We start from the raw sequence: 228,113 nt of genomic DNA on the forward strand, positions 1-228,113 counted from the left end.
CGGGAGCGGTACGGGAAAGTGGTGGACGTGCTGACCGAACTAGCCAAGGCGCCCAAGGGAACGAAGAAACGGTTCTGCGCCCGGGAAGCCATATACCGGATTCAGACCGGCGTCACCCAAGACACCGGCACTCTTTGGGAAAACGTCGATCACATCCGCACACTGACGGGAAATATCCCGCCGAACATGTAGCCGGATTAACGACCCCCCGCTTATGCGGGGGGTCACCTGCTCCCTGTAGATAGGATTCACCATGGACCAGCCGCTATTCAGCGAATGGGAATGCAGCCAGATTACCGGGCAAACCGATATCTGGGACGCCATAGAAACGACCGAGGAAGAGAAAATCGTTCCACCGGAACTCCCCAACGATGGGAGTCTGTTCGGGCTGCGAGTTACCAGCCACCCTCAGGGCGGCGCACTGTTTGGTGTGGAGGTTGACGGATGACCGCGACAATAGAGGGCATGGCCACTGCTGACGTATACCCCACCGCTGTCCGGTACCTCGGTGCCACTCAGGTGGCTGCCGAGATCGGCGTGTCCCGCACCGCTGTCACACAAGCGTTGCGCCGCAACCCCCCAGACAGCGCATCCCCATTCCCGGAACCGGACGCGTTCGTCGGGGACACGCCAGGTTGGGCGCCCGACCGCCTTGGCGAGATCCGGGCGTGGTACGCCACTCCGCGCCAAGGGCGCCGTCAATCCGAGTAGTCGATCGGGCTCGGTATGACCTCCGCGTACCCCCGCATCCAGAACCGGAATAGGTTTCGGGTGCGGGGATCGTTTGCGTTCGGATCATGCGGGCACGTGGAGCGGCGTCGCCCTTCCTGGGCGGCCTGCTTTCCGTCCTGGTAGGCGCGCACGATGTCTACTGCGACCGACACGCATCCTCCCTACCTGTTGAAGTCGCGGCCCACTTCACCGGTCGGCTGACCAGCTTCGATCTCGGCGATGAAGTCTTCAAAGGTCTGGCGTCCGCTGGCGTCGAAGAACCTCTTAAGTTCTTCGCTAGCATATTTCTCTACTCGGCTCCGAGGGCCAGAGAACAATGACATCGGATCGATGCCTGCCGCTTCGCCTTGTTGGTTGAGCATGAACCCGTTCGTCTGCTCTTCCGCTTGCACATAAATCCGTTCGATCATGAGCTTGTACTGCTCACGGGCGATTTCGCGGAAGGGGCGGCGATCCTGCGACGACCGGTGTTCAGCTACGTACTGCTCTCGGCGGATCGACTCGATACTACGTCCCAACACTTCAGCGGCGGCTTCCTCACGCTCCATGCCCTCGTCTTCAACGAGGCGTTCTATCTCCGCGTGCTGGGCGTCCTCCTTCGCCTCGCGCTCGCGGCGGCGCTGTTCTGCCTGCTCCTCTCGACGCCGCTCGGCTTCCTCGCGGCGGTCCATCTCGGCGATAACCGCTTGGACTTGGGGGGAGTCCATGTCCACGCCCGCACCCAGTAGCTCGGACATCCGCGTATCGAGGTCGTCTGCGGAGAGTTGCGTAAGGTCTTCGGTCGGCTCTGGTTCCTTCAGCTCGGGTTGATCGGGGGTGCGATCCTCGGCCGGCTCGGGCTCCTCCTGGCGGCGCGTATCGGGCCGGACCTGTTCGGTTCCCCCATCCAAGGTGGGTTGGGTGTCTGGCCCGATTCCGGTCGCCGCGTCATCGCGTCCGGCCGGTGGTGTGGATCCGGCTCCGGCCTGCTCGCGGTACCGCAGACGTTTCAGCTCGGGGTTGTCTGCCAGGTGCTCGCGTAGCTGTTTCTGCTTACGCCGCACTTTCGCGTTCGCGGCACGTTTGGCGTCCTCGGTGAACGCGGCGGCACGCTCTTCCTTGGCCTTGCGGATGTCGCGCTCAATCGAGCGCTGTTTCATCCGTGCCCGGTAGGCGTCGGGATCCTGCCCGCGCGGCTCGGGAATCTGGGTGACGCCGGGCAGGTAGGCGCTGACCGAGTGACGACAGTTCGGGTGGAACAATCCGGCCGCGCGCGCTTCGGCGAGCGTCCCGGCCACGGTGACGGCTACCGGTTCCTCAGTGAGGGTGTGGGCAATGTCGATTTCCCCGGTCGGACCATCATCGGCTCGTCGAAGTACAGCACCCTCCCACGGGCGGCATAAGGGGCACTCTTGCCCGTGGTCTGACACGTACACGAAGCCGATACCGATGCTGGCGAGCCGGTCAGTTTGCCCTTCGACCGCAGCACGGGCGCTAGCCGTGCGGGTCGCCATTTCCACGTAGGAATGCAGTCGCCATGTCCGGCCGCTCTTGGCCGTAAATCCCGTAATGCCGCGCTTCACGAGCGCTGACCACGCGGCTTGTGTGGCCTCCCGGCGCGACTGTCCCCCGGCGAGCATCCGCGCGGACGCGCCCGCGACCACCTCCCGGTAGGCGTCCAGCGCGTCCCGGAGAACGTTCTTCACCTTGTCGCCGATGTCCTTAATGAGCCGCTCCGCCAGAGCTTCAATCGCGCCGGTCTGTGGCACCTGTTCGCGGGCTTCCTCGGCTGCCTCCCCGATACCGGATCCGGGAAGTAGCCCATCGGGGATGTCGGACAGGGCGGACCGGTTGCCGAGTCTCCACGATCGGGCAATCGAGTCGCGAAGCTGCTGGGATCCGTCGGCTTCAAGCGAGGCTTGGATGGACTCGACCGACTTCCGAAGCTTGCCGATTGCCTCCATCCGCTGGTCTCCTAGCTCAGCGGTCGGCGCTCCGGGGTATTCCTCCAGGTGCCGGGTTATGCGCCGCGTGACGGCGAGTTCGGCTTCTCGGTAGATCCTGCTGACTTGTTGAACTATCGCTTCGATGTTGTCGGGATCGACCGCCACGGGTCACCCCCCGTCGGCGTTCTCCGCGAGACCAGTGGAAGCGAGTTCGGACGCCTCGGCGAACGGATCCGCTTCGCTGGTTTGCTCGGCACGGATCCGCTCGACCTCCTCGGACACTGCGGCTTCGTCCCAGTCCGGATGGAGCATGGCAACCTTCGTGCGCACGCTCGCTGCCTCAGCGTTGGCGATGCCGGTCAAGGTCCGCGAGAGCGCCTCAGGGTCGGGCGTCACCGCGTCCGGCCACTCGATAGCGGGCCGCTCGGGCGTCACACCGGATTCAAACACCTCACGGTCTACGGCAAGCAGCGCTTCCACGAGTTGGGCGAGCGCGGACTTCCAGTAGCCGATTTTGCGTGCCCTGGTCTGGTAGGTCCGCCGTTCGCGAGCATGGACCTCGGTAGCGGTGACCGCCTGTCCGTCGCCCTGTTCGCCGAACGTGGAGGCGGAATAACCGGCGCCTCGGATGATCTGGGTCGCTAGCTCTGTGACCGTCCGGGCGTGCTGTTCAACCCGAATCTCGGGCTGAACGAGCTGAACCATGCTGCTGGGGCTCGTGTCGGTTCCGGGCAGCATCTCCAGACCGGTGAATAGCTCTTGCTCAGCGTCGAACCACGCGCCCTTGCCCGCGCCCTGGTCCTGTAGCAGAGCGTTGGGAACGACCGCGCGGGCCTTGGCCAACCGGTGCTCGCGCGCCCAGCTCGACCAAATTTCATCGAGCTGGTCCATAAGCTGCTCTACGCCCGCGTAGTCGCTTCGTCCCAGCGGCGACCCGCGTAGCAACCGGTTCGGCCTGACGTTGGGAACGTACACGGCAGCCAGCCCCGGGGCGCCGGTCGGGATCGCTCCGTCAGCGTCCACCTGGTCGGCGAGCATCTCGGTCTCGGGTCGGTCGTCCAGCGGCACCGGACGTCCGAGCTTGTCTCGGGTGCCCTGGTAGAGGCCGTGATAGACGGTTCCCGGCTCGTGGCGTTCGAGGTGTCGCCAGACCTGTCCGTGATCGTCGGTGAGCACTCGCCAGAACGTGACCGCGCTCAACCTGCCATGCGTCCACTCGGGAGCGGCACAGTCCGGCGTGATCGCGTCCACGAGCGGAACACCGGCCACGCTGGTATCCCACGACACGCGTAGGTACACGCCCCCGTAGGCCGCGCACACCTCGGCTGCTTCCAAGAGTGTGGCGTGTAGGTCGGCTTCCTCAGTGATCTCGTCGAGCCGTTCTTGGGAACCGACGGTGATCGCGGGAAGCTCTTCAAACAGCAGTTGCGCTGAGGCTTCGGCAATGTCTGAGGCGAGCGGCACGTGTAGCCGCGAAGGCGCTTGCCCCGGTGTGGGCTGTCCCCAGAACCAGCGGACCACAGCCGACCACGCCCGTCCGAGAACGCCCGTGCGACCGTGGTCGCGGTAGAAGTCGTGCCCGCCGACAGCACCCCCGTATACCCGAGACAGTTCCTCGGGATCTCCCGAGTACCAAGCGGACCAGGCGTCGTACAGCTCGCGCGGACGCTGGGTGTCGTGCGGGGGCCACGGCTGGTCTTGTGTGGGAAGCACCGGGTCACCTCCTCACGGTGTGGGCGGCTACAGCCTCACGTGTCCAGTGCGGCCCTCACGGCCGCGTCCTTGGACTCCAACAGCTTGCGCAGCGCCGTGGAGGTCTCCGGCCCGGCGGGCAGGGTGTCGGCGAGGTGGCGGGCAAGCTCGGCGAAAGGCCGGCTGACTTCCTGGAGGTGCTCGGGAAGATGTTCATAGGCGAAGTAGCGCAGGATCGGAGTCATGGGGTGCTCCTAGGTGGTGACGGTCATGGTTGGTCAGGTGGGCTCGCCACAGCGCTTCGGTGGTGGCAAGGGCGTAGCGGGCAGCGTCTAGCGAGTGGTCCGCTATCTTGAGCGGTTTGTCTTCGCCCTTCTCGGTGGCCTCGTCGTCCCAGCTGTAACCGGGAGCTTCGTTGATGAACCCGGTGCACCGGTCGGACACGAGGAGTCGCTGTTCGGCGAGCAGCGTCGCCGTGAGACTGATCCCACGTAGGACGTCGTTGTCCGCGCTCGCGGACGTGAGCCCGTCGCGGTGGAGCTGAAGCCGCATGCTCGCGGCTGACGGATCGACAACAACCCATTCGGGCCGCATGTCGGGCTGTTCGGGTAGGTGGGGTTGGTCGAGCCAGTCCCGCAACCGCGCGGAGAGCTGCCCGTCCGTGAGCCGCGATGCGCCCGCCCGGGGGTCGTGCCGCCATTCGTCCACGAGGTACAACCGGCCATCCTCTCCGAGAGCGAGCAGCAGGGCGGCGGTGGCGTTCGTGGTGCCATAGTCGAGTCCGAGGGTGAGCACGCGCCGCATGCGAGGAAGCGAGGCCCATGGGATGACATGGGTTGCCGGGTCCCACATGTCATAGACCGCGCCCTCAGCCGCAACCCACTCGCCAGCGATGAACCGCCGATGCCATAGCCCGGTGAACTCTGCGCGTTTCTGCTGGACATACTCGCCAGACAGGGCGGGATTGTCGTCCATGGTGAAGTGCCAGTACCGCCAGTGCGGCAACTCCGCGCGCTTGTCGAGAAACTTCGTCTTCAACCAGTGGGCGGGCGAGTCGGGGTTGGTGGTGCCGAACAACTTCGCGCCGTCCACACTCATGCGCCCGAGCAGCTGCGTGAAGAACTCTTCCGGTAGGACCGTGACCTCGTCGCAGTAGGCGCCCGCGACGGTCATTCCCCGCAAGGTCTTCTCAGCCTTGCTGTCGGACGCGCCGATCACGTGGATCCGACGCCCGAGAATGGCCGCCGTAGGCGCTCCGGAGGTGTAGGACACGTGATCGGTGATGCTGCCGAACAGTGCGGGATCCTGTAGTGGCCCCATGATGTTGCGGCTGATCGTCTCCCGAGTCCTGCCGGTGATGAGCAGTTCTCCACCGCGCGGGGCGTCGGCGACGAACATCAACCAGGCGAGTAGGGACGCGATAGTTTTCCCGGAGCGGATCGCGCCGTCCCAGACGTTGACCGCTGCGGTTGATTCCGCGATGGAGCCGAGCTGTTTCCGGCTTAGGGGCAGCGTGTTGAGCACGATCACCCCTCAAAGACCGTGCCCGAAATGACCGTTTCTGGCTTCTGATAAGCAAAAGTTACCGGAAGTCAGAAAGCGCTAGTCCGACGGTTCATTCTGAGAGTCGGCACCGTTCTGCCACGTCTGGCGAATGCCCTCCGCGAGACGCGACAGCATCGAAGCCGCATCGTCGGAACCGGTCGAAGCGTCCACGCTTTCCAGCTTGACCGCGTGCTGTGTGGCGTGCCCGGCCGCTTGGATCAGAGCGCGCACGTCCTGGGGCGGTAGATCATCAGCGGTCCACTGCACGAGCTTCCCGGCCGACACCTCGGACCGCTCGTGCTCGGTCCGGTCGAGCCGGTCGAGCTGATGGGATGCGTGTTCGTAGAGCCGGGAGACGATCTCCGCGCGGCGCGCGGCGTTGTCGGCCACACGCGCGCGCGTCGCGTGGGCGGTCTGCGTCCGGTCGAACGCGTCTTCGTTGCCGTTCTCTTGAGCGACCTTCGCAACGGTACTAGGGGACACCCCATGCTCGCGGGAAATGGCGTTGCGGCTCTTGGTTCCGCTGTCGATGTCCGCCAGGATCGCGGCGCGCTTATCGTCATTGATGGGCGGGGGCATGTCACCCCCTGGTTGCGGCGACGAGAACGGTCCCGCGCGTGCGGGGCCACCGGTTCGGATCGATGAATCCTCGTTCCCGAGCGGTTGATACTGGCATTTCCCGTACAACGTCGGGGGAACGTCCGAGCGCGAATGTGAGCCGGTCGAGAATGTTGGTGCGGTCGCCGGTGTCGCCGCGCGGGATGATTGCGGCGGCGGTGCGGTAATCGGGGGGCATTTCACCCCCCCGGTCCCTACTGAGACGAGATTATGGAAATAATAATGAACGGCCCGAGTACGGCGAAGAATCCGTTCAGCACGGTTCCGGTCACAGCCATGCCGCGCCCGGAGCGGGTGCCGCTTGCCCCGGTGTGGCGTATGCCGACGATTCCGAGGATGAGTCCCACCAGGCAGGGGATGTAGAGCATAAACAGGCAGACCAAGTTCCCGAGCCCCAATATGAGGGATGCGATGGCGGGTCCGCTCGTCTGCCGTGGCGCAGCGTGCGGAGGGACCGGGGGGTGAGCATGGGTCATGCGAACTCCTATTGGTGGGAGAGTCCCAGGATAGAAGAAACGTATCCCCCGACAGTCCCGGATGCGTTCCGTTGGCCACTTTCGGCCATCATGTAAACCATGCCCACGGTTACGCGTCGTGTGCCGGTCGGACATGAAAATGCCCGACCGGTGGCCGGGCATTCGTGTGTTGATGCTTCCTAGTGTGACATTCTCGTCAGTGGAACGCAAGGAAAGGCGAGTTTTTCTAGATCTTTCCAGGAAACGTCATGTTCTACCTCTTGTAGTAGAGGTACACTCCGATATCGAATGCCACACCGATCAGTATCACGATTGCTCCTACGACCGAGTACCACACGGGGAAAGCGTCGAACACTACTCCTCGGATCGTGGTGATGATGGCCACAGGAAGACTGATGTTGAGCACGACCAGGGCGACGCGCAGTAGGAGCGGCATGGTTCCTCCTTGTGAGGTTGGGTGTTGGTGCGTAAAGTAGGAGGTCGGGACCGGGGTAGTTTGGTTACCCCGGTCCCTTGGTTACTTCTTACGATGGCGGCCTATCGCATGCTTTCCCTTCGGCTTCTTCACCTGCGCCCGGAGAGTAAGGACTCCCGTGAGGGTTGAGATGAGAATGAGGAAGAGCGAAGCGATGCTGATGAGGAATTCCACCATATCGAGAAGATCACCTCCTCTCTATTTTGTTGTACTTCCATTGTAGCGGGTACCCGCTACATGTAAAGGGTGTCAGCTACACTTTTTCTATGAGTTTTTCCGACGATCAGATACAGCAGGTCACAGCCGCGCTATCCGCCATCACGGACCCCACGGAGCGCGCGCAGGCCGTGGGAGACATGCTCTCGGCAATACCGGCCCTTCAGCGCGCACTGCGAGAGGAACGACGTGCTGCCGTACTGGACCTGCGCGAAGCCGGATACAGCCACGCGCAGGTAGCGGCTGAACTTGGGATCAGTCGTGGAAGGGCGCAACAGATCGCCGAGGGCCGCACGTCCTAACGGGAGTGCGGTTCGGTCATGAGGTCTCCAATAGATTGCGAACGTCGGAGAGATAGTACGAACGGGCACCATCGGCAGGAGTGAGCTTGCCCCGGCGTGCCCACTGCCGGATGCGCTCCGGTGTGACGGTGTGTCCCAGAGCGGTCAGGGCGCGTGCCGCGTCGGCAGCGGGCAGCGCGGCGGCGTTGAGCCGGTGGAGCGCCTCTGTGCGCCATTCGTGGACGTCTACCTCACCGTCGCACGCGTCATCATGGCACCGCGCGGTGCGAACGCCTTCACGGGCGTACACGGGCCGGCCGCACTCGGGACAGGTTCCCGCGAGCATACTCGCGCCCGGGAGATCCACCGCGCGTTCGGCTTCCTGAACTGCTGCGGTGATCTCATCGAGCGCTTCGGCAGCCGCTGGGTGATGCCGGATGACCTCCACCCGTCCCCGTAGCCATGCGGCCATGGCGGGAAGCGTGTCGTCCGGACACCCTCGTTCGTCGGCGATCATGCGCACCCACCCCACCACGGCGGACCGCAGAACCCAGCGGGCTTCCGACGCCCGCCCAGAGTAGGGAAGTGGGATTTCAGCCGGACGCCCGCCGCCGCTCGGACGTGCCGTCCGGTCCTGTCGGGTGAGCGTCGTCTCCAGCTCGTCAGCGAGCCACTCTTCAACTTTCCGGAGTGCGGCGGTCAGCATTCCCGCGCACGTGGCGCACACGGTGGCATCGGCGACCGGCTGCCCACACGTACACACCATTACGGCTCCCTCGTGGCGAGAACGGCAACAGTGCCGCTCTCGGTGGACTCGATATCCAGCTCAGGAAGCGGCATCATCGCGGCCTCGTATCCCACCTCGCGGAGCAGTACGGGCGCATCTCCACACTCGGAGAGATAGCCACCAAGAAACTCGTGTAGCTCTCGTACAGTCATTCTTCTTTCCTGTTTCTATTCTTAGGAAGACAGGGTGGACTCTCAAGGGTCCACCCTGTTCGAATGTCAGAACGGGGGTTCAGAATCCCGCTGCTCCCACGGGTCGCTTTGAGGTTGTCCGGTGCCGGTGTTGTTCCCGTACCCGTTTCCGCTGTCGCGCCGAGGCATCCGCACTGGGCGAGAAACTTCCTCCACTATAACTTCCTCTGCGCTTTTTTTCTGACCGGATTCCTTGTCCTCCCACTGGGTGGTCTTAATCCGGCCGTGGAGCGTAACTTCTGTTCCCTTGTCAATTTCCGCTTCCGCTATGGCTTCAGCAGTCCGGCCGAAGGCGGTCGCCCGGCCATACCACACGTCGGCGTCTTCCCATTGCTCTGTCTGTTTGTTGTAGCGGCGGGAGTTCGCGGCGATTCTGATCTTTGCCACTGCGGTTCCGTTCTGCGTCCAGCGCATGTCCGGGTCGGCCACGAGCCGACCGGTGACGGAGATCGTGGGTAGTGCCATCGAAGAAGCCCTTCCGTTGCGGCGTTCAGTTGGGTTGTGCGGAGTTTGAAGAGTCGGAGCTGTAGCCTTCCTCGGACACGCGGGTATTTCTGCTTCCGCGTGGATTCTGTGGCTGTGTGAGACCAAGCGCAGAGCGCGCTTGCCGGTACGACTCGGTAGGGGGAGTGGGTTCGCCCCGGTCGGAGCGGATCGCGCGTTGGTCGGCGACAGCGGACAAGTGCTCGTGAAGTTGTTGGCGGTAGTCCCGGGCGTCCGGGTCCGGCCTGGCGATAGGAGCGCGCTGAATCCGGTCGGCGCGGATGGCACGGACCTTGGCGCAGATATCGGCCGGAGAACAGAACCGTTGCTCGCGGGCGATCTGGTCGATAGCTTCCCGGGCATCAGCCGCCACGAGATGGTGCAACGCGGCATGCCACGCGTCCGGCGTGTATTCGTCGACGTGCTGATGAGGGAACGCCGCTTTCACGTACCGAACGAGGGCAGTGGTTTCGGTCCGGTCCATTCTTGCTCCTCTTGATCCTTAGCTCGGGCGCGCTCCATGGCGCGGGTAAACATGTCGTCCGTTTGCTGCTGACGGTTTCCGGGCGAGATTTGCGGCGGCGGTGACGGCGGGTCGGGCTCATCGAGCCACCCTTCGCGGTTGAGCCACGTTGCGGGATACGGGGTGTACTTCGGATCCGCGCCGGTGCGCTGTTGAGCGAGGGTTGCTGCTGCGGAAATGATCGTGTCCGGATCTACTTTCGCCGTTGCCGCCCTGAAAGCTTTTCGGGCCTGCCCCTTACCGACACGTCGGGGATAGGCGCTCCAAAACTCGGAGAACCGGGGAGGGTCCTTATCTTTCTCGCGAGCGGAGCGAGCGGACTCGCTCGTGTTGCTACGGCCGCTGGGCTCGGGGGGAGACGAGAGAGGGGGGTGTTCCGAAGGAACACCATTGGGGTTGGGGTTGGGGGCACCCGTTACGGTGCCGTTACTCTCCCCGTTAGTAACGCCGTTACGGTCCGCGTTACGGTTTTCGGCCTTACGACGCTCCCTCCAAGCCTTCTGACGTGCGGCAGCGTCCTTGCGCCCTGCCTCGACTTGCTCCCGTGAGGCTTGGTAATCGAGGTAATCGTGGACCTGATAACCCCCGTCGATCTCTTCCCAAAGCCCTGCCTCAACTAGCTTCCGAACGGCAGTACGTGCCATAGCGAGGGCTAGGGCATCGTTATCCTCTCCGTTACTAACGCTGTTAGTAACGCCGTTACGGTCCGCGTTACGCATCGCGTCTACAACGTCTTCGAAATCCAGCAACCGAAGCGCTGTCTTCTTAGGGATAAATCCATCCGTGAGGTTACGGTTGCACCACGCGAGTCCGGCTGAAAACAGAGCGATTCCCAGCGCTCCCGCTTGGTCAAATTTTGGATGATCGTAAAAATCATCACTCAGACGAACCCACGCCACTATTCCCCCTTCCCAGAAAGTCATTCATCTTCGGTGGACTCAATGAGTTCGGCGACTTCCATCATCAAATGGGTTGCGTCATTTCCGCGCGCGTGGTCGGAGCGGCGGGGGCACCGTTTCCCCGGGCGGCAGAACGCGTCATGCACCGCAGTTCGTAGCTCCTGACCGACTCCCCATGCGGCGCACGTGTCCACGATCCGCCGGGCGTGAGTAGCGGTGACAGTGCCCCGCGCGTGGTCGTTGTCGCCGTGGCAGTACGGCCCGGACTGGCACAGCCAGTCATGCAGCCACGCCCGCACGGCGGACACCGGATCGCGCGGAGACTCGTCGTGCCCCTCGGACCGGAGAAGGCTCAGGCGAGCTGTAGCGGCGGACTCATTCCTCGGTGACGGCGGCGGAACCGGCCGCGCGCGCTCAGCTTCCAGCCGTTCGGCTAGTTTCTTGGTCTCACGCATCGCTTCCCCTGTAAGAAGAGAAGACAGGGGGCGGCCGCATCCGCCGCCCCCTGGAATGGGTTACTCGGCGGCGTCCAAGCGCTGTTCAAGGGCGGCGATCCGGTCGGACAGTTCAGCCAGGTCCGGAACTTCGTCCCCGGGCTCGGGACTCAGCGTTGCGTAGTCCTGCCTGTCGGCGAGACGCTCATAGTGGCGATCGCACTCGGGACAGGTCGAGGGCCACGGCACGGTAGTGACTTCCTCACCGGACAGTCCGCATACCGTGCGTCCGTCCACCCGCCACGTGTGCGTGTAGCCGTCGTCCTCGTCGGTCTCGTCCTCGTCGGGCTCAGCTTCGGCGGCAAGCTGGTCGCGCTGGTCCCGGAGTTGATCGCGCTCGGCGCGGGCGGCGGCGAGCTCGCGGCGAAGCTCCAGTACATCGCCAGAGAATTCGTAGGCGAACCAGCGCGACATCTCCGCGGACTCGCGGGTGTCGGCAGCGCGCACCCGGGCCGACTGCCATGCGGTGTGGAACCGGTCGCGGTCGGTTCGGACCTGCTCCAGCTCACTGGATAGCCGCTCAAGATGCCGAAGTGTTCGGCGGACGGCACTCCGAGTTTCTCCCGTAAGGGAGCCGATCAGGTCGTACAGGTCGCTGCGCACCCGTCGGGTGTCATCGCGCGTATCCAAGCTGACGGGTACCACCTGGGCGGGGTGGTGCCCGAGGATCGCCAGCGCCATGGTGATCCGCTCGGCGGTACTGCTGGGCAAGTAGACGGACGTCTTCTCACCGTCCGTGCCGCAGGACGTGATAGTGGTGCTGTCGACGATGTGAACGATGTCGCCGTCGTTATCGGTGTGCTTGTAATTTCCGTCGTTCACTGGGACTCCTAGGAAAGAGGGGATCCGTATCCGGCGTGCCGAAGAAGTGTCACTGCCGCAGAAAGGTGCATTCGCACGGGAGCGGTGTACACCTCAAACGGAACTGGTTTCCATACGTCCATAAGGCGTCCGGCTGTCGCGATTTCCATATGTGCCCACCAGGACGCAACCCGCGCGGTTCCATAACCGGGTCGCTTTGTCACGAGAACTCCGATTTCGGCAGTGGCGTTAATCCGCTCTGTGTCGGTTTCGTTCAGCCAATCTGATATGAGCTGGTCACCGGCGTTCTCCGCCTTGTTCCCGCCCTTGATTTCCCAGCAGATTCCGGGACATCCGGTGATGTCCCCTTGGTCCCGGTGGCCGTGTTGTGTCCGCGTATCCGCGTAAGGCCAACCATGATCCTGGAGAAAGCGGGCAACACCGGTTGCGGCACGTGTTCCGATATCACGTGGCTTGTTCATCGTCGTTCTCTTCGACAATCTCAGCGTGTACAACGTCGGAATCAGGGGATGCGGGGATTTCTGTATCCTCGGAGCGCGCCCGTGCCCGTTCTTGCTCGTGGCGATATTCGGCGCTTGTGGGAACCCATTTCGCGAGTCGATGCGCGGCCGTCTTCAGCCACATGGACTCCGGCCATTTCTGCCAAGGGGAATAACTTGAGTCCGCTCCGTCTGACATGGCACGCGCCTTCTCAATATCGTGCTGATTGAGAATGACCACTTTGGAGGTTGATCCACTGTTCATGACCGCGTAGGCGTAGGCACCGACCATGGTTCCCCGGTTCCCGAACCAGTCGGCCTCGTGGATCGGCCTCTCGTGTTTTCCGGGAATCCATTCAAACGTGTCATGCTCGTGCACGATCTCCGCGACGACCGAGGCCACCGCGCCCGCGCGGTAGATTAGCTCGATCTCACCTTGGTAGCCGGTGATGCCCTGGACTTCGAGGGATCCCTTGCGCTTCCTCGGGACTAGGTAGAATTCGGTTGTTCCGGGAGTAAGCCCCTGTTGTGCTGCGTCCATGAGCGCCGACATGAGCGACTGCGGAGCGTTCCGGGCTGCCTCCGCTAGTTTCGCGTCTCGGCGAAGAATGCCCTGAGCGATCCGCACCCAGCCAGCGCCATTGACATGGCTCGGCATCACCTGGGCGAAATCGTCTCTGTACTTGCCCACCATTCCGGACGGGCTCGTGTCCCGCTGGGCAACCGCGTTTGTCACCGACTGGCCCATTACTCGCTCCCCACATAACGCGCGTACACCCGGTATTCGCCATTCACGGTTCGAGCAATGGCTTCAAAATCCCCGATAGGTGCGTAGGCGCTCAGATACGCACGACGAATTTGGTTCGCCGTGACCGACGCGAGTTGCGCGGTCCTCTTGACGTCGATGCGTGCCCATTCGCCTGGACGCTTTCTCAGTGCCTGAGCGATGGTTTGATGCTTCGACCGCTTCGGCGTTGCTGGCGTGGACTTGGACGGTGGAATTTCGAATTTGAGTCGCATATGAATCTTCTAGGAACGTGCGGGAGAGAGGGACTTTGTTTCTCCCGTAGATTTGTCGATCGTGCGCGTAGCTACTCGTCGCCCGTCCGGACGTGCAGCGCGCGTGGCGTTCCCGATCGCATCGAGAATTCGCGCCTTGGTCTCGTTCACGTGCGACTTCGCACGCGACTCCGCATCCCGCGCGGACACGTATTCATCCGCGAGTTCGTCCGTGATGGTTACGGTTACGTCGTCTACACCATCCGGAAGTCGGCGGACCGTGCGGACAGTGGAATCGGCACCGTCAATCGACGGGCGTTCACCGGATTCGATCGAGTAGAGGAAAGATTCAGCCGCTTTACGCATGAGCTGGGTTTCCTCGTGTTGAACCGGGTCGTCCCGATCAAGGGCGATGGTGTATTCCCGGTAGTCGGAACCGCCGATGAGAACGGCCACATGCGCTTGCGAGAGCCCGAGCGCGTCCAGGTACCACAGCACCTGGGCGCGGTAGTGAACCGGTATCTCGTCGGATCCCGACGTGCCCCACTCGTCACCGGATCGGCTCGTCTTGATCTCCAGAACCTCAACCGTGCCGTCCGGAGTCAGGACGAGCCGATCCGGCGTGGCCAACTGCCAGTCCCGCTCTGCGTGAACGTAGGCCCCGGCCCACTGGACGTCACACTCGGGATGTTCGGCTGCCCACTTCTGAGCGACCGGTTCTTCAAGGCGACGACCCCACTCCATGGAAGGGGTATCGGCAGGGCCACCTTCGAGCCCCGCCTTCTGATGCCACAACGAGAATGCCGACAGGTAGGGCGATAGCCCCATGACCGGAGCGATGTCCGAACCGCCGATACGGCCGCGCCGCTGTTCGTGCCACTCGGCGGACCCCGGGGAGTGGTCTGGCAAACGGTGCGCGTCCAGCATCAGGCGTCACCGCCCTCGGGTGCGCACCACACGCGGACCGGCATTCCGTTCACATCGGCGAACGCTTCGAACTTTTCGGGATCGGGATGGCGAACCGGGATCGTCCCGAGCGCGTCAGCCCACGCAGCAACCGTCTCTTCCGACGCCGGGTGAACATGGCCGTCCAGGTGCCGGCCGGTCTCGGGTATGTACCACCACACAGGTGGCAGTTCCCGCGTCAGCAGGGCCGCGAGTTGGATCGCTGCCCGGTGCTGAGACATACGGGTATCCTGCAATTGGACTCCTTACCGGGTAGTTCACTCGCTGCCGCGTAGTTGGGGCTACGCGGCAGCACCTTGCTGACGGGCTTCGTCGCGCTGTTGCCGGATCAGCGTGATCCGCTGTTCGAGCGGCATCCCGCCGGGACGGTGCGCTTCACGCGCAGCGTCTTCCGGACTGAGCGCGTCCCGACGCGCCCGCATCTCCGCGAGCATCCGCGCGGCTACCGTGGTGGCCTCGTCGCGCGTCATTAGTCGTCTACCTCTGCCGACAGGCGTGTCGGAGTGGTACCGATGACGCGTGCGAGATGGCACAGCAGCTCCCGGGAGGGATGCCGCTCCCCGCGCTCTATGCGAGCGAGATGATTCTCGGTGCAGTGTCCTCCGCGTAGGTCGATAGCGTGCACCACGTCTGCCCTGCTCATCTGTTCGAACTCTCGTGCACGCCGGATCAGCGTGCCGCTTGCTTTCAACGCCATGGACACCACGCTAGAGCAGGAACCACAGGTTTCACGCGGTTTTGTACATGCAGAACGGGGTATAAGTCGCTTTAACCTGCGAAAACGAGTAAAAATTTTTACCAGGATCCTGCTATAAGGTAGGCCAAAATTAAGGTAAACCTGTGTTACCTGTGGCATCATGAAGTCATGACAGCACCCCATGACGCACTAGCCGACGCACTAGACGCGCGGCTAGACCACCTAGGGCTGACCCTGAACCAACTATGCGACCGCGCGGGGATCCGCTACGAGACCCTGCGCGCGATCCGTAAGGGCGAGAGCCGCCCGCAGCGGCGGACCGTCCGCAAGCTTGACCGGGCGCTCGGCTGGGATCCGGGACAGACTGAGCGCATACTCAACGGGTCGCCGCCGCCGGACGAGAGTCCCGAGGTGCGTTACGTGGACAGCACCGAGATGGAGATCCTTCGAGCGAACCTCCCAGAGGAGAGACGCGAAGCGCTGTTGCGCTGGCGGCGCGAAGAGCGTTCTCGGTTCCTCGAACGGATCGAGCTAGAAGAGCAGCTGTACCAACAGAAAAAAGACAAAGAGGAGTAGGACGCAGTACCTCCCCTATAGGTTGTCATTTTCAACCAAAATATTCGTACTGGCGTTCGAACGGACGAATCACTAGGATGCCCCAAGCATCGAATGTCAGGGGGATCGCATGCTCAACCAGAAACGTGTAGTAGCGCTTGCGGCGTTGTGTTGGGGAAGCGCTGTTACTGCCGGAGTGTCCGGCGTCGGTACGCATCTAGCCGGGCCGTTGGCTACAGCAGGACTCACGGTAATGGTTGTCTATATAGTCCGGTCGGAACGCAAACGCGATGAAACATACTACCGTCTCGGCTACCGAGACGGATTGGACGATGCGCTGAAACAGGTTTCATGGCAAGAAAAAACAGAAGTTCCGAAACAGCGGGGCCAATCCTAGCAATAGGATATATACGGGTTTCCATGGCGAGAGAAGAAATGATCTCGCCAGAGATCCAAAAAAACGCCATCATGCGATGGGCGAAGGAAAATAATCGTCGCATCGATGATGGCGATTGGATTATTGACCTCGACAAGAGTGGACGGAATTTCAAGCGAAAAATCCAGAAAGCCATTGGCCGGGTTGAGTCTGGTGACAGGAAAGAAATAATAGCCTACCGGTATGATCGGTGGGGCCGGAATGCTGTAGAGTCTCTCGCTAATGTCGGGCGTCTTGAGCAGGCGGGCGGACGCCTGGTCTCTGTTACAGAACCACTAGACGCCGAAAGCGCGATTGGGAAATACAACCGCACCAATGCTTTCGCGCTGGCTGAAATGCAGTCAGATATCATCTCGGAGAACTGGCAGAGAGTAGGCGATTCCCGCCGGGCGCGAGGACTTCCGCATACTGGCATGCAGGTGTACGGATATGTCAGACGCGGACGCATACCAGCGCCGCAAGGAGCAAGTCGAGCGTACATGACGGACGTTTCCAGTCCGGAGGAACGATACGAGGTTATCCGAGAGCAGGAACCATACGTGCGGGAAATGTATCGCATGTACATATTCGGTTCCGGATTTACAAAAATCGCACAAACACTAAATGAAGCTGGGCAGAAAACAGTACTTGGATACCAATGGAGTGCATTCCGTGTTGCGGCATATCTAGACAGCGGGTTTGCGGCCGGTAAGATACGGAGCCATGCGAAAGAATGTACGTGTACACATCCGTCAACTTGCCCCAGCTCGGAATACATTGATGGTGCGCACGAACCAATAATAGAACCATGGGAATGGGAAAAATATAAAAAAGCCCGTGAAGATCGGCGTCGTAGGCCACCTCGTGCAGCCAATGCGCGAAATCCGCTCATTGGGTGTGCTCGATGCGGGGATTGTGGGGGTGCCCTGGTGTATACCCTCACATCATCGAAAAGAAATGTTCCTCAGTATTCTGTGATGCGCTGCTCATGGAAATACCAGCATGGCCGGTCCGAGTGTGTGGGAGGTACGGGCAGGGCATCAGAAATAGAAAAAGAGGTTATTGAAAGCCTGGCGTCGGAACTTCCGCACCTGGAGAGCGAAGCTTCTAAGATCAAAACGGAATCCGGGGAATTGGCTTCACGGGATTCCAATGTTAAAGACGATTTGAAAGCAGAGATATCCCGGCTCACGCAAGCCCTCAAGAAAGCGGCCAAGGACCGGGCTATGAACGATGTGCCCGACGACGTGTACCGCGAGACCATCGCTGACCTCACGGCAGCCCGCGACGCCAAACAGCACGAGCTTGACGCCCTCGAAGCAAGCGCATCAAGCGAGGAAGAAACCTCTGAACGCGTGCAGGTAGCGAGGAGCCTGGTCGAGGAGTGGGAGACGTTACCCGCTGAGGGGATAAATACCCTGCTTCGGGAACTGGGGTGCCACATCACCATGCGCCGGGAGTACCCGCGCGGGCCACTGGACGTGCGCGTCTCGTGGTCATGGAGCGACCACGACGTGTGGGAGAGACCAGCCAGCTGACTGGCATGAGTTGTGTTTTGGATGATTCGACAACCGTCATGATGCTGCCCATCGGGATGGCCGTGGTCAGCATGGTCACCCACCTGCGGGACGGCCGCACCGACACGAACTTCGCGACCGCCCTGATGCTGGGCATCGCCTACGCGTCCTCCATCGGGTCGGTGTCCACCATCATCGGCACACCCCCGAACGCCTTCATGGTGGGCTACCTCGCCGACAACCACGACATAGCGATCGGTTTCGGCCAGTGGATGCTCGTCGGTGTCCCGCTGGCGGTGGTGTTCCTGGTGCTGGCGTGGTTCGTGCTGACCCGGCTCGTGTACCCGCCCGCCATCTCCCGGATTCCCGGCGGCCGGGACCTCGTCCGCCGGGAGCTGCGGGACATGGGGCCGGTGTCGCGCGGTGAGTGGACCGTGCTGGCGGTGTTCGTCGGCGCCGCGTTCTGCTGGATCGTCGTCCCCCTGCTCGCCGACACCGCCACCGTCGGTGAGGCGCTGCCGTGGCTGGGCCGGGTCTCCGACGCCGGGATCGCGATGCTCGCCGCCGTCCTGCTGTTCGTCATCCCGGTGGACGGACGCCGCGGGACCGCCGCCCTGGACTGGGACACCGCCGTACAACTGCCGTGGGGGATCCTGCTGCTGTTCGGCGGCGGGCTCAGCCTCTCCAGCCAGTTCGAGGCGACCGGCCTGAGCGAGTGGATCGGTGAACGCGTCGGCCTGCTCAGCGCCGTTCCGGGATGGGTGCTGATCCTGACCGTGGCCCTCCTGGTGCTGCTGCTGACCGAGCTCACCAGCAACACGGCCACCGCCACGATCTTCGTGCCGATCCTCGCCGGAGTGGCGCTGGGTATGGGGCTGGACGTGCTGACGCTGGTGGTGCCCGCCGCGTTGGCGGCGTCGCTGGCGTTCATGCTGCCGGTGGCGACCCCGCCCAACGCGATCGCGTTCGGTTCCGGGTACCTGCGCATCGGCCAGATGGTCCGAGCGGGGCTGTGGCTGAACATCATCGCGGTGGTGCTGACCATGGCGGTGATGTACACCGTCGCCGCGTGGGTGTTCTCCCTCTCGCTCTGACACGTGCGGGCGTCAGTCCCCGGCCGGCCGCTCGCGCGTAGGATCGGGACCGGAGATGAGAACGATCAACCGCGGCGGCGAGTACGAGTTCGAGCTCAAGAAGTCCCGCTTCCTGTGCGCCCTCGCGCGGGTGGCCAGCGAGGACGAGGCGCGGACCTTCATCGCCGAACGCCGCAAGACGCACTGGAACGCCGCCCACAACTGCACCGCCTACGTGGTGGGTGACGACGGCGGGGTGCAGCGTTCCAGCGACGACGGCGAACCCTCGGGAACCGCCGGAGTCCCGATGCTGGAGGTGCTGCGGCACCGCGGCATCACCGACACGGCCGCCGTGGTGACCCGCTACTTCGGCGGGGTGAAACTGGGGGCCGGAGGGCTGATCCGCGCCTACGGCAACGCCGTATCCGCCGCGCTCGACCACGTGGGTGTGGTGGAGCGGCGCACCCTCCTGGTGGTGCAGGTGGCGGTCGACTACCAGCGGGCCGGCCGGGTGGAGAGCGGGCTGCGCGAGTCCGGGTACGAGGTGCGCGACGTTCGTTACGGCGGCGACGCCCGGTTCGAGCTCGCGCTCGCCGAGGCCGACCTGGCGGCGCTTCGGGCGTGGCTGGCCGAGGTGACCTCCGGGTGGGCCGAGTGCGAGGTGCTGGGCACCACCACCGTCGAGACCTGAGGCGGGGAGCCTCCGCGCGGGGAGGCCGCACCGGTCGGCTACGTTCGGCGGGGCGCGGCGTTCTAGGATGTCCGCACGTCTACGCCTGTGAGGGAGTGAGCGGTCATGCGTACCTGGCGGGTCGCGCTGGCCACCACGGCGGTGGGGCTGCTGTCCGCAACCGCCTGTACCGGTGGGCAGTCCGGCCAGTCCGGGGACTCGCCCGACCCGCTCCCCACCACCTACAGCGGCGATCCCCCTCCCGGATCCGCGGGCTCCCCGTCGCGTTTCCTGCACGGGCGCGGGGCGGACGGGCCGGACATACTGGATGACGCCGGCGGGGTGCGTATCACCTCGCTCGGCAACGCGTTCCTGATCAGCTCGAACAGCGGCGAACAGCACCTGCTGCAGCGCCCCGAGGGCGGCGAGGTGCTGTGGGAGGGCGACCAGCGGATCGAGCGGATCGGTTCGGACCGCGACGGTTCCGAGGTGCTGGTGCTGCGTTCCGGAAGCGGGGACTCCGCCACGACCACGGTGGTGGACGACACGGGGGAGACCGTGTGGCGCGGTTCCGGGCCGCGCGAACGCTACCTGGACGGGGTGGTGGTGCGCTATCCGCCGGAGTGGAGTCCCGACGGCCCCTACGGTGAGTTCACCGTGCTGGACACCGGCGGGAACGAGCTGTGGGACTTCACGTTCGAGGAGCCGCCGGACAGCGCCGACTCCGGCGACGATGACGAGGACGGCACCTCCGAGGACGGGCAGGAGGGGAAGGACGAGCAGGACGGGCAGGACGAGGACGACGGCACCAACCGGGCGGGCGTTCCCGTGGGCGCGCGTCAGGACACGCTGCTGCTGGACGACGGATCCGGTGGGCTCCAGGCGCGCCAACTGCCCCGGGACGGGGAGGAGGCCGGCGGGACGCTGTGGAGTGTCAGCGGGAACGCTTCCGAGATCGCCGGGAACGTCGCGTCCCCCACACCGACCCCTCACCTTGTGGACTTCTACGAGCTTCCGGCCCAGAGCGGGGAACCGGCCTCCGGAGAGGGGGGAACCGCGACGGACACCGCCGCGCTGTTCCGGTGGGGGTTCTCCCAGGAACCGTCCGTGCTGACGATGCACGACCTGCGCAGCGGCGAACTGCTGTGGCGTCTCACCGAGCCGGGCGTCAACCCCGCCGGGAGGGAGTTCGACCCGGACCCCGTTTCCGGCAGCGTGTACGACTCCACCACCCGGACCCTGCTGCTGCCGCAGGGCAGCGGCCAGGCGCCGGTGGCGGCGGTGGATCTGGTCACCGGCGCGATCCGCTGGGAGTTCGACGACGCGGACGAACGTGCCATCTCGCCCGCGTTCGCGTGGAACGGCCGGATCTTCGGGGACACCCGGGGTGCCGGTTCCGACAGTTCCTCCCAGGTGGTGCTGGAGGCCCGTACCAAGGAGACGGAGACGGGCGCGCTGGACGCCTACGTCGAGACCGCCACCGAGGACGGCCACATCCTGGCGGTCCAGAACCGGCAACGTTTCGTTTTCGCCCCGGAGGAGGGCGCCGGGCGGGAATCCCCGGGCTCGCGGGAATGACCCCACCCACCGGGACGGTGGGACCGTCCTGCCGCGCGGCCCGTTTCCCCGCCCGGTAGGGCGACGGGACACGCGGGGCGATGGAAGGTGGTCGGATTGGCCACAATCGGCCACAACTCCGGTTTGTCGCACTTTTCGCATTGCAGTTCTGATTGAATTGCACGAGTGTGCGCGCCCCGCGGGGCGCGTCGTTCCTCACCCCCGTTGTTACTGTCCGTAACAGGCGTGGGTGGTTTACGTGTCCTCTACCCCCCATTCCTTACATGCCCGAACACGTGCCTCCGCCCCGCCGCCGTTCCCGCAGCGACACGCCGCACCTCAGCCGTTACGAACACGACCTGTGGTGGTTCCGGGACCTGCGGGACACCCACTGCCGCCCGTTACTCGCTTTCATCCAGCGCATCTCGGACACTGACCCCCACAAGGCCGAGGACGTCGTCCAGGAGGTACTGGCCCGCGCCTGGTGCCGCCGCCACGAACTCACCGGCGGCATATCCGGTGCGCGCCCCTGGCTGTACACCGTCGCCCGGCACTACGTCATCGACGCCGAACGCGCCCGGCGCGCCCGTCCGCCGGAGGTCAGCGGACCGCACGAGGACGTGCGCACCGTCCCCGACCCCACCTCGGCCGTACTCGACCGGCTGACAGTGCAGCAGGCACTGGCGACCCTCCCGCCGGCCCAGCGCCAGACACTGGACTACGTCTACCTGCGTGACTACACAGTGGCGGAGGCGGCCCAACGGCTCGGGGTCCCGGTCGGCACGGTGAAGTCCCGCTGCCACAACGCCTTCCGGCGCCTGCGCGAGACCTACGGCGCCTCCGCCTGAGAGCGGGGCTGTCCCCCACCGGCCGGAAAGGCCGGGAGCGAACCTCCGGTCACGGCCGTTCGGTGGGAAGGGGAACCACAACCGAGGCGCCCAGCGCTCCGGTATCCACCCACCCGCTCTCGTGGGCGCGCCACTGCCAGTGGGCGTGCGGCGACTCCCCGGCCGCGATGACGACCACCCCTTCGGGAAGCTCCGCCAGTACCTCCCGTTCGCTGGCCGTGAGCACCCGCGGTACCGCGACGAACCGCCGCTTCCCGGGTGGGGCGCCTGGCCCCGTGATCGGTCCTGAGCTCTCCGCCGGGGCGGGCGGCGGCGCGTTCTGCTGGATCCGCGCGATCCCCTGCGAGCCGGAAAGGGTCGTGACCTTCGCCCCGCGCCCGGCGAGCCCCTCGGCGAGTACCCGCACGGTGTCGCCCGCCGTGGAACGGTGTCCCGCGACCAGCAGTACGCTGTCCAACCGGGAGAGGTCCACGAACAACCGCCAGTCGCCGTCCGCTCCCACACTGGTCAGCAGCTCGGTGCGGGGACGGACCGCCGACTGCGAGGTCGTGGTGGTGAACGGGACCGCGGAGGTCGCGGAACGCCCCGCCACCTGCTGCCACGTGGTCGTGTCGACACTGCGCCACGAGGAGGCGGGCAGCGTCGCGTCTGCGGGAACCACGACCAGCAGCTCCTCCGGCGCCGTCCACACCGCGACCGGACGCGCCGCCACAGTGGCTGGGGCGGCCTGCAGTTCCAGCACCGCGACACCGGCGCGCCGCTGCTCCCCCGTACCGTCGGCGATCCGCTCCGCGGCGCGTTTCCGTCGTCGGCGGGCCTGCAACAGCCGCACCGGCAACGGCCAGCGGGGTTTGCGCCATCCGAGACGGGCGACGGCGACGAACGGCCACGCTACGGCGCGGAACACGGGTTGCCACCACAGCGCCAAGCCGGTCAGCAGCAACAGTCCCGCCGCAGCCCCGCCCAGCAGTTTCGGGTCCACCGGCGGTTCGTCACTGTCGTCCTCGGAGGCCGCCTCTGAGGGAGAGGCGGCCGGGCTCTCCTCCGGCGTCGCTTCGGGGGACGGGGACGGGATGGGCTCGCCCGCCTCGGCCGCATCCTCGGCCTCCGCGACGCACAACGGGTCGTTCCCCGAGGAGACACCGTCACCGGAGGCGTCGGAGGGCAGCACGAGCTTCCATCCCGGCTCCAGGTCGCGCTCGCTGCCGAGCTCGCCGCCCTCGGGCTGGGTCCGCCCCTCGTTGAGCTGATAGATGTCCGAAGCGCGCAACTTGTCGCCGAGCGTGCGCTCGGCGACGGCGAACAGGCCGTCGGACGAGTCCTCCACGGTGTAGTAGTTCACCTCGGGGCAGAGTTCGCGCGCCTCCTCTAGTGACAACGCGTCCCCCGAGGGCTCCGGCGTCGTCTCGGCGTGCGCGGCACCCCCCGCGGCGCCGCACCAGACACTCGCCGCCAGTGCCGCGCCGACCCCTAGCGTTCGCGTCCGCATCGCCGCCTTCCGTTCGTTGCGTCTCCCGCGACCCGTCGGGGCCGCCGCGGAAGTGGCCGTAGCCCCTCCCCACGGCAGTACGCGTGGCACCGCGAAGCGGTTCACTCCCGATTCGGCCGGCGTCGCGGTGAACTCCACGGCGCCCGCGTCCGTACGCCCGGGTGCGGCCGGGACTGTTCCACCGGCCCGCCCCGGCCGGCCCGCCCGGCGGCCGGGAACACCACGACCACCCGACCGTGGAGGACACATGGCCCAGTACAAGGTCGACTCCGACCAGACCGAGGAGACCTCCAGCTCGCTCAAGGCCGACTTCGAGGAGTTCGAGGAGCGGTTGGAGAACATCAAGTCCAAGGTCGACGGCCTGCTGGAGGACGGTTACGCCACGCCCAAGGCCGAGGAGAAGTTCTCCCCGTTCTTCAAGCAGTTCCAGGACGGTTTCAAGGACGTGAACGAGGGGCTCAAGGGCATCAGCGAGTACCTCGACGCCGTCGGCAAGAAGTTCCAGGAAACCGACGACGAGCTGGGCAAACAGCTCGGCTAGGTCCTGTTGGGCGGACGCTGTCCGTGACGCGGCGCTGGTGCGTCGCGGTGGGACAGGCGTCCGTCAGACAGGACCCGATCGCGGTCCCGGCCCGGGCAGGCCCTGCACGGCACCCCGGGCCGCCTCCTTCCGTGCCGCCACCACCCCGTTGGGAAGCATCCGGAAACCGTGCGCATCATCCTCACCGCAGCCGGGCCAGCGCCCGCCGGCCGGAACTCCGCCGCCCCGCTGGGAGCCGACATCCTGGTGGAGGTCGACCCCGGAGCGGCCGTGTCCCGGCTCGCCGCGGCCCTCGACCCGTTGATCCGAACCTCCCTGCCGGAGGCCGGGGTCGGCCCACGCCTCTTCCTGGGAGACCGAGAACTGAAGTCGGACAAGTCCATCTCGGAGGCCGGCCTGTTCGACGGCGCGGTGGTCAGTGTGGGCAAACCCGCCCCCGCGGTTTCCGCCGAACCTCCCGCCGTGCTGGAGATCCGGGTGGTGTCCGGCCCGGAGGCCGGAATGGTGCACCGCCTCGACCCGGGGGACTACACCATCGGCGACACCGCCGGTGCGCGCGTCCCGGTCGTGGAGTGCGGCACCACCCTGGTGGTGCGGGTCGCCATGGACGCCACGGTGACCATCGTCGACCTCGTCCCCGGTTCCGGAGCCCCACCCGCCACCATCGAGGGGGAGACCGCCACCGCCCGGTCCCCGTGGCGCCCGGGGGAGCAGCTCGCCCTCGGCGACACCCTGCTGGAAGCCCACCCCACCCGCTACCCGGACGCCGCCGTCGTCACCTCCGAGGACGGCACCGGCCTGGACTACAACCGCCCGCCCCGGCTGCACCCGGCCCCGATGCGCAGCACGTTCCGGCTGCCGCAACCCCCCGAACCGCCGGACAAACCCATCGTGCAGCTCCTGGTGATGATCACGCTCCCGCTGATCATGGCGCTCGGCAGCGCGATGGTGCTGGGGCGCGCCCGCTACCTGCTGCTGGGCCTGCTGTCCCCGGTTTCCGTCCTGGTCACCCAGGCGATGCAGCGGCGTACGGGAAAACAGCGGTACCAGCGCCAACTCCGGGAGTACGAACAGACGGTGGAACGCGTCTCCGCCGACGCCCGCGAGGCCCTGTACGCCCACCAGCGCTCTCTGCGGGACGCCTGCCCCGACCCCGCCACGGCACTGCTGCTGGCCACCGGACCGCGCGCCCGCCTGTGGGAGCGCCGCCGCAGCGACGAGGACTTCACCCTGCTGCGGGTGGGAACCGGACGCATCCCCTCCCCGGTCGTACTCACCGACCCCACCGAGGACGAACACCGCAAGGACGTCACCTGGGACTTCCGCGACGTCCCCATCACCGTGTCCCTGCGGGACAACGGCGTCGTCGGTATCGCCGGCTCCGGCGACCTCACCGACCGGCTCGACCGCTGGCTCGTCGGCCAGCTCGCCCTGCTGCACAGTCCGGCGGAGCTGGAACTGTACCTGCTGAGCATGAACCGCGGGCAGGAGGAGCAGTGGGCGTGGACCCGCTGGCTTCCCCACCTGCGTAGCACCACCCCCGAGGTGTCCCTCGGCCGGCTGGGTCTGGACGCCGACACCTGCGCCCGCCGCGTCGCCGAACTGCTCGCCCTCCTCGATGCCCGCAGCGGTGGGAAGTCCGTCGCGGCCCGTCCGGAGACCGAGACGGACATCGTGGTGGTACTGGACGGCGCCCGGCAGCTGCGCGCGCTGCCCGGCGTGATCCAGCTGCTGCGTGAGGGGCCCGCCGTCGGCATCCACGTGCTGTGTTTCGACGCCGAGGAGCGGCTACTGCCCGAGGAGTGCCAGGCGGTCGTCACTATCTCCGGTGGCGAGATGCGGTTCGCCCGCACCAAGAACGACAGTGTCGACGAGATCCGCATCGACGCCCCGCCGAGAGACTGGGCGGATCGGGCCGGCCGGGCGCTCGCGCCGATCCGTGACACCAGCACCGGCGACGAGGGCGGCGCGGTGCCGCGCAGCGCCCGCCTACTGGACGTGCTGGGTCTGGAACCCCCGGACGGTGACCTGATCGCCGCCCACTGGGCCGCCAACGGCCGCAGCACCATCGCCGCCATCGGGGCGGGGATCGACGGAGCGTTCTCCGTGGACATCCGCAAGGACGGGCCGCACGCGCTGATCGCCGGCACCACCGGTTCCGGAAAGTCGGAACTGTTGCAGACCCTGGTGGCCAGCCTCGCCGCGGTGAACCGCCCCGAGGCCATGTCGTTCGTGCTTGTGGACTACAAGGGCGGAAGCGCGTTCAAGGACTGCGTGTCCCTGCCGCACACCGTCGGCATGGTCACCGACCTGGACGCCCACCTCGTCACCCGGGCCCTCACCTCGCTGGGGGCGGAGCTGCACCGCCGGGAACACATGCTCGCCGCCGCCGGAGCCAAGGACATCGAGGACTACACCGCGATGTTCGACCGCGGAGACCATCTCGCCCCCATGCCCCGGCTGCTGCTGGTCATCGACGAGTTCGCCTCGCTGGCGCGCGAACTCCCGGAGTTCGTCAACGGGCTGGTGAACATCGCCCAACGCGGCCGGTCGCTGGGTATCCACCTGGTACTGGCCACCCAGCGCCCCGCCGGGGTCATCACCAACGACATCCGCGCCAACACCAACCTGCGCATCGCCCTGCGGATGACCGACCCGGGAGAGAGCCGTGACGTCATCGACTCCCAGGAGGCGGCACAGATCTCACTGGACACCCCGGGCCGCGGCTACGCCCGGTTGGGGCACGCCTCGCTGCTGCCGTTCCAGTCCGGCCGGGTCGGCGGGCAGCGCGTCACCGCCACGACCGACGCGCAGGACCCCGCCCCCCATATCCTGCGCTGGGAGGACTTCGCCCGTCCCGCGCCGGCCGACGACAGCGGCGATGACGACAGCGGCGACGTGGACGTCACCGACCTGACCGTGCTGGTGTCGGCCATCCAGGAGGCGACCAGCCGCGTGGGGGCACACCTACAGCCCAGCCCGTGGCTGGAGGCGCTACCGGAACGGGTCACCCTCGTCCACGTGAACCAGCAGGCCCCGATGCGCCGCCCCGAACCCGGGACACTGCAGCCCGTGCCCGTGGGGCTCATGGACCTGCCGGAGCAGCAGGCGCAACGCCAGTTCACCCTGGACCTGGGCACGGTCGGCAACCTGCACATCGTCGGTTCCGGACGCAGCGGACGCTCCGAGGCGCTGCGCACCGTCGCCGGGGCGCTCGCGGTCGGTCACCAGGTGTGCGACCTGCACATGTACGCGATCGACTGCGGCAACGGCACCCTCCTGCCGATGTCCGAACTCCCGCACTGCGGCGCGGTCGCCACCCGAACCCAGGAGGACCGTGTGGTGCGGCTGGTGGGCCTCCTCACCGAGGAGCTGGACCGGCGACAGCGCCTGCTCGCCGGCCAGGGGTGCGCCGACATCGCCGAACTTCGGGAACACACCCCGCCCGGCGACAGGCCCGCCCACATCGTCGTGTTCCTGGACCGGTGGGACGTGCTCGACCAGACCTTCGGAGACTACAACCACGGCGCCCTGATCGAGGACCTCGTCACGCTGCAACGCGACGGTGCCGGGGTCGGGATGCACGTCATCGCCACCGGCGACAAGACCCTCACCCGCAGCAAGGTCGCCCAGACCACGGAGCACCGGCTCGCGCTGCGGTTCAACGACCGCAACGACTACTCGCCCGCTGGACTGCGCGGCCGCGACCTTCCCGACGAGATTCCCAACGGGCGCGCGTTCCGTACCGGGGACGCCGCCGAGATCCAACTGGCGCTGCTCGCCGACGACCCCTCCGGCGCGGCCCAAGCAGCCGAACTCAGCCGCATCGGCGGATTCACAACGACCGAGTTCGCCGACACTCCCGGTCCGCGGCCGATGCGGGTGGACGTGCTGCCGGACCGGCTCGGCTACCCCGACGCCGACAGCTACCGCGCGCCCGATACCCGCCGCCCCCTGTGGGCCATGGTGGGAGTCGGCGGCAACCAGCTCACCGCCTACGGCGCCGACCTGGCCGACACCCCCACGTTCCTCGTCGGCGGTCCGCCGCGCTCGGGCCGCTCCAGCCTCCTGCGGACCATGAGCCAGTCGCTGCTCGATGCCGGCACGGAACTCATGCTGATCACGCCCCGCACCTCCGCCCTGGCCGACCTGCGCGACCATCCCGGGGTGCGGGTGGTGCTGGACGACGCCGACCCGTCCCTGCGGGACTTCATCTCCGGGGTGCAGCAGCTGGAAGGGGAGACCAGCGCGATCGTGGTGGACGACGCCGAACTCCTCCTCAGCAGTGACCTCGGGAAAGAGTTCACCCGCATCGCCCGCGGCATGGTCGGGGAGGGTTTCGCGATCATCGCCGCCGGCAACACCGAGGCGCTGCAGGGCGGGTTCAACTCCTGGCACGTCCAGTTGAAACGCAACCGCGTCGGCGCGCTGCTGTCCCCGCAGACCTCCAGCGACGGCGAGATCCTCGGGCTGCGCCTGCCCAAGGGGGTGCCCGCGAAACGCGTCGTCCTCGGTACGGCCTACCTGCACCTCGGCGACGGCCAGGTGACGCAGGTCCGTGTCCCCATGCCCTGACGGGTACCGCGGGATGGCCCGCAGTACCTCCCTCCGGCACGTTCCGCCCGACGAGAGAAGGAAACCCGACCCGTGCGAAACGCGCGAACCGTGACATCGACAGCCGCGGCGTCCCTGTGTGCCTGTATGGCCGGGGCGCTGCTGGCCACACAGCCCGCCCACGCCGATTCCACCACCGGCGGCGCGTCTCCCACCGGCGCCCACACCGAGGAGGAGCTGGACGAGATAGCGCTGGCACTGCGCGAGGACCCGCTGTACGTCGCTCCTGAGCAGGAGGACCAGTTCCCTCGGCAGCAGCGGGAGAACGCGCGGGACGCGCTCGAGGGCACCGACACGCCGGTCTACGTGGTGGTGGCGCCGCTGCGGGACACGAACGAGGAGGAGGACGGGAACGAGGAGCTGCTCACCGTCGCCGGGAAGGTCGGGGACGAGAAGGGCCAGTTCTTCCTCGTCGACGACGAGGGGGCGATGGACGGCGCCCCCACGGAGGCGTTCCAGGCCGCCCAGGTGGTGGAGTGGGAGAACGACTGGGACAGCGCCGCACCGTTGGACGAACGCGCCAGCAGGGGCGCCGAACTGGTCGACACGGGCGAGTGGGAGAGCCGGTTCTCCGACCTGCGGGAAGCGGAACGCGAAGCCGCCGAGGCAGCCGCGGCCGACTCCCAGAATCCGCGCCAGCTCCGTTCCGAGGGGCTCGCCGAACTGTCCGTCTGGGTGCTGTGGCTCACCCCGCCCGCGGTGCTGCTGGTGTTCGGCATCATCTTCCTGACCAGGCGGCTGGGGAAGAGCACCACGGCGTGACACCCGAACCGGCCGGTGGTGGGCGGCCGGGTCACCCGGAACCGGCCGCTCCCTCCTCGCACACCCCGTCCCGGTCGCACTCCAGAACCAGCAGCGGTTCGTACTCCGCGGTGGCGACCAGGAGGTGGTACGTCGCGTACGCGTCCCCGCCCGGGCGTGCGATCTCCACCGGCCCGAAATCCAGAGGTGATCCGGATCCGGCCGCACCGATCGCGATCTGCCCCGCGTCGGTGACGTTCCCGCCGCTGTCGCGGACCTGTTGCAGGACGTCCAGATAGGCGGCCCGGTCCGCGGCTTCCAGCGTCCCGCTCAATGCCATCGTCGCCTCACCGCTCTCCCACTCTCCGGACAGGGAGACGCCGCCGTTCCCCTCGGCGGAGAACGAACCAGGGTCGGGAGTGGTCGGAGAGGCGGAGGGAGATCTCGAACCGTCGGACGGGGACGGGTCCGCCACCGCTGTCGTCTCGGGCGTCAGTGCCAGCGCGGCCGCGCAGACGACAGCGGAGACCACCGGACGCGCGCCCCGGGCGGCGCCTCTGGTACGAGCACGCATCGTTCTCCTCCATGGTCCGGCTCTCGGTGTTCCGACGCCGCGCACCGGTGCCCGCTGCCGCGCTACCGAGGCTCTACCGGGCGGCGGTCGCGGGAGCGTCCTGCTGCCAGAAGCGGACGGTCTGGGTGATCGCGTCGAACAGGTCCAACAACTCGTCGGGATGGTCGGTGTTGGGGCTGGAGCAACTCACCAGGAGCTGCCGGTCGCGGCGCGGGACCTTGATCACGGTGTGCATGACGATCGACCGGACACGATTCTCCTCATCCACGCGGTGTTCCGCCAACCCGAAGACCCGCGCCGCGGTCCCGGTCTCGGGAAGGTCCACCGGGACGGTCTGCAACCACGTCTCGCCGGGGGTCTGGTCCCGCTTGGGGTGGATGCTCTCGGCGATGCTGAACAGGTCCGCGCTCTGACCCGGTGAGGTTGTCAGCGAGAACACGCACACGTTGGCCATGAACAGCCCGTCGTCGTAGTTCTCCAGGGTGCCGGCGGCGGCGATGAGCCCGAGGTCGGTGGCGCGTTTCAGCTCCCGCGTGACACCGTCCAGCATCGCGTTGGCGGCCTCCTGGCGCTGCGGGTCGTCGGCGTAGGCGGACAGCAGTTCCGCGCGCCGGTCGGCCAGTGTGGCTCCGGACAGGTCGAACTCGGACCACCCGTCGGGTACGCGGAAGTCGAACCCCACCTCCCGCGGGGTTTCGGTCGTGTCGTCGAGGATGTACATGCGCCTGCTTCCGGGGGAGAGGTGCGGAGGGTCTGGTGCCGTGCGCGGTTGAACGCGTGGTGTCGCCTGCTCGTCCGCTACTCGGCCTCCATGCCCTTGTGCAGTTCCTTGTCGGTTTCCGCGAACGAGTCCAGGATGGTTGTCGTCGCGTCCTTCACCTTCGTGACACTTTCCTTGGCGCGTTCGTACTGGTCCGCGCTGTCCTGGCAGAACAAGCGGGAAGCGGAATTCAGGCTCGCGGGGCCGATGTCGCTCGCTGTTCCCTCGATGTCCTCGTTCTCGGCTCCGGAGAGCTTGTCCTCGACCTCCTGCAGACTGTCCCGCAGTGACGTTAGCGTCTTCTTCTCGACCTCGATCGTCATCGTTTCCCCCTGCGTGTCCGGGGCTTCGGGTTCCTGCCGACGATAGTAGGACGGCGACAGCAACCGCACGGCGAGACCCTTAACTCCCCAAGAAAACAAGGTTACTCGGACTCGGCCGGCTGGATTCCCTCTTTCTGTAGAAGGGTATGAACTTTCTTGTTGAGGTTGCGCGCCTTTCGGCGCCTGTCGAGGAAGGGGTATCTTCTTATCCGAAATTTTGTCGGTCCGCGCGACCTGGGAAGTTTTTCAAGCTGTTTCATTGTTTCAGTAAGCCCCTCTTGCAATTTGTTGTTTTTTTTGTGAAGATTATTTATATCTTCTTTGTTTAAATTGGTGGTTTTTTGTTGCAGGCGGGTGATTTGGGTTTGGTTGTCGGTATAGTATTGTTTTATGTCGTTGGCTGCACCTCGGGTTGCGCGTACTATTTCCCTGGGTTTTCCGAGGGTGTAGAACTCTGGGTCGTTTAAGGACCACCCTATTGCTATAGCTATAAATAATACTCCTATAAATATGCCAGCTTCTGCTCCCTCCAATGCCTTGTCGGGTCCTTTCATTTGAGCGAACCACGCCGAAGCGCCAAGGAAGGGAGATATAAGCACTGCAAATGCTGCTATATTGGATATTATTGTTCGTTCGGCTAGCCAGTCAACCGTTTGTTCCGCTTTATTTTTATTTTTGTTCATCTTCGCTTTGCTCTTCTTCGTAAACGTCTCCGAGGTCTTCGGTAAGTGCTTCTGACCTGTCTTGTTGGGAAAGCTTCGCGATGTCTGCGGAGAATCGCCATGGGAGCTCTCCTATGCCTTGTTCGGGCATTCCGGGCTGTCCGCCTAGTTGCTGTTCCGTGAGCCCTTTTTGGGGGGCGCCACGCAGATTGTATGCAGCTTCTTCCAAGTCCTCTTCTTTGATCTCGCCCTCTTCTAGTCCGGTTTGGATCAATCCTCCCATTCGATTCATGGTTTCTAGGAGTGTTTCTTTCAAAGCCGCATTTACTCTTTCGTTCATGCTTATATCCGGCTGTGGCCCGAACTGCTGAAGGCGGTTCGCTGCTTGGTAGTTTTCCGTGGCGTCGACGTTGTGCATGGATCCGTCGGGGCGCAGTCGGGTGGGGCCGTCGGTCCAGGTGTTGTTGTTGACCGTGGTGGCCTGGCCGTTCTCGTCGACTCCCATGCCCCATTTCTCGGTGGCTGCGCCGTTCTCATCCGTGGTGCGCATGCGCGCTTCGGTCTCGCCTTGTTCTCCGATCCGGGCGTAGCTGCTCTGTTCGCCGCTTTCCGAGGTGCGGTGGTGGGTGACATCCATCTCCCCGTTGGGAAACTGGCGTATCGAGGTGCTTTCCGACCCGTTCTCGCGGTGGGTGGTGGCGGTCCCGTTCCGGTCGATGTCCACCCGGTCGCGGGACCCGCTGGTGTGGCTCACGTTCCCGTCGCGGTCGATCGTGGTGGTGCTGCCACCGTCGGGACCGTCCTGGACGACACGGAGCTGTCCCGTGTGCGGGTCGGGGCCGGACACGTGGTACCTGCTCTCGGACGACTGGGGTTGGGACAGGCGTGGCTCTTGGCCGCGCTGCCACTCCACGCTCAGGCTCTCCCGGCCGTCGGAGATCGTGAGGTTGTTCGATCGGCCGGAGTTGTCCGTGCTCCACGTGACGTCCGGCCGGTCCGGGGTGGGAGAGGAGGGGCCGTTCGGGTCCTCCGAACCGGAGATGTGTACGGTGTCCGCCTCCTCGTCCCGAGTGACGGTGATTCCGTCGCCGTCGACCCGGGTGCCGGTGACGCCGTCACTGGTGGCTGAGGGGCTGTCCGCAGAAGGGCGCACCGTAGTGTGGTGGGTTGCGGTGGGATCGAACCCATCCTGCGGAGAAGGACCGACATTTCCATCCTCCCCGGCGGGCGTCCGGGACATGTGGAAGCCCTGATGGTCGACGCTGGTCGTGTCGTTGTCCGGGTTCCGCTGCATGCGGGGACCGTCGATGGGTTCCTCACCCTTGGCGGGGGTGTAGGTGTTCTCCACGGTCGTAGTGCCCTCCGCGTCGGTGGTGCGGCTTGACTGGGTCGGCCGGTCCGCGCGGGTACTTTCCGCGGGATCGTTTTGCTGCGTCTCGGAACCGGACTCCTGGGTGGGCTCGGAGGACTGCTGCGGCTGAGCGCCGGTGTCGGTACCGGCGTCGTCACTCTCTTGTCGGTTCTGGGGCGTGGCGACCTGCTCCTCGAGTGCATCCTCCCTGGTGGTGTTGTCGTCGGCCGCGTTCTCCCGGCCGGTGGACGTGTCGCGCTCCGTCTGGCCACCGTCGCTGTCCTGGGAGTCGCTGCCCCGGGAGGTTCCGCCGTCCTGGGAGGTGTTGTCCGGTTCGGGCGTGACGCGGCTGCCGTTCTGGTCGGCGACGGCCGTGGTGGTGTCGTCCATCGGTGCGCTCCCGGTGTTCCCGTCGTGTTGGGCGAGGGGTTCGCCGGGGCTGTCGGTGGGTTCGGTTCGCACCGGGGAGTCGCCCGACTGGTAGGTGGTGAGCTCTCCGTCGGAGACCGCCACCCGTTGGGGTGTGCTGGTGGCGTGCGTCCCGTCCGGGGTGGTGGCACTCGCCTCCCTCCCGGGAGTGCCCGACACGTGGTGGCCGCCGCTGGAGGCGCTCACCTCCCCGTCGGGATGGTGGGTGACGGACAGTCGCCCCTGCCCCTGCTGTGCGGGGCTGTCCACCCGCACCGACCCGTCCGGGGCGCTGCTCATGTTCCACCCGTCCGGGGAGGTCACACTGCCGTCCGGACCGACGCCGAGTGTGGTCCCGTCCGAGGCGGTGAACGCCGTGGAACCGTCCTCACCCTGGTGGACGGGCGGGGCAGCGTCGGTAGTGGAGGATGCCAGTCGGCCCTCGGAGTCGAACGTCCAACTCTGCCCGTCCCGGTGAACGGTGGTGGTCCCGTCGCTGTCCCGATCGAACTCGGGGTGGTTGGCGGAACCGTCCGGTCGGAGGGTCGTGTCCCCGGAACGTACGGTCCCGTCCGGGGTGCGCTGCGGCGGGTTGGCAGCGGCTGTGCTCTGGTCGCTCTGGTAGGTGGCCGCTCCCTTCGCGGTCCAGGTGGCCGCCGCACCGGCGGCGCTGGCGGCCCCTCCGCCGTCGAGGTGCTGGCTGAGGCGGGTGTCCCCGTTGGTGCTCTGTGTGCTCACCGTCGTGTCGTGCACCGCCGCTGCCGTTTCCTGGCTGCGGGACTCCAGAGTGCCGGTGGCGGCATCCACGGTGTGGGTCCGGTCGCCGGAGACCGTGTACCCGTCCTGGTGGACCGTTGTCGTGCGGTCGCCGTCGCGGACTGTGGCGGACCCGTCGGGATGGGCCTCGGCGTTGGGGGAGCTGTCCGGGTCGCCGACTGGCGAGGGTTCCCCCTCCGAGTCGGTGCTGGGGGCATCCCCCGCCGAGTCCTGGCTGGTTGTTTCCTCCTCCCCGGCCGGGGAGGACGTGTCCGCCTCCGCGGAATCGGCCTCGGAGCGGGACGGGGCATCCGCGTGCTCCCGCTGTTGGGGGGTGTTGTCCGGGGTGGTGGGGGAGTGGTGGTCGGTGTCGGATTGGTTGTGCGTCTCACCGTCGCGGCCCCGGTCGGCCTCCGTGTTGGACGATTCGGGGGCGGGGGCCGAGGATCCGGGTTTCCCACCGGGAGTTCTGACGTCCGGCATGGGCGCGGCGCCGCCCCGGCCGGCCCCTGCCCCCGCGGCGTCCTCCCCGGTGCCGTCCGGGGACTCGGGTGGGGCCTCCCACCTCTCCTGCTGGGCGGGGTCGGTGTCGGTGCCGTCGGAACCGTGTTCGTCGGTGGTGTTGTTGCCCTCCGTATCGTTGTCCTGCGGGGTCTGGGAGTCCGCAGAGTCCGCGGGAGTGTCCTCCGTACCCCGCTCGGAGGTTTCCGCGGGGGAGGCGTCCTGTGTGTCGGCCGAGTGGCCCTCCTCGCCCGAGCCGGTGGTGCCCGTGTCGTCGGGCGCTCCGTCGTCCCGGACGGGCTGGGTCTCGGTCGTGTCCGTGTCGGGATGTGCCGTGTCCGGATTGCCGTCGTTCGTGGCGCTGCCCGCCGGGGGGCTCTCCGGTTCGGGTATGCCGGATGGCGCGTCGGGGCTTTCCGAGGGTGCGGAGGAGCCGTCGCCGCTGCTGGTGCTGTCGGCGGGTGCGGCGGACTGCTCCGGCTGGTTTCCGGACGCGCCGCCCCCGTCCGGGCTGGAGGACGCCAGGTCGATGTCCGGGAAGTCCGACCCAGCCGGTGTGGGGGTGGCGTCGTTCCCGGATGCGGGCGCGCCGGTGTCCGCGCTCTGTCCGGTGGAGGCCGTCTCGGTGGTGCCGCCTCCGTCGCCCGAGCCCCCGCCGGGAGAGGTGACGTCCGGAGACGTGTCGTTGACTCCCAGGTTCTGGGTTTCCTGCGTTCCGACCAGACTGTGGTTACTGTTCGACCACGGCATGTCGGACCAGACCGACTTGTGGGCGTCGTGGTCGGCCGCGGTGCCCGCCATCGACCCGGGGGCGCTGGTGGCCGCCGCCGACAGCAGGTTGTCCGACCAGCTGTTGCCGTGGTCGCCCGCCCAGTCCAGTGCCGTGTTGGCGGCGAACCCGCTGGCGGTGTCCCGGGTGAGGTTGAGGGCCGTGTCCGCGGCGAGGCTCGCTCCGGGGGAGCCGGCGAACGTCCCGCTGCGGATCGCGGAGTGGGTGGTGCTGACCGAACCGAGAGTGCGGCTGATCGCCATCCCGGCCTGGCTGTTGCGCAGACTGTTCGCGGCGCTGCTCGTCGCGTCGGCGATCCTGCCGGACCGGGGGAGGGCGCTGGAGGCCACCGACGAGGTGAGGCCGGTCAACCCCCGCGCGCCCCGCAGCAGACTCCCGCCGGGCAGGCAGCCGAGAACACCCAGCCCCACTGTCAGTCCGGTCTCGGCGTTCCAGCCGAGCCGCCCCTGCTGGGCGAGCTGTGTCAGGTCGACCGCCATCATGACCAGGCCGGACCCGACGATGGCGATGAGCGCGGCCCACCCCGCGCCCGGGATGAACGCGAGGGCGACCCCGGCGGCGATGGTGACGACCGCGTACACCAGTGGGTTGTCGCTGAGCCACTCCACCAGGTCGTTCCAGGCGTCGCTCAGCAGCTCCCCGAGATGGCGGGACGCCTCCCGCAGCTCGTCGGTGGCGTCGTTCGCAGCGCCGTCCAGATCCATCAGGGCTTTGTTGACCTCGCCCTGATGCTCGACGAGCTTGTCCTCGGTGTCGTCGGTGTCCTCGTCGTCGCCGGCCTGGTCCAGCGTGTCCTGGCAATCCTGGGCGGCTTTTGCAGCGATGGCTGTTTCGTCCCGCGCTGTCTGCAACGCCGACCTGTAGTTCCGGTAGGCGCTGGTGGCCTTGTCGAACACGTCCCGGAGGTCCTCCAGAACCTCCGGAAGGTCCTCGGTGAGGTTCTCCAGCGCGTCGATCGCCTTGCCTTCGCCCAGGCTGCCGCTGTTCAACTCCTCGGCGTTGTTGCAAGCCTCCCGCACCTCGTCGCGGAGCGCCTCGTAGTGGTCGGCGAGCGTGTCCACATCTTCCGGAGCCCACGGCACGGGGTCGCTGGGCTGGCCAACGACACTCCAGTTCAGCGAACCGCGGTCGATGTCCACACTGTTACCGCTTGGTGGAGCTGGGGGCATGACGGACTCCTCGACAACGACGGAACTACGTGACCGAGTACGGGAACGGCGCGACCGCGGTTCACCACAGGCAGGGATGAACCGCTCCGGAACGCGGCACGTACAACCGGGCGGGACGCGTCCGCGCCGATGCGCGCGGCCGCGACAGTGCCGCGAACCGGTGAAGCGAAGGACCATGCAACAGAACCCTCCGGCCCAGCAGCCGCAACAGTCCGCCCCCGACCAGCAGCGCGCCCCGCTCCGGGAGGACGTCGCCCGGGCGGCACGTGAGAACCAGCTCGGCGACCCCGTCCAGGTGCACGTCAAGGACTACACCAACCCCTATGTCGGCGGGTTCTTCGTGCTGGCCGCCTGGGCGCTGCTCCTCGCCGTCGAGGGCCTCATCCAGCTCGCGGGGGAGAGCCTCAGCCCGGGCCGGTGGGCGGTGGTGCTGCCCATATTCGCGTTCTGCTTCTGGATGCTGGCCCTGTACCTCCGCCGCAAGGGGCTCTACGTATTCAACGGTGGTTTCATCCTGCGCAAGGGAAACAACCTGCGGATCGTGCCGTGGTCGGACATCGCCGCGCTCACCGACAGGTACGCCAACAACGGCGAGCACATCCAGCTCGTGCGTACCAGCGGGGAGAAGATCCAGCTCAACGGGATGTACACCCCGGGGTCCGCGCAGTTCTTCCCGCTGCTGCGCAAACTGGCCGCCGAGAACGGGTGGCCGAAGAAACCGCAGAAGCAGTGACCACCCGCCCTGTCTTCCGCCCGTACCCGAGAACCGACAACGAAGGTGACCACACCATGACCGCGACATCCCCCAGACTCGCCCTCGCCGCGGTGCCGCTCGCCCTGCTGGCGCTGTCCGCCTGCGGCAGTTCGGAAGCCGAACCGCCGCCGGAGTACGAGCCCGCCGAGGAGGCCGAGACCGACGGCGACGGGTTCCGGGTCGACGACGTTCCGGAGTCCGACGGGCTGGACGTGTCCGACGACGAGGTGCCGGAACGGGCCGGTTCGGAAAGCCCGGTGCGTGAGCAGATCGAGTGGCAGATCCGCGACCAGACCGCGAGCGTCACCGAGGACTACTACGCCGACATGCATGCCTCCTGCCCCAGCATCGACGGGGACGAGGAGGAACCGGTGGAGTGCCTCGCCGGGTACAAGGGCGTGGAGATCACCTGGACGGTGGACGTCAGCGACGGCGGCGACATGGGCGACGCCTCGGTGGTCAACGTCGAGCCCGAACCGGACGGGTGGCCCCTGTCCCGCGACCGCACCGAACAGCAGGTGCGGTTCCTGTCCAAGGCCGAGGCCGTGAAGTGCGACATGGACCACGCGGAGAAGGTGCAGCTGGACACGGACACCGACATCACCTGCAAGGCCAAGGAGGACGACGGGGTGAGTGACTGGGAGATCGGCGTGGGAGCCGCCGGCAGTGTCGACGCGGAGCGGGTCGGCAGCGTGCTGGACTAGGACCCGTTCGGTGGACGCTGTCCGCGACGAGCGCCGCGAGCAGGACGGGCGTACACTGAACGGAGTCCGGCGCCCCGGGGCCCGGAACAGTGAGACACGTCTCCTCTTCCCGGGCCCCGCTGGCCCCAGGACCGAACACGATTCTCTACGATCCTGGGTATGAACACTCCGGAAAACGACGCCGGACACGCCCTGGGGGCCGGCTTCCCGCGCGTGACGCGGGAGCAGTGGCGGGCGGTTGTGGCGGAGGTGCTGGGCAAGAGCGGCAGGGAGGTGGATCCCGACGATCCGCGCCCCGAGGACGCCCTCGCCCGCACCACCTACGACGGGATCACTGTCAGCCCGCTGTACGACAGTGACGACGACATCGACTCCGGCTTCCCCGGGGCAGCGCCGTTCACCCGGGGAACGGGTCCCCGCCGGGCGGGCGACGGCGGGTGGGAGATCCGCCAGCGGACCGACGAACCCGACCCCGCCGCGGCCCGCCGGGCGATCCGCGCGGACCTGGACAACGGGGCGGCGGCGGTGTGGCTCGCCGCGGGCGGAACCGCCCTCCCGCCGGAGGCCATCGGCGAGGCACTGGCCGGGACCGACCCGGTGGCGACGCCGGTGGTCCTGGACCCCGGCCCGGCCTACCCCGAGGCCGCGCGCGCCCTGCTCGCCGCCCACGACAACCAGGGCGCGGACCGCGCCCTGGTCCCCGGACACCTCGGGATCGACCCGATCACCGTCACCGCCCGCACCGGCGCCCCGGCCAAGGTCGCCGACGCGGCGCGGCTGGCCGCCGAGTACGCGGACCAGTACCCCCGCCTGGGCCTGGTCATCGTGGACGCCACCCCCTACCACGACGCGGGCGGGTCGCACGCCCAGGAACTGGGTGCCTCGATGGCGGCCGGTGTGGCCTACCTGCGTGCCCTCACCGAGGCCGGGATGGGGCTGGCCGAGGCGGCGCGGCGGTTGGAGTTCCGCTACGCCGCCGACGCCGACCAGTTCTCCACCATCGCCAAGCTGCGCGCCGCGCGTTCCATGTGGAACCGGGTCACCGAGGCGTGCGGGCTGGAAGCCGCGCACCGCGGCATGCGCCAGCACGCGGTCACCTCGGCGGCGATGCTGACCCGCCGCGACCCGCACGTGAACATCCTGCGTGGCACCCTGGCCTGCGTCGGCGCCGGCCTCGGCGGAGCCGACGCGGTGACGGTGCGCCCCTTCGACACCGCGCTGGGCCTGCCGGACGGTTCCGCCCGCCGTATCGCCCGCAACACCCAGAACCTGCTGGTTCAGGAGTCCGAACTCGCCCGGGTCGCCGATCCGGCGGGCGGGTCGTTCTACGTGGAACGGCTGACCGCCGACCTGCACACCGCGGGGTGGGCGTTCTTCCAGGAGCTGGAGGCCGCGGGCGGCATGATGGAGGCTCTCACCTCCGGCCTGCTCGCCGAACGCGTGGACGAGGTGTGGCAGCGGCGCCGCGCCAACCTGGCGCACCGCGCCGACCCGGTCACCGGCGTGAGCGAGTTCCCCGCCCTGGACGAGCCGGAGTTCGAGCGCCGCCCCCGCCCGAGCGGGGACGTGCCGCCCGAGCGGAGCGCGGCCCTGCCGCGGCGCCGCTACGCCCAGGAGTTCGAGGAACTGCGGGACCGGGCGGACGCCCACCTCGCCGACACGGGCAGCCGCCCGCGCGTTTTCCTGGCCACCCTGGGGCCGGTCGCCGCGCACACGCCGCGCGCCACGTTCACCGCGAACCTGCTGCGCGCCGGCGGGATCGAACCGGTCGGGGGCGACACCACCGAGGGAGCCCAACAGGCCGCCGCCGCGTTCGCCGACAGCGGCGCCGACGTGGCGTGCCTGTGCTCCAGCGACCGGGTGTACGCGGAGCGGGCCGCCGACGCGGTGGCGGCACTGCGCGAGGCGGGCGCGCGGCGCGTGCTGCTGGCGGGCGCGCCCGAACACAACGAAGCGAGCGGCGCGGACACGTTCCTGTTCGCCGGCTGCGACGCGATTAGCCTGTTGACAGAGCTACACGACACGCTGGGAGTGGCGCCTTGATCCCGGACTTCAGCCGCATCGGTCCCGGTACGACCGCGTGCGAGGACACCACAACCGCCCGTGAGACGTGGGAGCGGGAACTGCGGCGGCACACCGGTGCCGGTGCGGGGGACGCGACCCGGGACACGCCCGAGGGGATCGGGGTGAAACCGCTGTACACCCCCGAGGACAGCCGCGGGCTGGACTTCGTGGACACCTACCCCGGCTTCCCGCCGTACGTGCGCGGCCCCTACGCCACGATGTACGTGAACCAGCCGTGGACGGTCCGCCAGTACGCCGGGTTCTCCACCGCCCAGGAGTCCAACGCGTTCTACCGGCGCAACCTGGCGGCCGGGCAGAAGGGGCTGTCGGTGGCGTTCGACCTGGCCACCCACCGCGGTTACGACTCCGACCACCCGCGCGTGTCCGGGGACGTGGGCATGGCCGGGGTGGCGATCGACTCCATCCTCGACATGCGGGAGCTGTTCGACGGCATCCCGCTGGACCGGATGACGGTGTCCATGACGATGAACGGCGCGGTGTTGCCGGTCATGGCGCTGTACATCGTGGCCGCCGAGGAGCAGGGTGTGGCGCCGGAGCAGCTCGCCGGAACCATCCAGAACGACATCCTCAAAGAGTTCATGGTCCGCAACACCTACATCTACCCGCCCGGGCCCTCCATGCGGATCATCTCGGACATCTTCGCCTACACCGCCCAGCGGATGCCGCGGTTCAACTCCATCTCCATCTCCGGCTACCACATGCAGGAGGCCGGAGCCACGGCCGACCTGGAGCTGGCCTACACCCTGGCCGACGGGGTGGAGTACATCCGCACCGGACGCGGCGCCGGCCTGGACGTGGACGCGTTCGCGCCCCGGCTGTCGTTCTTCTGGGCCATCGGCATGGACTTCTTCATGGAGGTGGCGAAGCTGCGCGCGGCCCGGCTGCTGTGGGCCGAGCTGGTCGGCGGTTTCGAACCCGCCAACCCCAAGTCGCTGTCGCTGCGCACCCACTCGCAGACGTCGGGGTGGTCGCTGACCGCCCACGACGTGTACAACAACGTGGTCCGCACCTGCGTGGAGGCGATGGCCGCCACCCAGGGGCACACCCAGTCCCTGCACACCAACGCCCTGGACGAGGCGCTCGCCCTGCCGACCGACTCCTCCGCGCGCATCGCCCGCAACACCCAGCTGCTACTGCAGCAGGAGTCCGGAACCAGCCAGGTGGTGGACCCGTGGGGCGGGAGCCACTACGTCGAGCGCCTCACCCACGACCTGGCGCAGCGCGCCCGCGCCCACATCGACGAGGTGGAGCAGGCGGGCGGCATGGCGGAGGCGATCAGCGCGGGGCTGCCCAAGATGCGTATCGAGGAGGCCGCCGCGCGCACCCAGGCCCGGATCGACGCCGGACGCCAGCCCGTCATCGGGGTGAACAAGTACCGCCCGGACGAGCACGACGACGTCGAGGTGCGCAAGGTGGACAACAGCCGGGTGCGCGCCGAGCAGTTGGAGAAGCTGCGCCGCCTGCGCGCGGAACGCGACGACACCGCCACCCGGCAGGCGCTGGACCGGCTCACGGCGGTGGCGGCGGGTGAACCCGGCGGCGCCACCCTGGAGAACAACCTGTTGGCGGCCGCGGTGGACGCGGCCCGCGCGAAGGCCACGGTGGGGGAGATCTCGCAGGCGATGGAGAAGGTGTTCGGCCGGCACTCCGGCCAGGTCCACACGGTGCACGGGGTGTACCGGGAGGAGGCCGCGGGTTCCGGCGGCGACGGGGACGGCAGCGCGGACGGGAGCATGCGCGCGGTGACCGAACGGGTGGAGCGCTTCGAGGAACGCGAGGGGCGCCGCCCCCGCATCCTGGTGGCCAAGATCGGCCAGGACGGGCACGACCGCGGCCAGAAGGTCATCGCCACCGCGTTCGCCGACCTCGGTTTCGACGTGGACATCGGCCCGCTGTTCCAGACCCCCGCCGAGGTGGCGGCCCAGGCAGCCGAGTCCGACGTGCACATCGTGGGTGTGTCGTCGCAGGCCGCCGGGCACCTGTCCCTGGTTCCCGCGCTGCGGGAGGAACTGGCCGGGCTCGACCGGGAGGACATCATGATCGTGGTGGGCGGTGTCATCCCGCCGTCGGACTTCGACGAGCTGTACGCCGCGGGAGCCACGGAGATATTCCCGCCCGGCACGGTCATCGCGGAGGCCGCCGCCGGGTTGCTGGACCGGCTGGACGCGGACTCCGGGCGCGCCTGATGCCGGCGGGGATCGACGTCGACGCCTACGCTGACCGGATACTGGACGGCCACCGTCCCACCCTGGCCCGGGCGATCACCCTGGTGGAGTCCCGCCGCCCGGAGCACGCCGAGCAGGCGCAGCGCCTGCTGATGCGCCTGCTTCCGCACAGCGGCGGTGCGCACCGGGTCGGTATCAGCGGGGTTCCGGGTGTGGGGAAGTCCACGTTCATCGACGCCCTGGGCAGCCGCCTGACCGGCCGGGGCCAGCGGGTGGCGGTGCTGGCCGTGGACCCCTCGTCCAGCCGCAGCGGTGGCAGCATCCTGGGGGACAAGACGCGCATGGCCAGTCTGGCGGGAGACCCGGACGCGTTCGTGCGCCCGTCCCCCACGGCGGGCACGCTCGGGGGTGTGGCCCGCGCGACCCGGGAGACCATGGTGCTGATGGAGGCGGCCGGGTTCGACACCGTGCTGGTGGAGACCGTCGGGGTGGGCCAGTCCGAGACGGCCGTGGCCAACATGGTGGACTGCTTCTGCTTCCTCACCCTGGCCCGTACCGGCGACCAGCTGCAGGGCATCAAGAAGGGGGTGCTGGAGCTGGCCGACGTGGTGGCGGTGAACAAGGCCGACGGTCCGCACGGGCAGGAGGCGCGGGCGGCGGCGCGCCAACTGTCCCGGGCGTTGGAGCTGTTGCAGCCGCCGCACCCCTCGTGGCAGCCGCCGGTGCTGACCTGCAGCGGCCTGACCGGTGACGGGCTGGAGGACGTGTGGAACGCGGTGACCGAGCACCGCCGTGTCCTCAGTGACGCGGGGGAGTTCGTCAACCGCCGCGCCCGGCAGCGCGTCGACTGGATGTGGGAACAGCTGCAGGCGCGGCTGATGGACCGGTTGACGCGGCACGCGCGGGTGCGTGACCTGCTGCCGCGGTTGGAGGCCGAGCTTCGCTCGGGGGAGGTGACGGCTACGCTTGCCGCGGAACGGGCACTGGACGCGTTCGTCACTGACCCGGGGGACTCGGACGGCGAACCTACTGGGGAGTAGCGCAATATGGCGTGAGGTTGGTCACGCTTTGCCTCTGTCTGATATGACCTATATGGGAGAAAATATCTTCCGCGATGGCATTCCCGTCGGCCGGATAGCCTAATACCGTGTGTGGCCAGAGACTTACGGAAGCCCAGCGGGAGCCGTGCCTGTCGACTCTCCGGGCACCCTGTTCGCCAGGCCAGGCGTGCTGGGGCCGGGGTCGCGGGCATAGCCGACGGCCTCCGCCATGCCGTTCCGTACGGTTGAACACTTAAGGGGACCCCGCACCGTGTGGGGCTGGGAGGAGTGAACGTGCACAGGCTTGGGCTGAGCACCCGGGTCGAGAACCACAGCGTGATCGTCAAGGTCGAAGGCGACCTCGACATCGCCACTGCGGGCGACCTCCACGAACATGTCCTGTCCGATGTCGACACGCACGGCCCGTGGATGATCCTCGACCTTTCGGAGCTGGACTTCATGGACTCCAGCGGGCTGAACGTCATCATCAACGCCTACCGGGCCGTCACGGAGCGGGGCGGAAGCCTCGCGCTCGCGGCTCCCAACGAACGGGTCACCAAGGTCGTACGCCTGGTCGGACTCCACCGCCAGGTTCCGGTACACAACACCGTCTCCGCCGCGGTCAACGCGATGGAGGCCCTGGAGGCCAAGCAGCAGGCCGGTTAGTTCCGTCGGCGGCGCCACCCGTCGCCAACGCTCCCCTCAGCGCTGGACACCACCACCCTCGAAGCCCGCAGCGCGGGCGCCGCCCCGGAGCCCGGCCCGTCGGACCCCGTCGGTCAGTGAAGGACCGGTTGCCGAGGTGCGCTCCCGCCGGCAGGCCGCCCCGCGGGGCACCGTGCCGGTCGCCGGGCCACGCCCCGGTCGCGGCCCGGCGACGGGGTCAGCACCACAGGCGGCGCATCGTCCCGTGGTTCTCCGCGGGACCGACAGTGATCTCGGCGATGCTGGGGTCGCCCCGGTCCGTCTCCGCGGCGACCCGGACGAGCCGGGTCTGTCCGCCGGGAACCCCGGCCGTGTCGCCTCCCGTGCACTCCCAGGTCTCGATGATGCGCCGTACCCGGTACATCTGGCCTCGCCAGGTGAACAGGGCCGGATGCCCGCTGGTGGTTTTCCGGACGTCGATCGGTTCGTTGTAGAGGCTCACGCGGTCAGGGTATCGAACACACGTTCGAGTTCCCAGTAGGTGCGCCACACGTCCGGAGTCCGATTGCGCCCCACTTTACGGCGGCGCGGGCCCGTGGCGCGCAGATTGCCACATCCGTCACACGCGCGGCGTCCCGACCGCCCCCCCGGGCGTGTCGCGTCCCTCCGGACGCCGCCACTGCCCGGCACCGACCGGCCGGTACGCCTATCCTGGGGGTCGGCGTCACAGAAAGCGGGATGGGCAGCATGACGGAAGCAAGCGGGAATCAGGAGGCCGCGCCCCGGGTGAGCACGGCTCCGGTGCCGGAACGGCTGCTGTCGGTCGCATCCCGGCTGTTCGCCGAGCGCGGCTTCGAACGGGTCTCGGTGCAGGAGCTGGTGGACACCGCCGGGGTCACCAAGGGTGCGATGTACCACTACTACTCCTCCAAGGAGGACCTGCTCTTCGCGGTGTACCAGCGCGTGCTGGCCATGCAGACGCGTCGGCTGAACGAGTACGCGAACGCCTCCGGCCCGGTCGAGGAGCGGCTGCACGCCGCCGCCGCGGACGTCGTCCACACCACGGTGCGCAACCTGGACGACACCGTCATCTTCTTCCGCTCGCTGCACATGCTCTCGCCCGACCGGCAGAACGCGGTCCGCAAGGAGCGCCGCGCCTACCACGAGCGCTTCCGCGAGATGGTCCTCGAGGGCCAACGCACGGGTGTCTTCCGCACCGACGTCCCGGCCGAGCTCGCCGTCACCCAGTACTTCGGCGCCGTGCACCACCTCGGCATGTGGTACAACCCGGAGGGTCAGCTGAGCGGCGCCGACGTCGGCGCGTACTTCGCCGACCTGTTCCTGGCGGGCCTGCGCCCGTAAACCGCCGCGGGCGGTTCGCGCACCGGAACGCCCGGCCTGGGCGTGGGAAGGCCGGACCCACCGTGCCGCGCCGCCATCGACCTTCTGGGCTCCGGGGACCTACGTTCCCAGGCGCCGGAGCTCGTTGGCGAGGTCGTCCAGGAACGCGTCCACGTGGGTGGGGTCGTACCCCGGTCGCGCCCGTGTGGTGGAGAACCGGGCCCGGTCGACGTCGGCGGACGTGAGGGTGGCCTTGTGCGGGGCGCCGCTCAGCAGGGCCTCCAGCGTTCCCTCCGCGCGGCGTAGGAACGCGTCCACCTCCTGCTCCTCGTAGCCGGTGGTGGCCCGGGTCGCGGGAAACGCCATATCCCGGATGCCCGAGGGGGTGATTCCGGCGGGTGGGCCTGGTGGCGGACCGGCAGAGGCGGGAGGAGCGGGCGGCCGGACTCCCGGTGGCGCTGGTGGGGCCGGTGGACCCGGTGGTCCCGGTGGGCCGTGCTGCGGCTGGTAGTGGGGAGGAGCCGCGGGGCCGGGGGGTCCACCAGCACCGGGCGGGCCCGCCTGCGGCGGTCCGGTGTCGGCGCTCAGACCGAGCGCGCGCAACTCGGCCGCGAGGAGGTCGAGGAAGGCGTCCACCTCGTCCTCGTCGTAACCGGGTCCCAACCGTGTGGTGCGGAACCGGGACGCCTCCACCTCCTCGGCGGTGACGAACCGTTCGGTCCGGGGGCCGCCGTGCAGCGCCGCCAGGGTGGCTTCCACCTGGTCGAGCAGCGCGTCGACGTCCTCCTCCTTGTACCCAGGACGCAGGCGCACCGTGTGGAATTGCTTGTTGCGGATGTCAGCCGGTTTCAGGGCCATACCACTATTGTGCAGACGGGCGGTTCCGACGCGGCCCCGCACCTCCGTCCCGGGTCCCGCGCCCCGGTGTGCCGGGAGGCGTGTTCCGGTCCGGACCCGGCGGGCCGCGCGGTCAGTGGAGCAGGTCGGGCCGGTAGTGCCGGAGGTGGGCGAGCAGGGGGTTGGACCGGTCGGCGCGGCCGGCGGCAGTGAACGAGACAGTGACCAGTTCCTGGCCCGTGTCGGGGTTACGCGGCTGCCTGGCGCGCTCCCCGCGCAGGTGGGAGGGGGCGCTGCCGGGGAACCAGCGCTCTCCCCAGCCGATGAGGACCTGGGAGCGGACTTTCAGGCTCGTGGCCTTCCCCAGGGCCACCGCCGTGTCCACCGACACGTCCCTCATGGTGGAGTACATGCGGGAGCGCCTGTCCACAACGGGGCCGACCCGGACGACGTCGGCCCACCTCAGCCGAGTTCACGTACCCGGCGCGGTCGCGCAGTTCCGCCCCGGTGGGGGAGGCCACGACAGTGGTTCCGGTGAACATCCGGCGCGTCCTGCGGACCAGTACGGCCAGGACCGCCGCGGCAACGGCCAGGCTGAACAGGAGCCCCAGCGCGAAGGCGCTTCCGAGGTCCGGGGTGAGCGCTGAGAAAACCGGCGTGCTGAAGAGCAGAACGACCAGGACGCACCCGGCGAGGCCGGGCAGCCAGGGGAGCAGCTGGCGCGCGTGGTCGCGGAACCCCGCCCCGGGCGACATCGGCGTGGCCGACGGGTGCTCGGGAGGGGGCCACTCGTGCCCGCCCTGGTGGTGGGGCGCCTGACTGCGGTGGTGCTGGTAGTGGTGGGGAGAACGATTCATGGCAGCAGGATAGGGAACCTCCGGCGGCCGCCGTTCCCCGGTGCCACGGCCGACCGGTGCCTGGGGGAACGGGAGTCAGTCCCGTCGCGCGTAGTGGGCGAGCCCGGAGGCCAGCGCGGCGCCGGCCCGCTCGCGCCACTGGCTGTCGGTGATCTTCTCCGCGTCGTCCGGATCGCGCATGTTGCCCACCTCGAGGAACACCTTGGGAACCGTGGACAGGTTGAGCCCGCCCAGGTCGGTGCGTTCGTCGATGCCCTCCTCCCCGATGTAGTCGGCGTAGGGCTGGTCCGCCTCCTCGCGGAAGGTGGTGCGGACGTCCTCGGCGAGCTGGCGGGACGGGCCGATGATGTCGGCGTTGGTGGAGTACCCGTCGATCTCGCCCGGGGTGATGACGTGGAACCCGCTTCCTCCGGAGGCCCCGTCGGCGTGGATGGAGACGGCGGCGTCGGCGTCCGCGTCGTTGCCGATCTCGGCGCGCTCGTTGACGCACGGGCCGACCCCGTCGTTGTCCTCACGGGTGAGGACGACCTCGGCCCCGTCGGACTCCAGCTCGTCGCGGACCACACGTGCCAGGTCCCAGGTGAACTCGTGCTCGTGGTACCCGTCCGCGGTCTCGGCGCCGACCGTGTCGCAGGACTTCTCCCCAGGGCCGGAGGGCACCTGCTCGGCGATCTCCTCGGCCGCGTCAGCGTTCCCGCCGTTGTGCCCGGGGTCGACGACGATCGTGGTTCCGGACAGTGGCCCCTGCTCCGTGGGCGGGGCGGTGCTGTTCCCGTCGCCGCTGTCGGGGCTCTCCCGGGAGTCGGTGGTGGGTGGTTCGGGACTGGAACCGTCGTCTCCGGCGACGGCGGAGCACCCCGTGAGGGCGAGGAGCACCGCCCCGGTGAGGAGAACGGGGGGAGCGAACCGGCGGGTCGGAGTGTGGGTGTGACGCATGTGTGCTCTCGGGGAGGGGACGTGAGGGTGGGAAAGGGGGGTGGGGAACACAACCTAACGGTTCCGCGGGAACATTTCGCGGGTATAACGCGTCATATCTTGAGATCTGTTGTCCCGTTGTCCCGATGGGAACGAACCCCCGCGAGGTGAGAACGATGCGCAAGTCCAACCGTGCCGCGGCCGGTGCGGCGGCGTGGCAGGCCGCCAGCGAGAGCGTGCGTCCCGGTAAGCCCTCCCTGCGGGAACGCGCCGGCGCCCTGCCGCGGATGCTCGGCGCGCGGCTGCGCGGCCGCTACACCGAGGTCCCCGCCTCCCGGCTGTTGCTGTTCGCCGTGGCCGTGCTCTACATCGTCTCTCCCATCGACCTGGTCCCCGAGATCTTCATCCCCGTGCTCGGGCTGGCCGACGACGTCGGGGTCGCCGTCTGGCTCACCAGGAGCGTGCTGACCGAGACCGAGCGGTACCTGACGTGGGAGCGGCACGGTCCCTACGTCCAGGGCCATGTCGTGGACTGACCCGCTGGACCGTCGTTCTCCCCTGGCCACGGGAACAGGTCCCCGTTGGCCGGGGGGTGGTCGCGCGCTGTCCGTCCCACACGCGTATGGTTTCTAGTTGCAAATAGTTCGCAACTAGTGGGACAGGCATGACGAAGCATCGACTCCTGATCGCGGCCGGCGCGTCCGTGGGGCTGCTCGCCACAGGATGCACGGCGGGTTCCGGCGGGGGCGACGACGGCGACACCCTGACCTACGCGCTGGGAGACGAACCCGAACAGCTGAACCCGGCGCTGGTCAGCGAGCATCTCGACCCGGTGACGGAGATGGTGTTCACCGGCCTCACCGCGCACGACGCCGACAACGAGGTCATCCCCGCCCTCGCCGAGGAGTGGGAGATCAGTGACGACGAGACGCACTACACCTTCACCCTGCGCGACGACGTGACCTGGCACGACGGGGAGCCGTTCACCGCCGCCGACGTCGTCTTCACCGTCGAGGGCATCCGGGACGGGGACCTCTCCACGAGCAACAAGTTCGCCAACGTCACCGACGTGGCCGCGACGGACGAGCACACCGTGGAACTGGAGCTCTCCGAGCCCACCCCGGCGCTGCTGGACAGCCTGTCCAACGGCATGCTCCCGGAACACGTCCTCGCCGGCAGCGGTGTCGACGCCCCCGACTTCGGCGCGAACCCGGTCGGTACCGGCCCGTTCGAGCTGGAGACCTGGAAGCACGGGGAGTACGCCGAACTCTCCGCGAACGAGGACTTCTACGGCGGTTCGCCCGGCCTGGACGGCATCACCGTCTCCTACGTCCCCGACGCGGCCACCCGCCTCATCCAGGTGGAGAACGGCGACGTGGACGCCGCGTCGCTGGCCCCGGAACAGGCCGACGAGTTCGAGGAGGGCGACGGTCTCCGCGCCGAGGTGTTCCCCACCGCCGACTACCGGGGCGTGATGTTCAACATGGACGGCGACCGGTTCGCCGACCCCGCGCCCCGGAAGGCGATGAACTACGCGGTGGACCGCGAGGCGATCGTGGACAGCGTGCTGCACGGGTACGGGTCCCCGGCGTCCGGGCCGCTGGACCGCAGCCGGTTCCACACCGACGCCGCCGACTACGGGTTCGACCCCGACCGGGTGGCGGAGATCATGACCGACGCGGGCTACGAACGCAACGAGGACGGCATCTGGGCCAAGGACGGCGAGCCCGTCGCGTTCGACCTCACCACGTTCGCCGAGGACGACCTGCGGGCCGCCATGGTCGAGGTGCTGGCGACCCAGTTCACCGAGCAGGGCTTCGACGTGACGGCCGACCCCCAGCCCCGCGACGCCGTGGACTGGGACAACTTCGACGCGTTCCTCATCGGGTGGGGAACCCCCTACGACCCGGACGGTTCCCTCTACGGCCCGTTCCACTCCTCCGAGGCACTGGACGAGGGCGGCTCCAACTACGGCAGCTACGCCGACGACGCCGTGGACGAGGCCCTGGAGCAGGGGCGCAGCACCAACGACCCCGACACCCGCGCCGACGCCTACGCCGACTTCCAGGAAGCGCTCGCGGACAACCCGCCCTACGTCTTCGTGTCCTACCTGGAGGCCGTCAACGTCGTCCCCGACGACCTGGGCGGAATCGAGGAGCGCACCCTGGCGCACCACGGCTACGGGTTCTTCTACAACGCCCAGGACTGGTCCTACGGTTCCGCCTGACCCGCCGGGAAACCCACCGGTGTGAAAGGAGAGCGCCATCCTGGCCTACACCGTCCGGCGCGCGGGGGCGGCCCTCGCCCTCGCCGCCGGGCTGTCCGTGTTCTGCTTCCTGCTGCTGGACCTCGCTCCCGGTGACCCCGCCCGGGCCGTGTTGGAGGCCCGGGCGGGCGGGCGCCCGGTCGGCACCGACGCCATCGCGGCACAGCGGGAGGCGATGGGGCTGACCGACCCGCTGTGGCAGCGCTACCTGGACTGGCTCGGCGGGCTGCTGCGCGGAAACCTCGGCGTGTCCTACATGAACGGGCGGCCCGTGGCGGACGAGATCACCGACACGCTGCCGTGGACACTGCTGCTCACCGCGGTGGCGATGCTGCTGAGCTTCACCGGCGCGGTCGCCGTGGGCCTGGCGGCGGGGCTGGCCCGCAGCGCCGCCCTGCGCCGCACCGTCGACACGGCGATGTTCGTGCTGGGCGGGGTCCCCGGTTTCGTGAGCGCGCTGCTCATCCTGTTCGTGTTCTCGGTGACGCTGGGGTGGTTCCCCTCGGGAGGGGTGGGCAGGCCCGGCGCGGAGGTGACCCCGGCGGCCGTGGCGTCCTCGGTGGTGCTGCCCGCCACGGCGCTGGCGTTCGGCCACCACTTCGGGGTGTACGTGCGGCTCGTGCAGACGGGGGTGGCCCGGGTGCGCGGCGCCGAGCACGTCACCAGCGCCCACGCGCGGGGAGTGGGGGCGTGGACCGTGCGCACGAGGCACATCCTCCGCCCGGGCCTCGTGCCGTTCGCGGCCCGGTTCGGGGTCGGCGCCGCCCAACTCCTCGCCGGCGCCTACACGGTCGAGCTCATCTTCGCGTGGCCGGGCATGGGGCGGCTGGCACTGGACGCGGCCCGGAGCCAGGACTACCCGGTGCTCCTCGCCGTGGTGCTGCTCACCGGCCTCATCGTGATCGCCGCCAACCTCTTGGGGGAGATAGCGACCGCCCGCCTGGACCCCCGCATCCGGCTGGTTTCGCAGAGTTAGCGAACAGCGTGCCGGACGGGGACCGGCACTGTGTGCGGCCCTCCCGGCGGTCCGGTTCCGGACCGCCGGAAACGGGAAGCGTAAAGTATGTAATTGCGAACTTTTTGCGAGAGAGCGTTGGAGGGAACGCGTGGCAACCGCCGGCCCGCGAAGGGCAGCCGGCCCATGAGCGGCACCACCGCCGACGCCGGCACCACGTCAGCCGTCCTCCGGCCGGGCCCCGGCCGGAGGGCCGCCGCGCCCGCGGGAGCCCGCCGCGCCGCGCTGTGGAGCGCGGCCGGGGTACTCGCCCTTCTGGGGACAGCGGCGGTGTTCGCGCCGTGGCTGGCCGGGACCGGTCCGGTCGCCACCGACACCACCGCCACCTCGCTCCCGCCCGGTTCGTCCGGGCACCCGTTGGGCACCGACCCGCTCGGCCGGGACCTGTACTCCCGCATGCTGTACGGGGCGCGGTACTCGCTGCTGGTCGGGCTGCTGTCCGGGGCGGCCACCGTCGCCGCGGGGACCGTGCTGGGCGCCCTGGCCGCGGTCGGACCGCGGTGGTTCGACGCGCTGGTCTCCCGTCTGGCGGACGCGCTGCTGGCACTGCCGATGATCCTGGTGGCGTTCGCGTTCGCCGCGGTCGCCGGTGCGTCGGTGACCACCGTGGTGCTGGCGATCGCCGCCACCGCCTGGATGCCGGTGGCGCTCGTCGCCCGGGCCGAGGTCCGTTCGCTGCGGGAGCGGGAGTTCGTCCGCGCCGCCCACTCGCTGGGACTCTCCCGGACACGGGTGTTCGCGCGCCACCTCGTGCCCAACGCCCTCCCTCCCATCGCTGCCATAGCGGCGTTCGAGGTGGGCCACGCCATCCTCACCGAGTCGACCCTGAGCTTCCTGGGGGTGGGCATCCCCCCGAACACACCGAGCTGGGGGAACCTGCTGACGGAGGCGCGTTCCCACCTGCTCACCGGACAGTGGTACACCGTGGCGTTCCCCGCCGCGGCGATCGTGGTCACGATCATCGCGGTGAACGTGCTCGCCACGAACCTGGACCAGCGCGCCTTCGCCGAAGGGGGAACGTGGTGACATCACCAGCCGGTCGCACACCGGTGCTGACCGTGTCGGGACTGGACGTCCGCATCGCCGCCCAACCGGTGGTCTCCGGGGTGGACCTCGAGCTCGCCCCCGGTTCGGTCACGGCACTGGTGGGCCGCAGCGGAAGCGGGAAGAGCCTCACCGCGCGGGCGTTGGCGGGCCTGCTTCCCGCAGGGGCGGCGGCGAGCGGCAGCGCCCGGCTCGCCGGCGACCCGCCGGTGGAACTGCTGGGCCTGCCGGAGCGCCGGATGCGCCGGCTGCGCGGGTCCGCACTCGGCTACGTGTTCCAGGAGTCCCGCGCGAGCCTGAACCCGACCGTGCCGGTCGGACGCCACCTGCGCGAGACGGTGCGGGCGCACGGCGTACCGCGCCGGAACAGGCGGAGCACGGTGCTGGAGGCGCTGCGCCGGGCGGGGCTCGACGAGCCGGAACGGATCTGCGGCGCCTACCCCTTCGAACTGTCCGGGGGCCAGGTGCAGCGTGCCGCCCTCGCCCTGGGGTGGGTGCTCGGCCCGCGGCTGCTGGTCGCCGACGAGGTCACCTCCGCGCTGGACCCGGTGACCCAGGCGGGGGTGCTGGACGTCCTGCGCGCCGACGCCCTCGCCGCGGGGCGGGCGGTACTGCTCATCACGCACGACCTCGCCGTCGCGTACCGCTGGGCGGACCGGGTGGCGGTGCTCGCCGAACCGGGCGGACAGCCGGGAGCGCGGCGGATCGTGGAGAGCGGCCCCGCCGCTCGGCTGTTGCGTGCGCCGGCCGACCCGTTCACCGCGGAGCTGGTACGGGCGAGCGGGCTCGCGCCGGCGGCCGGGGCGGTGCCCGCCGCCGCGCGTGCCCGGCGGGGTGGCGACCCGCGCGGGGCCGGAACGCGGCCGTTGGCGGGGGAGCGCGGATGAGCGCGGTACTCGCGTGCCGGGACGTGACCCGGGTGCTCGGCCGCCGGCGGCGGAGAGTGACCGCGTTGCAGGGGGTGAACCTGGACGTCGCCCCCGGGGAGTCGGTGGCCGTACTGGGGCTGAGCGGGTCCGGGAAGTCGACGCTCGTGGGGGTGCTGGCCGCGCTGGACCGTCCCCAGCGGGGAGAGGTCCGGGTGGACGGGACGGACGTGTGGTCGCTCTCGGAGCGTGGCCGCCGCGGCGTCCGGCGGCGCGTCGGCTGGGTGCCGCAGGACGCGCTGGGCTCGTTCGACCCGCGCTACACGGTGCGTGAGGTGGTGGCCGAGGGACTGCTCGCGCGGCGTTCCGCGGCCGGGGGGCCGGACGCGGACGAGCTGTGCGCGCGCGTCGGCCTCGCCGACGGCTTCGCGGAGCGGATGCCGGCCTCCCTCTCCGGCGGCGAGCGGCAACGGGTGGCTGTCGCCCGGGCACTGGCCACCGATCCGGAGGTGCTGCTCGCGGACGAACCCACGAGCGGGCTGGACGTGCTGGCTCAGGAACACGTGCTCGAGACGCTCACCCGGACCGGTCAGCACCGTTCGCTCGTGCTGGTGACGCACGACCCGCGCGTGGCCCGCAGGGTCGCGGACCGGGTGGTGGTCCTGGAGGGGGGTCGGCTGGTCGCGGACGTCGCCGCGTCCGAACTGCTCTCCAGTGGCCTCGCCGCCGTGGAGCGGTTGGTGGCGGCCATGCCGCTGGAGCGCGACCTCTGATCCGGTTTCCGGTGCTGGGCGGGACGCTGGGTCAGCGCCCCGCCCAACCAGCGGGAGAGCGACTCCCCCGCGGCATCCCCCCGGAGCCGGCACGATCCGGGGAGTTCACTCCGTACGTTGACTGGGAATGCCAGTCAACAGCGCGCGGACTTCGGTCTCGCGGTAACGGCGGTGCCCGCCCAAGGTCCGAATCGAGGTGAGTTTTCCTGCCTTTGCCCAGCGTGTGACGGTCTTGGGGTCCACGCGGAACATGGTGGCAACCTCGGCGGGGGTCAGCAGGGGCTCCGCCTCGGGCGTGCGAGTTGACATGTGTACGGCCTCTCCTCCTGGATCTGTGCGCCGATCCTGCGCCTTATCCTGGCACTTGGCCCGGATGTCCAATATTGCCCTCTAGGTCTATATTGGCATCACCCGAGGTGATAGCGCGACCACTTAACGCAACTTTGTCGGGTGGGAGGCCGCAAAGTCGCCCATGTGGTGCATCACGCTGAGTGATTCTAGCGATACGTTTAGTGGCTTGTGGCGTATTCGGTCAAAACTTCGCTCTCCGGCCCCGTTTTTCTTGATCCGACGGACCGGAAAGAGTGACCGATCCGGTCCGAAACGGGGATCGCGGTTCCGGATTGGCGCAACCGCCCTGCGGAGCGGTTGGTAGCTCCGTCCTCCCTCGTCGGCCGCTCTCCTGCGTATTCCGCCTCAGCGGCGCACGGCTGCCGGTGTAGTGGGTCCACTACGTATTCGGTGCACTACATCCTATAGCTGGGTGTGTGATCTGTTATGCCCATTTTCGGCGAAAATGACGCCAACTGTGAAGATCATATGGACATATCCGTCACGACGATGGGGGCGCGCCCCCGCGAACCCGGTCCTGTCGGGGCATCCCGCGCGGTCAGTTGGCGCGCTCGAGTTCCTGGACCGCCTTCCACCGCTGGGTCACCCGCCGGTACATGGCCATGGTCAGCTCGTCCTGGCCGGTCTCCAACCCGGTGATAGCGGCGTCCACCTCGGCCACCGACTCGTCGTCCCGCAGCTGTTCGTCGTCCAGCAGGTGCACCAACCCGCCGTAGTCGAGCTCGAGCAGCGCCTCCGGGTGGGCGATCCCGTTCAGCCAGTCCTCCAGCTGTTCCACGGAACGCAGCGGGGTGCTGTCCCCCAGGCTCTCGCCCAGCACGTGGATGGCGCGCTCCAACCGGCTCATGGCCGAGGAGAGCTCGGTTACGTAGAGCAGTGTCCGTGCCGGCGCTGACTCGTAGACACCGCCGTTGACCTCGGCCCCGCCGGTGGGCCGTTGCCCGTAGCCGCCGGCGTCGCCGCGCGGCAGCGCCTGGTCCTGTTCCGTCCCCAGCACCAGGCACCGTTCCTTGGAGTCGAACGGGACGAACCACGGCAGCGGCACCGTCCATGTGCTCGTGAGGATCTGGGTGCGCAGCGGCCTGCCGCGTTCCCGCCACCGCTGGAACGCCGACTCGGCCGCCTCGGTCTCCGCCTCGGGAATGAACATCGGGCACAGTTGCGTCGGCGTCTCCGAACGGAACTCGCGCAACCCCAGCCACGAGCGCAGCCGGGTCTGCCACGGGCAGATGTAGAGCTCGTCGCCCGCCCGCCGCACGTAGGCGTTCCTGCTCTCGTACCGGGGAGCGGGAATGGGCGGGGTGGCCACGAGCCGCCGCAGGCTTTCCCGGTGTTCGGCCGCTACCGCGTTTACACGTCGCGGACGGTCGGGAGAATCCGCGTAAGCGCGCCAGTACGCCTGGTCCTCGCTTGAGAACGCAGTTATCGGGTGGTAAACGCGGAGGTAGGCGGTGTAGGGAAGCACGATCGCATCGTGGCATATATCGTGGCCCGTGGCACTGCGAGCCGGAAAGGCGCGTCGGTGGCGGCGCGGGCTGGTTCCCGGCCCGTCCGGGAATCCGGTGCGCGTCCAGGGGCCTGCCGGATCCCGTCAGCGCCTCCGAACCGGGGGCAGCCCCGACGGGTGCTCGGGAGTCGGCGGGAGTCCCGTACCGGCGTGACCGGGGCTCGCCTGTGGCCCGTGCAGTGGTCCCCGGAGAAGATGGCGAACGTATACGTGCAATCACCAGGCTGACGCGGTATACCCATGTCACGGTTCCCGTGGCATGCCGCACGGGTCGATCGGCGTGGGTGGCGTAGGCAGGTTGCTTCCAAACCGGGTACGGTTGTACCCGTACGTACGCTGACGCCTGTCGTCAGTGCGGTGACGGCCGTCAGCCCGCAAGTGCGGTTTTGCTAGTGATCTGGGGTCAGAGAACCCAATCGTTGAGGGGGTCGAGCCAATGGGGCGCGGCCGAGCCAAGGCCAAGCAGCAGAAGGTCGCCCGGCGGTTGAAGTACAGCGCAGCCGGCCACACCGACCTTGATCGGCTGCGGTCGGAGCTGGGTGTCGCTGAGAAAGACGGTTCGTCGTCGGCGGATCCGTACGCGCCGGCGGAAGACGTCTATGCGGACCCTTACGACGAACTGATCGACCGTTATGCGGATTTCGCGGATGTGCCCCCGCGCGGTGAGAACACGACGACGGAAACGGTGGAGGAGTCCGACGCGTCGGATGGTTCGCGCTGAACCGTCGCTGTGGATCGCCTGTGGGGCGTGAATGCCGCATAACCGGATATAGCAGACAGACATAGCCGACTCGATCCGCTGAGGTGGCTCGGGTCGGCTTGTCTCTGTACGGGGGCGCCGTACACCCCCGCGGCCGGGGGCGGACTCAGGCATGTGTTCCCTCCAACCGGACCTCCCCGGCACCGGAGGCGACCGAGCCGGCCAGCCACGCCGGCACCCCCCGTTCGTTCAGCGTCCGCACAGCGCGGTCGGCGTCGTGCGCGGCGACCAGCGCGACCATGCCGACGCCCATGTTGAACGTGGCCTCCATGTCCTCTGGCGAGATCCCGCCGCGCTGGGCGAGGAACGAGAAGACCGGGCCGGGTGTCCACGTGCCGCGGTCCAACCGCGCGTGGAGGTCCTCCGGGAGGCAGCGGGCGAGGTTGGAGGCCAGTCCTCCTCCCGTCACGTGCGAGAACGCGTGCACCTCGACCTCGTCGACCAGTGCCAGGCAGTCGGGAGCGTAGATCCGCGTGGGGGTGAGCATGGCCTCACCCACCGGACCTCCCAGCTCGGGCGCGTACGTGTCGAGGTCCATTCCGAGGTCGTCCAGGATTCGCCGGACCAGCGAGTACCCGTTCGAGTGCGGGCCGGAGGAGGACATCGCGATGACGGCGTCCCCCGCCCGGACACGGTGCGGTCCGAGTACCCGGTCCCGGTCCACGATGCCGGTTCCCGCCGCCGACAGGTCGTACTCCTCGGGTTCCATGGCGCCGGGGTGTTCGGCCGTCTCCCCGCCCAGGAGGGCGCACCCCGCCTGCCGGCACCCCTCGGCGATCCCGCTGACGATCTCGGCGACGCGTTCGGGAACCACCGACCCGCAGGCGATGTAGTCCGTCAGGAACAGGGGCTCGGCACCGCTGACCACGAGGTCGTCGACCACCATCCCCACCAGGTCGATGCCGACGGTGTCGTGCCTGCCCATCGCCTGGGCCAGTAGCACCTTGGTGCCGACCCCGTCGGTGGAGGTGGCCAGGACCGGCGTGCGGTAGCGGCTGAGGTCGGGCTGGAACAGGCCGGCGAAGCCGCTGGGGTCGGACACCTGCTCCGGTCGCCGGGTGCGCGCCACGTGCTGCTTCATCAGGTCGACCGCGCGCTCGCCCGCCGCGACATCGACCCCGGCGGCCGCGTAGGCCGACGGGCTGTTCTCCTGGGAACCTTCTGCCACGCGAAACCTTTCCGATGCTTGGCTGGTGCTGCCGCGGCCGCGGCAGTCGACACGGGACGGGTGCGCCGCGGCGGCGCGGGGGAGCGCTACTGGTGGGCTCCGGAGGCCAGTGAGTCCTTCTCCGGCCCGCCACAGGACTTCTCCAGCAGGTACTTGTCCTGCAGGGTGGGGTCGACGTCGATCGGGTACTCACCGTCGAAACAGGCGCGGCAGAGCTGGTTCTTCGGTACCTGCGTGGCGGCGACGAGCTCGTCCAGCGCGATGAACGCCAACGAGTCGGCGCCGATCGAGTCGCGGATCTCCGGCACGGACAGGTTGCCCGCCAGCAGCTCGGACTTGGTGGCGAAGTCCACGCCGTAGTAGCACGGCCACATGATGGGCGGACTGGAGATACGGACGTGAACCTCGGCCGCCCCGGCCTCGCGCAGCATGGTGACCAGGGAGCGTTGCGTGTTGCCGCGCACGATGGAGTCGTCCACGACGATCAGCCGCTTGCCCGCGATGACGTCGCGCAGCGGGTTGAGCTTGAGCCGGATGCCGAGCTGGCGCAGTGACTGGCTGGGTTCGATGAACGTGCGGCCCACGTAGGAGTTCTTCACCAGCCCCTGGGCGAACGGGACCCCGCTGCCCTCGGCGTAGCCCACGGCGGCGGGTGTTCCCGACTCGGGGACGGGGATCACCAGGTCCGCGTCGACAGGGTGCTCCCGGGCGAGCCGTTTCCCCACCTCGACCCGGGCGGAGTTGACGTTGCGTCCGGCGATGGTGGTGTCGGGGCGGGCGAGGTAGACGTACTCGAACAGGCACCCCTTGGGTTCGGCCGGCGCGAAGCGGCGCGAACGCACCCCCCGGTCGTCCACGGTCACCAGCTCGCCGGGCTCGATCTCGCGCACCGGCGCCGCGCCGACGATGTCCAGCGCGGCCGTCTCACTGGCGGCCACCCAGCCGCCGCTCTCCAGCTGGCCCAGGACGAAGGGGCGTACCCCCTGCGGGTCGCGCGCGGCGTAGAGGGTGTTCTCGTCCATGAACACCAGGCAGAACGCGCCGCGTACGTGCGGCAGCAGCGCCATCGCCGCGTCCTCGGTGCTGGCTTCGGGACTGTTGGCGAGCAGCCCGGTGAGGATCTCCGTGTCGGTGGTCGCGTCGCGCTGGCCGGCCGGCAGCATCGCCGCCAGCTCCGCGGTGTTGATGAGGTTGCCGTTGTGGCCCAGGGCGAGGCCGCCGCCGCGCGCGGTGTGGAACGTCGGCTGTGCGTTCTCCCACACGGACGATCCGGTGGTGGAGTAGCGGCAGTGGCCGATCGCCACATGGCCGTGCAGCGACTCCAGGGTCGCCTCGTCGAAGACCTGGGAGACCAGTCCCATGTCCTTGTAGACGACGCTGCGTTCCCCGTCGCTCAGGGCCATGCCCGCGGACTCCTGGCCGCGGTGCTGCAACGCGTACAGTCCGAAGTAGGTGAGCTTGCTGACTTCTTCGCCGGGAGCCCACACGCCGAACACGCCGCAGGCGTCCTGCGGACCGCGGTCGGTCGGGGCGGTGCCGGTGCTGGGTCGGCCGTCGGATTGCGCCACGTCTCCCAGCGTAGTGGCTGCCTGCCGGGAAAACACCAGGCGGGTTACCGGGACGGCCACAACGGGAGCCACGGGGCCAGGTCCGCGCGGTTTCCGCTGGCCTCCACACTCCCCTCGGCGCGGGCCTGCTCCCAGGAGAGGCGGCCCGTGGCGAGACGGACCCAGGTGAGAGGGTCGGTCTGCACCGTGTTGGGCGGAGTGCCGCGCGTGTGGTGCGGCCCCGCGATGACCTGGACCGCGCTGAACGGCGGCACGCGCACCTCCACGCTGCGCCCCGGAGCGCGCTGGGCGAGCTCCGCCAGGCTGGAGCGCACGACAGCGCGCAGCGCCTCCCGCACGGGCTGCTGCCCGGCCTCGTGGGCGCGTACGACCGCCGAGGCGCACGCCGACAACGCCGCGGAGGGGTCGTTCCCGGTCTCCGCGGAGTGCGGCTGTTCCGCGGCGCTGTCCTCGCCCAACGCCGCGAGCTGGGACCGCAGCGCCGACAGCAGCGCCGCGTGGTGTCGCTGTGTTGCGGAGGACCTGGCGGGCATGGTCCCGAGGGTAACTCCTGTTCGGCGGGCCCCGCCGCCGCGGGGTTATGCCGATGGGGCCGTCGAAGACAGTTGCCCTGGGCGGCCTACCCGTGGAAACTGGCTTCGGACGGATTTATCCGATCCGATCGGTGAACGCCGGATGTCGGGCGTGTGGAGGAGGAGATGGGTGGCTGCCCAGCAGGGGTGTCCGTGCGCATGGAGCGGGCGGACGGGCCGCCCGTACACGCCCGGTGGCGGGGCGCGTCGGTTCCTACGAGCGGTGCGCTGCCCAGCGACGGTTAGGATGAACACGGCACCATGCCGGGTTTCGGTTACTGGTGCGCTGAAAACCGGATTATGAGGGAAATGTTCCCGGAAACGCCGCAACAGGCTCGGGCGGGCACTGTGGTGTCCGCCGCTACCCGTGCCCGAGGAGTGGTACGGCCGGACAAGCACCGCACTCCGGGAGATAGATGTGCGCTTGCGCCTGACTCCGCGTGATGACAGCTACTACGAGATGTTCGCCGACTCGGCGAACAATCTGGTCATCGGGGCGCGTCTGCTGGTCGAGCTGATCAGCGACGGTGCCGACCGTGACGCCATCACGGAGAAGATGCGTGCCTGCGAGCACGCGGGAGACGACAGGACACACGCGATCATGCGAAGACTCAACGAGAGCTTCGCCACACCGTTCGATCGGGAGGACATATACCGGCTGGCTTCCTGCCTGGACGACGTCATGGACTGCATGGAAGCCGCCGTGGATCTGATCGGCCTGTACGGACTGGACCGGCTACCCAAGGGGATCATCGACCAGGTCGAGGTGCTGGAGCGCTCCGCGGAGCTGACAGCAGAGGCCATGCCGCGGTTGCGCTCGATGAAGGGCCTCACGCGGTACTGGATCGAGATCAACCAGCTGGAGAACCAGGCCGACCAGATCTACCGGCGGCTGTTGGCCCGGTTGTTCAGCGGTGAGTACGACGCCCTCACCGTGCTCAAGCTCAAGGACGTCATCGAGGAGCTGGAGACGGCGGCCGACGCGTTCGAGCACGTGGCGAACACGGTGGAGAGCATCGCCGTCAAGGTGTCCTGAGGCCGTCTCTCGCTCGTGACGCCGGTGGGACGGGACGGTGCGCGCCTTCCGCCGTGAGAAGCCACCATGGGAGGCGGAACGTACTAGGGTCCGTTTGGTGGAGAGAGGGGAAGCGAGTGGCTGAGCAGTACCGGATCAACGTTCCCGGGGACGCGCTGCGGGAGATCGTCGGCAACATCGACTGGCTGACGAACCAGGCTCCGGAGGAGCAGGAGGAGATCTCCCGTCTGGTGGTGGTCATCGAGGCCTTCGGGTTGAAGGGCCAGCTCCTCCCGCTCTCCCTCAAACAGGCGCAGCTCCTCGCCGCTCCCGGTCTGTGGGGCATCCGCCGCCACGACTACGAGAACTACATGGCCCAGTTCAAGTCGCTTCTCATCGACCACGGGCGGGTCGACCTCGGCGTGTGACCCCGGCCGGAGGCGGTGGCGTCCCCGGCCCCGTGCCACGCTCCGGTCTCCTGGCGTTCGGTACGCACTGTGGAGCCAGTGCCAGGCTCAGCCGCCGAGCCTGGCACTGGCTCCACAGCCGTTGCGGCGGGACCTAGCCCACGCGGGGAACACGGGTCACCGTGTTGGTGCCGTCCCCGTTCCCGTAGTCCGAGCCGTCGGTGTAGATCCGCACCCGGTCGCACCGGAAGTCGGCGGTGGTCGGCGTGTTCTCCCGCAGCACACGCGCGGTGACGTCGGGGTTCTCGGCTTCCACGGTCTCGCTCGCCTCCCGGGCGTCGGCGCCGAGCAGCTCGGGCCACTCCTGTTTGCCGTCGCACTGGGAGCTCTGGTGCCGGGGCATGGTGAGGTGGTCGCCCGCCACGGCGGCGCTGGCGGCCGGTGCGCCCGCGGCGAGCGTGGCGGCGGTGGTCAGCAGGAAAACGGCAGCGGTGGTGCGGCCCATACGGAAACGCCTTTCCTCCACGACAGTGAACACCGTGAATGTATCACTCTGTGCTCATGTAATGTCACGGAAAATGACTATCCGAGGGATGGGCGCCCACACCCGGTAGCGGTACCGGAGGGGACCGGCGGGCCGGCTACCGGAGGCGGAGGCGGGGGCGGCGCACCGCCGGCTTACCCGAACCGGCCGGTGATGTAGTTCTCGGTCTCCTTCGACTCCGGTTTCGTGAAGATCTTGTTGGTGTCGTCCATCTCGATGAGCCTGCCCGGCTCACCGGTCCCGGCGAGGTTGAAGAACGCCGTCCGGTCGCTCACCCGTGCCGCCTGCTGCATGTTGTGCGTGACGATCACGATGGTGTAGTTCTCCTTGAGCTTGGAGATCAGGTCCTCGATCGCCAGCGTGGAGATCGGGTCGAGTGCCGAGCACGGCTCGTCCATGAGCAGCACCTCGGGTTCGACCGCGGTGGCGCGGGCGATGCACAGGCGCTGCTGCTGTCCGCCGGAGAGGCTGGCGCCCGGTTTGCCCAACCGGTCCCTGACCTCCTCCCACAGGTTCGCGTCCCGCAGTGAACGCTCGACGATCTCGTCGGCCTTCTCCTTGCCGAGCCGCTTGTTGTTGAGCTTCGCCCCGGCGATGACGTTGTCGTAGATGGACATCGTGGGGAACGGGTTGGCGCGCTGGAACACCATGCCGATCTCGCGGCGTACCGCCACCGGGTCGACGTCGGGGCCGTAGATGTCGACGTCGTCCAACATCACCTTGCCATCGACGCGGGCGTTGGGCGCCACCTCGTGCATCCGGTTCAGGGTGCGCAGGAACGTCGATTTGCCGCACCCGGAGGATCCGATGAACGCGGTCACGGACCGCGGCTCGATCGTCATCGAAACGTCCTCCACGGCCAGGAAGTCGCCGTAGTAGACGTGCAGTCCGGAGACGTCAATTCGTTTGGCCACGGGAGTAGTTCCTCCGGTTCTCACAAGTGGGTCTGGATCTCGTTGTCAGGAGGCGCTCAACGCCGGGTCTTCGGCGCGAAGAACCGGGACACCATCCGCGCGAGGAAGAACAGCAGCATCACGATGAGGATCAACGTCAGCGCGGCGGCCCAGGCGCGGTCGTAGTCCTGTTCGCCGCCCAGGCGGACCTGGGAGTAGATGAACACCGGAAGGCTCATCATCTGGCCGTCGAAAAGGTTCCAACTGATCTTGGAGGCCGCCATGCCCGCGGTGAGCATGAGCGGGGCCGTCTCTCCGATAACGCGTGCCAGAGCGAGCATGATTCCCGTCGTGATGCCGGCCACCGCGTTGGGCAGCACCACCTTGACCACGGTGAGCCATTTCGGCACCCCCAGGGCGTAGGAGGCCTCACGCAGCTCGTCGGGGACCAGCCGCAGCATCTCCTCGCTGGAGCGCACCACCACGGGGATCATCAGCACCGACAGCGCCACGGCGCCGGCGGCGCCGTTCGTCTCTCCGGGGCCGAACAGCATCATCCACAGCGCGACGACGAACAGGCCGGCGACGATCGAGGGGATACCGACCATGACGTCGACGAAGAAGGTGATGGCCTGTTTCAGTCTCCCGCGCCCGTACTCCACGAGGTAGATCGCGGTCATCAGCCCGATCGGGACCGAGATGAGCGTCGCGAAACCGGTGATCATCACGGTCCCGACGATCGCGTGGTAGACCCCGCCGGCTTCCATGCTGGGCAGCACCCCGTTCATGGAAACGGTCAGGAAGTAACCGTCGAACCGTGCCATCCCGTTGACCACCACGGTCCACAGCAGCGACACCAGCGGCACCATGGCCACGATGAAGCAGCAGTAGACGACGCCCGTCACGAGGCGGTCCTTGGCGCGCCGGGAGTTCTCCATGATCCCGGAGGCGACGCCGATGGCCGTCAGGTAGAGCGCGGCGGTGAGCAGCCCGAACGTCACGACATGGAACACGTCCAGGGCGAACAGCCCGCCGCCGACGACAGCGGCCGTCACCGCCAGCAGGACGGGCTCGGTGTAGCGCGGGAGCGAACCGGTCCGCAGCGCGGACGTGTGGGAGGAAGGACCCTCGCCCGCGGCGCCGGTGGAAGCTGGTTGCGTCGTGGTAGTCATCTTAGGAGAACTCCTTGCGCCGCGCGACGACGAACCGCGCACCCATGTTGACGATCAGGGTGATCGCGAAGAGCACCAGGCCGGCGGCGATCAGCGCGGACACGCCGTAGCCGGTGGCCTCCGGGTACTGCAGCGCGATGTGGGCCGCGATGGTCTGGTTCCCGCTCTGGAGCAGGTTGGGGGAGATGACCAGGGAGGGCGAGAGGATCATCGCCACCGCCATGGTCTCGCCGAGGGCGCGCCCCAGTCCGAGCATGGCGCCGCCGATGACCCCGGGGCGGCCGAAGGGCAGGACGGCGGTGCGGATCATCTCCCACCGGGTCGCTCCCAGCGCCAGCGCGGCCTCCCGGTGCGGTTGCGGCACCTGGTAGAAGACGTCGCGGGACATGGCGGTGATGATCGGCAGGATCATGACCGCGAGCACGATGCCCGCGCTCAGGATCGTCCGGCCCGTGGTGGAGACCGGACCCGCGAACAGCGGTATCCACCCCAGGTAGCGTTCCAGCGTCTCGTAGAACGGGGCGAGCTGGACGACGAGGAACCCGATTCCCCACAGCCCGTAGACGACGCTGGGGATCGCGGCCAGCAGGTCGACGACGTAGCCCAGGACCGCCGCGATGCGCCGCGGCGCGTAGTAGACGATGAACAGTGCGATCCCGATGGCGACGGGGGTCGCGAGCAGCAGGGCGAGCCCGGCGGCGAGCACCGTGCCGAAGACCAGCGCGGCGACACCGAACGCCGGGTCCTCACGGGTGCTCGCGTCCCACTTCTCGGTGGTGAAGAAGTTCGCCGTGTTGGCCTGCAGCGAATCTGTCGACTGGATGACGAGGAAGAGGGCGACCCCCGCGAGGATCGCGAGGATCAACACGCCCGAGCCGCGTGCGGCGTTGGCGAAGAAGACGTCGCCGAGGCGGCGGGCGCGTTTGCCCTGTGGCGCTGGAGGCGCCGGTGACGAGTCCGTGGTGGTCATTGATGACTCCGGTGCGGATGGGCCGGATATTCACCCGTGGGCGAGTATTTTCGGTCCATGCCTGACGTGCGATGACAAGGCCTGTTACATTCTGACGCCTGTCCGGGGGCGGTGCGACCATGACGGGCGGGCCGCGCCGCCGGGACCGGACATGCCGAAAGGTGGGACCCGCCCCTGCGGGCGTGTGTCCCACCGGAGAGTGGAGGATGGGTCGTCGTAATCAGGCGCCGGCCGAGATCGAGTCGATGGTGTTCTGCAGGGACTCACGGGTGTCCTCGGTGATCGGCGCGGAGCCGGCTTCCTCGGCGACGGCCTGCTGGCCGTCCTCGCTGACCACGTAGTTCAGGAAGCTCTTCACCAGGTCCGCCGTGTTCTGGTCCTCGTACTCCATGCAGGCGACGTGGTAGCTGACCAGGACGATCGGGTACACGCTGGAGTCACTGCCGGTGTAGTTGAGGTCGATCGCGTGGTCGTTCTCGGTGTTCTCCTCGCGGGGGGAGGAGGCGTCCACGATGGCGGCCGCGGCCTCGGGGGAGTACTCCACGAAGTCGTCGCCGACGCCCACGTTGACCGTGCCGAGGTCCTCGGTGACGTGCGAGGCGTCCACGTAGCCGATCGTTCCGTTGCCGCCCTCGATGGCGGAGACGACACCGGAGGATCCCTGCCCCGCCTCGGCCGGCTCGATCGGCCAGTTGCCGCTCACGTCGTGCGGCCAGGAGTCGCCCGCCGCCTCGGAGAGGTAGGAGACGAAGTTCTCCGTGGTGCCGGACTCGTCCGAGCGGTTCACCGGGATGATCTTCTCGCTGGGAAGGTCGGTGTCGGGGTTCGCCTCCGCGATGCTCTCATCGTCCCACTGGGTGATCTTCTGGTTGAAGATGCCTCCGATGACCTCGGGAGGGAGGTTCAGCGAGTCCACCCCGTCCAGGTTGAACGTGACCGCGATGGGGCTGATGTAGGCCGGGAGGTTGATCGCCTCGGAGCCGCTGCACCGTTCGGTCGCCTGTTCGGTCTCCTCGGAGTCCAGCGCCGCGTCGGACCCGGCGAAGGAGACGGCGCCGTCGATGAACTGGGACCGGCCGGCACCCGAGCCCACCGAGTCGTAGTTCACCGTCGCCCCCTCGCAGGCCCCCTCGTAGGCGGCCTTCCAGGTTTTCATGGCGTTTTCCTGCGAGCTGGCCCCGGCTCCGGAGAGTGTTCCGCCGCCATCGACGCACTCGACGTCACCGGCCGCCGCGGCCTCGCTGTTCTCCGGGTCGACGGCCTGGTCGCTTCCGCAGGCCGAGAGCGCGAGGGTGCCAGCGACGGCGATCCCCGCGAACTGGCCGTACTTGAAGAGCTTCACAGCTCCGTTGTCCTTCCTGTGGACTTCGTCACCTTTGGGCGAGTCCAGTCGAGCACCTCGCCAAATGTGAAGGTACGGAGCGGAAGTGACCAGCTCTCCCAAGAACAGTGAACATGGAGTGAACGGCGAGGCTAGATCGCTGGAAGGACTGGAGTAGCGCCTGTGTATCGCGGGTGAATCGCGCCACATGACCGCATCCGCACGCCGCTGACCTGCTGTTTCTCCGGAATGTGGCAGTTCGGGTGCCTATGGCGCTGTGCCGCGGGCCGGGGCCGTACGGCGGGCCGGGGAAGCGGCACCGGGGGCCGCCCTCAGCGGACGGCGTACATCACGTCCGCGTCCCACACCGTGAAACCGAGCGACTCGTACAGTCCCACCGCCGGCCGGTTCTCCTCCTCCACGTACAGCAGCACCCACGGCAGCCCGCGGTCCCGCAGGTGGCGCAGCCCCGTCAGGAGCAGGGCCCTGCCCAATCCCGTGCCCTGCCACTCGGGAGCCACCCCGATGGCGTACACCTCGCCCACGGTCTCCCCGTCGGTCAGCCCGGCCCCGTCCGGGTGCAGCTTGGTCCAGTGGAAACCGGCGAAGCGGCCGTCGGTGTCCTCGGCGACGAAGAACCCCGCGGCGTCGAACGCGGGCTCGGCCTCCCGCTCCCGGACGTCCTGCAGGGTGAGCCGCCCCTGCTCGGGGTGGTCCGCGAACGCGGCGGAGTTGACCCGCAACCACTCCTCCTCGTCCGCGCCCACGGTGAACGGACGGACGGTCAACCGCGCTCCGGCCCCGGACAGCACCGGTTCGGCCAGCTCCGGAGCGGCCTGCCGGGAGTCCCCCCGCAGCGGCATCCGCATCTTGAGCAGCCCGCGCACCTGCTGCATGCCACTCGACCGGGCCAGCGCCGCGGCGCCGTCGAGCCTCCCGTGCGCCCACACCCGCGCACCCTCGGGCGGGGCGTCCGCGGAGAGGGAGCGCAGCAGCGTGGCTCCGTGACCGCGGCGCCGCTGGTCCGGCGCCACCACGAGCTCGCCGGAGTCGGGCGAGCCGGGGACGCGTTCGGCGAACGCCACCCCAAGCAGCGTGGACCTCGTGGCGTCCTCGTAGAGCAGATGGAACCGGGAGGTGTCGGGCTGCGGGTGCCGCACCCGCAGCAGGGTCTGCTCCGACAGCGGAGCGACCCCGTCGTGCCGCTGCGCGGAGGAGGCCAGCTCGGAGACCGCCCCGGCCTCCTCCTCGTTCAGTTCCGTGGTGATGTGGACGTAGCTCATGCACCAGAGCCTAGTCGCGGGTGTTCCGCTGCGCGGCGTCCAGTGCCGCGCCGGACGAACAGCCTCCGTCGGACGGCACCCGGCCGGGGCCCTCCGGCCGGGTGGCGACGGGGAGGGGACGGCAGCGGTCATGTCGCCCGCACGTCGACCTTGCGGCCGTCGGGGCCGCGTCCGGACGTGCCGCACCCGCTCACGCGAGCGGGTGCGCGGGTCGCGACGAGCGGCCTCCGCCCAGCACCCAGCACCCTGGGTCCGCCGCGGCGCTGAACGTCAGTTCCTGCGGCGGCGTCCCTGGTAGCTGGCGATACCCGTGCGTACCCGGCGCGCGGGTGCCATCGGCGCCGACAGCAGCACGAGCAGCAGCATGAAGAGCAGCAGCACGGCGGGAGTGGCCGCGGAGGTGGCGAGACTGTCGTTCTCGGCGGCCACCGTGGTGTTGCCCTCGTCCGTCTCCGCGCCGCCGTCGCCGTTCTCGCCGGGATCCACGGTGGGTAGTTCCGCCAGGTCCTCGGGCGGGGCCGAGTCGAGGGAGGGAAGGTCGGCGTCGCCGGTCGGCAGCGACGGCCCGTCGTCGGAGAACGGCTGGTCCGGCAGGGAGAAGTCGGGGGTTGTTCCCCGCTCGGGGGAGGGGCCGGAGGGGCGCTGGCCGTCGGGGCTCTCGTCTCCCTCCTCGGAGCTGTCGGGGGTGTGGTCGCCGCCGGAGCCGGAACCCTGTCCGTCCGTCTCTCCGGAGTCCCCCGCGTCCCCGTCCTCGTCGCCGGTGCCGCCGGTCTCGTCGGTGGCGCCGGTCTCGGTTCCCTGGCCCGGGTCGCCGGAGTCCTCGCTGCCCTCGGACCCGTCCCCGGACTCCTCGTCGGAACTGTCCGTGTCCTCGCCGGAGTCCGAGCCGTCCTCCTCGGATCCGTTGTCGTCGGGGTTCCCGGTGTCCTCTCCGGAGTCGCCCCCGGAACCGTCGGAGTCGTCCCCGGAGTCGTCCGAGCCGCCGTCGGAGCCCTCGCCGGAGTCCTCGCTGTCCTCGGACCCGTCCCCGGAGCCCTCGTCCGAGTCCTCGTTGGAACCGTCGCCGGACCCGTCGTCGCTGTCCTCGGACCCGTCGGAGTCCGAGTCGTCCTCCTCGGATCCGTTGTCGTCGGGGGCCTCGGTCTCCTCACCGGAGCCGTCCTCCCCGGAACCGGCCGGGACGGCGACGGTCGCCGGATAGGAGGTGACCTGCTCCCGGTCGGCGTCGCTGACGTCGGAACACGCGGTGCCCTCGGGTACGTCGGGGGCGTAGGTGACGGTGGCGGTGACCGTCGCGTCCTCCTGCGGGGTCCCCGTCACCACCGTCGACGCCGGTGCGGTCGCGGAGTCGAACGGTTGGGCGGAGAACCCGCCACTGGCGCTGATCCCGTAAAGGCACGTCGTGTCCGGAAGTCCGGAGACACGTGCCGTCATCGTGGCGGTCTCACCCGCGGCGACGGAGGAGATCGCCGGGGACAGGACGACCGCGGGTGGGGACGCGGCAACGGAGGGTGCCAGAGCGACCAGGGTCGATCCGATGAACAGGGAGCCGATCGGTACGGCTGCCATTCTCCGCAGGGTCGCTCGGGAAAGCTTCGGGTCCGTGCTGGACATGGGGGCTGGCCTCCTCGCGTCGCCGCTCACGCTGCTGCTGGGCGCGACCGGTGCGGCCCGTGACCGTCGGGGAGCGGTGGGCCGCACCACCGGTGTCCCAGCATCCTAGGAGGTTCCTGGAACGAGGACGAGCCCCTAACGCCGGCGATTTCCGTTTTAGCAGGAAAAAGCCTGGTCTCAGCTTCCGAGGATGCCGCTTTCCAACGGGTCTGGAATGTCCGGGGACGTCCCGGGCGTGGTCTCCTCCTCGTACTGCTGTGACTCCAGTGTCGGAGGTTTCGTCTCGGTGTCGGGGGTGAACCGGTAACCGACGTTGCGCACCGTTCCGATGAGGGACTCGTGCTCCGCGCCGAGCTTCGCCCGGAGCCGGCGCACGTGCACGTCCACCGTCCGTGTCCCCCCGAAGTAGTCGTACCCCCACACTTCCTGGAGCAGCTGGACCCGGGTGAAGACCCGGCCGGGGTGCTGCGCGAGGAACTTCAGCAGTTCGAACTCCTTGAACGTCAGGTCCAGGATCCGGCTGCGGAGCCGCGCTATGTAGGTGGCCTCGTCGATGACCAGGTCGCCCCGGCGGATCTCGTCCGGATCGTCGGCCCTGGCGCCGTTCTGGCCCACCGACAGTCGCAACCGCGCCTCGACCTCCGCGGGTCCGGCGGAGGTGAGCAGGAAGTCGTCCAGGTGCCAGTCGGTGTTGAGGGCGGCGATCCCGCCCTCGGTGAAGATGCCGACGAGCGGACAGTCCAGACCCGTGGTGCTCAGCAGCCGGCACAGGTCGCGGGTGGGCGCCAGCTCGCCGCGCGCGTCGACGAGGACGGCGTCGGTCGGTTTCTGGGTGGGCTCGCCGCCCGAGGCGAGCAGGCTTCCGGCCTCCGCAGGCGCCACGTGCACGGTGTGCAGGAGCAGACCGAGGGCGGGTAGAACGTGGTCCGACGGTTCGTTGGAATTCGTCAGTAGCAGCAGATGACTCATGCGTCTCTTCCCGTCATCCCATCCCGCTGGAAGGGTGATCCACGACGCCGCAGGCGCCATTGCCCCCGGTGAGGATTGTTCGAGTAGATTCGCCTCCGAGATATGCAAGGATAGCTGACCGATGATACGGGCGACCATTCGGTACTGGGCCGCGGCGAAGGAAGCCGCCGGAACGGCGGAGGAACCCTGCACCGGACCGACCCTGGCCGACGCGCTGGCGCGGGTGCGCGCCACCCACGCGGACAACGACCGGTTGCTGCGCGTGCTGGACCGCTCCTCGTTCATCGTGGACGAGGAGCCGGTGGGAACGCGGCCCCACGACGGAGTGGAGCTCGCCCAGGGAAGCGTCGTCGAGGTGCTGCCGCCGTTCGCCGGCGGATGAGCGCGGCCCCTCCCGGTTCGGTTGCGCTGCGAGGAAGGAAGGAACAGCCCATGGGCGTTGCGAACACGGGGAAAGGGCGGGCCAAGACCCGGATCACCATGCTCGGTAAGCCGGACTGCCACCTGTGCGAGGAGGCGCTGGCGACGATCGAACGGGTGGCGGACGAGCTCGGCGTGGGCTACGAAGTGCGCGATCTCACGCTCGCCTCCGAGGAGGACCAGGAGGACTACTGGGACAAGATCCCGGTGACGTTCGTGGACGGGCAGCCGCACGACTTCTGGCGGGTGAGCGAGGACCGCCTGCGCGCGGCACTGGCATCGTGACCGGCCCCACATCCCGGGCGTGTCCGGTGGAAGCAGCGGAGCGCACCTACTTTGTGCGTACTTTCACAAGGGCGTAATCTGTGGCCACAATCCATTCCGGCCGGGGGCTTGACAGATGGGGCGCGCGCTCCTGACGGAGTTCGACGCCGTTTCGGCGCTGGGCCTGTTCGACGGGCGGCCGTCCGCCGCGGGCGGCGCGGCCGGTGCCGCGTTGGCACGGCGGAGGACGGAGGCAGAACGATCCTGTCGAACACCGGGAGCGCCGCGGACGCGGTGTCGGGACCTCGCGCGGGAGAACAGGAGTCCACCGAACAGGGTCCGGGCCCTGCCCTCCGGCCCGACCGAGATCGTCGTAACGACTGCCGCTCAGGAGCGCACGCGTGACCCCCTCGACACCGCATCCCCGGGACAGGGGAATACCCGAGGCGACCGTCGCCCGGCTCCCGGTCTACCTGCGCTCTCTGCAGAGCCTGCACGAGCGCGGAACACCGACGGTCTCCTCCGACGCGCTCGCCGCGTCCACGGGCGTGAACCCGGCGAAACTGCGCAAGGACCTCTCCTACCTGGGCTCCTACGGGACACGCGGGGTCGGCTACGACGTCGAGTACCTCATCTACCAGGTCTCGCGTGAGCTTGGACTCACCCAGGGTTGGTCGGTGGCCATCGTGGGAATCGGAAACCTCGGCCGTGCGCTGGCCAACTACGGTGGGTTCGGTACCCGGGGATTCCGTATCGCCGCCCTGCTGGACGCGGACACCTCCGTGGTGGGGGACAGGGTCGCCGGTATCAGCGTCGGGCATATCGACACGTTGGAGGACGTTGTTGCGGCCGAGAGGATATCGATCGGGGTGGTGGCCACCCCCGCGTCGACAGCGCAGAGCGTGTGTGACCGGTTCGTCGAGAGCGGTGTCACCAGTGTGCTGAACTTCGCCCCGGTCGTGCTCAACGTGCCCACGGGCGTCGAAGTGCGTAAGGTCGATTTGTCCATCGAGCTGCAGATCCTGGCCTTCCACGAGCAGCGGAAGGCCGACGGCCATCTCAGCCCGGGATGGATCGAGCCCCAGGACGACACGTCATGACCGTCAAACCGGACCCGCCCGCGCGTGGCTCACCACGTGTGCGACGGTCAAGAGAACGGAGTGCCGTGGAAGTATCCGCATTGGAGTGCAGATGAGTGTCCTCGCCGTGGGGCTGAGCCACCGTAGCTCGCCCGTGGCGTTACTGGAGCGTGTCGCTCTGGACGACGAGACCCGCCGTAAGGCCATGTCGGAGATGTCCAACGCGGCGACGGTGAACGAAGTGATGATGGTCTCGACGTGCAACCGCACGGAGATCCACGCGGACGTGGCCAGGTTCCACCCAGGCGTGACCACCGTCACGGAGCTGCTCTCCCAGTACAGCGGGGTGCCGCTGGACGAGCTGTCCCCGCACCTCTACGTGCACTACGAGGAACGCGCAGTCCAGCACCTGTTCTCCGTGGCCTGCGGCCTCGACTCGATGGTGGTCGGCGAGGGGCAGATCCTGGGCCAGGTACGCGACGCCATCAAGGACGCCCAGGAAGCGGGCACCATCGGCCGCGCGCTGAACGACCTCGGCCAGCGGGCACTGCGCGTCGGTAAACGCGCCCACACCGAGACCCACCTGGACCACGCCGGCGCCGACATGGTCAACCTGGGCCTGACCGTGGCGCTGCGGCACCTGCGCCCCGAGGCCGGCGGTGCCGCGGCGGCGGGCGCCCTACCGGAAACCGAGGCGGGCGGCTGCCCCGCCGGCGGCGCGGAGGAGGTCGCCGCCGCCGTGCCGCAGCCGCAGCCGCTCACCGGACTGCGGGTGCTGGTGCTCGGCGCCGGCTCGATGAGCGCGCTGGCCGCCAACACGGTCGCCCGGCAGGGCGCGAGCGCCGTCACGGTCGCGAACCGCACCCACGACCGGGCCGTGCGCCTGGCGGAGTGCCTCACCGAGGCCTACGAGCCGATGAGCAGCCACGCCGTCCCGTTCGACGAGGCCTCCGGCGTCCTGTCCGAGGTGGACCTGGTGGTGTCCTGCACCGGCGCCCAGGAACTGGTGCTGTCCGGCGCGGAGGTCTCCGAGGCCCTCACCGGACGTGCGGACTCCCACCCGCTCGTGTTCCTCGATCTCGCGCTCCCGCGCGACGTCGACGCGGGGGTCCGCGACCTGCCCGGTGTCCGCCTGGTCGACATCGAGAACCTGCGGCAGGCCGCCGACGCGGGGGCCGACGACACCTCCGGACGCGCGGGCGCGCTCTCCGTCGTCCGCGAGATCGTCGACGAGGAGGTCTCCGAGTACCAGACCGTGCGTCGCGCCGACCTGGTCGCGCCCACCGTCGTCGCGCTGCGCACGAAGGCCAAGACCGTCCTGGACGCCGAACTGGAACGGCTCGACGGGCGCCTGCCGGACCTCGACGAGAAGACCCGCGGCGAGGTCACCAACGCGATGCGGCGCGTCGTCGACAAGCTGCTGCACCACCCCACGGTGCGGGTGAAGGAGTTGGCGGCCGGTCCGGACGGGGACTCCTACGAGGCCGCGCTGCGGGAGCTGTTCGCCCTCGACCCCGCCGCACCGGACGCGGTGAGCCGGGCGGAGTCCACACACCCCGCGAATGGGGAGGGAAACCCGTGACACCCGCCCCGGCCCGGCTCGGCACCCGCCGCAGCACCATGGCCACCTCGCAGTCGCGCATCGTCGCCGACGCCCTCACCGAGGCCTCCGGAACCCCCGTGGAGCTGGTGGAGATCACCAGCTCCGGGGACACCACGAACGCGAACCTCACCCAGCTGGGTGGCACCGGCGTGTTCGTGAACGCCCTGCGGGACGAGATCGTGGCGGGCAACGTCGACTTCGCGGTGCACTCCCTCAAGGACCTGCCGACCGCGTTCCCCGAGGGCCTGACCCTGGCCGCCATCACCCGCCGCGACGACCCCCGCGACGCGCTGTGCGCCCGTGACGGCCTCTCGTTCGACGAGCTGCCCTCCGGGGCGGTGATCGGAACCGGCTCGCCGCGCAGGTCCGCCCAGCTCGCCGCGCTGCGCGGTGACCTCACCTTCGTCCCGATCCGCGGAAACGCGGAGACGCGGCTGGGCAAGGTCTCCTCGGGGGAAGTCGACGCCGTCGTCCTGGCCTACGCCGGACTCACCCGGGTGGGGCGCACCGACAGCGTCACCGACGTGTTCGGTCCGGACCGCATGCTGCCCGCCCCGGGGCAGGGGGCGCTGGCCGTGGAGTGCACCACCGGCCGCGCCGCCGACGACCTGGGCTATCTCGCGGCGGTCGACCACGGTCCCACCCGGGCCGCGGTGACGGCCGAACGCACCATCCTGGCCGAGCTGGAGGCCGGCTGCGCTGCGCCCGTGGGCGCCTACGCCGAGGTGGGCGACGACTGGCTGCGGCTGAGTGCCGTCGTCGTCGCCACCGACGGCAGCCAGGCGATACGGCGCGAACGCACCACCGCGTTGCGGCCGGACGCGGAAGCGGCCGGTACCGGAGCTGACCTCGGACGGGAGCTGGCCGGCGAGATGATCGGTGAGGGCGCGGACCGTATCGTGGCCGACGCCGCGTCGGGCTGAGACAGCGAGCGCCACCCGCCCCGATCCTGGTCGGGCAGGCGCCGGAAGCGGAGAATTGAGGAGCCAGCACACAGTGAATCCGCACAGTGACAACCAGGAGGAGCGGCCCGAGACCCCGGCCGCGCCCTCGGTGGGCCAGGTCTTCCTCGTGGGGGCCGGACCGGGCGGCGCGGAGATGCTGACGTTGCGGGGCGTCACCGTCCTCGCCAAGGCCGACGTGGTCTGCATGGTCCAGGAGCCGAGCCCGGAACTGGCGAAACACCGCGAGGCGCTGCTCACCCACTGTCCGGCCGACGTCACCGTGGTGCACCCGGACGAGTGCGAGGACGTGGACGCCTTCACCGTGTCCCGCGCGAAGGAGGGCGACAACGTCGTGCGGCTGTACAGCGGTGACCCGCTGTTCGGCTGCGGCGGCGGGCGGCTCGCCGCGGCGTGCCAGCGCGCCGGCGTCGGGTTCGAGGTGGTGCCCGGCCTGTCCGCCGCGACGTCCGTGCCCACCTTCGCGGGTGTCCCGCTGATGCCGGACGGTGTCAGTGAGCTGCGCGTCGTCAACGCCAACGACCCCGACCTGGACTGGGAGCGGATCGCCCACGGCAACGCCTCCCTGGTGGTGATGTTCCCCGACGCGCGGTGGGGCGAGAACACCGCCGGCGCGGCGCCGAGCTTCGACAAGGTGTGCAAGGCGCTCGTGTCGGGAGGCCGGGAGGCCACCACCCCGGTCGCGGTGACCCGCATGGGCGGTACGACGGAGCAGAGCACCGTCGTCTCCACGCTCTCCCGGCTCACCACGGACCTCAAGTCCGCCGACGCCAAGGGGTACCACGTCACCTCCCCGGCCACCCTCATCGTCGGTGAGGGGGTGAACCAGCAGCGGGAGCTGTCCTGGTTCGAGACGCGCCCCCTGTTCGGCTGGCGCGTCCTGGTGCCGCGCACCAAGGAACAGGCGGCGAGCCTGTCCGAGCAGTTGCGCAGTTACGGCTCCGTGCCGGAGGAGGTTCCCACGATCTCGGTGGAACCGCCCCGCACGCCGCAGCAGATCGAGCGGGCCGTCCGCGGCCTGGTCACCGGCCGGTACCAGTGGGTCGCGTTCACGTCGGTCAACGCGGTGAAGGCGATCCGGGAGCGGTGCGAGGACTACGGGCTGGACGCCCGCGCGTTCGCCGGCGTCAAGGTGGCGACGGTCGGCGAGCAGACCGCCGCCGCGCTGCGGGAGTTCGGCATCCAGCCGGACCTGACGCCGCCGGAGAACCAGCAGTCCAGTTCGGGGCTGGTGGACGTGTGGCCGCCCTACGACGCCGAGCTCGACCCGATCGAGCGGGTGCTGCTGCCGCGGGCCGACATCGCCACCGAGACCCTGGCGGCGGGAGTGGGCGACCTCGGCTGGGAGGTCGACGACGTCACCGCCTACCGCACGGTGCGTGCCGCGCCGCCGCCGGCCGCCACACGCGAGGCGATCAAGGGCGGCGGGTTCGACGCCGTGCTGTTCACCTCCTCCTCCACGGTGCGCAACCTGGTCGGCATCGCGGGCAAACCGCACAACACCACCGTTATCGCCGTTATCGGGGAGAAGACCGCCCAAACCGCCGAGGAGTTCGGGCTGCGTGTCGACGTCGTCGCGCCGAAACCGTCCGTTTCCGCACTGGCGGAGGCCCTTTCCGAGTACGGTGCCAACCAGCGCGCCGAAGCCATCGCGGCGGGCAAGCCCGTGCTGAAACCCAGCCAGAAACGCCGCGGCCGGCGGCGCAAGAGTATGTGACCCCGCCTTGCACGGGTGAGCCCCACCAGTACCGACCACTCCAGTGAGAGGAAGAGCCCCCGGATGAGCGCCCGCTACCCGGCAGCCCGCCCCCGCAGGCTCCGCCGCACCCCCGCGCTGCGGCGCCTGGTCGCCGAGACGCGGCCGCGGCCCGAGGAACTGATCCTGCCGATGTTCGTCAAGGAGGGCATCGACGAGCCGCAACCGGTGGAGTCCATGCCGGGCGTCGTCCAGCACACCCGCGACAGCCTGCGCGCGGCGGCGCTGGACGCGGTGGAGGCCGGCGTGGGCGGGCTGATGCTCTTCGGTATCCCGGCGCACAAGGACGAGCGGGGGTCGGCCGCGGACGACCCGGGCGGCGTGGTCCAGCAGGCCCTGCGCGACCTCTCCGCGGAGCTCGGTGACGACGACACCGTGCTGATGGCCGACCTCTGCCTGGACGAGTACACCTCGCACGGACACTGCGGCCTGCTCACGCTCTCGGGCGACGTGGACAACGACGCGACCCTGGAGCGGTACGCGGACATCGCCGTGGCGCAGGCCGACGCCGGCGTCCAGGTCGTCGCGCCGAGCGGGATGATGGACGGCCAGGTCGGCGCGATCCGCGCGGCGCTGGACCACGCGGGCTACACCGACGTGGCGATCCTGGCCTACGCCGCCAAGTACGCGTCCGCGTTCTACGGACCGTTCCGGGAGGCGGCGGAGGGCGCCCCGCAGTTCGGGGACCGCAGCGGGTACCAGCAGGACCCGGCCAACGCCACCGAGGCGCTGCGCGAAGCCGAGCTCGACATCGGGGAGGGCGCCGACATGGTGATGGTGAAACCGGGGCTGGCCTACCTGGACATCATCGCGAGGATCGCCGACACGGCCACCGTCCCGGTCTCCGCCTACCAGGTCAGCGGGGAGTACGCCATGGTGGAGGCCGCCGCGCGCCAGGGCTGGGTCGACCGGGAGCGCGCCGTGCTGGAGAGCCTGGTCAGCTACCGGAGGGCAGGCGCCCGCCAGATCCTCACCTACTGGGCCGCCGAAGCCGCCAGGCTGTTGCGGTAACCGGGAGAACCCGCTCCCGGTCGGCCGCGGGCCCCGGCCGGGAGGAGACCGGCACCGGCCCGCGGACGCGACCGGAGAAGGGGGCAGCCATGGCCAGCGTCGTACCCCGACGCAAGCGCCGGCAGGCGGTGAACAGCAGGCTGGGTGCGGCACTCGGGTACGCGGCGTTGGGGTGGCCGGTGTGCCGCGGCGCCCAACCCGCGGCCAAGGGCCGGTCGTGCGCCTGCGACCGGATCGGTTGTCCCGACCCCGCGGCGCACCCGATGTCGGCGGCGTGGCGTATGGAGGCCAACACCGCGCCGGAGACCCTGAACCGGTGGTGGACGGCCACCCCGGAAGCGAACGTGATCCTGCCGACCGGCAGGGTGTTCGACGTTCTCGACGTCCCCGCGAGGACCGGCGCGGACGCGCTCGCCCGCATGGACTCGAACGGTGTGGTTCCGGGGCCGGTGGCGCGCATGGAGGGACGCCGCTACCTGTTCTTCGTCGCGACGCGCTCCCCCACCGACGAGGACGAGTGGTGGTCCTGCCACCTCGACTGCTTCCCGGAGACCGTCCGGGAGACCCCCGGGCTGCGGTGGCACTGCCGGGACAGCTATGTGCTCGCGCCCCCGTCCCGGCTGCCGAGCGGCGACCACGCCTCCTGGATCCGCCCGCCGGGCGACGGCGCGGCCCCGGTGGCGCTGCCCGACCCCATCACCGTGCTGGACGTCCTCACCGACGTCATGGGCTAGACAGCGCTGGGTGGCTTCTGCGCTGCCGGTGGATCAGCCGTGATCAGTGCACGGACAGCACAGTGTGCGTTCGAGCGGTCGTCCTCGGCACCAATGTCATCTCGGAGGTCTTCCGCCGGCAGCCTGGTGTCCGGGTCCCCGAGTGGTTGGAATCGCTCACCGGCGAGGTCGCCATCACCACGGTCACCCTCGCCGAGCTTCCGGCCGGGGTGCGGCGTCTCATGCGCCAGCCGGAACACCAGGGACTTCTCCAGTGCCGGCATCGAGCTGATCGACCCCTGGGCCGCCTGGCGGTCGGATCCCGCGCAAGAGACGCGGCAGAACCCGGGACGGGGACCGGGTCTACCGATGGCCAGGAGAGCGCTGTCCTTGGTCCCGCCCCGTGATCCGGGAGCGGCCCGGAAACCAGGTCTGTCACAGCGTTGGATACCTGGCGTGTCCGGATCGGCTGTCCGCCCGGCTACTATGCAGGTGCGCTCGTCGGCGATAGGAGTGCCGCGGGTGATGCCGGCGCAGTCACCGCCGCCGATGTCCATCGCGGTCTGACCGCGTCTGCTCGCTGTGCGAAGGGATGCGACGTTCCAGCCCACGGCCAGTACACCTACCTCACCCGGCCGCCGTGGCGAGGAAGGCGTCCCGGGCGTGGCTGGTGGTGTGCTGGGGCCAGAGCGCGTACAGCGGCACGAAACGGGGCGGCTGGAGGTCGAGGACCCGGACCCGCCCCCCGGCCGCGGGTCCGGGAGCTGTGGTGACGAATGCGGCGCAGTCGGTGCCGAGGACGGCGTTGACCGGCGGGGTGCCCTGGATGGGGGTGCGGCGGACGTGGGGCTCGAACCCGGCCTGACGGCAGTGGTCGACGAGTAGGTCGGTGTAGCCGGACCTGCCCGGGTGGCCCCAGACCATGATGGGCTCCTCCGCCAGTTCGGCCAGCTGGACCGTGTCACGCCCGGCGAGGCGGTGGTCCGCGGCCACGGCCACGTGCAGGCGGTGGTGGGTCAGGACGTTGCGGACGAGGCCGTGCGCGCCGGTCATGGCGCGGCACAGGCCGATGTCCAGCTCCCCGTCGACGAGCTGCTGGGTGAGCTCGTGCGGGTAGCGCTGGTTGACCTCGGGGGAGAGCTCGGGGCGGGCGGCGTGGGCCCGGCTCAGCAGGGCGGCGACCTCCTCGCCGGTGACGGCCGGGGTGTGGCCGATACGCAGGGTCTCCGCCTCCCCGCGGCCGATCCTGCGGACGCGCTGTACCGCGGAGCGGGCGACCCCGTGCAGCACGCGCGCGTCCTCGACCAGCGCGTTGCCGGCGTCCAGCACCGTGACCGTGTTGCCGCCGCGGTCGAGCAGGTCGACGCCGACCTCGCGTTCCAGGGCGCGGATCGAGGTGGACAGCGCCTGCTGGGACAGGTGCAGGCGGGCGGCCGCTCGGGTGAAGCTGCCCTCCTCGGCGACCGCGACGAGGTGTTCCAGTTTGTGCAGGTCCAGGCTCACGGCACGTCCTGTTCGTGGTGCGCTGGTCGGTGGTCGCCCGGGGCGAGCCTGGCCGGGGCCGGGCGCTTCCCGGGAGGCGCGTGCGGTGCGGACGGCAGCCCCCGCGTGCCGCCCGCACCGTCCTGCCTTCCCTCAGCGGGTGGTGTAGCCACCGTTGGGGAACATCGTCTGCCCGGTGAACCACCACCCGTCGGTGGCCAGGAACTCGATGATCGGGGCGATGTCCTCGATCCGGGTGAGCTGGTTTCCCATGGCCTGGGATTTGTGGAACTCCACCCGCTCGGGCGTCTCCTGCGGGTAGAAGAACGGGGTGTCCATCGGGCCGGGCGCCACGGTGTTGACCGAGATGCCGCGGTCGGCGAACTCCTTGGCCGCCGCGCGGGTGAAGTGCTCCAACGGGGCCTTGCCCCCCGCGTAGGTGGAGTAGCCGTCGGTGAACGCGGCCAGCAGCGAGGTTCCCAGGCTGATGATCTTCCCGTTGTCGTTGAGCCGCCGTCCGGCCTCCTGGATGAAGAAGTACGCCGCCTTGGCGTTGACGCCGAACATGCGGTCGTACTCTTCCTCGGTGGTCTCCAGGATCGGCTTGCGCAGCACCATCCCGGTCGTGTTCACCGCGATGTCCGCGCCGCCGAACGTGTCCACCGCGGTGTCGAACAGCCGCCGCACGTCGGCCACCCGGGTCAGGTCGCCCTGCACCGCCACCGCGCGCGACCCGGCCTCCTGCACCGCCTTGACGGTCTTGTCCGCGTCGTCGGCCGAGGAGTCGCTGTGGTAGTGCACCACGACCTTCGCCCCGTCGTTGGCGAAGGTCGTGGCCAACAGCGCGCCCAGGTTCTTCGCGCCCCCGCCGAGCACCACGACCTTGTCCTGCAGCTTGCCAGCCATGCCGGCCCCCTCTTCTGTCACTCCGGTGCTGGTCAGTGGCCTTCGTGTGGCCACGGCACCGACGCTAGAGGCCCGGTGTGGTCGGGGGGAAACACGAATGTCGCGTGCTCCCACAAGCACGGCCGATACCCCCAGGGCACCGGTGGGACGGGTTCGCCGGGGGCAGCGGAATCGCTCGTCCGCGCGGCGGTGACGCGGGAGCCGTCAGCGGGCCGGCTGCCGGAACGCGGCCCCGGGGCGGTCGGTCACCCCTCCAGGGGAAGCTCCGTGGCGCTGACGACGATGCCGTCCTCGTCGCTGTACAGCCAGGAGCCGGGGGTGAAGACGGTGTTGCCGAAGGTGACGGGGACGTCCTGGGCGCCCGCCCCGGCCTTGGCGGACTTGCGGGGGTTCGACCCCAGCGCCTTGATCCCCAGGTCGATGCCGGCGAGCGTGGCGACGTCCCGGACGGCCCCGTGGATGACCACCCCGGCCCAGTCGTTCCCGGCCGCGGCCTCGGCGATCAGGTCCCCCATCAGGGCGCTGCGCAGCGAACCCGCGCCGTCGATCACCAGGACCCGGCCCTGCCCGGGCTGGTGCAGCAGCTCCTTCACCAGGCCGTTGTCCTCGTGGCACCGGACCGTGGCGACCGGTCCGTGGAAGGTGGTCCGCGCCCCGAACTGCCGGAACTGGGTCGCGCAGCTGGCGATCGCGTCCCCGTGCGCGTCGATCAGGTCCGCGGTGGCGACGTTGGTGGTCATGGCACTCCTCACGGTTGGCAACGGTGGCCCCAAGTTACTGGCCGGTCCGGTGGCGCGCGCGTCGGGGCGCCGTGGCGCGGGGGACGTCCATTCCACTTCCGCGTCCGTGGAAGGTGTCGCCAGGGCGATTTCATCCTCTGAGTTGGCTGTCGTATCTGCTGGTCATGCGATCCCAGGGGGATCGAGCGAGCGAGTGAAGCAGTCGTTGGGGTTCCCCCAACGCCGGGTAGTTAGGGGTTGCCGGAAAATAACTTGGCCATTTGGCTTCGTCCGTTAGTCGGTGTTGGCCGCGTGGTTGGTGATGTCGGCTGGGGCTCTCAGGCGGGTGTCGGTGGGGTGGGGGATGTGTTCGATGGCGTCCAGCAGTGGGCGGGTTCGGCGGATGATGCGGTGTGTGGGGGCACCCTGTCCGGAAAATAGGGGGCCCACAGCCCTCACATGTGCTGGGTAGTGCTTCACGGCCTGGTCAGGCTCGCCGGTCTGGCACAGGATGGTGCCCTCATCGCCGGGCTGCTTGCCGGGCTTTCTCTCCGAACGGGTGCGCAACGAGCGCGGGGTGGGCTCGGCCGGACCATCACTGGAGGGCGGCTTGGACGAGGTAGTGGAGTCCAGACTCAGCCACTGCTTCAACTCGGCGTTCTCCCGCTTGAGCTGCGTATTCTCGGCCTCCAGCTTCTCCGCGCGCGCGAGTAGCTGCTCAAGCGACGCGTCAGAAGAAGGGGAAGGCATGGCTCGATCATGCCGTTGACCGCTGTTGCGCAGGCGCTTTTTTTCGACATCAGCGACGACCTGCCCGTTATGTCTGAATTCCAGAAATAGCGTGAATAGCTACGTTTTTCCTGGATTCAGCTATCAGTGCAGGTGATGGGAGGTTGTGTTTCTTTCGCTATGATTGTTACCGTTTTCAGTAATTGTTTAATAACCAGCAATGCGAGGGGTTGTCGGGCTGAGAATATTTCGAATATAAGGTTTTTATGTTTTGAATAAATTCCTTTTCTTTGGTCGTGCTTTTGATAAATTACCTATTTACCTATTAAGGATTGTACATGAAGTCCTTTGTGAGACGAGCTACCGCAATAACCGGTATTGTTGTCGGGCTGTCATTCGGGAGCGCCGGTGCTGTCGTGGCCGCCACCGACCATGTCGGTGGCGGGGTATGGTCACACGGTTTTTCCGATGGTGACGTCTACTCGTCATATTACCACAATTCTGTCTGTCATGGGTCCACTGCTGTGGGAACTTACACGGACCGTGATGAGGCCAGTGCTGGGTACACATCATATGCCAGTGCCCCTGAAGCCTGGGCGAACAACCAGACTTACTGGAATAAAACCTGCTGATTCGAGGAGAATAGGTAGACTCGGTTAGACGGTTTCCCTAACTCGCTTTCTGGCAGCATGTGTTGTGGCCGGAACGTCCAGTATTGCTGCTACGGATTATGTCAATGGTAGTGAATGGAATCATGGAATATATGGGTCACGTATTCGATTCCGGTTTAATTGGACTACTGCCATGCGGTCGACTGTCACGGTTTCACCGCTGTGGGAACGACTGCCGTACGAGGTAAGACGGGGCTGGGAATTGGTTCGAGGTAGCTACGGTCTGCGTCGTGGGAAATAACCAGAGTTACTGGCGCAACACCTGTTGATCTTTTTCTATTCAGCGGGCTCGTCGACAGATTATCGTTGGCGAGCCTCCTATTCGTCTCCCAGGACCCTTTGGTGCCGAACCGCATTCTCATATTGGCCTACACGGCCTGTATCGCCTTCGCAACGCTCATCGCCTTCATGCTCGCGGCTACCGCTGAGCAGACCATGTATGTTCTCGAGGACTCGGAACTGGTGTGGATCACGCAAGACGAGGGGGGCCACGACAACGATGAGGTTGCGCGTAGCGTGCAGCAGGTTGCCGACGAGTACGATGCTGCGATTGGCTACACCATTCTGGACACCCACGAGCCATCCTCGCGGGCCCACATGTACCTTGCGGTCTCGGACTCCGACTCCCGGTACGCCAACTGGCTGGAGGAGGGTTATCCGTCCTTCAGCCGGAGCTTCAACGTGGAAACCCACCCCATCGGTGATTTTGGAGAGGTGGGACCCAAAGGCCACTATCTCGTGTTCGGTCCGCCGGAGGCCGAGTCGGCTCTGCGGGAAGCGTTAGCCGAACAGGGGCTACACGAGGCATCGGGAACACAGGTCACCCAGCTGCGGCACTTCTTCGCTGACGGGCGCCTGTTCAACCTCGTGGCCGTGGCGCTACTCACCAGTGCGGTCGCTGTCGGTGCAGGGGTCCTGTTAGCTTCGCGTGGCTACGCGGTCATGCGCCTGCAAGGCCACCCCTATGCGGAAATCTTGCGTCGTGACTTGGCCGGCGTTACCCGGATGTATGCCCTGGCCCTGCCGGTAGCGGCCGTCGCCGTTCTGGCCTTCCTCGGTCTGTACAACGGGTGGAGTCAGATCGGTTTCTACCTGACCTTGGTAGGGACGTTCCTGGGGATCCTCGCGATCCCGTGCCTGCTGGTGCACGCCGGCATGCTCGGCTTGGTCCACACTACAGCTATCCTTCCCGCGCTCAAGGGTCGCCTTCCTGTACGTAGCGCTACCGTGTCGATCTATCTGGTGCGGGTGCCGGTGTTGGTGCTGACCTTGGTGATCGCCACCGGTGTGGTCACCGCTGCCCAGAATGCGCGTGAACAGGCCGCTGGTCTGGAGATCTACGAGCAGTATGGGGACACCTCCCGTCCTGCCCTGAGCGCCAACTACGGTTGGTCGGACGCCGATGCGGTCGACCAGGAGCTGGGGCCGTGGCTGCGAAAGGTCGACAACGACGGAGACATGGTTCTAGTCATCGACGTCCCTCCGTTCGAACTGCTGTCCGCAAACCCTTCCAATGAGCGTGCACCCGGTCCGGACGCCCCGATTCTGGTCGTCAACGACACCTACCTAGACGAGCAGGAAGTGGTCTCCCCATCGGGGGAGCGCTACGGCGCTGGCGAAGATATCCGGGTCATCGTCCCGGAGTCGGCCTCGGCCCACAGCGACGAACTTGTTCAGGGCTTCACGGACAACTGGCTTGGCGTGAACGGCGAATCCGACCGCGAATTTGACGTGAACGTCCTGCCATCCGCTAATGACCAGACACTGTTCACCTACGGTTCGGGCGGCCACAACGGGCCGAGATCCCTGCCGCTCATGCGCGACCCGGTGATTATCGCCCTGCCCAACGGCGATGTGCTTTCCGACTCCGCCTACGTCAGTCACATGAGTAGCCGGGCGACCGTTTTTCCCACACCAGGGGTGGTCGAGGAGTTCCGTGCCGAGAATCCGAAAGTCTCCCGCTACATTTCCATAGTCGAGACGCTGACTACCAGCGCACTGAAGGAGCACGCCAACACGTTAGTCACCCTGCGGACCGAGTCATTCAATCTTGTGGGTGCTGGGGCCGTGCTTGTGCTGACCGCTGTGGCCGCGTGCATCATCCACGTGCGCACCCGGGCCCAGGCCATCTTCGCCCGCCACATCAGTGGATGGGGTTTTCTGTCCACACACCGCAGACTACTGACGATCGAGGTGGCTATCGCGGTGGCCTTCACCGGCTGGGCTACCTGGGACGCCCTCAACGCTCTGGCGGCCGCGAACGACCCGACGGCTCCGACGCCACCCAAGGCGATGAACGTCAGCGGCGCCGAACCGTTCTACGCCGGAGGGATAGCTCTGGTATCACTGCTCATCACTATCGGCGCACTCGTCCTGTTCCATCGTCGTATTGTCCGCGAAGGCGCTTCCCAGGTTTAAGGAGCCCACCCGTGATCCGTACTGCCCAACTGACCAAGTCCTTCGGTGAGCGCACCCTGTGGCAGGGCGTCGACTTGACGCTTCCCTCCGGGCGGATGCTCGCCCTGGTAGGTCCCTCGGGGTCGGGCAAGACCACTCTGCTCAACTGCCTCGGGCTGTTGGAGAAGCCGAGCAGTGGTGACATCCTGCACGGTGAGAAGAGTCTGACCCACCTGGGCGCAGGGGGACGGCGCCGCTTCCGTAAGGCCCACCTGGGGTACCTGTTCCAGAACTACGCCCTGATGGAGAACGCCACGGTCAGACAGAACCTGGATTTGGCTAGGCGCGACCGCGAGCGCCAAGCCCACGCCTTGGAACGGGTAGGTCTGGCCGGGCGCGGGGGCGAGAAAGTGCATCGCATGTCCGGTGGTGAGCAGCAGCGCATCGCGCTGGCCCGTCTTATGGTCAAGCAGCCCTCCCTGGTTCTGGCCGATGAGCCGACCGGGGCGCTGGATGAGGGCAACGGGCGTATGGTCATCGACACACTGCGCCAGATGGCGCACGAGGGGTGCACGGTGGTGGTCGCTACGCACAAGGAAGACGTGCGTGACGGCTGTGACGACGCGTTCGACGTGCACACCCAGTGCCTCTCTGTAGCAGTGTAAGGCGGCCACGCCTACTTGGTCCCAGACGGGACTGTGTGGATCCCGCCTCCGTCACCTTGGCCGTGGCGGGCACCACCCTCCGGAGTCCACATCGCGAGGATCCCGCTTACCGGACAGCCGGGCCACCCGGGTGACAGGGAAGTGGTGGTCGGGACACGCGTTGCCGGTGTGCTGCGCGCGAGTGACACACTGGGAGTGTGGGTACACATCAGACTTCCGTTGAGCTGTTCGACCGAGCCGGTTCCGTCATCCCGGGCGGGGTGAACTCCGCCGTACGCGCCTTCGGCGCGGTGGGCGGGACCCCGCCGTTCATCCGTTCGGCGCAGGGCCCCTACCTGACCGACGCCGACGGCAACACCTACGTCGACCTGGTCTGCTCCTGGGGACCGATGCTGCTGGGCCACGCCCACCCCGCGGTCACCGAGGCGCTGCACGCGGCCGTGTCGGGCGGTACCTCCTACGGCGCCCCCACCGAGGGTGAGGTGGAGCTCGCCGAGGAGATGACCGCGCGCACCCCCGCGGAGAAGGTGCGGCTGGTCAGCTCCGGCACCGAGGCCACCATGTCGGCCATCCGGGTCGCGCGCGCCGCCACCGGCCGCACCAAGGTCATCAAGTTCGCCGGCAACTACCACGGCCACGTGGACGGGCTGCTGGCCTCCGCCGGCTCCGGGGTGGCGACGTTCGGCCTCCCGGACTCGCCCGGCGTTCCCGCGGGTACGGCGGCGGACACGATCGTGCTGCCCTACAACGACATCGGGGCGGTCCAGCGCGCGTTCGCCGAGCACGGCGACGACATCGCCTGCGTGATCGCCGAGGCGTGTCCCGCGAACATGGGCGTCGTCCCGCCGCGGGACGGTTTCAACGCCCGCCTGAAGGAGACCGCGCACGCCAACGGGGCGCTCCTCGTGCTGGACGAGGTCCTGACCGGCTTCCGGGTCAGCGCGGGCGGTTGGTACGGCCTGGAGGGCCTCGCCCCCGACCTGGTGACGTTCGGCAAGGTCATGGGCGGCGGGCTGCCCTCCGCCGCGTTCGGCGGGCGTGCCGACCTCATGGACCTCGTGTCGCCGGCCGGCCCCGTCTACCACGGGGGGACCCTGTCCGGGAACCCGCTGGCGACCGCCGCCGGACTGGCGACCCTGCGCAACGCCACCCCCGAGGTCTACGCGCACATCGACCGGGTCGCCGAGCAGGTGGCGGACGCCGCGGAGCAGGAGCTGAGCGCCGCCGGTGTGCCGCACCGCGTGCAGCGCGGCGGGAACCTGTTCACGGTGTTCTTCACCGACGCCGACGTCGCCGACTTCGACGATGCCCGCGCGCAGGACACCAAGCGTTACGCCGCGTTCTTCCACGCGCTGCTGGAACAGGGTGTGTACCCGCCGGCGGCGGCGTTCGAGGCGTGGTTCTTCTCCGCGGCCCACGACGACGCCGCGGTCGACCGGGTCGTCTCGGCCCTGCCGAAGGCGGCCCGGGCCGCGGCCGAAGCCGGCGAGTAGGGCCGGGTCGCCGGACGCTGGCCGCCACGAGCGCCGCGCACCGCCCCGGCCCGACCCCGGGGCGGGCGGCGCCGGCGGCGTGGCGGTGACACTCCACACACGCGATGGGAAGGGGGCGGCTCGCCCGTTATGACCACGACCACTGTCGTCCATCTCCTCCGGCACGGTGAGGTGGACAACCCCGCCGGCGTGCTGTACGGGCGGCTGCCCGACTTCCACCTGAGCAAGCGCGGCACGCGCATGGCCGAGCTGGCCGCGTCGTGGTTCGACGGCCGGGACATCGCCGCCGTGTACTCCTCACCGCTGGAACGCGCCCAGGAGACCGCCGAGGCGCTGACCGGGAGGTTCGGGATGCAGGCGCGGACGGACGAACGCCTGCTCGAGGCGGCCAACTCCTTTCAGGGAAGAAACGTCAGCGCGCGAGCGTTCACCCAACCGCGGACCTGGGCCAAGCTGTACAACCCGTTCCGGCCCTCGTGGGGCGAGCCCTACACGGACATCGTCGCCCGCATGACCGGGGCGATCACCGAGGCCCGGCAGCAGGCGCGGGGGAGGGAAGCCGTGTGCGTCAGCCACCAGCTGCCGATCTGGGTGGTGCGCCGCGCGGCGGAGAACAAGCGGCTGTGGCACCACCGCCGCCAGTGCAACCTCGCCAGCGTGACCTCGCTGCGGTTCGAGGGGGACGCTGTGGTCAGCGTGAGCTACAGCGAACCCGCCGCCGAGCTCTACGGCTCCGGTTCGGCCGTCGCGGGGGCGTGAACACGCGCCGGGCCGCGGTCGGTGCGGCACCCGTGCGCCGGGGGTAACCTGGCCGGCGGGTGGCGCCCGTCACGACGGCGGGCGACCGGTCCGCTTCTGGCGCGTCCCCCGCGCCGCGTACCAGCATCCGCGAGAGGTGGTCCCGTGGGAGCCACGGTAGAGATGCGCCGTGTGCGCATGGCGAAGAAGAGACACCGCAGACTCGTGGCGAGGACACGCACGCAGCTTCGCGACACCGGCTGACCCCGCCGGTCCGACCGCGAGTTGCGAACGTGCGTGTCCCCCGTCAACGAAACGAGGCGTGTCCCCATGGGCAGTGTTCTTATCGTCACCGGCGTCTCCCAGTACCTGGGGGCGCGGGCCGCCGCCGAGCTCCAGGCCGAACCGGGCGTCAGCCGGGTGATCGGTGTGGACTGGGAACGACCCGAGCACTCGCTCGGCGGTGCCGGCTTCGCCTTCGCCGAGCTGCACGGCGACAGTGTGGGACGGCTGATCCGCGACTCCGGCGCGGACACGGTCGTCCACCTGGGGCTGGCCGCCCCGGACGCCCCGACCGGCACGGCCGGGGCGTCGGACAGCGCCACCGGCACGATGCAGGTGCTCGCCGCCTGCCAGAGCTCCGAGAGCGTGCGCCGGCTGGTGGTTGGATCCGACGCCACCGCCGCTGACGGTCCGCACCCGCGGGACCCGGAGGGAACGGCGGCCGCGGGGGAGCGGCCGTACTCCGCGGGCGCGGACGGCGCGGCCGGGGTGGAGCGCTACACGCGGGGGCTGACCCGCCGCCGCCCGGACATCTCGGTGGCCGTGCTGCGGTTCGCCAACGTCGTCGGCCCGTCGGTGGAGTCACCGCTGCGGCACTACCTCGACCGCAGGATCGTCCCGACCGTGCGGGACTTCGACCCCTACATGCGGTTCATCCACGAGGACGACGGGGTGGAGGCCGTGCGCAGGACGGCGCTCGGCGACCGCGCCGGTGTGTTCGACATCGCCGCGGCCGGGGCGATGTCCCTGTCCCAGTGCCTGCGCAGGGCGGGGCGTTCCGGCGTCGCCGTTCCCGAGCGGGGGTTGCGCGTGTTGGGCGGGCTGTCGCGGCGGGCGAGGGCCGCGTACTCGCCGGAGCGTCTCCGCTCACTGTGCTGCGAGCACACCGTGGACGCCACCAAGGCGGAGCGGGCCCTGGGGTGGACGCCCACCTACACCTCCCAGGAGGCCTTCGACGCGTTCCTCGCCCAACGCGGCGCCTCCGGGGCGCTGCCCGTGCCCGCACCGGGGGCGGCCGGGGTCGCGTGGAGCCCGGCCGGCGGGAACTGAGTCACATGCCGGCGGGCGGGCGCCCGTTCGCGTCGGAGCCGCCGGCGCGGTTCCGCAGCGCTCCCACCGCCAGGGCGCCGGCGAGCGCGCCCGCGGCGGGGATCGCCGCCCGTAGTTTCCCGCGGTGCGCGCGGAACTCGTGGACGGGCCAGCCGCGCGCCCGGGCGTGGGAGCGCAGTTCCTCGTCCGGGTTGACGGCGTGGGGGAAGCCCACCTGGTTCAGCATCGGAAGGTCGTGCGCCGAGTCGCTGTAGGCCGCGCAGGTGCGCAGGTCGAGCCCTTCGTGTGCTGCCAGTGCCCGCACCCGCCGCGCTTTGACGGGACCGTGCAGCAGGTCGTCGGCGAGCCGCCCGGTGTAGACCCCGTCGACGGTCTCGGCGACGGTCCCCAGCGCTCCGGTGAATCCCAGACGCCGCGCGACGGTGGTCGCGAACTCCACGGGCGCGGCCGTCACGAGCCAGACGCGCTGTCCCGCCGCGAGGTGGCCGTGCGCCAGCCGAAGCGCCCCCTCCCAGATGCGGTCGGAGACCGTCTCGTCGTAGATCTCCTCGCACAGGGCGGTGAACTCGCGCGTGTCGTGCCCGGAGAGGAAGGCGAGGAGGGTGTCGCGGGCCGCGTGCAGGTGGCGGAGCCGTTCCCTGCCGCTGATCCGGAACATCGCCTGGCCGAGGGCGCACCGGAGCATGTCGCCCCTGCCGAACAGGTCGCGGTTGGCCAGCCCGCGCGCGAAGTAGTAGAGCGAGGCGCCCCGTACCATGGTGTTGTCCATGTCGAAGAAGGCCGCGCTGCGTTCCGCGGCCGGGGCGCGGCCGGCGGCTGGCCGCTCGGGGGTACTGCCGGTCGAATACGTTCGGTTACTCCCTGCGTGACGGGTGCGGGCCGTCGGCGCCCGGTCGCCGCGGTTCCGACGGCGCGGTGGGTACCGGCCATGTTCTCCGGGAACCGCCCTTTCCGCCCGACGAACACGGCCGTGATCCATGTGAGCTAGCTCACATGTGTGTGGGGCGCTCTCCCGCCAACGCTGCGAGTCCGGGGGAGGTCAGCGCGCCCGTCCCGGTGCCCTGTTCCTGTTCGGTCCTGGCAGTGCAGCATCATTGTCGGGATGGGCGAGGTAGTACTGGCATTCGTGTGCGCGCTGGTGGGGTGGAGCGCTACAGCTGCGCTGGTTGCACGCTGTTACCAGAGCCCGTGCGTGCACATGGTCGTGTGGACGGTGTCGGCGGCGAGTGCCGCCCTGGCCCTGAGCGTCGCCTTCTTCGGCGTGATGTTGGACTTCTCGCCGTTGACCTTCCGCGTCTTCCAGATCGGGGTGGGTCTACTGGGGCCGCTGATGCTGGGGTGGGGAGCCGTCGAGTACGCTCTCGCCTCCCCGCGGATCCGGTTCGGCACCCGACTGGTCGTGACGACGCTGACGGTGGTTCCGCTGGTGATCCTGGCCACCGACCGGTTGCGGGGCCAGTACGGTGACAGCTACCCGGCGATGTCACAGCACTACGACCTCATCCCGGCCACCGCGCTCGGCCTGGTGCACACCTTCGTGGTGGCGGCGTTCCTGGGGTGCGGCGCCACCGTGGCGCTGCGGGCGCGGGAGCGGCCGAGGTTCGCCCGCCACCAGGGAACGGTGCTGGGGCTTGCGGGAACGGCGGCGGTCGTGGAGGTCCTGGTCAGCCGGGTCCAGCTTGGGATCCTTGACCAGCTGCTGCTGCTGGCCGCCGCGGCGTGCCTGTGGACGGCCGTGACGCTGGCGCTGAGACCGCCCCGGGAACGACGGACCCGCCGGCGGGGCGGCCGGCGCGCGCCGGCCGACGACGCCGAGACGGCCGGTGGCGACCCGGACGAGACCGCCGAAGCCTACGACGAGCAGGAGGGCGCCGTGTGGGGTAAACGCCGCAGGAGAAGCGCCGAGGAGGACCGCGAACCGCAGGAGGACCACGACGGGCCTCCGCCTCCCGCCGGCGGGAACGCGCGGATGCGCGGGATCATCACGATCTACACGCTCGCCGAGGGCCGCGGCGACACGTTCGACGACTACGCCGACGAGCTCGTCGAGGAGGTCGCCCGGCGGGAGGCGGACACATTGCTGTTCACCTGCCACACCGTGGGAAACGCGCCCTCGCAGCGCATCACCTACGCCATCTACCGGGACGAGCTGGCGGTGGAGGAGCACGAGCAGCAGCCGCACGTCGTGGAGTTCGCCCGCCAGACCTCGGGGTGTGTCGTGGCCACGAACGTGATCGAACTATCCTTGGCCGGCGGTTCGGCCACCGAGAACCTGCCCGGGCTCCTCATGCCCCGCTGAGTGGTGGCTCGCGTCTCCGGCGCCCTCGAGAGCCGAGGTGACCGTCACACGGTGGTTATCCGCGTGGTGGTCGTCGTAGAGTACGCTGCTTTCGGGTTCCCGAGCTTGGTCGGTCCGCTGTGCCGCCTCGGGCCGGAGAACCAGTCCTGGCGGTCGTCGCAACTTAACGGGAGCGTGCTGGAAACCCGATGCGTAAGTTCCTCGTCCTCCTGGTCTTCGTACTGATCGTTGTCGTGGTCGCGGACCGTGCGCTGCACTACGCCGCGCAGAACGAGATCGCCAAACGCGTCAGTCAGCAGTACGAGATGTCCACCGAACCCGAGGTCACGATCGCGGGTATCCCGTTCCTGACCCAGGCCGTCGGTGGGGAGTACTCCGAGATCAACATCGTGACCGGGGCGCTCACCGTCGAGCAGGTGCAGATGGAGCGGGTGGACATCACCGCCAACGACGTGGAGGCCCCGCTGGGGACCCTGATGAGCGAACCGGAGGCGGTCGCCGGCACCGCCGAGGCGACGGCCCTGCTGCCCTACAGTGAGGTGCAGAAGCGGTTGCCGGAGGGCATCGTCATCGAGAACGAGGACGGGCAGCCCCGGATCAGCGGGGACCTCGCGGTGTCCGGCTACAGCATCCCGGTCTCGGCCGACCTCGAGATCTCCGTCGAGGAGGACACGCTGCGCGTCACCCCCTCGGACGTCGAGGTGGGCGAGGCGCCGATCGACATCGGCTCCAGCGCCGAGGAGCGGCTGTCCGCCGCGCTCCCGGTCCCGCCGCTTCCGTTCGGCCTCACGGTCACCGGGATCGACACCCGGCCCAACGGGGTCGAGGTGGAGGCCGAGGGCTCGGACGTCCAGCTCGTCGGTGGCGACCGGCGACAGTAGCCGCCCCGCGCCCCACGTCCTACGGTGGACGTGCGCGTACCCCGATCCGAGCGCGAAGGACGATGACGGACATGGCGGACACGACGGTTCTGACATCGACGGATATCGGAGCCGACCTCGGGGAACGGGCCACTCTGGTGCAGTTCTCCTCGGCCTTCTGCCAACCCTGCCGTGCCACCCGCCGGATACTGGCCGAGGTCGGTGCCATGGTCGAGGGGGTCGCCCACGTCGAGGTCGACGCGGAGTCCCACCTGGGGCTGATGCGCAAGCTCGACATCCGACGCACCCCCACGGTGCTGGTGCTGGACGCCGGCGGCGGTGTGGCGCGCCGCGCGAGCGGCCAACCCCGCAAGGCCGACGTCATCGCGGCACTGGGGGAAGCGATCCCGGTGTGAGACGGCCCACCCGTGACATCCGGGCCGCCACGTCGTACTATCGGGAACGTGATTTCCGCGACAGAGGTACTTCTGACGAAGCGACGGGCAGTGGATTTCTGCCGCGTCGCCACCGCCCTCTGTCTCGCTGCCCGCTAGAGCGGAATGCCGCGGCGCCCCAGCGCGCCCGCACCCGGTAACCGGACGCATTCCCTACGCCGCTGTCCGAACCCGCTCGCGCAGCTTGGAAACCCGCCATGCAGCTCGCCCAACGGGTGCGGCACCCCGCTGCCCGTCCAGCACTGGCGGACCGCCCCGGTTCCACAGCCAGCGTCCAGCGCTGCCGTCGTGACGGGCGCGAGCGGTCCCGCGATCGCCGAACCGCCGTTCCGCGGCCCTCCGGCCCCCGGCCGGGAACGGGCCCGCACCGCTGACATGCAACGAATCGAGGAGGTTCTGTATGAGCCGCTCTGACGCCCTCGTGGACGCCGACTGGGTCGAGGCCCACCTCAACGACGACAACGTCGTTCTCGTGGAGGTGGACGAGGACACCACGGCCTACGACAAGGGGCACATCCCCGGCGCCGTCAAGATCGACTGGAAGGAGGACCTGCAGGACCCGGTCCGCCGTGACTTCATCGACAAGACCGGCTTCGAGAGGCTGCTGTCGCAGCGCGGCATCTCCAACGACGACACCGTGGTCCTGTACGGCGGCAACAACAACTGGTTCGCCGCCTACGCCTACTGGTACTTCAAGCTGTACGGCCACCAGGACGTCAAACTGCTCGACGGCGGCCGCAAGAAGTGGGAACTGGACTCCCGGACGCTGACCGAGGAGGTGCCCGAGCGCCCCGCGACCGACTACACCGCCCAGGAGCAGGACACCTCCATCCGCGCGTTCCGCGACGAGGTGGTCGACGCGATCGGGACGAAGGACCTGGTGGACGTGCGCTCTCCCGACGAGTTCGTCGGCAAGCTCCTCGCTCCGGCCCACCTGCCCCAGGAGACCTCGCAGCGCCCCGGGCACATCCCCACGGCGCGCAACATCCCCTGGGCCAAGACGGCCAACGAGGACGGGACGTTCAAGTCCAACGAGGAGCTGCGCAAGCTCTACAGCGAAGCCGGCGTTGACCTGGACAACAAGGACATCATCGCCTACTGCCGGATCGGCGAGCGCTCCTCGCACACCTGGTTCGCCCTGCACGAGCTGCTCGGGCTGGACAACGTGAAGAACTACGACGGTTCCTGGACCGAGTACGGCTCGCTCGTCGGCGTGCCGGTCGAGGTAGGGGAGGCCAAGTGAGCGACAACGGATGCGGCGCCCCCACCGGCGGGGTTGCCCTCGCTGACGCGGACGCGGGCGAGCAGGCGGTGATCCAGGGCGTCGTGCGGCGCGACGGTGCGCCCCTCAGCGGGGCCTACGCGCGGCTGCTGAACGCCTCCGGCGACTTCGTGGGCGAGGTCGCCACCGGTGAGGAGGGCACCTTCCGGTTCTTCGCCGCGGACGGGGAGTGGACGGTGCGCGTCCTCGCCTCCCGCGGGTTCTCCGCCGAGTACCAGGTCACGGCCGAGGTCGGCAAGGTCGTCGACCTCCAGGTGGAGGCCTGAGGGCGCTTCTCTCTCCTGTTTTCCTGCTCGGTCCCGCAGGGGTGGCACCGCCCCCTGCGGGACCGTTCTTCGTTCCGGGGGCTTGGGACCCGTTCGGCGGACGGGCGCGGAGCGACACGCCGGAGTCCGACAGCGGACCCGCCCTGCGCCCGTCCGGGCGGCTCACCCGCGGCCGCACGGCGGTTTCCGCGGCCGTGTGCCCGGGGGCCGCTCCCGTTCCCCGGAACCCACCGACGCGGATCGGCGCGCGGACTTCTCCCCAAAGCGGGAATGATGTGTCCGGACAGGGGGTGGCGGGCCATAGGCTTGATTGGGTACCGCCTACTCCCGAAGGCCGTGCGTACCTCTCTTCCGCAGCGATGTGAGTTTGGAACAATGAGCGAACTTCCCCTGCGTGCCCAGTTGGCGTCGGTACTGGGCAAGAGCGCGGCGACCCTCTCCCGGGCCACTGGACGCGGTGACGGTTCCGTCATCGGCGGGCGGGTCGCGTTGAAGGTCGAACCGGGGCTGCTCGCCAAACTGGCCCGCGGCCGCCAACTGACCCTGGTGAGCGCGACCAACGGCAAGACCACGACAACGCGGCTGATCGTGTCCGCGTTGCGGGAGCTCGGCGAGATCGCGACCAACGACCAGGGCGCGAACATGCCGACCGGGCACATCACAGCCCTCGGCAACAGCCCCAACGCCCGATACGGTGTGCTTGAGGTCGACGAGAAGTACCTGCCGCAGATCCTGCGGACGATCACCCCGGCCGTGGTGGTGCTGATGAATCTCAGCCGGGACCAGATGGACCGCGCCTCCGAGATCAACCTGATGGCCAAGAAGTGGCGCGACGCCTTGGGCAAGAGCGAGGCGCACGTCGTCGCCAACGCGGATGACCCGCTCGTCGCGTGGGCCGGGCTGGGCGCCCGGCACACCACCTGGGTCGCCGCCGGGCAGCGCTGGAAGGAGGACTCCTGGTGCTGCCCCGAGTGCGGCGGCCACCTCAAACGCGAGCCCGACCCGCACTGGGAGTGCCCCGAGTGCGGCATGCGCCGCCCGGACGCGACCTGGACGGTGGACGACGAGAACGACGTCGTCGTCCCGCCCAACGGGCAGCGCATGCCGATGCAGCTGAACCTGCCGGGTGACGCCAACCGGTCGAACGCCGCCGTCGCCATGGCCGCGGCCGCCGCCTACGGCATCCACCCCAAGCAGTCCCTGCCGCGGTTGCGCGAGATCCACTCGGTGGCGGGCCGCTACACCTCGGTCTTCACCCGCGGTGTGGAGGTGCGGCTGCTGCTGGCGAAGAACCCGGCGGGGTGGCTGGAGTCGTTCTCGATCCTGGGGCCGCCCGACGTTCCGGTGGTGCTGTCGGTCAACGCCCAGGTGCCCGACGGCAAGGACACCTCCTGGCTGTGGGACGTGGACTACACGGTCCTGCGGGACCGGACGGTGTACGTCATGGGGGAGCGCCGCACCGACCTGGCGCTGCGGCTGGAGACCGACGGGGTCCCGTTCACGGTCGCCGACAGCATCGACGGCGTCATAGACGAGCTCGCGGCCCACCGGCCCGACCTCAGCAAGATCGACGTTATCGCCAACTACACGGCCTTCCAGCAGATCCGCGCGTCGTACGGCCGTGTGCAGTAGGAGGGGGAGCCCGTGAGCGACACCAGCAGCACCCTACGCATCGTCTGGATCTATCCCGACCTGCTCAGCACCTACGGCGACCAGGGCAACGCCCTGATCCTGAACCGCCGCGCCCAGCTGCGCGGCATCCCGACCGAGGTCGTGTACGTGTACTCCAGCGACCCCGTGCCGGCGGAGGGCGACATCTACCTGCTGGGCGGGGGTGAGGACCGTCCGCAGATCCTCGCCGCCGACCGGCTGCGGTCCGACGGCGGGCTGAAGCGCGCCGTCGAGAACGGCGCGTCGGTGTTCGCGGTGTGCGCCGGGTACCAGATCATCGGGGAGAGCTACGGCGACGATGACGACAACCCGCTTCCGGGGGTGGGCATCCTCGACATCCACAGCGGCCGCGGGGAGAGCCGCGCCGTGGGTGAGATCGTGGCCCAGCTCGACCCCACGCTCGGCGGGGGGCGCATCACCGGCTTCGAGAACCACCAGGGCCGGTCGAGGCTCGGTTCGGACGCCGCGCCGCTGTCCTACACCTCGGTGGGTATCGGCAACGACGGGCAGACGGAGGGCGCCTACCAGGGGAAGGTCGTCGGGACCTACCTCCACGGCCCCGCCCTGCCGCGCAACCCGGAGCTCGCCGACCTCGTGCTGCGTTGGCGCGTGGGAACCCTCGAACCGCTGGCGCCGTCCTGGGGCGAGAAGCTCCACGAGGAGCGGCTGACGGCGGCGGTGTGAGCCGTTTCCTCCGCCGGGAGCACGCCACGGGAGCAGGGCCGTGGCGTGTTCCCGGGAGCGGGGAGTGTGTAGTCCGCCGGCACCGCGCCGCGGGGGTCAGAGGAACGCGCCGTAGGCGGTCAGGGCCATGGCCACCATCACGCAGGCCAGGGTCCCGCCGAGGAACACGCGCTGCCACAGCAGGTCGCTGCGCGTGATCTCCGCCTCGGAACGGGTGGACAGCACGTACGGCGCCCCCTCGGGGCGGGACATGAGCAGTCCGGAACCGTTGCGCTGCACCGCGCCGAGGGCGAATATCCGCTCCTGGGGGCGGATGATCCACTCCCGGTAGGTGTAGCCGATGGTGCTCCCGTCCCGGGCGACGGACACCGCCATGTCCTTGGCGGCGGTGGCCAGCTGGGACATGGCGCTGTCGGACGTGTTCCTACTGCGGGGGCCGGTGCCGCGCTCGAACCGGTCGAGGCTCTTCACCGGGGCGTCCACCCACGCGCCGTCGGGGGCGAACATGAGCCGTCCGGTGCTGTCGGCGAGCTGGAACGCCTCGGGGGACTCGTTCTTCGCGATCGTCTCGCGGCGGCGGACGGTACGGGAACCGTTCCGCTGGTTGTTCTCCCGCTTGCGGTAGTGCCGGATCACCTCGGTGCGGTGCCAGACGCACGGGGTGCTGGAGAAGGGGGCGCTCAGCGTGCCGTCCGGCGCGGGTTCGGCCGTTCCGGAGAGCTCCCCGGTGACGGCGCCCCGCTGCGCGGTGGCGTCCGCGAACTGCGCGCAGGTGAGGGTGGGGGTGTCCAGGAGGGCGACGCGTCGGCTCCGGTGCTGCCAGCCGAACCAGGCCAGGACACCTGCCAGGACCACGAGGGCCAACGCGAACAGGAACGGGTTCTCGGCCAGGAAGTCCATCGCTTTCCCCAACGGCTCGGATCGTGCGGCTGCGAGGTGGCACGGCCCTGAGAGCCGCGACCACCCTTCTCCGATGCGTCCGAACGCCGCAGGGTTGCATCCCGGATGCGCTTGTTATTGAATTTTGCCCGGATTGTCTGGATGTGCGGGAGGGGGCCGGAAGAAGCCGGAACCTGCCGAGGCGCGGGACGCTCACGGCACTATCCCCGGCACAGCCGGCACTGTGGCTGTCCAGCTTCACACCGGCTGGTGGCTTGCCTGCGGGCGGTAATGCTTCGGGTGTACGCGGGGACTGGGGCTGGCACGACGGCCCCTCCAGCAGACGCGACCCGCTCCGGGACGGTCACGGTTCGCTCGTCGACCGCTGCTCAGCCTTCGGCTGACACGATTCGGCGTGGTCGGGGGCGGGGAGCGTTGAACGGTCGGGCACGGCCCGGTCAACGAGCCAGACCGTCAGCGCGGCGCCGCCGAAGCAGGCACCGGCAACCGAAGCGGCCGCCCACCCCATGCTGCCGTAGAGGCTCGACGCGGTGACGGCGCCCAGGGCTGAGCCCAGGGAGTAGCAGATCATGTAGGCACCGATGATCCGGCTGCTCGCGTCCGGGTCCCGGGCGACGATGAGGTTCTGGTTGGTGACGTGCACAGCCTGGACGGCGAAGTCGAGCAGCACCGCGCCGAGAACCACGAGCCACAACGACCATGCGGCCTGTCCGATGAACCACCACGAGACGATCAGCACGATCAGCGACACCACCGTGACCACGCCCGCAAGCCCACGGTCGGCCCACCGGCCGGCCCGTGTCGCACCGAGGGTCCCGGCCAGGCCGGCGAACCCGAACAGGCCGATCTGGGCCGGGGAAAGGTGCCAGGGGGCGCCACTCAGGGGCAGGGCCAGTCCGCTCCAGAGCACACCGAAGGAGGCGAACAGGAAGAACGTGATGAGTGCTCGGGTCCGGAACACCCGATCGGTGGCCCCGAGGATGAGGATCGAGGCGACCGCGGCTCCGTACGACCGGGGTGCCTGGCTCGGCCGGTCGTCGGGCAGCGCCGCCCGGACCAGGACGGCCATGGTTACGGCCATGGCGGCCGCGGCCGCGTAGACGGCGCGCCACCCGGCGGCATCGGCGATGAGCCCGGCGACGGTGCGGGCCAGGATGATCCCGACCACCACTCCGGAGGTGACGGTCCCGATGTTCCGGCCGCGCTGCTCGGGAGGGGACGTCGCCGCGGTGTAGGCGACCGCGGTCTGGACGACCACCGAGAAGAGGCCGGCGATGGCCACTCCGGCGTAGAGGACCGCCGCGGTCGTCGAGACCGCCGCCGCCGTGGTGCCCACCGCGATCAGCAGCAGATGCGCCGGGATGAGCGTCCGCCGGTTCAGCCAGTCTCCCAGGGGGACGAGCGCGGCCAGGCCGATGAGGTAGCCCGCTTGTCCGAGGGCCACCACCCAGCCCACCCGTCCGGTTGGGATCGACAGGTCGCTCCCCATGCGCTCAAGCAGGGGTTGGGCGTAGTAGACGTTCGCCACCGACACCCCGCACAGCACGGCCAGTAGCAGCAGGCGTGGCCGGGTGAGGCGCATGGCGGGCGGCGTGGCGGCCGAGGGCGGCATCCGCGCTCCAATCGGTATTATTATGAAACCAATTGGAAGGTAGTCACAAAGGTAGTAATATGCAACCAATTCGTCCGGGGGTTCGCCATGACCACGCCGCCCGCCGGGTCAGGACACCGAGCCGCGCCGTCCGGCGGATGGTCCGACCCTCCCTGCCCCGTCGCGCGCACCGTGGACCTCGTCGGCGACAGGTGGATCCTGCTGATCCTCCGCGATGCCTTCGACGGGAGCCGGTCCTTCACCGACTTCCAGCGCAACCTCGGTGTCGCCAAGAACATCCTGATCGACCGGCTCCGCCGGCTCGTCGAGCACGGCGTCCTTCGCCGACAGACCGCTGCGTCGGGGAGACGCCAGGAGTACGTCCTCACCGACTCCGGTGAGGAGCTCTTCACCGTGATGGTGGCCCTGCGCCAGTGGGGCGAGGCGCACGCCTTCGACACGGGGGAGTCTCATTCCGTGCTGGTCGACGACGACACCGGCGCACGGGTTCCGACGCTGCGCGTGGAGCGTTCGGACGGCGCCGTTCTCACCGGCGGGAACACCCATGTCGAGAAGCTCGGCTGACGACCGGCCGCTCTCCGAAGGAGCGTGCAGGCGGTGTCATCCCCTGAGGGCGGCTCCGGGCGCCGGTGCCATCGGCGACTTTGGCGAAGGCCGTCCTCGGCGGGGGATGCTCGGGTGTTATCCCTTCAGAGGTGATGAGTGGACACGATCGCTTGGCCGCCGGGGTGCTCACCCCTGGGTTGCGATCCCTCCAGGGGTGATGAGTGGACCCGAGGGTAAAGTCGCAGGTAACGCCGCAGTTCTGTGCGGCTCTGCGGCCCGGTTTTGCAGCGACCCAGAAGTAATGCAGCGTCGCAGGTCACAGCGATACGGCACCCCCGGCCATGTGGTTTCTCCCCGGAATCCTTCCGAGAAGGATAATCCACCAAACTCCGGACGCGTGGAAGGGACTATGCCGGTTCTCTCGTGGTTACGGGCCTTTTGTGTGCAAAGGTCATGCTGACGAGCCCGGGCCACGGGCCGCTGCGGCCTCCGGTTGAGGGTTTCCGACGCGTGTAAGCGGAGGATTCGCCGCAGAGTCTCCACAGGAACTTTAAAGCTACGGTTCAGACATGGCGCAGAGCACGTACACCGTGTCCGGAGACTTCGACCTGACAATGGACGAGCTGCGCGTCGTGACGCGCTACGTGGTCCGGCACGCGGAGGACGTCCTGCCGGTCTTCGAACAGGCTGTTCCCGATGATCCGCGTCCCCGTGCTGCGATCGACGCGGCCTGGGCGTTTGTCAACGGTGTCAACAGGACGAAGTCGCAGCGCGTCACTTCCCTCGACGCTCATCGAGCCGCTCGGGCCGCCCCTTCCGAAACCGCGCGACTGGCCGCGCGGTCCGCGGGTGACGCCGCGTCGGCCGCGTACCTGCACCCCATCGCCCAGGCCCGCCAGGTCGGCCACATCCTGCGAGCCCCCGCAAGCGCTGCGCACGTCGGGGAGATGGAGGCGGGCAATGACCCCGCGATCGGGGATGCCCTGCTGGAACGGTCGCGGCAGCGTGCGACGCCGGTACTCATCGACGTGCTCCGCCGCTACCCGCCCCCGGCAAGCGGCAGCAATCGTGTCGCCCGGTTGATGAGCACGCTGGACCATCGCCTGCGTCAGACGGCTGACCACTCGCCAGGACACACCGCAGAGGGGCGTGCCGATGCGCACGGAAGGGAGTGCGATTCATGATCCTCCCGAAGGAACGGGACCCTCGTTTCGTGACGATCCGCCGCGGAGGCACTCTCACCGACGCGGATCACCGCCTCCTCGCTCTATGGGCCGCCACGTGTGCGGAGCACGTCCTCGGCCTCTTCGAGTCGGCCCGGCCTGAAGACCCGCGGCCGCGCCAGGCGATCGAGCACGCCCGGTCGTGGGTTCGCGGCGATGTCAGGATGATGCAGGCTCGCGCGGCGGGCGGCCACGCGATGGGAGCGGCGAGAGACCTGCGCGGGGCAGCGCGGCATGCCGCGTACGCTGCCGGTCAGGCCGGGGCTGTCGCCCACGTCGCCGCGCACGAACTCGGCGCGGCCGCCTACGCGATCAAGGCCGCACGTGCGGCGGCACCGGAAGGTACGAGCCAGAACGAGGCGAGGCGACTCGAGTGCCAGTGGCAGCGCGACCAGCTCCCGGAGGAGATCCGCGAACTCGTACTCGATGACCAGAGGTTGCGCAACGACATCTGCTGGTCGGTGTTCGACTGCTGAAGCCGAACCTCGCACGGCCCCCTTATCGTTGGCCAAACGGTCAAATTTCCCCACCCTGGGGAAGGCCCTCCACCGTTTCTTCAACGGTGCGGACACGTGGTGCGGTGAGGAAACTGCTCTGAGGTTCGTGACCGTTCCTCTCCGATACGTCCGGACACCGCGCCGGGGGATTCAGAGCTGGTTGCGATCCCTCTAGGGGTGATGAGTGGACCTGCTGGCCCAATACTTCGACACGCTGAACAAGTTGCGATCCCTCTAGGGGTGATGAGTGGACCCGAGGGTAAAGTCGCAGGTCACGCCGCAGTTGTAGGCGGCTGCGCGGCCCGGTTTTGCAGCGACCCGGAAGTACTGCAGCTTCGCAGGTCACAGCGCTACAACACCCCCAGGCTGGTGGGCTCTCTCCTCATGGTCCTTCCGGGGAAGGATAGCTCACCACGCCTGAGTGTTCAGGCGAGTGCAGTCCTCACGTCACCGACGTCGCGGCGGGTTCCGCATCCGGGGGAAGCGGCCGGATGCGGAACCCGCGTGGGGGTTACTGGTCGTGGTGGTGTGGGATCGCGGTGTCGGTGTTCTCGTCGCCGAGCCAGGCAACCACGCGCGCGTGCAGTTCCTGGAGGATGTCGCGCAGCTGGCCGGGCCATAGGGCGTTGCCGTCCATGGCCTGGGCGAGTTGCTCCAGTAGGTCGCGCAGTTCGCAGCGTTCCTGCGGGGTGAGGTTCATGGCTGGCCACCCCCGTCGTCCTGGTGGTGGGTGGTGGACCTCAGGGCCTGGACATCCTGGGGCAGGAAGCGGCGGTGCCCGCCCGGGGTGACCAGGACCGGGGCCAGGTGTCCCTGACGCACCCAGGCGTTCACCGTCGAGGTGGTCACGCCGAACACCTCGGCCACATCACTGGGACGCAGTAGTTGAGAGGGCCAGTTCTGGGGGATCGTCACCGGGTCACCCCCGCCGTGCTCTTCTGCTCGCGCTGGGATAGCCACTGGCGCACCAGCGGGGACAGTGCATCGCGGACGTCGTCCAGCCCGTCGTCGTAGACCGGCCGGGCGGGGTCGGGTGTGGTGGGACCACCGCAGGCCGGGCAGTACCGCTCCTCCTCCCACTCCTGGCGGTGGCGTTCGTGCTGGGTCACGTAGGGCCGTACGGGGCTGTGCTCCTTGGGGTCGAGCACCTCGGGCTCGGGAAGCGGGATCCTGGGCATCACGGGTGGAACTGGTGCCGGGTTGGGCGGTTCAGCTTGGCTGTGGTCCCAGGTTCGGTGAGGAACCGCCGAGGGAGCGGACTCTTGCTCCGGAGCACGGGAGCGGTTGCGGTCCCGCACCGGTACCACAAGGGCAAAGGCCAGCAGAGTGAGCAGCGTCCGCAGGAACGTGAGGGGGCGCATAGAATCTGGCACTGTCATCGACTCCTGTTCAGTCGGTGGCCACGCCCCGGAGAGCGGGAACTCTCGCGGGGATCTTTTCAGTCTCGGGCGCGGGCTCATTCGCACTGACTCCCCGCGCCCGAGGCGCGAATTACTCAACAGACATGCGCGGCAGCGCACGCGTTGTTACCGGTGTTCGTAGGGTTCGCAGAAGAGCTGCAGCACAGACAGGACACTAGAGCTGGGTAGGAACACGGTTTCGGCTCATCGGGCAGCTCTCTGTCGCACTACGCTTACTGCTGGATACCCAGTGTCCCTTGTCACACAAGAAAAAACAACTAGCTTAAGCAAGTTTCTTAAACAAGTTCGTGATGTCCTGCTGTGGCATGCTGGCCCTCATGAGTGACAGGGACACACCGACAGGGCCGACGGTCGCGCGTTGGATACTGGCCCGTGAACTCAGGCGGCTGCGCGGAGACCGGTCGTTCAACGCGGTTGTTCGAGCGATCAGATCTCAACCGTCGTCACTGTCGCGGTGGGAATCGGGCCGTGCGGACGGCCAGGTTCCTGGTGTCCACAGTCTCGAACGGTTGCTCGCGCACTATGAGGTCGGACCAGAGGAAACCGCCCGCATCATGGAGCTGCGTGAGATAGCCAAAACACCGGGTTGGTGGCAGGACCATGACGTAGAGCGTCATTACGGAACATTCATAGGTCTCGAAGAGGCCGCTTCTGAGATGAGTACGTTCGAGACCCAACTCATCCCGGGTCTGCTTCAGACAGAGGACTACGCGCGCTCTGTGATCAGAGCGGTCCGGGTGGCGGACCGCGCGTCAGCGAAGGACGTGGAAGACCTGGTCCAAGTCCGCATGCGGCGCCAGGAAGCCTGGCATGAGCGCACAACACCGCACTTGTGGGCGATCATCGGGGAAGCCGCCGTGCGCCAACAGGTCGGCGGTGCTACCACGATGCGCCGCCAACTGGATCAGCTCCTAGACTTAAGCGAACAACAGGAGCGACTGACACTGCAGGTGCTTCCCTTCTCCGCCGGAAGCCACAGTGGGATGGAAATGGCATGCTTCACTGTGCTCGACGTGGAAGAAGCGGGACTGACGTCGGTCTTCGTGGAGGGTCCGACAGCTCAGCTCTTCCTCGACTCGCAGTCAGACGTTCAGCACCACCGACGGATCTTCGCGCACCTGCAGAAAGCCGCGCTCAACACCCCGGACAGCCAGACCCTTATGGACCGGATCAAGGAAGGTTTCGAGTGATGAGCAACGTGGAGTTCCGTAAGTCTTCCTACAGCGGTGGGTCCAACAACTGCGTGGAGGTCGCGGAGACTCCGGCCCTCCACGCGATCCGTGACTCCAAGACGCAGGAACGCGGCCCTCTCACCTTTGACCGGAACGAATGGCGGGCGTTCCTCAACGAGGTGAAACGCGGCCGACTGTAGACCGGGAGAAAAACGGCCCTTCGATCGCGATCGAAGGGCCGTTTCTGTTTTTACGCTTTGCTCCCGGGAGCGTCCGGTATCACTCCCACCGGGGACGTGACCCGAGCGTGCGGCGCGGGCGTGGGGCATCGTCGGGACGACTCGTCGCAGTCGCACGGCGGTGGGTTTCCCTAAGTCCGGGCTACGCGTAGCAGAAGTGCTCAGTCCGGGCGGCGGCGATGCCGTCCACGGTGAATTGAGACTCCGTGGGGACGTTGGTTTCACCAGCGCCAGGGCGATCGGCCCCAGTTCGTGAAGGTATCTGTTGGTCAGTGTTCGACCGCTGAAGCCGAATCTCGCATGGCCCTTATCGCGTTGGCTCCATCGGTCGAACTTTCCTGCCTTAGTGAGGGTCTTTCGCTTTTCCTCAATGGTGTGGACACGTGGTGCGTTACTACCAAGCCCTGACCTTCCCCGCCTACCTCCAGACCGAGGCCTACGCACGATCTCTGATCCGGTACGGAGCCCCATGGCTAACTCCGGACGAAGTCCCTGAGAGAGCCGCGGAGCGCGCCGCATACGGGGAAAAGCTAACCGGCTCACGCACCCCCGTGCTGTGGACCGTTGTGGACGAGACCGTACTGTGGCGACGCTATGGCTCAACCGCGATCATGCGGGAGCAACTGGCCCATATCGTGAACCTGGTCGACCGAGAGCGGCTGACGATACAGCTGGTTCCGGCACAATCCCACCGGCATCCAGGTAATTCGGGATCGTTCACTATCATCACTGGCGAGGGACCTGAGGTGGTGTACGCCGAGATCGTCAATAAGGGCCAAACCATCACCGCAGCATCCGAGGTGGCACGTTATCGCTTGCTCTTCGGATCGCTGCAGGGTACAGCCCTTGGGCCGGACGAAACACTCACAGTACTTCGGAACGAATTAAAAAGGATCGATGATGAACAAGGCTGAGTGGCATAAGTCCAGCTACAGCGGCGGTGCGAACCATTGCGTAGAGGTAGCTGAGGGGCCGGTGACCGCAGTCCGTGACACCCGGAACCGGCAGGCCGGGCATCTGTCTTTCCCCGCTGCCGAGTGGGACGCGTTCCTCACCGACCTGCGCGCCGATCGCCTGTAACAGTCCGCGCCCCGTGGCGATCCAACCCCCATCCACGGGGCCTGATCCGCGGTCGCGCCTCGTTCCCGAGGGCATCCGGCCGACACTCCGATCGGGGACGTGACCCGAGCGGGCGGGGCGTGCGTGGGGCATGATCCCGGAATAAAAGGTGCAGGCGACAGCGGCTTCCACCGAGAACTCCATAACGTTCTTGGAGTCCTTGCTGTAGGGGAGGCCGCTGGCCTGAGAACTGCCCTGAGTACCAAACGAAAAGGCTCCCATGCGACACGCCCCACACTGGCGTAAGTCCAGTTACAGCGCCCCCCGGTCGAACAACTGTGTCGAGATCGCCAACCCGCGGCAGGATGTCGCGGCCGTTCGGGACTCGCAGAACACGAATCTGGAGCACTTGGCGTTCAGCGGTAACGAGTGGGCGGCGTTCCTGCGGGTGCTACGCGACGAGACGCTGTAACCGACCGAAGAAAGGTCCTCCACAACCGTGGAGGACCTTGCCTGGGCATCTACTGCCGTTTCAGGAGGAGAACCGTGGCAGGGGCCGCTTGGGGCCCTCATCCGGCCCTGCTCCTGCTCCGGACCCTGGTGCTCAGTCCGGGCGGCGGCGCAGGTTGATCTCCACGTTGGCGCCGGTGTCCGGGTCGACGATGGTCTCCTGGGCGGCGGCGATGCCGTCCACGGTGAACTGGGACTCCGTGGGTACGTTGCGTTTCACCAGCGCCAGGGCGATCGGCCCCAGCTCGTGGTGGCGGCCCGAGGAGCCGACGGTGCCCACGGAGCGGCCGTCCAGCTCGACGTTGGCTCCGTGCTCGGGCAGGCGGTCCGCCGTGCCGTCCAGGTGCAGCATCACGAGCCGGCGCGGCGGCCGCCCCAGGTTGTGCACCCGCGCCACCGTCTCCTGGCCCGGGTAGCACCCCTTTTCCAGGTGGACGGCGGGCCCGATCCAGCCCATCTCGTGCGGGATGGCCTTGTGGTCGGTGTCCAGCCCGAGGCGGGGGCGGTGCTCGGCGATCCGGTGCGCCTCGTAGGCCCAGATCCCGGCCGGGCGCACGCCGGCGCCGGTGAGCGCCTCGGTGATGGGGGCGAGGGCCGCGGTGGGCAGGAACAGGTCGGTCTCGCCGTCGGCGGACCGCACGGGGGTGTCGTCCAGCCGTCCGCTGACCGAGGCGAGTGCCTCCTCACGCTCCGGGCCGACCAGGGTGAGGACGGCGCGGTCCTCGCTGAGGTCGGTCACCTCCACGCGGAGCATGAACCGCATCGAGTCGAGGAACGCCGCCAGGTCGGCGCCCGCGTCCGGTTCGGTGTGCAGCCACACGGCCTCCCCGTCCTCGAGGACAGCCATGTGGAACCGGAAGTGGCCCTTGGTGTCCATGATGAGGGCCTCGGTCGCGGCACCGGGCTCCAGGCCGTCCAGGTACTGGCTGGTGAGGCTGTGCAGCCAGCTGAGCCGGTCGGGGCCGGTGACGCGCACGACCCCCCGGTTCGACCGGTCGATCCAGGCCGACCCGTACTCCAGCGCCCGCCCCTCCTGGGCGGGCTCGCCGTAGTGGGCGGCGACACCGGTGTCGGGGGCATCGGCGGCGACGGCCTTGGGGCGGGTCAACAACGGCGATTTCATACCCCCAACCCTATGCGCCGGTGCCACCGTCGCGGCAGGAGCGGCACGTGCCGAACACGGTGAGGTGGCGCGCGTCCGCGTCGAACCCGATCTCCTCGCGCAGCCGCTGCACGAGGCCGTCCGCCAGGTCGAGCGCGGTGTCGGAGACGTCCCCGCACCCGCGGCACACCACGTGCAGGTGGTCGGCCTCCTCGGCGAGGTGGTACGAGGAGGAGGACCCGCCGAGGTGGGTGTGGGTGACCAACCCCACACTCTCCAGTAGGTCGAGGGTCCGGTACACGGTGGAGAGGTTCAGCCCGGAGGCCGTTTTCTGCACGGTGGCGCAGATGGCGTCCGGGGTCGCGTGCTCCAGCTCCCGGACCGCCTCGAGGACGAGCTGCCGCTGGGGGGTCACGCGGTAGCCGCGGGAACGCAACTCCTCGCGCCAGGTGTGGTGCGACATACCCCCGATCCTAAGGCCCGCCGGCGGCACGGGGCGGGGTGGTCGGGGCCGGACGGCCTCCCCGCCCGGAACGCCGGCGTTGTCGGGCCTGGTGGTGAGGGGCGGAAAAATCCGTTGCCGCATCCGGCGGCCGGGCGTACTGTCGTTGGTGTAGGCAGCCCAGACGGGAAAGGAGGTGGTCCGGAAGTGAAGACGCAACGGACGAGTGAGGTGTCCGCTCGCTAGGAGCGGCACCAGGAGAGATTCCGGGCCGCTTCTAGCGGTCTGTGAGCGGGCACCCAGATCCCCGGGCGGCCGGACCTTGTCCACCCGGCCCCCGCCCTTGGTGGGCGGGAGCGGCCCCGGGGATCCTTCCTGTCCCGCGGCGTCCGAGCCGGCCCCGCGGCGGGTGGTTACGTCCCCGCCTGTTTCAGCTGGGCCGACATGTAGGACTGCATCTCGTGGCCGCGCGCGGCCAGGTCCCAGGCGTAGCCCAGGGTCTCCCGGTTGTCGCCGAACAGCCCGTACAGCCGGTGGCTGGCGGTGGCCTGCATCCCGGTCTCGGTGCTCAGCACGGCGTCGCTGGTGAGTTCCACCCGGTTGGCGAACACGTTGCCGAGGTAGACCTCGGTGAAGCCCTCCGGGTGCGACAGCAGAACCTCCAGGTGCACGGTCGGCTGGTCGCTGTCGGGGTCCTGTTCCCGCGTCTCGGCGGGGCGCATCCGCCAGTAGCCGTTCTCGGCGGTCACGAACTCGCCCAGCGAGCCGTCCTGGTTCATCCGCCACACGCGGCTGCGGTAGGTCAGAAACGGCCGCCCGTCGTGGCTGAACTCCACTTCCTGGCCGAACTGGAACTCCTCCATGTCGGGGTAGCCGGCGACGCCGACCCCCTCCCAGCGGCCGATCAGAAACGACAGCTTCTCCAGCTCGGGGTGTACAGTACTCATCCTCGACTCCCTTGTAGACCGGTTCACCAGCCTAGGTGTCCACGCCCCGGCCACGTGCCGCGTCCGGGGGCGCTCCCGCCCGGAGGGCTTCCCCCGCACGCTGTCCGTTATCAATCCGTTATTAACGGCGGGGTCGCTTCGGTGGGATAGACCGGGTCCACCAGGACCCAGCGCAGGCGAACGATGGCGGACAGTCCCGGCATCGTGGTCGGGGCCGCGCAAAAAACTGGTAAAGAAGGATCTGGGTCCTGGCCCGTGGGAGCGGCTCGTGGCGAACGGCGCCCACCACGGGGCCCCGAGGGCGCCGCGGTGTGGGAGCGGCGCGGGCAGCTGCCAACGAGACGAACGAGACGAGGCGGTCTGTGATGCTGGCGATCGGTGCGGTCCTCCTGGCCGGTGCGGCGATCCTGGCCCCCGTGGCCGTCACCGCCGTGCGCGGGTGGCTGCGGAGGCGCGCGGCCGCTGACCTCCGCCCCGAGACGATGGCCTCCCGCGCAGGCGAGACCCTCAGCCTCCGGGGCACCGCCGTGCCCGGACCGGCCGGCGCCCTGGAGTCGCGGCTGGTGAGCAGCGAGTGCGTGTGGCACGGCCACGAGGTGCGCCGCCACTACTGGCCGCTGCCCCGGGACGTGGGCGAGGGCGACACGGTCGAACGCACCTACGACCCCATCGCCGAGTACGGCTCCACGGACCCCTTCGGCATCGCCAGCCCCGCCGGAGGCCCGCGCGGACGCGGGCGCCCCGTGCTGGTCGACCCCACGGACGCCGAGGTCGCCGGCCCCGACATGTGCCTGCAACGCGTGGTGCAGCGGCCCCAGCGCGGCGTTCCCGCCCCCGCCGACGACCTCCTGCCCCGCGTCAAGGGCCAGATCGTGGGGCTGTTCCGCGGCGAGACCATCGAGTTCGAGTACCGCGAGTGGGTGCTCCGTCCCGGCGCCCCCATCACCGTGCACGGCGCGCTGGAGGAGCGCGGCGGCGCCCTCGTGCTCACCGCCCCCTCCGACGGGCGGCTGCGGATCGAACAGCACGGCACCACCGCGCCCGAGGCGCGCGGTGGTGCCGCGGGGGCGCTGCTCCTCAGCGCGGCGGCGGGCCTCGCCGCCGTCGCGGGCCTCGTCCTGGTCCTCGCCGGGCTCTGACCGGGCGCGGCGCCGTCCACGATCCACCGCGGCGCCGGCCGCGGCGCCCGTGACGGACAGCGCCCGCCGAACAGGCCCTAAGCTGACGGCCATGAGCCGTTCATTGGTGGTCAAGGTCACATCGGGTGAGGACGCCGCCGAGCGTTGCAACCAGGCGTTCACGGTGGCGGCGACAGCGGTGGCGAGCGGGGTCGACGTGTCCCTGTGGCTGACGGGGGAAGCCAGCTGGTTCGCGGTACCGGGCGAGGCGAGGAAGTTCTCCCTGCCGCACGCCGCGCCGCTGCACGACCTGCTGGAGAGCGTCCTCGCCGGGGGGCGGGTCATCCTGTGCAGCCAGTGCGCCGCGCGGCGCCAGCTCACCGAGGAGGACCTCGTCTCCGGCATCCGCATCGCCGGAGCGCCCGCGTTCGTGGAGGAGGTGACGGCCGAGGGGGTCCAGGCGCTGGTGTACTGAACCGCGGCGCCGCCTGCCACCCGGGCGCGGGTGGCAGGCGGTCCGGGTTCCGTTACCGCGCTCCCTGGCTCTTCACGGCCTCGATCGCGGAGGCGGCGGCCTGGGGGTCGAGGTACTCGCCGCCCTTCGTGCGCGGGGTGAAGTTCTCGTCGAGCTCGTACACCAGCGGGATACCGGTCGGGATGTTCAGCCCCGTGATGGTCTCGTCGTCGACACTGTCCAGGTGCTTCACCAGCGCGCGCAGGGAGTTGCCGTGCGCGGCCACCAGCACGGTCCCTCCCGCCGCCAGCTCCGGCACGATCGCGTCGTACCAGTACGGCAGCATCCGCTGGACGACGTCGGCCAGGCACTCGGTGCGCGGCATCAGCTCCGGCGGCAGGTCGGCGTAGCGCGTCTCACCCACCTGGGAGTAGGCGTCGTCGTCGGCGATCCGCGGGGGAGGGGTGTCGAAGGAGCGGCGCCAGACCATGAACTGCTCCTCGCCGTAGGCCTCACGCGTCTGGGCCTTGTTCTTGCCCTGCAGCGCACCGTAGTGGCGCTCGTTGAGCCGCCACGAGCGCCGCACCGGAAGCCAGTGCAGGTCGGCGGCCTCCAGCGCGATGTTCGCGGTCCGGATGGCGCGTTTGAGCACCGAGGTGTGCACCACGCTGGGGCGCAGGCCCGCGTCGCGCAGCAGCTCACCGCCCTTGCGCGCTTCTTCCTCACCGGCGACGGAGAGGTCCACGTCCACCCAGCCGGTGAACAGTCCTTCGGCGTTCCAGACACTTTCGCCGTGTCGCAGCAAAACCAGAGTCCCCATGGGCGCCAGCCTAGCTGCCCGCCGCGGGCAACACGGAAGCCGCCCGCGGGACCGCGGACCGGGTGGGGGTCACCGCGCCTCGCCGGACTGCTCCTGCGCGCGCGACAGCACGGGGGGTGCCGGGGGATCCCCGCCCCCGTCCTCCGGCTGGGACCGTTCCACGAGGTGGCGGAACGGCTGCAGGTTGCGCAGGCTGTAGCCGCCGGCCACCCGCCACTGCCACTCCCGGCGGATGGAGGAGGCGAACCCCAGCTCCAGGGCGGTATTGAAGTTCTCGTCGGAGTAGGTCAGCGCGCAGCCCAGCAGCCGGTCCACCTCCTCGGCGGTGACCGCCGCCAGCGGGATCCGGCCGACCAGGTACACGTCGCCGACCTCGTCGGCGGAGAACGCCATCCCGTACATGTCCGCGTTCTTGCGCATCAGCCACTGGTAGAACCCGGCGTGGTTCTCGTCCGGCTGGCGGCAGAAGAACGTCTTCAGCAGCATGCTGTGCTCGCCGATGTTCAACCACACCAGCGTCTTGAGCTTGCGCTGCCCCGGCAGGGTGACGAGGAACGCGTCCGGGCGGGGGCGTTCGGCCTCGAGGCCGGCGTCGGCGACTGCGGCCTCGACCGCCGCGGCAGCGTCGGTGTGCGCCTGCGATGACATGTGCGACTGTGACCCCTGGTTCCTCGGTCCGGTTGTCGGCGCCTTCCGGCGGTTACTGGCTGACTGCCGCGGCGAGCGGCTCCTGGCGCAGCGCCCCACCGTAGACGCCGAGTAGTTTGTCCACGGTCGCCGACCAGCTTAGTCGCGCGGCGTGCTCGACCCCCGCACGGCCCATCCGGTCCCGCGACTCCGGTTCGGTGATGACGCGGTGCAGGGCGCGGGCGTAGTCCCGCGGCGCGTGCCCGTCGACGAGCACTCCGGAGACACCGTCGCGCACCGCCAAGGGAAGCCCGCCCACCCGGGAGGCGACGACCGGGGTGCCGCACGCCTGGGACTCCACCGCGACCAGGCCGAACGACTCCGAGTAGGACGGCACCACGGTCGCGGTCGCCGCCCGGTAGAAGTCGGCGAGATCCCGCCGGGAACGGGGCGGTTCCATGCGGACGATGTCGGCGATCCCCAACGTGTCGGCCAGCGCGCTCAACCGGCGCGGCTCGGCGGTGTCGCCCCCGGAGAGGCCGCCCACGACGCCGATTACCAGCCGGCGGCGCAGCCCCGGGTCGCGCCGCAGCAGTTCGGCGGCGGAACGCAGCAGCACGTCGGGGGCCTTGAGGCGCTGCACCCGCCCCACGAACAGCAGCAGCTCGGTGTCAGCGTCCAGACCGATGCGGCGCAGCGCGTCCCGGCGCGAGCCGGGGGTGAACATGTCCAGGTCCACACCGGGCGGCACCGTGCTGACCCGCTGCGGGTCGGCCTCGTAGTGACTGACCAGCTGCCGCGCCTCGTCGCCGGTGTTGGCGATGAGGTGGTCCGCGCTGCGGACGAGCTGGGTCTCCCCGCGCACCCGCGTCTCCGGTTCGGGGCTGTCACCCTCGGCGAGCGCCATGTTCTTGACCCTGGCGAGGGTGTGCATCGACTGCACCATGGGCACCCCCCACCGGCGCGCGACGGCGAGGCCGGCGCGCCCGGACAGCCAGTAGTGCCCGTGCACCAGGTCGTAGTGGCCGCGCTCCTGGTTCGCCTCGGTCTGCAGCACCCCGAAGATGAACGGGCACAGGTGGTGCGCCAGCGCCTCCTTGCCCAGGTCCCCGAACGGGCCGGCCGGGACGTGCCGGACGGTCACTCCGGGGTGCATCTCCACGGCGGGCGGCTGGTCGGGGTGGGTGGCGCGGGTGAACACGTCCACGGCGACGCCGCGGTCGGCCAGACGCTTGGCGACCTCGACGATGTAGACGTTCATGCCGCCGGCGTCCCCGCTGCCGGGTTGCTCCAGGGGGGAGGTGTGCAGACTGATGGTGGCGATCCGTCCCGGACCCTCCGGGGCGCCGGTACTCGCTGTTCGTGTGTCGGTCGCGCTCGGACTGTCCGGCACCACTACTGTCGTCCCCTTCCGTCTCGGGCAGTCTTCGCACCGCCACCTCGAATCCACAACAGCGGCAATGGCGGACAGTGTTCCCATGATGGCGCCAGGGGTGGTGGAGCGTGCGTCCGGGGTCCGCGGCCGGTGGTCGCGGGGCGGCCGGTGCCGGTGCGGGAGGCTGCGGGCCGTTCTCGGGAGTGCCGGCTGGCCGCCGGGGAACCGCGCTCAGTTCCCCCGCTGCTGTCCGGTCCGGGGGTCGCTCCAGCCCTCGGTGAGGAACTCCACAGCCTCCGGGACGGTGGGGTTCCAGGTGGTGAAGCTGTGGTCCCCCTCGGGGAAGGCGGTCCGTACCGTCATGTCACGGTCCCGCAGCATCGAGGCGAAGCGTTTCGCCTCGCCGTGGATGCTGCCCTCCTGCAGCGGGGTGTGGTCGTCCTTCCCCTCGATGAGCATGAACCGGATGTCTTGCACCCCGGGTTCGTCCAGCAGCTGGTCGGGAGCGTGCTGGTCGGTGTCGCTCCCGAAGGTGTTGCTGGGGTCGTCGACCTTGAAGTACCCGGCCCAGCTCACCGCCTGGGAGTACAGCTCGGGGTGGCGCAGCGGCAGGGCCGCGGCGCCGTACCCGCCCATGGAGAAGCCGCCGATGGCGCGCAGGGAGCGGGGGCGGCGGTCGTCCCCCTCGACGGCTTTCACCGCCTTCTCCGTGACGAACGACTCGATGTTGAAGTCCCCGTCGACGTCGTCGCCCCACTCGGTGTCGCTGCCGCCGACCTCCTGGCCGTGCGGGGCGGCCACCACGAACTCCACCCCGCTGGAGCACATCGCCTCGTCCAGTATCGGCCCGAGGTCGGCGTCCCTGAGCGTCAGGTGGCTGGTGGTGGAGCCGTGCAGCAGGTACAGCACGGGGGTGTCCTCGTTGTCCGAACCGGGCGGGCGCCGCACCCAGATGGAGCGTTCCCCGTCCGGCGCGCCCTTGTCCGGCACCTTCACGATGTCCTCGGAGCTGGGCTCGTCACAGACGTCCACCTCCCCGGGGCGGGGTTGGACCGCGGGGGCGGTGGCCCCCGGGCCGGCGCCGCTGGCGCCGCTGGCGTGGGTGGCCATGTCCGGCCGCAGCCGCCCGTCGTGGAAGGTGGCGACGGTTCCCGCCGTGGCTACCAGGAGTGAGGATGCCACGAGAACCGTTGTCGCGCGGGAGAGCGTCGTGAACACACCGGAATCCTCAGGTCAGGAGTGTGGTGCCGTGCCGGTTTCCGCGAGCGCGCGCTCGAAAATCTCGTACATACGCTCCCCGGCAAGCACAAAACGGACATGACCTACTGTAACCGAGGAATCCCGTGTTGTCCGGACAGCGATCCGTGCCCCGTCCTCGGCTGGCCAGCCGTAGGCCCCGGTGGAGATCGCCGGGAACGCGACACTGCGGGCTCCCAGCTCCGCCGCCACCCGCAGGGACTCGCGGTAGCACGAGGCCAGCGTCTCGGAACGGTCCTCGTTCGTGCTGTACACCGGCCCGACCGTGTGGATCACCCAGCGCGCCGGGAGCTTGCCCGCCGTCGTCGCGACCGCCTGCCCGGCGGGCAGGCCCTTGCCGTAACTCGAGGCGCGCAGCGCGCGGCACTCCTCGAGGATCTCGTGGCCGCCCGCGCGGTGGATGGCGCCGTCCACGCCCCCGCCGCCGAGCAGCGAGGAGTTGGCGGCGTTGACGACGGCGTCGACGTCCTGCTCGGTGATGTCGCCCTGCACGAGGCGGATGTCCATCGCTTGGCTCCTCCCGTTGTTCGGCCGGACGGTGGTTAGCGGCACCCCGGGGGCGGGGATGAACCGACAGGATACGGTGTGCTGTTCCCAGTGCGGCCCCGACCGGTGTCGTGGTGATGACGACTACCCAGGTGATGCGTGTGAATATACGGGAGAGTGCCCGCACGCCGGCGCTGCCGAGCGGCGCCGCCCCCCACGACGAGGAGTAGTACTATGCCCCGTAGACTCGGTGTTATGAATCGGCTCGGTGACCTCGAACGCGCGGTGATGGATGTACTGTGGCAACACAACGAGCCGCTGACAGTACGGGAGGTGGGACGTGCCCTGTCCGAACGGGACCTGGCGCACACCACGGTCATGACGGTGCTCGACCGGCTGGCGAAGAAGGGCGTCGTCGCCAGGAACCGCGAGGGCCGCGCGTGGCGCTACAGCCCGGCCGCGAGCCGGGAGAACTACGTGTCGGAGATGATGATCGACGCCCTGGACCAGACCGGCGACCGGGACGCCGCCCTGGCCGCGTTCGTACGCTCGATGAGCGGCAACGAGGCCCAAGCACTGCGCCGCGCGCTAGCGGAAGTCGACGACCCGAGGACCTAACCGTATGGTCAGTGCCGCTCTGCTCACCACCATCGCGGTCGGCTGCCTGATCGCCGCGGCACGGCTCCGCAGGGCGTCATGGCCGCTACGCGGCCCCTACGTCGCCGTCATCGCCTGGCAGGCGCTCGGTCTGGCGTGGGGCATCTCCACCATCGGAGCGCTGCTGGCGTTCGGCCTCGCCCCCTACGGCCAGGGGGTGGTCAACGGCCTGATCGCGCTGGCCCGCGACGCCTTCAGCCACGGTTTCTACCTGTCCGGGCTCGCCGACACCCCGTTCGGCGCCACACAGGTGGCGGCGATCGTGCTCGCCTTCGGACTCGCCACCCTGCTGTTCTACGGGATCGTGGTGTCGACCGTGCACGTGCTGCGGACCCGGCGGCGCCACCACAACCTGCTCACCCTCGTCGCCCGCGACGACCCGGACGTTCCCGGGGCCCGCGTCCTCGACCACCCCACGGCCGCCGCCTACTGCCTTCCCGGGGTGCTGCGCTCGCAGGTCGTGGTCAGCGCCGGCGCGCTGGAGGTCCTGGAACGCAGCGAACTCGCCGCGGTACTCGCCCACGAGCACGCCCACCTGCGACAGCGCCACGACCTGGTGCTGCTGCCGTTCTCCTCGCTCAAACGCGCCCTGCCGCGCGTGCGGCTGGTCGAGACGTGGTACCGGGCCGTGTCCCTGCTCATCGAGATGTGCGCCGACGACCAGGCGCTGCGGGAACGGTCCCGCAGCGAGCTCGCGAGCGCTCTCATGCGGTTCGGCACGGCCGGCAACACCTCGGTGCCCGCCGGCGCGATGGGGGCCGCCACCACCGAACGCCCCGAGGTCGTCACCCGCGTCTCCCGCCTGGTCCACCCCCGCGAGGGCCTCTCCCGGACGGCCGCCGCCGCGGTGCTCGCCTCCGCCTCCGTCCTGATGGTCACAACCCTGTCGCTGTGGCACCTGCCGCTGTGATCAGTCCCGGAATCACCGCGCCCCTCCCGGTCGTTGCCCCGGGTACGGCGCCGGCGGGCACGATCACGCGCCGCCGAACGTTCCTCCGGAACGAGGGGCCGGCCGCCCGGCCCCGCCAGTGACCGCTCGTCCGTAAGGTTGGGAGCCTCCCCGTGGCCGCAGCATCGTTCTTCGGGTCCCTCTGGATACTCATCTACATAGCGATCTTCGTGGCGAGCCTGTACGCCCTCGTCGACGCGGCACGCACCCCCGCCGAGGCGTTCCCCGCCATGGACAAGCAGACGAAGAAACTATGGCTGATCCTGCTCGGCGTGGGGACCTTCATCTCGTTGAGCGCCGTCCTCGCCGGACAGCGGATGTTCGTGTTCCTGGCCCTCATCGCCGCCCTGATCTACCTCCTCGACGTCCGGCCCGCCGTGAGCGGGATCAGGCGCTCCGACGGCCGCTGGTGACCCGGGCCGCGGCGCCGCCACGAGCGCGCTGCACACCGCCAGCGCGTCCCGGTAGGCGGGGTCGCCGGTGTAGTCCGAATGGCCCGCCACGTCGGGATACACCGCCTCCCCGGCCGGGACGTCGTAGCAGCGCGGGTCCGGGAGCGGCGCCTCGACGGCGACCGTGCTGAGCCGCCCCCCGCTCCGCACCCGGACGGGACCCCCGATGCTGTCGGTGCGCCGCCACAGGTTGCGCCACTGGGCCACCCCGTCGGCGACGGAGGCCAGCGCGCCCGGGTGGAAACAGGCCGGGAAGTAGCGCGTGTAGAGCCGGTACAGCGGTGAACCGTGCGTGAGCAGCGCGACCCGGCGGGAACACTCGTCCGGAAGCTGCCACACCGCGGCCGCGGCCAGCACGGAACCCTGCGAGTGCCCGGAGAGCACGACCCCGGTGCCGTGCGCCGCCAGGTGCTGCACCCGCGCCGTGAGCTGGGGGACGGCGCGTTCCGCGTAGGACGGCGGCGCCAACGGGTGGGCGGAGCGCGGCCAGAACGTGCCGACGTCCCACAGCATCCCCACCGCCCGGCGGGTGGGGCGGTTCTGGTAGGCGCTGCGCCCCAGCCCGGCCAGAACGGCCAGGAACAGGCCCCCCAGCCACGACCCCACGGTCACCAGGAACGTGACGGCCTCCTGCAACCCCTCACCGGCCCGCGCGAGCGCGGACACCGGTCCGCTGACGACGCGTTCGGCCCCGAAGGCCGTCGCGGTGATCTGCCCCGTCAGCGCCGCGTACACACCCAGGAGGATGAGCGCGACAGCGGGCGACAGGACCGCGACCAGGCACGGCGGCAGGGCCTCGGTCAGACCGCCCCACGCGCGGGCGCGCGCGATCTCGCCCGTGCGGCGCGCCCGCCGGTCCCGGCCGTACCGGGCGGCCACCACGTCGCGTTCCCGGCGGGTGCGCACCGCCAGCACCACCGCCAGCACCCCCGAGAGCGCCAGTACGATCCCCGCCTCCAGCGTGAACGCGAGCTGCAACCACGCGTAGGCGGTGGGCGGGCGCAGCGCCAGACACGCCTCGCCGCCGGAGGAGGGCGGGAAGCAGCCCCCCAGCCACCCGGCGGTCTGGTACACCACGGCGGCGGAGAACACCCCGCCGAGCAGCGCCCCCAGCACCGCCGTCGCCGGACCGGCCGTCCCGCGCAGCGGGATGTCGTCGTGCGTCCGGTGGCGGGCGTGCAGCAGGAGCGCGGCGGTGAACAGCACGACCCCGAGCACGCACTGGAACGCGAACACCGCGTTCAACGCGGTGGAGTGCCCCGGGAGCTCCCCGGACGCCTCCCAGCCCGGGCGCGGCCAGAGCGCGTAGGCCAGCACCCCGGCGAGCAGCACCAGCACCACGGTGCGTAGTAGAGCGCAGGCGAGGTCCGCGCGGCGGTTCCAGCGCTCGTCGGTTCCGGGGACGAGGACGCTGCCGGTGCAGCAGGCGAGTGCCGCCGCCAGCGCGCACGCCAACCCCGCACCGGCCGCGGGCGCACCGCGGGACAGGTCGTGGGCCAGCGGCGGTACCAGCAGCAGGACCGCCACCGTCCCCAGCGCCACCGCGACGTGCGCCGAACGCAGCCGGCCCATGACCGCGCTGTTGCGCCAGAAACCGGGGTGGGAGAGGGGAGCGGTCGCGTGGTGCGTGGGGGTGGCGTCGGCCGACGCCACCTCGTAGACGCTTCCGGTGCGCCGCGACAGCAGCCACAGCAGCAGCACCGCCGCGAGCGGCAGTACCGTGCCGGCCGCGAGGGACCGCCCGGGTGTGGCCAGCGGCGCGTCCGGACGGGACAGGAAACCCAGCCAGGGGCGGAGTTCGGCGCACGCCCGCCCGGCGCCGCCGCACTGCCAGGCGACCAGGTCCATGCCCACCCCGGCCGCCGCCAGGGTCAGCAGCGCGGTCAGGCTCAGTGCCAGCAACCGCACCGCCGTCCCGTAGGCACCGTCGGCCATCCGAGAAGCCAGCGGGGACTGGGGGCTCGTGTGCCCGGGCCGCATCCAGTAGGCGATGTTGACCAGCATGAACGGGAGCAGCAGCAGCCACAGCGCGCGGGAGGAGCGCCCTGAGGTCAGGTTGCCCCACGTGTAGATCTCGCGGGGCACACCGGACAGGCTGCGGGTGTCCTCGGGAGGGCGCCACCGGAAGAACCCGGCCAGCCCGTCCCCGGCGACGCGTTTCGTGGACTCGACGTCGAGCAGTTCCTCGGGGTCACCGCCGCTGACGCCGTGTATCCGCAACACGGCAGCGCGCTCCGCTCGCATGCGCGTGATTCTCGCATCCGGGAGAGCTGTCCACACCCCCTGCTATCGCAGCAGTTCGTCGTTGGACACGGCCCACGTGTTGCACGCTCCGGGCGCCTGCTTCTCCATCCCCGTGTGCAGCCACAGCCTGCTGTTGTCGGGGTTGCCGTGGGTGCGCTCCCCGGGCGGGGCGTCCTCCTCGTCGGCCGTGGCCGCGGCGTCCTCCAGCACGGCCTCCCGGTCGGCGTCGTCGAGGGGGTAGCTGACCTCGACCGCGCCGAGGAACGCGCCGGACAGGCAGTTGGCCTGCAGCTCGCTCTTGCGCGTCCAGGCGCTCTGCTCCGCCGGGTCGTCCTCGCGGCGGCGCTGCTCGTGGTAGTACTCCAGCAGCCCCGCCTCGCCCTGCACGTGGTGGGCGTACTCGTGGGCGAGCAGCGAGGCGTAGACGGCGCTGTTCTCCTCCCCGCCCCACTTCTCCGCGACGTCGGCGGTGCCGATGTAGACCGTCTGGTCGGTGCGGCAGTAGAACGCGCCGGCGGAGGAGGGGTAGTCCCGGCAGGGGCTGGTTCCGGGCTCGGTCCAGAAACCGCGGCCGGGTGGCTCGAACGAGATCCCCGCCTTGGCGAACTGGGCCGACCAGGTGTCGTCCAGGCAGTCGGCGACGGTGGTCAGGAAGCGCTCCATCGAGCCGGGGTCGTCCACCTCGAGGTCGGGAGCGGGGCAGGGCAGCGGGGAGAGGCGGCCCGTGCTGTACAGCGGGTTGGTCACCAGCGCCCGGGCCCCGGAGGGCCGCTGCGTGTCCGCCTGTTGCGTGGGAGAGCCGGAACCGCCCTTCGGACCCGCGCCCGCCTCCGTGGCCTCCTCTCCATCCGGTCGGCCGTTACCGGAGGACGCGGTCCACGCCAGCCCGGAGAGGGCGAGGACGAGCACGCAGAGGGCGGCGTAGAGCGCCGCGCGGCGTCGTGTCGGAGTCAATCGACCAGGTCCCTCCCGGCCTTCCAGGTGTCACAGGCAGCCGGGTCCCTGCGGTCCATACCGTGCGCTGTCCACAGCTTCCCGTTCTCCGGGGAGCCGTGCGTGCGCTCCCCGGTGTCGTAGTCCCCGCGGCGCTGCGCGTCGGCGAGGACGTTCTCCCGCTCCGCGGCGCCGATGGGGTAGGAGTCGGCGACCGTCCCCAGGAACGCGCCGCCGAGGCAGTTCGCCTGCAGTTCACTGCGCCGCGTCAACCGCTCCTGCTTCGTGTCCTCGGACTCCTGGCGCCGCTGCTCGTGGAAGTAGTCCAGGATCCCCGCCTCGCCCTGCACGTGGTGGGCGTACTCGTGGCTGAGCAGGAACGTGTACGTCTCCGGGTCCGTACTCTCCCCGGAGTTCTCCACGATGTCGTCCACGCCGAGGTACAGGCCCTCGTTGGCCTGGCAGTAGAACGCCGCCGTGTTGCGCATCGGGTAGTTCCCGCACGGGCTCTTGCCCGAGGCGTACCAGTAGATCCGGTCCGGCGGCTCGAACCCCGCCTCCGTGTGGGAGAACTGCTCCCGCCACGCCTCGTCGAGACAGTCGGTCACCCGGTGCAGGAACCGCTCCATCGACTCCTCGTCGTCCGGGTCGAGCCCGGGCGCCTCACAGGTGACCTCCGCCAGCTGCCCCGTGGTGTACAGCGGGTTCGCGGTGAGGACCTCGGAGCCGCTACCGGTGCCGGGTGGCGGCCCCTCGGAGCTGCCGCCGCCAGCCCTCCGGTCCACCGGCTCCGGAAGCGGCTGCTCGGGGGAGAACAGAGTGGAGAAACTCACGAACCCCGCCAGGCCGACCGCTGTCAGCCCGGTGAGCACGACCACCGTGATTCCGATGTCGAGGCGCGGGCGCGGACTGCTCCTGCGGGAAAGGTTCGGGTGCGCGAGCCGCGCGCTCCCCTCCTCACCCGTGGCGGCACGCTTGCGTTCGGCCATGAGCCCGCGTCACCTCCCGGCGTTCGTCAGTCCCCGCGTGGAACCCACCACCGGAGACGATTATGGCGGTTATTGCCGACACGTGCTGCCTCGGGTGGTTCCCGGGTGGCTCGTGCCGACGGTTCTCCGGGTAGGCTCGCACCCCATGTGGTGGGTTGGCCTCAGACGTTCGGCCGCGGGCGCGGCCCTCCTCCTCGCGGCGACCGCCTCCGCGGCCGGGGCGAGCGCCGCGGGAGCGTCCCCTTCCTCCGGAGAGAGCTCCGCTCCCGAGTCGCACTCCTCCCTGCCCCAGTCGGACCGGGAGGGGGAAACGACCAACGACATCTCGCTGGAACTCGACGGTCAGGGCGTCCTGCACGCCGAGGAGACGATCTCGTTCGGCGACGACGCCCCCGACACGTTCACCCGGACGTTCGTCACCCGCCAGGCCTACGACACCAACCACGACCGGCGCTACGAACTCTCCGACATCGCGGCCGCGGGATCCGGGGGGAAACCCGTGCCGGTGGTCACCGAGGAGAAGGGCCGCAAGCTCACCGCCACCATGGACGTCGCCGACAGCGACACCGTGGTGCTGCGCTACGAGGTGCGCGGGGCCGTGGACGGCGTCGGCGACGGGGTCGAGACGGAGTGGGCCGCCGTCGGGGGGTACAGCTCCGCGGTGGCCGAGACCACCGTGACCGTGGAGGCCGACGCCCCACCGGTCGCGCTCTCCTGCACGGCGGGCGAACCGCGCAGCTCCATCTACTGCACCTCCTCGGACATGGGCGGACACCAGGCCCTCGTCGCGCGTTTCCTGCAGACCGACCTGACCCCCGGCGAACGGCTGGAGATCGTGGTCAGCTACCCCTCCGGGACCGCACCCGCCGAGCCCCTGCTGGAACGGAAGTGGTCGCTGACGTCGGCCTTCGCCGTCACCTCCGCCACCGCCAGCGTCTTCGGCCTGCTCCTGGTGGTCCTGGTCGGCGGACTCGTCGGGCTGATCCGGCTGCGCGGGCGGGACGAGCGCGCGCTGCGCACCGAGGCCTGCGCCGGGGACAGCGCCCCCGTCACCTCCGACGGTGCCGCTCCGGGCGGGATGCGGTTCCACCCGCCGGACGGCGTCCACCCGGGCCAGATCGGGACGCTGATCGACGAGCAGGCCGACATCGTGGACATCACCGCCACGGTCGTCGACCTCGCGGTCCGGGGGTACTTCACCATCCACGAGCTGGAACACGAGCACTTCACCTCGGTGGACTGGCAACTGGAGAAGCGGCCGGGGCCGTTCGACGACACACCCCTGGCCTACGAGCGCCTCCTGCTGGACGCGCTGTTCCACGGCCGGGACCGGGTGCGACTGTCCGACCTGGGCAGCGGCGAGTTCCCGAAGCGGCTGGCCCGGGTGCGCGAGGAGCTCTACCGGGACATGGTGCGGCTGCGGTGGTTCTCCCGCCGCCCCAATCTGGAACGCAACCGGTGGGCGACGGCGGGCATCGCCCTCACCGCCGCCGGGGTGGCGCTGACCGTGCTCCTGGCGATCTACACCCAGGCCGCGTTCACCGGTCTGGCGGTGATCATCGCCGGGGCCGCGGTGACGGTGGGCGCGCAGTACATGCCCGCCAAAACCCGGCAGGGCAGCGTGGTCTTCGCCCACACCATGGGGTTCCGCGCCTACCTGCTGGGCGCCGACGCGGAACGGGTGCCGGCGGGGTGCCGGGTGCAGCTGTTCTCCCACTACCTCCCGTACGCGATCATCTTCGACAACGTGGAGCGGTGGGCGAACGTCCTGGCCTCGGCGGGGTCGGACGAGATGGGCGAGGACGCGCTCCCCTGGTACGTCGGGCCCGCGCAGTGGCGGATGGCGGACTTCGCCGACTCCATCAAGTCGTTCACCGTCACGCTGACCGGCGTCCTGTCCAACACCCGCCAGTTCCCCGCGCTGGGGTGACAGCGTCCGCTTCGATCGGAGAGAGGGACCCGAAGAGTACGGATGTGGGACACGGCCGTGGAAGCACTGAAGTGGTCCGCGGCGGCCGCGATATGGCTGCTGGTGGTGGTGCGCGTGTACCAGGCCGTCGGCGGCCCGGTGCCGCGCGTGCTGCGCAGGTCCGCGCGGGCCGCGGACGAGCTTCCCGAGCACCGCGTCAACGAGACGCGGTCCCGGTTCCGCGAGGCGTTGCGGCAGGGCCGGGTGGAAACGTCGTTCCCCGCGGGAACGGCGCGGATGCCGTTCGCCAGCGTCCAGGAGATCGCCCGGGAGTACGGTTACCGGTTCCGCACCGATGTCATGCCGGCCAACGGCGGAGGGAAGCGCTGGGTGTTCCGGCTCGAGCTTCCCTCCCTGCGGGAGGTGCGTGAGGCCCCCGAGATCGCGGACCTGCGGGAGCGGGAACGTGAACGCTGGCCCGAGGACCCGTTCACCCGCCGGTGGCAGGACCGGCACACGCTTGCGGCCAACCGGGCCCAGCGCGCCATCAACCGCTGGAACGGGTTGATGCTGATTCCCGGGCTGTTCCTGGCGCTCTTCTCCCCGGGGTTCATGCTGTCCGGGGTGTCCACAGCGGCGTTCGTGGTGCTGCTGGCGGTGGGGTGCTCCATGGTGGGGAGCGCCGTCGTCGCGATCGTGCGGCTGGCGCGGCGCAAGAAGGCGCACGAGACCAAGGGGAGAACGCTCTACCACGAGCTCGGGAGCGCTCTCGTGTGGCGCCGGCTGCACCCCGACCGGACCGGGGAACCCGCGGCCGGGAACGTACGAACCTAGACTCCGCGGCGGGAGCCGCGGCATCACCAGCGGAACAACGGAGGAAGGACGACGATGCGGGCGGTCGCGCAGCGGGTCAGCCGGGCCAGTGTGACGGTGGAGGGCGAGGTGGTCGGTGAGATCGCCGAACCGGGACTGCTGGCGCTGGTCGGCGCCACCCACACCGACACTGACGCGGAGGCCCGGAAAATGGCCGCGAAACTGTGGAAGCTGCGCATCCTGGACGGTGAGCGGTCCTGCTCGGACATCGGCGCCCCGCTACTGGTCGTCAGCCAGTTCACCCTCTACGGCGACACCCGCAAGGGACGCCGCCCCACCTGGCACGCGGCGGCCCCCGGCCCGGTGGCCGAACCCCTGGTCGACACGGTCGTCAAGGAGTTGCGGGAACTGGGCGCACCCGTGCGGACCGGCGCGTTCGGCGCGCAGATGTCGGTGGAGCTAACCAACGAGGGCCCGTTCACCGTCCTCGTGGAGGTGTGACCCGGTACCGGACACGCGGGGGAGCGTCCGGTACCGGGTGGGGACTACTCCGCCGTGGCGGTGACCGGTTCGAACTTGTAGCCCAGGCCGCGGACGGTCACGATGAACTGCGGGTCGCCCGGGTCGTGCTCGATCTTGGCGCGCAACCGTTTGACGTGCACATCCAGGGTCTTGGTGTCCCCGACGTAGTCGGCGCCCCACACCCGGTCGATGAGCTGCATCCGGGTCAGCACCCGGCCGGCGTTGCGCAGCAGCACCTCGAGAAGCTCGAACTCCTTGAGGGGAAGCTGGACGTCCTCCCCCCGGACGGTCACCACGTGGCGCTCCACGTCCATGCGCACCGGGCCCGCCTCCATCGTCCCGGGCAGGTCCTCCTCCTCGTCGTCACCGCGGCGCCGCAGTACCGCCCGGATGCGGGCCACGAGCTCGCGGGAGGAGAAGGGTTTGGTCACGTAGTCGTCCGCGCCCAGCTCCAGGCCGACGACCTTGTCGATCTCGGAGTCCTTGGCCGTGAGCATGATCACCGGCACGTTGGACTTCTGCCGTAGGGTGCGGCACACCTCGGTCCCGGAGAGTCCCGGAAGCATCAGGTCGAGCAGCACCAGGTCCGCTCCTGTGCGGTCGAACGTCTCCAGCGCCTCCGTCCCGGTCTGGGCCACCGCGACCTCGAACCCCTCTTTGCGCAGCATGTACGACAGGGCATCGCTGTAGGATTCCTCGTCTTCGACGACGAGTACGCGCGTCACTGTGCTGCCTCCCGATCGCTGTTCTCGCCGGGGCGGGGACGCTCCCGGTCCTGTGGTCCGGGAAGACGCAGTGTGAACGTCGACCCCGAACCCTCCTTGCTCCACACCGTCACTTCCCCACGGTGGTGGGTCATGATGTGCTTGACGATGGCCAGGCCGAGGCCGGTGCCTCCCGTCGCCCGGCTGCGAGCGGCGTCCACCCGGTAGAACCGCTCGAAGATCCGCTCCACGTCCTGCGGTGAGATGCCGATCCCCTGGTCCGCGACGTGGATCTCCACCGTCTTCTCGTTGGCCGCGGCCGACACGGACACGCGGGTGCGCTCCGGGCTGTAGGCCACGGCGTTGGCCATGAGGTTGCGCACCGCGGTGGCCAGGAGGCTCTCGTCCCCCAGGGCGGTGAGGTCCTCGGCCCCGCTGATGACGACCTCGATCTCCTTGGCCTCGGCAGCGGTGCGCACCGAGTCGTAGGCCTCGTCCAGCACGCTCTGTACGTCGACGCTTTCCGGGTTGGCCATGGGCTCCGCGCCCTGGATGCGGGAGAGGGTGATCAGGTCCTGGATGACACTGGTGAGCCGGTTGGTCTCCTGCTGCATCCGGCCGGTGAAGCGCCGCACCGCATCCGGGTCGTCGCTGGCGTCGGATATGGTCTCGGCGAGCAGCGACAGCGCCCCCACCGGGGTCTTAAGCTCGTGACTGATGTTGGCGACGAAATCCCGGCGCACCGCTTCCACGCGGCGCTGCTCCGTCTGGTCCTCGGCGAGGACCAGGACGAGTCCGGTGCCGCCGAGCGGGGCGACCCGCACCGCGAACGAGGTCACCTCGGGGCCGAACCGGCGCACGGCGACCTCGATCTCGGTCTCGCGGATGACGCCGTCGCGGCGCACCTGGCGAGCGAGGGCGAGCACGTCGCTGATGACGAGTTCGTTGTCCCGCACGATGCCGTACGCTCGGGCAGCGGGGCTGGCACGCAGTACCTGGTCCGCCGAGTCGAGCACGACAGCCGAGGACGGCAGCGCCGCGAGCACTTCGGCGATCCCCTGGGGCAGTTCGGTCCGCGCCGGGAGGTCGGCCTCATGGGCACGCCGTCCCGCTCGGCGCCGCAGTGCCGCGCCGACCGCAACACCGACCAGGAGTCCGAGGAACCCCGCGATCGCAGCCAGAAGTTCTGATTGCACACTCCGATCGTAGGACGGCGCTACCCCTCGTTAATCGATTGGGCAGGCGCGACAACCGGTATTTCGTAAATATTCACCATTACTTCGGAATTGATTCAGTTAGCATCTGGGACGATTTGAACTATGCGCGACAGCTACCACGAGGAGCTCGAAGCCCTCAGTGAGCGCCTCGTCGAAATGACGAGGCAGGCGCGGCACGGTGTCGCTCGGGCGACGACCGCGCTGCTGGACTCCGACCTGAACGCAGCACAGGAGGTTATCTCCGGGGACGAGGAAATAAACCGGCTGGACGACGAGATCGAGGCCAGCGCCTTCGATCTGATGGCGCGCCAGCAGCCGGTGGCGCGGGACCTGCGCATCATCATCACGTCGCTGCACATGGCGGGGGACCTGGAGCGGATGGGCGACCACGCCGTCCATATCGCCAAGATCGCGCGCCGCCGGCACCCGGACTCCGCCATCCCGGCGGAGCTCCGCTCCATCGTGCTGGAGATGGGCCACCAGGCCGAGCTTCTGGTGATCAAGGCCGGCGAGGTGATCACCGAGGGGGACGCGGCCAAGGCCCGGGAACTGGACACCGACGACGACCAGATGGACAGGCTCCGGCGGCGGTTGCTGACCCGGATCCTCGACCCGAGCTGGCAGCACGGCGTGGAGGCGACGATGGACGTCACGCTCGCCGGCCGGTTCTACGAGCGGTTCGGCGACCACGCGGTGCACGTGGCGGACAACCTGGTCTACATGGTCACGGGCGAGAAGCCGGAGGAGTCCGAGAACGAGGTGTGACGCCTCACTCCAGTGAGGAAAGTCACAGTACTCCGATCACGGGGGCGGGCGTGTCGCCCGGGCTTCACGGAGGGCAGTACGGCGGTGTCGCCGTATTTCCGTACCGTCTGCCCCTGTTCGTTGTGCTCACCCTGGGTGTTCGCCGAACTCCGGGGCGACCGGGAATAACTCCCTTCCGTCCGTGGTTAGGACGGGTGCCGAAGTATCGCCGGTATCCTTTGTCAAGGTCTAAAATGCCGCATTGACCTGCGCGTTCGTAAACCGAATAGGTACGTTAAGACATCGAATCGTGGTACCCTTGATACCGGCGGAAGGGGTACTTGTCACATGGCTTTCAAGGTCGGCGACACCGTTGTCTACCCCCATCATGGGGCTGCCCGTATTGAGGCTATCGAGAGTCGCGTCATTAAGGGCGAGGACCGAACTTACCTGGTTCTGCGGGTGGACAAGGGTGATCTCACGGTACGTGTGCCAGCCGAGAACGCCCAGGAGGTCGGGGTTCGTGACGTGGTGGGCCAGGAGGGCCTGGACCGGGTCTTCGAGGTGCTGCGCTCACCGCACGTGGAGGAGCCCACCAACTGGTCGCGGCGGTACAAGGCGAACCTGGAGAAGCTCGCCTCCGGGGACGTGAACAAAGTAGCAGAGGTCGTGCGCGACCTGTGGCGGCGCGACAAAGAACGGGGTCTTTCCGCTGGAGAAAAGCGCATGCTCGCCAAGGCAAGGCAGATTTTGGTGAGTGAACTCGCTCTCGCGGAAAAAACGAACGAGGACAAAGCCGAGGCACTTCTCGACGAGGTTCTCACGGACTAGGAAAAGCCAGAAGAGCACACGTTCATGGCGAAAATACCTCGGGTGGGCGTCGGGACCGACGTCCACCCTTTTACGGCCGGTCGCGTTCTTTTTCTCGCGGGTCTGGAATGGCCGGGGGAAGAGGGGGTCGGCGGACACTCCGACGGTGACGTCGTCGCCCACGCCGCCTGTGACGCTGTGTTCTCCGCGTGCGGCATCGGGGACCTGGGGTCCCAGTTCGGCACGAGCGACCCCCGGTGGGCGGGTGCGGCGGGAACCGACCTGCTCGCTGAGACCGGGCGCCGCGCCGCCGCCGCAGGGTTCACAGTGGGCAATGTGGCGGTTCAGCTCATCGGGAACCGGCCGAAGTTCGGGCCGCGCCGCGCGGAGGCGCAGCGGGTGCTGAGCGCGGCGCTGGGGGCGGACGTCACCGTGACGGCCACGACGACCGACGGTCTCGGTCTCACCGGCCGGGGCGAGGGGATCGCCGCCGTGGCGACCGCGCTGTGCGTCGCCGGCGGCGAGTGACCCGCCCCCGGGTGGAACGGTTTCCCGTCTGAGGTGAGGGCGTGCCGCGCGGGACTCACTCCGCGGGCGGGGTGGGGCCGCTGCGTACCCGGCCGGACGGCGGCTCCTCGGGGAAGTCCGGCATCGGCGGACGGGGCGGTTTCCGCGTCACCGGCCGTGTACCGATACCGGCCGACACCCTCTCCTCCGCGCCGGAGGAAGCCTCACCGTCCGGTTCCGGCTCCCCGGCCGGCTCCGGAGCCCCGTCGGCGTTCTCGGGCGTGCCGGGGGTCGCGTCCCCGGCTGTGATGTCGGCCTCGTCGCTGGTGGGGTCCGCTGGCGGCGGATCGTGCACGAACCCCTCGTCCGCGGCGGCGCTCCCGTCCGGAACGGGGTCCGCGCCGTGCGGCGCCTGTCCGTCCGTTTCCGCCTCGGGTTCCGGTGGCACGCCGGCGTGCCCCGGGTGCGCTGCCTGCTGCGGGGTGCGTTTCGGCAGCGGTTCGGCGTCCGGAACCGGCGCGCCCGCCGTGGTGGCTTCCGGTGCCGCCCCGGCTGTGTCCTCCGCCTCCGCGGCTTCCGTGCCGCCGGCGGCCTGCGTGTCCTCGGTCCCCGCTGCGACGGGTTCCGGCGGCTGGCCGACGGACGAGACGGGCGAGGGGTCGGACACCTCCGCCGGTGCGGTCTCCGCGGGGGAAGCCTCCCGGAGGTCCGTCTCGGCACCGCCCGTCTCGGGAGCGGGACCGTCCGGGGCGCTCCGCGGCGGGACCACCTCGACACCCTCGTCGCTGCCCGTGCCGCGGTCCCCGGCGTCCCGCGCCTCCGGGATGGGGGCCGTGTCCGCTTCCGCGGCCCCGTCGGTCCGGGGCGGGTCGGACTCCCCGCGCTCCGGGGGCTCCGGCTCGGACATGGGGACGATGTCCCGGTCCTGGTCGTCGCTCTGCCCGTCGCCGTCCTGGGCGGGGACGGGTTCCCGCCCCCGCTCCTGTGCGGTGGTGACCTCCCCGCGCAGGTACATCAGCACCCACAGGAAGATCCGGAAGGCCACCAGCAGCGCCAGCCACGGCGCGGCGGCGGTGACCACCACCGCGATGCGCCAGGCCAGGTGGTGGTCCGTGGCCTGCAGGACACTGGCGCCCGCCGCGACCAGGATCAGCGCGAGAATCAGCACGTCGACCCAGATCCGGCGGCGCCGCGGAGCGGCGCGGAGCAGGTAGCTGGTCCAGAACGACATCAACAGCAGGAGGGTGAAGCCCGCCGGGTACAGGTGGGCGTAACGCGGCTCGACGTTGCCCTGCAGCGCCACCTGGTAGATGCCGTTGTAGGAGAGCAGCACGGCGAACGCGGCGATGATCAGCACACCGAGCCCGGTCAGTCCGATGGCGGCGGCGCCGGATCGTTGTCGGGGTTCGGCGCCGCCGGTGCCGGCGCTGGACGGTCTCGTGGAGGTTTTAGCGGCCATTGTGCGCAGCAGGGTAGCCCAGGAGATGCCACGAACACGAGATCGCACGCGGTATCGGTGGAAAACGGGAACGGGCGGCGCGTCGGGGAACGCCCGGCAGCGCCCGTGGAACACCTGCTCACCAGGTGAGGTGGGAGGTTTCGGGCATGGCCGATCGTGGTCAGCGGTCGTGCCCTTATTTCGGGTTCCGTGAACGGTGACGGGCGTGAAACGGCTACCCTTGGCAACGTGAGTCTGCGCTTCTACGACACTCGAACCCGCACGGTCCGCGACTTCACCCCGCTACGCGAGGGGTGTGCGTCGCTGTACCTGTGCGGCGCCACGGTGCAGGCGCCACCGCACATCGGCCACATCCGTTCCGGGGTGAACTTCGACGTGCTGCGGCGGTGGCTCATGTACAGGGGCTACAGCGTCACCCTGTGTCGTAACGTCACCGACATCGACGACAAGATCATCAACACCGCGCACTCCGAGGGGGTGCCGTGGTGGGAGATCAGTGAGCGCAACCAGCGCGCGTTCACCCACGCCTACGACATCCTGGGCTGCCTGCCGCCGACGGTGGAGCCGCGGGCCACCGGCCACGTGCCCGAGATGATCGAACTGATGCGCACCCTCATCGACAGCGGCCACGCCTATGAGGCCGGGGACGGCTCCGGCGACGTCTACTTCGACGTGCGCTCGTTCCCGGACTACGGGGCCCTGTCGAACCAGCGCCTCGAACAGATGCGCGGCGCGGGGGACACGGACACCGACAGCGGCAAACGCGACCCCCGCGACTTCGCCATGTGGAAGGGCGCGCGTCCGGGGGAGCCGAGCTGGGACACCCCGTGGGGGCGGGGGAGGCCCGGTTGGCACCTCGAGTGCTCGGCGATGTCCACCAAGTACCTCGGCGGCACGTTCGACATCCACGGCGGCGGGCTCGACCTGGTGTTCCCGCACCACGAGAACGAGATCGCGCAGTCCCAGGGGGCGGGCCACGGCTTCGCCCGGTACTGGCTGCACAACGGCCTGCTGACCACCAGCGGCGAGAAGATGAGCAAGTCCTTCGGGAACTCGCTGCTGATCCCGCAGATGGTGCGCAAGGTACGCCCGATCGAGCTGCGCTACTACCTCGCCCAGGCGCACTACCGTTCCACGATCGACTACTCGGACGAGGCGCTGTACGAGGCGGCCGCGGCGTTCCAGCGCATCAGCGGCTTCCTGACCCGGGCCGCCGAGATGGTCGGCACGGTGGAACCCGCGGCCGAGGTGCCGGAGGAGTTCGCCGCGGCGATGGACGACGACCTCTCGGTGTCCCAGGGGCTCGCGGTGGTCCACAACCATGTGCGGGACGGGAACGCGGCGCTCACCGACGGCGCCAAGGACCGGGTGGCCGAGCTCGCGGCGCGGGTGCGGGCGATGCTCGGCGCCGTGGGGCTGGACCCGTTCAGTGAACAGTGGGCGGGCAGCGGCGACAGTGGCCTGCGCGAGGTGGTGGACGCCCTCGTGTCCGTGGCACTGGAGCAGCGCCAGGCCGCCCGGTCACGCAAGGACTACGCGGCCGCCGACGAGATCCGTGACCAGCTTCTCGCGGCGGGTATAGCGGTCGAGGACACCCCGCGCGGGCCGCGCTGGGAACTCAGACGCGGCTGACGAGCGGGAATTCGCGGTCCCGCGCGACAGCGAACCAATGGGAGGGACGGCGTAATGCCGGCCAAGAGAAACAAGAAGGGCCCCACAAAGGGCAGCGGCGGCAAAGGGAAACGCGCCCTCCAGGGGAAGAAGGGCACCCTTCCCGCCGAACAGCGGCACTGGTACCCGAAGAAACAGCACGCGAAAGCCGTTAAGCAGGAAAAGAGAGCGGAGCAGAAACCCGCCCCGGACAGAACCGCGCCCGCCGGCCGTCGGAATACCGCACCGAGCGGAAAGGACGGTCCGGAACTGCTGGTCGGACGGAACCCGGTGGTGGAGGCGCTGCGTTCCGGCGTTCCGGCGACGAAACTGTTCCTGGCGAACAGCCTGGAGCAGGACGCGCGGGTGACCGAGGCGGCCCGCCTCGCCGGCGAGGCCGGGGTGACGGTGCACGAGGTGCGCCGCGCGGAGCTGGACCGCCAGTGCGAGAACAGCGGACAGGAGAAAGCGGCCCACCAGGGGCTGGTGCTGCAGGTGCGGCCGTACCGCTACTGGGCGGCCGAGGACCTGCTGGAGTCGGCGCGCGAGTCGTCCACATCGCCGCTGGTGGTGGCGCTGGACGGGGTGACCGACCCGCACAACCTGGGGGCGGTGGCGCGTTCCGCCGCCGCGTTCGGCGCGCACGGGCTCCTCGTTCCGGAACGCCGCGCGGCGGGTGTGACGACGGCGGCGTGGAAGACGTCGGCGGGTGCGCTCGCGCGTCTCCCGGTCGCCCAGGCCACCAACCTGTCCCGCGCGTTGGCGGGCTACAAGCAGGAGGGGGTGTTCGTCGCGGGGCTGGACTCCGAGGGGGACACCCGGCTGGACGAGCTGCCGGTTGCGAGCGACCCGCTGGCGATCGTGGTCGGCTCGGAGGGCAAGGGAGTGAGCCGGCTCGTCCGCGAGACGTGCGACGTGGTCGCCACGATCCCGATCAGCGGTGTGGAGTCGCTGAACGCGTCGGTCGCCGCGGGGGTTTCCCTGTACGAGGTGAACCGCCGCCGCGCGTTTGGGCAGTAGCCGCGAACCTGTACCATGCCTGTAGGGCCAGCGGCGCCCGGCCGACGTAGCTCAATCGGCAGAGCAATCGCCTTGTAAGCGATAGGTTAGGGGTTCGATTCCCCTCGTCGGCTCTTCTGCTGACATGGTTCCAGATCACGGGCGAAACGACGGCGGCAGTCCGGGGTGCTCCCGGGTGGCCGCCGTTTTTGTTGGTGTGGTCGGCCGGGGCACGTCGTTCCCTGCGTTTCCGCGGACTGAGGTCTATCCCCGCGTGCGCGGGGCTCACGTTGGCCCACAGCTCGTAGTACTGACTCACGGGGGTCCATCCCCGCGTGCGCGGGGAGCATCGTGGTCATGTCGCTTGAGACATACGCCCGTGTGGGTCCATCCCCGCGTGCGCGGGGAGCATACGTAGTCGAGCTGCTGCTGCTCGATGTTGGAGGGTCCATCCCCGCGTGCGCGGGGAGCATACATACTCCAAGCGACCAGGAGCTCAAACATCGGGTCCATCCCCGCGTGCGCGGGGAGCATCCTCTCTGACCTGGTCTTCTAGGTCGCGCGCATGCCCGTGTGTGCAACTTCTGGATATTCGGACATAGTACGCACACCCCTCACAAACGGACCACTGTCAGGCGGCGCGGCATCCACCACCGCGGCGAGGCCAGGAGACCACAACTGTCCTTACCGCGCACGCCCTGCCGACCACACCTCCGCGCGATCCCGGTGGGGTACCGAGGCTGAGAACGCGCCCCTACTCCCGCCCGTGTGTGGACCCGCTGCCAGCACAGCTCACAGGTGACCTCACCCGGCCCCATCCCCACATACGTGGGGCTCACTCCCGAGTTGCCCATGTGGTGCACCACGACAGCGGTCCATCCCCACGTGCGTGGGGATCACGGCCACCACCTGCGATAATGCGTGGCGTTATTCTTTTGTGATTCCACAGGGCCGGTATTCCGGCGAATGCGGTCAAGATCTGACCATACCGTTCCATCGGCCTGCACACATTCCCCTGAGAACACGAAAGTCTGGCCGCCCCTGGACGCAAGATGAAGGGGAAGAACGCCCGGGGGCGGAGTGTTCCCCCCATTACCTTTTAGGGCAGTTCCGCAACGGAACTCCCGGCCTTCGGCCCGGCATGACTGCTCCCCCCTGTCACCCATGATCCGGGGGGTGGTGTCACTGGGACCGAAGGCACCGCCAGACCGCTAATAGAAGCACGATCCGCCCTGGGCAGGATCTTCGTAATGTGGATGCCGGCAGACGGTGCCCGCCACGGCCGGGAAGACACATCATCAGCCAGGAGCACACGTGGCCGACACCCCCGATGACATCGGCGTCTACCTCGGCCTGGACGTCGGTAAAGGCGAACACCACGCCCGCGGCGTGACCCCCTCCGGAAAGACCGTGTTCGACAAGCGCCTGCCCAACAGCGAACCCAAACTCCGCCAGATGCTGGACAAGCTTTCCGCCAAGCACGGCACGGTGCTGGTCGTCGTCGACCAGCCCGCCTCGATCGGCGCGCTTCCGCTGGCTGTGGCCCGCGATGCCGGCTGCGCGGTGGCCTACCTGCCCGGACTGACCATGCGGCGTGTGGCCGACCTGTATCCCGGCGAGGCCAAGACTGATGCCCGTGATGCGGCGGTGATCGCTGATGCGGCCCGGGCAATGCCCCACACCTTGGGCGATGTGGCCCCTGATGACGAGACCACCGCCGCGCTGGCCATGATCGTAGGCCACGACGACGACCTGGCCGCCGAGGCCACCCGCACCCGCAACCGGCTGCGTGGGCTGCTCACCCAGCTCCACCCCGCCCTGGAGCGCGTCGTGGGCCCCGGATGGACCACCCCGCGGTGCTCACGCTCCTTCAGCGCCACCCCACACCTGCGCGTCTGCGCGAGGCCGAACGCGCTGGCCTGCTCGAGCTGATCCGCCCCGAGGCCCCTCGGATGGCCCAGCGCCTCATCGACGAGATCGTCGCGGCCCTGGACGAACAGACGGTCGTAGTGGCCGGTACCGAGGCTGCGGCCACCGTGATCACCAACCTCGCTTCCTCCCTGCACACCACCCTGCAGCAACGCAGCGCCCTGGCCACCGAGGTCGAGACCCTGCTGGAGGCCCACCCTCTTGCGAGGGTCCTGACCTCGATGCCCGGAACCGGGGTCAGGACCGCAGCCAGGATCGTGATCGAGGTGGGCGACGGCTCGGCCTTTGCCAGTGCGTCCCACCTGGCCTCGTATGCCGGGCTTGCGCCCGCCACCCGCGCTTCGGGCACCTCGATCAAGGGCGAACAGCCATCGAAGAGGGGAAACAAGCAGCTCAAACGCGCGCTCTTCCTCTCCGCGTTCGCCTCGCTGTCGCATCCGCCCTCACGGTCCTACTACGACCGAAAGATCGCCCAGGGCAAACGCCATAACCAGGCCCTGCTCTGCCTGGCACGTAGACGCTGCGACGTCCTGTTCGCGATGCTGCGCGACGGAACGTTCTACCAACCGCCCACCGCTCTCGCCGCTTGACAAAACCATAGAAGCACCCCCCGGGCGCTGGGAGATAGTGGCAGCACCCAGGGAAGGGGGTGTGCGCCGCCACGCACACCCCCCGTTGCGCGCCCGGGCCAGCGCGATGTCCGTCGAGGAATCACGCGCGTGGTTGGAGCGCCGCCTACAGACACTCGAATGAAGGAAGACGATTATGCTTGCCGCATCCCACCTAAACTTCCGTAAGTCCAGCTACAGCAGCGCCAAGGGCGAAGATTGTGTGGAAGTCGCCGACACCGGGGCCAGGGCTGCGGTCCGCGACACCCAGAACCGGGGCGCCGGGCACCTGTCGTTCTCCGCCACGGAGTGGAAGGCGCTCCTCGACGAGGTCCGCGCCGAGAACCTGTAATCCTTGCCCCGTGACGTCCCCGATCAGGGAACGAACGCAGTCAGCCCCTCGGCCTCGGCCGAGGGGCTGTTGTTGTGTCGGAGGTACCCTGGCATGACCACAAGCGCCTACCGCCCGTTGTGGTTCACTGGGCCAGAACTGCTGGTGTCATCAGGGGCCGGCCCACCCTCCTCGCGATGCTTCCCGAGGTCAGGAGCGGTGTGCTGTGACGATGAGGGTGCCCAGCAGGTCGTTCTCCGGGGCGGGGTGGATCCGGGAATCAATACTGGTGAAGCCGTGCTCGCGCAGGATGGTGGCCCACGTTTCGGGTTCGTAGGACCATCGGTAGATCCAGGTGCGGCGGCCGGTGAACCCACCGCCGTACATCCCCTGTACGCCGTAGCTACCGGGCACGGGTGGCGCGTGGGAGAACACCAGCCGCCCGCCCGGGGCCAACCGGTCATGGATCAACGGCAGCAATAAGTCAGGATCGGTGAACCACAGCGCGCCCCAGATCGAGTAGATCGCGTCCCAGCGTTGGGACGCGTCAGCGAGGTAGGTACACACGTCGCCCTGGAGGAACGTGGCACCAGGCAGGTGGCCCCACCTGCTCTGGGCCTGTTCGCACTGCAGAGGTGAGACGTCGACCCCGGTAGCATCGAGCCCTTTGGACGCTAGGGCGGCGACGGCATTACCGCGACCGAACCCCAGTTCCAGAGTGGACAGCGAGTCCCCCAGGAGCTCGTCGCCGGGACCGTGCCCTTCGTACTGGCACCAGCCGAACGCGTTCTTGAGGGCGTCCTCGGGGAGTTCCTCAGCCACGCCTGCGGCGTAGCGGTCCCAGTAGCGCGACATCCCAAAGATGTCCGTGGCGGCTGCGGACTCGGTCATGTGTGTGAAGCCTTTGTGACGACGGCGGAGCCCACACACTAGCGTCAGCGCGTACGTGGTAATTGGAAGACACACAAAATCGGGGCCGCACCCCGCAGGTGCGTCCCCGAGGTGATGGAAAAGGGGTCAGTGACAGTCGCTTCCCGGGAAGCACGGGGTGCACTTGGCACCGTCACGCTCCCACAGTGGCCAGTCGACAGCGAAGCCGTTGTTCTCGATCACGTGGGCAGTCTTCATGACCGATCCGTCGTACTTGAACTCAATCTCGGGCGTGTGCTCCAGGAACCCGCCGTTGAAGTGCCGAGCACAGAACTCGCGGTAGTTGACAGTGTCGAGGATGAAGCCGTGAACGGCGATGTCGATGAGCGGACCACATCCCAAGCCCAGGTGCTGGCCATACTTTTCCATAGCGGTGATCAGGTAGGACACAGCCTGACCGAAGCACCGTTCGGCCATCACACTGTCCCAGGGGTGATCTCGGGTAAGCAGCGCGATCTCGCGTTGCCACACCTGTGGAGACACGAACTGTCGAGGGTCACGGGTAGCGGTAAGCGCATCCACGTGTGCCGTCATGGTTCTGATTCTCCTTCCTCCCAACGGGCCGGTCCCGCAGGGCGTAGTTCCAGGAGAAGCCACCGGCCACAGGCGAAACAATGCAGCTGTGGCAAGCACACATTGACCCGTTCGGCAATATTGCTCACCAACCCGCACGGGTACATTCATGATCCCCACCCCCTCCTTGGGAGATGGACGTGACGGTTACCCGAGCCACCCGTGCCCAGATCGCCCGCGAGGCCGCTCGTATCCGGGCCGACCAACAGCGCATCGGCGCTCCCGTGTCCGCGATCATCAACGAGATCACCCGAACCTTGCCCATCACATTTCTGGAAGCATGGCGGTTGGCCTACGGGTGGCCGCGCCGCCACGTCGTCGAAGCTGTTGTCGAGGTCTATCGGTCGGAGGGGCTCGCGCCTCCAGGGATCACTACAGCGATGCTGTGCCGATGGGAACACGGGCATGCCCGTCCCGGACCGGAGTACGTCCATGCCCTGGCACGCGTCTACGGGGCGACGCCGGATCACCTCGGTTTTCCCGCTCCGAGGCACGTGTCGGGGTGGTACGGTCACTACACACCGCAGCGGCAACAGGAGCCTTTCATGCCTGCCGAGTATCCCGAACTCACAGCCGTCGCCGACAGCGTCGCGCTGAACGGTCCCGGTGCGGGTGCGGATGACCTCGCGAAACATGCTCTGGACTTCTACAGCCAGCGCTACAGCGATTACCCGCCTCGTGTTCTTGCTGGTGAAGTTGCCCGGTGCCGTTCCCTCCTGGTGGAACAGCAGAGCATCGATTCCCGGCGTGTATTGGGATGGCTGTCCGCGTTGCTGGGGAACCTCTCCCACCACACCGGAGACGCGGCGAGCGCGCTCATCCACCTCGGCACCGCTACCCGGCTCGGTACCGAGGTGGGGGATACACACTTGGCCGGGTGGGCTCTGGGAGCCCAGTCCATGGTCACAGTGGGCCAGGACCGGCCGGAAGAGGCATTGGACCTGGCTGACCGGGCGGATACCTATGCCGACACGTCGCTGCGTCGGGCACAGGTGGATGCGTGGTGCCGCCTGCGTCCAATGGCGGCGCTTGGTGACGCGGAGAGGCTCGCGCGGACGGTCGCCTCCGCGCGGCGGCATATGGACACCGCCGAGGAGCAGCCGGGACGGTTCGGGTTCGACAGGGCGGAGTTCGAGTTACACCTGGCCGAGGCCCTGGTGAGCGGGGACCCTGGTGCATCCGCTTCTCACGCGGAGGCATCTGCCGGGTTGAAGCGTGCGGGCACGCCGGGATGGGCGGCTGCCACAACGGTGCTGGCACGGTCCCATGCCGCTCGGCGCGAGACTGACGACGCCTGCGCACTGGCCGAGGACGTTCTCGACGCGGTGCCGAACGAGCGGATGCGCTCGACCACCCGCAACCGCCTGAACACTCTGCTGGCCGAGCTCGAATCCCAGCGTGTTCCCGGGCAGCAGGTGCGTGACCTCCGGGATCGACTCGCCTGAGACCACGGGGCATGGTGCGTGATCCGAACTCGGAAACAAAGAGAGATCCTGAACCTACCCAGTCTCTAAGTAGGGTCCCTGCTACTTCGGGACAGCTATCGCTTATCCGGCTCCCACTCGCCGGGAGCCTGCGGTTTCCCAGGACACTACACCGCTCAGAGCCACACGCCTTGTAAGCGATAGGTTAGGGGTTCGATTCCCCTCGTCGGCTCTTCTGCTGACATGGTTCCAGATCACGGGCGAAACGACGGCGGCAGTCCGGGGTGCTCCCGGGTGGCCGCCGTTTTTGTTGGTGTGGTCGGGGCGGTACCTGCTCGTTGTCGGTGCCGCGGTTGTCGGTCCGGAGCGTGCCGCACGGGTGTGGTCCTTCCCTCCGGTGAACCAGATGTCCGGGCGGTCGCGTAGTGCCAGGTAGATCGCGTGTCGGGTTGGTCTGCTCGGTCGGGGCGCGTCGTTCCCTGTTTTCCCGCGGAGTGGAGTCCATTCCCACATGCATGGGCAGCATCAGATCACCGCCCCCGATGGAGAGCCTCTCCAGGGGTCATCCCCGCGTGCGCGGGGAGCATCCGCCCCTCGGATAGTTCGGGTGATGACCGCGGGGTCCATCCCCGCGTGCGCGGGGAGCATCGTACCGCCGGGTTCACGTGCCACCGGAGCGCGGGTCCATCCCCGCGTGCGCGGGGAGCATCTCTCTGACCTGGTCTTCTAGGTCGCGCGCATGCCCGTGCGTGCAACTTCTGGATATTCGGACATAGCACGCACACCCCTCAAAAACGGACCACTGCTAGGCGGCGCGGCATCCACCACCGCGGCGAGGACAGGAGACCACATCCGTCCTCACGACGCACACCCTGCCGGACACGATCACGCGCGATCCCGTTGGGACACCGAGGCTGAGAACGCGACCAGACTCCCGCCCGTGTGTGTACCCGCTGCCAGCACAGCTCACAGATGACCTCACCCGGCCCCATCTCCACATGCGTGGGGCTCACAGCGCTGCCGGGGCGTCACCGCGGCCTCCGGCAAGCCCGCCGTGCCATGGGGCGACGGCAGCGGCCACTGCCGTTCATGGAGGTCAGTGGCCAGCGCCTCTGCTGGTGGTGCCCGGGAGCGCCTCGGTTCAGCGGTGGCTCAGGACGTTGACCACCCGGCCGTTCGGGTCGACGGCGAAGAACCGGCGCACACCCCACTCCTCGTCCTGCAACGGGTGCACGATCTCCGCTCCGCTGTCGAGCACGGCCGCGTACACCGCGTCGACGTCCTCCACCTCAATGCTGATGTCGGGCCGGACGGGCGCGGTCTCGTCGCGGCTCATGAGAATGACCTGCGCGGTCGGGTTGGAGGGGGAGGCCAGCGTCATGACCCAGCCCAGGTTCATGACCTCCTCCAGCCCCAGACGGCCGTAGAAGTCGCGGCTCTCCTCCATGGCTTGCGACCCGATGTCGGGTACGACGCGGCGGACGGACACCAGTGGCTCCTCTCGGCGGACGGAAGTACGTGTCACCGGACCCTCGCAGACGGCTGTGACATGTTCCCGCCGCGACCCGCGTCCGCGACAGGTGCCGGAGCCGGTGAACGGGGCCTTCCGAGGGAGCGGACCCCCGTCGGGCGCCTCACTCGACGGTGATGTCGGCGGTGCTCTCCCGCCCGTCGGTGACGACGACGCCGGTCACCTCGCCGGTACCCCCGCCGCTCCCGTCCTCGGGGCAGTGGGCGGTGAGGGTGTACGTCGCTGGAGGCAGGGGCCAGTGGTAGCGGCCGTCGGCGCCGGTGAGCACGCCGATCTCCGGCACCGGCGGCGCCGGATGGGAGGTCGCCTCGGGTGAGATCCCGCAGTTCTCCAGTGGGTCCCGTCGGTGGTGGCGACCCGGCCCGACACGCCCCCGTCCCGCTGCGGTCCCGGTGGGGAGCCGGGTGCGCCCGGCTCGTGGGAGACCGGCTCGTCACCCGCCGGGGGAGGAGAGCTCGGACCGCCGCCCGCTGGGGACACCGCTGGGGAAGCGGTGGGGTCGGGTTCCTGCTCGGCGCATCCGGCGGCGGTGCCTGTCAGCACGCACGCCGCGACGGCCGCCGGTGTCAGCCACGGTCTCATCGCACCTCCCGGTGCCTCATCCTGTGCTCCTGGGACCGTCCTGGGCAACGGGGAGGTGGGAAGCCGCTGGTGACCGAATCGCGGCGGGGAGCTGATCACCACGGTGGGGCGCGGTCGGCCGTGTCACGGGAGCGGGCGGGTCTGGCCGAGTGCTGGCGCCGACCGGCGGGACCCCTGTCCTCGTGGGGCGCTGCCCGCGGAGAGCTGTGTAGGATCCGTGCTTATGGACACGGCGTTGTTGATGGGGTTCGCGGCGGCGGCGTTCGTGCTGAGTATCGTGCCGGGACCGGACATGATGTTCATCGTCGCCCACGCGGCCACGGGCGGCCGGCGGGGCGGTCTGGTCGCCGCCGCGGGCATGTCCACCGGTGTGGTGGGACACACCCTGGCGGTCGCTTTCGGTCTCGGCGCGGTCATTCAGGCCGCCCCGGCGGCTCTGGACGCCGTGCGGGTCGTGGGCGCGCTTTTCCTGGTCTACCTCGCGGTCAGCACGTGGCGGGCCAGCCGCTCCCACCAGGAGAACCCGCCCGAACCCCGGAACCAGTCGCTGGGCAGGGTCTACGCGATGGCGGCGTTGACCAACCTGGCCAACCCCAAGGTGGTGCTGTTCTACCTGGCGTTCCTGCCCCAGTTCCTCACCACGGGAGCGGGCAGCTGGCCGGTCACCGTCCAGCTCCTGACGCTCGGCGCCGTGCTCCTCGCCGTCGGCCTGGCCGTGGACGCCTTCGTCGGCGTGCTGGCCGGGACCCTGTCCGAACGTCTGCTGTGGCGGGGCAGCGCGTTCCGTCGCTGGCTGGACCGCACGGCCGCCGTCGTGTTCGGGGGACTCGCCGCCCGTATCGCCCTCGACGCCCGGTAGCCCGCCGTCCACGCGTCACACGCGTCCGTTGACGGGCGGGGCTCGTCGCCGCGGGTCCGGCTGCGGTCGTCGGACCCACCCGCCGGCCTGTCGGCGTGTGCTACCGGGTGTCCGTGGGAAGAACGCCGCCGGTCAGGCGGCGCGCCCGCTCTAGGGGGTCGGGCACGCTCCGGAGCAGCAGCGCTGTGATCGTGCCCTCGTAGATCACCACGATGTCCGCCGCCGCCTGTTCCGGTTCGGCGGCTCCGGCCGCGCGCGTGAGCTCGGTGAGGCGCCGCCGCAGGTGCGCCTTGTGTTCGGTGATCGCGGCGAGCGCGGGGTGCTCGGCGTCGGTGATCTCGACAGCGGCGTCGACCTGCGCGCAGCCGCGGTAGCCGCCCTCGGCCGCCCACCACCGCTCCAGGGCGTCGAAGAGCGCCACGACGCGGTGCCGCGGGGTGGCAGCGGCGGCGATGGCGGCCTCCCAGTCCGCCCGCCAGCGGCGGTCGCGGTCCTCGAGGTAGGCGGCCACGAGCCGGTCCTTGCCTCCGAACTGCTTGTACAGCGTGGCCAGGGCCACGTCGGCGCGCGCGACGACCGCGTCGATACCGGTGGCGTTGATGCCGTGGGCGTAGAACAGTTCGCCTGCGGCGGCGAGAAGGCGTTCGCGGGCCGATGGTTGAGGTTGCTGATCAGGTGCCACCGGACTAGTATAACGGTCGTTCTGGTAGAACGATCGTTATACCTACGGTCGGGTTCCGTGCCCGTGGACAGGAGGAGTGCCGTGTCCGAGCTTCTGGACAGTGAGGTCGTGCTCGACGGCGTGCGACTGGCCTACCGCGACCGCGGCGCCGGTGAGCCCGTGGTGTTCCTGCACGGCACCCCGTCGCACTCGTTCATCTGGCGCGACATCGTTCCCGAGGTCGAGTGGGCCGGATACCGGGTCGTGCTGTTCGACCTGCTGGGCTACGGCCGCTCGGAACGGCCGCTGACCCGCGACACCTCGGTGGTCGGGCAGGTCCGGGTCCTTGAGGGGCTCCTGCGGCACCTGGGAATCGACCGGTTCTCCCTGGTCGCCCACGACATCGGCGGCGCCGTCGCCCAGCTCCTGGCCACCGCCCACCCTCGGCGCGTGCGCCGGCTGATGCTCGTCGACACGGTCAGCTACGACTCCTGGCCCTCGCAGACCTGGCGGACGATCATCCGCGACCACCTCCCTGGCTACGCCGCCATGCCGGCGCGTGACTTCGAGGAGATGCTGACCGGTCAACTGCGGATGACCGTGGCGGACCCCGACCGTATGAGCGGTGAGGTGCTGGAGGCCTACCTCGCGCCGCACCGGTCGGCGCTGGGGCGGATCTCGTTCTTCGAACACCAGGTCCGGCACTACGACTCCAGCCCCACACAGCGGGTCGCGCCCGCGCTGGCGCGGTTGACCATGCCGGTGCGCCTGCTGTGGGGAGCCCAGGACACCTGGCAGCCCCTCGCCTACGCCAGGCGGCTCGCCGCGGACATTCCCGGCTCGGAGCTGGCCGTGGTCGACGACGGCGGCCACTTCCTCATGGAGGACCAGCCGGCGCGGGTCCGCGGTGAGGTCCTCGACTTCCTGGCGTCCGGGGACGAGGGGCGACCGTAGGCCGCTCCGGGTGCCCGCCGCGCCATCCCGTGCGTCGCTGGTGCGGCAGGTGCGGTTCCGGCTGTGGTCGTCCGTGCCGTTGCCCGGCGGTTCATGCGGGTAGTAGCCCCGTCACGTCGGGAATCGCTACGACACGCCACTTCTGGGCTGTTTGCCCGTTTTGATGGGTTTTTCGTAACGAACGTGCATACTCCTTCGCGTGTGGGTTAGTAGTGCCACGCCGCGTGTCGGTGCCGAATCAACGAACGCGGCGCCGCCGCAAGGCAACGTTCGGCACAAGAAGACGGAAAAAAGTGGCAAAGTGATGACACACTGCCGACCTCGTATGGGACCGATATGTCATGCGCCATCTGCGGGGAAACGCAGGACCATGTACCGTGCCCCAGATCCGGGTGCGTGAACTCCGCCGCGCCGGCGACGGAAGCGGAACCGTTGCTGGTGCGCGTCATGGAACTCACCGACCTGCCCACGGCGGTCGCGATGCACAAGACACAGCTCCCCACCGGTTTCTTCGTGGAACTGGGGGAGCGCTTCCTCAGCCGCTACTACCGCACGTTCCTCACCAGCCCCGCCGCCGTCGCACTGGTCGCCGACGTCGGTGGTGAGACGGCCGGATACCTCGTGGGATGCACCGACGAGTCGGCGCACCGCCGCCACGTACTCCAGCTGGAACGGTGGAACCTCACCATGATCGGCGTGTCCTCGCTTCTGGCACGGCCGGCACTGACCGCGCACTTCGTACGCACCCGCGCGCAGCGCTACCTGCGCCAACTCCGCCACGCCGGTGCGGCACCGTCACCCGACCCCGCCCCCACCGAGACGTCCGTGCGCACCGGGATGCTCAACCACATCGCCGTGGACACCCAGTACCGGGGGGCGGGGATCGGCGCGACACTCGTACGCAGCTTCGTGGAGATCGCCCGGACGCACGGAACCGGGCGCCTGCAGCTCTACACCGCCCGCGACAAGGAGAAGACCCAGCGGTTCTACGAACGGTTGGGCTGGACCGGCCACGAGCCGCTGACCGACGTGGACGGCAGGCAGTGGGTCCCCTTCTCACTGGAGCTCTCGTAACAAGGGGCCGTATCCCGGAGGGGAACCGGGCGTCGGTACGCTTCGTCCCATGGCAAGACCGTGCCGGACGAGCGACGGGAGCCCCCGTGGACGGTGAGACGACCAAGGAACTGTTCGGATGGCTCGTCATGACGGCCTTCGGCGCCGGATTCGCGGGCTTCGGCGGGTGGTACCTGCGGCGGCTGGTGTGGCTGCGCAGGAACGGCCTCCGCGTCCCGGGCCGCGTGGGCGGGCGGAACTGGTCGCTGACCGTGGACACGGACGGGCCGACGAGCGTCAGCGCCAGGTCCAGCTCCCGCTACCGGTTCCGCACGGCGGAGGGAGAGGAGGTCAGCGCCGCGCAACGGTTCGCGTTCTCCCACAACATGCTGCGCGAGGGCCAGCACGTCACCGTGGCCTACAACCCCGCCAACCCGCGGGAGTCGGAGATCGTGGAGGCCAAGTCGCAGGTCATCAGCGCGCTGCTGTTCCTGTTGCTGGGCGGGTTGTTCCTCGTCATCGGCCTACTCCTGGTCGCCGCCACCCTCACCCCCTGACGGCGCCTCCGGCAGCGCCGCCCGGAGCTCGGCCAGCAGCCCGGCGACACCGGCCGGGCCTCCGACCACGAGGTCGGCGCGTTCGGCCAGGGCCGCCACCTCCTCCGAGGCGCTGCACACCGTGACACCCGCGACCCCCTGGCCGCGCAGGTGCTCGACCGCGTCGAAAGCGGCGAGGTCGGCCAGGTCGTCCCCGGCGTACAGCACGCTGGTGGCGCCCCACTCGCGGACGAGGGGCTGCAACGCCGCCCCCTTGTCCATGCCGGGCGGGCGCAGCTCGAGTACCAACCGGCCCGGCTCCACCACCAGACCGTGGCGCTGCGCCAGCTCCTCCAACGACGGCCGCACCAGAGCCAGCGCCGCCTGGGGGCCGGCCGCGTTGCGGGTGTGCACCGCCAGAGCCTGCCCCTTGTCCTCCACGCTGGTGCCCTCCGGAGCACCCACCCGCTCCAGCAGCCCGGGCAGTTCCCGACGGACCCGCTCCACCCCGGGCGGCGGCGCGGGGGTGGTGACGGCGCCGCCGTCCCAACGCTCCCGCCCGTACTGGCCCAGCACGGTGACCCCGCCGATCCCGGCGAGTCCGCCGTAGTCCACCGCCGTTCGGGCGGGGCGCCCGGTGACGACGGCCACCCGCCCCACCCGCGGGGACAGCCGTGCCAGCTCGGACACCGCCCCGGGGTGGGCGCGCGCGTCACTCGGGTCCGCCACGATCGGCGCCAACGTGCCGTCGAAGTCGAACGCGAGCAGGGCCGTTCCGGGAGCGGCGGTCAGCCGGTCGAGCCCGTCGGCGCCCGCGCGCGTGCGGGGGCGGGGCAGCGCCACAGCGTAACTCCTCGGGTCGGGGCGGGCGGGCGGGCGTGGAATCGGTCGCGGTTCCACGCTAGCGGCAACGGCGGCGCCGGGAGCGCTTCGCCCCTCACTGTTCCGGAACGCACTCCGCGCGGAGGTGCTCCAGCAGCTCCCCTTCCCGCTGCCGCGGGTAGAAGTGGCCGCCGGGAAACTGGAGGAACCGGAACGGCCCGGTGGTGGTCTCGCTCCACCGCCGCACCTCCGCCGCGGTGAACAACGGGTCGCGACGCCCCCGGAGGGCGGTGACCGGTGCCGCCAGCGCCTTCCGCTCGGCGGGGCGGTAGGTCTCGCACAGCCTCAGGTCGTTGCGGAGCACGGCGAGGACGGGAGCCAGCACGTCCCGGTGCCCGGAGAGCTCCCCGTCGGAGAGCGTGTCGAGGTGCTCCATGAGGCGGTCGTCCGGTGCCAGGTGGAACTGTTCCCGTGTCCCCGGCAGGTGCGGTGCCCGGTAGCTGGAGGCGAACAGGCGGCTGGGGACGGCGCCGAGCTCCGAGACCCGGTGGGCCAGCTCGAAGGCGAGCAGCGCCCCCATGCTGTGCCCGAAGAACGCGAACGGGCCGCGCAGCTGTTCGAGGAGCGGGTCCAGCAGGGCCTCCGCGACCGCCGGGACCGACGCGGGCGGCGGTTCCGACCAGCGCGCGCCCCGCCCCGGAAGCCGCACCGACAGCAGCTCCACCGCCGGGGCGAGCGCCGGCCCCCAGTCGGCGAACGGCGGGGACAGGGAACCCGCGTAGGGGAAGCACACGAGCTGGAACGGGGCGTCGCTCGCGTTGTTGTCCGGACGCAGCCACGCGCTGGTCATCGCCACTCCGCCACGGTGAGGGAAGGGGTGTCGAGGAGGTCCGCCAGCAGGGACCGGTACCGCCGGGTCCACTCCCGGACGGTCCCGGTGGTGAGGAAGTCGGTGGAAAGCTCCCAGAAGAACCGGAGGCCGTCCTCCGGGGAGGCGGTAGCTCCCAGGTCGGACCGGGCACCCGAGGTGGTCACCTCCGTGACCGTGGCGTCGGGGCCGCCCAGGTCCAGGGAGCGGGGCTCCGGCGGGTTCAGCACGAACCAGGTCTGCGGGAAGCGTTCCCCGCCGGGGTACTCGTGCAGCCGCAGCCACTCCCGCAGCAGCGGCAGCGGGAGCGCCTGGTGCTCGACGGCGCCCAGCACCGTCCGCCCCGTGGCGCGCACCGCGTCCTGCACCGTGCTCGCGGGGTCGAACCGGACACGGAGCGGCAGCGCCGTCATGAGCATCCCCACCAGCGGTTCGAACTCCCGGCGCTCCCGGTTGGCGAAGTTCCCGATGACGACGGCCTCGTCCCGCCCGGTCAGCAGGGTCAGCAGCCGCGCGAACACCGTCAGCAGGACCGTGTACACGGTCACCCCCGACGACCGGGCGCACTCCTCCAGCCGGTCGGTGAGCGCGCGGTCGAGCGGCATCGGGCACACCGCCCCCGCCCCGGACAGCTGGTCGGGGCGGGGGCGGTCACCCGGCAGCGGCGTGTCGAGGGCGGCTCCGGCGAGCTCCTCGCGCCAGTAGTGTTCCAGCCGCCGCCCGTGCGGTCCCTCGAGGAGCTGGTTCTGCCACCGGGCGTGGTCCACGAGCCGGGTGGTGAGGGGCGGGAGCGGACCCGCGTCCCCGGGTTCCGCGGTGTACAGCGCCTCCAGCTCACGGAGCAGGACGCCGACGGACACCGCGTCGGTGACCATGTGGTGCTGGACCAGCACCAGCACCCACTCCCGCGGGCCGACGCGGGCGAGCGGCGCGCGGAACAGCGGCCCGCGGGCCGGGTCGAAGGGGGCGCGGGCGGCGTCGCCGCACCACCGGGCGACCTCCTCCTCCGGCGCGCGGGACCGGTCGGCGCCGGGCCGCAGGTCCACCGTGTCCGGGCGGGGCGGGAACTCCGGCAGCACCTCCTGGACGAGCCGGCCCGCGTACTCCCGGAAGCGGGTGCGCAGCCCCTGGTGGCGGTCCGCGAGCGCGCGCAGGGCGCGGTCCAGCCGGGAGGTGTCGAGCGGCCCCGAGATGTCCAGCCGGTAGGCGACGTTCCAGGTCTCCGGGGTGTTGGTGCGGGAGTGGCGGTCCGCGAGGTAGCGCTGCATCCACGCCGCCGGGCCGCTCGCCGCCAACGGGGGAGCGCCCGGGGGCAGTTCGGCCAGCAGCCGCGGCTTGTGGCGGCGCAGCTCCGCGAGCACGGTGTCGGTGAGCGCCCCCTCCGGCGCGTCGAACGCGAGGCTCCCGTCCCGGTTGGACAGTTGGATGTCCTCCTCGCGCAGGTGCAGGACAAGCTCGTGAACGTTCACACGGTCCCCTCTACTCGGTTGCCCGGTGCGGTCGGCGCGGCGGCGGTTCCCGGGTCGGCCTGCTCGAGGCGTTCCGCCATGCCGCGGACGGTGGGCGCCCGGAAGAACTCGGTCAGGGACACCTCCCCGCCCAGTTCGTCCCGGATCCGGTTGAGCAGGGCCACGGCCTGCAGCGAGTGCCCGCCGAGCTCGAAGAACGAGGTGTCCGGATGGACACCGGAGACACCGAGGTGGGACTCCCACACCCGCCGGACCCGCTCAGCGGCGTCGCTGAGGGGAGCCGGGGGGTCCTGCCGCTCCGGGGCCGCTGGGGGAAGGGCCGCGCGGTCCACCTTGCCGTTGACGCCCATCGGCAGGGACGGCAGGAAGACCCAGGCGGTGGGGACCATGTAGTGGGGCAGCGTCCGGTGGAGCTCCGCCGCCAGCTCGGCCCGGACCGCCGGGGTGCCGCCGTCCCCGGCGTCGTCGGTCAGCGTGACGTAGGCGGCGAGGTACGGTTCGGCGCCGCCGTCCTGCACCAGCACCACCGCCTGCCGCACCGGGTCGGTGCCGTTGAGGGCGTGCTCCACCTCCCCCGGCTCCACCCGCCAGCCGCGGATCTTGGTCTGGTCGTCCTCCCGTCCCAGGTACTCCAGCGTCCCGTCGCCGCGCCACCGGCCCAGGTCGCCGGTGCGGTACATACGCCGCCGCGGTTCGGAGGAGAAGGGGTCGGTCCCGAACGCGCGTCCCGTCTCCTCGGGCCGGCCGACGTAACCGCGCGCCACCCCGGAACCGGAGACGTGGATCTCGCCGACCGCGCCGACCGGCACCGGTCTGCCACCGGGGTCCAGGAGGCGCAGGGTCGTGTCCGCGACCGGGCCGCCCACGGGCGGGACCGGATCGTCGAGGTCGGTGACGCGGTGGGCGGCGACCACGTGCGTCTCGGTGGGGCCGTACTCGTTGAACAGGGCGCAGTCGGGGTTCTCGGTGAGGAACCGCCGGACCGGGGACGTGATGGTGAGGCGTTCCGCGGTGTTCACCACCTCACGCAGGTGCGGTGCCGGCCCCTCCGCCGACAGCGCCTCCAGGAGGTGCCGCAGCGGGGTGAACGGCACGATGACGCGTTCCACGCGCTGGTCGCGGACCACGGCCGCCAGCGCCCGCGGGTCGAAGCGCTGCTCCTCGCTGACCAGCACCAGGCTCCCGCCGGTGGTGAGGGCGGTGAAGATCTCCTGGCTGGCGACGTCGAACCCGCAGGACGCGAACTGCAGGGTCCGCATCGGCGTCCGGTTCGCGGCGTACCAGTCCGTGAGCGCCACCAGGCAGCGGTGGGGCATCGCGATGCCCTTGGGGCGTCCCGTCGACCCGGACGTGTACAGGCAGTACAGCAGGTTGTCGGGGGTGGTGACGCAGTCGGGGTCGGAGTCGTCGGCACCGTCCGGGACGGTGGCGGCCTCGGGGATGTCGAGCACCGTGACACCGTCGGGTATCCGCATCGGCGCCTCCCCGGCCTGGTCGGTCACGAGCACCCCGGCGCCGCTGTCGTCGAGCATGAACGCGAGGCGCTCCCCGCCGAGGAGCGCGTCGAGGGGCAGGTAGGCCCCGCCGGCCTTGGCGACGGCCAGCAGCGCCACCACGAGGCGGGGGGACCGGGACACGAGCACACCGACACTGTCGTCGGGGCGGACCCCCGCCGCGCGCAGCCGGTGGGCGAGCTGGTTCGCGGCGGCGTTGAGCTCCCGGTAGGTCCACGTCTCGTCGCCGCTGAGCACGGCGGTGGCGTCGGGGGTGGCGGCGACCTGACGCTCGACGCGCTGGTGCAGGCACTCCTCCGGCGGCGGGGCGGGCCGCGCCTGGTGCTCCAGCAGGAACCGCCGGTCGCCCTCGGTCAGCCCGCCGGTGGCGGAGAGGGGTGCCTCCGGTTCGGCGACGGCGGCATCGAGGGTGGTGTGGAGGTAGTCGAGGAGGCGCCGGGCCGTGGCGGGGTCGAACACGTCCGTGTTGTACTCCAGGTGGCACTGGACGCCCTCGGGGCGGTTCTCCAGGTAGAGGGTGAGGTCGAACGGTGCCTTCTCCACCCCGGCGTTCAGCAGCCGCGCCTCCACGCCCGGCAGGTCGAACTCGAAGACCGGTTCGTTCTCGAACTCCACCATGACCTGGAAGACCGGGGTGCGGCCGGGATCGCGTTCCGGTGCGACGCGCCGCACGACCTCCTCGAAGGGCGCGTCCTCGTGGTCCTGGGCGTCCAGCAGGGTGGTGCGTGTCCGGGTGACCAGGTCGGCGAACGTGGGGTCGCCGGCGAGGTCGAGCCGCAGCGCGAGGGTGTTGGCGAAGAACCCCACGAGGTCCCCCGTGCCCTCCGGTCTTCCGGCGACGGGAGTGCCCACCAGGATGTCGTCCTGACCGCTGAACCTGTGGAGCACCTCCCCCAGCCCGGCGAGGAGGGTCGTGAACAGTGTCGCCCGCTGCCCGCGGGAGAACTCCCGCAGCCGTTCCGACAGGTCCCGCGGCAGCAGGTGGAACAGGGAACCGCCGGGGGAGACCGGTACCTGCGGGCGCGGCCGGTCGAACGGCAGCCGCAGTTCCGGCAGCGGACCCGCGAGCTGGTTCGTCCAGTAGCGCAGGCTCTCCTCGGCGGAGCCGCCGTCCACCGCCGCGCGCTGCTCCCGGGCGTGGCGGGTGTAGGTCGTCGTCAGTTCCGGCAGGTCGGGGGCGCGGCCCTCGGCACTGGCCCGGTAGGTCTCGGACAGCTCCCTGGTCAGCACGAGCGCGGAGAGACTGTCGATGACGATGTGGTGCATCGCCAGCACCAGCACGTGGTGGGTGTCGGAGAACCGCAGCAGCCGCGCCCGGATGAGGGGGCCGTTCTCCAGGTCGAAGGGGTGGTTCCCCTCCTCGGCGGTCACCTCCCGCAGCGCGGACTCGACACTGTCGCCGGCGCGCTCAACGACGGGGCAGGGAACCGCGACGCGGCCCAGCACGACCTGCCGGGGCTCCCCGCCGGTGTCGTGGAAGACCGTGCGCAGCGCCGGGTGCCGGTCGGCCATGTGCTGGACCGCGGCCCGCAGCGCGTTCGTGTCCAACGGGCCGTCGAGGTCGATCGCCTTGACCTCCTTGTAGGTGGAACGGCCGGGAAGCATCCGCTCCAGGAACCAGATCCGCTGCTGGGCGAAGGACAGCGGGGCGGTGTCGGTGACCGCCGTGCGGGAGGCGGCCGCCGGCCGCGCCGGACCGGTGGCGGGCCGGTCCTCCCGGTCCTGGTAGCGCCTCCGCAGGGCGTCGAGAGCGGGCAGACCCGCCAGGACCTCCTCCCCGGGAAGGCCGAAGTCGAGGAAGGCGGCGATCTCGTCCGCCCCGGCGTCCAGCAGCGCCTCCACGACCGGGGCGCAGCTGTCCGGAGTCCCGATGAGGGCGCGGCTCTCGCAGTAGCGGTCGAACGCCATCCCGAGCATGAACTCCACGTCCTCCTCCGGCGTGTTCTCCAGGTCGATGGAGAGGCCGAGGCTGTTGGTCATCTGGCCGAACAGCGACAGGGAGGACCGCAGGTACCGGCAGAACGGCTCGCGGGCGGCGGCGCGGGCCTGCTCCGCGTCGTCGCCGAGGTAGGTGTGGACGAGCACGGTGACCCGGCCGGCGCCGGGGTCGAGGCCGTTCTCGGCCCGGGTGGTCCGGTACAGCTCGATGTTCTCGGCGAGCTGCTCGACCGACTGCGCCATGAGGTTGGTGACGACGCCGAGGTCGTGCTCGGCCGCCATCCGGTAACTGTCCGGGTTGCCGACGACCGCCGCCGACATGGGCAGGTCGCGCTGGACCGGTTTGGGGTACAGCCCCACCTCGACGCGGTCGCCGCTCCCGGACCGGCCGGGAACGCTCCCGCCCCGCCACAGCCGCCGGACGGTGTCGATCCCCTCGTACATCGCGGCCTTGTGGCGCCCGTACCGTTCCGGGAAGAACACGAAGTCGTTGGCGTGCCAGCCGCTGGCGCAGCCGAGCCGCCCGACGCGCCCGTTCGACAGGTTGTCGACCAGCGACCACTCCTCCGCCACCCGGATGGGGTTGTGCAGCGGGAGCACGACACTGCCCGAGTTCAGCCGTATCCGGCTGGTCTGGGACGCCAGCGCGGCCGCCAGGACGGACGGGTTCGGGAATATCCCCCCGAACGAGTGGAAGTGCCGCTCCGGGAGCCAGACCGCGTGGAAACCGTTCTCGTCGCCGAACCGGGCGCACTCCTGGATCATCCGGTAGGCGTCCTCGCGGGAGACGTCCTCCGGGTAGTCGCCGAAGAAGTAGATGCTGAAGTCGGGGACGTCCGTCCGTCGCGGTTCGACCTCCGGTACCGGGGGGCGGGACGGCTCCTCCGCGGGTCCGCCCTCCGCTGCCGGTCCGGGGGAGGGGGCGGGTGCCGCGGCCGTTTTCGCCGCCGGTGCGGTCGTGCCGCTGCCGGCGGGCAGGAGCCCGCCGCGGCGCATCCCCCGCAGCGACTCCTTCACCGCGTCGATGACGAAGGCGACGTCCTCGTCGGTGTGCGCGGTGGAGAGGAAGAAGTTCCGCCACTCCCACACGTGCACGCCGTTGAGGAGGAGGTGGTGGAAGAACAGCTCCATGTTCCCCCGGTACTCGAACCGGAACTGCGACCCGAAGCGCGCGACGTGGACCGGGAACTCCTCCTCGGCGAAGAACGCGTTCAGCGTGTCGGCGAGGTGGCGGGTGCGGTCGTTGAGCCGGTCCTGCAACCCGGGGCTGTGCTGCTCCAGGTGGCCGAGCACGGCCCGGGCGGCCGACATGGCCAGCGGGTGCTGGGCGTAGGTGCCGCCGAAGAACGTGGTGTCCGCCTGCGGGTGGCTGGCGTCCCCGTAGCGCCAGAACCCGCCGTCGACACCGTCCATGATGGCGGCGGGGCCGGCGATGGCGCCGATCGGGAACCCGCCGCCGATGACCTTCCCGTAGGTCGCCAGGTCCGGTTCCACCCCGAAGTGGCCCCGCGCGCCGCGCGGGTGGGGGCGGAACCCGGTGAGCATCTCGTCGAAGAGGAGCACGCTGCCGTGCCGCCGGGTCACCTCGCGCAGCCGCCGCAGGAACTCCGCGGGCTGGCGGTCCGGGCGGCGGCTCTGCACCGGCTCGACCAGGACGGCAGCGACGTCCGACCCCAGCTGGTCGATGGTGGCGAGGCTCTCTTCGGCCCCGTACTCCAGCACGACCACGTCGCGCACCGCGTTGTCCGGGATGCCGGTGGACACGGGGAAGGTGCGCAGCCCCCCGCCGTCCGGCGCGCTGTGCGCCAGCACGCTGTCGATGTGGCCGTGGTAGGAGCCGGAGAACATCACCACCGTGTCGCGGCCGGTCGCCGCCCGGGCCAGCCGGATGGCGGCGGAGTTCGCCTCCGTCCCGGAGGTGGCGAACGCTGCCCGTTCCGTTCCGGTGAGGCGGGTCAGGAGCTCGGCCGCCTCACCGGTCTCCTCGTTGCGCGCGCCGAGCCGCAGCCCCCGGGACAGGTGGCGCTGCACCGCCTCGGTCACGAACTCCGGTTCGTGGCCGAACAGGAGGATGCCGAAACCCATGGTGATGTCGACGTAGCGGTTCCCGTCCACGTCGTCGAGGTGGGCGCCGGACGCCCTGTCGGCCGCGAGCGGGTAGAGCATCTCCTTCGTCGCGCCGCGGAAACCCACGACCGAGCGGCTGTCCGCCAGCGCGGAGCGGTACCGCTGCGCGAGGTCCTTGGAGGTGCGGGTGGAGGACTCGTAGTCGCGGACCAGGTTCCGCAGGTGGTTCTGCTGCTCCGGTGCGGACTCCCCGGTCACCATCCCCGAGTCGCGCGGGACGGAGACGCGGGGGCCGTGCGCGCTGGGAGCCTCCGCTGCCGCGTCGGAGCCCGCGCCCCGCGAGGCCCCGGTTCCCGGACCCGGCCCCGCGCCGGTCGCGGACGCCGGGTCACCGCCCGTGCCCTCCGCGGGGGCCGGGGACGGCACGGTGCCGGGAGAGTCGGCGGTGTGTCCCGGGTTCCGGCCGGTTCCGCCGGACCGGAGCAGGGCGAGCTGTTCGGACATCACGCCGGAGAGCTGTTCGATGATCCCCAGCTGCCGGTTGACGATCCCCTCCGCGGTGTCCCCGCCCGCGGGCGTCCCGGTGGTGGGAGGCGCGGGTACGGCAGGATCCGGGGGCGCGCCCCGGTCGGGTGGCGCGGTCTCCGGTGCGGCGCCCGCGGCGGCCGTGCCCGCCTCCGCCGGGGTGTCGGCGGGTGCGGTCCCGCCGGCGGGAGCATCCCGAGCGGGATCCGCGCCACCGCCGCTGGAGGCCGTGATCCTCTCCGCCTGCTCGGGGGTGAGGCGCTCGACGACCGCCCCGGCGAGCCGGTGCGCGGTGTCGGCGGTCTCGAACAGCTCGCGCATCGGGACGCGGACCGCGAACCTCTGCTCGATGTCGCGCAGCATGTTGACCATGCCCAGCGAGTCGGCGCCGAGCTCCACGAAGGCGTCGCCCGTACCGAGCTGGTCCGCCTCCATCCCGAAATGGTGGGCGGCGCGCTCCCGCACCGTCTCCACCACGTTTGTGAACAGGGGGTCCTCTGCTTCCGGTTCGTGATATGTCGTCATATCCATCCCTGAGGCGGGCGGTCCGGTGGTGTGCGGTGCGGGGGAGCCGCGGGTGTCCCCGCGGTCGTCGGTCCGGTCCGGTTGTGCCGGTTCGGGCCAGTAGGACCCGCGCTGGAACGGGTAGGCGGGCGGCCGCTCCCGCACCGCCCCCGCGGGCGCCAGGCGGTGCCACCGCACGGCGGCGCCGCCCGCGTGGAGCCGGGCGAGAGCCTCCCCGATGTCCTGGTCCGCCGAGACCGCGGGGGTGTGCGAGGCGACGAACTCCAGCTCGGGGTGTTCCCGGCGTCCGATACCCGTCAGGGTCGCCCCCGGGCCGACCTCCAGGAACGTGCCCCCGCCCGCGGCGGCGTCGCCCAGGGCGAGGTCGAACCGGGCCGTCTCGCGGATCTGCCGGCGCAGGTAGTCCACCCCGAGCGTGCCCCCCGCCTCCACCCGGGCCCCGTCCGTGTTGCGGGAGAACGGCCTGTCCAGCGGGGCGAGGCGCACCCCGTGGGCGTGCTCCTCGAACGCGTCCAGCAGCGGGTCCATCGAGGCCGTGTGGAACGCGCGGTCGGCCTCCAACCACCGGGTGGCCACCCCCTGCCGGTCCAGTGCGTCCCCGGCGGCGGCGACAGCGGCGCGGGGGCCGCCCACCACACAGTGCGAGGCGCCGTTGACCACGGCCACCTCCACCTCCGGGTGGTCGGCCAGCGTGTCGCCGACCTCCCCGTGACCGGCGAGGACCGCGAGCAGCGCCCCTTCCTCGGCGGCCTCCCGCATGAGCCGGCCGCGCACGGCGGCCAGGTGGAGCCCCTCCTCCAGGGAGAACGCCCCGGCGGCCCACAGCGCGGCGTACTCCCCGGCGCTGTGGCCGACCACGTGCGCGGGGTCCACCCCCAGCTCCCGCCACAGCGTCGTCAGCGCCGCCTGGTAGGTGAACAGGGCGGGCTGCAGCAGGTCGGTGGTCCACGCCTCCGGTCCCTCGCCCCCCACCAGCGCCGAGGTAAGGCTCTCGTCCCACGTCCGCGCGTGGTGGGAGTCGCACTCGTCCACCACCGCCCGGAACGCCGGGTAGCGGTGGTAGAGGGTCCGGGCCATGCCCGGGGCGTGGTTCCCCTGCCCGGGGTAGAGGAAGACGAACCGTTCGTTGGCGGCACCGTCCCCGGTCGAGGACACCACCCCGCCGGGGAGGGCGGCGGTGGTGTCCGGCCGCGCCGTGACGAACCCGTCCAGGGCGTCGGCGAGCTCGGAGGCGGAACTCCCCGTGGCCGCGATCCGGTGGTGCATCGGCCGGGAGGCCCCGGCAGCGGACAGGAGCAGCCCGCCGGGGGCGCCACCCCCGCGCAGCCGGTCCCGGTACTGTTCCGCGCGCTCGGTGAGCGCCTCCGGGGTGTGCGCCGACAGCGGCAGGACCCCGGGCCCGTCCCACTCCGGTTCCGGTTCCGGGGCGGGCGGCTCCTCCAGCACCACGTGGGCGTTGGTGCCGCCCACCCCCAGGGAGCACACCCCGGCCCGGCGCGGCCGGGACGACTCCGGCCACGGGTGGGTTGACTCGCTGATCCGGAACGGGGTCTCGGCCAGCCGCAGTTCGGGGTTGATCCCGTTGACGTTGATCTGTCCGGGAACGACGCCGTGCTTCAGCACCAGGACGGCCTTGACCAGGCCCGCCATTCCGGCGCAGCTGTCCAGGTGGCCGATGTTGGCCTTCACCGACCCCAGCTCGCAGGGAGCGGCGCGGTCGTCTCCCGAACCGAACGCCCGGGCCAGCCCCTGCACCTCGATCGGGTCGCCGAGCGCGGTCCCCGTGCCGTGCGCCTCGACGTAGCCGACCGTGTCCGGGTGGACGCCGGCGCGGTCCAACGCGGAGCGCACCACCGCCGCCTGGCCGGCGACGCTGGGGGCGGTGTAGCCGACCTTGGCGGCGCCGTCGTTGTTGACCGCCGTTCCCAGGACGATGGCGTGGACGGGGGCGCCGTCGGCGCGCGCGGCCTCCAGCGGCTTGACCACCACCGCGGCGACGCCGCTTCCGCCCACCGTCCCGTCGGCGTCCGCGCTGAACGGCCGGCACACCCCGCTCGCGGACAGGATGGACCCCTCCGTGTACCGGTAGCCGGCGTCCTGGGGCACGTGGACGGCCGCCGCTCCCACCAGGGCCATCCCCGCGTCGCCGTTCCGCAGCGCCTGCGCCGCCGTGTGCAGGGCGACCAGGGAGGTGGAGCACGCGGTCTGCACGGAGACGGCGGGACCGGTCAGTCCCAGGCGGAACGCCACCCGGCTGCTGAGGAAGTCGGGCTGGTTGCCGATGGCCGTCTGCACGCCGGTGACCGGGTCGTCGCCGGCGCCGTGGAGTTGGGTGAGGAGGTAGGACCGCTGGGGGTAGAGGTTCATGCCGCTGCCCGCGAACACGCCGATCCGGGTCCCCGGCGGCTCGCTGGTGTATCCGGCGTCCTCCAGCGCGTGGTAGGAGGTCTCCAGGAACAGGCGGTGCTGGGGGTCGGTCAGCCGGGCCTCCCGGGGCGTCATCCCGAAGAACCCGGCGTCGAACAGGTCGATGCCGTCCAGTCTCCCGCCGGCGTCCACGTGGTCGGTCGGGGTGCGCGCCGTTGTCCCGCGCGCGGCGGCACTGTCGGTTCCCGCACGCACGTTGTGCCAGTACTCGGTGGTGTCCCCGGCTCCGGGGAACCGTGCCGCCATGCCGATGACGGCCAGCGGGAGGCGCTGGTCTGCTTCCGTGCTCATACCTCTCCTTGCGCGGGGGAGGAGTGTCGGAGGCCGGACAGATAACCCGCCAGGGCGGTGACCGTGGGGTGCTCGAACAGGGCGGTCTGGGGAATGGGCATGTCCAGTGCCGACTCCAGCCGGGCGTGGGCCTGCAGGATCTGCAGCGACCCCAGTCCCAGTTCGTGGAATCCGCGTTCGGTGTCCGGGTCGGTGGCCAGGAGCCCCCGGAAGACCTCCTCGACCCGGCGGAGGGTCTCCGGGTCGGCCGGGGCCGTCCCGGACGGCTGTCCGCCGTGGCCGTCCCCGTCCCGCTGCCGGACGAGCACCGGCGGGTGGTGTGCCCCGACGGCGTCCGTGACGGCGGGCGGCCCGTCGGGGAACGCGTCCGGGTCGGCGAGTACCACCGCCCGTTCCAGCGGCAGGTGCTCGGTGCCCTGGACCAGCCTCCGTACGGGGGGAGCGGCGCCGTTGAGCCCGACGAGGTGGGTCCCCGCGTCCTGGCGGAGCACGAGCCTGGTCAGGAGCGCCCCCTGCTGCGGGGAGAGGCTCAGCAGCCCCCGCTGCCGGATCGCGCTCTCGTAGGGATTGCCCTGGTTGACGCCCACGTCCTGCCAGGCGCCCCAGAGGACACTGTGCACCGACAGGTCGGTGTGCGCCGCGAGGTGCGCGCAGAGGGCGTCGGCGGCGGCGCTGGCGGCGGCGTAGCCGCCGAACCCCACGGAGGGGCTGAACCCCAGCAGCGAGGAGAAGACGACGAGGTGGCTCCCGGGGCGTTCCCGCAGCAGCGCGGCCACGTTGCGGGTGCCCCGGGTCTTCGCCCGGAGCGCCTCCCGCCACGACTCGCCGGTCTCCTCGGCCAACAGGCGGAACCGGTACCCGCTCTCGGCCAGGTGCACGGCGCCCGCCGGGGATCCGCCCCACTTCCGTTCCGTCTCGGCGACGACCCGCCGCAGCTCCTCCGGGTCGCACACGTCGGCGGCGCGGTGGCGCACGGCCCCGCGCTCGCCCTCGGCTACGTTGCGGCTGACGACCAGGAACCGCGTCCGGTAGCGCTGGGCGAGGTCCTCCAGTAGTACCGAACCGATGCCTCCGGCGCCGCCGGTGACCAGGTACCACCCGCCGCGCCGCAACGCGTCGCGGGCGGGAGCGTCCTCCACCCCGGGACGCAGGGAGAGCACGTGGGGGCGGCCGTCCCGCCAGACCGTCTCGCCACCGTCCCCGGAACGGTGCCCCAGCGCCGACTCGAACGCCGCGGCGTCGTCGGCGGCCGTGCCGCCCGGGAGGTCGACGTGGCGGGTCTCCACCCCCGGCGTCTCCGCGGTGAGCAGGGAGGACACCGCCGCCGTCTGGGCCGCCGGATAGCACACCCCCTCCTTACCGGTGACGGGGCGCAGCTGCCGGCTGGCCGTCACGACCCGCGCCCCCTCCCCGGAGGCGAGGGGAAGCAGCTCCCGGACGGTGGTGAGGAGCAGCTCCCCGCACCTGTTCATGGCGCGGTCCAGCTCGGCGTCCCCGCAGTGCGGCGCCGGCGCGGGGAGGTAGCTGGGGAGGTAGAGCAGCGTTCCCCACCGGAACCCGGAGGTGTGTAGGTCGTTCCGCAACCGGTCCCAGTCCGAGGGGGAGGCCGGGTCCACCACGTAGCCCTCGGGGGTCTCGGCGAAGGACTCGCCCGCCCGCACCGTCACCGTCGTGCTGTCGGGCGTGAGGTGGTCCGCCAGTCCGTGGCCGTCCGCGACGACGATCCGGGGGCCGGAGGGGAGCGGATCCGGTACCGGCTCCACGGGCACCCACTCGGGGCGGTAGGCGCACTCCGGGAACGTCGGGTCGGTGCCGGGGAGGGAGGAGTCGAACTCGCCCTCGCGGGTCCGGCGCACCAGCTCGGAGCGCTGGATCTTCCCGCTCGACGTGCGCGGGAACTCGGACCGGTGCAGCGGAACGAGGCGGGCGGCCGCTAGCCGGAACCGCTCCGCCACGACGGCCCGCAACCGGGATCGGACCTCGGACGCGTCGAGCGGGGAGGAGGTGTCGGGCACGTAGAAGACCCCGAGGGACGCGCTTCCCGTGGCGTCGTCGGGCAGGCTGCAGGCGGCCACGAACCCGTTGCTCACCCCCTCCACCCCGCCGCAGGCGTCCTCGATGTCGTGGCAGTAGTAGTTCGCGCCGTTGATGACGATCTGTTCCTTCGCGCGGCCCGTGACGACGAGTTCGCCGTCGACGGCGAAGGCGAGGTCGCCGGTGTCGAACCAGCCGTCCCCGGAAAACGCCGCGGCGTTGGTCTCCGGAGCGTCGAGGTAGCCCGGCGTGACCCGGTCCGCCCTGATGCGGACCCGTCCGACCGTGCGCTCCGGCAGGACACGTCCGTCGTCCCCGACGACCCGTATCCGCACTCCCGGCACCGGCGGCCCCATGGTGGCGAACTCGACGCCGTCGTCGCCCGCGGTCTCCGGCACGGTCCGGACGGCGCCGTCCAGCGACGCCGGCTCCACCGTGACCGAGCTCGCCCGTTCGGAGACGAACTTGTAGACGACGCCGGTCGCGGTCTCGGCCATGCCCCAGGCGAACACCATGTTCCCGGGGTGTATCCCGAACCGGGCGGTCCGTTCGAGGACGGCGCGGACCACCGGCATGGTGCACTGCTCCCCGCCGTTGAGCAGGGTCCGCACCGAGGACAGGTCCCAATGGCGCTCCGGCGCCGCGTCCAGGGCGTCGGTCAGCATCTTGTACCCGAAGTTCGGCGACCAGGAGTGGTTGACCCGGTACCGCTCCATGATGTCGAGCCATCGCAGCGGGTCCTGGGCCACGTGGTCGGTGGGCGCGTGGACGCCGGCGCAGCCCAGGACGGTGTCGCGCAGGTGGAACATCACCACCGGGACCACGTGGTCCATCGGCAGCCAGTTGAAGGTGACGTCCCCAGCCGATATCCGGTTGTGGCTCCGGGCGGTGACGGCCATGTGGACGATCGCCCGGTGGGTGATCGGGATGATCTTCGGTCGTCCGGTGCTTCCGGACGACAGTTGCAGAACGGCGACCTCGCCGGGCTCCGCCCGGTGGACCGCGTCGCTCGGCTCGGAGCGCTCCAGCTCCGGGACCGGTGCCACGTCCACCTCCGCGCCCCGCGGTTGGGTGGCGAGGGCGCCGGAGAGCGCCGCGGCCCCGGCGGAGCTGGTGATGACGGGCGGGGAACCGAGCTGCTGGTGGACGTCGAGCAGTCCCTCCAACGCGGGGGCGTCCGGCCCGTACGACGGGGGAGAGGCGACGGTGGCGCACTGGATGCCGCCGAGCAGGCAGGCCCACAGCGCGGGGAAGTACTCCTCCAGGTCGTCGCTCTGCAGCACGGCACGGGACCCCGGGCCGAGGCCGCGCTCCCGGAGGCCGCCCAGGACGCGCCGGGCCCGGTCGAGGAGGGTCCGCGGACGGGTGTGGCTGTCGCGTTCGGCGGTGACCACGCGCACGCCCGCTTCGGGACTTCGCCGTGGGGCGGAGAGCAGCGCCTCGGTGACGGTGCGGGGGTCGCCGTCCTCTAGCCGCAGCTCTCCCCCGTCCAGCTCCGCGGCCGGCAGGGGGCCGGGGTCGCTGGTGCCGTGGCGTCCCTCCGCTGCCGTTTCTGGGGGAGCGTCGCGGTCGTGGGGCAGGAAGCGCCGCGGCTCCTCCGGAACCGGTCGCAGTTCGACCCGTGGCGCCGCCGCGGGGAGGGCCGCGGTCAGCTCCTCCTCGTAGTCCCGGATCCGGGCGGGGGTGAGTACCGGCAGGGCGAGCAGTGCCTCGGTGTCCGGGGAGCCGTCACCCGACCGGGGAATCCTCCGGAGGGGGACGACGGCTGTGGAACCGGCACCGATCAGCGCGGCGCTCACGCGCCTCCTGAGACGGAGGAGGTCGGCGTTGGGAGCGGGGACGACATAGACGGTCAGCAGACCGTTCCGGTCGTCGGGCCGGGTCAGCGCCACGCATTCCGTGACAGTGTCGACGGTGAGGATTTTCTTTTCCAGGTCCGCCCTGCGAGGAGCGTCGTGACCCGTCATCCCGTTTCTCCTTGTTCCTTCGCGGAAGAATCGGACGCGGATTCCCCGTCACGTTTCCGGGTTTTCTCCTTCCTTTCTCTGGTGAGCGGGAACGCGATAAGGAAAACGAGCGCGGAGGCGATCGCGAGGCCGTGCGCCGCCCCGACGACGGGCAGTGGCGCCCAGAGCTCCAGCAGCGCGGAGCTGATGAGCATCCCGACACCCAGTCCGCCGGTCTCCAGCAGGTGGGAGACGCCGAACACGGTCCCGCGCTCCCGCTCCGGGACGGTCTGGAGCCGCGAGTTGTAGGCGATCTCCGTGTAGCCGTCCGCGAGGCCGGCGCAGGCGGCGACGGCGACGAGGGCGTACAGCGGCAGTCCCGTGAAGGCGAGGATGAAGAACACCGACATCAGGCCGGTGCCCAGGACGAAGCCGCGCTCCCCGCTGGTGTCGCCGCCCGCCGCGATCGTCCGGCCGAACAGGCGGTAGGCGCTGAGGCTCCCGACCGCCCAGGCGGTCCAGAACCCGCTGACGAACCAGGCGGGGTTCTCGGGGTACTCCAGGGAGGCGAAGATCGGGATGCCGATGTTGTGCGACGCGGAACCGAACGCGTCCATGCCCCGCACCACCAGCATGAACGCCAGTACGGGAACGGCCGCGACCGTGCGCACGGCCGCCCGCTGCGCGCGCCAGAACCCGGTGCGGTCCGGCTGGGCGGGCTGCCCGTCCCCCTCCGGGGCGGACTCCCCCGGCCTGGGGAACCGCAGCGGGACGGCGGCCAGGATCACGGCCGAGACGAGGAAGGTGGCCGCGTCCACGAGGAAGGCCACCTCGTAACCGACGAAGGCCACGATGGCTCCGGCCGAGGCGAACCCCAGCGTCATCGCGGTGGAGCGTCCGGTGACGAGGTACCCGTTGGCGCGCACGCGCTGCTCCGCCCCCACGAGGGCGGGAACGCTGCTGCGCAGGAGGACGTTGGAGACCGAGGCGCCGGCGCCGAGCAGCACCGCGAGGGCGTAGGCCAGGATCTCCTGCCAGGGGGACGGCGCGAGCACGAACGCGACGAGGGCGGAACCCTGGACCGTGTCGGCACCGACCATCGCGACCCTGCGGTTGACCCGGTTGGCCAACCCCCCGATGGCGGGCGCCGTCACGAGGCTGGTGAGGAGGCGGATGGCCAGGAAGAGTCCGGTGTCCAGCGCGCGTCCGGTCAACTGGTAGACGAACAGGCCCAGCGCGACCATGTTGAGGTACGTCCCGAAGGACGAGACCGAGTAGCCCGCCGTGAGCCAGACGAAGTGCCGGAACGCGGGTGTGGGGGGCATGCCCGACCTTCCTGGTGACGGTAGCGCCCGCTGCGCGGACGGGTGTCGGCTGCGCAGGGCGTTCGGATATGAATTTTTCCGGGATTTCAGAAGTGCGGTGCGTCGGTATTCGGGAACGCCCGTACAACCGTTCCCTTTCGTGCTCGAACGTCCGGACGCACCCTACTCGCGGAAGAATTGTCCGATCAATATGTGTACGCCAGAGTGATCCACGTCACACCAAGAAAAGGGGGATTGCCGGACCGTGTTACATTCCGGCCCTTTTTCCGTGTCGCGGTGCTCCCTTTCCCGCCGTCCCGTTCCGGAACTCCCGGATGCGGCCTTTCCGGCGGCGCGGGACCGGGGCCGGTACCGGACGGCCGTGCCGCCGGTGCTCCGGCGCCGGCCCGACCCGCGGGGCCGGTACCGGTGACGGCCGCAGCGCGGGGAGCGTCACCTCAGGACTGGCCGCCCAGAGTGCGGGCGGTGCGCTGGCGCCGCCGGTTGGCGCGCAGCCGCCGCAGCCGTTTGACGGTGAGGGGGTCGAAGGCGAGTGCCTCCGGACGGTCGACGAGAGCGTTCAACAGCTGGTAGTAGCGCGTGGGGGAGAAGTCGAACGTGCTCCGGATGGCCTGTTCCTTGGAACCCTCGAACTTCCACCACTGGCTCTCGAACTCGAGTATCCGCCGCTCGCGCTCGCTCAGTTCCGGTTCCTCGGCGGGCGGTGGTACCTCTGGTGGTGTCGCCTGCGCCGCGGGGTCGGGGGCCTCGGGGTCGAAATGCACGGTGTCTGACATGGGGCGCCTCCTCGTCCGGCTCAGCGCGACTCATGGTAGTGGCCCGGTACTCGTGGACGGAGAAGAACGATGACCACAGCCAACGGCTACAGCTGCCTCTCCTTCCTGACCGACTACGGGCGTGCGGACGGCTTCGTCGCCATCTGCCACGGCCAGATGGCGAAACGTGCCCCGACAGCGCGCGTCATCGACATCACCCACGATATCGGCCCCGGGGACGTGCGGCGCGGGGCCGCCGTGCTGGCCGAAACCGTCCCCGAACTCCCGCCGGCCGTGCACGTCGCCGTCGTCGACCCGGGGGTGGGGACCCGCCGGCGCAGCATCGCCGTGGCCGCGGGCGGACACGTGCTCGTCGGGCCCGACAACGGGGTGCTGATGTGGGCGGCCGACGCCCTGGGAGGCGCCGAGGCCTGCCACGAGCTGACCGAACCGGGGCTCTGGCGGCACCCGGTGTCGGCGACGTTCCACGGCCGGGACATCTACGCCCCGGTGGGGGCGAGTGTGGCCGCCGGAACACCCCTGTCCGAGGTGGGGCCGGAACTGGCCGACCCCGTGCGTCTACCCGCGCCGCGGCGTGAGGTCTCCGGTACGGCGGCCGGCGGCGAGGTGCGGGCTGTGGACCGGTTCGGGAACTGCCAGCTGAGCGTGTTCGCCAGCGACCTCAGCCGGACGGTTCCCGGCGGCACCCCCGAGCGGGTGGAGGTGCGCGCGCACGGGAACCGGTGGACGGTGCCCGTCGCCGACACGTTCGCCTCGGTCGCCCACCGGCAACCACTGCTGCTCACGGACTCGGCCGGTTACCTCGCCCTCGCGCAGAACGGCGGGGACGCCGCCCACGGGTTCGGGTTGCGCGCGGGAGACCCGGTGGACCTGGTCCCGGTTTCGGAAATACCCGCCAACCCGGTGTGACGTGCCGAAACCGTCCTTCCGCGGCGGGGGAGGCGTCTCACCGGGTGGTCGCCGACTTGACGGCCGCACCCCGTCACCCGGACGCTTTGGCCATGCCCTCCAGCGATAGGACCCAGCCGCTGCCCATGCGCGGTGACGACACCGCCGCGGTACGCGACAGCCCCGCCCTGGCCGACGGCCGCGTCCAACTGTCGGACTACGACCCGAAATGGCCGTACCTGTTCGGCCGGGAGGCGGACCGGGTCCGGGGCGCCCTCCGCGCCCGTGCGCTACGCATCGAACACGTCGGTTCCACGGCCGTCCCCGGACTGAGCGCCCACCCGTGCGTGGACATCCTGCTGCTGGTGGCCGACGCCACCGACGAGGACCGGTACCGCCCGGCACTGGAACACGCCGGCTACACGCTGCTCGCCCGCGAACCGCAGCGCGGCGGACGCCGCACGTTCCGCGGTCCCGACGTCAACGCCACCCTGTACGTCCTCACCGAGGGAGCCCCGGAGGCGGAGCGGATGCTGCTGTTCCGGGACCGGCTACGCACCGACGAGAACGAACGCGCGGTCTACGACCGGGCGAAACAGGACCTGGCGCGGTACGACTGGCACAGCGCGCGGGAGTACGCCGAGGCCAAGTCCGACGTGGTGGAGGCGATCCTCGCCCGCGCCCCCGACACCTAGGTCCTGTTTTTCGGACGCTTGTCCTGCTGCGCGCCGCCCCGGCACACCGCCCGGCGGCGTTCTCGTCGGTCGACGGAGGGTCCGCTCCGCCTCCCTCCTCGGCCGTGCCGGGCGGCACCGGAGACGCCGCTCGCGACGAACAGCGCCCGAAAAACAGGACCTAGGCTGTCCGGTGGACGCCGTTCGCGGTGGGGCGAGCGCCCGCCGGGCGGGAGCCGGTCCCCGCACCGCCGGCGCGTCAGCGCAGCGCGCGCAACTGCTCGGTGAACCACCGTTGCGGGGGTGCCGCGGCGGCGGCCTCGGCGAGGCGCCCGCAGCGCGCGGCGCGCTCCTGTCGGGGCATGGACAGCGCGGCGTGCAGGGCGTTGGCCGTCTCGGTGACGTCGAACGGGTTGACGAGCAGCGCGTCCGCGCCGAGCTCGTCGGCCGCGCCCGCCTCGGTGGACAGCACCAGCGCGCACCCGTCGTCGGAAACCGTGACCCCCTCCTTGGCGACCAGGTTCATACCGTCCCGGACGGGGTTCACCAGCAGCGCGTCCGCCATCCGGTAGGCGGCCAGCGACCGGGGGAAGTCGTCGTCCATCTCCAGAACCAGCGGGGTCCACTCGGCGGTGGCGAACTCGTCGTTGATCTCCTTGGCCATGCTCCGCACCGTCTCGGTGTACTCCCGGTACTCCGGAACGTCGCCCCGGCTGGGGTAGACGAAGGCGAGGTGGGTGACCGCGCCGCGCCACTCGGGGCGAGTGGTGAGGAGCTCACGGTAGGCCGCGAACCCGCGCACGATGTTCTTGGAGAGCTCGGTGCGGTCCACCCGCACGATGGTCCTCCGGTCGCCCACGCGGCGCCGCAGCGTCTCGCGGCGTTCGGTGACGTCCGCGGCGGCGGCCCTTTCCCGCAGGTCGCCCGGGTCGGCCCCCAGCGGGTGCACCCCCACGGTGATGACGCGGCCGCCGAACTCCACGGTGCGGGCCGCAGTGTCCACGGCCACGTTGAGGAACGCCGCGCAGCAGTCCAGGAACGCGTCGGCCCAGCGGGGGCTGTGGAACCCCAGGTGGTCCGCGCCGAGCATGCCCTCCAACAGCTCCCGCGCGACGTCGGTGGGCAGCAGCCGGAAGTACTCGGGCGGAGCCCAGGGGGTGTGCGAGAAGTGCGTGATCCGCAGGTCGGGGCGGCGCTGGCGCAGCATCCACGGCACGAGGGAGAGGTGGTAGTCCTGCACGGCCACGCGGGCGTCGCCGGCGGCACCGTGCAGCAGCGCCTCGCAGAACGCGGTGTTGTACTCGCGGTACCGCTCCCAGTCGGCCCGGAAGCCACTACCGAAGGCGGGTTTGTTCGGGACGTCGTACAGCATGTGCTGGACGAACCACAGGGTCGAGTTCGCCACGGAGGTGTAGGCGCTGGCGAACGTGTCCGCGGGAATGTCCAGCATCCGTACCCGCATCCCCTCCGGGGCGTGACCGGTGTGGTCGATCCGCCCGTCGGGCGCGGCCGCCGCGGCCTCCCGGTCGGCGTCGGACAGCGCCGCGCACACCCACAGCGCGTCGGACTCGGTGGCGACCGAGCTCATCCCGGCTACCAGGCCTCCGCCGCCACGCCGGTGCTCCAGGGAACCGTCCTGTCGGTGTACGAACGAGACCGGACCCCGGTTCGAAGCGATGAGGAGCTGCGCCTTGTCCACCTGAGTGCCCACCTCTCACGTGAGATCGTGTCGTTGTCCGCGGGTGCCGACCGCTCCCTGTGGGGAGCGCGGCGGCCACGGTAGGTGTTGTCGGTGTCGCCTCCGCGGCCGGGCCGCAAACCCGCTGTGCGGGCCGAAACGCCGGCGGGTGCGCGCGACCGGCGGGGACGCGGGGGTGTTACCCGCGTCACGATTGGTGGAAAAACGGACACCCCGTGGGTTAGGGTGACCCGCGAATCCGAACCGGATCCGCAACAAATTTCATATTGCTCATCCAGAGGGGTGGAGGGACCGGCCCTGCGAAGCCCCGGCAACCACCTAGGCGCGCGCTTCTCGCGGAAATTGCGAGGCCGCCTGGCAGGTGCCAACTCCGGCCCGGTACCAGATCGGTTCCGCGGAAAGATGAGGGGAGACGCCTCGCATGGCGACTGTCGCCACCGAACCCCATCCGACGGCGAACGACGCTTTCGGCCCCGCCGCGGCCCTGTCCTGTCGGGAGTGCGGCCACCGTTACGAGCTGGGCCCGCGTTTCGCGTGCGAGTTCTGCTTCGGCCCGCTCGAGATCGCCTACGAGTTCGACAGCACCCGTGTGACCCGGGACGCCATCGCGCGCGGTCCCGCCAACATGTGGCGGTACGCTGACCTGCTGCCGGTCCCGCGCAACGTCGCCGAACTGCCGAACATGAACCCGGGCCTGACCTCGCTGGTCGCCGCCGACCGGCTCGCGGGCGAACTGGGGATGCGCTCGCTGCACGTCAAGGACGACTCCGCCAACCCGACGCACTCGTTCAAGGACCGGGTGGTGGCCATGGCGGTGGAGGCGGCCCGCACGTTCGGGTTCACCACCCTGTCGTGCTCCTCCACCGGCAACCTCGCCGGCGCGATCGGCGCCGCCGCAGCCCGCGCCGGCTTCGAGTCGTGCGTGTTCATCCCGGCCGGCCTGGAGCGGGGCAAGGTCGTGATGGCGGCCGTGTACGGCGGCAAGGTGGTGGCGCTGGACGGCACCTACGACGACGTCAACCGGTTCTGCTCCGAGCTCATCGGAGACCCGGCCGGTGAGGGCTGGGGCTTTGTCAACGTCAACCTGCGGCCCTACTACGCGGAGGGCTCCAAGACGCTGGCCTACGAGATCGCCGAGCAGCTCGGGTGGCGCCTCCCGGAGCAGATCATCGTACCGATCGCGTCCGGTTCCCAGCTCACCAAGATCGACAAGGGCTTCCAGGAGCTGATCAAGACCGGGCTGGTCGAGGACCGCCCGTACCGGATCTTCGGTGCCCAGGCCAGCGGGTGCGGACCCGTAGCCGGCGCCTGGGAGCGGGGCCACGACGTCGTCCAGCCGGTGAAGCCGGACACCATCGCCAAGTCGCTGGCGATCGGGAACCCCGCCGACGGCCCCTACGTCCTGGACGTCTGCGCCCGTACCGGTGGCGCCGTGGCGCACGTGGACGACGGGCAGATCGTGGACGCGATGAAGCTGCTCGCCCGGACCGAGGGCGTGTTCGCCGAGACGGCCGGCGGCGTCACCACCGGCGTGCTGCGCTCGCTGCTCGCCGAGGGGACGCTGGACCCGGAGGCCGAGACGGTGGTGCTCAACACCGGCGACGGCCTCAAGACCCTGGACGCGGTGGACTCCGGCGTCACCGCGACCCTCGCGCCGTCCCTGGACGCGTTCAAGGACGCCGGGCTGCTCTGACCGCGTCGTCGCGGTGCGAGCGCCGGACGCCCGAACGCCGGCCGCGCGCCGGCTGCCAACCATCCGAGGAGTGACCGTGAGCGTTAATGTCCGTGTCCCGACCATCTTGCGCAGCTACACCAAGGACGCGGCGCAGGTGACGGCCGAGGGGGAGAACCTGAAGGCCGTGCTGGCCGACCTGGAGGCGAACTACCCCGGAATCCTGGACCGGATCGTGGACGACTCCGGTAAGATCCGCCGGTTCGTCAACGTGTACGTGGGTGAGGAGGACGTCCGGTTCGCCGAGGGGCTGGAGACCGCGACGGCGGACGGCACCCAGGTCTCGATCATCCCGGCGGTGGCGGGCGGCTGCTGACCGCGCGCCGCGCGCCCCGCTGGGCAACCTGTCAACCCGCGCCCGTGAGTGAACGCGACACGGGCGCGGGTTTTCGTGTGCGCGGGTGAGGTGTCCTGCGGGTTCGCCGACGGCGTTACCGTGGACACGACGTTTGCAGTCTCCCCGGGAGAGTGCTAAAAAAGAAGCGTTAGCACTCCGGATGCAGGAGTGCTAAGCCCAGGATCGAGACGATGAGGCCGCGGTCTCCGGCAGACGGGGTTGCTGTGAGGGTGCCGCGGTCGTCCGTCGCGGGCGTCGGCTCGTTCCTTCGCGTATCAGCCCGGTCTCGGGAGGACAAGAAGTCTATGGCAGCCAAACTGATCGCGTTTGACGAGGAAGCCCGGCGCGGCCTCGAGCGCGGCATGAACCAGCTCGCGGACGCCGTGAAGGTGACGCTGGGCCCCAAGGGCCGGAACGTCGTTCTGGAGAAGAAGTGGGGCGCCCCCACCATCACCAACGACGGCGTGTCCATCGCAAAGGACATCGAGCTCGAGGACTCGTGGGAGAAGATCGGCGCCGAGCTCGTCAAGGAGGTCGCGAAGAAGACCGACGACGTTGCCGGTGACGGCACGACCACCGCCACGGTCCTGGCCCAGGCGATGGTGCGTGAGGGTCTGCGCAACGTCGCCGCCGGTGCCAACCCGGTGGGCATCAAGCGCGGCATCGAGTCCGCCGTGACCCGCATCAGCGAGGAGCTGGCGAACATCTCCAAGGGTGTGGAGACGAAGGAGCAGATCGGCTCCACCGCCTCCATCTCCGCTGGTGACCCCCAGATCGGCGAGACCATCGCCGAGGCGATGGACAAGGTCGGCAAGGAAGGCGTCATCACCGTCGAGGAGGGGCAGACCTTCGGGCTGGAGCTGGAGCTCGCCGAGGGCATGCGCTTCGACAAGGGCTACATCTCGCCCTACTTCGCCACCGACATGGAGCGCATGGAGACGGTTCTCGAGGACCCCTACATCCTCATCGTCAACTCCAAGATCTCCAACAACAACGAGTTCCTGCCGGTCGTGGAGAAGGTCCTGCAGGCCGGCAAGCCGCTGATGGTCATCGCCGAGGACCTCGAGGGCGGCGCGCTGCAGACCCTGGTGGTCAACAAGATGCGCGGCACCTTCAAGTCCGTGGCTGTCAAGGCACCGGGCTTCGGCGACCGCCGCAAGGCCCAGCTCAGCGACATCGCGGTGCTGACCGGCGGCCAGGTCATCACCGAGGAGGTCGGCCTCAAGCTCGAGAACACCGAGCTTGACATGCTGGGCACCGCCCGCAAGGTCGTCGTCACCAAGGACGAGACCACCATCGTGGACGGCGCCGGCGACGCCACCGCCATCTCCGGCCGGGTCAACGAGATCCGCGCCGAGATGGAGCGCAGCGACTCCGACTACGACCGCGAGAAGCTGCAGGAGCGGCTGGCCCGCCTGGCCGGCGGTGTCGCGGTGATCAAGGCCGGCGCCGCCACCGAGGTGGAGCTGAAGGAGCGCAAGCACCGCATCGAGGACGCCGTCCGCAACGCCAAGGCCGCCGTGGAGGAGGGCATCCTGCCCGGCGGTGGTGTGGCGCTGCTGCAGGCCGGCGTCGCCGCCTTCGACAAGCTGGACCTGAAGGGCGACGAGGCGGTCGGTGCCGACATCGTCCGCCGCTCCATCGAGGAGCCGCTGAAGCAGATCGCGCACAACTCCGGCCTCGAGCCCGGCGTTGTCGCCGACAAGGTGAAGAACCTGGACGCCGGCGTCGGCCTGAACGCCGCCTCGGGCGAGTACACCGACCTGTTCAAGGACGGCGTCATCGACCCGACCAAGGTGACCCGCTCCGCGCTGCAGAACGCGGGCTCCATCGCCGGCATGTTCCTCACCACCGAGGCCGTCATCGCCGAGAAGCCCGAGAAGGGCGGACAGCAGGACGGCGGTGGCGACCCCACCGGCGGCATGGGCGGCATGGGCTTCTAAGTTCCCCGCCACCGGCGGAACCCCGAAGACTAGCTGCGCCTCCCGCGCACTGTGGCGAACGGGCGGCCCCGTACCAGGGCCGCCCGTTTCGCTTGTCCCGTCCCCGCGGCTCCCGACCCGTCCCCACCGGCCGTGCGGCGGGGGCGGGGGTAGGATGCCGCCGGCGCGCCACCTCCTCCGCGCCGCGTTCCGCGGGGGGAGCGGAGGGCGCCGCGGGGACGGGACACCACCGGCCGGGGAGGGGCGCGGACGTGCGGATCACCAAGTACGGGCACGCCTGCGTGCGGCTGGAGAAGGAATCCGGGGCCGTCACCATCGACCCCGGGGCGCTCACCCCCGAACCCGAGGCGTTCGACGGCGTCTCAGCGGTCCTCGTCACCCACGGCGACACGCTGTCGGTCGCGGGCTTCGACATCACCGTGGTGGGAGAGAAGCACCACCACAGCCACCCCGACACGGAACCGGCGGACAACGTCGGTTTCCTCGTGGACGGCGAGGTGTTCCACCCCGGCGACGCGCTGACGGTCATCGACGCCCCCACCCTGCTGGTACCGGGCCAGGCACCGTGGCTCACCGTCCCCGCCATGCTCACCTACCTGCGCGAGGCGGGGCCGTCCACGACGGGCTCATCAACGAGTGGGGCGCCATGGTGCTGGACAACGTGCTCCAGCGGGAGAGCGAACGCGCGGGCGCTGAGCTCCGCCGCCTGCGTCCCGGGGAGAGCGTCGACGTCTGAACCCTCCCGGAGGGTCGGTCCCCCGAACCCGTCGGCCTTCGGTACCGTTCCCTCCCGGGCCGGGGAAACCGTTCTCCCGCCGCGACGCCGACGCCACAGGAGCCCCCCCATGACCGAACCCGCCCTCGACCCCGACTCCCCGCGCGAGGTCCTCTCCGCCGTCACCGCCGCCACCGAGCGGCTGACGGCCACCGCCGCCGAGCTCACCCCCGAACGGTTGGGCGGGGAGTCGCTGTGCCCCGGTTGGACCCGCGGCCACGTGCTCGCCCACCTGGCGCGCAACGCCGACGCCCTCACCGGGACGCTCGCCGGCGCCGGCAGGGGCGAGCAGGTCCCGATGTACGCCGGGCCCGAGGCGCGGGAGAGCGACATCGAGGAGGGCGCGCCCAGGCCGCTGGCCGACCAGCTGGCCGACCTCCGCGCCACGGCGGAGGAGTTCGCCCGCACCGTCGACACGTTGCCGCAGGACGCCTGGACGTTCGCGGTGCGGATGCGTTCCGGCAGCGTCCTCCCGGCCAGCTCGCTGCCGTGGTTCCGGCTGCGGGAACTGGAGTACCACCACGTGGACCTGGACGCGGGATACACCCCCGGCCACTGGCCCGCGGACTTCGTCGCACACGAACTGTCCACCCTGGCCGAACGGTTCACGCGCCCCGGCAGCGGCGAGGCGCACCGTCTGCGGCTGGTCACCACCGACACCCGCCGCGAGTACGGCGTCCCCGAGCACGAGGGTCCGGAACTGACCGTGGAGGGCCCTGCCGCCGCCCTGGTGGCCTGGCTGTCCGGCCGGGCCGGGGCCGACGGGCTCGCCGCCTACCGCGACGGGCAACGCGTCGCCGACGCCGCCTCGGCCGTACCCGAGTTGCCGCCCATGGCGTGAAACCGCCGCACCCGGGTCGATCCGGGAATTTCGCGTGCGCGTGTGTGTTGCACCGCGGTGTGATAGCGGATTCCACCCGACTCTCGGTTCTGGACCGGTCCAGCAACCGCGCGGGCACGAGCCAGCCGCGGGCGCTGCGGGACACGGTCCGGTTCGCACGCCAGGCGGAAGCGCTGGGGTACCACCGCTTCTGGGTCTCCGAACACCACAGCGTCCCCGGCGTGGCGGGGACGGCCCCCACGGTGCTCACCGCCGCGATCGCCGCCGCGACCGACCGCATCCGCGCCGGAACGGGCGGGGTGATGCTGCCCAACCACCGCCCGCTGGTGGTGGCGGAACAGTTCGGCGTGCTGGAGTCGCTGCACCCGGGCCGGATCGACATGGGGTTGGGCCGGTCGCTGGCGTTCACCGGCGGCATCCGCCGGGCGCTGGGCACCAGCAAGGACGACGCCGAGGGCTTCGGGGCGCAGCTCGCGGAACTGCTCGGATACTTCACCGGTGAGCAGGACGTTCACCCCAACGTGCACGCCAACCCGGCCGACGGTCTGCGGCCCGCCCCGTTCGTGCTCGCCACCGGCTCCGGTGCCGAGACCGCAGCCGAGGCGGGACTGCCCGTCGTCGTCGCGCCGGTGCGCGGCGAGGACGAGATGCTGCGGGTGATCGGGCGCTACCGGGAGCGGTTCCGGCCCTCCGCGTGGGCGGACCGGCCCTACGTCGTCGTGTCCGGCACCGTGGCCGTAGCCGACACCGACGCCCGCGCCCGGGAGCTGCTCGTCCCCGAGGCGTGGGCGCACGCCCAGGCCCGCACCCGCGGGGTGTTCCCGCCGCTGGAGCCGCCGGAGCGGAGCGACCCGGCCGGGATGTCCCCGCGGGAACGGGAACGGTTCGACGAGGCGATGCGCGGCCACATCCACGGCACCGAGGACACGGTCGGCGCCGCGCTGGAGGGGCTCGTCTCCCGGACGGGAGCGGACGAGGTGCTGGTCACCATGAGCACCTTCGACCGGGAGGAGATGCTGGACTCCTACCGGCGCCTGGCCCGGGTCGCCGGTCTCACCGCTCCGGCCGGACAGTAGGCCGCGTCCGGGAAAGCCGCGGCTCCGTCGGGCCGTGGTGGGACACCCCGCACCGAGCGGGGATAATCTGAGGCGTGCCCGAACCTCAGGAGGAGACACCGATGCCGGGGCGGCCGCGCACCGTCACCGACGAGCGCATCTTCGCAGCCGTGCGGTCCGCCGTGGGGCGCGTGGGGGTGGAGCGGCTCACGCTCGCCGAGGTCGCCGCGGACGCGGGAGTGACCACCGGTGCGCTGGCGCGGCGGTTCTCCACGAAACGCAACCTGCTGCTGAGCTTCTCCCGCACTATGGCCGACGGCGCGGCCCGCGTGCGGGAGGTGTACGCCTCGGCCGCCAGTCCTCTGGCCGGGGTGGTGGCGGCGATGGTCGACCTCGTCGACGCTGACGCGGACCCGGTCGAGCTCGCCAACCACGTGAGCTTCCTGGGTATGGAGATCGCCGACCCGGAGTTCCGCGAGGTGCTGGCCGCCCACAACAGGGAGGTGCACGCCGCGCTGGAGGAGTTCCTGCGGGCCGCGGCGGCCGAGGGGGAACTGGAGGTGGCCGACCCGCCTGCGCTGGCGCGGGTCCTCGTGTCCCTGTGGCACGGGGTGCAGATCAACTGGTCGCTGGGCGGGGAGACCTCCCCGGCGGGAGAGATGCGCCGCCAGGTGGAGAGCGTGCTCGCTCCGTTGCGCCTCCGCGGATAGGAGACCCTGTGCGGTGGACGCGTGCGCGGCGCTGGCCGCGCCGTTCGTGACGGACGGCGCCCATCGAACAGGGCGGGCGGCTTCCGGCTTCTCCGGTACGCACGATCGCCCCTATTGGATAATGTACGCTTATTATCTAATTGTCCGCCGCGAGGAGTGACACATGGGAACACCGCTGGCACACACCACCGCCCTCGTCGCCGGGGCGACCCGGGGCGCGGGCCGGGCGATCGCCGTGGAGCTCGGCGCGCTCGGCGCGACCGTCTACTGCACCGGCCGCAGCACCGAGGCCGCCCCCTCGGACATGGCCCGGCCCGAGACGATCGAGGGCACGGCCCGACGGGTGACCGAGGCGGGCGGCCAGGGGGTGGCGGTGCCCACCGACCACCTGGACCCCCAGCAGGTCGCCGCTCTCGTGCGTCGCGTCGACACGGAACAGGGCGCGCTGGACGTCCTCGTCAACGACGTGTGGGGCGGGGACCCGCTGGCCGAGTGGGACGCGCGGCTGTGGGAGCACGACCTGGAGAACGGGCGGAAACTGCTCCGCCGCGCGGTGGACACCCACATCATCACCAGCCACCACGCGCTCCCGCTGCTCACCCGCCGCCCCGGCGGGCTGGTGCTGGAGATCACCGACGGCACCGACCGGGACACCTACCGCGGCTCGTTCTTCTACGACCTCGCCAAGGACGCCGTCATCCGCATGGCCCAGGCCCAGGCCGCCGAGCTCGGGCCGCTCAGCGGAACCGCTGTCGCTCTCACGCCGGGTTTCCTGCGTTCCGAGGCGATGCTCGACATCTTCGGTGTCACCGAGGAGAACTGGCGGGAGGCGACCGCGAAAGAACCGCACTTCTGCGCCTCGGAGAGTCCCGCCTACGTCGGGCGGGCCGCAGCGGCGCTGGCCGCCGACCCCGATGTGGGGCAGTGGAACGGCCGGGCGGTGTCCAGTTGGGCGATGGCCGGGGAGTACGGCTTCACCGACGCTGACGGTACGCGGCCCGACTGGGGGCGCTACATGGCCGAGGTCGTCCTGACGGGAGCCACCCCATCCGACGAGGGATACCGGTGACCGGTGCCGACGCTGCCTGGTAACCCGGGCAGCGGGGCCCCTCCGGGTTCACAGCAGGCGGCGTAGCTCTTCCCTGTCCATGCACGCCTGGGACAGGACCGAGGTGAGGGTTCCGCGCTTGAGTTCCTTGTGCAACGGGACGATGACGGTGCGGTTGTCACTGTCCCGGCGCAGTTTGGCGTGGTCCCCGCGGGTGGAGACGTGGCGGAAGCCGCACTGCTCCAACACGCGTGTGACCTTCGCGCCGGAGACGGAGGCAGGCGGCTGGTGCTCACGCCGACAACCGTACGTCCACCGAGGTCACCATGGGCGCGCTCTCCACCGGGGTCGGGGCGTCCTCGAAGTACAGCTCCAGGGCCTCCCGGAGGTTGGCCAGCGCGTCCTCGACGGTCTCGCCCCGGGAAAAACACCTCGGTGGGACGGCCGAGCGCTGTGCGGCCGTCCCTGTGTTCCAGTGCGGTCGCTCTAGCACGGTGAGACCCGGGTACGACTGGTATGCACTGTTGCTGCGACGGAGCGGGGGACGGGTCCGCCGACGCAGGCGACGGGACGACACCGCATCTGCGGCAGCCCCGTGCTTCCCGGCTGCCAGCGGCATCGTTGTCGCCGAGTCTGCACCGTCGGTCGGCATGACCCGTCAGGACACGGGGAAAGCCGACTTCCGGTGTTGGCCGCCCCCGGTCCCGGTGTTACCCAGGGCGCCGGGATTCGCAGTGTGAACCGTGTTGCCTTAGGACGCGTTGGCATGTTCCGCGCGGCAGTGCTGCGGTCCATCCTCTCTGTACTTCGGTCTCCATGGATGAACATTTGCCGGCCTGTCATCCACGAGGGCCGTCTCGCCGTCCAACAGACATACGTCGAACCGGCGGTCCGGGCAGTGGCAGGAGGAACGTGGCCTTCCCCGGTATCCGGGTGTTCGCGCCGACGGCCTCCCCCGACAGGGAGCGCTTGCTCCCTGAGGCCGGGGCGCATCGCTGTTCGCGCAGCAGGCTCTGTGAGCGACTGTGCGGCAGGAATTTCCGGCTGCTGTCCGAGTGGGGACGCGTATCCGTACCGTAACAGCTTAGTTTCTTCCGCTACGTCGGAATAATCCCGTTGCTATGGTTCCTGCACTGTTCGTCGCGAAGGAGTGGGTGTGGAATACAGCGAGAAGGTCGCTTCGGTGGCAGCCAAGGTGCAGCAACAGCTTGGTGTTATCCAGACCGAGGAGGCAACGAAGAACGCCTTCGTCATGCCGTTCATATCGACGGTTCTCGGATACGACGTATTCGACCCTCAGGAAGTGATTCCCGAGTTTACCGCCGATGTCGGTGTGAAAAAGAACGAGAAAGTCGATTACGCTATTATCCGTGACGGTGAGGTCCGGATACTCATTGAATGCAAGAAGGCGAGCGAGCCGCTGGCGGTTGACCATGCTTCGCAGCTCTACCGGTACTTCACCGTCACGAACGCTCGGATAGCGATACTCACCAACGGGGTTACGTACCAGTTCTACACGGACCTCGATTCGTCGAACCGGATGGACAAAAAACCGTTTCTCGTTCTAGACCTCAACGACGTGGACGAGAGCCTCCTTCCCGAGCTGCGGAAGCTGACGAAGGACGCCTTCGACCTCGACTCCGTGATCAACGCCGCCGAGAGACTCAAGTACATCGGAGAGATCAAACGAACTCTCGTGTCCCAGTTCCATGATCCCGAGGACGAGTGGGTGAAGTTCTTTGCCTCCCGCGTCTATGACGGATCGTTCACCAAGAAGGTGCGCGAGCAGTTCGCACCCCTGGTGAGGGAAGCAGCGTCACAGTTCCTCAACGACCAGGTCAACGACCGGCTGAAAAGCGCTCTCGACTCGAGGTTCTCCTACTCTGACAGGGAACCGTCCAACGGGAACGAGGAGGAGACGGACGACGCGAGTTACGGGACCGGTGTTGAGACCACCCTGGAGGAGCTGGAGGGATACCGGATCGTGAAGGCGATCGCGTGTAGCGAGGTGAGCTCCCAACGTATCGCCCACCGCGATTCCAAAACGTATTTCGCGATATTCCTCGATGACAACAACCGTAAACCGATCGCCCGGCTCCACTTCAACGGGAAATCGAAAAAGTATGTGGGGACGTTCGACTCCGCGAAGAACGAGACACGGCACCTGCTGAATTCCCCTGATGACATATACCTCCACGCGGAGGAGATCCGGGGCGCTGTCAGGAATTACCTCGACTGACGGGCACGCCCGGTAGTTCTCCGACAGGGCCAAGCGCGGACACCGCACCCGGCTGTCCGACACTCGCTCGCCGGGTGCCGGAAGCCGGACGGCGGGCGAAGCCGTGGGAACCCCGCTGGTGCGGTGCGCGTCCGAACCGGATGTGCAGGACCTTTTTCACACCTCGCCGATCGTCGTGAAGCAGCCGAAACGGTTCCTCGTCGACGAGTCGGAGTACAACTGTTTCGACCAGTACACGCGCCACCTCGCCCACGTCCACGAGGTCGACCTGGGCGCAGGCATGCACGCGCTGCGGTTCCTGGCCAACAACACCACGGGTTTCGCCCGCAAGGTGATGGTGAACGACGCGTGGCGCCGTCCCCGGCTCTACATCGAGAAGTCCTGGGCGATGTTCACGGCCACCACCACGGTCGCGTGGCCGAACGGAACCCCCATCGGTTACATCGACCAGGACTTCGCGTTCTTCAAGGCCGGATTCCGGCTGCTGGACCCCTTCAAGCGCCACATCGGCACGATCCAGGGCAACTTCTGGGGCCGGAACTTCCAGATCACCGACGCCAACGAGCACGAGGTCGCCCGGGTGAACCAGCAGTTCCCCGACGTGGGCGAGTTCTTCACCCCCGCCAACACCTACGTGCTGTGGCAGCGCTACCCGGCCCTGCCGGAGCCGCTGAACACCCTCGTCGTCTCCTCCGGAATCGTCATCGACCTGGTCCTGGCCGAGGGGCACTGGTAGCGGCGCGGGGCCGTGTCCGGGGCGGACGAACCACGGAACCGGCCGCCTACAGGTTCGCGAGCTGAGCAGATACGGTTGCAACGCCCTTGAATCGCGGGTACCAGAGACGAGAGGAAGGCACCATGGGCGCCGCTGGTGGGGAAGTCATCGTCACGGCCTTCACGAACCGGGGGGCGGTCCGTCCCGCCAATGAGGACAGCCTGACCGTGGGCTCGATGGTCGTGGGGACGAGTATGAGCTATCCGGTCCGCTGCGTGCTGCCTCTCCGGGAACCGTGCATCCTGGCGGTGGCCGACGGTATCGGCGGCCACGCGGCCGGAGAGATCGCCTCGGAACACCTCTCCCGGCGCCTCGCGGAGCTCGGGGCGACCGTCAGTACCTCCGCCGACCTCACGCAGGCGCTCACCAACATCGACGACGAACTCAAGAAGCACGCCCGGTCCTACGAGGAGTTCGACGGGATGGGCACCACGGTGGCCGGGGTCCTCATCCACGGGAACGGGAACCTCTGGTTCAACGTCGGCGACTCCCGCTCCTACCGGATCGAGGGGAACCAGCTCGTCCAGATCACGGTGGACGACTCCCTCTCCGCCGTGTCGCCGGACGGGATGCGCTCCGGGGCGTCCAACTTCATCACCCAGTCGCTGGGTGGAAGCGCGGACCGGGAGATGGTCCCGCACACCGGCCAGGACCACGGGAACGCCTGGCTGCTGTGCAGTGACGGACTGTCCGACCTGGTGCCGCACGAGGAGATGGAGCGTCTGATCGCCACGGCGGGCAGTGACGAGGAGGCGGTGTACTCCCTGTGGCAGTCGGCTATGGAGCAGGGCGGGAAGGACAACATAGCCATCCTCCTGGCTCGGACACGCTGACGGTCCGCGCGGGGAGCCCCCGCGGAAGGCCGCGCTTCCGGAACTCCGCGCGTGTCGTGCCCTAGAGGGAGGAAACGGTCCGGAGGAGGGCCAACAGCTCTGTTCGTCCCAACCGTAGGGAAACCGCGCCCGGGTTCTTGGAGTCGCGGAGGAGAACGGTGAGGGAACCGGGAGAAACCCCCACCTCCACGCATCCCCGGATCGGATTGCGCATACTGTAACTGCTCGTTCTCCACGCCACGTCTCGGAGGGAACCAGTACCCACGCGCGCTCCCTGGACCAGCCGGATCAAGCAGTTCTTTGTTCACCACCGTAGCATTCCGAAACTGGCACGGGCGCCCCTGCGGTGTTTCCTGTGTTTCAAACAGCGATTCCGTTTTTCCGGTTTTGCGGGAACGCGCGGGAGCGCGGCCGCGAAATCCGTGAGGGGGAAACGGATTCGGAGAGGAAAGGAAACGTCGCTCCGGGCGGCGGATTCTGCCACCGGAACGGCGGGCCCTCCGACCCGTGGCAACACGCGGTGCCTCGGGGAGGATGCGGGCGCGGCTCCCGCCGTGGCGCTCCGGGCGTTGGGCGCCGGGCGCCGCCACGGTTCCGGGCACCGCCTGGCGCCGGCCGGGGGAGGCACCAGGCGGTGGCACGGGCGGCTCAGTCGAGCTTGGCCATGGCCTCGCGGTCCTCGGCGCCGAAGCGCTCCTCCAGTTCCTCGGGGGAGGCGTCCACGTCGATCTTGGACAACGGGGCGCCGCGGGCGGTCTCGATTGCGCCGAGACGCCGCTTGGCCCGGTCGCTGGCGTAGTTGACGAGCTCCTCCTGCGAGGGCTGGAACCGTTTGCCCTCCTCGGACTCCATCGGTTCGTCCCCCCGCTCGACGGTGGCGACCACGTGGGGGAGGAGTTCGTCCAACCGTTCGGAGATGGTCTGCCAGTTCCTGTCGTCGGCGGCCACGTGCCGGCGGCAGGTGAAGGTGCCCCAGGCCATGTGGCGGCGCTCGTCGTCCCCGATGAGCTTGATGATCCGCTGCATCCCCGGGAAGATGCCGCGTGCCTTGCACACGTGGTTCCAGGCGTAGTAGCCGGTGAGGGCCAGCGAGCCCTCGATGACGTGGTTGTAGGTCACGGAGGCGCGCACCTGGTTGCGCGGGCTGGGGTCCTCGCGCAGCGCCTCCAGCGAGGCGGGGAGCTCCTCGTAGAACAGCGCCCGGTAGCCGGGGCTGCGGTCCACGTAGTCGTGCAGGTCCTCGGTGACCCCGAGCGCGTCCAGCCACATCCGGAACACCTGGGTGTGCTTGGCCTCCTCGAACGCGAACTGGGTCAGGTACATCTCGTCGCCCAGACGCCCCTCGGAGGCCATGGCGTGGATGAACGGCTGGATGTCCTCGGTGACCGCCTCCTCGCCGGCGACGAACTGGGAGCACAGCCGCAGGATGCGGTCCTTGGCCTCGTCGCCGAGCTCCTTCCAGTCCTGGGCGTCCTGGGACATGTCGATGTCGCCCGGGTTCCAGAACTTGGTGTTTCCCTTGCTGAACAGTCGGAGCGGGAAGGAGTCCCAGTTCAGACCGCCGCGGCGCAGCGAGCCGAATCCCTGGCGGTACTGCCCCTTTACTCCGGTGGAGCTGTCGTTGGCGGGGTGGGGGGTGTCGGGCATTATGGAACCTCCGTGTCAGCAGACCTCCCCCCATCATTTGACGTACCAGGCACTGATGTAAAGACCGAGTGGGGTTCGGGCCGGTGAGGGGCGGGCACCCACCGTGACCTCGTGGCGCGGCAGCGCCCCGGGCGGCACGATACGGTCGTGGTCGCGGCCCCCGGTCGGGTGACCATAACCCCGGCGGCTCTCCCGCGGTCGGCGGAGGGACCGGGCGGCCAGCCCGACAGGCAGACCCGGGAGGCGACGTGTTCTGTGGCGATCCGCTCAGCGCCGGTTACGAGAAGTGCACCGACCAGATGGCGCTGTTCGCGCTCGCCTCCATGATCCCGGCCGCCCTCGCGCTGGCCCTCATGGTCACCGCGTTCACCGCGCCCTCGACCCGGCGCAGCCCTGCCCTGCGGACCCAGACACTGGGATTCTCCCTGCTGGCGTGGGGCATCGCGGGCGCCACCTACATCATGGGCGGCCTCCCCTCGTTCTGAGGCCGCGACACCCCGCCCGGTGCTACCGCCGGCGGAGGCGGACACCGCACAATGGCGGACGTGGCTTTCGAACTCACACCGCGACTCCGCCAGCGCGTCGACACCGAGCGGATACTGTGGCTCAGCACCGCCTCCCCGTCGGGGCAACCCGCCCCGCGCCCCGTGTGGTTCATCTGGGACGGGGAGGCGTTCGTGGTCTACACCTTCCCGGCGTCGGCCAAGGTCGCCCACATCCGCGCCAACCCCAAGGTCGCCGTGCACTTCAACGCCGACTTCTCCGGTGAGGAGGTCGACGTCCTCAGCGGCCTCGCCGAGGTGGTGACCGACCCCCGGCCGCCCTCGGACGTTCCCGCCTACCGCGAGAAGTACGAGCCGCTGGTTCCCGAGATCGGTCTCACCATGGCGCAGGTGGACGAGTTCTACTCCGTGTCGGTGCGCGTCACACCGCACCGCGTCTGGGACGTCGGCTAGGTGCTGTGTGACGGGCACCGCCCGTCACACAGCACCTAGAGCTCCTCGCCCGCGAGGACGTCGTTCGCGTCGGCGATCCGGTAGGTGTAGCCGCGCTCGGCCAGGAACCGCTGGCGGTGCGCGGCGTACTCCTGGTCCAGCGTGTCCCGGGTGACCACCGCGTAGAACCGGGCGCGGCGCGCCGCCGTCTTCGGGCGCAGCAGCCGCCCCAGCCGCTGGGCCTCCTCCTGCCGGGAGCCGAACGAACCCGACACCTGGATCGCCACCCCGGCCTCGGGCAGGTCGATGGAGAAGTTGGCGACCTTGGACACCGCCAGTGTCCCCACCTCGCCGGACCGGAACCGGTCGAACAGCCGCTCGCGTTCCCGCACCGGGGTGTCCCCGGTGACGAGCGGCGCGTCCACGGCCTCGGCGAGTTCGGTCAGCTGGTCGATGTAGGTGCCGATGATCAGCGTCTGCTCCCCGGCGTGCCGCTGCACCAGCTCCCGCACGATCTCCGTCTTGGACCCGGAGGAGGCGCAGAACCGGTACCGGTCCTGGGAGTCGGCGGTCGCGTAGGCGAGCCGCTCCGCCTCGGTGAGGTCCGCCCGGACCTCCACGCAGTCCGCCGGGGCGATCCAGCCCTGCTCCTCCATCTCCTTCCACGGCGCGTCGTAGCGTTTCGGCCCGATGAGGGAGAACACGTCCTCCTCCCGGCCGTCCTCACGCACCAGTGTCGCGGTCAGCCCGAGCCGCCGGCGGGCCTGCAGCTCGGCGGTCTCCCGGAAGATCGGGGCGGGGAGGAGGTGCACCTCGTCGTAGATGATCAGGCCCCAGTCCCGCGCGTCGAACAGTTCCCGGTGCAGCGGGGCGCCCTTCCTCCGCGTCGCCAGCACCTGGTAGGTCGCGATCGTGACCGGCCGGACGTCCTTGCGGGAGCCGCTGTACTCGCCGATCTCCTCAGCGGTGAGGGTGGTGCGGCGCAGCAGTTCGCTGCGCCACTGGTGCACCGCGACCGTGTTGGTGACCAGGATCAGGGTGGTCGCCTGGGCCAGGGACATCGCGGCCGCCCCGACGAGGGTCTTGCCGGCCCCGCAGGGCAGTACCACCACTCCGGACCCGCCGGCGTGGAAACTGTCGGCGGCCTCCCGCTGGTAGTCGCGCAGCTGCCACGTGTCCTGGTTCAACGCGACCGGGTGGTACTCACCGTCGACGTGTCCCGCGAGGTCCTCGGCGGGCCAGCCGAGCTTGAGCAGGGCCTGTTTGAGGTTGCCGCGCTCGCTGGGGTGGACGGTGGCGGTGTCCGGCTCGACCCGCTCGCCGAGCATGCCCGCCGTCGCCGCGGCGCGGGCGACCTCCTCCAGCACGTCCGTGTCGGTGGCGTGCAGGACGAGACCGTGCGCCGGGTGGGAGAGCAGCCGCAGCTTCCCGTACCGGTCCATCGTCTCGGTGATGTCCACCAGAAGCGAGTGCGGGACCGGGAACCGGGAGTAGGCGAGGAGGACGTCGATGACCTGCTCGGCGTCGTGCCCCGCGGCCCGGGCGTTCCACAGCGCCAGTGGTGTGACCCGGTAGGTGTGCACGTGCTCGGGAGCACGCTCCAGCTCCGCGAACGGGGCGATGGCGCGGCGGCACTCGTCGGCCAGCCCCTGGTCGATCTCCAGCAGCAGGGTCTTGTCGGATTGGACGATGAGCGGTCCGTCGGGCACGGTCCTCCTTCCGGGGCGCGACCTCCCAGGCTACCGGTCGTGTTCCGCGACGCAGCGGCTCCGGCCGAGAGGACGGGACCGACGGTTCCCGGACCGTCACACCGTCAGGAGCAGGGTGACCATCCCGGCGATGGCGAGGGCGACCACCAGGAGGTACAGGATCGTGGCCCCCCAGGTGTAGGCGATGAACCGTTCCACTTCCTCCGGGTCACCGGTTCTGGCCAGTGTGGCGGCCCCGAAGGCGATCCCGGGGACGTTCACCAGTACCGCGAACGGGAGCACACCCAGCACCAGCGTGAAGAACGCGGGGATGGCGAGGGTCAGCACGGCGCAGACCAGGGCGGTGACCGCGCTGCCCACACGCGGCGGCGGTCCGCTCGCCGGGTGCGGCGCCCCGTACGTGTAGGACGGGGGAACAGCCGCGGGAACATCGGCGCGTTGGTCCGCCGGAGCCCGGCCCGCGACGGCCGGGCCGGTGTCCTCCCAGAACCGCCGGGGATCGGGTCGCTGGTGTGGCATCGCCGCTCCCGTTCGTCCACGGCCCTACGGCCGAAACGCGAGGTGCAACATGGCGAAAGGGACGATCATCGCCAGTCCGGCCACTATAGCTGTCCAGGCATAACGGATAAAGCGGTCCTGAGGTCTCAGACATTCCTCCCGCACCACCACAGGAACACCACGGTGCGCGCGAGAGCCGGCACCTACCAGAGGGACTCGGGCGCCGGGCCTCCCACCCAGGAGCCGGCCTGGGTGAAGATCCAGAGGGACAGCCCAAACATCACCACGGCCATGACCGCCGCGGCCCCCAACGAGTACCACGAGTAGCGGGTGAGGACCTCGGCCTCCTCGTACAACCCCCGGTCCCGTTTGTGCGCGGCACGCACCGCGAACACGATCCCGATCACGCCGAAGATCCAGTTGCCGCAGCACACGAACGTCAGGGCGTGCAGCATCAACGCCATGGTGGAACTGCTGGAACCCGCGGCCCGCGCCTCCTCGCGGCCCTGATCCCGCCCCGCGCCGCGGTCCCGCGTGCCCGCGGCGCCGTCCTGGTCGTCCCTGGGGGAGGAGGCTCCCGGGGGGAGTGACTGGTTGTTCACGCTGGCTTCCCTCGTCTGCGTCCTGCACCGGCTCGGGTCGGGCGACGCCGCGCCCGACACCCTCCTACCTACCGCGCCCGGAAGCGCCTTATGCGGTGGCCCCCGCCGCGTCGAGGTCGGCGACGCCCGTTATCCGCTGCACCGCGAAACGGTGCACCGCGGCACGGGTGGCGTCGTAGGCGGTGAGGTACCCGCCGTCGACCCGGGACGGTTCGACGATCCTGCTGCTCCTGCGGCCGTCGGAACCCAGGTAACCGATCCACACCTGGCGCCCGTGCTCCGCCGCCTCGGCCAACTCGGACAGGGTCGTCTCGGGCCGCGCCCCCGAGGCGGAACCGGCCGAGGCCGCGGTGTCCCCGGCGCGTACGGCCCGGGCCGCGGCCTCCCGCAGCTTCGGGTCCGGCACCGTGGGCCCCTCCAGGCCGCTGCCGGTGGGGCTCTCACTGGCCCGCTGGCCCTCGGAACGGCTGAGCTGCACCGACCCTTCCGTCGTCTCGGCGACGGGGTGGTAGCCCAGCGACGTCAACCGTTCCAGCAGTACCGGGCGGGTGCTGCGGCTGGCGACGACCGTGGGTGCCAACCGGATGAGGACGAGGTCACCGGTGCGGGTGTCGTGCGTCAGCTCGTCCAACAGGGCGGGATCGTCGCACCGCAGGTAGCTGGACGCGGTACCCGCGCGCAGCCGCCCGTGTTTGCGGGCGGTGTCGGAGATGAGGTACCGCAGCGGCTGCGGCAGCGGGGTGCGGGAGTGGCGCTCCAGGAAGCCGGTCAGTTCCTCCGCGTCGCGCCCGGCGTCTAGGGCGCGACGCACCGACTCGGTGGTGAACCGGTACACGGTGGCGCCGCCGGTGGACTCCACGTCGGCGGCCAGCGCCAGCTCCCGGGCCAGCTCCGGGACGAGCGGCCCCGGCGCGACCGCGGTGAGGTCGCCCTGCACCAGCACCTCCGAACTCGGCCGGGGCAGCTCGGCGGCCAGTTCCGCGGCTGCGCGGGAGTCCTCCCGGTCGGCGGTGCGGGTGTCGCCGCCGGCGGCCTCCTCCAGCAGCGCGCGGGCGTGCGGGGCCAGCGCGCCCCGTCCCGTGAAGCCCAGTACCGTCGCCTCGCGCAGCGCGGCCTCGGCGAGCTCCCCGTAGGCCTCGCCCTGGCGGCGCGGCCGCAACCACTCCAGGTAAGCGGTCACGGAGTCGTGTCGGGGCGCCGTGCCCTCGGCCGTGGCGGCGAGCGCCGTCAGCACGTCGAACCGCACCTCCGGGGCGAGCCGCCGGTCCAAACCCTCGCCGAGGACGTTGCGGGTGCGGCCGCGTTCGTCCTTGGAACCGCTGAGGGCGGGAACCCGGGTGGAGTGCAGCCACGCCTCGGCGAGCCGCAGCCAGCGCCGCTCCGGCGGGGTGCGGCGCCACAGGTCGTATCCGGGGGCCGGCAGCCACGCCCCCGACACCCCGCCGTCGGTGGCGATGAGACCCGCCGCCCGCGCGGTTTCGATGAGCAGCGCGGCGTCCGGCTCCTCGAGCTCCAGTGTCTGGGCGGCGTGGCGTACGTCCCGCACGCCCAGGCCGCCGTTGCGCAACACTCCCGGAGGGTCGTGCGCCCACTGTTCCAGCAGTTCCTCGACCGCGCGCAGGACGGCGAACGCCTGGCCCGCGGCCGCCTGGGTGGCCGCCGCGGGGGAACGCGCGGGCCCGTCGAGGGCGGGGGGCTCCGAGGCGGCCTGGTGGAACAGGTGCCCCTCACGCAGGAACAGCCCCACCTCGCGGGGGAGGGCGACGGTGGTGTCGTCGAGCGGCACCAGCAGCGCCCGGGCGAGGAGCCGGGCGATGGGGGAGGCGTGCGGCGAGGGGTCGATGTCGCGGGTGGCACCGGTGAGAGTGCCGTGGGGCGGACCCCACACGAGCCGGTCCACGACCGGGCGGGCGTCGTCGCCCGCGTCGGCGAGCAGGGAGCCGATCCGGTCCGGGGCGCCGACGTGCGCGGCCAGCCGTTCGGCCAGTTCGCTTCCGTCCTCCCCGGTTCCCGCGGTGGCGGGGTCGAGGCCGGTGGCGGCGGCGATGCCCTCCAGCCGGGAGGTGGGAAGGTCGCCGAGCAGCACCCGCAGGGGAGGACCGAGCCCCGCCGGTGGGGCGAGGATCTCGGTGAGGCCGGGAAGCGGGTGCAGGCGGTGGCTGTCCTCCCAGACCAGGGCGGCGCGGCGCAACGGTTCCAGGGCCCGCCGCACCGGTGCCGGGTCGGTTCCCAGCGCGGCGGCGAGCTCCTCCGGTGCGGTGCCGGGCTCCCCGGTGCCGCGGCCGTCCCCGAGTGCGGCCACCCCCTCGAGTACCTGGAGGCTGAACCGGTCGAGCCGGTCCAGGAGGCGCGTCACGGACGGGCGGGCACTGGCCCGGTCCGCGAGGTCGGCCATGTCGGCGGGAACCGGGGTGCCGAGGTCGGGGCGTGCGGCGAACAGCTCCGCGATGTCGGTGTCGGGAAGGGCGCGCAGCCACGACGTGAATCCGCAAGGACGCCCGGCGGCGCGACCCGCGGTAGCGTCATCGGTCATCGCTCATAACGTTACGCGATCGCCGGGCGCAGCGGGACCGGGGCCGCTGCGCCCGGGGCGTCTCACCCGTCGAACTGCAGGTGTACGGAGCGGACCCCGTCCAGCGGCGGTATCCACTGGGAGTCGTCGCGGCCGCTGCCCAGCGGGGCGCCGGTGCAGTCCGGGCCGGAGTAGAACATGTAGTCGGCGACGGGGTCGGAGTCGGCGAAGCCCACCATGCGCCGGTCGAAGGTGTGGCAACCGTCGCCGACGTCGAGGACTTGGTAGTTGATTCCGGGGCCGGAGTACATCTCCAGGCTGCCGGTCTGTCCGTGGGCCGGCGGCGCGGCGAGGAACGCGGCCGCCGCGGCGGCGCTCAGGACAGCGGGAACGCGCAAGCGCATCCGTGCTCCACTCTCGTTGCAGGGTGCAGGGGTTGTCGCTGCGCCATCCTACATATGCGAACAGTAGTCGGAAGGTAACTTTTCGTTCGGGAAGCGGGAGTGCGCGGCGTGCCCCCGTGACCGGGATCCGGCATAGGGCCGCAAACCGGAACAGACCCCATATGTGCGGCACTATGGGGCGTATGAGCGAGCGCGCCGAACAACTGGTGCTGTCCTACCTGTCACGCGTCGGAGACGCCGCCTACGGGGCCCTGTCACCGCGCCACCGCGCCTCCTACCTCGCCGGTCTGCGATCCCGGATCGAGGCCGCCTGTATCGGAGGGAAGGCAACGCGGGTGGAGGACGTCCGGCGCGTCCTGGAGGAGTTCGGGGATCCCGCCGAGCTCGTCTCCCGCGAGTGCGCGACCGAGGCCGTGCCCGGCCCTCCCGGAGGTCCGGGCGCCGCGGTCACCCCCGAGGAGGAGTCCCAACCGGAGAACCCGAGGCGGGTGCGGCGCGACCCGCCACCCTGGCGCGGCGGTCCCGACGGTGGCTGGCTCGGCCGGGGAGGGGCGTTCGGCCGGCCTTCGGAGGGGATCGCGCCGGGACGGGCCCTGGGCGACCTGGCGCGTGCGGCGCGCCGGAACCCACCGGAGCTGTTGGCCCTTCTCCTCTACCTCGCCAGCGCGGCCGGTTCGGCGCTGGCCGCCGTGTGGCTCCTGGGCGCCGCCCTGGCGGCGCTGAGCCGGGTGTGGACACGGCGCGACAAGTGGGTGGCGCTGGGGGTGCCCGTTGCCGCGACGGCTCTGGGGATGCTGCTGTGGCCGGGAGAGGCGCCCTACATCGACCAGGTCCTTCTCGGTTCTCTCGCGGACACGGGTGTGTACGGGCTGCGTGCCGCCGCGGTGTGCGTTGCGTTCTATTTGGCCGCGCGGACCTCACGCATCACCCGGGAGGCCGCGGACTGACCGGCCCGCACGCCGTGCGGGTCAGACGGGGGTAAAGCTTCGCCAATATTCCGGTTGTCGCGCGGTTCGCGGCACGTCCCGCGGGCGTGTCCCGGAGCATGATGCTCGTGCGTTCCGCGTCGCCCCGCTACAGGGGCGGTCGGGACTCCGCTCAGGTACGGGTACGTGACCGCACCGCATCCAGGATTGGTGGCACCCCGGCTCCGCCGGGTCCCGTCCCACACTCCGCAACCCGCGGGACAGGGGGTGTCGCTGATGGAGGGGCCCGGAGGACCGCATCCGGGCCCCTCACCGCTGGTGGCACGCCACCCGGCCCGGCCGGGGAGCGCGGCGCGGCGTGTCCGCGGGCCACTTGGGGAACGGAACTCTGAGAAGTAACCTTTGAATGCCCCTGTGCGAGGATGGGGCGTGCGGAAGCTGCGGGAGACTCTCCGGTTGACGCGGCCGGTTCGCCGGGCTTCCCTCCTTCGGTCCGACGGCGAGAGCGTGAGGTCACCCGTGCCCACCGGCAAGGTCAAGTGGTACGACAGCGACAAGGGGTTCGGCTTTCTCACCCGCGATGACGGCGGGGAGGTCTTCGTGCATTCCTCCGCGCTACCTCAGGGCGCGACGTCCCTGCGCGCCGGCCAGCGGGTCGAGTTCGGCGTGGTCGAGGGCCGAAAGGGGATGCAGGCGCTCCAGCTGAAGCTCCTCGACGCCCCGCGGTCGGTCGCCAAGGCGACACGCAAGAAGCCGGACGAGATGGTGAGCCTCGTCGAGGACCTGATCCGTCTCCTGGACGGCGTGTCCGGTACGTACCGCAAGGGCAAGCACCCCGACCGCCAGGAGGCGAGCAAGATCGCCCAGGTGCTCCGCCGCGTCGCCGACGACATGGAGGCGTGAGCGGGTCCGCCCGGTGCGGCGCCCCGGTCGGCGCGGACGGGCGGCCGCCCGCCGGGTCGGATGACCGCTGCCGGGAAGCCGGACACGCCGTACCAGGAGTGTGATTTTCGTCACCCTCAATGCGCGGTGATGCCGGTGCGGCGCCGGTTGGCGGGACACCGCGCGCCCGCCGGGCGCGCGCGTGGTCATGTCGGTTACCGCTATCAGCGAAAATGGGAGTGTGAGCCCTAGGCGTCGTTCTCCCACACCAGACCAGGCCTGTATCGAAGCGGTGGACCTCGCGCGCGAAGCGGCCGCCGAGGTCGGACATCCCGAGTGGGTCGGTGACCACCTCGCGGCGAACGTCGAGGACACCCGTCTCGTCACCCACCTGTTCGCCTGCCTCGACCCCGCCTACCCGGGATGGCACTACGCCGTCACCGTCGTGCGCGCGGCGCGCGCCAAGACCGTCACGGTGAACGAGGCGGTGCTGCTGCCCGGAGCCGAGTCCCTGCTGCCGCCCGCGTGGGTGCCGTGGAAGGACCGGCTGCGTCCCGGCGACCTCGGCGTGGGCGACCTGCTGCCGGCCTCCGTGGACGACGAACGGCTGAAACCCGGCTTCACCCAGGTGCCCGACGAGGACGACGAGGAGGGCGTCGACAAGCACCAGGAGTGGGAGCCCGGACTCGGCCGCGCCCGGGTCCTGTCCGAGACCGGCCGCAAGGCCGCGGCGGAACGCTGGTACGAGGGAGAGCCCGGACCGCGCAGCGCCATAGCCACGGCCGCCCCCGCCCCGTGCGCGACCTGCGGTTTCATGACCCCGCTGGCGGGCGGGCTCCGGCAGATGTTCGGAGTGTGCACGAACGAGTACGCCCCCGACGACGGCAAGGTCGTCTCCCTCGACCACGGGTGCGGCGCCCACTCCGAAGCCTCGCACTCCAACCAGCACAGCGAACCCCTCGCGCCCGTCGTCGTGGACGAGTGGGACTACGACCACATCGTCGCCGACGACACGTCGGAACTGGAACTCGTTTCCTCCGACGGTTAGGTCCTGTTTTTCGGACGCTTGTCCTGCTGCGCGCCGCCCCGGCACACCGCCCGGCGGTGTTCTCGTCGGTCGGCGGAGGGTCCGCTCCGCCTCCCTGGCCGGCCGTGCCGGGCGGCACCGGAGACGCCGCTCGCGATGAACAGCGCCCAAAAAACAGGACCAAGGGCCGTCCGGTGGACGCCCGTCCGCCCGCCGCGCGCCGCCACGGCACCGCGCTGGCGCGGCACCGGCGCCGCCCGTGGCGGACACGCTCCGCCGGACGGGCCCCGGGACACCACCGACCGGGACGGCACGCCGGGGCGCTCCCGTCATGACCGGCGCGGACGCGGCCAGCGCGGCGCCGGAACGGAGCGCGGCGGCACGCGTGGCCGGACACGGCCGGACCCGGCCCCTCCCGGGCTCCCCGGCGCGGTACAGTCGCACGCGCGCCTTCCGGGACGCGCACAACGGAACCGCGCGCCACCTACGGCGGGAACGGCAGCGGTACCGTGTCCGCGGCCGCCGCACCCGCCCACGCATTCGAGGTCACCACCGCCGACCCGGGAGGACCAGTCATGACCCGCACCCAGGACGACCCGTTCGGCACCGCCGAACTCCGCAGACGCGTCCTCGACGGATGGGCTGACTCCCCGGCGCGGTTCCGCGAGGACGCCAACGCCCACGAGGACTACACCCGCGACGGGTACCACGACCGCGTCATCGTGGAGCTCGCCCAGAACGCCGCGGACGCCGCCCGCCGCGCGGGAACCACCGGGAAACTCCACCTGGACCTGGACAACACCCTGCTGACCGCCGCGAACACCGGAGCGCCGCTGGACGCCGACGGTGTGGAGTCCCTCGCGACGTTGCGGGCCTCCGCCAAACGCGACCAGGCCGCGGCCACCGGGCGGTTCGGCGTGGGCTTCTCCGCCGCCGCCGCGGTCAGCGACGACATCACCGCCACCTCGCGGGACGGCGCCGTCTGCTGGAGTCTGCACCGTGCCCGGACCGCCGTCGAGAGCGAGCTGCTGGAGACCGGACGCGCCCGCAGCGGCCTCGCCGAGGAGATCCACCGGCGCGGCGGCGACCTCCCGATGCTGCGCCTTCCGTTCCCCGCCCCGCACGAGCCCCCGCCGGAGGGATACGACACGGCCGTGCTCCTGCGGCTGCGCGACAGTGACGCCCGCGAACGCGTGGTCGAACTGCTGGACGAGACCAGCGAGACGCTGCTGCTCGCACTGCCTTACCTCACCGAGGTGTGGGTCACCGTCGACGGGGCGCACCGCCGTATCACCCGCAGCAGCGCCCCCGACAGCCCCGACGTCCACACCCGCGCCGCCGACGACTCCGCGACCCGCGACACCCGGTGGCGCACCGTCACCCGTACCGGGCGGCTCTCCCCGGACACGCTCGCGGACCGTCCCGCCGAGGAACGCGCCCGCCCGGACTGGGCCGTCACCTGGGCGGTTCCGCTGCGCGAGGACGGCGGACCCGGCGAGCTCCCCGCCGCCGCCCGGGTGGTGCACGCGCCCACACCCAGTGACGCGGTCCTGTCCCTGCCGGCGCTGCTCATCGGCACCTTCCCGCTCACCCCCGACCGCAGGCACATCGCGGCCGGTCCGGCGACCGACGCGCTCCTCACCGAAGCGGCCGGAGCCTACTGCGACCTGCTCGGCCTCCTCGACGCCCGCACCGCCCTCGACCTCGTCCCCGCCACCCCCGCCGCCGCGGGCGAGTTCGACGGGATGCTGCGTTCCGCCCTGACCAAACCCCTCCAGGAAACCCCGTTCCTGGTCACCGAGACCGGAGAGCCGGTCCGGCCCCGGGACGCCGCCGTCATCGACGGCGGAGCCGAGGTCACCCGGGCCGTGTCCGACCTCGCGCCCAGCGCCCTGCCCGGGTCCTGGAACCCCAACCACCCCGCCCTGGCCCAGCTGCGGGTGCGCCGCGTCGGCCTGGCCGAGCTCGCCGACCAGCTCGCCGACGCGGACCGGGAGCCGGAATGGTGGCGGCGCCTGTACGCGGCGCTGCGCACCTCCGGAACGCACGGCACCGACCTCGGCGACCTCGGCGCTCTGCCGGTCCCGCTCGCCGACGGCCGCACCGTGCGCTCCCCGCGCGGCCTCCTCGCCCCCACCGGTCCCGCGTTCGACACGGGCGACCTCGACCCGCAGGGACTGTCCCCCCTGGGGGTGCGGATCGTCCACCCCGACGCGATGGACCCCCTGCTGCTGCGGCTCGGCGCGGTGGAGGCCGACGAGGACGCGGTCCTCACCGACCCGCTCACCCGGGAAGCGGTGCGCAACTCGCTGGACGCCGACGACCCCGAGGAGGTCACGGGCCCCGTCCTGGCTCTGGCCGCTCTCGCCGGCACCACCGCGGCAGAGGAGCCCTGGCTGGCGGAGCTGGCGCTGCGCGACAGCGACGGCGGCTACTCGCCCGCCGGTGAGCTCCTGCTGCCCGACAGCCCCCTGCACGACATCCTCACCGACGACGCCCCGTTCGGCACCCTCGCCGCGGACCTCGTGGACAGCCACGGGCAGCGCACCCTGGAGAAGGTCGGCGTGGTGTCCACCTTCACCCTGGTGCGGGCCACGGAGGTGCCGCTGGGCCCCAGCCTCCCCGACAGTCTGGACGGGGCGTGGCTGGCGGACCTGGACCTGTGGGCGCGCGAGGTGGAGGACTCCCTCGGCGAGACCGGAACGCCGCCGGTGGTGACGGAACTGGTGGGGGTCGCGGACCTGGAGTTCGTCCGCGACGACCGCTGGCCCCAGGCCCTGGAGCTCATCGCCGGATCGGACGAGCTGCGCGCGGCCGTCGTCGAACCCGCCCGTGTCGTGACGGGGGAGGGGGCCACGGCCGACACCCGCTCCTACACCGCCTGGTGGCTGCGGCACGTTCCGGTGGTGGACGGCCGCGAACCCGCCGCGCTGCGCACCGCACACGCCGAGCCGGCCCTCGCCGCGCTGTACGACCGGGCACCCGAGGGGTTGGACACCCGGCTCGCCCTGGCGCTGGGCGTACGGCACACCACGGAGGACCTCCTGGCCGAACCCGACGGGCCCGACGACCTCCTGCGGCGCCTCGCCGACCCGCAGCGGCACGTGCCCCGCCGGCACCTGCCCCGGTTGTGGGCGGCGCTGGCGCGGGTGGAACCGGACCGCGTGTCCCCGCCCGAGGTGGTGCGCGCGGTGCGCGACGGCGCCGTCGTGACCGCCGACGCGGAGGAGGCCGTGGTCGTGGATGCGCCCGACCTGCTCCCGTTGCTGGCTCAGCGTCCGGTGGTCCTCGCCCCGGCGGGTGTGGCGGCGGCCCTCGCCGACGTGCTGGACCTGGCCCTGGCCAGCGAGGAGGTTCCCGGCCGCGTCACCACGCTCGGAGAGGTGCGCAACGTCCCCGAGGAGGTGCGGTCGTTCCTGGACACCAGCGCCACCACCTACGTGCACCACGAACGGTTGCTGGTGGACGGGGTGGCGGTCAGCTGGCGGTGCGGCGCGGACGCGCTGCACGCCTCGGGTGTCGACGGGCTCGCCCGCGCACTGTGCTGGGCCGCTGGCCAGTGGCAGCGGCGGCACCTGGTGGCCGCGGCGCTGCACCACCCGGACACGCTGCCCGAGCTGCTGGCGGAGACCGAGGTAGGAAGTTCAGAAGATGTGTAAAAACGTGCGCATGTTCTGAGTCGTCGTACTGCTACGCGGCGTTTGTCTCGACTAGTGCCGTGACCGTCTGGACAACCTCACACCCCAAACAATCACGGCCAAAGCACTAGCAAGGGCTGTACCGGTCCTGCAGCGAGAATCCCTCAGTCCGCGGGCGTAGAAGACGCAGTGCTGCGAAGCCCGGACGCTGAGCGGACGAGTGATGCAATGTCCGGTGAGTGACTGTTTGGCGGCCATGCGAGCACCGTGGTGACGTCCGGTGCGTCGACGACGGGCACCGCGACGTGAGCGGGCCACTGCCAGGCACGGCTGGAGGCGGGAATGACGAGCAGCGTCTTGCCGAGCGCCACGAGCTGAGCGAGCTGCGACTGGGTGTGCACCTCCGGCCCGGGCCCGTCCGGGTAGGACCCGTCGATCCGGGGCCATCGAGCGAGCGGCAGGTCCGGCACGTCGCTGACCTCCGCCAGCGTGAGCTGACTGCGTGATGCGAGCGGATGGCCCGCAGGAAGGAGCGCGATCTGGCCTTCGACGTAGAGGTCCTCGGTGTCGAACCCGGCGAGGTCGTCGAATGGCTGGTGCATGAGTGCCACGTCGGCGCGCCCGTTGCGCAGTAGCTGTGCCTGCTCGCCGACCTCGCACAGGAGGACGTCGACCGGCGGCGCGCTGGGTTCGCTCGCAAACGTGTCGAGGAGGCGCTGCAGCAGCTCGTGGGATGCCCCGGCTTTCGTCACGAGCACTAGTGGCCGCTTCAGGTCCCCGGCGCGCCGCGTCCGGCGCGCAGCGGCCGCGACCGCATCGAGGGCCGCTTGGGCCTCGCGGAGCAGGACCTCGCCAGCCTCGGTAAGCGCTGCTCCACGACGGTTCCGGTCGAAGAGCTGGACGCCGATCCGCCGCTCCAGCTGGCGGATCGCGCGTGAGAGCGGCGGTTGTTCGATACCGAGCCGAACGGCGGCGCGACCGAAGTGCAGCTCCTCGGCGACGGCGACGAAGTAGCGGAGCTCGCGAGTCTCAAGATCGTCCACGGACGCAGCCTAGCGTCTGATACCTGGCGAGTATCACAGCGTGCTGCATCGATCTTGGACGACGAGCGCACGGCTCGCCGAGCATGGATCGCGTGAACGACACGAAGACCGCGCTAGTTACTGGCGCAAACAAGGGAATCGGTTTCGCTATCGCACAGGGCCTTGGGGCGATCGGCTTCACGGTCGGAGTGGGCGCACGCGACGACGCCAGGCGCGAGGAGGCCGTCGAGCGTCTGCGGTCCGCAGGCATCGAAGCGTTCGGGGTCGCCCTCGACGTCACCTCCGACGACAGCGTCGCTGCGGCGGCAGCGACCATCGAGCGGACGGCAGGACGGCTCGACGTGCTCGTCAATAACGCGGGTATCTCCGGCCGGACCGACGGTGGCGCACAGGATCCGACGACGCTCGACCTCGACGTCGTCCGCACCGTCCTCGACACGAACGTGTTCGGGGTAGTTTGGGTGACGAACGCGATGCTCCCGCTGCTTAGCCGCGCAAACTCGCCGCGCATCGTCAACATGTCGAGCAACATGGGGTCATTGACACTGCAGACCGGCCCGATCATGGCCGCTTACGCACCGTCGAAGTCGATGCTCAACAGCGTCACGGCACAGTACGCCCGCCAACTCGCCGACACGAACGTCATCGTGAACGCCGCCTGCCCCGGCTACGTCGCGACCGACTTCACCGGTTTCAACGCGCCGCGGACGCCCGAGCAGGGTGCCGCCATCGCAATCCGACTCGCCACCCTTCCGGATGACGGGCCACGCGGCGGCTTCTTCGACGACGAGGGCGTCGTCCCCTGGTAACCCGGACGGACGGGAGGGCGCCGGCGCCAGACCGCACCGTCCCTCCCGTCCGCCACCGAACCGTTCTCCGCAGCGGCTCGACCCGCACGGACCGTCGGCTGTGTACTTCGCTGCGACCGCGTCCGCATCCGTAGCGAAAAAGGCCACCACTGGGCCGCCCCCGAGCAGCATGACCAAGCACCCCAGACAATCACGGCCAAAGCACTAGCCAGGCGAGGTTGCGGGCGGTATTGCGGTCGCGGTCCAGACGCAAACCGCAGGCATGACAGGAAAAGATCCGCGTGGATGGGCGCAGTCTGGCTTTCACCACGCCACCCGCGGAACACGTTTTACTAGGCTGAGGCGTCGCTCGTCGCGAACAGCGTCCATCAAACAGGACCTGGAGGAGACCTCTCCGGCCGGCGGGGCGTGAGGAGGCCGCCCGCGCCGGTCACCGCGCCACGCGGAAGAACCCCTCGGCGATCAGGGAACGCAGGATGTCGGGGGTGCGCTCCCGCACCTCGGTGGTCTCCCGGCCGGTCAGCTCCGCGATGACGTCCAGGAGCGGACCCACGGGCATGGTCCCGTCGCAGACGCTGGCCAGCGCCGCCTCCACAGTGCCGACCTGGGCCACCCGCCGGGTGCCGTTCCGCTGCCGCAGCAGGATGCGTTCCGGGTCGGGCGCCCCGGGCACGCTGACGCGCTCCTCCACCACGTCGGAGGCCACCGCCACGTGCGCCGACAGCAGGGCGGCGTCGGTGAGCCGGTGCGCGGTCATCGCCCCGTCGACGACACCGGGCAGGTAGCTCCCCACCGGGGTCTCCACCTCGTGCCGCAGCTCCTCCACCCGCACGGTGGCGTCCTGGGCGGCGTCGTTGCGCAGGCAGATCCAGCCGAACCCGACCCCGTCGACGCCCTCCCTCTCGAAGTGCCCCAGCCACGCGTCGTAACGCCGGTCGTACTCGGGGGTGCCGTGCTCGCACGCGTCGCGCAGCCACAGCTCCACGTACTCGGCCGGGTCCTGGGAGTCGCGCTGCACCACCCAGCCCGAACAGCCGGTGCCCGACACCCACGAACCGACCCTGTCGCGCCAGTCCGCGCCGTCGGTGTGCGTCCAGTTCGCGAGGATCTGGCACCAGCCGCCCTCGGTGAGGTGGTCGGGAGCGTTGCGCACGACCTCCGCGCAGAACGCGTCCCCGGGGAACTCGGTCTCCCGGTAGGGATAGCGGGCCGGGTCGGGGGTGATGACGAACGGCGGGTTGGACACGATGAGGTCGAACCGCTGGTCGGCGACGGGTTCGTACAGCGACCCCTGGAGCAGGTGGACGTTGTCCACCCCGGACAGGGCGCAACTGATGTCGGCCAGTTCCAGCGCGCGGGGGTTGACGTCGGTCGCGTACACCTCGGAGGCCCGGCCGGCCAGGTGCAGGGCCTGCACCCCGCAGCCGGTTCCCAGGTCGAGGGCGCGTTCCACGGGGCCGTCCACGAGCAGGGACGACAGGGTGGCCGAGGCCCCGCCGGCCCGCACCACGTGCTGCGCGTCCGGAGTGCCCTGACCGGGAAGGACCGGAAAGTCCGACACCAGGTAGCCCCGCCGGTCCCCGTCCAGGTCGCGGGGTTCCAGGCGTACGCGGGAGCGCACCTCACCCTCGTGCGCCGCGAGCAACCCGGCGTCGGTGAGCTCCCGCAGGGGGAGCAGGTTGGCGACGGTCCGCTCGGGCACGGGATACCCCAGCCACCACAGCCGCAGTAACACCCCCAGCGGTTCCTCTCCACCGGTGGCGCGCAGGGCCGGCCGGAGCTGGTCCCGGGCGAGCGCCCGCGCCGCGGTGTCACCGAGGCGGTCGCGCACACCCGAGACGGTGTAGTCGGCCTCGGCCAGGGCGCTGCGGAGCTGTTCGGCTACGGGGCGGGGGAAGGGTCTCAACGTTGCAGACACGGGCCCATTATCGGCCAGACGCGCGGCCGTTCACGCCAGCGGCCCACGGTCACGGATCCTGGTCGGGGCGGGGCGCCGTAGTGTCTCCGGCACCGTCCGCGCCCCGCTCCTCGCCGTCCTCGGGCGCGTCCCCGCCGGATGCCCCGTCTCCGCCGGCGGTGCCGTACTCCGCGTTGCGCTCCTCGGCCTCCGCGCGTTTGCGCAGCAGCCGGGGGATGTAGAGGTAACCGAACACACCCAGCGCGATCCCGGTGAGGCACACTCCGATCCACCAGCGGTCCTCCTCCGCAAGCCGGTCACCCAGGGCCAGCAGGACCAGCAGCGCAGCGAGCCACGCCAGCGTTCCCAGGGCGGTGGGGACGCGGTAGTCGCCCTCCAGGACTTCGGGGTCGGGCCGGCGTGGCTGTCGCACGCTTCCAGACTAGGTCCTGTTTTTTGGGCGCTGTTCGTCGCGAGCGGCGTCTCCGGTGCCGCCCCGGCACGGCCGGCCAGGGAGGCGGAGCGGACCCTCCGTCGACCGACGAGAACGCCGCCGGGCGGGGTGCCGGGGCGGCGCGCAGCAGGACAAGCGTCCGAAAAACAGGACCCGGCCCGTTCGGCGGATGCCGCCCGTGACGGGCGGTGCGGTACCGGAGCGGCAGCGCAGCGTCCGTCGGACAGGCCCTAGGCTTTTGCCGCGCCGTGTCGCGCCGTCCGTCCCCGAGCACGGGGGCGGAGAAATGCGGCGACGCGCGATACTGTTAGCAAAAGTAATGAGTCATGCTAATGAAGAAGCCTCATCTCTCCCGACAGACCCGAACCGACGCGGGCCTGGCAGCGGTACTGCGCGTTTCCGTGAGCAGGCTGACCAGGAGACTCAGAGCGCAACGTCCGGACGCCTCCCTGTCACTGGGGCAGGGGGCGGTGCTGTTCGCCCTGGCCCAGCAGGGCCAGATGACGCCGGGAGCGCTGGCCGACCACGAGAAGGTGCAGCCCCCGTCGATGACGCGGATCATCACGGGGCTGGAGGAACGCGGGCTGGTGCGCAAGACGCCGCATCCCCAGGACCGGCGCCAACTGCTGGTGGACCTGACCGAGGAGGGACACTCACTGGTGCGGCTCGACCAGCGGCGCCGCGAGGCGTGGCTCACCAAGCGTCTGGCGGAACTGACCCCGCAGGAGAAGGAGACCCTGCGCTCGGCGACGGAGATCCTGGACCGGATCAGCCAGTCGTGACGGCGACTGCCTCCGAGGAGTCCCCGGAGGGCGCCGACCCCGAACCCGAACCCCCGCCGAACGGGCGCACGGCCATGTTCCGCTCCCTGGCCGTGCGCAACTTCCGGCTGTTCGCCGGCGGCCAGGTCGTCTCCAACACCGGAACCTGGATGCAGCGCATCGCCCAGGACTGGCTGGTGCTGCAACTCAGCGGCGGCAGCGGGATCGCCCTGGGGCTCACCACCGCCCTGCAGCTCCTCCCGATGCTGCTGTTGGGACTGTGGGGCGGAACCCTCGTCGACCGGCTGGGCAAACGCCGCCTGCTGTTCGTCACCCAGGCGAGCCAGAGCGTCCTCGCCCTCGCCCTGGGCGTGCTCGCCACGGCCGGGATCGCCAACGTGTGGCACGTGTACGTGTTCGCGTTCGCCCTGGGGATCGTCACCGTCGTGGACAACCCCGCCCGCCAGACCTTCGCGGTGGAGATGGTCGGCAAACGCGACCTGCCCAACGCGATCGCGCTGAACAGCGCCAGCTTCCAACTCGGCCGGGTGGTCGGGCCCGCCGTCGCCGGGCTGCTCATCGCCGCGATCGGCAGCGGCCCGGTGTTCGTCCTCAACGCGTTCTCCTTCAGCGCCACCCTGGTCGCCCTGGCACTGATGCGCCCCGCGGAACTGCACACCACCGAACCCGCCCCCCGCGACAAGGGGCAGGTCCGCCAGGGGCTGCGCTACCTCCTGGGCCGGAGAGACCTGGTGCTGCTGCTCGTCATGACCGCGTTCCTGCAGATGTTCGGCTCCAACGTGCAGAACCAGATCGCGCTCATGACGAACAACGTCTTCACCGCCGGCGCGGACGCCTTCGGCATCGCCGCGGCTGCGCTCGCGGTGGGCGCCCTGGCCGGGGCACTGCTGGCGGCCCGCCGGGAACGGCCGCGGCTGCGCGTGGTGCTGGCCGGCGCCCTCGTGTTCGGTGCGACCCAGGTCGGCGCTGCCGTCGCGCCCGGTTACCCGGGGTTCACCGCCGTGCTGGTCCCCATGGGGGTGGCCTTCCTGATGTTCACCACCTCACTCAACGCGTTCTTCCAGCTCAGCGTTGACCCGCAACTGCGCGGGCGGGTCATGAGCATGTACATGCTGGTGTTCCTCGGGATGGCTCCCATCGGTTCTCCCATCGTCGGTGTCCTCGCCGACGCGTTCGGTCCCCGTACGAGCCTGGCGACCGGCGGAACGGTGACGGTACTGGTGGCGGCTCTCATCGCCGCGCTGCTCGTCCGCCACCACAACGTCCGGGTGGAACGCTCGCCCGCCTTCCCGTTCGTGCGCGTCGCCCGGAACAGGGAACACGAGAGCGGCTGAGACCCTTTCGCCGACTGTGGATCGGATGACATCCTGCCCCGCAACAACCGCATCACGGGAAGGAGGCGGGGTGAGACTGTTCCTCGCGGTGTATCCCACAGGGGAGGTACTCGACGGGGTCGCCGAGGCCGTGCGCGAACTCAGGGACGCCAACCCCCGCCTGCGCTGGACCGGTCGGGACGACTGGCACCTCACCCTGCTGTTCCTCGGTGAGGTCTCCGAGGAGGGCATCGGGGACCTGCGGGAGCGGTTCGCGGCCGAGATCCCCCGGCACCCGCGTATGCGGCTGGCCGTGCGCGGCGCGGGCACGTTCCCCGGCGACGCCGCCAGCGCACGCGTCCTGTGGGCCGGGATCGAGGGCGACGTGGACCCGTTGGCGGACCTGGCCGGTGCGGTCTCCAGAACGGCGCGCAGGGCCGGCGTCGCGGTGCAGCGCCGCCCGTACGTCCCCCACGTCACCCTCGCCCGCAGCCGCGAACCCGTTGACGCGAGCGAGCTGCGCACGGAGCTGCTGGAGTTCGCCACCCCGTTCTGGGAGGCGGGTGAGGTGCACCTCGTGCACAGCCGCCCCGGGCAGCAGCCCCGGTACCGCACCGTCGACACGTGGGCGCTAAGCTGAACACGAGGTACTGACCAGCCGCGAAGCGGGGCGCCCTGTTGAGCATGCTCACCAACAACCGGAAGCAGCGCTGGCTGCTGCCCACCGTGCTCGCGGCCATCATGCTCATCGTGATCGCCGGCGCGCTGCTGGGATAGCGCGCGGACACTCCCGCCCGCCGCTCGAACCGACCGGGTCGGGATCCGGAGCCGCCGCTCCCCGTCACCCTTCGGGCTTCGTCGGCCACGTTTGGTAGTTTCCCGCTGTGCCGAAACACCAACACGAATTCCCCCTCGAGCTCTTCCACTACCATCCCGGGCTCGCTCCCGAACTGCTCGGCCACGCGTTCTCCCTCGACCTGCCCTCCTACGACGAAGCCCGGCTCGCCTCGGGGGAGCTGACGGACCGCCAGCCCACGGAGTACCGCGCCGACGGTGTCGTCGCGCTGTTCGAGGAGCACACGGCGGTATCGGTCATCGTGGTGGAAGTGCAGCTCCGCCGCGACGAGGAGAAGCGCTCCACCTGGCCGGTGTACACCGCGACGCTGGCGCGCCGGTGGAAGTGCCCGGTCGCGCTGCTCGTGCTCTGCCCCGACGAACGGACCGCGTCCTGGTGCGCCGAGCCGGTCGACGTGGGTTACGGGCGCCACGTCCTGCGGCCGCAGGTGCTGGGTCCCAGAGCCACACCCCTGGTAACCGAACAGGAGCAGGCCGACCGGAACCCGGAACTGGCAGTGCTGTCCGTGCTGGCGCACAGTGGGGACAGCCGGGTACTGCGCACGTTCCACGACGCGTTGCGGCTCGTGGATGACGAGCGTGCCGGACTGTATGTTGACTATGTGGCCTCCGTGTTGCCGGACGTTGCGAGGAAAGAGCTGGAGGAGCTGTTGGTGGCCGGAACCGAGGAGTACAGGAGCGACTTCGCGCGTAAGTACTTCACCCAGGGCGAGGCTCGGGGCGAGGCCAGAGGCGAGGCCAAGGGTGAGGCCAGGGGCGAGGCCCGGAGCGTGCTCGCGGTGTTGGAGGCCCGGGGGATCGCGGTGCCGGAGGACGTGCGGTCGCGGATCACCGGTTGCGCCGACACGGAGCAGCTCAACGTGTGGGTGCGCCGGGCGGCTGTCGTCGACAGCGCCGAGGAACTGTTCGACTGAGCACCGCCCCGCTGCGATCCGGACGGTGAGGTGACCGGGCACCGTCCCGCCCTCGCGCCGGCCCGCTGCGGACCGGCCGGCGCGACGGAGGGCGGTACCGCGGTCACGCCGAGGCGGACACCCGGCTGAGGGCCATGGCGATCAACGCCGCGTTGTCCGCGGCATCGGTCCCGTCGGGCCCGCGTAGCGTGTCCTCCAGTCCCATCCGGATGTCGTGCCCGTCCGCGAGGGCGGCGTCCAGCAGCGGCCACGCCGTGTCGTCACTGCCGTGCAGCATCCGCGGCGGGGCGGCGTCGCACTGGTCGAGGACCTCGTTGATGGCGGCGGCGTTGTTCAGCGCGTCCTCCCGGGTGGGCTGGGTCGGTTCGATGAGCACGGCATACACGTACGGCGCCAGCTCGGTGGCGGCCAGGATCCGGGTGGACTCCACGGTCCACACCCCGGCCTCCACCGGGACACGCCGGTCGATGAGCAACCGCGCCACCTCCACCGACCCGGGTTCGTGCAGGTTCACCGTGGCGGAGTCCGGGAGGGCGCCCCACCGCTGGATCATGTCGTAACGGCGCCACGGGTCCGGTTCGGCCGACAGTGCCGTCGTGACGCTGATCGGCACCCCCGGGACCTCGGTCCGGAGCTGTTCCAGCACCGGGGTCAGGACCTGTGGCTCCAACGACTCGGCGCCGTGCGCGTCGCGAGGGTGGATGTGGATCTCGGTGGCGCCCGCGGCGACGGCCGCGCGGGCGTCGCTGACGAGCTGGTCGGCGGACACGGGCAGGGCCGGGTGGGCCGTGGGTCGGCGGTCACCGTTCAGGCAGGCGACGATCCTCATCAGTAATCTGGGCGTGGTGACTCCCGCCGCGTGTGCGGGAGAGGTAACGCCTTCCTCCTTCCGTGCGGTGTCGGTGTGGTTTCTTCCGCCGGCCCTGTGCAGGGCCGGCGTGGAGCGGGGCCGACAGGCGGCCCGTGGGCCGCGCTGCCGTGTGCCCGGACCGGAGTGCGGGAGGACACGGCCGCGCCGCGCGGGTGGCAGCGGCGGTGGCCGTGCGGGACAGCCCGTCAGCGCGGCCGGGTGCGGCCGCGCTGTGCCGAGTGGGGTGGTCTCCCGCACGGGTCATCGGCAGGGTCCCCTCGTCCGCAGTGGTGGCTGGCGTCGGCAGGGGGGAAACGTGTCCGGGACAGCGGCGTTCCCGTATCCCGCCGGAAGTATCCCGGCGCGGCTGTTCCCCTCGCCGCCGTTGACACAAGCATTCCCGTCCGGTGCGGGCTGCACGCAACACCGGCTGGCCCGGGATGCGACGATGGTACACATGAGAACCGTCGCCGTAGCAGCGGCACTGGCCGTCGCGGTGACGCCGTTCACTCCCGTGGCCGCGGCGGCCGCCACCGGCGGGCAGCAGTCCCCCGAGGAGGACCCCTCCGGCGGGGAGCGGGCGTTCACCCTCCAGGACCCCCGGATCAGGGAGTCGAGCGGACTCGCGCGTTCCGAGCGGCACGACGGCGTCTACTGGACCCACAACGACAGCGGCGACTACGGTCCCGACATCTACGCGGTGGACAGCGCGGGCGAAACCGTCGCCACCGTCACCCTCACCGGCGGAGGGGTGGAGGCGCGTGACTGGGAGGCGATCGCCACCGGCACGGGAAACGACGGGGAACCGGCCCTCTACATCGGCGACATCGGGGACAACGCGGGTGGTGAGTGGCCCGGCATCCGGGTCTACCGGATCCCCGAACCGCGCGACCTGACTGACCGGACCGTCGAGGCGACCACGTTCACCCTCACCTACGCGGACGGGGCCCGCAACGCCGAAGCGATGATGATCGACCCGCGCGACAACCGACTCTACCTCGTCAGCAAGGAGCTGGCCGGCACTCTCTACGCCGCACCCGCCGAACTGGACCCGGCGGGCACCAACACCCTGGAACCCGTGGGATCGGCGCCGCTGTACGCCACCGACGCCGCATTCGCCCCGGACGGTTCCCAGTACGCCGTCCGTACCTACCGGGGTGTGACGCTCTACGACGCCGAGGGCGGCGTCCCGGGAGAGAGCACAGCGGACATGACCCTGCCCAGCATGGAACAGGGGGAGTCGCTGACCTACGGGGGCGGCGGGAAGGCGCTCCTCGCCGGGAGCGAGGGGGACAACAGTCCGGTGTGGCGCGTTCCGCTGCTGGAACCGGAAACCCCGTCACCGGAGGCCGGGGAGGGAAGCGAGACCACCGACAGCGCGGACAGCGGCTCCACGGAAGGCCAGGGGTGGAGCGCTTCCTCCCTCATCTGGGTCGGGGTGGGCGTCACGGCGCTGGTGATCGCCGGCATCGTACTGCTGGCCCGCCGCGGCTGAGCCCGGGCGGGGCGGAGCGGTGGAAACGGCTCACACGCCGGCGAGGTCGGCCAGTACCTCGGCCTCGGCCATCTCACTCTCGGCCTCCTCCCGTGCGCCCCGGTTCACCAGGTCGAGGGAGGACTCCACCGCGCGCGCGAAGGCCCAGGCCACCAGCCGCTCCTCCGGTTCCCCCAGGATGCCGGAGGCCAGTCCGAAGCGGTGCCGCAGGACCCGGTGCGGGTCACTGTGATCCAGCGGCGGTTCGACCTGCATGACCAGCGGCCACAGGTCGTAGGCCGGGTCGCCGACCATCGGCTTCGGGTCGATCGCCAGCCACTGGCCGCCGCCCGCTTCCAGGATGTTGCCGGGGTTGGCGTCGCCGTGCACGACCGCCGCGCGTTCGGATGTCGCCGGAAGCGTCTCCAGCAGTGCGGCGCCCGCCTCCACCAGGTAGGGGTCGAAACCGGGCCGGTGGTACTCCATGTAACCGCGTGTCGCGGCCGCCCACTCCACCGTCACGTCGGCGAGGAACTCCATCCCGAGGCTCCCGCCCGGGTCGTGTTTCCACAACCCCGACAGGGTGTGCGCCCCGGCCGCCAACAGCTCCTCGGGGGAACCCTCGGCCTCACTCATCCGGCCACCCGGCTCGCACGCCTCCATCAGCATGGCGAAACCGTCCTCGGCCGACTCGTACAGGCGCACCGCGCCGTCACCGCCCCAGAACCGCAACGCCCGCGCCTCACCCCGGCCCTCACGGTGCGGGTAGGCGACCTTGAGCACCGCGCGTCTCCCGGAGGCGGTGGCCACCGGTGCCACCCAGGAGCAGCTCCCTCCCTGGAAAGGACGGCCGAGCCGTAACCCCCACCGGTCGCGCAGCCCGAGCACGGTGCTCTCCAGCTCCTCGAGCCACGCCGGCCCGCCCGGCAGCGCCGCCACGGTCTCCTGCACGGCCGGTGGCGGCGGGGCCGGGTGTTCCTGGGGCGGGAGGATCGTCGGTCGCGTCATATCACACCGTCCACGTGGTGGGCTCGTACTGGCCCCACCCCGGCCGTCGGCAGGCCGGCGCCAGCGCGCGGGTCAGGGTCAGGACTCCTGGAAGAAGAGCTCGCGGCACAGGTGGGCGTGTCGCGAGTGGTCGGTGAACACGCCGTCGACGCCCGCGGCGAAGTACGCCTCGTATTCGGCGGCGAACCCACCATAGTCGTTCTCGGCGCCCGGCGAACGCAGGTTCGCGGGAAGGAACCGGTTCTCGCTGCGGAACGTGAAGGGGTGGACGAGCAGTCCGGCCTCGTGGGCGTCGGACACCAGCGAGGTGGGCTCACCCAGGTTGTCCTCGGAGTCGCGGGGGATCACCAGCCGCTTGTCCGGCCCGATCGCCTCGGCGTTCCCGGCCACCTCGGCCAGCCCCTCCGGGGTGGTGAACGGCTGCCAGTGCTCCTCGGTGCCCATCAGCAGCACGCGGGGCACCTCCGCATCCTCCAGCTTCGCCAGGCTCTGGGACTCGAACGACTGCAGGAACACGGGGAGGTCCGGTTCCGGGCCGGTCAGACCCCGCTCCCGCAGGAGGGCGAGCAGCGGCGGTTCCAGGTCGAGACCGACGGAGGCGTGGTAGGCGGGGTGCTTCGTCTCCGGGTACACCCCGATGCGGCGGCCGAGCTCCGCGGTGAGCCGCTCGGCGAGGTCGATGATCTCCGACAGGGTCGGGATGGCGTACCTGCCGTCGTGGGCGGTGTTGTCCGCGCGCAGCTCCCGGAGCCGTTCGGTGGCGCCCAGCGTCCTGATCTCCGCCAGAGTGAAGTCCTGGGCGAACCAGCCGGTGTGCTCCCGGCCGTCGATCGTTCTGGTGGTGCGCCGGTCGGCGAACTCGGGCCGCTCGGCCACGTCGGTGGTGTCGTCGATGCGGGCCTCGTGCCGCGCGACCAGTTCCCCGTCCGCGGTGGCGACCAGGTCGACCTCGAGAAAGTCGCCCCCGTGCCGCGCCCCCAGCTCGTAGGAGCCCAGCGTGTGCTCGGGTCGGTGCCCCGAGGCGCCGCGGTGCGAGATGATCGGGATGGCAGGTTCCTGCTTGTTCTTGCGCACAGTCGAATTCCGTCCTTGACCGGGGCACCGGGCCCGCGCACAGACGTGATGGCCGGCCCGGTCGGGCCGACCATCAGGTTTATACCGTCCTGCCCGGTCAGGACAACTTGCCGACCACGTGCTCGATGCACTCGGTGAGCGCGCGCACGTCCTCCGGCGGGATGGCGGGGAACGTGCCGATGCGCAGCTGGTTGCGTCCCAGCTTGCGGTAGGGCTCCGTGTCGACGATGCCGTTGGCGCGCAGCGTCGCGGCGATCGCTGCGGCGTCCACGCTGTCGTCGAAGTCGACCGTGTTCACGACCTGTGAACGCTGGGCCGGGTCGGTGACGAACGGGGAGGCGAAGTCGGACTTCTCCGCCCAGTCGTAGAGCACGGAGGAGGACTCGGCGGTGCGGCTCACCGCCCACTCCAGGCCGCCCCGGTCGTTCATCCACTCGATCTGCTCGGCGAACAGCATCAGTGTCGCCACGGCCGGGGTGTTGTACGTCTGGTCCTTGCGGGAGTTGTCCACTGCGGTCGTCAGGGACAGGAACTCCGGGATGTAGCGGCCGCTCTCGGCGATCTCCGTGGCGCGCTGCAGCGCCCTCGGCGACATGATGGCGACCCACAGGCCGCCGTCGGCCGCGAAGCACTTCTGCGGCGCGAAGTAGTACACGTCGGTCTCGGCGATGTCCACCGGGAGCCCGCCGGCGCCGCTGGTGGCGTCCACCAGCACCAGCGCGTCGTCGTCCGCGCCGGGAACGCGGCGGATCGGGGCGGCCACACCGGTCGACGTCTCGTTGTGGGTGAGGGCGTAGGCGTCGACGCCGCTCTCCGCGCGGGGCTGGCCGTGGGTGCCGGGCTCGCTCTCGATGACGGTCGGCTCGGACAGCCACGGGGCGCCCTTGGTGACTTTGACGAACTTCGACGAGAACTCGCCGAAGCTCAGGTGTTGGGACTTCTCCCGGATCAGGCCGTGCGCGGCGATGTCCCAGAATGCGGTGGTGCCGCCGTTACCGACGACGACCTCGTAACCGTCGGGCAGCGAGAACAGGCGCTCCAGGCCGGAACGCACCCTGCCCACCAGGGACTTCACCGGTTTCTGCCGGTGCGAGGTGCCGAGGTAGTCGGTTCCGGACGCGGCGAGAGTGTTCAGTTGCTCGGGACGGACCTTGGACGGGCCGCAGCCGAAGCGGCCGTCGCTCGGTAGCAGGTTCGCGGGAATCTGAATCTCAGTCACCTGTACCAGCGTAGTGGCTGGGGTGGGGCTGGTGGAGGGACGGGGGCGGATTGCGGTGAATAATCCCAGTTCAGCGGGGTGTCGCGGAAGGTCGCCCGTGTCGGGCGTTACCGGACGGTCGGGAACGCTCCCGGCGGGGGTGGACCCGGGGGAGCCACCGTGTACACAATTCCGGACGGAACGCGTTCGGGCTGGAACAGGAGCCCCCGTCGGACCGCCGTGCCTGCCACCGTCCCCCACGGCAGTTCCGGACACGTCCGGGAGAGAACCATGTCCCATTCCGCCTCGGAGGGAACGCCGGGTGAGGCACGGGAGCGGCCGGAGTTCCTGGCCGCCTTCGACGAGCTGCGCAGGCGCCCATCGGCGTCCGAGATCCTCTGGCAGTTCCGCGCGCACAACAGGGCGGAACGGCGCGTCCCCTCCATCCTCGGTGCGGAGCGCAGGCGCGGTGATGTCGCACTGCCCGCCCCGGTGCTCGACCTGGAGCTGGAAAACCCCGACGACACCGATGAGGTGTTGGAACGCCTGGAGCAGCGCTGCGGCAACCACCCGGTGGTGAGGCTGGGGAAGAGCCAACGGTCGAACTCTTCTCCTGAGGGCACCGACGGTCGGGGGTGAGCCACTACGGCAGAGCTGTTCGAGCTGCTTCGGTCAGTGAAGGAGGGGTTGAGCACCAACGGCCGGCAGGGTGGCAGCGATGAGCGGAGCAACACGTGGAAGGAGCAGGACCCGCCCGTCCCGGCCTTCCGCCGCCTGGACTCGCTGTTCGCTCTGGTCAAGTTGGATCCCTACCGGATCCGGGATCAGTACAACGACCAATCCTCAGAGGATGACGGGGACAAAAGCGAACAGGAAGGCGAGCCCCAGGATCAGGACACTGGCCAGTCCCGAGAAGACGCCAGAAGTGAAGGTAAACAGAACAACAACCTGAACGCCCAGGACCGGAAGATCTATGTGCACGTGATCAACGCGTTGTGGGGCCAGCAGCCGCCGAAGCCCGATGTGCCATGGTCCCGCCGGCTGTGGAGGTTCAAGAAGTGGCTTTACTGGGTCCTCGCGTGGGCAACCAGCGTCTCCTTCGGCAAGCTGGACGAGAAGGTCCTCTCGCCGCTGTCGTTCATCGTTACGTCGGTCGCCTCCGTCGGGGTCCCCTCCATCGCGGCTGCCTTCGGGAACTTCAACACTTTCGTGACAGTCTCAGCAGCGGTTCTCCTGATGCTGTTGAACACCGCGCTGTGGTTCCTGGTGCTGTTCCCCTGGCGCAAGTACGTGTGGCTGCAGAAGCAACCCCACTCACTGAGGGAGCCACAAAACGGAGCGGAGCCAAACGGGACCCGCCACTACCGGGAAGTGGGGGTGCGGGTTCTCAACGCCTACCACGAGAAAACGAACAAGAACCAGGCGTTCGACGCCGAGGACCCTCCGGATATCCAGAAACTCGCCGTCAACGCCCTGTTGAGCGACCTCGAGGACGCCTACGGCATCAGCCGCTGGCGGCACCGGTGGCCGTGGCCGCGCCGGCAGCGGTTCCGCCTGCCCACACTGATCGCCGACGTCCGCCATCTCAGCGAGGCGGAGGTGCACCTGCTCCGGCTGATCGAACGCGCCCGCCTCTCCTGGAAGTTCCCCGACCCGCTCGTCGTCACGCTGGTACGACCGCGCGGCCAACCGCTCCCCGCGGGGATCGCCGGCGATGTCGCCGCCCGTGCCCGTAGGGACGCGCGCAAGGAGAAGGAGGGAGCGATCCAGCCGCCCGAGGTCCGGGAATGGCGGCGCGTCCGCTACCTCATCGGTCGGGTGGGGCAGCAACGGACCCTGACGATGGCCGTGGACACAGCATCCGCAAAGGGGGAGGTGGAACCCGACAGGCACTTCGCCTACACCAAAGCCATGCTGGCCCTGCGGACCTCTGCCTACACCGGCTGCGCCCTGTCAGCGGTGGTGACGCTTCTGGCCGCCGGGTCGCTGACCGCGCACGCACTCAACCCGTGCGTGCAGGGGGCGGCGCTGACACCGCCGAGCGACGTCGACAATCGCGGGAAGGAGTGCGTGGGCCTGACCGACGGCTCGTTCGCGTTCGACGACCGCCTGGAGCGGGTGCAACAGCGGATCGCCGAGGAGAACGAGGCGGTGGAGAAGTCCGACGAGCCCTACGTGACCGTCGTGTACCTGGGGGCCATGTCCCGGGAGGGCGGGAGCGCGGACGGCGGGAACGGCGACAGCGACGCCCTGGCGGGCGTGCACGGCGAACTGGCGGGGCTCGCGGTGCGGCAGCGGGAGCACAACGAGGACCGCTCCGGAACCGGGGACGATCCCTCCCCGGCGCTCCGGGTGCTGCTGGCCAACACCGGCGCCCGCTGGCAGCACGGGCGTGAGGTGGCGCGACTGGTGGCCGAGAGGGCGCGGGACCCGGAGAGGGCGGGAGACGAGCGGATCGTGGCCGCGGTCGGCTTCGGACAGAGCCTGGAACCGACGACGGAGGCCGTCCGGGAGCTCACACGCGCCGCCATCCCGATGGTGGGCAGCACGACGACCTTCGACGGCATCGCCGAGATGGAGACGGGCGGGAGCAGTCCCTTCTTCTATCCCGTCGCGCCCTCCAACACCCGTATCGCCACCCAGGCCGCCCACTGGGCGCGGTACGGCGCCTCCCCCGCGGAGGAGGGCAGTGCGGGGCACCGGCTGGAACCCGCGGACACGGCGGTGGCGCTCGCCGACGACACGCAGGACGAGAGCTACGGGGTGGACCTGGCGTCCACGTTCATGCGGGAGTTCTCCACGCGGGGAGGGCAGGCGTACCAGCAGCGGGGGGCCGCGCCCCACACCACCGCGGGGGGAGAGGAACTCCCGGAGGGTGTGGTCCCCTACGGAGCCGAGGCCGGGCGGACCCTGGGCGAGCGCATCGAACGGATCTGCCGCACGGACCCCACACCGGACGTGGTCTACTACGCGGGCCGCTCCGACGAGTTCGGACAGCTCTACGGGAACCTCCCGCGCAACGGGGCGTGCGCGGACGGGATGACCGTCATCGGCAGCGACGACATCGCCAAGTACATCACCGACCACATCGAGAACCTCAGTGAGAACACCGGTGACTTCCCGGTGTTCTACACTCCCCTGGCCGCCAGCGACACCCGCTCCAACACCAGTGAGCTGAACGAGGACGGGTTCTACTCCGAGCTGGACACGTTCACGGCGGAGGAACTCGACCTCGGGGAGGAGAACCCCGGGCGGGAACGGCCCTCGACCGCGCACGCGGTCATGGCCAACGACACCCTCACGGTCGTGGCCCGGGCGGCGACCCGGGCGGGGCTGGCGGACATGGAGCACCGCGGGGACTGGGAGACACCCACCTACCTGGACGTGGAGCTCCGCGCGACCGAGCGGGTCGCCGGAGTGAGCGGCGTGCTCGGTTTCGGGGGAGAGGAGGACCGCTGGAAGGACGACAAGCTCGTGCAGCTCGTCCAGGCCGGGCCCCGGCAGGAGCAGCAGTTCATCGCGGCGTGCGGGCGTATCACTCCCAGCACGGGCGACACGGGCCCCAACTGCTACCGGTGATCCGGTTCCGCCGGTGGTCGTCCCGCCGGGGGTGAAGCCGGCTCGGGCGGCCACCGAACCGAAAAAGATCCCGCGATCGTGATCACGGGATCTTCTCCGGTGTGCTCCGTGGGGGAAGGGGTGGGTTACACGCCCTGGGCTAGCGCCTCATCGGCTCCCTCGACCTCCTTGATGTCGCGCGCCGCCGGCCCGGTGTAGTGGGCGCTGGGCCGGATCAGCCGCCCGGTGCGCTTCTCCTCCAGGATGTGTGCCGACCACCCCGCGGTCCGGGCGGAGGTGAACATCGACACGAACATGTCGGAGGGGATCTGGGCGAAGTCCAGGACCACCGCGGCCCAGTACTCTACGTTGGTGGCGAGCACCCGGTCCGGCTTGCGGGCGTGCAGCTCCTCCAGGGCCGCGTTCTCCAGCGCCGCGGCCACCTCGTAGCGCGGGGCGTCGAGTTCCTGGGCCGTGCGGCGCAGCACGCGGGCGCGGGGGTCCTCCGCACGGTAGATGCGGTGGCCGAAGCCCATGAGCCGGTCGCCGCGGTCCAGCGCCTGGCGTACGAACTGCCGCGCGTCCCCGATGCGTTCGGTCTCGTCCAGCATGTGCAGCACGCGGGCCGGGGCACCGCCGTGCAGCGGCCCGGACATGGCACCGACCGCGCCGGAGAGCGAGGCGGCCACGTCCGCCCCGGTGGAGGCGATGACACGGGACGTGAACGTGGACGCGTTCATCCCGTGCTCGGCAGCGGACGTCCAGTAGGCGTCCACGGCCTTGACATGTCGCGGGTCTGGGTCCCCGCGGAGCTGGATCATGAACTGCTCCACGACGGACCTGCCCTCGTCAACCCGGCTCTGCGGGACGGCCGGCTGGTCACCGCGCGCGGACTGCGCGATAACCGAGAGAGCGGCGGAGGCTGCCCGGGCCACGTTGTCGCGCGCCTCCTGCTCGTCGATGTCGAGCAACGGTTTGAAGCCCCAGCGCGGAGCCAGGGTCGCCAGCGTGCTCTGCACATCGACACGGACGTCGCCGGTGCTTACCGGGAGAGAGATGGGATCCGCGAAGGGAAGTCCGGGGTTGAAACTGTTGTCGACCAACAGCCCCCAAACGCGCCCGAAGCTCGCGCGGCCGACGAGGTTCTCGATGTCGACTCCCCGGTACCGGAGGGCACCGCCCTCCTTGTCCGGTTCGGCGATCTCGGTCTCGAACGCCACGACTCCTTCGAGCCCGGGTTTGAAGTCCGACATACCGGCTTCCTCCGTCTTCTCGGTCCATGGAAAATGGGGTGCATCCATTGAACCGTTTGGGGATATTTCGGTGACACGTGAGGTGTCGTTAGTGTGCTACCGCCGCCGGGTGGCGCTTACCCCGCAGACCATGTGAGGATGCACCACTGTGAACCATTGTGATCCCGCTGAGCTGCGGGAACCGTACGACGGTACGCCGTTGTGCCGTGTAGATCTGGCTGATCACCCTATGCAGCAGTTTCACATCTGGTTCACACAGGTGCACGACTCGGGTCTGGCCGAACCGAACGCGATGGTGCTCGCGACGGTCGACCCGCTGGGAACCCCCCGGACGCGAACGGTCCTCCTCAAAGCCTACGACCGTCGCGGCCTGTGCTTCTTCACGAACCGCCATTCCCCGAAAGGCCGGGCGGTCCTCCAGAATCCCCAGGTCAGCGTCACATTCCCGTGGCACGCGGCGCAGCGACAGGTCATCGTGTCCGGTCGTGCAAAACCTCTCAGTGCGGAAGAGAACGACGCCTACTTCCGTTCCCGCCCGTACGGCTCGCAGATCGCCGCCTGGGCGAGCGAACACCAGTCCGAGCCCGTGACCGACCGGGTGGAGCTCAACGAGCGCTACGCGCGCGTGGCCCAACGGTGGCCGGAGGGGACCGAGGTCCCCCGTCCCCCGTACTGGGGCGGGTTTCGTATCGTCTGTTCGGAAGTGGAATTCTGGCAGGGTGGATCCAATCGAATGCATGATCGATTCCGCTACCTGCTGGTCGCCGGTAACGCTGTCGACGGGACGTGGAGGGTGGACCGGCTCTCCCCGTGAACATCGCGTGTCACGGAGGGGACCGTTCGTCGCCGACCCCCGATCCGCCCCGCCCCGTACGGCAGTGGGAGGCACGCCGCCACGCTATTATGTAACGCATCGGTGGCCGCTCCCGCGGCCAGGGGCGTGCGGGCCGGTCGGCGTGGCCAGCGTCGCCGGGTCGGCGAGGAATCTACCGCCACTGGTCTGTGTTGAGAGTCCAGCCGCTACCAGCTCTCAACGGGCCCACGAGGGGAGGGGGAGCACGTGACCGCACATGGGCTGATCGACACCACGGAGATGTACCTCAAGACGATCTTCGAGCTTGAGGAGGAAGGCATCGTGCCGCTGCGGGCGCGGATCGCCGAACGCCTGCAGCAGAGCGGACCCACGGTGAGCCAGACGGTCGCCCGGATGGAGCGCGACGGCCTGCTGCGCGTGGAGAACGACCGTCACCTCCTGATGACCGACGAGGGCCGCAGACTCGCCACGCACGTGATGCGCAAGCACCGCCTCGCCGAGCGCCTCCTGGTGGACGTGATCGCTCTCCCCTGGGAGGACGTGCACGTGGAGGCGTGTCGCTGGGAGCACGTGATATCCGACGCGGTCGAGGAGCGGCTGATGCGGGTACTGGACGCGCCGGAGGTGTGTCCCCACGGCAACCCGATCCCCGGGTTCGACTCGTTGGGGCCGATCGACTCCGTTACCGAGCCGATCACCAACGACGAGATCGTCTCGATGCTCGAGGTGGTCGGGTCGACCGAGGTGACCGCGGTCGTGCGGCGTATCAGCGAACAGCTGCAGAGTGACACCGACATTATGCTCGCTCTGAAGCGCGCCGGGGTACAACCGGAGACGGAAGTGCGGCTGCTCGCCGGTGAGGACGGCGTTCGGGTGATTGATGGTGGTAGCGAGGATGGCGAGTCCAGCGAGCTCCCTCGGAACATCGCCAGCCATATTTTCGTCACGAAACCGTAAGCCCATGGTGCGGCGCCTTCGCCGCATGTCAACCGCCGTGAAATGGCGTAATGCTCTGCGGATACGCGCCAGCCGTTGCTACGCTCGTTGCGAGGCAGGGGCAATCCGAGCTTCGGGGGGAGGAAGCGGCTTTCCGGTGCACGTTCCGCTTCGGCAGCACCGACGGTTCCCAGTCGACAGGTGGCGTTCCGGGGGGCGGCAGTGCTCCCGGAAGGGCGGGAGCGAACACCTTTCCCGGCCGCGGGAGGCCGGACGCGACGGCAGGCCGGTCCTCACCGCCGGTATCCCGCATAGCAGCAGAGAGTGAACTCGTGTTCGAATTCGTGAGGGCGATTCTGCCTGATTGGAAGGACGGGGTATCCGGCCCAGATCACCGATGAGACGGTGGGGGGGAGACTCCTGCGGTAGCGACGTGCGGGCGGAGGCGGCTGTCCTGGAGCAGGCGCAGATCGCTGTCCTCGTCGTGGACCGGTTCAGTCATCTCCGCTACTGGAACTCGTTCGCTCAGGAACTGTTCGGTTTCGTCAGCGGGCGGGACTACGTCGGAGCCTCGCTGATCGACCTGGGGATCCACGAGTCCGAGCACGAGCGAGCGATCCAACTGGCGCGGCGGGTACTCAACGGCGGCACCTGGGAGGGCACGTTCGCCTTCGTCCGCGGTGACGCGACATGGCTGCACATCCGCCTGCAGGCGGTGCCGACGCGGGACCCGTCGGGCACGATCGACGGCATAGCGCTGTTCGCGCACGAGGCCATGGGCGGCGGCCGTGTGGAGGAGCAGTATGGCCTGCTGGACCGGATCGGGAACCGGCTCGCCGGTTCGCTGGAGTTCGACTCCACGATGACCTCGGTCGCCGAGACCCTGGTCCCGCAGTTCGCCGACCACTGCTTCATCGACCTCTTCGACCACGACCGGTTGGTCCGCCGCGTCTCGGTGCACGCCGAGGGCTGGGAACCGCCCCCCGGTTCGTGGTTCGAGGTCGGCGAGGAGGTGCGCTACCCGGCGCGGCACTTCGTCCGCACCGCACTGCGGCGCATGGAGACGCTGGTCGCCGGCGACCCGGCGCGCGGGGACGACGACACCTCCGAGAGCGCCGCGTGGGCCGCCGAACAGGTGGGGCTGACGTCGGCGATCGCCGCGCCGCTGCGCGCCCGCGGGGAACTGCTGGGCGTGCTGACCCTGGCACTGTCCCACCTCTCCGCGCGGGACAAGGCGCACTACGACGGGTACGACCGGGACCTCGCCGGAACGGTCGCCTCCCGGGTCGCGCTGGCGATCGACAACGCCCGCCTGTTCGAGGAGGAGCGCAGCACCGCGCTGGCGTTCCAGAACAGCCTCCTGCCCCGCTCGTTCCCCCAGTTCGACGGCCTCTCCATCGCGCACCGGTACGTGCCCGCGACCCCGCTGGAGACGCACGGGCACGGGGTGCAGACCCAGGTCGGGGGAGACTTCTACGACGTCATCCCGCTGTCGGCGGGGAGGGTCGGCATCGTGGTCGGCGACGTCGAGGGGCGCGGGCCGCACGCCGCCGCGGTCATGGGCCAGCTCCGGGCGGCACTGCGGGCCTTCGCCCAGGCCGACCGGGAACCCGGCGACATCCTGCGGGAGCTCGACGAGTGGGTGCGCATGCTGGGCCGCCCCGACGGGGACGGCGGGACATGGGTTCCCAGCGTGAGCTGCTTGTACATGGTCTACGACGCCTGGTCGCGGGAGCTGTCGTACGCCAACGCCGGCCACCCGCCGCCGCTGCTCATCAGTGAGGGGAACGTGGCCGAGCTGGCCCTGGAGGTATCGGACACGCTCCTCGGGGTGAAGGCGCGCGGTATCCCCTACGACGACGCCGTCTACCAGCAGGCCGACCTCACGCTCCCTCCCGGCGCCACCCTGCTGCTGTACACCGACGGTCTGGTGGACCGCAAACCCGCGGGGGAGGCGGTGGACATCCGCCGGTCCCTGGACCAGCTGCACGAGCGGGTGCGGGAGGTCGCCGACAAGGACGTGGAACAGATCGCCGAGAGTGCCGTGACCGCGGTCCCCGGCGATACCCACGACGACACGGCGCTGCTCGTGGTCCGTTCCCATCCGGAGGAACTGGCCATGCGGGAGGGGTGGTTCCCGGCCCAGGCGCCCACGGTGGGGGAGGCCCGACACCTGGCCGCCAGCACGTTCGACGAGTGGGGGATGGACCGCGGCCAGGCGGAACTGGCCTGCCTGCTGGTCTCGGAGATCGTCACCAACGTCGTGGTGCACGCCGCGCCGAACCCGGGGCGTACGGACGTGCCCACTGGGGACGAGAGCGGCGAGGACGACGAGGCGGAGCGCACCACCGAGCCGGGGGGAGAGCCGGACCTGCCCGGTGGGGACGGCGCGGACGAGTTCGACGAGGACTGGTCGGACCTACTGGAGGAACTGCAGGAGGACACGGGGGAACCGGCGTCGCAGCGCCCGACCGAGTTCCTCCTGCGGCTCCGCCGCGGGGCCTCGTCGGTGTGGGTCGAGGTGTTCGACCGGGACCTGCGGCTGCCGCGGATCCGCAGCGCGGGCGCCGACGACGAGGGCGGCCGGGGGCTGTACCTCGTCGACCAGTTGGCGTCCCGGTGGGGGTCCCGTCCCACCCCCGACGGCAAGGCCGTGTGGTTCGAGGTCGCGATGAAGGCGGACTAACCGTCCCGGCCGTCCCGGCACCATGGTGCCGGGACACACCGCGCCTATCGCCAGGACCACGCCCACAGCAGCAGCACGACGAAGATGAAGAACACGACCAGGCCGCTGGTCGCCCAGGGGATGTACACCCTGCCGCGGAGCTTGCGCACCCCGATCACCAGCAGGAGGACCAACAGTCCCAGGACGATCAGGCCGTCCCACGCGCCGCTCATCCGTTCTCCTCTTCCTCCGCCGGGGGCCGCGCGGCGCGGCCGGTGCGGTCACGGTTCAGAAGCCCAGTGAACGCCCCACGATCTCCTTCATGATCTCGGTGGTGCCGCCGTAGATCGACTGGATGCGGGCGTCCTGCCAGGCCTTGGCTACGGGGTATTCCATCATGTACCCGTACCCGCCGTGGAGCTGAAGGCACCGGTCCATCACCTTGTTGCTGAGTTCGCTCGTCCACCATTTCGCCTTGGCGGCGTCCTCGATACTCAGTTCCCCCCGGTTGAGCAGGGTGATCGCCCGGTCGACGTAGGTGCGGGCGAGGTCGACCTCGGTGGCGAGTTCGGCGAGCAGGAAACGGTTGTTCTGGAACTTGCCGATCGGACGTCCGAAAGCCGTGCGGTTCTTGCAGTACTCGATGGTCTCGGTGAGCATCAGGTCGGCGCCGGCGGTGGCGGAGAGCGCGATCGACAGCCGCTCCTGGGGCAGGTTGTTCATCAGGTAGATGAAGCCCTGGTTCTCCTCACCGACGAGGTTGGCGGCGGGAACCCGGACGTCGTTGAAGAACAGTTCCGCGGTGTCCTGGGCCTTGAGCCCGATCTTCTCCAGGTTGCGGCCGCGTTCGAAACCGGGGGTGCCGCGTTCCACCGCCAACAGTGAGATGCCGTGCGCCCCGGCGTCGGGGTCGGTTCTGGCGACCACGAGCACCAGGTCGGCGTTGATCCCGTTGGTGATGAACGTCTTCTGCCCGTTGATGACGTACTCGTCGCCGTCGCGTACCGCCGTGGTCTGCACGTTCTGCAGGTCGCTGCCGACGCCGGGCTCGGTCATGGCGATGGCCGTGATCAGCTCGCCGCTGCAGAACGCGGGGAGCCAGCGGTCCTTCTGCTCCTCGGTGGCCAGTCCCACCAGGTAGGGCGCGACAATGTCGTTCTGCAGGGGGAACCCGAGGCCGCTGGCGTGTACGCGGCAGATCTCCTCGGTGACCACGGCGTTGAACCGGTAGTCGTCGGTGCCGGATCCGCCGTAGGCCTCCGGCACGCCCAGACCCAGAATCCCGACCTCTCCCGCCTTGGTCCACGTTTCGCGCGGGACGATCCCCTCCTTCTCCCACTCGTCGTGGTAGGGGACCACCTCGCGGTTGAGGAACTCGGCCACCGACTCGCGGAACAGCTCGTGGTCCTTGTCGAACAACTCCCGCTGCATGATCAGGCTCCATTCGCTCGCGCTGGGTTGGCTCCGGGGGCGGAACGCGCGCCCAGCGTAACCGAATTTCGTTCGGTTTTGCACGGGTCATCTCCGTGTAAAACAACAGCCATCCCCGCGCGGCGGGGGCGGACACGGGACACGACGCGGTTACTCTCGCGCCACAAGCGGCGGGGAACCCCCCGTGCCGGACACGAGCAGGGACCGGGCAGTGATGGCCAAGCACGCATCCCAGTACCGCAAACGCAGAAGCCAGCGGGAGCCGCACCTCGCGGTGATCATCGGTGCGCTGCTCCTCGCGGTCCTGGTCGCCGCGCTGAACCAGACCGTCGTCGCCACCGCGATGCCCCGGATCGCCGCCGACCTGGGCGGCCTCAACCACATCTCCTGGGTCGTGACCGCCTACCTGCTGGCCGTGACGGCGACCACCCCGCTCTGGGGCAAACTGGGCGACCAGTTCGGCCGCAAGTGGATCCTGATTCTGTGTCTGGTCCTGTTCCTCCTCGGAGCCGCCCTGTGCGGACTCGCGCAGAGCTTCGGCCACCTGATCCTGTTCCGCGCCGTCCAGGGGCTGGGCGGTGGCGGTCTCATGGTGCTCGCCCAGTCCGTCATCGGCGACGTGGTGCCCCCGCGCAGCCGCGGCAGCTACATGGGGCTCTTCGGCGCGGTCTTCGGCGTCGCCAGCGTGGCCGGGCCGCTGATCGGCGGGTTCATCGTCGACCACCTCTCCTGGCGGTGGGTCTTCTACGTCAACCTGCCACTGGGCGTCATCGCCCTCGTCGTCCTGCTGGCGGTCCTGCCCGTCACCACAGCCTCCCACCGGCGCGCCGTCGACTACGCCGGCATCGCGATGGTCGCCGCGGCCTCGACCTGCCTGGTGCTCCTCACCGCCTGGGGCGGGACCAGCTACGCCTGGACCTCCCCGCAGGTCCTCGCTCTGGCGGCGGGAACCCTGGTCTTCGGCGCGCTGTGGTGGCTGAGCGCCCGGCGGGCCCCCGACCCGGTCCTGCCGCTGTCCCTGTTCACCAACCCCGTCATCGTCGTCGCCGCCCTGATCAGCTTCACCGTGGGCTTCTCGATGATGGGCTCGATGGCCTACATCCCCCTCTTCCTCCAGATCGTGCACGGCTACTCGCCCACCGCCTCGGGGATGCACATGCTGCCGATGGTGGCCGGCATGCTGCTGTGCTCGATCGGCAGCGGCCAACTCGTCACCCGGACCGGCCACTACCGCGTCTTCCCCATCCTCGGGTCCGCCCTGGTCGCCGTGGCCCTGTACCTGCTGTCCACCATGGGGCCCGACACCCCCTTCACCCCCATGAGCGTCTACCTCTTCCTGCTGGGAAGCGGGCTGGGCCTCACGATGCAGGTGGTCGTGGTCGTGGTGCAGAACGCGGCCGACTACCGCAACCTGGGGGCCGCGACCTCGGCGGCCACCTTCTTCCGCTCCATCGGGGGCGCCATCGGCACCTCCGTCTTCGGTGCCGTGTTCGGCGCCCGCATCGGCACCGAGATCACCCAGCGGCTGGCGGAGACCGACGTCCCCGTGGGGATGGACCCGCAGGACCTGCAGAACAACCCGGACGCCCTGGGCCAGCTCCCGCCGCAGGCACAGCAGGCGTTCCTCAGCGCCTACGCTGACGCGGTGGACACCGTGTTCCTGTCCGCGGTCCCCGTCGCCGCCGCGGCGTTCGTGTTCGCCCTGTTCCTGAAACAGATCCCGCTGCGCAGGACCATCACCGAGACCGACCTGGACGAGGCGCTCGCCCCGGTGCGCGCCGACCGTCAGCCCTTGGCCGAGGTGGAGCGGGCCCTCTTCCACGCGATGGGCCGGGAGGGGCCGCGCCACATGTACCGGCGCCTCGCCGCGGCCGCGGAGGTGGAGCTGTCGGCCGCCGCTAGCTGGGTGGTGACGCACCTGGGCACGGCGGGCCCCATCACGGCGCGCGACCTCGCCGAGATGTCCGGCGCCTCGGGCGAGCGCCTGGAGGAGGTGCACGACGAGCTGCTCGATGCCCGCCTGCTGCGGGACGGCTCTCCCACGTGGGAACTGAACGAGCGGGGGCGCGACGTGGCGCGCCGCCTCTTCGAGGCCCAGCGCACCGCACTGGAGGAGCTGCTCTCCGAGTACTCCCCCCGGGAGCACCCGGAGCTGGTCACGCTGCTGGAGGGGGTGTGCCGGGAAACGCTCGGTGAGGAGCGCGACGCCGGGATCATGGAGGAGCCGCGCCGGCGCGGCTCCTCCTGACGCCGCGTTTCCGCACCCCCCGCTCTCGCCTTCCACGCCTGAACCGAATACGATTCGGTCAAATACGGTCGATCGTGGTTCGTTCAGGAGGGCAACCGTGGCTGAGGCATTCATCGTCGGCGCCGTTCGTACACCGGTAGGGACGAAGAAGGGCGCCCTCGCCGGCGTCCACCCGGCAGAACTGGGAGCGCACGTTCTCAAGGAGACCGTGGCGCGCACGGGCGTCCCCCCGGCGGCGGTCGAGGACGTGATCATGGGCTGCGTGAGCCAGGTCGGCCCCCAGGCACTGGACATCGCACGCACCGCGTGGCTCTCCGCCGGCCTGCCGGAGAGCACCCCCGGGGTGACCATCGACCGGCAGTGCGGCTCCTCGCAGCAGGCCGTCCACTTCGCGGCGCAGGGCGTCCTCTCCGGAACCCAGGACCTCGTGCTGGCCTCGGGGGTGGAGAACATGGGCATGGTTCCGATGGGCGCCAACGCCAAGTTCGCCATCGACGAGGGGCTCCCCCTGTTCGGCGACGGGTGGACCGACCGTTACGGCACCCAGGAGATCTCCCAGTTCCGCGGCGCCCAGCTCATGTGTGAGAAGTGGGGCTACAAGCGCGACGACCTGGAGCGGTTCGCGCTGGAGAGCCACCGCCGTGCCGGTGCCGCGCGCGACGCCGGCCGGTTCGACACCGAGATCGCCCCCATCGCCGGCGTGGAACAGGACGAGGGGGTCCGCCCGGACACCACCCTGGAGAAGATGGCCGAACTCCAGCCCATCCGGGAGGGCTGGGAGCTGACCGCCGCCGTCGCCAGCCAGGTTTCGGTGGGTGCCGGCGCCGTGCTGATCGCCTCGGAACGCGCGGTCGCCGAGCACGGCCTGACCCCGCTGGCCCGCGTCGTCCAGCTGTCCCTCGTGGGCGACGACCCGGTGTACATGCTCACAGCTCCCATCCCGGCGACGCGCACCGCGCTGGAGAAGTCCGGTCTGGGGATCGGCGACATCGACGTTACCGAGATCAACGAGGCGTTCGCCCCGGTGCCGCTGGCGTGGTTGGACGAGCTCGGTGCCGACCCGGAGACGGTCAACCCGAACGGCGGCGCGATCGCGCTCGGCCACCCCCTGGGCGCCACGGGCTCGGTCCTGATGACCAAGCTGGTGCACGAACTGCACCGCACCGGCGGCCGGTACGGTCTGCAGACGATGTGCGAGGGCGGCGGCCAGGCCAACGTCACCATCATCGAACGGGTGTGACCCGGCGCACGGGCGGGGCCGGCGCGATGCCTCCGGTCGTGCGGCCCCGCTCGCGGGGGTGTGTACCGGAGGCGCCGTCCGCACCGTGAAGGGGCCGCCCTCCCGTGCCAGGGCCTGCGCCCGGCGTGTGGCCGCCCTGCCCGACGCCCGCCATCGTCGCGGCGACGCCCCGGGGCCGGGGCCGCTTCCCGGGGCTCAGCCGAACAGGTCCGCCGCGCTTTCCACGTCCCGACACTCCAGGATCCTGGACCGGACGTTCCTCCGACACCGCGATCCCGCGCGTCTCCAGCACCGCGAGCACGTCCTCCCGCGCGGCTTCGGCCCTGCCTTCGGACAACCCCCGGGCGCCGAGCCGCTGGGCGAAGCCGCTCCTGTACTCCCCGGTTCCGGTTACCAACAGTTTCTCCAGGTGGTTTCGGGCGGCCGCGGGCAATATCGCGGACAGCACCGCCAGCTCCGGGTCCGGTCCCAGCACGAGCGGTTCCAGCACGAAACCGGGGTGTCCGGTGTCGATGGGGCGGGCGGCCCGCCGCGCGGTGCGCTCGTGCGGGCACAGCACCAGGAGCGCGGTTGGGCACGTGTGCCGGGGCGTGCGGTGAGCAGGTGGGCCGGCCAGGACCAGTGTTTGCCGTCGTCGGGTCTGAGCTGGATCCCGACCGCGATGACCTGCACGACCCGGTCCTCGTCGTAGAGCTTGACCACACCACCGGCGCGGTACCCGGCGGGTCGGCGTTCTGTCGGATCTCCGGGTGCGAGCGCGGCTTCGGCGTGTGGCGGGATGTCGGCGCCGAGCACGTCGCGCGCGAGAACAGCGGCCAGCTCCGGTTCGTAGCGGAAGAGTCCGAGAGGGAGTTCGTGCTGGTGTGTCGGCACGGCTCCGGAAGATAGCGAACAATGCGCTATGTGTGTGGATGGGTCCAAAAAGTTACTATAGGGTAGGACCGGCCAGGGCCCCGACGGTCGAAGGGGTCCTGGCCGGGGAGGCGCGCGTCAGTCGTTGTAGTTGGCGATGCACTGGTTGAGCAGGTCCAGGTTGACAGCGAGCAGCGAGGACGTCTGCTGTTTTTCGATGCAGGCCTGGTAGGCCTCCGAGCCGGAGTGCGCGTTGGCGGCGGCCCCCGCGGAGCCCAGGCCGAGGAGAGCGACGCTGACCAGAACCGTTCCGGCGATCTTCGTGGTGCGGCGCATAGTGGTGTTTCCTCCGTGTGTGTTGCTCGTGTGCACGGACGGCCGTCTCACCACACATATGACCCTTTGTATCCAAAATGAAACGTTAAGTAGCGAAACGGATGATGCGGGGGTGCGGTCTCGGGGTATGTGGTGCGGCCGTGTCACGCGTGGGTGGCGGGATCTCCGTCCGTGTCCTGTGGGGCCGGGAGGGTGGCGGTCGGCGGCGGTGCGCTGTGGGGTCGGAGTCGCCTCCGGCTTTCGGGCTCGAAGGGCTGCACCAAAAAATTTTCCCTTGGCCACCTTGAAAACCTGTAGTCAGTACTATAAATTTGTAGGTGTCAGCGATGGAACTTAGCTTGGTTGAACGCTAAGGAGGTGTCGTAGGCGATGATGCTGCGGTTCGACCCTTTCCATGACCTGAGCAACCTCGCCAACGAGATGGTCAACGCCACCCGCGGGCCCCGCATGGCTCCCATGGACGTCGAGCGGGAGGGCGAGAACTACGTGGCGAGGTTCGACCTTCCCGGGATCGACCCGGACAGCGTCGACATCACGGTGGAGAACAGCACGCTGACCGTGCGCGCCGAGCGCCCGGAAGTCGCCGAGGGGACCCAGTTCCTCGTCTCCGAGCGGCCGCGCGGCTCCTTCGTCCGCCAGCTCACCCTGGGCGACGGGCTGGACGTGGAGAAGATCGACGCGGACTACCAGAACGGGGTGCTCACGCTGCGGATCCCGGTGGCCGAGCGCGCGAAACCGCGCAAGATCAGTGTCACTCCGAGCGACAAGCGCCAGGAGCTGAGCTCGAACGTCACGTGACTCCGCCGGCCACGCCCGGGTGCGGCTACCATTGGCGGCGCCCGGGCACGAGTCGTGTGAGAGGAGCGGCGAAGAATCACGATGAACCGGGGCAGGCTGGACGACGAACACTATCCCGCCTACAGCATGGGGCGCGCTGCCGCGATCATCGGTGTGCAGCAGGCGTTCCTGCGCAGTCTGGAGGGGGCGCTGCTCGCCCCCTCGCGTTCCCAGGGGGGCCACCGCCGCTACTCGCGGCACCAGCTCGAGCTGGCCGCCCGCGCCAGGGAGCTCCTCGACGAGGGGATGCCGGTGGCGGCCGCGACCCGCATCGTCGAGTTGGAGATGCGCGTCGAGCGGGACGCGGCGCTGATCAGCCAGCTCCGGCAGCGGATCGCCGAACTGGAGCAGCACCGGCGCACGGAGTAGGCGAGATCCGTACCGCCGGTCAGCCCTCCACCCGTACCCCGCCGGACAACCCCAACCAGTCGGCCATCCGCTCCAGCTCGGCCTCCAGGGCCTCCCTGGTCTCCCGCGGGGCGCCGTCCTCCAGCGTGGTGCGGCGCGCCAGCAGCGTCTGGCCCGCGCGGTCGGCCTTCAGGTCCACCCGCGCGACCAGGTTCTCCCCGAGGAGGAACGGCAGGACGTAGTAGCCGTGCACGCGTTGGGAGCGGGGAGTGTAGATCTCCAAGCGGTAGCGGAACCCGAACAGGGACGCGGTGCGTTCCCGCTCCCACACCAGCGAGTCGAACGGGCTCAGCAGCGCCCGCGCCTCCACACGGCGGGGGACGCGGGCCTCCCGGTGGAGGTAGGCCGGCTGGTTCCAGCCCTCCACCGTGACCGGGACCAGATCGCCGGCCTCGACCAGTTCCGCCACGGCACGGGACGCCTCCGCGGCGCCGATCCGGAAGTAGTCCCGCAGACACCGCTCGGTGCCCACACCGTGCGCGCGTGCGGCGATACGCAGCAGCTCGCGCCGGGCCTCGTGCGGGTCGGGGTCCGCAGCCCGGTGCACCTCCGCCGGAAGGACGCGCTCCGGGAGGTCGTAGCGGCGTTCGAACTGCCGGGTGCGGCCGTTGGCGGTGACCTCACCGGACCAGAACAGGAACTCCAGGGCGCGTTTCACGAGCGACCAGTTCCATCCCCAGTGGTCGGTGGGGCGCGGCGCGTCGTGCTCCAGCGCCCGTTCGATCTCACGCGCGGTCGCCGGGCCGTGGCGCTTGACCTCCTGCCGGGCGGCGTCGACCAGGTCGGGGTGTTCGGCGGCGACACCGCCCAGCAGGCTCCACGGCCTCTCGTGGGCCCGCGCCATGCGCCAGCGCAGTAGCCGCCGGGTGCTCGGCGGGACCAGGCTGGCCTCGTGGGCCCAGTACTCCACCAGCCGGCCGGAGCGGCCGGACGCCGCCCGGTCCAGCAACCGCGGGTCGTAGCTTCCCAGCCGGGAGTACACCGGCAGGTACTGGCTGCGCGTGACCACGTTCACGCTGTCGATCTGGATGACGCCGACCCGGTCGATGACGCGGGACAGGTGGCGCATGGTGGGCGGGCCCGAGGGCGGGCGGTCGGCGAACCCCTGGGCGGCGAGCGCGACCCGGCGAGCCTGGGAGCGGGAGAGGGCGGCGTCCCGTTTCGGGTGGGGAGGTGGCTCCATGGACGCCGAGTCTAGGCTCTGTTCGGGGGCGCTGTTCGTCAGACGGCTCCTGACGCAGGCGGACGGCCCTCCCGCCCCGCGGTCTTCCCCGGAGCGGGTGTCACTGTGCCGTCTCCGCGCCCGCGGAACCGCTGCGGGACGGGAGCCACACGGTCACCGCGGTCCCCTCGCCGGGGGTGGAGGTGATGTCGACATCCCCGCCGTGTGCGGTGACGACCGCGTACACGATGGACAGGCCGAGCCCGCTCCCGCCCCCCGGGGCGCGGTTGCCCCGGTAGAAACGGTCGAAGGCGCGACGCAGGTCCTCCGGTCCCATGCCGGGCCCCTCGTCGGCCACCTCCAGGACCGCGTTGTCCCCCTCCGTGCGCAACCGGACCGCAACGGGGGTGTCCCCGGAGGTGTGCTCGTCGACGTTGGCGAGGAGGTTCGCCAGGATCTGCCGGACGCGCGCGTCGTCGGCCTCGCAGGTCACCCCCTCGGGCGCGTCGAGCGTGACCTCGCGTTCGGGGGCGCGGGCGCGCGCGTCGGCGACCGTCTCGCGCACCGCCGCGGACAGGTCGACGTCGCTCAGCTGCAGAGCACCGGTGCGGTCCAGCCGGGCGAGTTCGAGCAGTTCGGCGACGAGCCGGCTCATCCGCTCCGACTCGTGCTCGATCCGGTTCATGGCCTCCGGCAGACCCTCGGCGTTGAGGGCGCCCTGCCGGTACAGCTCGGCGTAGCCGCGGATGGTCGTCAACGGGGTGCGCAGCTCGTGGGAGGCGTCCGCGGCGAACGCGCGGATGCGCTCCTCGGACTCGCGCTGCGCGGTGAACGCCTGCTCGATCCGGTTCAGCATGGTGTTGATGGCCGACGCCAGACGGCCGACCTCGCTGTGCGTGTCGGCACCGGGCATGCGCTCGTCAAGGTCGGGTCCGGTGCTGATCCGGTTCGCGGTGGTGGCCATCTGGCTGAGCGGTTCCAGCCCGCGGCCGATCAGCCAGCGCCCCGCCAGGATCAGCCCGGCCAGCAGGAGGCTGGCCGTGATGAGCTGGGTGAGGACGAGCTGCCACGAGTAGGCCTCCCGGTCGCTGGTGGGGACGCCGGTAACGAGGATCTCGCCGCGGTGCTGGCGCACGGTGGCGCGGTGCGGCGCCACCGTGGAGTCCACCCCCTCCAGTTCGAAGATGTCCTCGGTCCGGCTGTAACGCTCCAGCTCGCTGGGGGACAGGTCGTCGATGCGGTCCAGGACGACGTCCTCGCGTTCGGTGTCACCGTAGATCTGGTTGATGTCGCCGGTGTCGGGATCGAGTACCGCCACGAAGTACGGGGACGGGCTCGGCGCGTCCACACCCACCGGCGGGGTGTCGTTGTCCAACCGCACCGTCGCGCGTTCCGCGGCGAGGGAGAGCTGCGCGTCCAACCGGTCGGTGATGAAGTTCCGCAGAGTGACGAAACCGACGACACAGGTGACCAGCAGCCCCACCGCGGTGACGCTGAGGAGCCCGATCAGGAGCCGGGAGCGCAGCCGCACGTGCTGCATCTAGGTTCCGTTCTGTGGCCGCAGCGCGTACCCCACCCCGCGCTGGGTGTGGATCAGCGGCGACCCCAGCGGGTCGAGTTTGCGCCGCAGGTAACTGATGTAGGTCTCCACGATCTGCGGGTGGCCCGCGTAGTCCCAGCCCCACACGTTCTCCAGGAGCTGGCTGCGGGTGAGGACCTGGTCCGGGTGGTGCATCAGGTACGACAGCAGCCGGAACTCGGTGGGGGAGAGGTCCACGTTGACGCCCCCGCGGCGCACCTTCCACGTGCGTTCGTTGAGTTCCAGGTCGGCGACGCGCAGCTCTCCCGGATCGTCGTTGTCGGAGACGGCCGGCTGCGTGTTCCGACTGCGGCGCAGCATCGCGTGTATCCGGGCCACGAGCGCCTCCACGGAGAACGGCTTGGTGACGTAGTCGTCGCCGCCGAGGGAGAGGCCGGTGACGGTGTCGGTGGGGGTGTCCTTGGCGGTGAGGTAGATGACCGGGACCTCGTTGCCGGACTTCCGCAGCGTCCTGCAGACGTCGAAGCCGCTCACGTCGGGTAGCAGCACGTCCAGCAGGATGAGGTCGGTCTGCTGCTCGTCGGCGAGGGACAGACCTTCGTTTCCCGTTTCCGCCGTGCTCACGCTGAAACCGTGGAAGTGCAGCGCAGCTTGGACGAGGTCCCGGATGTTGGGTTCGTCGTCGATGACGAGCACGTGGTGTTGTGTAGCGGAGTCTGCCATCGTTCTCACCTTGGTGGGGGACGCGCCGGGCGGTCCCGGTCGACTGTCTCCCATGATGCCGTAGGTGCATGGGGGATTGGCGGACGATACCCGCCGGTTCCGGCACGTTGCGGACGTTCCCGGGCGCGCCGTGCGGGGCTGCCGGGCGGTTGTCCCGCCGGAACGCGGCGTGTCCGCGGAGGAGCGCGACGCTGCCTCCCACGGGAGGCCCGGGGCCGGGGGACGCCCGCGGCGGCCGTGCGGATTCCGTGGTGTTCCGTGGCGGCACCCTCCGGCGTGCCCACGGCGCTTCCCGTCCGGGCCGCCCCATCCCCGAGGTGGGGCTGACCTCCTCGAATTCCCAGCGCACGGGCGTGCGGTAGGGTTCTTGCGATGCGAATCGCTACGTGGAACGTGAACAGTGTCCGGGCGCGCGGTGAGCGGATCGCCGCGTGGCTGCAGCGCAGCGACGCCGACGTGGTCGCTCTGCAGGAGACGAAGTGCCGGGACGACCAGTTTCCCATGGAACTCTTCACCGAGCTCGGTTACGAGGTCGCGCACAACGGGACGTCCCAGTGGAACGGCGTCGCGATCGCCTCCCGGGTGGGGCTGGAGGACGTGAGCACCAGCTTCGGCCAGCCGGCGTGGGACGAGGAGGCCGGCCCGGAGGCGCGCGCCGTCGCCGCCACCTGCGGCGGGGTGCGGGTGTGGAGCCTGTACGTGCCCAACGGGCGCGAGGTCGACGACCCGCACTACGACTACAAGCTGCGGTGGCTGGAGCGGCTGGGTGTGGCCGGCCGGGAGTGGCTGTCCGCGGAGCCGCGGGCGCCGATCGCGTTCTGCGGGGACTTCAACGTCGCCCCGCAGGACGACGACGTGTGGGACATGGCCGCCTTCGAGGGGAAGACGCACGTGACGAAACCGGAGCGGGACGCGTTCACCAGTGTCCTCAACGCCGGCTTCTCGGACGTGGTCCGGCCGCACACGCCGGGTCCGGGCGTGTACACCTTCTGGGACTACCAGGGGCTGTCCTTCCCCAAGCGCAAGGGGATGCGGATCGACTTCGTCCTCGCCTCACCGGAACTGGCCGGACGGGTCACCGGCGCGACGGTCGACCGGGAGGAGCGCAAGGGCAAGGGTCCCTCCGACCACGCCCCCGTGATCGTGGATCTGGACTGACCGCCGGACGGTTCCGTCGTGGCGGTACCGGACAGGTGTGGGTAATCTCGGCGGTGTGAATTCGGCGCATTCGGGACCGGTACCGCGCATCGCGGTGTTCGGCAGCATCAACATGGACCTTGTGGCCTACGTGGAGACCGCCCCGTCCCGGGGGGAGACGGTCATGGGACGCGAGTTCCGCCAGGTTCCCGGCGGGAAGGGCGCGAACCAGGCCGTCGCGGCCGCCCGCGCCGGCGGCGACCCGGTGTTCCTGGGAGCGGTCGGCGACGACGCGTTCGGCGTACAGCTGCGTTCCAACCTGGTGGAGCGCGGCGTGGACGTGTCCGGGGTGAGCACGCACGAGGGCAGCTCCGGTGTGGCGCACATCGTGGTGGAGGACGGCGGTTCCAACTCCATCATCGTCGTCCCGGGGGCCAACGGCGCGGTCACCGCGACACGGGAGGGTGACGCCCGGTTGCTGGAGGGCAGCTCCGTGTTGCTGCTGCAGCTCGAACTCCCCATGTCCGGGGTGGTCGCGGCCGCCCGCGCGGGTCGCGCCGCGGGGGCGCTGACCGTGCTCACCCCCGCCCCCGCCCGGGAACTGCCCGCCGAGCTCCT

Annotated in this window: 217 protein-coding genes, 1 tRNA gene, 4 pseudogenes, 1 CRISPR repeat array and 1 riboswitch (1 of these 224 running past the window's edge); of the genes and pseudogenes, 117 read left to right on the plus strand and 105 right to left on the minus strand. The window is 69.9% G+C overall.

Translation table 11 applies throughout. The features are described from left to right. From FHX37_RS23050 to FHX37_RS20465, 3 genes are all read left to right on the plus strand, one after another. Positions 1-192 (plus strand): hypothetical protein (locus FHX37_RS23050; RefSeq protein ID WP_211351994.1); only part of this gene is annotated, 192 nt, incomplete at its 5' end. A 61-nt stretch (positions 193-253) separates the two neighbouring features. Beyond that, positions 254-448 carry a hypothetical protein gene (locus tag FHX37_RS20460; RefSeq protein ID WP_141925884.1) on the plus strand — a complete coding sequence of 65 codons (195 nt, stop codon included), beginning with the start codon at positions 254-256 and terminating at the stop codon, positions 446-448. Then, complete coding sequence (locus tag FHX37_RS20465) at positions 445-711, plus strand: hypothetical protein (protein ID WP_141925886.1); 267 nt, start codon at positions 445-447, stop codon at positions 709-711. Before FHX37_RS20460 ends, FHX37_RS20465 begins: the two co-directional genes overlap by 4 nt. On the opposite strand, the gene FHX37_RS24170 is transcribed toward FHX37_RS20465, so the two are convergent. The 8 genes from FHX37_RS24170 to FHX37_RS20500 form a co-directional block, all read right to left on the minus strand. Continuing rightward, complete coding sequence (locus FHX37_RS24170) at positions 699-884, minus strand: Rmf/CrpP fold protein (protein WP_394344526.1); 186 nt, start codon at positions 882-884, stop codon at positions 699-701. The two genes, FHX37_RS20465 and FHX37_RS24170, sit on opposite strands and share 13 nt — an antisense overlap. Before the next feature lie 9 nt (positions 885-893). Then, positions 894-2,822 carry a phage minor capsid protein gene (locus FHX37_RS20470; RefSeq protein WP_141925888.1) on the minus strand — a complete coding sequence of 643 codons (1,929 nt, stop codon included), beginning with the start codon at positions 2,820-2,822 and terminating at the stop codon, positions 894-896. 3 nt (positions 2,823-2,825) lie between these two features. Beyond that, positions 2,826-4,370 carry a phage portal protein gene (locus FHX37_RS20475; protein ID WP_141925889.1) on the minus strand — a complete coding sequence of 515 codons (1,545 nt, stop codon included), beginning with the start codon at positions 4,368-4,370 and terminating at the stop codon, positions 2,826-2,828. Positions 4,371-4,405: 35 nt separating this feature from the next. Continuing rightward, complete coding sequence (locus FHX37_RS20480; RefSeq protein ID WP_141925890.1) at positions 4,406-4,594, minus strand: hypothetical protein; 189 nt, start codon at positions 4,592-4,594, stop codon at positions 4,406-4,408. Next, entirely contained in the window at positions 4,563-5,873 is a 1,311-nt protein-coding gene (locus tag FHX37_RS20485; RefSeq protein ID WP_141925892.1) for a PBSX family phage terminase large subunit, read from the minus strand. The genes FHX37_RS20480 and FHX37_RS20485 overlap by 32 nt, the downstream gene beginning before the upstream one ends. Positions 5,874-5,951: 78 nt before the next feature. Continuing rightward, a complete protein-coding gene (locus FHX37_RS20490) occupies positions 5,952-6,473 on the minus strand; it encodes a hypothetical protein (protein ID WP_141925893.1) in 522 nt (173 codons plus the stop codon). Positions 6,474-6,706: 233 nt separating this feature from the next. Further along, a complete protein-coding gene (locus tag FHX37_RS24010; protein ID WP_141925894.1) occupies positions 6,707-7,150 on the minus strand; it encodes a DUF4190 domain-containing protein in 444 nt (147 codons plus the stop codon). A gap of 91 nt (positions 7,151-7,241) precedes the next feature. Further along, positions 7,242-7,424, minus strand: coding sequence for a hypothetical protein (locus FHX37_RS20500; protein ID WP_141925895.1), 183 nt, complete (start codon positions 7,422-7,424; stop codon positions 7,242-7,244). A gap of 305 nt (positions 7,425-7,729) precedes the next feature. Between FHX37_RS20500 and FHX37_RS20505 the strand changes: the two genes are divergently transcribed. Beyond that, a complete protein-coding gene (locus tag FHX37_RS20505) occupies positions 7,730-7,981 on the plus strand; it encodes a helix-turn-helix domain-containing protein (protein WP_141925896.1) in 252 nt (83 codons plus the stop codon). 16 nt (positions 7,982-7,997) lie between these two features. On the opposite strand, the gene FHX37_RS20510 is transcribed toward FHX37_RS20505, so the two are convergent. From FHX37_RS20510 to FHX37_RS23075, 12 genes are all read right to left on the minus strand, one after another. Continuing rightward, positions 7,998-8,477, minus strand: coding sequence for a hypothetical protein (locus FHX37_RS20510; protein ID WP_141925897.1), 480 nt, complete (start codon positions 8,475-8,477; stop codon positions 7,998-8,000). 248 nt (positions 8,478-8,725) lie between these two features. Continuing rightward, positions 8,726-8,899 (minus strand): hypothetical protein, encoded by a 174-nt coding sequence (locus tag FHX37_RS23060; RefSeq protein ID WP_170181663.1) that lies wholly within the window; start codon positions 8,897-8,899, stop codon positions 8,726-8,728. A gap of 66 nt (positions 8,900-8,965) precedes the next feature. Next, positions 8,966-9,403: a single-stranded DNA-binding protein gene (locus FHX37_RS23065; RefSeq protein ID WP_170181664.1), complete on the minus strand. Its 438-nt coding sequence runs from the start codon at positions 9,401-9,403 to the stop codon at positions 8,966-8,968. A 25-nt stretch (positions 9,404-9,428) separates the two neighbouring features. Further along, complete coding sequence (locus FHX37_RS23070) at positions 9,429-9,905, minus strand: hypothetical protein (RefSeq protein WP_170181665.1); 477 nt, start codon at positions 9,903-9,905, stop codon at positions 9,429-9,431. Further along, positions 9,866-10,867 carry a hypothetical protein gene (locus FHX37_RS20520; RefSeq protein ID WP_141925900.1) on the minus strand — a complete coding sequence of 334 codons (1,002 nt, stop codon included), beginning with the start codon at positions 10,865-10,867 and terminating at the stop codon, positions 9,866-9,868. The genes FHX37_RS23070 and FHX37_RS20520 overlap by 40 nt, the downstream gene beginning before the upstream one ends. A gap of 491 nt (positions 10,868-11,358) precedes the next feature. Beyond that, on the minus strand, positions 11,359-12,159 hold the full coding sequence (locus FHX37_RS20525) for a hypothetical protein (protein WP_141925902.1): 801 nt from the start codon (positions 12,157-12,159) through the stop codon (positions 11,359-11,361). Between the two features lie 444 nt (positions 12,160-12,603). Continuing rightward, complete coding sequence (locus FHX37_RS20535) at positions 12,604-13,386, minus strand: recombinase RecT (protein WP_141925904.1); 783 nt, start codon at positions 13,384-13,386, stop codon at positions 12,604-12,606. Continuing rightward, the gene (locus tag FHX37_RS20540; RefSeq protein WP_141925905.1) at positions 13,386-13,658 is read right to left on the minus strand and encodes a hypothetical protein; all 273 of its coding nucleotides are present in this window, start codon (positions 13,656-13,658) and stop codon (positions 13,386-13,388) included. Before FHX37_RS20540 ends, FHX37_RS20535 begins: the two co-directional genes overlap by 1 nt. Before the next feature lie 9 nt (positions 13,659-13,667). Then, on the minus strand, positions 13,668-14,564 hold the full coding sequence (locus tag FHX37_RS20545; protein ID WP_141925906.1) for a YqaJ viral recombinase family nuclease: 897 nt from the start codon (positions 14,562-14,564) through the stop codon (positions 13,668-13,670). Next, on the minus strand, positions 14,564-14,824 hold the full coding sequence (locus FHX37_RS20550; protein WP_141925908.1) for a hypothetical protein: 261 nt from the start codon (positions 14,822-14,824) through the stop codon (positions 14,564-14,566). The genes FHX37_RS20545 and FHX37_RS20550 overlap by 1 nt, the downstream gene beginning before the upstream one ends. Positions 14,825-14,884: 60 nt before the next feature. After that, positions 14,885-15,073: a hypothetical protein gene (locus FHX37_RS20555; RefSeq protein WP_141925910.1), complete on the minus strand. Its 189-nt coding sequence runs from the start codon at positions 15,071-15,073 to the stop codon at positions 14,885-14,887. Continuing rightward, positions 15,073-15,300: a helix-turn-helix domain-containing protein gene (locus tag FHX37_RS23075; protein WP_170181666.1), complete on the minus strand. Its 228-nt coding sequence runs from the start codon at positions 15,298-15,300 to the stop codon at positions 15,073-15,075. Before FHX37_RS23075 ends, FHX37_RS20555 begins: the two co-directional genes overlap by 1 nt. A 168-nt stretch (positions 15,301-15,468) precedes the next feature. Here FHX37_RS23075 and FHX37_RS20565 point away from each other — a divergent pair, with 168 nt between their 5' ends. Continuing rightward, the gene (locus FHX37_RS20565) at positions 15,469-15,876 is read left to right on the plus strand and encodes a helix-turn-helix domain-containing protein (protein WP_141925914.1); all 408 of its coding nucleotides are present in this window, start codon (positions 15,469-15,471) and stop codon (positions 15,874-15,876) included. Between the two features lie 31 nt (positions 15,877-15,907). Here FHX37_RS20565 and FHX37_RS23080 read toward each other — a convergent pair whose 3' ends face one another. Beyond that, entirely contained in the window at positions 15,908-16,072 is a 165-nt protein-coding gene (locus tag FHX37_RS23080) for a hypothetical protein (protein WP_170181667.1), read from the minus strand. Between the two features lie 134 nt (positions 16,073-16,206). Here FHX37_RS23080 and FHX37_RS20570 point away from each other — a divergent pair, with 134 nt between their 5' ends. From FHX37_RS20570 to FHX37_RS20590, 5 genes and pseudogenes are all read left to right on the plus strand, one after another. Beyond that, positions 16,207-17,808: a recombinase family protein gene (locus tag FHX37_RS20570; RefSeq protein WP_141925916.1), complete on the plus strand. Its 1,602-nt coding sequence runs from the start codon at positions 16,207-16,209 to the stop codon at positions 17,806-17,808. Between the two features lie 14 nt (positions 17,809-17,822). Then, a pseudogene (locus FHX37_RS20575) lies at positions 17,823-18,881 on the plus strand (SLC13 family permease); the annotation flags it as partial. A gap of 55 nt (positions 18,882-18,936) precedes the next feature. Next, complete coding sequence (locus tag FHX37_RS20580) at positions 18,937-19,551, plus strand: YigZ family protein (RefSeq protein WP_141925920.1); 615 nt, start codon at positions 18,937-18,939, stop codon at positions 19,549-19,551. Positions 19,552-19,656: 105 nt separating this feature from the next. Next, positions 19,657-21,108: a hypothetical protein gene (locus tag FHX37_RS20585; protein WP_141925922.1), complete on the plus strand. Its 1,452-nt coding sequence runs from the start codon at positions 19,657-19,659 to the stop codon at positions 21,106-21,108. Between the two features lie 263 nt (positions 21,109-21,371). Further along, on the plus strand, positions 21,372-21,935 hold the full coding sequence (locus tag FHX37_RS20590) for a sigma-70 family RNA polymerase sigma factor (protein WP_141925924.1): 564 nt from the start codon (positions 21,372-21,374) through the stop codon (positions 21,933-21,935). A gap of 49 nt (positions 21,936-21,984) precedes the next feature. On the opposite strand, the gene FHX37_RS20595 is transcribed toward FHX37_RS20590, so the two are convergent. Next, entirely contained in the window at positions 21,985-23,424 is a 1,440-nt protein-coding gene (locus FHX37_RS20595) for a hypothetical protein (protein WP_141925925.1), read from the minus strand. Positions 23,425-23,671: 247 nt separating this feature from the next. On the opposite strand from FHX37_RS20595, the gene FHX37_RS20600 reads away from it, so the two are divergent. From FHX37_RS20600 to FHX37_RS20610, 3 genes are all read left to right on the plus strand, one after another. After that, on the plus strand, positions 23,672-23,965 hold the full coding sequence (locus FHX37_RS20600; protein WP_141925926.1) for a WXG100 family type VII secretion target: 294 nt from the start codon (positions 23,672-23,674) through the stop codon (positions 23,963-23,965). Between the two features lie 168 nt (positions 23,966-24,133). Then, the gene (locus FHX37_RS20605) at positions 24,134-28,540 is read left to right on the plus strand and encodes an FtsK/SpoIIIE domain-containing protein (protein ID WP_141925927.1); all 4,407 of its coding nucleotides are present in this window, start codon (positions 24,134-24,136) and stop codon (positions 28,538-28,540) included. 72 nt (positions 28,541-28,612) lie between these two features. Then, on the plus strand, positions 28,613-29,341 hold the full coding sequence (locus FHX37_RS20610; RefSeq protein WP_141925928.1) for a hypothetical protein: 729 nt from the start codon (positions 28,613-28,615) through the stop codon (positions 29,339-29,341). Between the two features lie 31 nt (positions 29,342-29,372). Here the strand turns inward: FHX37_RS20610 and FHX37_RS20615 are convergent, their stop codons facing one another. From FHX37_RS20615 to FHX37_RS20635, 5 genes are all read right to left on the minus strand, one after another. Then, complete coding sequence (locus FHX37_RS20615; protein ID WP_141925930.1) at positions 29,373-29,894, minus strand: hypothetical protein; 522 nt, start codon at positions 29,892-29,894, stop codon at positions 29,373-29,375. Positions 29,895-29,967: 73 nt separating this feature from the next. Next, positions 29,968-30,615, minus strand: a complete 648-nt coding sequence (locus FHX37_RS20620) for a hypothetical protein (RefSeq protein WP_141925931.1) — start codon at positions 30,613-30,615, stop codon at positions 29,968-29,970. A gap of 77 nt (positions 30,616-30,692) precedes the next feature. Next, positions 30,693-31,046 carry a hypothetical protein gene (locus tag FHX37_RS20625; RefSeq protein ID WP_141925932.1) on the minus strand — a complete coding sequence of 118 codons (354 nt, stop codon included), beginning with the start codon at positions 31,044-31,046 and terminating at the stop codon, positions 30,693-30,695. Positions 31,047-31,078: 32 nt separating this feature from the next. Beyond that, positions 31,079-31,660 carry a hypothetical protein gene (locus FHX37_RS20630; protein ID WP_141925933.1) on the minus strand — a complete coding sequence of 194 codons (582 nt, stop codon included), beginning with the start codon at positions 31,658-31,660 and terminating at the stop codon, positions 31,079-31,081. Further along, on the minus strand, positions 31,647-36,614 hold the full coding sequence (locus tag FHX37_RS20635) for a hypothetical protein (RefSeq protein ID WP_141925935.1): 4,968 nt from the start codon (positions 36,612-36,614) through the stop codon (positions 31,647-31,649). The genes FHX37_RS20630 and FHX37_RS20635 overlap by 14 nt, the downstream gene beginning before the upstream one ends. Before the next feature lie 175 nt (positions 36,615-36,789). Here FHX37_RS20635 and FHX37_RS20640 point away from each other — a divergent pair, with 175 nt between their 5' ends. From FHX37_RS20640 to FHX37_RS20665, 6 genes are all read left to right on the plus strand, one after another. After that, entirely contained in the window at positions 36,790-37,347 is a 558-nt protein-coding gene (locus tag FHX37_RS20640) for a DUF6585 family protein (protein ID WP_141925938.1), read from the plus strand. A 56-nt stretch (positions 37,348-37,403) separates the two neighbouring features. Next, positions 37,404-38,072 carry a hypothetical protein gene (locus tag FHX37_RS20645; protein WP_141925940.1) on the plus strand — a complete coding sequence of 223 codons (669 nt, stop codon included), beginning with the start codon at positions 37,404-37,406 and terminating at the stop codon, positions 38,070-38,072. A gap of 159 nt (positions 38,073-38,231) precedes the next feature. Then, positions 38,232-40,115: a methylmalonyl-CoA mutase family protein gene (locus FHX37_RS20650; protein WP_141925942.1), complete on the plus strand. Its 1,884-nt coding sequence runs from the start codon at positions 38,232-38,234 to the stop codon at positions 40,113-40,115. Beyond that, the gene (gene scpA, locus FHX37_RS20655; protein WP_141925944.1) at positions 40,112-42,343 is read left to right on the plus strand and encodes a methylmalonyl-CoA mutase; all 2,232 of its coding nucleotides are present in this window, start codon (positions 40,112-40,114) and stop codon (positions 42,341-42,343) included. Before FHX37_RS20650 ends, scpA begins: the two co-directional genes overlap by 4 nt. Beyond that, entirely contained in the window at positions 42,343-43,362 is a 1,020-nt protein-coding gene (gene meaB, locus FHX37_RS20660; RefSeq protein ID WP_141925946.1) for a methylmalonyl Co-A mutase-associated GTPase MeaB, read from the plus strand. The genes scpA and meaB overlap by 1 nt, the downstream gene beginning before the upstream one ends. Positions 43,363-43,656: 294 nt before the next feature. Continuing rightward, on the plus strand, positions 43,657-44,028 hold the full coding sequence (locus FHX37_RS20665) for an STAS domain-containing protein (protein WP_141925948.1): 372 nt from the start codon (positions 43,657-43,659) through the stop codon (positions 44,026-44,028). 217 nt (positions 44,029-44,245) lie between these two features. Here FHX37_RS20665 and FHX37_RS20670 read toward each other — a convergent pair whose 3' ends face one another. Further along, positions 44,246-44,509: a DUF6504 family protein gene (locus FHX37_RS20670; RefSeq protein WP_141925950.1), complete on the minus strand. Its 264-nt coding sequence runs from the start codon at positions 44,507-44,509 to the stop codon at positions 44,246-44,248. A gap of 245 nt (positions 44,510-44,754) precedes the next feature. On the opposite strand from FHX37_RS20670, the gene FHX37_RS20675 reads away from it, so the two are divergent. Then, on the plus strand, positions 44,755-45,369 hold the full coding sequence (locus FHX37_RS20675) for a TetR/AcrR family transcriptional regulator (protein WP_141925951.1): 615 nt from the start codon (positions 44,755-44,757) through the stop codon (positions 45,367-45,369). Between the two features lie 99 nt (positions 45,370-45,468). On the opposite strand, the gene FHX37_RS20680 is transcribed toward FHX37_RS20675, so the two are convergent. After that, positions 45,469-46,206, minus strand: a complete 738-nt coding sequence (locus FHX37_RS20680; RefSeq protein ID WP_141925952.1) for a DivIVA domain-containing protein — start codon at positions 46,204-46,206, stop codon at positions 45,469-45,471. A 112-nt stretch (positions 46,207-46,318) separates the two neighbouring features. Then, positions 46,319-46,576, minus strand: coding sequence for a hypothetical protein (locus FHX37_RS20685; RefSeq protein WP_141925954.1), 258 nt, complete (start codon positions 46,574-46,576; stop codon positions 46,319-46,321). Between FHX37_RS20685 and FHX37_RS20690 the strand changes: the two genes are divergently transcribed. Beyond that, positions 46,563-46,832, plus strand: coding sequence for a hypothetical protein (locus FHX37_RS20690; protein WP_141925956.1), 270 nt, complete (start codon positions 46,563-46,565; stop codon positions 46,830-46,832). The genes FHX37_RS20685 and FHX37_RS20690 overlap by 14 nt on opposite strands. Before the next feature lie 285 nt (positions 46,833-47,117). On the opposite strand, the gene FHX37_RS20695 is transcribed toward FHX37_RS20690, so the two are convergent. Further along, a complete protein-coding gene (locus FHX37_RS20695) occupies positions 47,118-47,978 on the minus strand; it encodes an N-acetylmuramoyl-L-alanine amidase (RefSeq protein WP_141925958.1) in 861 nt (286 codons plus the stop codon). 155 nt (positions 47,979-48,133) lie between these two features. Here FHX37_RS20695 and FHX37_RS20700 point away from each other — a divergent pair, with 155 nt between their 5' ends. The 6 genes from FHX37_RS20700 to FHX37_RS20725 all read left to right on the plus strand — a co-directional run bounded on the left by FHX37_RS20700 (position 48,134) and on the right by FHX37_RS20725 (position 53,921). Beyond that, complete coding sequence (locus FHX37_RS20700; RefSeq protein ID WP_141926269.1) at positions 48,134-48,493, plus strand: YkvA family protein; 360 nt, start codon at positions 48,134-48,136, stop codon at positions 48,491-48,493. Positions 48,494-48,621: 128 nt separating this feature from the next. After that, a complete protein-coding gene (locus FHX37_RS20705; protein ID WP_141925960.1) occupies positions 48,622-50,184 on the plus strand; it encodes an ABC transporter substrate-binding protein in 1,563 nt (520 codons plus the stop codon). Between the two features lie 40 nt (positions 50,185-50,224). Further along, complete coding sequence (locus FHX37_RS20710; protein ID WP_141925962.1) at positions 50,225-51,199, plus strand: ABC transporter permease; 975 nt, start codon at positions 50,225-50,227, stop codon at positions 51,197-51,199. Positions 51,200-51,364: 165 nt separating this feature from the next. Further along, the gene (locus tag FHX37_RS20715) at positions 51,365-52,264 is read left to right on the plus strand and encodes an ABC transporter permease (protein ID WP_141925964.1); all 900 of its coding nucleotides are present in this window, start codon (positions 51,365-51,367) and stop codon (positions 52,262-52,264) included. After that, positions 52,261-53,169: an ATP-binding cassette domain-containing protein gene (locus FHX37_RS20720; RefSeq protein WP_141925966.1), complete on the plus strand. Its 909-nt coding sequence runs from the start codon at positions 52,261-52,263 to the stop codon at positions 53,167-53,169. The genes FHX37_RS20715 and FHX37_RS20720 overlap by 4 nt, the downstream gene beginning before the upstream one ends. Continuing rightward, a complete protein-coding gene (locus FHX37_RS20725; protein WP_141925968.1) occupies positions 53,166-53,921 on the plus strand; it encodes an ABC transporter ATP-binding protein in 756 nt (251 codons plus the stop codon). Before FHX37_RS20720 ends, FHX37_RS20725 begins: the two co-directional genes overlap by 4 nt. A 105-nt stretch (positions 53,922-54,026) precedes the next feature. Here FHX37_RS20725 and bldC read toward each other — a convergent pair whose 3' ends face one another. Both bldC and FHX37_RS20735 read right to left on the minus strand, forming a co-directional pair. Continuing rightward, positions 54,027-54,230: a developmental transcriptional regulator BldC gene (bldC, locus tag FHX37_RS20730; RefSeq protein WP_141925970.1), complete on the minus strand. Its 204-nt coding sequence runs from the start codon at positions 54,228-54,230 to the stop codon at positions 54,027-54,029. 580 nt (positions 54,231-54,810) lie between these two features. Then, on the minus strand, positions 54,811-55,737 hold the full coding sequence (locus FHX37_RS20735) for a hypothetical protein (protein ID WP_141925972.1): 927 nt from the start codon (positions 55,735-55,737) through the stop codon (positions 54,811-54,813). Positions 55,738-56,215: 478 nt separating this feature from the next. Here FHX37_RS20735 and FHX37_RS20740 point away from each other — a divergent pair, with 478 nt between their 5' ends. After that, on the plus strand, positions 56,216-56,500 hold the full coding sequence (locus FHX37_RS20740) for a DUF3073 domain-containing protein (RefSeq protein ID WP_141925973.1): 285 nt from the start codon (positions 56,216-56,218) through the stop codon (positions 56,498-56,500). 145 nt (positions 56,501-56,645) lie between these two features. On the opposite strand, the gene purM is transcribed toward FHX37_RS20740, so the two are convergent. The 3 genes from purM to FHX37_RS20755 form a co-directional block, all read right to left on the minus strand. After that, positions 56,646-57,707 (minus strand): phosphoribosylformylglycinamidine cyclo-ligase, encoded by a 1,062-nt coding sequence (purM, locus tag FHX37_RS20745; protein WP_141925974.1) that lies wholly within the window; start codon positions 57,705-57,707, stop codon positions 56,646-56,648. A gap of 86 nt (positions 57,708-57,793) precedes the next feature. Continuing rightward, positions 57,794-59,275: an amidophosphoribosyltransferase gene (purF, locus tag FHX37_RS20750; protein WP_246062480.1), complete on the minus strand. Its 1,482-nt coding sequence runs from the start codon at positions 59,273-59,275 to the stop codon at positions 57,794-57,796. A gap of 44 nt (positions 59,276-59,319) precedes the next feature. Further along, a complete protein-coding gene (locus FHX37_RS20755; RefSeq protein ID WP_141925975.1) occupies positions 59,320-59,808 on the minus strand; it encodes a sterol carrier family protein in 489 nt (162 codons plus the stop codon). A gap of 457 nt (positions 59,809-60,265) precedes the next feature. Between FHX37_RS20755 and FHX37_RS20760 the strand changes: the two genes are divergently transcribed. Both FHX37_RS20760 and FHX37_RS20765 read left to right on the plus strand, forming a co-directional pair. Continuing rightward, positions 60,266-60,883 (plus strand): DUF47 domain-containing protein, encoded by a 618-nt coding sequence (locus tag FHX37_RS20760; RefSeq protein WP_141925976.1) that lies wholly within the window; start codon positions 60,266-60,268, stop codon positions 60,881-60,883. A 116-nt stretch (positions 60,884-60,999) separates the two neighbouring features. Further along, complete coding sequence (locus FHX37_RS20765; protein WP_141925977.1) at positions 61,000-61,290, plus strand: hypothetical protein; 291 nt, start codon at positions 61,000-61,002, stop codon at positions 61,288-61,290. A gap of 133 nt (positions 61,291-61,423) precedes the next feature. Here the strand turns inward: FHX37_RS20765 and FHX37_RS20770 are convergent, their stop codons facing one another. The 8 genes from FHX37_RS20770 to FHX37_RS20805 all read right to left on the minus strand — a co-directional run bounded on the left by FHX37_RS20770 (position 61,424) and on the right by FHX37_RS20805 (position 70,035). After that, on the minus strand, positions 61,424-61,774 hold the full coding sequence (locus tag FHX37_RS20770; protein WP_141925978.1) for a serine protease inhibitor: 351 nt from the start codon (positions 61,772-61,774) through the stop codon (positions 61,424-61,426). A 173-nt stretch (positions 61,775-61,947) separates the two neighbouring features. Then, a complete protein-coding gene (gene pstB, locus FHX37_RS20775) occupies positions 61,948-62,727 on the minus strand; it encodes a phosphate ABC transporter ATP-binding protein PstB (protein ID WP_141925979.1) in 780 nt (259 codons plus the stop codon). Between the two features lie 56 nt (positions 62,728-62,783). After that, positions 62,784-63,878 (minus strand): phosphate ABC transporter permease PstA, encoded by a 1,095-nt coding sequence (gene pstA, locus FHX37_RS20780; RefSeq protein ID WP_141925980.1) that lies wholly within the window; start codon positions 63,876-63,878, stop codon positions 62,784-62,786. A gap of 1 nt (position 63,879) precedes the next feature. Continuing rightward, positions 63,880-64,848 (minus strand): phosphate ABC transporter permease subunit PstC, encoded by a 969-nt coding sequence (pstC, locus tag FHX37_RS20785; RefSeq protein ID WP_141925981.1) that lies wholly within the window; start codon positions 64,846-64,848, stop codon positions 63,880-63,882. A 220-nt stretch (positions 64,849-65,068) separates the two neighbouring features. Then, positions 65,069-66,190 carry a phosphate ABC transporter substrate-binding protein PstS gene (gene pstS, locus FHX37_RS20790; RefSeq protein ID WP_141925982.1) on the minus strand — a complete coding sequence of 374 codons (1,122 nt, stop codon included), beginning with the start codon at positions 66,188-66,190 and terminating at the stop codon, positions 65,069-65,071. A 311-nt stretch (positions 66,191-66,501) separates the two neighbouring features. Continuing rightward, on the minus strand, positions 66,502-67,452 hold the full coding sequence (gene mshD / locus FHX37_RS20795) for a mycothiol synthase (protein ID WP_141925983.1): 951 nt from the start codon (positions 67,450-67,452) through the stop codon (positions 66,502-66,504). A 270-nt stretch (positions 67,453-67,722) separates the two neighbouring features. Further along, positions 67,723-69,066, minus strand: a complete 1,344-nt coding sequence (locus FHX37_RS20800; RefSeq protein ID WP_141925984.1) for a hypothetical protein — start codon at positions 69,064-69,066, stop codon at positions 67,723-67,725. Between the two features lie 177 nt (positions 69,067-69,243). Next, the gene (locus FHX37_RS20805; protein WP_141925985.1) at positions 69,244-70,035 is read right to left on the minus strand and encodes a winged helix-turn-helix transcriptional regulator; all 792 of its coding nucleotides are present in this window, start codon (positions 70,033-70,035) and stop codon (positions 69,244-69,246) included. A 121-nt stretch (positions 70,036-70,156) separates the two neighbouring features. Here FHX37_RS20805 and FHX37_RS20810 point away from each other — a divergent pair, with 121 nt between their 5' ends. The 8 genes from FHX37_RS20810 to FHX37_RS20845 all read left to right on the plus strand — a co-directional run bounded on the left by FHX37_RS20810 (position 70,157) and on the right by FHX37_RS20845 (position 77,864). Further along, complete coding sequence (locus FHX37_RS20810) at positions 70,157-70,417, plus strand: MoaD/ThiS family protein (RefSeq protein ID WP_141925986.1); 261 nt, start codon at positions 70,157-70,159, stop codon at positions 70,415-70,417. A 50-nt stretch (positions 70,418-70,467) separates the two neighbouring features. Further along, entirely contained in the window at positions 70,468-70,740 is a 273-nt protein-coding gene (locus FHX37_RS20815) for a glutaredoxin family protein (protein ID WP_141925987.1), read from the plus strand. Between the two features lie 380 nt (positions 70,741-71,120). Beyond that, positions 71,121-71,819: a redox-sensing transcriptional repressor Rex gene (locus FHX37_RS20820; RefSeq protein WP_141925988.1), complete on the plus strand. Its 699-nt coding sequence runs from the start codon at positions 71,121-71,123 to the stop codon at positions 71,817-71,819. Positions 71,820-71,910: 91 nt separating this feature from the next. Next, entirely contained in the window at positions 71,911-73,380 is a 1,470-nt protein-coding gene (locus tag FHX37_RS20825; protein WP_141925989.1) for a glutamyl-tRNA reductase, read from the plus strand. Next, positions 73,377-74,324, plus strand: a complete 948-nt coding sequence (gene hemC, locus FHX37_RS20830; protein ID WP_141925990.1) for a hydroxymethylbilane synthase — start codon at positions 73,377-73,379, stop codon at positions 74,322-74,324. The genes FHX37_RS20825 and hemC overlap by 4 nt, the downstream gene beginning before the upstream one ends. A 73-nt stretch (positions 74,325-74,397) precedes the next feature. Further along, positions 74,398-76,080, plus strand: coding sequence for a bifunctional uroporphyrinogen-III C-methyltransferase/uroporphyrinogen-III synthase (locus FHX37_RS20835; RefSeq protein WP_141925991.1), 1,683 nt, complete (start codon positions 74,398-74,400; stop codon positions 76,078-76,080). Between the two features lie 63 nt (positions 76,081-76,143). Then, positions 76,144-77,130, plus strand: a complete 987-nt coding sequence (gene hemB, locus FHX37_RS20840; protein WP_141926271.1) for a porphobilinogen synthase — start codon at positions 76,144-76,146, stop codon at positions 77,128-77,130. Between the two features lie 89 nt (positions 77,131-77,219). Beyond that, positions 77,220-77,864 (plus strand): bifunctional DNA primase/polymerase, encoded by a 645-nt coding sequence (locus FHX37_RS20845; protein ID WP_141925992.1) that lies wholly within the window; start codon positions 77,220-77,222, stop codon positions 77,862-77,864. Positions 77,865-78,470: 606 nt separating this feature from the next. Here the strand turns inward: FHX37_RS20845 and FHX37_RS20855 are convergent. The 4 genes from FHX37_RS20855 to FHX37_RS20870 all read right to left on the minus strand — a co-directional run bounded on the left by FHX37_RS20855 (position 78,471) and on the right by FHX37_RS20870 (position 81,700). Then, positions 78,471-79,346 carry a LysR family transcriptional regulator gene (locus FHX37_RS20855; protein WP_141925993.1) on the minus strand — a complete coding sequence of 292 codons (876 nt, stop codon included), beginning with the start codon at positions 79,344-79,346 and terminating at the stop codon, positions 78,471-78,473. A 132-nt stretch (positions 79,347-79,478) separates the two neighbouring features. Further along, positions 79,479-80,285, minus strand: a complete 807-nt coding sequence (locus tag FHX37_RS20860) for an SDR family oxidoreductase (RefSeq protein WP_246062481.1) — start codon at positions 80,283-80,285, stop codon at positions 79,479-79,481. A 191-nt stretch (positions 80,286-80,476) separates the two neighbouring features. Continuing rightward, positions 80,477-80,971, minus strand: a complete 495-nt coding sequence (gene rraA / locus FHX37_RS20865; protein WP_141925994.1) for a ribonuclease E activity regulator RraA — start codon at positions 80,969-80,971, stop codon at positions 80,477-80,479. Positions 80,972-81,244: 273 nt separating this feature from the next. Further along, entirely contained in the window at positions 81,245-81,700 is a 456-nt protein-coding gene (locus tag FHX37_RS20870; protein WP_141925995.1) for a DUF6444 domain-containing protein, read from the minus strand. A 317-nt stretch (positions 81,701-82,017) separates the two neighbouring features. Here FHX37_RS20870 and FHX37_RS20875 point away from each other — a divergent pair, with 317 nt between their 5' ends. The 6 genes from FHX37_RS20875 to FHX37_RS20900 all read left to right on the plus strand — a co-directional run bounded on the left by FHX37_RS20875 (position 82,018) and on the right by FHX37_RS20900 (position 88,975). After that, a complete protein-coding gene (locus FHX37_RS20875; protein ID WP_141925996.1) occupies positions 82,018-82,311 on the plus strand; it encodes a lactococcin 972 family bacteriocin in 294 nt (97 codons plus the stop codon). A 381-nt stretch (positions 82,312-82,692) separates the two neighbouring features. Then, positions 82,693-84,768, plus strand: coding sequence for a bacteriocin-associated integral membrane family protein (locus FHX37_RS20880; RefSeq protein WP_141925997.1), 2,076 nt, complete (start codon positions 82,693-82,695; stop codon positions 84,766-84,768). A gap of 11 nt (positions 84,769-84,779) precedes the next feature. After that, the gene (locus FHX37_RS20885) at positions 84,780-85,412 is read left to right on the plus strand and encodes an ABC transporter ATP-binding protein (protein WP_141925998.1); all 633 of its coding nucleotides are present in this window, start codon (positions 84,780-84,782) and stop codon (positions 85,410-85,412) included. Positions 85,413-85,609: 197 nt separating this feature from the next. Beyond that, positions 85,610-86,905 (plus strand): glutamate-1-semialdehyde 2,1-aminomutase, encoded by a 1,296-nt coding sequence (hemL, locus tag FHX37_RS20890; protein WP_141925999.1) that lies wholly within the window; start codon positions 85,610-85,612, stop codon positions 86,903-86,905. Positions 86,906-87,034: 129 nt separating this feature from the next. Then, positions 87,035-87,664, plus strand: a complete 630-nt coding sequence (locus FHX37_RS20895) for a histidine phosphatase family protein (protein WP_141926000.1) — start codon at positions 87,035-87,037, stop codon at positions 87,662-87,664. Positions 87,665-87,973: 309 nt separating this feature from the next. After that, positions 87,974-88,975 (plus strand): NAD-dependent epimerase/dehydratase family protein, encoded by a 1,002-nt coding sequence (locus FHX37_RS20900; RefSeq protein ID WP_141926001.1) that lies wholly within the window; start codon positions 87,974-87,976, stop codon positions 88,973-88,975. A 1-nt stretch (position 88,976) separates the two neighbouring features. Here the strand turns inward: FHX37_RS20900 and FHX37_RS20905 are convergent. After that, positions 88,977-89,765 (minus strand): annotated as a pseudogene (locus tag FHX37_RS20905) (HAD family hydrolase); the annotation flags it as partial. A 312-nt stretch (positions 89,766-90,077) separates the two neighbouring features. Between FHX37_RS20905 and FHX37_RS20910 the strand changes: the two are divergent. The 8 genes from FHX37_RS20910 to FHX37_RS20940 all read left to right on the plus strand — a co-directional run bounded on the left by FHX37_RS20910 (position 90,078) and on the right by FHX37_RS20940 (position 96,492). Next, positions 90,078-91,274: a putative quinol monooxygenase gene (locus FHX37_RS20910; RefSeq protein WP_141926003.1), complete on the plus strand. Its 1,197-nt coding sequence runs from the start codon at positions 90,078-90,080 to the stop codon at positions 91,272-91,274. A 188-nt stretch (positions 91,275-91,462) separates the two neighbouring features. Continuing rightward, the gene (locus tag FHX37_RS20915) at positions 91,463-92,155 is read left to right on the plus strand and encodes an LmeA family phospholipid-binding protein (protein ID WP_141926004.1); all 693 of its coding nucleotides are present in this window, start codon (positions 91,463-91,465) and stop codon (positions 92,153-92,155) included. Between the two features lie 71 nt (positions 92,156-92,226). Further along, a complete protein-coding gene (locus FHX37_RS20920) occupies positions 92,227-92,550 on the plus strand; it encodes a TlpA family protein disulfide reductase (RefSeq protein WP_246062483.1) in 324 nt (107 codons plus the stop codon). 48 nt (positions 92,551-92,598) lie between these two features. Beyond that, entirely contained in the window at positions 92,599-92,688 is a 90-nt protein-coding gene (locus FHX37_RS24180; protein ID WP_394344527.1) for a putative leader peptide, read from the plus strand. 301 nt (positions 92,689-92,989) lie between these two features. After that, positions 92,990-93,832, plus strand: coding sequence for a sulfurtransferase (locus FHX37_RS20925; protein WP_141926006.1), 843 nt, complete (start codon positions 92,990-92,992; stop codon positions 93,830-93,832). Further along, positions 93,829-94,137: a DUF1416 domain-containing protein gene (locus FHX37_RS20930; RefSeq protein WP_141926007.1), complete on the plus strand. Its 309-nt coding sequence runs from the start codon at positions 93,829-93,831 to the stop codon at positions 94,135-94,137. Before FHX37_RS20925 ends, FHX37_RS20930 begins: the two co-directional genes overlap by 4 nt. A gap of 375 nt (positions 94,138-94,512) precedes the next feature. Further along, positions 94,513-95,769, plus strand: coding sequence for a Mur ligase family protein (locus FHX37_RS20935; protein WP_141926008.1), 1,257 nt, complete (start codon positions 94,513-94,515; stop codon positions 95,767-95,769). A gap of 12 nt (positions 95,770-95,781) precedes the next feature. Beyond that, positions 95,782-96,492: a type 1 glutamine amidotransferase gene (locus FHX37_RS20940; RefSeq protein ID WP_141926009.1), complete on the plus strand. Its 711-nt coding sequence runs from the start codon at positions 95,782-95,784 to the stop codon at positions 96,490-96,492. A 96-nt stretch (positions 96,493-96,588) separates the two neighbouring features. Here FHX37_RS20940 and FHX37_RS20945 read toward each other — a convergent pair whose 3' ends face one another. Together FHX37_RS20945 and FHX37_RS20950 are read right to left on the minus strand one after the other, a co-directional pair. Then, positions 96,589-97,404: a GIDE domain-containing protein gene (locus FHX37_RS20945; protein WP_141926010.1), complete on the minus strand. Its 816-nt coding sequence runs from the start codon at positions 97,402-97,404 to the stop codon at positions 96,589-96,591. A gap of 331 nt (positions 97,405-97,735) precedes the next feature. Next, on the minus strand, positions 97,736-99,004 hold the full coding sequence (locus FHX37_RS20950; protein WP_141926011.1) for an MFS transporter: 1,269 nt from the start codon (positions 99,002-99,004) through the stop codon (positions 97,736-97,738). A gap of 87 nt (positions 99,005-99,091) precedes the next feature. Here FHX37_RS20950 and FHX37_RS20955 point away from each other — a divergent pair, with 87 nt between their 5' ends. The 3 genes from FHX37_RS20955 (at position 99,092) to FHX37_RS20965 (ending at position 101,249) form a co-directional block, all read left to right on the plus strand. After that, positions 99,092-99,568 (plus strand): winged helix-turn-helix transcriptional regulator, encoded by a 477-nt coding sequence (locus FHX37_RS20955; RefSeq protein WP_141926012.1) that lies wholly within the window; start codon positions 99,092-99,094, stop codon positions 99,566-99,568. A gap of 551 nt (positions 99,569-100,119) precedes the next feature. Continuing rightward, entirely contained in the window at positions 100,120-100,734 is a 615-nt protein-coding gene (locus tag FHX37_RS20960; RefSeq protein WP_211351995.1) for a putative immunity protein, read from the plus strand. Beyond that, positions 100,731-101,249, plus strand: coding sequence for a putative immunity protein (locus FHX37_RS20965; protein ID WP_141926013.1), 519 nt, complete (start codon positions 100,731-100,733; stop codon positions 101,247-101,249). Before FHX37_RS20960 ends, FHX37_RS20965 begins: the two co-directional genes overlap by 4 nt. A gap of 532 nt (positions 101,250-101,781) precedes the next feature. On the opposite strand, the gene FHX37_RS20970 is transcribed toward FHX37_RS20965, so the two are convergent. From FHX37_RS20970 to FHX37_RS20980, 3 genes are read right to left on the minus strand one after another with little or no spacing between them, the layout of a single operon-like run. Further along, entirely contained in the window at positions 101,782-101,970 is a 189-nt protein-coding gene (locus tag FHX37_RS20970) for a hypothetical protein (protein WP_141926014.1), read from the minus strand. After that, positions 101,967-102,185 (minus strand): helix-turn-helix domain-containing protein, encoded by a 219-nt coding sequence (locus FHX37_RS20975; protein WP_211351996.1) that lies wholly within the window; start codon positions 102,183-102,185, stop codon positions 101,967-101,969. The genes FHX37_RS20970 and FHX37_RS20975 overlap by 4 nt, the downstream gene beginning before the upstream one ends. Further along, positions 102,182-102,448 carry a hypothetical protein gene (locus FHX37_RS20980; protein WP_141926015.1) on the minus strand — a complete coding sequence of 89 codons (267 nt, stop codon included), beginning with the start codon at positions 102,446-102,448 and terminating at the stop codon, positions 102,182-102,184. The genes FHX37_RS20975 and FHX37_RS20980 overlap by 4 nt, the downstream gene beginning before the upstream one ends. 560 nt (positions 102,449-103,008) lie before the next feature. On the opposite strand from FHX37_RS20980, the gene FHX37_RS20985 reads away from it, so the two are divergent. From FHX37_RS20985 to FHX37_RS21005, 5 genes are all read left to right on the plus strand, one after another. Further along, the gene (locus FHX37_RS20985; RefSeq protein ID WP_170181669.1) at positions 103,009-103,881 is read left to right on the plus strand and encodes a helix-turn-helix domain-containing protein; all 873 of its coding nucleotides are present in this window, start codon (positions 103,009-103,011) and stop codon (positions 103,879-103,881) included. Then, positions 103,881-104,063: a DUF397 domain-containing protein gene (locus tag FHX37_RS20990; protein WP_141926017.1), complete on the plus strand. Its 183-nt coding sequence runs from the start codon at positions 103,881-103,883 to the stop codon at positions 104,061-104,063. Before FHX37_RS20985 ends, FHX37_RS20990 begins: the two co-directional genes overlap by 1 nt. Positions 104,064-104,485: 422 nt before the next feature. After that, positions 104,486-105,016, plus strand: a complete 531-nt coding sequence (locus FHX37_RS20995; protein WP_141926018.1) for a DUF5753 domain-containing protein — start codon at positions 104,486-104,488, stop codon at positions 105,014-105,016. Beyond that, a complete protein-coding gene (locus tag FHX37_RS21000) occupies positions 105,003-105,182 on the plus strand; it encodes a DUF397 domain-containing protein (RefSeq protein WP_141926019.1) in 180 nt (59 codons plus the stop codon). The genes FHX37_RS20995 and FHX37_RS21000 overlap by 14 nt, the downstream gene beginning before the upstream one ends. A gap of 259 nt (positions 105,183-105,441) precedes the next feature. Beyond that, the gene (locus tag FHX37_RS21005) at positions 105,442-105,633 is read left to right on the plus strand and encodes a DUF397 domain-containing protein (RefSeq protein ID WP_141926020.1); all 192 of its coding nucleotides are present in this window, start codon (positions 105,442-105,444) and stop codon (positions 105,631-105,633) included. 132 nt (positions 105,634-105,765) lie between these two features. On the opposite strand, the gene ygfZ is transcribed toward FHX37_RS21005, so the two are convergent. The 3 genes from ygfZ to FHX37_RS21020 form a co-directional block, all read right to left on the minus strand. Next, positions 105,766-106,794 carry a CAF17-like 4Fe-4S cluster assembly/insertion protein YgfZ gene (gene ygfZ / locus FHX37_RS21010; protein ID WP_141926021.1) on the minus strand — a complete coding sequence of 343 codons (1,029 nt, stop codon included), beginning with the start codon at positions 106,792-106,794 and terminating at the stop codon, positions 105,766-105,768. 10 nt (positions 106,795-106,804) lie between these two features. After that, positions 106,805-107,236, minus strand: a complete 432-nt coding sequence (locus tag FHX37_RS21015) for a Fur family transcriptional regulator (RefSeq protein ID WP_141926022.1) — start codon at positions 107,234-107,236, stop codon at positions 106,805-106,807. A gap of 392 nt (positions 107,237-107,628) precedes the next feature. Continuing rightward, complete coding sequence (locus FHX37_RS21020) at positions 107,629-108,162, minus strand: nitrobindin family protein (protein ID WP_141926023.1); 534 nt, start codon at positions 108,160-108,162, stop codon at positions 107,629-107,631. Between the two features lie 365 nt (positions 108,163-108,527). Between FHX37_RS21020 and FHX37_RS21025 the strand changes: the two genes are divergently transcribed. Together FHX37_RS21025 and FHX37_RS21030 are read left to right on the plus strand one after the other, a co-directional pair. Then, entirely contained in the window at positions 108,528-109,301 is a 774-nt protein-coding gene (locus FHX37_RS21025; RefSeq protein WP_141926024.1) for a GIDE domain-containing protein, read from the plus strand. Positions 109,302-109,392: 91 nt separating this feature from the next. Further along, a complete protein-coding gene (locus FHX37_RS21030; protein WP_141926025.1) occupies positions 109,393-109,755 on the plus strand; it encodes a DsrE family protein in 363 nt (120 codons plus the stop codon). 52 nt (positions 109,756-109,807) lie between these two features. Here FHX37_RS21030 and FHX37_RS21035 read toward each other — a convergent pair whose 3' ends face one another. The 5 genes from FHX37_RS21035 to FHX37_RS21055 form a co-directional block, all read right to left on the minus strand. After that, positions 109,808-110,554, minus strand: coding sequence for a phosphoglyceromutase (locus FHX37_RS21035; RefSeq protein ID WP_141926026.1), 747 nt, complete (start codon positions 110,552-110,554; stop codon positions 109,808-109,810). A 69-nt stretch (positions 110,555-110,623) separates the two neighbouring features. Continuing rightward, positions 110,624-111,202: a type III secretion system chaperone family protein gene (locus FHX37_RS21040; RefSeq protein WP_141926027.1), complete on the minus strand. Its 579-nt coding sequence runs from the start codon at positions 111,200-111,202 to the stop codon at positions 110,624-110,626. Positions 111,203-111,254: 52 nt separating this feature from the next. Beyond that, a complete protein-coding gene (gene mshA, locus FHX37_RS21045; protein WP_394344528.1) occupies positions 111,255-112,574 on the minus strand; it encodes a D-inositol-3-phosphate glycosyltransferase in 1,320 nt (439 codons plus the stop codon). Positions 112,575-112,787: 213 nt separating this feature from the next. Then, complete coding sequence (locus tag FHX37_RS21050) at positions 112,788-113,774, minus strand: alpha/beta hydrolase (RefSeq protein WP_141926029.1); 987 nt, start codon at positions 113,772-113,774, stop codon at positions 112,788-112,790. Between the two features lie 15 nt (positions 113,775-113,789). After that, entirely contained in the window at positions 113,790-114,320 is a 531-nt protein-coding gene (locus FHX37_RS21055) for an O-acetyl-ADP-ribose deacetylase (protein ID WP_141926030.1), read from the minus strand. Positions 114,321-114,554: 234 nt separating this feature from the next. Between FHX37_RS21055 and FHX37_RS21060 the strand changes: the two genes are divergently transcribed. The 3 genes from FHX37_RS21060 to FHX37_RS21070 all read left to right on the plus strand — a co-directional run bounded on the left by FHX37_RS21060 (position 114,555) and on the right by FHX37_RS21070 (position 116,318). Continuing rightward, positions 114,555-114,917 (plus strand): BlaI/MecI/CopY family transcriptional regulator, encoded by a 363-nt coding sequence (locus tag FHX37_RS21060; RefSeq protein WP_141926031.1) that lies wholly within the window; start codon positions 114,555-114,557, stop codon positions 114,915-114,917. A 4-nt stretch (positions 114,918-114,921) separates the two neighbouring features. Then, a complete protein-coding gene (locus tag FHX37_RS21065; protein WP_141926032.1) occupies positions 114,922-115,866 on the plus strand; it encodes a M56 family metallopeptidase in 945 nt (314 codons plus the stop codon). 152 nt (positions 115,867-116,018) lie between these two features. Next, positions 116,019-116,318 carry a DUF2516 family protein gene (locus FHX37_RS21070; RefSeq protein WP_141926033.1) on the plus strand — a complete coding sequence of 100 codons (300 nt, stop codon included), beginning with the start codon at positions 116,019-116,021 and terminating at the stop codon, positions 116,316-116,318. Positions 116,319-118,643: 2,325 nt separating this feature from the next. Here FHX37_RS21070 and FHX37_RS21075 read toward each other — a convergent pair. Further along, a complete protein-coding gene (locus FHX37_RS21075; protein WP_141926034.1) occupies positions 118,644-119,555 on the minus strand; it encodes a neutral zinc metallopeptidase in 912 nt (303 codons plus the stop codon). Next, a complete protein-coding gene (locus tag FHX37_RS21080; protein WP_141926035.1) occupies positions 119,552-120,523 on the minus strand; it encodes a neutral zinc metallopeptidase in 972 nt (323 codons plus the stop codon). The genes FHX37_RS21075 and FHX37_RS21080 overlap by 4 nt, the downstream gene beginning before the upstream one ends. A gap of 145 nt (positions 120,524-120,668) precedes the next feature. Between FHX37_RS21080 and FHX37_RS21085 the strand changes: the two genes are divergently transcribed. Genes FHX37_RS21085 through dtd form a run of 3 tightly spaced genes read left to right on the plus strand, consistent with a single transcriptional unit; the run spans position 120,669 to position 123,746 of the window. Continuing rightward, entirely contained in the window at positions 120,669-122,453 is a 1,785-nt protein-coding gene (locus FHX37_RS21085) for a DUF2207 domain-containing protein (RefSeq protein ID WP_141926036.1), read from the plus strand. Between the two features lie 42 nt (positions 122,454-122,495). After that, on the plus strand, positions 122,496-123,266 hold the full coding sequence (locus tag FHX37_RS21090) for a hypothetical protein (RefSeq protein ID WP_141926037.1): 771 nt from the start codon (positions 122,496-122,498) through the stop codon (positions 123,264-123,266). Between the two features lie 54 nt (positions 123,267-123,320). Then, entirely contained in the window at positions 123,321-123,746 is a 426-nt protein-coding gene (gene dtd, locus FHX37_RS21095) for a D-aminoacyl-tRNA deacylase (protein ID WP_141926038.1), read from the plus strand. A 44-nt stretch (positions 123,747-123,790) separates the two neighbouring features. Here dtd and FHX37_RS21100 read toward each other — a convergent pair whose 3' ends face one another. Both FHX37_RS21100 and FHX37_RS21105 read right to left on the minus strand, forming a co-directional pair. Then, a complete protein-coding gene (locus tag FHX37_RS21100; RefSeq protein ID WP_141926039.1) occupies positions 123,791-124,492 on the minus strand; it encodes a response regulator transcription factor in 702 nt (233 codons plus the stop codon). Further along, entirely contained in the window at positions 124,489-125,667 is a 1,179-nt protein-coding gene (locus FHX37_RS21105) for a sensor histidine kinase (RefSeq protein ID WP_170181670.1), read from the minus strand. Before FHX37_RS21105 ends, FHX37_RS21100 begins: the two co-directional genes overlap by 4 nt. A gap of 123 nt (positions 125,668-125,790) precedes the next feature. Here FHX37_RS21105 and phoU point away from each other — a divergent pair, with 123 nt between their 5' ends. The 3 genes from phoU to ispF all read left to right on the plus strand — a co-directional run bounded on the left by phoU (position 125,791) and on the right by ispF (position 127,770). Further along, complete coding sequence (phoU, locus tag FHX37_RS21110; RefSeq protein WP_141926040.1) at positions 125,791-126,453, plus strand: phosphate signaling complex protein PhoU; 663 nt, start codon at positions 125,791-125,793, stop codon at positions 126,451-126,453. A gap of 327 nt (positions 126,454-126,780) precedes the next feature. Continuing rightward, entirely contained in the window at positions 126,781-127,263 is a 483-nt protein-coding gene (locus FHX37_RS21115; protein WP_141926041.1) for a CarD family transcriptional regulator, read from the plus strand. A 24-nt stretch (positions 127,264-127,287) separates the two neighbouring features. Next, a complete protein-coding gene (gene ispF, locus FHX37_RS21120) occupies positions 127,288-127,770 on the plus strand; it encodes a 2-C-methyl-D-erythritol 2,4-cyclodiphosphate synthase (RefSeq protein ID WP_211351997.1) in 483 nt (160 codons plus the stop codon). Positions 127,771-127,825: 55 nt separating this feature from the next. On the opposite strand, the gene FHX37_RS21125 is transcribed toward ispF, so the two are convergent. Then, positions 127,826-129,208, minus strand: a complete 1,383-nt coding sequence (locus FHX37_RS21125; protein WP_141926042.1) for a hypothetical protein — start codon at positions 129,206-129,208, stop codon at positions 127,826-127,828. A 228-nt stretch (positions 129,209-129,436) separates the two neighbouring features. Between FHX37_RS21125 and cysS the strand changes: the two genes are divergently transcribed. From cysS to FHX37_RS21150, 5 genes and pseudogenes are all read left to right on the plus strand, one after another. Next, positions 129,437-130,840 (plus strand): cysteine--tRNA ligase, encoded by a 1,404-nt coding sequence (gene cysS / locus FHX37_RS21130; RefSeq protein WP_141926043.1) that lies wholly within the window; start codon positions 129,437-129,439, stop codon positions 130,838-130,840. A 54-nt stretch (positions 130,841-130,894) separates the two neighbouring features. Further along, a complete protein-coding gene (rlmB, locus tag FHX37_RS21135) occupies positions 130,895-131,878 on the plus strand; it encodes a 23S rRNA (guanosine(2251)-2'-O)-methyltransferase RlmB (protein WP_141926044.1) in 984 nt (327 codons plus the stop codon). Positions 131,879-131,918: 40 nt separating this feature from the next. After that, a tRNA-Thr gene (locus FHX37_RS21140) sits at positions 131,919-131,991 on the plus strand. Between the two features lie 126 nt (positions 131,992-132,117). After that, positions 132,118-132,391: direct repeats of the CRISPR family, unit length 29 nt; unit sequence GGGTCCATCCCCGCGTGCGCGGGGAGCAT. 780 nt (positions 132,392-133,171) lie between these two features. Then, positions 133,172-134,376, plus strand: a pseudogene (locus FHX37_RS21145) (IS110 family transposase). A gap of 175 nt (positions 134,377-134,551) precedes the next feature. Further along, on the plus strand, positions 134,552-134,746 hold the full coding sequence (locus FHX37_RS21150) for a DUF397 domain-containing protein (protein WP_141926045.1): 195 nt from the start codon (positions 134,552-134,554) through the stop codon (positions 134,744-134,746). A 189-nt stretch (positions 134,747-134,935) separates the two neighbouring features. Here FHX37_RS21150 and FHX37_RS21155 read toward each other — a convergent pair whose 3' ends face one another. After that, the gene (locus tag FHX37_RS21155; protein ID WP_141926046.1) at positions 134,936-135,616 is read right to left on the minus strand and encodes a class I SAM-dependent methyltransferase; all 681 of its coding nucleotides are present in this window, start codon (positions 135,614-135,616) and stop codon (positions 134,936-134,938) included. Positions 135,617-135,742: 126 nt separating this feature from the next. Beyond that, the gene (locus FHX37_RS21160) at positions 135,743-136,138 is read right to left on the minus strand and encodes a glycine-rich domain-containing protein (protein ID WP_246062484.1); all 396 of its coding nucleotides are present in this window, start codon (positions 136,136-136,138) and stop codon (positions 135,743-135,745) included. A 230-nt stretch (positions 136,139-136,368) separates the two neighbouring features. Here FHX37_RS21160 and FHX37_RS21165 point away from each other — a divergent pair, with 230 nt between their 5' ends. Next, complete coding sequence (locus FHX37_RS21165; protein WP_141926048.1) at positions 136,369-137,673, plus strand: helix-turn-helix domain-containing protein; 1,305 nt, start codon at positions 136,369-136,371, stop codon at positions 137,671-137,673. Positions 137,674-138,793: 1,120 nt separating this feature from the next. Here FHX37_RS21165 and FHX37_RS21170 read toward each other — a convergent pair. Both FHX37_RS21170 and FHX37_RS21175 read right to left on the minus strand, forming a co-directional pair. Further along, entirely contained in the window at positions 138,794-139,141 is a 348-nt protein-coding gene (locus FHX37_RS21170; protein ID WP_141926049.1) for a VOC family protein, read from the minus strand. A 145-nt stretch (positions 139,142-139,286) separates the two neighbouring features. Further along, a complete protein-coding gene (locus tag FHX37_RS21175; protein WP_141926050.1) occupies positions 139,287-139,466 on the minus strand; it encodes a hypothetical protein in 180 nt (59 codons plus the stop codon). 522 nt (positions 139,467-139,988) lie between these two features. Here FHX37_RS21175 and FHX37_RS21180 point away from each other — a divergent pair. Further along, positions 139,989-140,624 (plus strand): LysE family translocator, encoded by a 636-nt coding sequence (locus FHX37_RS21180; RefSeq protein WP_141926051.1) that lies wholly within the window; start codon positions 139,989-139,991, stop codon positions 140,622-140,624. 100 nt (positions 140,625-140,724) lie between these two features. Here the strand turns inward: FHX37_RS21180 and FHX37_RS21185 are convergent, their stop codons facing one another. Beyond that, entirely contained in the window at positions 140,725-141,306 is a 582-nt protein-coding gene (locus tag FHX37_RS21185; protein WP_141926052.1) for a TetR/AcrR family transcriptional regulator, read from the minus strand. A gap of 81 nt (positions 141,307-141,387) precedes the next feature. On the opposite strand from FHX37_RS21185, the gene FHX37_RS21190 reads away from it, so the two are divergent. From FHX37_RS21190 to FHX37_RS21200, 3 genes are all read left to right on the plus strand, one after another. Next, positions 141,388-142,239, plus strand: a complete 852-nt coding sequence (locus FHX37_RS21190) for an alpha/beta fold hydrolase (protein ID WP_211351998.1) — start codon at positions 141,388-141,390, stop codon at positions 142,237-142,239. Between the two features lie 396 nt (positions 142,240-142,635). Then, entirely contained in the window at positions 142,636-143,313 is a 678-nt protein-coding gene (locus FHX37_RS21195; RefSeq protein ID WP_246062485.1) for a GNAT family N-acetyltransferase, read from the plus strand. 86 nt (positions 143,314-143,399) lie between these two features. Continuing rightward, on the plus strand, positions 143,400-143,849 hold the full coding sequence (locus FHX37_RS21200; RefSeq protein ID WP_141926053.1) for a DUF3592 domain-containing protein: 450 nt from the start codon (positions 143,400-143,402) through the stop codon (positions 143,847-143,849). On the opposite strand, the gene otsB is transcribed toward FHX37_RS21200, so the two are convergent. From otsB to FHX37_RS21235, 7 genes are all read right to left on the minus strand, one after another. Next, positions 143,817-144,671, minus strand: coding sequence for a trehalose-phosphatase (gene otsB, locus FHX37_RS21205; protein WP_141926054.1), 855 nt, complete (start codon positions 144,669-144,671; stop codon positions 143,817-143,819). The genes FHX37_RS21200 and otsB overlap by 33 nt on opposite strands. A gap of 94 nt (positions 144,672-144,765) precedes the next feature. Continuing rightward, the gene (locus FHX37_RS21210; protein WP_170181671.1) at positions 144,766-145,500 is read right to left on the minus strand and encodes a thioesterase II family protein; all 735 of its coding nucleotides are present in this window, start codon (positions 145,498-145,500) and stop codon (positions 144,766-144,768) included. Next, positions 145,497-146,987, minus strand: coding sequence for a condensation domain-containing protein (locus FHX37_RS21215; protein WP_141926056.1), 1,491 nt, complete (start codon positions 146,985-146,987; stop codon positions 145,497-145,499). The genes FHX37_RS21210 and FHX37_RS21215 overlap by 4 nt, the downstream gene beginning before the upstream one ends. After that, positions 146,984-156,274 (minus strand): non-ribosomal peptide synthetase/type I polyketide synthase, encoded by a 9,291-nt coding sequence (locus FHX37_RS21220; protein ID WP_141926057.1) that lies wholly within the window; start codon positions 156,272-156,274, stop codon positions 146,984-146,986. Before FHX37_RS21220 ends, FHX37_RS21215 begins: the two co-directional genes overlap by 4 nt. After that, positions 156,271-160,275 carry an SDR family NAD(P)-dependent oxidoreductase gene (locus tag FHX37_RS21225; protein ID WP_141926058.1) on the minus strand — a complete coding sequence of 1,335 codons (4,005 nt, stop codon included), beginning with the start codon at positions 160,273-160,275 and terminating at the stop codon, positions 156,271-156,273. The genes FHX37_RS21220 and FHX37_RS21225 overlap by 4 nt, the downstream gene beginning before the upstream one ends. Next, positions 160,272-161,579 (minus strand): MFS transporter, encoded by a 1,308-nt coding sequence (locus tag FHX37_RS21230; RefSeq protein WP_141926059.1) that lies wholly within the window; start codon positions 161,577-161,579, stop codon positions 160,272-160,274. The genes FHX37_RS21225 and FHX37_RS21230 overlap by 4 nt, the downstream gene beginning before the upstream one ends. A gap of 437 nt (positions 161,580-162,016) precedes the next feature. Next, complete coding sequence (locus FHX37_RS21235) at positions 162,017-162,355, minus strand: DUF3263 domain-containing protein (protein WP_141926060.1); 339 nt, start codon at positions 162,353-162,355, stop codon at positions 162,017-162,019. 69 nt (positions 162,356-162,424) lie between these two features. Between FHX37_RS21235 and FHX37_RS21240 the strand changes: the two genes are divergently transcribed. Further along, positions 162,425-163,264: an SAM hydrolase/SAM-dependent halogenase family protein gene (locus FHX37_RS21240; RefSeq protein ID WP_141926061.1), complete on the plus strand. Its 840-nt coding sequence runs from the start codon at positions 162,425-162,427 to the stop codon at positions 163,262-163,264. A 92-nt stretch (positions 163,265-163,356) separates the two neighbouring features. Beyond that, positions 163,357-163,938: a GrpB family protein gene (locus FHX37_RS21245; RefSeq protein WP_246062486.1), complete on the plus strand. Its 582-nt coding sequence runs from the start codon at positions 163,357-163,359 to the stop codon at positions 163,936-163,938. Between the two features lie 238 nt (positions 163,939-164,176). On the opposite strand, the gene FHX37_RS21250 is transcribed toward FHX37_RS21245, so the two are convergent. Next, positions 164,177-165,616: an alpha,alpha-trehalose-phosphate synthase (UDP-forming) gene (locus FHX37_RS21250; protein WP_141926062.1), complete on the minus strand. Its 1,440-nt coding sequence runs from the start codon at positions 165,614-165,616 to the stop codon at positions 164,177-164,179. Positions 165,617-165,883: 267 nt separating this feature from the next. Continuing rightward, positions 165,884-166,025, plus strand: a riboswitch (SAM riboswitch). A gap of 12 nt (positions 166,026-166,037) precedes the next feature. On the opposite strand from FHX37_RS21250, the gene thrC reads away from it, so the two are divergent. From thrC to FHX37_RS21290, 7 genes are all read left to right on the plus strand, one after another. Then, positions 166,038-167,309, plus strand: coding sequence for a threonine synthase (thrC, locus tag FHX37_RS21255; RefSeq protein ID WP_141926063.1), 1,272 nt, complete (start codon positions 166,038-166,040; stop codon positions 167,307-167,309). Between the two features lie 76 nt (positions 167,310-167,385). After that, positions 167,386-167,664 (plus strand): MoaD/ThiS family protein, encoded by a 279-nt coding sequence (locus FHX37_RS21260; protein WP_141926064.1) that lies wholly within the window; start codon positions 167,386-167,388, stop codon positions 167,662-167,664. Positions 167,665-167,990: 326 nt separating this feature from the next. Continuing rightward, a complete protein-coding gene (groL, locus tag FHX37_RS21265; protein WP_141926065.1) occupies positions 167,991-169,628 on the plus strand; it encodes a chaperonin GroEL in 1,638 nt (545 codons plus the stop codon). A gap of 251 nt (positions 169,629-169,879) precedes the next feature. Continuing rightward, a complete protein-coding gene (locus FHX37_RS24015; RefSeq protein ID WP_342777638.1) occupies positions 169,880-171,244 on the plus strand; it encodes a maleylpyruvate isomerase family mycothiol-dependent enzyme in 1,365 nt (454 codons plus the stop codon). Positions 171,245-171,303: 59 nt separating this feature from the next. Continuing rightward, the gene (locus tag FHX37_RS21280; protein WP_246062487.1) at positions 171,304-172,320 is read left to right on the plus strand and encodes an LLM class flavin-dependent oxidoreductase; all 1,017 of its coding nucleotides are present in this window, start codon (positions 171,304-171,306) and stop codon (positions 172,318-172,320) included. Between the two features lie 74 nt (positions 172,321-172,394). Further along, positions 172,395-173,009 carry a TetR/AcrR family transcriptional regulator gene (locus tag FHX37_RS21285; protein ID WP_141926067.1) on the plus strand — a complete coding sequence of 205 codons (615 nt, stop codon included), beginning with the start codon at positions 172,395-172,397 and terminating at the stop codon, positions 173,007-173,009. Between the two features lie 163 nt (positions 173,010-173,172). Continuing rightward, positions 173,173-174,078: an SDR family oxidoreductase gene (locus FHX37_RS21290; protein WP_141926068.1), complete on the plus strand. Its 906-nt coding sequence runs from the start codon at positions 173,173-173,175 to the stop codon at positions 174,076-174,078. 48 nt (positions 174,079-174,126) lie between these two features. On the opposite strand, the pseudogene FHX37_RS21295 reads toward FHX37_RS21290, so the two are convergent. Together FHX37_RS21295 and FHX37_RS21300 are read right to left on the minus strand one after the other, a co-directional pair. Further along, a pseudogene (locus FHX37_RS21295) lies at positions 174,127-174,309 on the minus strand (type II toxin-antitoxin system HicA family toxin); the annotation flags it as partial. A gap of 40 nt (positions 174,310-174,349) precedes the next feature. Continuing rightward, positions 174,350-174,550: a type II toxin-antitoxin system HicB family antitoxin gene (locus tag FHX37_RS21300; RefSeq protein WP_141926070.1), complete on the minus strand. Its 201-nt coding sequence runs from the start codon at positions 174,548-174,550 to the stop codon at positions 174,350-174,352. A gap of 663 nt (positions 174,551-175,213) precedes the next feature. Here FHX37_RS21300 and FHX37_RS21305 point away from each other — a divergent pair. The 3 genes from FHX37_RS21305 (at position 175,214) to FHX37_RS21315 (ending at position 177,904) form a co-directional block, all read left to right on the plus strand. Next, a complete protein-coding gene (locus tag FHX37_RS21305) occupies positions 175,214-176,296 on the plus strand; it encodes a type I restriction endonuclease (RefSeq protein WP_141926071.1) in 1,083 nt (360 codons plus the stop codon). Positions 176,297-176,438: 142 nt separating this feature from the next. After that, on the plus strand, positions 176,439-177,032 hold the full coding sequence (locus tag FHX37_RS21310; protein WP_141926072.1) for a phospholipid scramblase-related protein: 594 nt from the start codon (positions 176,439-176,441) through the stop codon (positions 177,030-177,032). 122 nt (positions 177,033-177,154) lie between these two features. Then, positions 177,155-177,904 carry a PP2C family protein-serine/threonine phosphatase gene (locus FHX37_RS21315; RefSeq protein WP_141926073.1) on the plus strand — a complete coding sequence of 250 codons (750 nt, stop codon included), beginning with the start codon at positions 177,155-177,157 and terminating at the stop codon, positions 177,902-177,904. A 61-nt stretch (positions 177,905-177,965) separates the two neighbouring features. Here FHX37_RS21315 and FHX37_RS24185 read toward each other — a convergent pair whose 3' ends face one another. Together FHX37_RS24185 and FHX37_RS21325 are read right to left on the minus strand one after the other, a co-directional pair. Further along, a complete protein-coding gene (locus FHX37_RS24185) occupies positions 177,966-178,169 on the minus strand; it encodes a DUF397 domain-containing protein (protein WP_394344529.1) in 204 nt (67 codons plus the stop codon). A 383-nt stretch (positions 178,170-178,552) separates the two neighbouring features. Beyond that, a complete protein-coding gene (locus tag FHX37_RS21325) occupies positions 178,553-179,551 on the minus strand; it encodes a R2-like ligand-binding oxidase (RefSeq protein WP_141926075.1) in 999 nt (332 codons plus the stop codon). Between the two features lie 248 nt (positions 179,552-179,799). Between FHX37_RS21325 and FHX37_RS21330 the strand changes: the two genes are divergently transcribed. Further along, positions 179,800-180,036, plus strand: coding sequence for a hypothetical protein (locus tag FHX37_RS21330; protein WP_141926076.1), 237 nt, complete (start codon positions 179,800-179,802; stop codon positions 180,034-180,036). Positions 180,037-180,096: 60 nt separating this feature from the next. Beyond that, positions 180,097-180,507 (plus strand): TIGR03667 family PPOX class F420-dependent oxidoreductase, encoded by a 411-nt coding sequence (locus FHX37_RS21335; RefSeq protein WP_170181672.1) that lies wholly within the window; start codon positions 180,097-180,099, stop codon positions 180,505-180,507. Positions 180,508-180,542: 35 nt separating this feature from the next. Here FHX37_RS21335 and FHX37_RS21340 read toward each other — a convergent pair whose 3' ends face one another. The 5 genes from FHX37_RS21340 to FHX37_RS21360 all read right to left on the minus strand — a co-directional run bounded on the left by FHX37_RS21340 (position 180,543) and on the right by FHX37_RS21360 (position 186,211). After that, the gene (locus tag FHX37_RS21340; protein WP_141926078.1) at positions 180,543-182,195 is read right to left on the minus strand and encodes a DNA repair helicase XPB; all 1,653 of its coding nucleotides are present in this window, start codon (positions 182,193-182,195) and stop codon (positions 180,543-180,545) included. A 96-nt stretch (positions 182,196-182,291) separates the two neighbouring features. Continuing rightward, complete coding sequence (locus FHX37_RS23765; RefSeq protein ID WP_246062488.1) at positions 182,292-182,714, minus strand: hypothetical protein; 423 nt, start codon at positions 182,712-182,714, stop codon at positions 182,292-182,294. Between the two features lie 182 nt (positions 182,715-182,896). Next, complete coding sequence (locus FHX37_RS21350; RefSeq protein ID WP_141926079.1) at positions 182,897-183,295, minus strand: CD225/dispanin family protein; 399 nt, start codon at positions 183,293-183,295, stop codon at positions 182,897-182,899. 88 nt (positions 183,296-183,383) lie between these two features. Beyond that, complete coding sequence (locus FHX37_RS21355) at positions 183,384-185,828, minus strand: helicase-associated domain-containing protein (RefSeq protein ID WP_141926080.1); 2,445 nt, start codon at positions 185,826-185,828, stop codon at positions 183,384-183,386. Between the two features lie 62 nt (positions 185,829-185,890). After that, positions 185,891-186,211: a hypothetical protein gene (locus tag FHX37_RS21360; RefSeq protein WP_141926081.1), complete on the minus strand. Its 321-nt coding sequence runs from the start codon at positions 186,209-186,211 to the stop codon at positions 185,891-185,893. A 182-nt stretch (positions 186,212-186,393) separates the two neighbouring features. Between FHX37_RS21360 and FHX37_RS21365 the strand changes: the two genes are divergently transcribed. The 4 genes from FHX37_RS21365 to FHX37_RS21380 all read left to right on the plus strand — a co-directional run bounded on the left by FHX37_RS21365 (position 186,394) and on the right by FHX37_RS21380 (position 192,705). After that, positions 186,394-187,158, plus strand: a complete 765-nt coding sequence (locus FHX37_RS21365; RefSeq protein WP_141926082.1) for an HAAS signaling domain-containing protein — start codon at positions 186,394-186,396, stop codon at positions 187,156-187,158. A 498-nt stretch (positions 187,159-187,656) separates the two neighbouring features. Continuing rightward, positions 187,657-188,040, plus strand: a complete 384-nt coding sequence (locus tag FHX37_RS21370; protein WP_141926083.1) for a cold-shock protein — start codon at positions 187,657-187,659, stop codon at positions 188,038-188,040. A 271-nt stretch (positions 188,041-188,311) separates the two neighbouring features. Then, a complete protein-coding gene (locus FHX37_RS21375; RefSeq protein WP_141926282.1) occupies positions 188,312-189,067 on the plus strand; it encodes a DUF3027 domain-containing protein in 756 nt (251 codons plus the stop codon). Between the two features lie 554 nt (positions 189,068-189,621). Then, positions 189,622-192,705, plus strand: coding sequence for a sacsin N-terminal ATP-binding-like domain-containing protein (locus FHX37_RS21380; protein ID WP_141926084.1), 3,084 nt, complete (start codon positions 189,622-189,624; stop codon positions 192,703-192,705). Between the two features lie 143 nt (positions 192,706-192,848). Here the strand turns inward: FHX37_RS21380 and FHX37_RS21385 are convergent, their stop codons facing one another. Beyond that, complete coding sequence (locus FHX37_RS21385) at positions 192,849-193,727, minus strand: LysR family transcriptional regulator (protein ID WP_141926085.1); 879 nt, start codon at positions 193,725-193,727, stop codon at positions 192,849-192,851. An 83-nt stretch (positions 193,728-193,810) separates the two neighbouring features. Between FHX37_RS21385 and FHX37_RS21390 the strand changes: the two genes are divergently transcribed. Next, positions 193,811-194,536 (plus strand): SDR family oxidoreductase, encoded by a 726-nt coding sequence (locus FHX37_RS21390; protein ID WP_141926086.1) that lies wholly within the window; start codon positions 193,811-193,813, stop codon positions 194,534-194,536. 190 nt (positions 194,537-194,726) lie between these two features. Here the strand turns inward: FHX37_RS21390 and FHX37_RS23935 are convergent, their stop codons facing one another. The 3 genes from FHX37_RS23935 to FHX37_RS21405 are packed head-to-tail and all read right to left on the minus strand — an operon-like array spanning position 194,727 to position 196,866. Next, a complete protein-coding gene (locus FHX37_RS23935) occupies positions 194,727-194,912 on the minus strand; it encodes a zinc ribbon domain-containing protein (protein WP_141926283.1) in 186 nt (61 codons plus the stop codon). Positions 194,913-194,966: 54 nt separating this feature from the next. After that, positions 194,967-196,454, minus strand: a complete 1,488-nt coding sequence (locus FHX37_RS21400) for a DUF7059 domain-containing protein (RefSeq protein WP_141926087.1) — start codon at positions 196,452-196,454, stop codon at positions 194,967-194,969. Between the two features lie 49 nt (positions 196,455-196,503). Beyond that, positions 196,504-196,866, minus strand: coding sequence for a DUF2530 domain-containing protein (locus FHX37_RS21405; RefSeq protein WP_141926088.1), 363 nt, complete (start codon positions 196,864-196,866; stop codon positions 196,504-196,506). A 353-nt stretch (positions 196,867-197,219) separates the two neighbouring features. Between FHX37_RS21405 and FHX37_RS21410 the strand changes: the two genes are divergently transcribed. The 4 genes from FHX37_RS21410 to FHX37_RS21425 all read left to right on the plus strand — a co-directional run bounded on the left by FHX37_RS21410 (position 197,220) and on the right by FHX37_RS21425 (position 200,751). Further along, positions 197,220-197,669 (plus strand): MarR family winged helix-turn-helix transcriptional regulator, encoded by a 450-nt coding sequence (locus FHX37_RS21410; protein ID WP_141926089.1) that lies wholly within the window; start codon positions 197,220-197,222, stop codon positions 197,667-197,669. A 74-nt stretch (positions 197,670-197,743) separates the two neighbouring features. Continuing rightward, positions 197,744-199,003: an MFS transporter gene (locus tag FHX37_RS21415; protein WP_141926284.1), complete on the plus strand. Its 1,260-nt coding sequence runs from the start codon at positions 197,744-197,746 to the stop codon at positions 199,001-199,003. Between the two features lie 70 nt (positions 199,004-199,073). Then, positions 199,074-199,622 carry an RNA 2',3'-cyclic phosphodiesterase gene (thpR, locus tag FHX37_RS21420; protein ID WP_141926090.1) on the plus strand — a complete coding sequence of 183 codons (549 nt, stop codon included), beginning with the start codon at positions 199,074-199,076 and terminating at the stop codon, positions 199,620-199,622. A 244-nt stretch (positions 199,623-199,866) separates the two neighbouring features. Then, a complete protein-coding gene (locus tag FHX37_RS21425; protein WP_141926091.1) occupies positions 199,867-200,751 on the plus strand; it encodes a hypothetical protein in 885 nt (294 codons plus the stop codon). A gap of 103 nt (positions 200,752-200,854) precedes the next feature. Here FHX37_RS21425 and FHX37_RS21430 read toward each other — a convergent pair whose 3' ends face one another. Then, positions 200,855-201,580, minus strand: coding sequence for a 3-keto-5-aminohexanoate cleavage protein (locus tag FHX37_RS21430; protein WP_141926092.1), 726 nt, complete (start codon positions 201,578-201,580; stop codon positions 200,855-200,857). A gap of 478 nt (positions 201,581-202,058) precedes the next feature. On the opposite strand from FHX37_RS21430, the gene FHX37_RS21435 reads away from it, so the two are divergent. Further along, positions 202,059-203,096 carry a hypothetical protein gene (locus FHX37_RS21435; protein WP_141926093.1) on the plus strand — a complete coding sequence of 346 codons (1,038 nt, stop codon included), beginning with the start codon at positions 202,059-202,061 and terminating at the stop codon, positions 203,094-203,096. A 30-nt stretch (positions 203,097-203,126) separates the two neighbouring features. Here the strand turns inward: FHX37_RS21435 and FHX37_RS21440 are convergent, their stop codons facing one another. The 3 genes from FHX37_RS21440 to serC form a co-directional block, all read right to left on the minus strand. Continuing rightward, positions 203,127-204,083, minus strand: coding sequence for an aminoglycoside phosphotransferase family protein (locus FHX37_RS21440; protein ID WP_141926094.1), 957 nt, complete (start codon positions 204,081-204,083; stop codon positions 203,127-203,129). 78 nt (positions 204,084-204,161) lie between these two features. Further along, positions 204,162-205,157: a glycerophosphodiester phosphodiesterase family protein gene (locus tag FHX37_RS21445; protein ID WP_141926095.1), complete on the minus strand. Its 996-nt coding sequence runs from the start codon at positions 205,155-205,157 to the stop codon at positions 204,162-204,164. Between the two features lie 97 nt (positions 205,158-205,254). Then, positions 205,255-206,376: a phosphoserine transaminase gene (gene serC, locus FHX37_RS21450; RefSeq protein ID WP_394344530.1), complete on the minus strand. Its 1,122-nt coding sequence runs from the start codon at positions 206,374-206,376 to the stop codon at positions 205,255-205,257. Between the two features lie 270 nt (positions 206,377-206,646). Between serC and FHX37_RS21455 the strand changes: the two genes are divergently transcribed. Further along, positions 206,647-206,994 carry a hypothetical protein gene (locus FHX37_RS21455; protein WP_141926096.1) on the plus strand — a complete coding sequence of 116 codons (348 nt, stop codon included), beginning with the start codon at positions 206,647-206,649 and terminating at the stop codon, positions 206,992-206,994. Positions 206,995-207,042: 48 nt separating this feature from the next. Beyond that, positions 207,043-209,934 carry a hypothetical protein gene (locus FHX37_RS21460; RefSeq protein ID WP_141926097.1) on the plus strand — a complete coding sequence of 964 codons (2,892 nt, stop codon included), beginning with the start codon at positions 207,043-207,045 and terminating at the stop codon, positions 209,932-209,934. Between the two features lie 125 nt (positions 209,935-210,059). On the opposite strand, the gene FHX37_RS21465 is transcribed toward FHX37_RS21460, so the two are convergent. Further along, positions 210,060-211,166: a citrate synthase 2 gene (locus FHX37_RS21465; RefSeq protein ID WP_141926098.1), complete on the minus strand. Its 1,107-nt coding sequence runs from the start codon at positions 211,164-211,166 to the stop codon at positions 210,060-210,062. A gap of 148 nt (positions 211,167-211,314) precedes the next feature. On the opposite strand from FHX37_RS21465, the gene pdxH reads away from it, so the two are divergent. The 3 genes from pdxH to FHX37_RS21480 all read left to right on the plus strand — a co-directional run bounded on the left by pdxH (position 211,315) and on the right by FHX37_RS21480 (position 215,602). Then, complete coding sequence (gene pdxH, locus FHX37_RS21470; protein WP_141926099.1) at positions 211,315-211,980, plus strand: pyridoxamine 5'-phosphate oxidase; 666 nt, start codon at positions 211,315-211,317, stop codon at positions 211,978-211,980. 246 nt (positions 211,981-212,226) lie between these two features. Further along, complete coding sequence (locus tag FHX37_RS21475) at positions 212,227-212,937, plus strand: metal-dependent transcriptional regulator (RefSeq protein WP_141926100.1); 711 nt, start codon at positions 212,227-212,229, stop codon at positions 212,935-212,937. Between the two features lie 376 nt (positions 212,938-213,313). After that, positions 213,314-215,602: a SpoIIE family protein phosphatase gene (locus FHX37_RS21480; protein WP_141926101.1), complete on the plus strand. Its 2,289-nt coding sequence runs from the start codon at positions 213,314-213,316 to the stop codon at positions 215,600-215,602. A gap of 44 nt (positions 215,603-215,646) precedes the next feature. On the opposite strand, the gene FHX37_RS23090 is transcribed toward FHX37_RS21480, so the two are convergent. Further along, a complete protein-coding gene (locus tag FHX37_RS23090) occupies positions 215,647-215,814 on the minus strand; it encodes a hypothetical protein (protein WP_170181674.1) in 168 nt (55 codons plus the stop codon). A 55-nt stretch (positions 215,815-215,869) separates the two neighbouring features. Beyond that, the gene (locus FHX37_RS21485; RefSeq protein ID WP_141926102.1) at positions 215,870-217,012 is read right to left on the minus strand and encodes an acyl-CoA dehydrogenase family protein; all 1,143 of its coding nucleotides are present in this window, start codon (positions 217,010-217,012) and stop codon (positions 215,870-215,872) included. A 214-nt stretch (positions 217,013-217,226) separates the two neighbouring features. On the opposite strand from FHX37_RS21485, the gene FHX37_RS21490 reads away from it, so the two are divergent. Together FHX37_RS21490 and FHX37_RS21495 are read left to right on the plus strand one after the other, a co-directional pair. After that, complete coding sequence (locus FHX37_RS21490; protein WP_141926103.1) at positions 217,227-219,260, plus strand: MDR family MFS transporter; 2,034 nt, start codon at positions 217,227-217,229, stop codon at positions 219,258-219,260. Positions 219,261-219,357: 97 nt separating this feature from the next. Further along, positions 219,358-220,500 (plus strand): acetyl-CoA C-acetyltransferase, encoded by a 1,143-nt coding sequence (locus FHX37_RS21495; protein ID WP_141926104.1) that lies wholly within the window; start codon positions 219,358-219,360, stop codon positions 220,498-220,500. On the opposite strand, the gene FHX37_RS21500 is transcribed toward FHX37_RS21495, so the two are convergent. Then, positions 220,484-221,059, minus strand: coding sequence for a hypothetical protein (locus tag FHX37_RS21500; RefSeq protein ID WP_141926105.1), 576 nt, complete (start codon positions 221,057-221,059; stop codon positions 220,484-220,486). The two genes, FHX37_RS21495 and FHX37_RS21500, sit on opposite strands and share 17 nt — an antisense overlap. 62 nt (positions 221,060-221,121) lie before the next feature. On the opposite strand from FHX37_RS21500, the gene FHX37_RS21505 reads away from it, so the two are divergent. Beyond that, the gene (locus tag FHX37_RS21505; protein WP_141926106.1) at positions 221,122-221,388 is read left to right on the plus strand and encodes a hypothetical protein; all 267 of its coding nucleotides are present in this window, start codon (positions 221,122-221,124) and stop codon (positions 221,386-221,388) included. A gap of 102 nt (positions 221,389-221,490) precedes the next feature. Here the strand turns inward: FHX37_RS21505 and FHX37_RS21510 are convergent, their stop codons facing one another. Then, positions 221,491-221,688 (minus strand): hypothetical protein, encoded by a 198-nt coding sequence (locus FHX37_RS21510; protein ID WP_141926107.1) that lies wholly within the window; start codon positions 221,686-221,688, stop codon positions 221,491-221,493. Between the two features lie 369 nt (positions 221,689-222,057). Between FHX37_RS21510 and FHX37_RS21515 the strand changes: the two genes are divergently transcribed. Both FHX37_RS21515 and FHX37_RS21520 read left to right on the plus strand, forming a co-directional pair. Beyond that, entirely contained in the window at positions 222,058-222,486 is a 429-nt protein-coding gene (locus tag FHX37_RS21515; protein ID WP_141926108.1) for an Hsp20/alpha crystallin family protein, read from the plus strand. A gap of 81 nt (positions 222,487-222,567) precedes the next feature. Continuing rightward, a complete protein-coding gene (locus FHX37_RS21520) occupies positions 222,568-222,894 on the plus strand; it encodes a MerR family transcriptional regulator (RefSeq protein WP_141926109.1) in 327 nt (108 codons plus the stop codon). A 19-nt stretch (positions 222,895-222,913) separates the two neighbouring features. On the opposite strand, the gene FHX37_RS21525 is transcribed toward FHX37_RS21520, so the two are convergent. The 3 genes from FHX37_RS21525 to FHX37_RS21535 form a co-directional block, all read right to left on the minus strand. Continuing rightward, positions 222,914-224,116, minus strand: a complete 1,203-nt coding sequence (locus FHX37_RS21525; protein WP_141926110.1) for a winged helix-turn-helix domain-containing protein — start codon at positions 224,114-224,116, stop codon at positions 222,914-222,916. A 100-nt stretch (positions 224,117-224,216) separates the two neighbouring features. Beyond that, a complete protein-coding gene (locus FHX37_RS21530) occupies positions 224,217-225,635 on the minus strand; it encodes a sensor histidine kinase (protein ID WP_141926111.1) in 1,419 nt (472 codons plus the stop codon). Beyond that, positions 225,636-226,358, minus strand: a complete 723-nt coding sequence (locus tag FHX37_RS21535; protein WP_141926112.1) for a response regulator transcription factor — start codon at positions 226,356-226,358, stop codon at positions 225,636-225,638. A 372-nt stretch (positions 226,359-226,730) separates the two neighbouring features. On the opposite strand from FHX37_RS21535, the gene FHX37_RS21540 reads away from it, so the two are divergent. Together FHX37_RS21540 and rbsK are read left to right on the plus strand one after the other, a co-directional pair. Next, positions 226,731-227,516: an exodeoxyribonuclease III gene (locus FHX37_RS21540; RefSeq protein WP_141926113.1), complete on the plus strand. Its 786-nt coding sequence runs from the start codon at positions 226,731-226,733 to the stop codon at positions 227,514-227,516. Between the two features lie 55 nt (positions 227,517-227,571). Then, a protein-coding gene (rbsK, locus tag FHX37_RS21545; protein ID WP_281288334.1) for a ribokinase crosses the window boundary here: on the plus strand, positions 227,572-228,113 show its 5' portion. 376 nt of this gene lie beyond the right edge of the window; only the first 542 of its 918 coding nucleotides appear in the window; the start codon lies at positions 227,572-227,574; its stop codon lies off the right edge, out of view.

It is taken from the genome of Haloactinospora alba (genome assembly GCF_006717075.1).
Lineage (GTDB): Bacteria > Actinomycetota > Actinomycetes > Streptosporangiales > Streptosporangiaceae > Haloactinospora > Haloactinospora alba.

Excerpts from the sequence above, each read along its gene's own strand:
- FHX37_RS20460 (WP_141925884.1), top strand. The coding sequence starts at position 254 with ATGGACCAGCCGCTATTCAGCGAATGGGAATGCAGCCAGATTACCGGG.
- FHX37_RS20465 (WP_141925886.1), top strand. The coding sequence starts at position 445 with ATGACCGCGACAATAGAGGGCATGGCCACTGCTGACGTATACCCCACC.
- FHX37_RS20480 (WP_141925890.1), bottom strand. The coding sequence starts at position 4,594 with ATGACTCCGATCCTGCGCTACTTCGCCTATGAACATCTTCCCGAGCAC.
- FHX37_RS20490 (WP_141925893.1), bottom strand. The coding sequence starts at position 6,473 with ATGCCCCCGCCCATCAATGACGATAAGCGCGCCGCGATCCTGGCGGAC.
- FHX37_RS24010 (WP_141925894.1), bottom strand. The coding sequence starts at position 7,150 with ATGCCCGGCCACCGGTCGGGCATTTTCATGTCCGACCGGCACACGACG.
- FHX37_RS20500 (WP_141925895.1), bottom strand. The coding sequence starts at position 7,424 with ATGCCGCTCCTACTGCGCGTCGCCCTGGTCGTGCTCAACATCAGTCTT.
- FHX37_RS20505 (WP_141925896.1), top strand. The coding sequence starts at position 7,730 with ATGAGTTTTTCCGACGATCAGATACAGCAGGTCACAGCCGCGCTATCC.
- FHX37_RS20510 (WP_141925897.1), bottom strand. The coding sequence starts at position 8,477 with ATGATCGCCGACGAACGAGGGTGTCCGGACGACACGCTTCCCGCCATG.
- FHX37_RS23060 (WP_170181663.1), bottom strand. The coding sequence starts at position 8,899 with ATGACTGTACGAGAGCTACACGAGTTTCTTGGTGGCTATCTCTCCGAG.
- FHX37_RS23065 (WP_170181664.1), bottom strand. The coding sequence starts at position 9,403 with ATGGCACTACCCACGATCTCCGTCACCGGTCGGCTCGTGGCCGACCCG.
- FHX37_RS23070 (WP_170181665.1), bottom strand. The coding sequence starts at position 9,905 with ATGGACCGGACCGAAACCACTGCCCTCGTTCGGTACGTGAAAGCGGCG.
- FHX37_RS20520 (WP_141925900.1), bottom strand. The coding sequence starts at position 10,867 with ATGACTTTCTGGGAAGGGGGAATAGTGGCGTGGGTTCGTCTGAGTGAT.
- FHX37_RS20535 (WP_141925904.1), bottom strand. The coding sequence starts at position 13,386 with ATGGGCCAGTCGGTGACAAACGCGGTTGCCCAGCGGGACACGAGCCCG.
- FHX37_RS20540 (WP_141925905.1), bottom strand. The coding sequence starts at position 13,658 with ATGCGACTCAAATTCGAAATTCCACCGTCCAAGTCCACGCCAGCAACG.
- FHX37_RS20545 (WP_141925906.1), bottom strand. The coding sequence starts at position 14,564 with ATGCTGGACGCGCACCGTTTGCCAGACCACTCCCCGGGGTCCGCCGAG.
- FHX37_RS20550 (WP_141925908.1), bottom strand. The coding sequence starts at position 14,824 with ATGTCTCAGCACCGGGCAGCGATCCAACTCGCGGCCCTGCTGACGCGG.
- FHX37_RS20555 (WP_141925910.1), bottom strand. The coding sequence starts at position 15,073 with ATGACGCGCGACGAGGCCACCACGGTAGCCGCGCGGATGCTCGCGGAG.
- FHX37_RS23075 (WP_170181666.1), bottom strand. The coding sequence starts at position 15,300 with ATGGCGTTGAAAGCAAGCGGCACGCTGATCCGGCGTGCACGAGAGTTC.
- FHX37_RS20565 (WP_141925914.1), top strand. The coding sequence starts at position 15,469 with ATGACAGCACCCCATGACGCACTAGCCGACGCACTAGACGCGCGGCTA.
- FHX37_RS23080 (WP_170181667.1), bottom strand. The coding sequence starts at position 16,072 with ATGCGTACCGACGCCGGACACTCCGGCAGTAACAGCGCTTCCCCAACA.
- FHX37_RS20570 (WP_141925916.1), top strand. The coding sequence starts at position 16,207 with ATGGCAAGAAAAAACAGAAGTTCCGAAACAGCGGGGCCAATCCTAGCA.
- FHX37_RS20580 (WP_141925920.1), top strand. The coding sequence starts at position 18,937 with ATGAGAACGATCAACCGCGGCGGCGAGTACGAGTTCGAGCTCAAGAAG.
- FHX37_RS20585 (WP_141925922.1), top strand. The coding sequence starts at position 19,657 with ATGCGTACCTGGCGGGTCGCGCTGGCCACCACGGCGGTGGGGCTGCTG.
- FHX37_RS20590 (WP_141925924.1), top strand. The coding sequence starts at position 21,372 with ATGCCCGAACACGTGCCTCCGCCCCGCCGCCGTTCCCGCAGCGACACG.
- FHX37_RS20595 (WP_141925925.1), bottom strand. The coding sequence starts at position 23,424 with ATGCGGACGCGAACGCTAGGGGTCGGCGCGGCACTGGCGGCGAGTGTC.
- FHX37_RS20600 (WP_141925926.1), top strand. The coding sequence starts at position 23,672 with ATGGCCCAGTACAAGGTCGACTCCGACCAGACCGAGGAGACCTCCAGC.
- FHX37_RS20615 (WP_141925930.1), bottom strand. The coding sequence starts at position 29,894 with ATGCGTGCTCGTACCAGAGGCGCCGCCCGGGGCGCGCGTCCGGTGGTC.
- FHX37_RS20620 (WP_141925931.1), bottom strand. The coding sequence starts at position 30,615 with ATGTACATCCTCGACGACACGACCGAAACCCCGCGGGAGGTGGGGTTC.
- FHX37_RS20630 (WP_141925933.1), bottom strand. The coding sequence starts at position 31,660 with ATGAACAAAAATAAAAATAAAGCGGAACAAACGGTTGACTGGCTAGCC.
- FHX37_RS20635 (WP_141925935.1), bottom strand. The coding sequence starts at position 36,614 with ATGCCCCCAGCTCCACCAAGCGGTAACAGTGTGGACATCGACCGCGGT.
- FHX37_RS20640 (WP_141925938.1), top strand. The coding sequence starts at position 36,790 with ATGCAACAGAACCCTCCGGCCCAGCAGCCGCAACAGTCCGCCCCCGAC.
- FHX37_RS20645 (WP_141925940.1), top strand. The coding sequence starts at position 37,404 with ATGACCGCGACATCCCCCAGACTCGCCCTCGCCGCGGTGCCGCTCGCC.
- FHX37_RS20650 (WP_141925942.1), top strand. The coding sequence starts at position 38,232 with ATGAACACTCCGGAAAACGACGCCGGACACGCCCTGGGGGCCGGCTTC.
- meaB (WP_141925946.1), top strand. The coding sequence starts at position 42,343 with ATGCCGGCGGGGATCGACGTCGACGCCTACGCTGACCGGATACTGGAC.
- FHX37_RS20675 (WP_141925951.1), top strand. The coding sequence starts at position 44,755 with ATGACGGAAGCAAGCGGGAATCAGGAGGCCGCGCCCCGGGTGAGCACG.
- FHX37_RS20680 (WP_141925952.1), bottom strand. The coding sequence starts at position 46,206 with ATGGCCCTGAAACCGGCTGACATCCGCAACAAGCAATTCCACACGGTG.
- FHX37_RS20695 (WP_141925958.1), bottom strand. The coding sequence starts at position 47,978 with ATGCGTCACACCCACACTCCGACCCGCCGGTTCGCTCCCCCCGTTCTC.
- FHX37_RS20700 (WP_141926269.1), top strand. The coding sequence starts at position 48,134 with ATGCGCAAGTCCAACCGTGCCGCGGCCGGTGCGGCGGCGTGGCAGGCC.
- FHX37_RS20705 (WP_141925960.1), top strand. The coding sequence starts at position 48,622 with ATGACGAAGCATCGACTCCTGATCGCGGCCGGCGCGTCCGTGGGGCTG.
- FHX37_RS20715 (WP_141925964.1), top strand. The coding sequence starts at position 51,365 with ATGAGCGGCACCACCGCCGACGCCGGCACCACGTCAGCCGTCCTCCGG.
- FHX37_RS20725 (WP_141925968.1), top strand. The coding sequence starts at position 53,166 with ATGAGCGCGGTACTCGCGTGCCGGGACGTGACCCGGGTGCTCGGCCGC.
- bldC (WP_141925970.1), bottom strand. The coding sequence starts at position 54,230 with ATGTCAACTCGCACGCCCGAGGCGGAGCCCCTGCTGACCCCCGCCGAG.
- FHX37_RS20740 (WP_141925973.1), top strand. The coding sequence starts at position 56,216 with ATGGGGCGCGGCCGAGCCAAGGCCAAGCAGCAGAAGGTCGCCCGGCGG.
- FHX37_RS20755 (WP_141925975.1), bottom strand. The coding sequence starts at position 59,808 with ATGCCCGCCAGGTCCTCCGCAACACAGCGACACCACGCGGCGCTGCTG.
- FHX37_RS20770 (WP_141925978.1), bottom strand. The coding sequence starts at position 61,774 with ATGGGCCGCACCACCGCTGCCGTTTTCCTGCTGACCACCGCCGCCACG.
- pstA (WP_141925980.1), bottom strand. The coding sequence starts at position 63,878 with ATGACTACCACGACGCAACCAGCTTCCACCGGCGCCGCGGGCGAGGGT.
- pstC (WP_141925981.1), bottom strand. The coding sequence starts at position 64,848 with ATGACCACCACGGACTCGTCACCGGCGCCTCCAGCGCCACAGGGCAAA.
- mshD (WP_141925983.1), bottom strand. The coding sequence starts at position 67,452 with ATGAGCTACGTCCACATCACCACGGAACTGAACGAGGAGGAGGCCGGG.
- FHX37_RS20800 (WP_141925984.1), bottom strand. The coding sequence starts at position 69,066 with ATGTCCAGCACGGACCCGAAGCTTTCCCGAGCGACCCTGCGGAGAATG.
- FHX37_RS20805 (WP_141925985.1), bottom strand. The coding sequence starts at position 70,035 with ATGAGTCATCTGCTGCTACTGACGAATTCCAACGAACCGTCGGACCAC.
- FHX37_RS20810 (WP_141925986.1), top strand. The coding sequence starts at position 70,157 with ATGATACGGGCGACCATTCGGTACTGGGCCGCGGCGAAGGAAGCCGCC.
- FHX37_RS20815 (WP_141925987.1), top strand. The coding sequence starts at position 70,468 with ATGGGCGTTGCGAACACGGGGAAAGGGCGGGCCAAGACCCGGATCACC.
- FHX37_RS20825 (WP_141925989.1), top strand. The coding sequence starts at position 71,911 with ATGAGTGTCCTCGCCGTGGGGCTGAGCCACCGTAGCTCGCCCGTGGCG.
- hemB (WP_141926271.1), top strand. The coding sequence starts at position 76,144 with ATGAGCGCCCGCTACCCGGCAGCCCGCCCCCGCAGGCTCCGCCGCACC.
- FHX37_RS20845 (WP_141925992.1), top strand. The coding sequence starts at position 77,220 with ATGGCCAGCGTCGTACCCCGACGCAAGCGCCGGCAGGCGGTGAACAGC.
- rraA (WP_141925994.1), bottom strand. The coding sequence starts at position 80,971 with ATGACCACCAACGTCGCCACCGCGGACCTGATCGACGCGCACGGGGAC.
- FHX37_RS20870 (WP_141925995.1), bottom strand. The coding sequence starts at position 81,700 with ATGCCTTCCCCTTCTTCTGACGCGTCGCTTGAGCAGCTACTCGCGCGC.
- FHX37_RS20875 (WP_141925996.1), top strand. The coding sequence starts at position 82,018 with ATGAAGTCCTTTGTGAGACGAGCTACCGCAATAACCGGTATTGTTGTC.
- FHX37_RS20895 (WP_141926000.1), top strand. The coding sequence starts at position 87,035 with ATGACCACGACCACTGTCGTCCATCTCCTCCGGCACGGTGAGGTGGAC.
- FHX37_RS20900 (WP_141926001.1), top strand. The coding sequence starts at position 87,974 with ATGGGCAGTGTTCTTATCGTCACCGGCGTCTCCCAGTACCTGGGGGCG.
- FHX37_RS20910 (WP_141926003.1), top strand. The coding sequence starts at position 90,078 with ATGGGCGAGGTAGTACTGGCATTCGTGTGCGCGCTGGTGGGGTGGAGC.
- FHX37_RS20915 (WP_141926004.1), top strand. The coding sequence starts at position 91,463 with ATGCGTAAGTTCCTCGTCCTCCTGGTCTTCGTACTGATCGTTGTCGTG.
- FHX37_RS20920 (WP_246062483.1), top strand. The coding sequence starts at position 92,227 with ATGGCGGACACGACGGTTCTGACATCGACGGATATCGGAGCCGACCTC.
- FHX37_RS20925 (WP_141926006.1), top strand. The coding sequence starts at position 92,990 with ATGAGCCGCTCTGACGCCCTCGTGGACGCCGACTGGGTCGAGGCCCAC.
- FHX37_RS20935 (WP_141926008.1), top strand. The coding sequence starts at position 94,513 with ATGAGCGAACTTCCCCTGCGTGCCCAGTTGGCGTCGGTACTGGGCAAG.
- FHX37_RS20950 (WP_141926011.1), bottom strand. The coding sequence starts at position 99,004 with ATGCCGCCCTCGGCCGCCACGCCGCCCGCCATGCGCCTCACCCGGCCA.
- FHX37_RS20955 (WP_141926012.1), top strand. The coding sequence starts at position 99,092 with ATGACCACGCCGCCCGCCGGGTCAGGACACCGAGCCGCGCCGTCCGGC.
- FHX37_RS20960 (WP_211351995.1), top strand. The coding sequence starts at position 100,120 with ATGGCGCAGAGCACGTACACCGTGTCCGGAGACTTCGACCTGACAATG.
- FHX37_RS20965 (WP_141926013.1), top strand. The coding sequence starts at position 100,731 with ATGATCCTCCCGAAGGAACGGGACCCTCGTTTCGTGACGATCCGCCGC.
- FHX37_RS20970 (WP_141926014.1), bottom strand. The coding sequence starts at position 101,970 with ATGAACCTCACCCCGCAGGAACGCTGCGAACTGCGCGACCTACTGGAG.
- FHX37_RS20980 (WP_141926015.1), bottom strand. The coding sequence starts at position 102,448 with ATGCCCAGGATCCCGCTTCCCGAGCCCGAGGTGCTCGACCCCAAGGAG.
- FHX37_RS20985 (WP_170181669.1), top strand. The coding sequence starts at position 103,009 with ATGAGTGACAGGGACACACCGACAGGGCCGACGGTCGCGCGTTGGATA.
- FHX37_RS20990 (WP_141926017.1), top strand. The coding sequence starts at position 103,881 with ATGAGCAACGTGGAGTTCCGTAAGTCTTCCTACAGCGGTGGGTCCAAC.
- FHX37_RS21000 (WP_141926019.1), top strand. The coding sequence starts at position 105,003 with ATGAACAAGGCTGAGTGGCATAAGTCCAGCTACAGCGGCGGTGCGAAC.
- FHX37_RS21005 (WP_141926020.1), top strand. The coding sequence starts at position 105,442 with ATGCGACACGCCCCACACTGGCGTAAGTCCAGTTACAGCGCCCCCCGG.
- ygfZ (WP_141926021.1), bottom strand. The coding sequence starts at position 106,794 with ATGAAATCGCCGTTGTTGACCCGCCCCAAGGCCGTCGCCGCCGATGCC.
- FHX37_RS21015 (WP_141926022.1), bottom strand. The coding sequence starts at position 107,236 with ATGTCGCACCACACCTGGCGCGAGGAGTTGCGTTCCCGCGGCTACCGC.
- FHX37_RS21020 (WP_141926023.1), bottom strand. The coding sequence starts at position 108,162 with ATGAGTACTGTACACCCCGAGCTGGAGAAGCTGTCGTTTCTGATCGGC.
- FHX37_RS21025 (WP_141926024.1), top strand. The coding sequence starts at position 108,528 with ATGCTGGCGATCGGTGCGGTCCTCCTGGCCGGTGCGGCGATCCTGGCC.
- FHX37_RS21030 (WP_141926025.1), top strand. The coding sequence starts at position 109,393 with ATGAGCCGTTCATTGGTGGTCAAGGTCACATCGGGTGAGGACGCCGCC.
- FHX37_RS21035 (WP_141926026.1), bottom strand. The coding sequence starts at position 110,554 with ATGGGGACTCTGGTTTTGCTGCGACACGGCGAAAGTGTCTGGAACGCC.
- FHX37_RS21040 (WP_141926027.1), bottom strand. The coding sequence starts at position 111,202 with ATGTCATCGCAGGCGCACACCGACGCTGCCGCGGCGGTCGAGGCCGCA.
- FHX37_RS21055 (WP_141926030.1), bottom strand. The coding sequence starts at position 114,320 with ATGGACATCCGCCTCGTGCAGGGCGACATCACCGAGCAGGACGTCGAC.
- FHX37_RS21060 (WP_141926031.1), top strand. The coding sequence starts at position 114,555 with ATGAATCGGCTCGGTGACCTCGAACGCGCGGTGATGGATGTACTGTGG.
- FHX37_RS21065 (WP_141926032.1), top strand. The coding sequence starts at position 114,922 with ATGGTCAGTGCCGCTCTGCTCACCACCATCGCGGTCGGCTGCCTGATC.
- FHX37_RS21080 (WP_141926035.1), bottom strand. The coding sequence starts at position 120,523 with ATGGCCGAACGCAAGCGTGCCGCCACGGGTGAGGAGGGGAGCGCGCGG.
- FHX37_RS21085 (WP_141926036.1), top strand. The coding sequence starts at position 120,669 with ATGTGGTGGGTTGGCCTCAGACGTTCGGCCGCGGGCGCGGCCCTCCTC.
- FHX37_RS21090 (WP_141926037.1), top strand. The coding sequence starts at position 122,496 with ATGTGGGACACGGCCGTGGAAGCACTGAAGTGGTCCGCGGCGGCCGCG.
- dtd (WP_141926038.1), top strand. The coding sequence starts at position 123,321 with ATGCGGGCGGTCGCGCAGCGGGTCAGCCGGGCCAGTGTGACGGTGGAG.
- phoU (WP_141926040.1), top strand. The coding sequence starts at position 125,791 with ATGCGCGACAGCTACCACGAGGAGCTCGAAGCCCTCAGTGAGCGCCTC.
- FHX37_RS21115 (WP_141926041.1), top strand. The coding sequence starts at position 126,781 with ATGGCTTTCAAGGTCGGCGACACCGTTGTCTACCCCCATCATGGGGCT.
- ispF (WP_211351997.1), top strand. The coding sequence starts at position 127,288 with ATGGCGAAAATACCTCGGGTGGGCGTCGGGACCGACGTCCACCCTTTT.
- FHX37_RS21125 (WP_141926042.1), bottom strand. The coding sequence starts at position 129,208 with ATGGCCGCTAAAACCTCCACGAGACCGTCCAGCGCCGGCACCGGCGGC.
- rlmB (WP_141926044.1), top strand. The coding sequence starts at position 130,895 with ATGCCGGCCAAGAGAAACAAGAAGGGCCCCACAAAGGGCAGCGGCGGC.
- FHX37_RS21150 (WP_141926045.1), top strand. The coding sequence starts at position 134,552 with ATGCTTGCCGCATCCCACCTAAACTTCCGTAAGTCCAGCTACAGCAGC.
- FHX37_RS21155 (WP_141926046.1), bottom strand. The coding sequence starts at position 135,616 with ATGACCGAGTCCGCAGCCGCCACGGACATCTTTGGGATGTCGCGCTAC.
- FHX37_RS21180 (WP_141926051.1), top strand. The coding sequence starts at position 139,989 with ATGGACACGGCGTTGTTGATGGGGTTCGCGGCGGCGGCGTTCGTGCTG.
- FHX37_RS21210 (WP_170181671.1), bottom strand. The coding sequence starts at position 145,500 with ATGACCAGCGCGTGGCTGCGTCCGGACAACAACGCGAGCGACGCCCCG.
- FHX37_RS21220 (WP_141926057.1), bottom strand. The coding sequence starts at position 156,274 with ATGAGCACGGAAGCAGACCAGCGCCTCCCGCTGGCCGTCATCGGCATG.
- FHX37_RS21225 (WP_141926058.1), bottom strand. The coding sequence starts at position 160,275 with ATGACGGGTCACGACGCTCCTCGCAGGGCGGACCTGGAAAAGAAAATC.
- FHX37_RS21230 (WP_141926059.1), bottom strand. The coding sequence starts at position 161,579 with ATGCCCCCCACACCCGCGTTCCGGCACTTCGTCTGGCTCACGGCGGGC.
- FHX37_RS21235 (WP_141926060.1), bottom strand. The coding sequence starts at position 162,355 with ATGTCAGACACCGTGCATTTCGACCCCGAGGCCCCCGACCCCGCGGCG.
- FHX37_RS21240 (WP_141926061.1), top strand. The coding sequence starts at position 162,425 with ATGACCACAGCCAACGGCTACAGCTGCCTCTCCTTCCTGACCGACTAC.
- FHX37_RS21245 (WP_246062486.1), top strand. The coding sequence starts at position 163,357 with ATGCCCTCCAGCGATAGGACCCAGCCGCTGCCCATGCGCGGTGACGAC.
- thrC (WP_141926063.1), top strand. The coding sequence starts at position 166,038 with ATGGCGACTGTCGCCACCGAACCCCATCCGACGGCGAACGACGCTTTC.
- groL (WP_141926065.1), top strand. The coding sequence starts at position 167,991 with ATGGCAGCCAAACTGATCGCGTTTGACGAGGAAGCCCGGCGCGGCCTC.
- FHX37_RS21290 (WP_141926068.1), top strand. The coding sequence starts at position 173,173 with ATGGGAACACCGCTGGCACACACCACCGCCCTCGTCGCCGGGGCGACC.
- FHX37_RS21315 (WP_141926073.1), top strand. The coding sequence starts at position 177,155 with ATGGGCGCCGCTGGTGGGGAAGTCATCGTCACGGCCTTCACGAACCGG.
- FHX37_RS21325 (WP_141926075.1), bottom strand. The coding sequence starts at position 179,551 with ATGCCCGACACCCCCCACCCCGCCAACGACAGCTCCACCGGAGTAAAG.
- FHX37_RS23765 (WP_246062488.1), bottom strand. The coding sequence starts at position 182,714 with ATGCCACACCAGCGACCCGATCCCCGGCGGTTCTGGGAGGACACCGGC.
- FHX37_RS21355 (WP_141926080.1), bottom strand. The coding sequence starts at position 185,828 with ATGACCGATGACGCTACCGCGGGTCGCGCCGCCGGGCGTCCTTGCGGA.
- FHX37_RS21360 (WP_141926081.1), bottom strand. The coding sequence starts at position 186,211 with ATGCGCTTGCGCGTTCCCGCTGTCCTGAGCGCCGCCGCGGCGGCCGCG.
- FHX37_RS21365 (WP_141926082.1), top strand. The coding sequence starts at position 186,394 with ATGAGCGAGCGCGCCGAACAACTGGTGCTGTCCTACCTGTCACGCGTC.
- FHX37_RS21380 (WP_141926084.1), top strand. The coding sequence starts at position 189,622 with ATGACCCGCACCCAGGACGACCCGTTCGGCACCGCCGAACTCCGCAGA.
- FHX37_RS21390 (WP_141926086.1), top strand. The coding sequence starts at position 193,811 with ATGGATCGCGTGAACGACACGAAGACCGCGCTAGTTACTGGCGCAAAC.
- FHX37_RS21410 (WP_141926089.1), top strand. The coding sequence starts at position 197,220 with ATGAAGAAGCCTCATCTCTCCCGACAGACCCGAACCGACGCGGGCCTG.
- FHX37_RS21415 (WP_141926284.1), top strand. The coding sequence starts at position 197,744 with ATGTTCCGCTCCCTGGCCGTGCGCAACTTCCGGCTGTTCGCCGGCGGC.
- FHX37_RS21430 (WP_141926092.1), bottom strand. The coding sequence starts at position 201,580 with ATGAGGATCGTCGCCTGCCTGAACGGTGACCGCCGACCCACGGCCCAC.
- FHX37_RS21435 (WP_141926093.1), top strand. The coding sequence starts at position 202,059 with ATGAGAACCGTCGCCGTAGCAGCGGCACTGGCCGTCGCGGTGACGCCG.
- FHX37_RS21440 (WP_141926094.1), bottom strand. The coding sequence starts at position 204,083 with ATGACGCGACCGACGATCCTCCCGCCCCAGGAACACCCGGCCCCGCCG.
- FHX37_RS21455 (WP_141926096.1), top strand. The coding sequence starts at position 206,647 with ATGTCCCATTCCGCCTCGGAGGGAACGCCGGGTGAGGCACGGGAGCGG.
- FHX37_RS21465 (WP_141926098.1), bottom strand. The coding sequence starts at position 211,166 with ATGTCGGACTTCAAACCCGGGCTCGAAGGAGTCGTGGCGTTCGAGACC.
- FHX37_RS21480 (WP_141926101.1), top strand. The coding sequence starts at position 213,314 with ATGAGACGGTGGGGGGGAGACTCCTGCGGTAGCGACGTGCGGGCGGAG.
- FHX37_RS23090 (WP_170181674.1), bottom strand. The coding sequence starts at position 215,814 with ATGAGCGGCGCGTGGGACGGCCTGATCGTCCTGGGACTGTTGGTCCTC.
- FHX37_RS21485 (WP_141926102.1), bottom strand. The coding sequence starts at position 217,012 with ATGCAGCGGGAGTTGTTCGACAAGGACCACGAGCTGTTCCGCGAGTCG.
- FHX37_RS21490 (WP_141926103.1), top strand. The coding sequence starts at position 217,227 with ATGGCCAAGCACGCATCCCAGTACCGCAAACGCAGAAGCCAGCGGGAG.
- FHX37_RS21510 (WP_141926107.1), bottom strand. The coding sequence starts at position 221,688 with ATGCGCCGCACCACGAAGATCGCCGGAACGGTTCTGGTCAGCGTCGCT.
- FHX37_RS21515 (WP_141926108.1), top strand. The coding sequence starts at position 222,058 with ATGATGCTGCGGTTCGACCCTTTCCATGACCTGAGCAACCTCGCCAAC.
- FHX37_RS21520 (WP_141926109.1), top strand. The coding sequence starts at position 222,568 with ATGAACCGGGGCAGGCTGGACGACGAACACTATCCCGCCTACAGCATG.
- FHX37_RS21525 (WP_141926110.1), bottom strand. The coding sequence starts at position 224,116 with ATGGAGCCACCTCCCCACCCGAAACGGGACGCCGCCCTCTCCCGCTCC.
- FHX37_RS21530 (WP_141926111.1), bottom strand. The coding sequence starts at position 225,635 with ATGCAGCACGTGCGGCTGCGCTCCCGGCTCCTGATCGGGCTCCTCAGC.
- FHX37_RS21535 (WP_141926112.1), bottom strand. The coding sequence starts at position 226,358 with ATGGCAGACTCCGCTACACAACACCACGTGCTCGTCATCGACGACGAA.
- FHX37_RS21540 (WP_141926113.1), top strand. The coding sequence starts at position 226,731 with ATGCGAATCGCTACGTGGAACGTGAACAGTGTCCGGGCGCGCGGTGAG.